General features: G+C 63.3%; 214 protein-coding genes, 2 tRNA genes, 2 pseudogenes and 1 riboswitch (2 of these 219 cut by a window edge). Of the genes and pseudogenes, 96 read left to right on the top strand and 122 right to left on the bottom strand.

Annotated features, from left to right (window positions below; translation table 11 throughout):
- Positions 1–1724 carry the 5' portion of an adenylate/guanylate cyclase domain-containing protein gene (locus ACXAEK_RS08745; protein WP_475041236.1) on the bottom strand. It extends 145 nt beyond the left edge of the window, so 1724 of the gene's 1869 nt are visible here — the first part of the coding sequence; the start codon lies at positions 1722–1724; its stop codon lies beyond the left edge, outside the window.
- Between the two features lie 85 nt (positions 1725–1809).
- Positions 1810–2496 carry a M48 family metallopeptidase gene (locus ACXAEK_RS08740; RefSeq protein ID WP_475041234.1) on the bottom strand — a complete coding sequence of 229 codons (687 nt, stop codon included), beginning with the start codon at positions 2494–2496 and terminating at the stop codon, positions 1810–1812.
- A 101-nt stretch (positions 2497–2597) separates the two neighbouring features.
- Between ACXAEK_RS08740 and ACXAEK_RS08735 the strand changes: the two genes are divergently transcribed.
- A complete protein-coding gene (locus tag ACXAEK_RS08735) occupies positions 2598–2924 on the top strand; it encodes a TIGR02300 family protein (RefSeq protein ID WP_475041233.1) in 327 nt (108 codons plus the stop codon).
- Positions 2925–3109: 185 nt separating this feature from the next.
- Positions 3110–3185 (top strand) — tRNA-Ala (locus ACXAEK_RS08730).
- Positions 3186–3390: 205 nt separating this feature from the next.
- On the opposite strand, the gene ACXAEK_RS08725 is transcribed toward ACXAEK_RS08730, so the two are convergent.
- Positions 3391–4707, bottom strand: coding sequence for a Coenzyme F420 hydrogenase/dehydrogenase, beta subunit C-terminal domain (locus tag ACXAEK_RS08725; protein WP_475041231.1), 1317 nt, complete (start codon positions 4705–4707; stop codon positions 3391–3393).
- A 254-nt stretch (positions 4708–4961) separates the two neighbouring features.
- On the opposite strand from ACXAEK_RS08725, the gene ACXAEK_RS08720 reads away from it, so the two are divergent.
- Complete coding sequence (locus tag ACXAEK_RS08720) at positions 4962–6002, top strand: radical SAM protein (protein WP_475041230.1); 1041 nt, start codon at positions 4962–4964, stop codon at positions 6000–6002.
- A gap of 96 nt (positions 6003–6098) precedes the next feature.
- On the opposite strand, the gene ACXAEK_RS08715 is transcribed toward ACXAEK_RS08720, so the two are convergent.
- Positions 6099–6899 (bottom strand): phytanoyl-CoA dioxygenase family protein, encoded by an 801-nt coding sequence (locus ACXAEK_RS08715; protein ID WP_475041229.1) that lies wholly within the window; start codon positions 6897–6899, stop codon positions 6099–6101.
- 99 nt (positions 6900–6998) lie between these two features.
- Here ACXAEK_RS08715 and ACXAEK_RS08710 point away from each other — a divergent pair, with 99 nt between their 5' ends.
- Positions 6999–7931 (top strand): LysR family transcriptional regulator, encoded by a 933-nt coding sequence (locus tag ACXAEK_RS08710; protein ID WP_475041227.1) that lies wholly within the window; start codon positions 6999–7001, stop codon positions 7929–7931.
- On the opposite strand, the gene irrA is transcribed toward ACXAEK_RS08710, so the two are convergent.
- Complete coding sequence (gene irrA, locus ACXAEK_RS08705) at positions 7896–8312, bottom strand: iron response transcriptional regulator IrrA (RefSeq protein WP_065265869.1); 417 nt, start codon at positions 8310–8312, stop codon at positions 7896–7898. The two genes, ACXAEK_RS08710 and irrA, sit on opposite strands and share 36 nt — an antisense overlap.
- A gap of 216 nt (positions 8313–8528) precedes the next feature.
- Between irrA and fabA the strand changes: the two genes are divergently transcribed.
- Positions 8529–9038, top strand: a complete 510-nt coding sequence (gene fabA, locus ACXAEK_RS08700) for a bifunctional 3-hydroxydecanoyl-ACP dehydratase/trans-2-decenoyl-ACP isomerase (protein WP_039127596.1) — start codon at positions 8529–8531, stop codon at positions 9036–9038.
- A gap of 69 nt (positions 9039–9107) precedes the next feature.
- Here fabA and ACXAEK_RS08695 read toward each other — a convergent pair whose 3' ends face one another.
- Complete coding sequence (locus ACXAEK_RS08695; RefSeq protein ID WP_475041226.1) at positions 9108–9866, bottom strand: hypothetical protein; 759 nt, start codon at positions 9864–9866, stop codon at positions 9108–9110.
- 242 nt (positions 9867–10108) lie between these two features.
- Here ACXAEK_RS08695 and fabB point away from each other — a divergent pair, with 242 nt between their 5' ends.
- Positions 10109–11338, top strand: coding sequence for a beta-ketoacyl-ACP synthase I (gene fabB, locus ACXAEK_RS08690; protein ID WP_475041225.1), 1230 nt, complete (start codon positions 10109–10111; stop codon positions 11336–11338).
- 6 nt (positions 11339–11344) lie between these two features.
- Positions 11345–12136 carry an enoyl-ACP reductase FabI gene (locus ACXAEK_RS08685; RefSeq protein ID WP_475041224.1) on the top strand — a complete coding sequence of 264 codons (792 nt, stop codon included), beginning with the start codon at positions 11345–11347 and terminating at the stop codon, positions 12134–12136.
- Between the two features lie 146 nt (positions 12137–12282).
- Here ACXAEK_RS08685 and ACXAEK_RS08680 read toward each other — a convergent pair whose 3' ends face one another.
- A complete protein-coding gene (locus tag ACXAEK_RS08680; RefSeq protein ID WP_475041222.1) occupies positions 12283–12711 on the bottom strand; it encodes an FKBP-type peptidyl-prolyl cis-trans isomerase in 429 nt (142 codons plus the stop codon).
- A 136-nt stretch (positions 12712–12847) separates the two neighbouring features.
- Here ACXAEK_RS08680 and ACXAEK_RS08675 point away from each other — a divergent pair, with 136 nt between their 5' ends.
- The 12 genes from ACXAEK_RS08675 (at position 12848) to ACXAEK_RS08620 (ending at position 24032) form a co-directional block, all read left to right on the top strand.
- Positions 12848–13534: a haloacid dehalogenase type II gene (locus ACXAEK_RS08675; protein ID WP_475041220.1), complete on the top strand. Its 687-nt coding sequence runs from the start codon at positions 12848–12850 to the stop codon at positions 13532–13534.
- 8 nt (positions 13535–13542) lie between these two features.
- A complete protein-coding gene (locus tag ACXAEK_RS08670) occupies positions 13543–14373 on the top strand; it encodes an alpha/beta fold hydrolase (RefSeq protein ID WP_475041219.1) in 831 nt (276 codons plus the stop codon).
- Positions 14370–15347, top strand: a complete 978-nt coding sequence (locus ACXAEK_RS08665) for a threonine ammonia-lyase (RefSeq protein WP_475041218.1) — start codon at positions 14370–14372, stop codon at positions 15345–15347. The genes ACXAEK_RS08670 and ACXAEK_RS08665 overlap by 4 nt, the downstream gene beginning before the upstream one ends.
- A gap of 45 nt (positions 15348–15392) precedes the next feature.
- On the top strand, positions 15393–16589 hold the full coding sequence (locus ACXAEK_RS08660; RefSeq protein ID WP_475041216.1) for an endonuclease/exonuclease/phosphatase family protein: 1197 nt from the start codon (positions 15393–15395) through the stop codon (positions 16587–16589).
- 133 nt (positions 16590–16722) lie between these two features.
- Complete coding sequence (pcaD, locus tag ACXAEK_RS08655; protein ID WP_475041215.1) at positions 16723–17514, top strand: 3-oxoadipate enol-lactonase; 792 nt, start codon at positions 16723–16725, stop codon at positions 17512–17514.
- Positions 17507–18217 (top strand): alpha/beta fold hydrolase, encoded by a 711-nt coding sequence (locus ACXAEK_RS08650; protein WP_475041213.1) that lies wholly within the window; start codon positions 17507–17509, stop codon positions 18215–18217. Before pcaD ends, ACXAEK_RS08650 begins: the two co-directional genes overlap by 8 nt.
- Positions 18217–19554, top strand: a complete 1338-nt coding sequence (locus ACXAEK_RS08645; RefSeq protein ID WP_475041212.1) for a lyase family protein — start codon at positions 18217–18219, stop codon at positions 19552–19554. Before ACXAEK_RS08650 ends, ACXAEK_RS08645 begins: the two co-directional genes overlap by 1 nt.
- A gap of 108 nt (positions 19555–19662) precedes the next feature.
- Positions 19663–20826: a TCR/Tet family MFS transporter gene (locus tag ACXAEK_RS08640; RefSeq protein ID WP_475045227.1), complete on the top strand. Its 1164-nt coding sequence runs from the start codon at positions 19663–19665 to the stop codon at positions 20824–20826.
- Positions 20827–20906: 80 nt separating this feature from the next.
- Positions 20907–21995, top strand: coding sequence for a Zn-dependent alcohol dehydrogenase (locus ACXAEK_RS08635; RefSeq protein ID WP_475041210.1), 1089 nt, complete (start codon positions 20907–20909; stop codon positions 21993–21995).
- Between the two features lie 24 nt (positions 21996–22019).
- The gene (locus ACXAEK_RS08630; RefSeq protein ID WP_475041209.1) at positions 22020–22388 is read left to right on the top strand and encodes a hypothetical protein; all 369 of its coding nucleotides are present in this window, start codon (positions 22020–22022) and stop codon (positions 22386–22388) included.
- 3 nt (positions 22389–22391) lie between these two features.
- Positions 22392–23624 (top strand): mandelate racemase/muconate lactonizing enzyme family protein, encoded by a 1233-nt coding sequence (locus tag ACXAEK_RS08625; RefSeq protein WP_475041207.1) that lies wholly within the window; start codon positions 22392–22394, stop codon positions 23622–23624.
- 123 nt (positions 23625–23747) lie between these two features.
- Positions 23748–24032 (top strand): ArsR/SmtB family transcription factor, encoded by a 285-nt coding sequence (locus ACXAEK_RS08620; RefSeq protein WP_475045225.1) that lies wholly within the window; start codon positions 23748–23750, stop codon positions 24030–24032.
- Between the two features lie 88 nt (positions 24033–24120).
- Here the strand turns inward: ACXAEK_RS08620 and ACXAEK_RS08615 are convergent, their stop codons facing one another.
- On the bottom strand, positions 24121–24969 hold the full coding sequence (locus ACXAEK_RS08615; RefSeq protein WP_475041206.1) for a fumarylacetoacetate hydrolase family protein: 849 nt from the start codon (positions 24967–24969) through the stop codon (positions 24121–24123).
- Positions 24970–24997: 28 nt separating this feature from the next.
- Positions 24998–27955, bottom strand: a complete 2958-nt coding sequence (locus ACXAEK_RS08610) for an ABC transporter transmembrane domain-containing protein (RefSeq protein WP_475045223.1) — start codon at positions 27953–27955, stop codon at positions 24998–25000.
- 234 nt (positions 27956–28189) lie between these two features.
- Between ACXAEK_RS08610 and ACXAEK_RS08605 the strand changes: the two genes are divergently transcribed.
- Entirely contained in the window at positions 28190–28582 is a 393-nt protein-coding gene (locus ACXAEK_RS08605) for a DUF3307 domain-containing protein (RefSeq protein WP_475041204.1), read from the top strand.
- A gap of 63 nt (positions 28583–28645) precedes the next feature.
- Here ACXAEK_RS08605 and ACXAEK_RS08600 read toward each other — a convergent pair whose 3' ends face one another.
- Positions 28646–29104, bottom strand: coding sequence for an Lrp/AsnC family transcriptional regulator (locus tag ACXAEK_RS08600; protein WP_475041203.1), 459 nt, complete (start codon positions 29102–29104; stop codon positions 28646–28648).
- 147 nt (positions 29105–29251) lie between these two features.
- On the opposite strand from ACXAEK_RS08600, the gene ACXAEK_RS08595 reads away from it, so the two are divergent.
- Positions 29252–32674 carry an indolepyruvate ferredoxin oxidoreductase family protein gene (locus tag ACXAEK_RS08595; RefSeq protein WP_475041201.1) on the top strand — a complete coding sequence of 1141 codons (3423 nt, stop codon included), beginning with the start codon at positions 29252–29254 and terminating at the stop codon, positions 32672–32674.
- A gap of 27 nt (positions 32675–32701) precedes the next feature.
- Here the strand turns inward: ACXAEK_RS08595 and ACXAEK_RS08590 are convergent, their stop codons facing one another.
- Positions 32702–33367, bottom strand: coding sequence for a TetR/AcrR family transcriptional regulator (locus ACXAEK_RS08590; RefSeq protein WP_475041199.1), 666 nt, complete (start codon positions 33365–33367; stop codon positions 32702–32704).
- A gap of 427 nt (positions 33368–33794) precedes the next feature.
- Between ACXAEK_RS08590 and ACXAEK_RS08585 the strand changes: the two genes are divergently transcribed.
- The 5 genes from ACXAEK_RS08585 to ACXAEK_RS08565 are packed head-to-tail and all read left to right on the top strand — an operon-like array spanning position 33795 to position 41004.
- Positions 33795–35576 carry an ABC transporter ATP-binding protein gene (locus ACXAEK_RS08585; protein ID WP_475041198.1) on the top strand — a complete coding sequence of 594 codons (1782 nt, stop codon included), beginning with the start codon at positions 33795–33797 and terminating at the stop codon, positions 35574–35576.
- On the top strand, positions 35569–37482 hold the full coding sequence (locus ACXAEK_RS08580; RefSeq protein WP_475041197.1) for an ABC transporter substrate-binding protein: 1914 nt from the start codon (positions 35569–35571) through the stop codon (positions 37480–37482). Before ACXAEK_RS08585 ends, ACXAEK_RS08580 begins: the two co-directional genes overlap by 8 nt.
- Positions 37482–38510, top strand: a complete 1029-nt coding sequence (locus tag ACXAEK_RS08575) for an ABC transporter permease (protein ID WP_475041195.1) — start codon at positions 37482–37484, stop codon at positions 38508–38510. The genes ACXAEK_RS08580 and ACXAEK_RS08575 overlap by 1 nt, the downstream gene beginning before the upstream one ends.
- Positions 38507–39661 carry an ABC transporter permease gene (locus ACXAEK_RS08570; protein ID WP_475041194.1) on the top strand — a complete coding sequence of 385 codons (1155 nt, stop codon included), beginning with the start codon at positions 38507–38509 and terminating at the stop codon, positions 39659–39661. The genes ACXAEK_RS08575 and ACXAEK_RS08570 overlap by 4 nt, the downstream gene beginning before the upstream one ends.
- Positions 39658–41004: a CoA transferase gene (locus tag ACXAEK_RS08565; protein WP_475041193.1), complete on the top strand. Its 1347-nt coding sequence runs from the start codon at positions 39658–39660 to the stop codon at positions 41002–41004. Before ACXAEK_RS08570 ends, ACXAEK_RS08565 begins: the two co-directional genes overlap by 4 nt.
- A 191-nt stretch (positions 41005–41195) precedes the next feature.
- Here the strand turns inward: ACXAEK_RS08565 and ACXAEK_RS08560 are convergent, their stop codons facing one another.
- Positions 41196–43598, bottom strand: a complete 2403-nt coding sequence (locus ACXAEK_RS08560) for a mechanosensitive ion channel domain-containing protein (RefSeq protein WP_475041191.1) — start codon at positions 43596–43598, stop codon at positions 41196–41198.
- A 387-nt stretch (positions 43599–43985) separates the two neighbouring features.
- On the opposite strand from ACXAEK_RS08560, the gene ACXAEK_RS08555 reads away from it, so the two are divergent.
- From ACXAEK_RS08555 to ACXAEK_RS08525, 7 genes are read left to right on the top strand one after another with little or no spacing between them, the layout of a single operon-like run.
- Complete coding sequence (locus tag ACXAEK_RS08555; RefSeq protein ID WP_475041190.1) at positions 43986–45218, top strand: glycosyltransferase family protein; 1233 nt, start codon at positions 43986–43988, stop codon at positions 45216–45218.
- Positions 45215–46459, top strand: coding sequence for a glycosyltransferase (locus ACXAEK_RS08550; protein WP_475041189.1), 1245 nt, complete (start codon positions 45215–45217; stop codon positions 46457–46459). Before ACXAEK_RS08555 ends, ACXAEK_RS08550 begins: the two co-directional genes overlap by 4 nt.
- 5 nt (positions 46460–46464) lie before the next feature.
- Positions 46465–47553 (top strand): glycosyltransferase family 4 protein, encoded by a 1089-nt coding sequence (locus ACXAEK_RS08545; protein WP_475041187.1) that lies wholly within the window; start codon positions 46465–46467, stop codon positions 47551–47553.
- Positions 47550–48137, top strand: a complete 588-nt coding sequence (locus ACXAEK_RS08540) for a histidine phosphatase family protein (protein WP_475041186.1) — start codon at positions 47550–47552, stop codon at positions 48135–48137. Before ACXAEK_RS08545 ends, ACXAEK_RS08540 begins: the two co-directional genes overlap by 4 nt.
- On the top strand, positions 48134–49270 hold the full coding sequence (locus ACXAEK_RS08535) for a glycosyltransferase family protein (protein WP_475041184.1): 1137 nt from the start codon (positions 48134–48136) through the stop codon (positions 49268–49270). The genes ACXAEK_RS08540 and ACXAEK_RS08535 overlap by 4 nt, the downstream gene beginning before the upstream one ends.
- Entirely contained in the window at positions 49267–50025 is a 759-nt protein-coding gene (locus tag ACXAEK_RS08530) for a polysaccharide deacetylase family protein (protein WP_475041183.1), read from the top strand. Before ACXAEK_RS08535 ends, ACXAEK_RS08530 begins: the two co-directional genes overlap by 4 nt.
- A complete protein-coding gene (locus ACXAEK_RS08525; RefSeq protein ID WP_475041181.1) occupies positions 50026–50505 on the top strand; it encodes a class I SAM-dependent methyltransferase in 480 nt (159 codons plus the stop codon).
- Between the two features lie 85 nt (positions 50506–50590).
- Here the strand turns inward: ACXAEK_RS08525 and ACXAEK_RS08520 are convergent, their stop codons facing one another.
- Positions 50591–51733 (bottom strand): alpha-D-ribose 1-methylphosphonate 5-triphosphate diphosphatase, encoded by a 1143-nt coding sequence (locus tag ACXAEK_RS08520; protein ID WP_475041179.1) that lies wholly within the window; start codon positions 51731–51733, stop codon positions 50591–50593.
- A gap of 50 nt (positions 51734–51783) precedes the next feature.
- On the opposite strand from ACXAEK_RS08520, the gene ACXAEK_RS08515 reads away from it, so the two are divergent.
- Positions 51784–52467 (top strand): DUF1045 domain-containing protein, encoded by a 684-nt coding sequence (locus ACXAEK_RS08515; RefSeq protein ID WP_475041178.1) that lies wholly within the window; start codon positions 51784–51786, stop codon positions 52465–52467.
- Here ACXAEK_RS08515 and phnN read toward each other — a convergent pair.
- From phnN to phnG, 8 genes are read right to left on the bottom strand one after another with little or no spacing between them, the layout of a single operon-like run.
- Entirely contained in the window at positions 52449–53009 is a 561-nt protein-coding gene (phnN, locus tag ACXAEK_RS08510; protein WP_475041176.1) for a phosphonate metabolism protein/1,5-bisphosphokinase (PRPP-forming) PhnN, read from the bottom strand. The two genes, ACXAEK_RS08515 and phnN, sit on opposite strands and share 19 nt — an antisense overlap.
- A complete protein-coding gene (phnL, locus tag ACXAEK_RS08505; RefSeq protein ID WP_475041175.1) occupies positions 53006–53689 on the bottom strand; it encodes a phosphonate C-P lyase system protein PhnL in 684 nt (227 codons plus the stop codon). The genes phnN and phnL overlap by 4 nt, the downstream gene beginning before the upstream one ends.
- Before the next feature lie 10 nt (positions 53690–53699).
- A complete protein-coding gene (phnK, locus tag ACXAEK_RS08500; protein ID WP_475041174.1) occupies positions 53700–54470 on the bottom strand; it encodes a phosphonate C-P lyase system protein PhnK in 771 nt (256 codons plus the stop codon).
- Positions 54470–55327 (bottom strand): alpha-D-ribose 1-methylphosphonate 5-phosphate C-P-lyase PhnJ, encoded by an 858-nt coding sequence (locus tag ACXAEK_RS08495; RefSeq protein ID WP_475041173.1) that lies wholly within the window; start codon positions 55325–55327, stop codon positions 54470–54472. The genes phnK and ACXAEK_RS08495 overlap by 1 nt, the downstream gene beginning before the upstream one ends.
- On the bottom strand, positions 55328–55645 hold the full coding sequence (locus ACXAEK_RS08490) for a hypothetical protein (RefSeq protein WP_475041171.1): 318 nt from the start codon (positions 55643–55645) through the stop codon (positions 55328–55330).
- The gene (locus tag ACXAEK_RS08485) at positions 55642–56742 is read right to left on the bottom strand and encodes a carbon-phosphorus lyase complex subunit (RefSeq protein ID WP_475041170.1); all 1101 of its coding nucleotides are present in this window, start codon (positions 56740–56742) and stop codon (positions 55642–55644) included. Before ACXAEK_RS08485 ends, ACXAEK_RS08490 begins: the two co-directional genes overlap by 4 nt.
- A 4-nt stretch (positions 56743–56746) precedes the next feature.
- Positions 56747–57331, bottom strand: coding sequence for a phosphonate C-P lyase system protein PhnH (gene phnH, locus ACXAEK_RS08480; protein WP_475041169.1), 585 nt, complete (start codon positions 57329–57331; stop codon positions 56747–56749).
- Positions 57331–57783, bottom strand: coding sequence for a phosphonate C-P lyase system protein PhnG (phnG, locus tag ACXAEK_RS08475; protein ID WP_475041167.1), 453 nt, complete (start codon positions 57781–57783; stop codon positions 57331–57333). Before phnG ends, phnH begins: the two co-directional genes overlap by 1 nt.
- 107 nt (positions 57784–57890) lie before the next feature.
- Here phnG and phnF point away from each other — a divergent pair, with 107 nt between their 5' ends.
- Positions 57891–58604: a phosphonate metabolism transcriptional regulator PhnF gene (gene phnF, locus ACXAEK_RS08470; protein WP_475041165.1), complete on the top strand. Its 714-nt coding sequence runs from the start codon at positions 57891–57893 to the stop codon at positions 58602–58604.
- Between the two features lie 224 nt (positions 58605–58828).
- On the opposite strand, the gene ACXAEK_RS08465 is transcribed toward phnF, so the two are convergent.
- From ACXAEK_RS08465 to ACXAEK_RS08455, 3 genes are read right to left on the bottom strand one after another with little or no spacing between them, the layout of a single operon-like run.
- The gene (locus tag ACXAEK_RS08465; protein ID WP_475041164.1) at positions 58829–59632 is read right to left on the bottom strand and encodes an ABC transporter substrate-binding protein; all 804 of its coding nucleotides are present in this window, start codon (positions 59630–59632) and stop codon (positions 58829–58831) included.
- Complete coding sequence (locus ACXAEK_RS08460; RefSeq protein WP_475041162.1) at positions 59629–60339, bottom strand: ATP-binding cassette domain-containing protein; 711 nt, start codon at positions 60337–60339, stop codon at positions 59629–59631. Before ACXAEK_RS08460 ends, ACXAEK_RS08465 begins: the two co-directional genes overlap by 4 nt.
- Positions 60339–61043 carry an ABC transporter permease gene (locus ACXAEK_RS08455; protein WP_475041161.1) on the bottom strand — a complete coding sequence of 235 codons (705 nt, stop codon included), beginning with the start codon at positions 61041–61043 and terminating at the stop codon, positions 60339–60341. The genes ACXAEK_RS08460 and ACXAEK_RS08455 overlap by 1 nt, the downstream gene beginning before the upstream one ends.
- A 337-nt stretch (positions 61044–61380) precedes the next feature.
- Between ACXAEK_RS08455 and nadA the strand changes: the two genes are divergently transcribed.
- Genes nadA through nadC form a run of 3 tightly spaced genes read left to right on the top strand, consistent with a single transcriptional unit; the run spans position 61381 to position 64844 of the window.
- Positions 61381–62433: a quinolinate synthase NadA gene (gene nadA / locus ACXAEK_RS08450; RefSeq protein WP_475041160.1), complete on the top strand. Its 1053-nt coding sequence runs from the start codon at positions 61381–61383 to the stop codon at positions 62431–62433.
- Between the two features lie 3 nt (positions 62434–62436).
- Complete coding sequence (locus tag ACXAEK_RS08445) at positions 62437–63993, top strand: L-aspartate oxidase (protein ID WP_475041158.1); 1557 nt, start codon at positions 62437–62439, stop codon at positions 63991–63993.
- Positions 63990–64844, top strand: a complete 855-nt coding sequence (gene nadC / locus ACXAEK_RS08440) for a carboxylating nicotinate-nucleotide diphosphorylase (RefSeq protein ID WP_475041156.1) — start codon at positions 63990–63992, stop codon at positions 64842–64844. Before ACXAEK_RS08445 ends, nadC begins: the two co-directional genes overlap by 4 nt.
- Positions 64845–64864: 20 nt before the next feature.
- On the opposite strand, the gene ACXAEK_RS08435 is transcribed toward nadC, so the two are convergent.
- The 4 genes from ACXAEK_RS08435 to ACXAEK_RS08420 all read right to left on the bottom strand — a co-directional run bounded on the left by ACXAEK_RS08435 (position 64865) and on the right by ACXAEK_RS08420 (position 69969).
- Complete coding sequence (locus ACXAEK_RS08435) at positions 64865–66334, bottom strand: hypothetical protein (protein WP_475041154.1); 1470 nt, start codon at positions 66332–66334, stop codon at positions 64865–64867.
- An 80-nt stretch (positions 66335–66414) separates the two neighbouring features.
- Positions 66415–66795, bottom strand: a complete 381-nt coding sequence (locus tag ACXAEK_RS08430; protein WP_475045222.1) for a GtrA family protein — start codon at positions 66793–66795, stop codon at positions 66415–66417.
- A gap of 2 nt (positions 66796–66797) precedes the next feature.
- Positions 66798–67781 carry a glycosyltransferase family 2 protein gene (locus tag ACXAEK_RS08425; protein WP_475041152.1) on the bottom strand — a complete coding sequence of 328 codons (984 nt, stop codon included), beginning with the start codon at positions 67779–67781 and terminating at the stop codon, positions 66798–66800.
- 202 nt (positions 67782–67983) lie between these two features.
- A complete protein-coding gene (locus ACXAEK_RS08420) occupies positions 67984–69969 on the bottom strand; it encodes a CocE/NonD family hydrolase (RefSeq protein WP_475041150.1) in 1986 nt (661 codons plus the stop codon).
- A 145-nt stretch (positions 69970–70114) separates the two neighbouring features.
- Here ACXAEK_RS08420 and ACXAEK_RS08415 point away from each other — a divergent pair, with 145 nt between their 5' ends.
- Positions 70115–70900 (top strand): helix-turn-helix transcriptional regulator, encoded by a 786-nt coding sequence (locus tag ACXAEK_RS08415; protein ID WP_475041148.1) that lies wholly within the window; start codon positions 70115–70117, stop codon positions 70898–70900.
- A 22-nt stretch (positions 70901–70922) separates the two neighbouring features.
- On the opposite strand, the gene ACXAEK_RS08410 is transcribed toward ACXAEK_RS08415, so the two are convergent.
- The 6 genes from ACXAEK_RS08410 to ACXAEK_RS08385 form a co-directional block, all read right to left on the bottom strand.
- Positions 70923–72026 carry a CaiB/BaiF CoA transferase family protein gene (locus tag ACXAEK_RS08410; protein WP_475041146.1) on the bottom strand — a complete coding sequence of 368 codons (1104 nt, stop codon included), beginning with the start codon at positions 72024–72026 and terminating at the stop codon, positions 70923–70925.
- 191 nt (positions 72027–72217) lie between these two features.
- Positions 72218–73771 carry a polyamine aminopropyltransferase gene (locus ACXAEK_RS08405; protein ID WP_475041144.1) on the bottom strand — a complete coding sequence of 518 codons (1554 nt, stop codon included), beginning with the start codon at positions 73769–73771 and terminating at the stop codon, positions 72218–72220.
- The gene (locus ACXAEK_RS08400) at positions 73768–73992 is read right to left on the bottom strand and encodes a DUF350 domain-containing protein (protein WP_475041143.1); all 225 of its coding nucleotides are present in this window, start codon (positions 73990–73992) and stop codon (positions 73768–73770) included. Before ACXAEK_RS08400 ends, ACXAEK_RS08405 begins: the two co-directional genes overlap by 4 nt.
- 12 nt (positions 73993–74004) lie before the next feature.
- On the bottom strand, positions 74005–74163 hold the full coding sequence (locus ACXAEK_RS08395; RefSeq protein ID WP_475041141.1) for a hypothetical protein: 159 nt from the start codon (positions 74161–74163) through the stop codon (positions 74005–74007).
- 3 nt (positions 74164–74166) lie between these two features.
- On the bottom strand, positions 74167–75501 hold the full coding sequence (locus ACXAEK_RS08390) for a DUF4178 domain-containing protein (RefSeq protein WP_475041140.1): 1335 nt from the start codon (positions 75499–75501) through the stop codon (positions 74167–74169).
- On the bottom strand, positions 75498–76106 hold the full coding sequence (locus ACXAEK_RS08385; protein ID WP_475041139.1) for a DUF4178 domain-containing protein: 609 nt from the start codon (positions 76104–76106) through the stop codon (positions 75498–75500). Before ACXAEK_RS08385 ends, ACXAEK_RS08390 begins: the two co-directional genes overlap by 4 nt.
- Before the next feature lie 302 nt (positions 76107–76408).
- On the opposite strand from ACXAEK_RS08385, the gene zwf reads away from it, so the two are divergent.
- The 3 genes from zwf to eda are packed head-to-tail and all read left to right on the top strand — an operon-like array spanning position 76409 to position 80368.
- On the top strand, positions 76409–77857 hold the full coding sequence (gene zwf / locus ACXAEK_RS08380) for a glucose-6-phosphate dehydrogenase (RefSeq protein WP_475041137.1): 1449 nt from the start codon (positions 76409–76411) through the stop codon (positions 77855–77857).
- Positions 77858–77905: 48 nt separating this feature from the next.
- Complete coding sequence (edd, locus tag ACXAEK_RS08375; protein WP_475041135.1) at positions 77906–79714, top strand: phosphogluconate dehydratase; 1809 nt, start codon at positions 77906–77908, stop codon at positions 79712–79714.
- Positions 79715–79717: 3 nt separating this feature from the next.
- A complete protein-coding gene (gene eda / locus ACXAEK_RS08370; protein ID WP_475041133.1) occupies positions 79718–80368 on the top strand; it encodes a bifunctional 4-hydroxy-2-oxoglutarate aldolase/2-dehydro-3-deoxy-phosphogluconate aldolase in 651 nt (216 codons plus the stop codon).
- A gap of 12 nt (positions 80369–80380) precedes the next feature.
- Here eda and ACXAEK_RS08365 read toward each other — a convergent pair whose 3' ends face one another.
- Complete coding sequence (locus tag ACXAEK_RS08365) at positions 80381–81310, bottom strand: carbohydrate kinase family protein (RefSeq protein ID WP_475041131.1); 930 nt, start codon at positions 81308–81310, stop codon at positions 80381–80383.
- A gap of 81 nt (positions 81311–81391) precedes the next feature.
- Positions 81392–83026 carry a N,N-dimethylformamidase beta subunit family domain-containing protein gene (locus ACXAEK_RS08360; protein ID WP_475041129.1) on the bottom strand — a complete coding sequence of 545 codons (1635 nt, stop codon included), beginning with the start codon at positions 83024–83026 and terminating at the stop codon, positions 81392–81394.
- Between the two features lie 136 nt (positions 83027–83162).
- On the opposite strand from ACXAEK_RS08360, the gene ACXAEK_RS08355 reads away from it, so the two are divergent.
- On the top strand, positions 83163–83831 hold the full coding sequence (locus ACXAEK_RS08355; RefSeq protein ID WP_475041127.1) for a DsbA family oxidoreductase: 669 nt from the start codon (positions 83163–83165) through the stop codon (positions 83829–83831).
- Positions 83832–83939: 108 nt separating this feature from the next.
- On the opposite strand, the gene ACXAEK_RS08350 is transcribed toward ACXAEK_RS08355, so the two are convergent.
- Positions 83940–85268 (bottom strand): aspartate aminotransferase family protein, encoded by a 1329-nt coding sequence (locus tag ACXAEK_RS08350; RefSeq protein WP_475041126.1) that lies wholly within the window; start codon positions 85266–85268, stop codon positions 83940–83942.
- A complete protein-coding gene (locus ACXAEK_RS08345) occupies positions 85265–86047 on the bottom strand; it encodes a 3-keto-5-aminohexanoate cleavage protein (protein ID WP_475041124.1) in 783 nt (260 codons plus the stop codon). Before ACXAEK_RS08345 ends, ACXAEK_RS08350 begins: the two co-directional genes overlap by 4 nt.
- A 284-nt stretch (positions 86048–86331) precedes the next feature.
- Here ACXAEK_RS08345 and ACXAEK_RS08340 point away from each other — a divergent pair, with 284 nt between their 5' ends.
- A complete protein-coding gene (locus ACXAEK_RS08340) occupies positions 86332–87729 on the top strand; it encodes an aminotransferase family protein (RefSeq protein ID WP_475041122.1) in 1398 nt (465 codons plus the stop codon).
- A gap of 84 nt (positions 87730–87813) precedes the next feature.
- Here ACXAEK_RS08340 and ACXAEK_RS08335 read toward each other — a convergent pair whose 3' ends face one another.
- The 3 genes from ACXAEK_RS08335 to ACXAEK_RS08325 all read right to left on the bottom strand — a co-directional run bounded on the left by ACXAEK_RS08335 (position 87814) and on the right by ACXAEK_RS08325 (position 90133).
- Positions 87814–88569: an SDR family oxidoreductase gene (locus tag ACXAEK_RS08335; RefSeq protein WP_475041121.1), complete on the bottom strand. Its 756-nt coding sequence runs from the start codon at positions 88567–88569 to the stop codon at positions 87814–87816.
- Between the two features lie 216 nt (positions 88570–88785).
- A complete protein-coding gene (locus tag ACXAEK_RS08330; RefSeq protein WP_475041119.1) occupies positions 88786–89817 on the bottom strand; it encodes a permease in 1032 nt (343 codons plus the stop codon).
- Complete coding sequence (locus ACXAEK_RS08325) at positions 89810–90133, bottom strand: ArsR/SmtB family transcription factor (protein ID WP_475041118.1); 324 nt, start codon at positions 90131–90133, stop codon at positions 89810–89812. Before ACXAEK_RS08325 ends, ACXAEK_RS08330 begins: the two co-directional genes overlap by 8 nt.
- Positions 90134–90410: 277 nt before the next feature.
- On the opposite strand from ACXAEK_RS08325, the gene pdxR reads away from it, so the two are divergent.
- From pdxR to ACXAEK_RS08280, 9 genes are all read left to right on the top strand, one after another.
- Positions 90411–91871: a MocR-like pyridoxine biosynthesis transcription factor PdxR gene (gene pdxR, locus ACXAEK_RS08320; protein WP_475041116.1), complete on the top strand. Its 1461-nt coding sequence runs from the start codon at positions 90411–90413 to the stop codon at positions 91869–91871.
- A gap of 260 nt (positions 91872–92131) precedes the next feature.
- Positions 92132–93904, top strand: coding sequence for a sulfoacetaldehyde acetyltransferase (gene xsc / locus ACXAEK_RS08315; RefSeq protein ID WP_475041115.1), 1773 nt, complete (start codon positions 92132–92134; stop codon positions 93902–93904).
- Positions 93905–93908: 4 nt separating this feature from the next.
- Positions 93909–94655: a sulfite exporter TauE/SafE family protein gene (locus ACXAEK_RS08310; protein WP_475041114.1), complete on the top strand. Its 747-nt coding sequence runs from the start codon at positions 93909–93911 to the stop codon at positions 94653–94655.
- Between the two features lie 44 nt (positions 94656–94699).
- A complete protein-coding gene (pta, locus tag ACXAEK_RS08305) occupies positions 94700–95728 on the top strand; it encodes a phosphate acetyltransferase (RefSeq protein ID WP_475041112.1) in 1029 nt (342 codons plus the stop codon).
- A gap of 96 nt (positions 95729–95824) precedes the next feature.
- Positions 95825–98647: a molybdopterin oxidoreductase family protein gene (locus tag ACXAEK_RS08300; RefSeq protein ID WP_475041111.1), complete on the top strand. Its 2823-nt coding sequence runs from the start codon at positions 95825–95827 to the stop codon at positions 98645–98647.
- A gap of 87 nt (positions 98648–98734) precedes the next feature.
- Complete coding sequence (locus tag ACXAEK_RS08295; protein ID WP_475041110.1) at positions 98735–99499, top strand: 4Fe-4S dicluster domain-containing protein; 765 nt, start codon at positions 98735–98737, stop codon at positions 99497–99499.
- Positions 99499–100386 carry a dimethyl sulfoxide reductase anchor subunit family protein gene (locus ACXAEK_RS08290; RefSeq protein WP_475041109.1) on the top strand — a complete coding sequence of 296 codons (888 nt, stop codon included), beginning with the start codon at positions 99499–99501 and terminating at the stop codon, positions 100384–100386. The genes ACXAEK_RS08295 and ACXAEK_RS08290 overlap by 1 nt, the downstream gene beginning before the upstream one ends.
- Positions 100387–100506: 120 nt before the next feature.
- Positions 100507–100968 carry a carboxymuconolactone decarboxylase family protein gene (locus tag ACXAEK_RS08285; protein WP_475041107.1) on the top strand — a complete coding sequence of 154 codons (462 nt, stop codon included), beginning with the start codon at positions 100507–100509 and terminating at the stop codon, positions 100966–100968.
- Positions 100965–101846, top strand: a complete 882-nt coding sequence (locus tag ACXAEK_RS08280) for a sigma-70 family RNA polymerase sigma factor (protein ID WP_475041106.1) — start codon at positions 100965–100967, stop codon at positions 101844–101846. The genes ACXAEK_RS08285 and ACXAEK_RS08280 overlap by 4 nt, the downstream gene beginning before the upstream one ends.
- 132 nt (positions 101847–101978) lie before the next feature.
- Here ACXAEK_RS08280 and dapA read toward each other — a convergent pair whose 3' ends face one another.
- A complete protein-coding gene (gene dapA / locus ACXAEK_RS08275) occupies positions 101979–102851 on the bottom strand; it encodes a 4-hydroxy-tetrahydrodipicolinate synthase (RefSeq protein ID WP_475041105.1) in 873 nt (290 codons plus the stop codon).
- Between the two features lie 139 nt (positions 102852–102990).
- Between dapA and ACXAEK_RS08270 the strand changes: the two genes are divergently transcribed.
- Positions 102991–104949 (top strand): lytic transglycosylase domain-containing protein, encoded by a 1959-nt coding sequence (locus tag ACXAEK_RS08270; RefSeq protein ID WP_475041103.1) that lies wholly within the window; start codon positions 102991–102993, stop codon positions 104947–104949.
- Here ACXAEK_RS08270 and ACXAEK_RS08265 read toward each other — a convergent pair.
- Together ACXAEK_RS08265 and mnmC2 are read right to left on the bottom strand one after the other, a co-directional pair.
- Positions 104923–105813: a DMT family transporter gene (locus tag ACXAEK_RS08265; RefSeq protein ID WP_475041102.1), complete on the bottom strand. Its 891-nt coding sequence runs from the start codon at positions 105811–105813 to the stop codon at positions 104923–104925. The two genes, ACXAEK_RS08270 and ACXAEK_RS08265, sit on opposite strands and share 27 nt — an antisense overlap.
- Positions 105810–106478 carry a tRNA (5-methylaminomethyl-2-thiouridine)(34)-methyltransferase MnmC2 gene (gene mnmC2, locus ACXAEK_RS08260; RefSeq protein ID WP_475041101.1) on the bottom strand — a complete coding sequence of 223 codons (669 nt, stop codon included), beginning with the start codon at positions 106476–106478 and terminating at the stop codon, positions 105810–105812. Before mnmC2 ends, ACXAEK_RS08265 begins: the two co-directional genes overlap by 4 nt.
- A gap of 58 nt (positions 106479–106536) precedes the next feature.
- Here mnmC2 and ACXAEK_RS08255 point away from each other — a divergent pair, with 58 nt between their 5' ends.
- Entirely contained in the window at positions 106537–107577 is a 1041-nt protein-coding gene (locus ACXAEK_RS08255; RefSeq protein ID WP_475041099.1) for an NAD(P)/FAD-dependent oxidoreductase, read from the top strand.
- A 230-nt stretch (positions 107578–107807) separates the two neighbouring features.
- Here the strand turns inward: ACXAEK_RS08255 and ACXAEK_RS08250 are convergent, their stop codons facing one another.
- From ACXAEK_RS08250 to ACXAEK_RS08230, 5 genes are all read right to left on the bottom strand, one after another.
- Complete coding sequence (locus tag ACXAEK_RS08250) at positions 107808–108626, bottom strand: HTD2 family dehydratase (RefSeq protein ID WP_475041098.1); 819 nt, start codon at positions 108624–108626, stop codon at positions 107808–107810.
- A gap of 36 nt (positions 108627–108662) precedes the next feature.
- On the bottom strand, positions 108663–109205 hold the full coding sequence (locus ACXAEK_RS08245) for an NADPH-dependent FMN reductase (RefSeq protein ID WP_475041097.1): 543 nt from the start codon (positions 109203–109205) through the stop codon (positions 108663–108665).
- 170 nt (positions 109206–109375) lie between these two features.
- Positions 109376–110032 (bottom strand): YiaD family glycine zipper/OmpA-like lipoprotein, encoded by a 657-nt coding sequence (locus ACXAEK_RS08240; protein ID WP_475041095.1) that lies wholly within the window; start codon positions 110030–110032, stop codon positions 109376–109378.
- 127 nt (positions 110033–110159) lie between these two features.
- Positions 110160–110849 carry a helix-turn-helix transcriptional regulator gene (locus ACXAEK_RS08235; protein WP_475041093.1) on the bottom strand — a complete coding sequence of 230 codons (690 nt, stop codon included), beginning with the start codon at positions 110847–110849 and terminating at the stop codon, positions 110160–110162.
- A gap of 267 nt (positions 110850–111116) precedes the next feature.
- Positions 111117–111986, bottom strand: coding sequence for a methylated-DNA--[protein]-cysteine S-methyltransferase (locus ACXAEK_RS08230; protein ID WP_475041091.1), 870 nt, complete (start codon positions 111984–111986; stop codon positions 111117–111119).
- Between the two features lie 135 nt (positions 111987–112121).
- Here ACXAEK_RS08230 and ACXAEK_RS08225 point away from each other — a divergent pair, with 135 nt between their 5' ends.
- The 5 genes from ACXAEK_RS08225 (at position 112122) to ACXAEK_RS08205 (ending at position 115031) form a co-directional block, all read left to right on the top strand.
- Positions 112122–112571, top strand: a complete 450-nt coding sequence (locus ACXAEK_RS08225) for a MarR family winged helix-turn-helix transcriptional regulator (protein ID WP_475041090.1) — start codon at positions 112122–112124, stop codon at positions 112569–112571.
- A gap of 1 nt (position 112572) precedes the next feature.
- A complete protein-coding gene (locus ACXAEK_RS08220) occupies positions 112573–112836 on the top strand; it encodes a hypothetical protein (RefSeq protein WP_475041089.1) in 264 nt (87 codons plus the stop codon).
- Positions 112755–113228 carry an isochorismatase family protein gene (locus ACXAEK_RS08215; RefSeq protein WP_475045221.1) on the top strand — a complete coding sequence of 158 codons (474 nt, stop codon included), beginning with the start codon at positions 112755–112757 and terminating at the stop codon, positions 113226–113228. Before ACXAEK_RS08220 ends, ACXAEK_RS08215 begins: the two co-directional genes overlap by 82 nt.
- A 105-nt stretch (positions 113229–113333) precedes the next feature.
- Complete coding sequence (gene nth, locus ACXAEK_RS08210) at positions 113334–113978, top strand: endonuclease III (protein WP_039133431.1); 645 nt, start codon at positions 113334–113336, stop codon at positions 113976–113978.
- A gap of 60 nt (positions 113979–114038) precedes the next feature.
- Positions 114039–115031, top strand: coding sequence for an adenosine kinase (locus tag ACXAEK_RS08205; RefSeq protein WP_475041087.1), 993 nt, complete (start codon positions 114039–114041; stop codon positions 115029–115031).
- 137 nt (positions 115032–115168) lie between these two features.
- On the opposite strand, the gene ACXAEK_RS08200 is transcribed toward ACXAEK_RS08205, so the two are convergent.
- A complete protein-coding gene (locus ACXAEK_RS08200; protein WP_475041086.1) occupies positions 115169–115654 on the bottom strand; it encodes a MarR family winged helix-turn-helix transcriptional regulator in 486 nt (161 codons plus the stop codon).
- Positions 115655–115729: 75 nt separating this feature from the next.
- Here ACXAEK_RS08200 and ACXAEK_RS08195 point away from each other — a divergent pair, with 75 nt between their 5' ends.
- Positions 115730–116602, top strand: coding sequence for a DMT family transporter (locus tag ACXAEK_RS08195; RefSeq protein ID WP_475041084.1), 873 nt, complete (start codon positions 115730–115732; stop codon positions 116600–116602).
- A 6-nt stretch (positions 116603–116608) separates the two neighbouring features.
- Here ACXAEK_RS08195 and ACXAEK_RS08190 read toward each other — a convergent pair whose 3' ends face one another.
- Positions 116609–117067 (bottom strand): hypothetical protein, encoded by a 459-nt coding sequence (locus tag ACXAEK_RS08190; RefSeq protein WP_475041083.1) that lies wholly within the window; start codon positions 117065–117067, stop codon positions 116609–116611.
- A gap of 136 nt (positions 117068–117203) precedes the next feature.
- Positions 117204–117686 carry an RNA pyrophosphohydrolase gene (locus ACXAEK_RS08185; protein ID WP_222479113.1) on the bottom strand — a complete coding sequence of 161 codons (483 nt, stop codon included), beginning with the start codon at positions 117684–117686 and terminating at the stop codon, positions 117204–117206.
- A gap of 138 nt (positions 117687–117824) precedes the next feature.
- On the opposite strand from ACXAEK_RS08185, the pseudogene ACXAEK_RS08180 reads away from it, so the two are divergent.
- Positions 117825–119851, top strand: a pseudogene (locus tag ACXAEK_RS08180) (FAD-dependent oxidoreductase).
- Positions 119852–120092: 241 nt separating this feature from the next.
- On the opposite strand, the gene ACXAEK_RS08175 reads toward ACXAEK_RS08180, so the two are convergent.
- The 3 genes from ACXAEK_RS08175 to ACXAEK_RS08165 all read right to left on the bottom strand — a co-directional run bounded on the left by ACXAEK_RS08175 (position 120093) and on the right by ACXAEK_RS08165 (position 121285).
- On the bottom strand, positions 120093–120437 hold the full coding sequence (locus ACXAEK_RS08175; RefSeq protein ID WP_475041081.1) for an antibiotic biosynthesis monooxygenase family protein: 345 nt from the start codon (positions 120435–120437) through the stop codon (positions 120093–120095).
- A 12-nt stretch (positions 120438–120449) separates the two neighbouring features.
- Positions 120450–120770 carry an NIPSNAP family protein gene (locus ACXAEK_RS08170; RefSeq protein ID WP_475041080.1) on the bottom strand — a complete coding sequence of 107 codons (321 nt, stop codon included), beginning with the start codon at positions 120768–120770 and terminating at the stop codon, positions 120450–120452.
- A gap of 74 nt (positions 120771–120844) precedes the next feature.
- The gene (locus ACXAEK_RS08165; RefSeq protein WP_475041079.1) at positions 120845–121285 is read right to left on the bottom strand and encodes a DUF4399 domain-containing protein; all 441 of its coding nucleotides are present in this window, start codon (positions 121283–121285) and stop codon (positions 120845–120847) included.
- A 197-nt stretch (positions 121286–121482) separates the two neighbouring features.
- On the opposite strand from ACXAEK_RS08165, the gene ACXAEK_RS08160 reads away from it, so the two are divergent.
- Together ACXAEK_RS08160 and ACXAEK_RS08155 are read left to right on the top strand one after the other, a co-directional pair.
- Positions 121483–122394: an AEC family transporter gene (locus ACXAEK_RS08160; protein ID WP_475041077.1), complete on the top strand. Its 912-nt coding sequence runs from the start codon at positions 121483–121485 to the stop codon at positions 122392–122394.
- Between the two features lie 165 nt (positions 122395–122559).
- Positions 122560–123471 carry a LysR family transcriptional regulator gene (locus ACXAEK_RS08155; protein ID WP_475041075.1) on the top strand — a complete coding sequence of 304 codons (912 nt, stop codon included), beginning with the start codon at positions 122560–122562 and terminating at the stop codon, positions 123469–123471.
- A gap of 280 nt (positions 123472–123751) precedes the next feature.
- Here the strand turns inward: ACXAEK_RS08155 and ACXAEK_RS08150 are convergent, their stop codons facing one another.
- On the bottom strand, positions 123752–124543 hold the full coding sequence (locus ACXAEK_RS08150) for a class II aldolase/adducin family protein (protein WP_475041073.1): 792 nt from the start codon (positions 124541–124543) through the stop codon (positions 123752–123754).
- Positions 124544–124616: 73 nt separating this feature from the next.
- On the opposite strand from ACXAEK_RS08150, the gene ACXAEK_RS08145 reads away from it, so the two are divergent.
- Positions 124617–125564 carry a GlxA family transcriptional regulator gene (locus ACXAEK_RS08145; protein WP_475041071.1) on the top strand — a complete coding sequence of 316 codons (948 nt, stop codon included), beginning with the start codon at positions 124617–124619 and terminating at the stop codon, positions 125562–125564.
- 78 nt (positions 125565–125642) lie between these two features.
- Here ACXAEK_RS08145 and ACXAEK_RS08140 read toward each other — a convergent pair whose 3' ends face one another.
- The 4 genes from ACXAEK_RS08140 to ACXAEK_RS08125 all read right to left on the bottom strand — a co-directional run bounded on the left by ACXAEK_RS08140 (position 125643) and on the right by ACXAEK_RS08125 (position 128582).
- A complete protein-coding gene (locus ACXAEK_RS08140) occupies positions 125643–126473 on the bottom strand; it encodes an OmpA family protein (protein WP_475041070.1) in 831 nt (276 codons plus the stop codon).
- An 86-nt stretch (positions 126474–126559) separates the two neighbouring features.
- Positions 126560–127132 (bottom strand): peroxidase-related enzyme, encoded by a 573-nt coding sequence (locus ACXAEK_RS08135; protein WP_475041068.1) that lies wholly within the window; start codon positions 127130–127132, stop codon positions 126560–126562.
- A 5-nt stretch (positions 127133–127137) separates the two neighbouring features.
- Positions 127138–127863 (bottom strand): GNAT family N-acetyltransferase, encoded by a 726-nt coding sequence (locus tag ACXAEK_RS08130; RefSeq protein WP_475041066.1) that lies wholly within the window; start codon positions 127861–127863, stop codon positions 127138–127140.
- Entirely contained in the window at positions 127860–128582 is a 723-nt protein-coding gene (locus ACXAEK_RS08125; protein ID WP_475041064.1) for a competence/damage-inducible protein A, read from the bottom strand. The genes ACXAEK_RS08130 and ACXAEK_RS08125 overlap by 4 nt, the downstream gene beginning before the upstream one ends.
- A gap of 49 nt (positions 128583–128631) precedes the next feature.
- Here ACXAEK_RS08125 and sfsA point away from each other — a divergent pair, with 49 nt between their 5' ends.
- Together sfsA and map are read left to right on the top strand one after the other, a co-directional pair.
- The gene (gene sfsA, locus ACXAEK_RS08120; RefSeq protein WP_475041062.1) at positions 128632–129336 is read left to right on the top strand and encodes a DNA/RNA nuclease SfsA; all 705 of its coding nucleotides are present in this window, start codon (positions 128632–128634) and stop codon (positions 129334–129336) included.
- Between the two features lie 166 nt (positions 129337–129502).
- Positions 129503–130312: a type I methionyl aminopeptidase gene (map, locus tag ACXAEK_RS08115; RefSeq protein ID WP_475041061.1), complete on the top strand. Its 810-nt coding sequence runs from the start codon at positions 129503–129505 to the stop codon at positions 130310–130312.
- Positions 130313–130394: 82 nt separating this feature from the next.
- On the opposite strand, the gene ACXAEK_RS08110 is transcribed toward map, so the two are convergent.
- The 5 genes from ACXAEK_RS08110 to ACXAEK_RS08090 all read right to left on the bottom strand — a co-directional run bounded on the left by ACXAEK_RS08110 (position 130395) and on the right by ACXAEK_RS08090 (position 133675).
- Complete coding sequence (locus ACXAEK_RS08110; protein ID WP_475041059.1) at positions 130395–130577, bottom strand: hypothetical protein; 183 nt, start codon at positions 130575–130577, stop codon at positions 130395–130397.
- Positions 130578–130601: 24 nt separating this feature from the next.
- Entirely contained in the window at positions 130602–131273 is a 672-nt protein-coding gene (locus tag ACXAEK_RS08105) for an HAD family hydrolase (protein ID WP_475041058.1), read from the bottom strand.
- A 182-nt stretch (positions 131274–131455) separates the two neighbouring features.
- Positions 131456–131782 carry a YgdI/YgdR family lipoprotein gene (locus ACXAEK_RS08100; RefSeq protein WP_475041056.1) on the bottom strand — a complete coding sequence of 109 codons (327 nt, stop codon included), beginning with the start codon at positions 131780–131782 and terminating at the stop codon, positions 131456–131458.
- Positions 131783–131903: 121 nt separating this feature from the next.
- Positions 131904–132467: a 16S rRNA (guanine(966)-N(2))-methyltransferase RsmD gene (gene rsmD / locus ACXAEK_RS08095; RefSeq protein WP_475041055.1), complete on the bottom strand. Its 564-nt coding sequence runs from the start codon at positions 132465–132467 to the stop codon at positions 131904–131906.
- Entirely contained in the window at positions 132464–133675 is a 1212-nt protein-coding gene (locus ACXAEK_RS08090; protein WP_475041054.1) for an NAD(P)/FAD-dependent oxidoreductase, read from the bottom strand. Before ACXAEK_RS08090 ends, rsmD begins: the two co-directional genes overlap by 4 nt.
- A 95-nt stretch (positions 133676–133770) precedes the next feature.
- Between ACXAEK_RS08090 and ACXAEK_RS08085 the strand changes: the two genes are divergently transcribed.
- Complete coding sequence (locus ACXAEK_RS08085; protein ID WP_475041053.1) at positions 133771–134259, top strand: redoxin family protein; 489 nt, start codon at positions 133771–133773, stop codon at positions 134257–134259.
- Between the two features lie 324 nt (positions 134260–134583).
- Here ACXAEK_RS08085 and ACXAEK_RS08080 read toward each other — a convergent pair whose 3' ends face one another.
- From ACXAEK_RS08080 to ACXAEK_RS08055, 6 genes are all read right to left on the bottom strand, one after another.
- On the bottom strand, positions 134584–134886 hold the full coding sequence (locus ACXAEK_RS08080) for a 4a-hydroxytetrahydrobiopterin dehydratase (RefSeq protein ID WP_475041051.1): 303 nt from the start codon (positions 134884–134886) through the stop codon (positions 134584–134586).
- Complete coding sequence (locus ACXAEK_RS08075; RefSeq protein ID WP_475041050.1) at positions 134883–136070, bottom strand: GNAT family N-acetyltransferase; 1188 nt, start codon at positions 136068–136070, stop codon at positions 134883–134885. Before ACXAEK_RS08075 ends, ACXAEK_RS08080 begins: the two co-directional genes overlap by 4 nt.
- A 46-nt stretch (positions 136071–136116) precedes the next feature.
- On the bottom strand, positions 136117–136890 hold the full coding sequence (locus ACXAEK_RS08070; RefSeq protein WP_475041049.1) for a glycerophosphodiester phosphodiesterase family protein: 774 nt from the start codon (positions 136888–136890) through the stop codon (positions 136117–136119).
- On the bottom strand, positions 136887–137345 hold the full coding sequence (locus ACXAEK_RS08065; protein ID WP_475041047.1) for a RidA family protein: 459 nt from the start codon (positions 137343–137345) through the stop codon (positions 136887–136889). The genes ACXAEK_RS08070 and ACXAEK_RS08065 overlap by 4 nt, the downstream gene beginning before the upstream one ends.
- 149 nt (positions 137346–137494) lie before the next feature.
- Complete coding sequence (locus ACXAEK_RS08060; RefSeq protein WP_475041045.1) at positions 137495–138799, bottom strand: HlyD family type I secretion periplasmic adaptor subunit; 1305 nt, start codon at positions 138797–138799, stop codon at positions 137495–137497.
- The gene (locus tag ACXAEK_RS08055) at positions 138796–140529 is read right to left on the bottom strand and encodes a type I secretion system permease/ATPase (RefSeq protein ID WP_475041044.1); all 1734 of its coding nucleotides are present in this window, start codon (positions 140527–140529) and stop codon (positions 138796–138798) included. The genes ACXAEK_RS08060 and ACXAEK_RS08055 overlap by 4 nt, the downstream gene beginning before the upstream one ends.
- Positions 140530–140691: 162 nt before the next feature.
- On the opposite strand from ACXAEK_RS08055, the gene ACXAEK_RS08050 reads away from it, so the two are divergent.
- Both ACXAEK_RS08050 and ACXAEK_RS08045 read left to right on the top strand, forming a co-directional pair.
- A complete protein-coding gene (locus tag ACXAEK_RS08050; protein WP_475041042.1) occupies positions 140692–141453 on the top strand; it encodes an MlaA family lipoprotein in 762 nt (253 codons plus the stop codon).
- Between the two features lie 2 nt (positions 141454–141455).
- On the top strand, positions 141456–142043 hold the full coding sequence (locus ACXAEK_RS08045; RefSeq protein WP_475041041.1) for an MlaC/ttg2D family ABC transporter substrate-binding protein: 588 nt from the start codon (positions 141456–141458) through the stop codon (positions 142041–142043).
- A 214-nt stretch (positions 142044–142257) separates the two neighbouring features.
- Here the strand turns inward: ACXAEK_RS08045 and ACXAEK_RS08040 are convergent, their stop codons facing one another.
- Positions 142258–144471, bottom strand: coding sequence for a transglycosylase domain-containing protein (locus ACXAEK_RS08040; protein ID WP_475041040.1), 2214 nt, complete (start codon positions 144469–144471; stop codon positions 142258–142260).
- Between the two features lie 285 nt (positions 144472–144756).
- Here ACXAEK_RS08040 and ACXAEK_RS08035 point away from each other — a divergent pair, with 285 nt between their 5' ends.
- A complete protein-coding gene (locus ACXAEK_RS08035) occupies positions 144757–145095 on the top strand; it encodes a P-II family nitrogen regulator (RefSeq protein WP_027257453.1) in 339 nt (112 codons plus the stop codon).
- 26 nt (positions 145096–145121) lie between these two features.
- Positions 145122–146456, top strand: coding sequence for an ammonium transporter (locus tag ACXAEK_RS08030; RefSeq protein WP_475041038.1), 1335 nt, complete (start codon positions 145122–145124; stop codon positions 146454–146456).
- A 146-nt stretch (positions 146457–146602) separates the two neighbouring features.
- On the opposite strand, the gene ACXAEK_RS08025 is transcribed toward ACXAEK_RS08030, so the two are convergent.
- The 3 genes from ACXAEK_RS08025 to sseA form a co-directional block, all read right to left on the bottom strand.
- Positions 146603–146860, bottom strand: coding sequence for a hypothetical protein (locus ACXAEK_RS08025; RefSeq protein WP_475041037.1), 258 nt, complete (start codon positions 146858–146860; stop codon positions 146603–146605).
- 331 nt (positions 146861–147191) lie between these two features.
- Positions 147192–148376: an amino acid aminotransferase gene (locus ACXAEK_RS08020; RefSeq protein WP_475041035.1), complete on the bottom strand. Its 1185-nt coding sequence runs from the start codon at positions 148374–148376 to the stop codon at positions 147192–147194.
- A gap of 3 nt (positions 148377–148379) precedes the next feature.
- Entirely contained in the window at positions 148380–149234 is an 855-nt protein-coding gene (sseA, locus tag ACXAEK_RS08015) for a 3-mercaptopyruvate sulfurtransferase (RefSeq protein WP_475041034.1), read from the bottom strand.
- Between the two features lie 365 nt (positions 149235–149599).
- Between sseA and ACXAEK_RS08010 the strand changes: the two genes are divergently transcribed.
- On the top strand, positions 149600–150607 hold the full coding sequence (locus ACXAEK_RS08010; RefSeq protein ID WP_475041033.1) for a leucine-rich repeat domain-containing protein: 1008 nt from the start codon (positions 149600–149602) through the stop codon (positions 150605–150607).
- 298 nt (positions 150608–150905) lie between these two features.
- Here ACXAEK_RS08010 and smpB read toward each other — a convergent pair whose 3' ends face one another.
- The 3 genes from smpB to ACXAEK_RS07995 all read right to left on the bottom strand — a co-directional run bounded on the left by smpB (position 150906) and on the right by ACXAEK_RS07995 (position 152930).
- The gene (gene smpB / locus ACXAEK_RS08005) at positions 150906–151388 is read right to left on the bottom strand and encodes an SsrA-binding protein SmpB (protein WP_475041031.1); all 483 of its coding nucleotides are present in this window, start codon (positions 151386–151388) and stop codon (positions 150906–150908) included.
- Positions 151389–151433: 45 nt separating this feature from the next.
- Entirely contained in the window at positions 151434–152288 is an 855-nt protein-coding gene (locus ACXAEK_RS08000) for a DMT family transporter (protein ID WP_475041030.1), read from the bottom strand.
- An 81-nt stretch (positions 152289–152369) separates the two neighbouring features.
- Positions 152370–152930 (bottom strand): helix-turn-helix domain-containing protein, encoded by a 561-nt coding sequence (locus ACXAEK_RS07995; protein WP_475041029.1) that lies wholly within the window; start codon positions 152928–152930, stop codon positions 152370–152372.
- Between the two features lie 105 nt (positions 152931–153035).
- Here ACXAEK_RS07995 and ACXAEK_RS07990 point away from each other — a divergent pair, with 105 nt between their 5' ends.
- Together ACXAEK_RS07990 and ilvD are read left to right on the top strand one after the other, a co-directional pair.
- Complete coding sequence (locus ACXAEK_RS07990; RefSeq protein WP_475041028.1) at positions 153036–154214, top strand: benzoate/H(+) symporter BenE family transporter; 1179 nt, start codon at positions 153036–153038, stop codon at positions 154212–154214.
- Between the two features lie 134 nt (positions 154215–154348).
- The gene (ilvD, locus tag ACXAEK_RS07985; protein WP_475041026.1) at positions 154349–156193 is read left to right on the top strand and encodes a dihydroxy-acid dehydratase; all 1845 of its coding nucleotides are present in this window, start codon (positions 154349–154351) and stop codon (positions 156191–156193) included.
- A 457-nt stretch (positions 156194–156650) separates the two neighbouring features.
- Here the strand turns inward: ilvD and ACXAEK_RS07980 are convergent, their stop codons facing one another.
- Both ACXAEK_RS07980 and ACXAEK_RS07975 read right to left on the bottom strand, forming a co-directional pair.
- Positions 156651–156998 (bottom strand): DUF6678 family protein, encoded by a 348-nt coding sequence (locus ACXAEK_RS07980; protein ID WP_475041024.1) that lies wholly within the window; start codon positions 156996–156998, stop codon positions 156651–156653.
- Between the two features lie 2 nt (positions 156999–157000).
- The gene (locus ACXAEK_RS07975; RefSeq protein WP_475041022.1) at positions 157001–157819 is read right to left on the bottom strand and encodes a sulfotransferase family protein; all 819 of its coding nucleotides are present in this window, start codon (positions 157817–157819) and stop codon (positions 157001–157003) included.
- Between the two features lie 142 nt (positions 157820–157961).
- Here ACXAEK_RS07975 and ACXAEK_RS07970 point away from each other — a divergent pair, with 142 nt between their 5' ends.
- Positions 157962–159539 carry a DUF5928 domain-containing protein gene (locus ACXAEK_RS07970; protein WP_475041021.1) on the top strand — a complete coding sequence of 526 codons (1578 nt, stop codon included), beginning with the start codon at positions 157962–157964 and terminating at the stop codon, positions 159537–159539.
- Positions 159540–159598: 59 nt separating this feature from the next.
- On the opposite strand, the gene rpiB is transcribed toward ACXAEK_RS07970, so the two are convergent.
- Both rpiB and ACXAEK_RS07960 read right to left on the bottom strand, forming a co-directional pair.
- Positions 159599–160048, bottom strand: coding sequence for a ribose 5-phosphate isomerase B (gene rpiB, locus ACXAEK_RS07965; protein WP_475041020.1), 450 nt, complete (start codon positions 160046–160048; stop codon positions 159599–159601).
- Between the two features lie 119 nt (positions 160049–160167).
- Entirely contained in the window at positions 160168–161100 is a 933-nt protein-coding gene (locus ACXAEK_RS07960; RefSeq protein WP_475041019.1) for a LysR family transcriptional regulator, read from the bottom strand.
- Between the two features lie 119 nt (positions 161101–161219).
- Between ACXAEK_RS07960 and ACXAEK_RS07955 the strand changes: the two genes are divergently transcribed.
- Positions 161220–162878 (top strand): BCCT family transporter, encoded by a 1659-nt coding sequence (locus ACXAEK_RS07955; protein WP_475041017.1) that lies wholly within the window; start codon positions 161220–161222, stop codon positions 162876–162878.
- Positions 162879–162983: 105 nt separating this feature from the next.
- Positions 162984–164636, top strand: a pseudogene (locus tag ACXAEK_RS07950) (ABC transporter substrate-binding protein).
- Between the two features lie 52 nt (positions 164637–164688).
- Here the strand turns inward: ACXAEK_RS07950 and ACXAEK_RS07945 are convergent.
- Both ACXAEK_RS07945 and ACXAEK_RS07940 read right to left on the bottom strand, forming a co-directional pair.
- Entirely contained in the window at positions 164689–165774 is a 1086-nt protein-coding gene (locus ACXAEK_RS07945; RefSeq protein WP_475041014.1) for an FAD-binding oxidoreductase, read from the bottom strand.
- Positions 165775–165778: 4 nt separating this feature from the next.
- On the bottom strand, positions 165779–167014 hold the full coding sequence (locus ACXAEK_RS07940; protein ID WP_475041013.1) for an aromatic ring-hydroxylating oxygenase subunit alpha: 1236 nt from the start codon (positions 167012–167014) through the stop codon (positions 165779–165781).
- 108 nt (positions 167015–167122) lie between these two features.
- A riboswitch (cobalamin riboswitch) is annotated at positions 167123–167321 on the bottom strand.
- 271 nt (positions 167322–167592) lie between these two features.
- Here ACXAEK_RS07940 and ACXAEK_RS07935 point away from each other — a divergent pair.
- Both ACXAEK_RS07935 and ACXAEK_RS07930 read left to right on the top strand, forming a co-directional pair.
- The gene (locus ACXAEK_RS07935; RefSeq protein ID WP_475041012.1) at positions 167593–168129 is read left to right on the top strand and encodes a dihydrofolate reductase family protein; all 537 of its coding nucleotides are present in this window, start codon (positions 167593–167595) and stop codon (positions 168127–168129) included.
- 63 nt (positions 168130–168192) lie between these two features.
- Positions 168193–168684: a TetR/AcrR family transcriptional regulator gene (locus ACXAEK_RS07930; RefSeq protein ID WP_475041010.1), complete on the top strand. Its 492-nt coding sequence runs from the start codon at positions 168193–168195 to the stop codon at positions 168682–168684.
- A 69-nt stretch (positions 168685–168753) separates the two neighbouring features.
- Here the strand turns inward: ACXAEK_RS07930 and ACXAEK_RS07925 are convergent, their stop codons facing one another.
- The 11 genes from ACXAEK_RS07925 to ACXAEK_RS07875 all read right to left on the bottom strand — a co-directional run bounded on the left by ACXAEK_RS07925 (position 168754) and on the right by ACXAEK_RS07875 (position 180708).
- Positions 168754–169398 carry a DUF1523 family protein gene (locus tag ACXAEK_RS07925; protein ID WP_475041008.1) on the bottom strand — a complete coding sequence of 215 codons (645 nt, stop codon included), beginning with the start codon at positions 169396–169398 and terminating at the stop codon, positions 168754–168756.
- A gap of 10 nt (positions 169399–169408) precedes the next feature.
- Positions 169409–169675 carry a hypothetical protein gene (locus tag ACXAEK_RS07920; RefSeq protein WP_019297329.1) on the bottom strand — a complete coding sequence of 89 codons (267 nt, stop codon included), beginning with the start codon at positions 169673–169675 and terminating at the stop codon, positions 169409–169411.
- 122 nt (positions 169676–169797) lie between these two features.
- Positions 169798–171150: a DUF6638 family protein gene (locus ACXAEK_RS07915; RefSeq protein ID WP_475041006.1), complete on the bottom strand. Its 1353-nt coding sequence runs from the start codon at positions 171148–171150 to the stop codon at positions 169798–169800.
- 139 nt (positions 171151–171289) lie between these two features.
- The gene (locus ACXAEK_RS07910) at positions 171290–172054 is read right to left on the bottom strand and encodes a hypothetical protein (RefSeq protein WP_475041005.1); all 765 of its coding nucleotides are present in this window, start codon (positions 172052–172054) and stop codon (positions 171290–171292) included.
- Positions 172051–173988, bottom strand: a complete 1938-nt coding sequence (locus tag ACXAEK_RS07905) for an AAA family ATPase (RefSeq protein WP_475041004.1) — start codon at positions 173986–173988, stop codon at positions 172051–172053. Before ACXAEK_RS07905 ends, ACXAEK_RS07910 begins: the two co-directional genes overlap by 4 nt.
- Before the next feature lie 103 nt (positions 173989–174091).
- Positions 174092–175213: a hypothetical protein gene (locus ACXAEK_RS07900; RefSeq protein WP_475041002.1), complete on the bottom strand. Its 1122-nt coding sequence runs from the start codon at positions 175211–175213 to the stop codon at positions 174092–174094.
- Positions 175214–175483: 270 nt separating this feature from the next.
- The gene (locus ACXAEK_RS07895) at positions 175484–176566 is read right to left on the bottom strand and encodes a hypothetical protein (protein WP_475041001.1); all 1083 of its coding nucleotides are present in this window, start codon (positions 176564–176566) and stop codon (positions 175484–175486) included.
- Positions 176567–176737: 171 nt separating this feature from the next.
- Complete coding sequence (locus tag ACXAEK_RS07890) at positions 176738–177361, bottom strand: class I SAM-dependent methyltransferase (RefSeq protein ID WP_475040999.1); 624 nt, start codon at positions 177359–177361, stop codon at positions 176738–176740.
- Positions 177362–177386: 25 nt separating this feature from the next.
- Positions 177387–178127 (bottom strand): CDP-alcohol phosphatidyltransferase family protein, encoded by a 741-nt coding sequence (locus ACXAEK_RS07885; protein ID WP_475040997.1) that lies wholly within the window; start codon positions 178125–178127, stop codon positions 177387–177389.
- Between the two features lie 267 nt (positions 178128–178394).
- Positions 178395–179603, bottom strand: coding sequence for an aminopeptidase P family protein (locus tag ACXAEK_RS07880; RefSeq protein ID WP_475040995.1), 1209 nt, complete (start codon positions 179601–179603; stop codon positions 178395–178397).
- Positions 179604–179922: 319 nt separating this feature from the next.
- Positions 179923–180708, bottom strand: a complete 786-nt coding sequence (locus tag ACXAEK_RS07875; RefSeq protein WP_475040993.1) for an alpha/beta hydrolase — start codon at positions 180706–180708, stop codon at positions 179923–179925.
- A gap of 172 nt (positions 180709–180880) precedes the next feature.
- On the opposite strand from ACXAEK_RS07875, the gene ACXAEK_RS07870 reads away from it, so the two are divergent.
- Positions 180881–182353, top strand: coding sequence for an NAD-dependent succinate-semialdehyde dehydrogenase (locus ACXAEK_RS07870; protein WP_475040991.1), 1473 nt, complete (start codon positions 180881–180883; stop codon positions 182351–182353).
- 27 nt (positions 182354–182380) lie between these two features.
- On the opposite strand, the gene ACXAEK_RS07865 is transcribed toward ACXAEK_RS07870, so the two are convergent.
- The 7 genes from ACXAEK_RS07865 to ACXAEK_RS07835 form a co-directional block, all read right to left on the bottom strand.
- Positions 182381–182779: a globin domain-containing protein gene (locus tag ACXAEK_RS07865; protein WP_475040990.1), complete on the bottom strand. Its 399-nt coding sequence runs from the start codon at positions 182777–182779 to the stop codon at positions 182381–182383.
- A gap of 205 nt (positions 182780–182984) precedes the next feature.
- On the bottom strand, positions 182985–183449 hold the full coding sequence (locus ACXAEK_RS07860) for an Hsp20 family protein (protein WP_475040988.1): 465 nt from the start codon (positions 183447–183449) through the stop codon (positions 182985–182987).
- 133 nt (positions 183450–183582) lie between these two features.
- Positions 183583–184398 carry a trypsin-like serine peptidase gene (locus ACXAEK_RS07855; protein WP_475040986.1) on the bottom strand — a complete coding sequence of 272 codons (816 nt, stop codon included), beginning with the start codon at positions 184396–184398 and terminating at the stop codon, positions 183583–183585.
- Entirely contained in the window at positions 184395–185126 is a 732-nt protein-coding gene (locus tag ACXAEK_RS07850; RefSeq protein ID WP_475045219.1) for a trypsin-like serine peptidase, read from the bottom strand. Before ACXAEK_RS07850 ends, ACXAEK_RS07855 begins: the two co-directional genes overlap by 4 nt.
- A gap of 186 nt (positions 185127–185312) precedes the next feature.
- Positions 185313–186635, bottom strand: coding sequence for a glycolate oxidase subunit GlcF (gene glcF, locus ACXAEK_RS07845; RefSeq protein WP_475040985.1), 1323 nt, complete (start codon positions 186633–186635; stop codon positions 185313–185315).
- Positions 186636–186638: 3 nt separating this feature from the next.
- Entirely contained in the window at positions 186639–187736 is a 1098-nt protein-coding gene (locus ACXAEK_RS07840; protein ID WP_475040984.1) for an FAD-binding protein, read from the bottom strand.
- A 53-nt stretch (positions 187737–187789) separates the two neighbouring features.
- A complete protein-coding gene (locus tag ACXAEK_RS07835) occupies positions 187790–189238 on the bottom strand; it encodes an FAD-linked oxidase C-terminal domain-containing protein (protein WP_475040982.1) in 1449 nt (482 codons plus the stop codon).
- Between the two features lie 80 nt (positions 189239–189318).
- On the opposite strand from ACXAEK_RS07835, the gene ACXAEK_RS07830 reads away from it, so the two are divergent.
- The gene (locus tag ACXAEK_RS07830; protein ID WP_475040980.1) at positions 189319–190041 is read left to right on the top strand and encodes a DUF599 domain-containing protein; all 723 of its coding nucleotides are present in this window, start codon (positions 189319–189321) and stop codon (positions 190039–190041) included.
- Between the two features lie 35 nt (positions 190042–190076).
- The gene (locus ACXAEK_RS07825) at positions 190077–190433 is read left to right on the top strand and encodes a hypothetical protein (protein WP_475040979.1); all 357 of its coding nucleotides are present in this window, start codon (positions 190077–190079) and stop codon (positions 190431–190433) included.
- A 52-nt stretch (positions 190434–190485) separates the two neighbouring features.
- Here ACXAEK_RS07825 and rlmH read toward each other — a convergent pair whose 3' ends face one another.
- The 3 genes from rlmH to ACXAEK_RS07810 form a co-directional block, all read right to left on the bottom strand.
- A complete protein-coding gene (gene rlmH, locus ACXAEK_RS07820) occupies positions 190486–190956 on the bottom strand; it encodes a 23S rRNA (pseudouridine(1915)-N(3))-methyltransferase RlmH (RefSeq protein WP_475040977.1) in 471 nt (156 codons plus the stop codon).
- Between the two features lie 92 nt (positions 190957–191048).
- On the bottom strand, positions 191049–191411 hold the full coding sequence (gene rsfS, locus ACXAEK_RS07815) for a ribosome silencing factor (protein ID WP_475040976.1): 363 nt from the start codon (positions 191409–191411) through the stop codon (positions 191049–191051).
- Positions 191412–191888: 477 nt separating this feature from the next.
- Entirely contained in the window at positions 191889–193220 is a 1332-nt protein-coding gene (locus ACXAEK_RS07810; RefSeq protein ID WP_475040975.1) for a mechanosensitive ion channel family protein, read from the bottom strand.
- A 234-nt stretch (positions 193221–193454) separates the two neighbouring features.
- Between ACXAEK_RS07810 and ACXAEK_RS07805 the strand changes: the two genes are divergently transcribed.
- The 8 genes from ACXAEK_RS07805 to ACXAEK_RS07770 all read left to right on the top strand — a co-directional run bounded on the left by ACXAEK_RS07805 (position 193455) and on the right by ACXAEK_RS07770 (position 200185).
- The gene (locus ACXAEK_RS07805; RefSeq protein ID WP_475040973.1) at positions 193455–193553 is read left to right on the top strand and encodes an isopropylmalate isomerase; all 99 of its coding nucleotides are present in this window, start codon (positions 193455–193457) and stop codon (positions 193551–193553) included.
- Between the two features lie 53 nt (positions 193554–193606).
- Positions 193607–195010, top strand: a complete 1404-nt coding sequence (leuC, locus tag ACXAEK_RS07800) for a 3-isopropylmalate dehydratase large subunit (protein ID WP_475040971.1) — start codon at positions 193607–193609, stop codon at positions 195008–195010.
- A 16-nt stretch (positions 195011–195026) separates the two neighbouring features.
- Positions 195027–195854: a glycosyltransferase family 32 protein gene (locus tag ACXAEK_RS07795; RefSeq protein WP_475040969.1), complete on the top strand. Its 828-nt coding sequence runs from the start codon at positions 195027–195029 to the stop codon at positions 195852–195854.
- Positions 195854–196459 carry a 3-isopropylmalate dehydratase small subunit gene (gene leuD, locus ACXAEK_RS07790; RefSeq protein WP_475040967.1) on the top strand — a complete coding sequence of 202 codons (606 nt, stop codon included), beginning with the start codon at positions 195854–195856 and terminating at the stop codon, positions 196457–196459. Before ACXAEK_RS07795 ends, leuD begins: the two co-directional genes overlap by 1 nt.
- 370 nt (positions 196460–196829) lie before the next feature.
- A complete protein-coding gene (locus ACXAEK_RS07785; protein WP_475040966.1) occupies positions 196830–197666 on the top strand; it encodes a hypothetical protein in 837 nt (278 codons plus the stop codon).
- A complete protein-coding gene (locus tag ACXAEK_RS07780; RefSeq protein ID WP_475040965.1) occupies positions 197663–198706 on the top strand; it encodes an endonuclease/exonuclease/phosphatase family protein in 1044 nt (347 codons plus the stop codon). The genes ACXAEK_RS07785 and ACXAEK_RS07780 overlap by 4 nt, the downstream gene beginning before the upstream one ends.
- A gap of 125 nt (positions 198707–198831) precedes the next feature.
- A complete protein-coding gene (gene leuB / locus ACXAEK_RS07775; protein WP_475040964.1) occupies positions 198832–199935 on the top strand; it encodes a 3-isopropylmalate dehydrogenase in 1104 nt (367 codons plus the stop codon).
- Between the two features lie 173 nt (positions 199936–200108).
- Positions 200109–200185, top strand: a tRNA-Pro gene (locus ACXAEK_RS07770).
- 102 nt (positions 200186–200287) lie between these two features.
- On the opposite strand, the gene ACXAEK_RS07765 is transcribed toward ACXAEK_RS07770, so the two are convergent.
- Positions 200288–202669 carry a transketolase gene (locus ACXAEK_RS07765; protein WP_475040962.1) on the bottom strand — a complete coding sequence of 794 codons (2382 nt, stop codon included), beginning with the start codon at positions 202667–202669 and terminating at the stop codon, positions 200288–200290.
- A gap of 127 nt (positions 202670–202796) precedes the next feature.
- Here ACXAEK_RS07765 and ACXAEK_RS07760 point away from each other — a divergent pair, with 127 nt between their 5' ends.
- The gene (locus tag ACXAEK_RS07760) at positions 202797–203261 is read left to right on the top strand and encodes an Lrp/AsnC family transcriptional regulator (protein WP_475040960.1); all 465 of its coding nucleotides are present in this window, start codon (positions 202797–202799) and stop codon (positions 203259–203261) included.
- A 20-nt stretch (positions 203262–203281) separates the two neighbouring features.
- Here the strand turns inward: ACXAEK_RS07760 and ACXAEK_RS07755 are convergent, their stop codons facing one another.
- Positions 203282–204484 carry a methionine gamma-lyase gene (locus ACXAEK_RS07755; protein ID WP_475040958.1) on the bottom strand — a complete coding sequence of 401 codons (1203 nt, stop codon included), beginning with the start codon at positions 204482–204484 and terminating at the stop codon, positions 203282–203284.
- A gap of 115 nt (positions 204485–204599) precedes the next feature.
- On the opposite strand from ACXAEK_RS07755, the gene ACXAEK_RS07750 reads away from it, so the two are divergent.
- The gene (locus tag ACXAEK_RS07750) at positions 204600–205058 is read left to right on the top strand and encodes an Lrp/AsnC family transcriptional regulator (protein ID WP_475040956.1); all 459 of its coding nucleotides are present in this window, start codon (positions 204600–204602) and stop codon (positions 205056–205058) included.
- A gap of 23 nt (positions 205059–205081) precedes the next feature.
- On the opposite strand, the gene ACXAEK_RS07745 is transcribed toward ACXAEK_RS07750, so the two are convergent.
- From ACXAEK_RS07745 to ACXAEK_RS07700, 10 genes are all read right to left on the bottom strand, one after another.
- The gene (locus tag ACXAEK_RS07745; RefSeq protein ID WP_475040955.1) at positions 205082–206002 is read right to left on the bottom strand and encodes a LysR family transcriptional regulator; all 921 of its coding nucleotides are present in this window, start codon (positions 206000–206002) and stop codon (positions 205082–205084) included.
- Between the two features lie 14 nt (positions 206003–206016).
- Positions 206017–207060, bottom strand: a complete 1044-nt coding sequence (locus ACXAEK_RS07740) for an ABC transporter ATP-binding protein (RefSeq protein WP_475040953.1) — start codon at positions 207058–207060, stop codon at positions 206017–206019.
- Entirely contained in the window at positions 207057–208052 is a 996-nt protein-coding gene (locus ACXAEK_RS07735; protein ID WP_475040952.1) for an ABC transporter ATP-binding protein, read from the bottom strand. Before ACXAEK_RS07735 ends, ACXAEK_RS07740 begins: the two co-directional genes overlap by 4 nt.
- A gap of 4 nt (positions 208053–208056) precedes the next feature.
- Positions 208057–209007, bottom strand: a complete 951-nt coding sequence (locus ACXAEK_RS07730) for an ABC transporter permease (RefSeq protein WP_475040951.1) — start codon at positions 209005–209007, stop codon at positions 208057–208059.
- Positions 209004–209984 carry an ABC transporter permease gene (locus ACXAEK_RS07725; RefSeq protein ID WP_475040949.1) on the bottom strand — a complete coding sequence of 327 codons (981 nt, stop codon included), beginning with the start codon at positions 209982–209984 and terminating at the stop codon, positions 209004–209006. The genes ACXAEK_RS07730 and ACXAEK_RS07725 overlap by 4 nt, the downstream gene beginning before the upstream one ends.
- Before the next feature lie 146 nt (positions 209985–210130).
- Complete coding sequence (locus ACXAEK_RS07720; protein WP_475040948.1) at positions 210131–211690, bottom strand: ABC transporter substrate-binding protein; 1560 nt, start codon at positions 211688–211690, stop codon at positions 210131–210133.
- Between the two features lie 258 nt (positions 211691–211948).
- Positions 211949–212080, bottom strand: a complete 132-nt coding sequence (locus ACXAEK_RS07715; protein WP_475040947.1) for a hypothetical protein — start codon at positions 212078–212080, stop codon at positions 211949–211951.
- A 55-nt stretch (positions 212081–212135) separates the two neighbouring features.
- The gene (locus tag ACXAEK_RS07710; protein ID WP_475040945.1) at positions 212136–212936 is read right to left on the bottom strand and encodes a gamma-glutamyl-gamma-aminobutyrate hydrolase family protein; all 801 of its coding nucleotides are present in this window, start codon (positions 212934–212936) and stop codon (positions 212136–212138) included.
- Between the two features lie 38 nt (positions 212937–212974).
- Positions 212975–213949: an amino acid ABC transporter permease gene (locus tag ACXAEK_RS07705; RefSeq protein WP_475040943.1), complete on the bottom strand. Its 975-nt coding sequence runs from the start codon at positions 213947–213949 to the stop codon at positions 212975–212977.
- Between the two features lie 9 nt (positions 213950–213958).
- Positions 213959–214786: a transporter substrate-binding domain-containing protein gene (locus tag ACXAEK_RS07700; protein ID WP_475040942.1), complete on the bottom strand. Its 828-nt coding sequence runs from the start codon at positions 214784–214786 to the stop codon at positions 213959–213961.
- Between the two features lie 111 nt (positions 214787–214897).
- Between ACXAEK_RS07700 and ACXAEK_RS07695 the strand changes: the two genes are divergently transcribed.
- From ACXAEK_RS07695 to ACXAEK_RS07685, 3 genes are all read left to right on the top strand, one after another.
- Positions 214898–215893, top strand: a complete 996-nt coding sequence (locus ACXAEK_RS07695; RefSeq protein ID WP_475040940.1) for a LysR substrate-binding domain-containing protein — start codon at positions 214898–214900, stop codon at positions 215891–215893.
- Between the two features lie 118 nt (positions 215894–216011).
- Positions 216012–217076 carry a GSCFA domain-containing protein gene (locus tag ACXAEK_RS07690; protein ID WP_475040938.1) on the top strand — a complete coding sequence of 355 codons (1065 nt, stop codon included), beginning with the start codon at positions 216012–216014 and terminating at the stop codon, positions 217074–217076.
- The gene (locus ACXAEK_RS07685; protein ID WP_475040937.1) at positions 217073–217834 is read left to right on the top strand and encodes a hypothetical protein; all 762 of its coding nucleotides are present in this window, start codon (positions 217073–217075) and stop codon (positions 217832–217834) included. The genes ACXAEK_RS07690 and ACXAEK_RS07685 overlap by 4 nt, the downstream gene beginning before the upstream one ends.
- A 61-nt stretch (positions 217835–217895) precedes the next feature.
- On the opposite strand, the gene ACXAEK_RS07680 is transcribed toward ACXAEK_RS07685, so the two are convergent.
- The 5 genes in view from ACXAEK_RS07680 to betC are tightly spaced (at most 12 nt apart) and all read right to left on the bottom strand, a layout consistent with a single transcriptional unit that may run on beyond the window.
- Positions 217896–218834 carry a 3-hydroxyacyl-CoA dehydrogenase NAD-binding domain-containing protein gene (locus ACXAEK_RS07680; protein ID WP_475040935.1) on the bottom strand — a complete coding sequence of 313 codons (939 nt, stop codon included), beginning with the start codon at positions 218832–218834 and terminating at the stop codon, positions 217896–217898.
- Positions 218834–219574 carry an SDR family NAD(P)-dependent oxidoreductase gene (locus ACXAEK_RS07675; RefSeq protein ID WP_475040933.1) on the bottom strand — a complete coding sequence of 247 codons (741 nt, stop codon included), beginning with the start codon at positions 219572–219574 and terminating at the stop codon, positions 218834–218836. Before ACXAEK_RS07675 ends, ACXAEK_RS07680 begins: the two co-directional genes overlap by 1 nt.
- On the bottom strand, positions 219574–220992 hold the full coding sequence (locus ACXAEK_RS07670; protein ID WP_475040932.1) for an aminobutyraldehyde dehydrogenase: 1419 nt from the start codon (positions 220990–220992) through the stop codon (positions 219574–219576). The genes ACXAEK_RS07675 and ACXAEK_RS07670 overlap by 1 nt, the downstream gene beginning before the upstream one ends.
- A gap of 12 nt (positions 220993–221004) precedes the next feature.
- The gene (locus ACXAEK_RS07665; protein WP_475040931.1) at positions 221005–221805 is read right to left on the bottom strand and encodes an SDR family NAD(P)-dependent oxidoreductase; all 801 of its coding nucleotides are present in this window, start codon (positions 221803–221805) and stop codon (positions 221005–221007) included.
- Positions 221789–222677, bottom strand: partial view of a choline-sulfatase gene (gene betC, locus ACXAEK_RS07660; RefSeq protein WP_475040930.1) — the 3' portion only. 653 nt of this gene lie beyond the right edge of the window; the window shows 889 of its 1542 coding nt (coding positions 654–1542); the start codon falls outside the window, past its right edge; the stop codon is at positions 221789–221791. The genes ACXAEK_RS07665 and betC overlap by 17 nt, the downstream gene beginning before the upstream one ends.

The following is a 222677-nucleotide window of genomic DNA, read 5'->3' as shown; positions in this document are numbered from 1 at the left end:
TCAAAACGCCCAAGCGCTGCCAGGCTGGCGCAGCGCAGCACCAGGGCCTGCTGCGCTTCGGGCTGCAAAGACAGCGCTTCGGCTGCGGCCTCAGCAGCCGAAGCCTCTTCACCGGCGGCCAGATGAAGGGCGGATTGCAATGTCAGCACCTCCGGTGCGGGCAGCGGGTCCAGGCGGCGGACGCGCTCCAGTACCTTTTGCGCCGCGCCGCCCTGCCCCGCCAGATGCAGAAGCCAGCCCCGCAGGAGCTGACCATCAGCATCATTCGGAAACGCCTGGGCGAGGGTTTCTGCAACCTGCAGCGCCTCGGCGCCTTCACCGGCAAACTGCGCCGCCAGCGCCCGCAGCTGCAACACTGCAGACAGCGGGGGCAGGTCCGTTGCCATTTGCGCCGCCTCTGCCGCGCGCTGCGGCAGGCCCGGCAACGGGCCGGTCAGCGGATCCAGGTGCCAGTATGCGGCCAGTGCCCGGGCCTCCGGCCAGCCGGGCGCCATTTCCAGCACTTGCTGCAACGCCTGACCGGCGCCGCGCCGGTCCCCTTGCAGCATCAGCCCGCGGGCCTGCAGCAGCAAAAGCACAGCGCCGTCAGGAGTATCCGGGCGCGCAAGGTCCGGCAGCGGCTTGCCGAAGTAACGGATCACGCTGGCCGCCAGATCCGGCGCCAAGCCTGAGAGGGCCAAAGCGGGCTGCGGCGGCAGGATGCTGAGCGGCTCTGCTCCGGCTTCGCCGGCGGTGCCGCGGCGGGCCTGGAGGATTTCCAGCCGCACCCCCTCCTGCAGCGTGCCCGGAAAATGGCCCGCTACCACGAAATCCGCACCGAGCAGTGCTGCCGCCTCCCCCGGCAGCAGGCCTGCGGCGGCACGGGCGCTGGCCGGGGCGGTAATGCGGACGCCGGTGGCGGGGGCCAGGCTGCGGGTCACCTCCCCGGAAATTGCTTGGGCCAGGCCAGGCGGCAGCATGTCGGCCGTGAAGGGCAGCACCGCAATCACCGGGCTGCCCTGGAAGGACACAGCAGCAGGCCTGCCGGGCACCGGCGCAGCAGCGCCGTTCAAGCGGGCCGCCTGCTGCCACCCCCAAAGCCCGGCCACGGCTGCCGCGGCGCCCAGGCAGCCTGCGAGCAGCAGCAGCGTGGGCCGCATAGCCCTGGGCGCTGCCGCATCTGGCGTCTTGGGCATCTTGGGCGGCTGGGTGCTGCGGCGCAGGGCGGGCAGCGAGGTCAGCTCCTCCCCCAGGAAATACACCTGCACCGGATCAGGGATGTTCTTGACCTCATGCTGCCCGAAATCCTCAAAATCATAAGGGATGCGGTTGCGGACCTGGTCATAGGCCGATGCCGAGAGGGCAACGCCGCCAGGCTGTGCGAGGGCTTCCAACCGCGCGGCAATGTTCACCTCGTCGCCGTAGACATCGCCCTGCGCGATCAGCACCTCGCCCAGGTTGATCCCGACGCGCAGCTGCAGATGCCGGGTCCGCGCCGCATCCGCCTGGATCTGCGCTGCGGCCTCCACCGCTGAGATCACACTGGGAAACAATGCCAGCACCCCGTCACCCATCAGCTTGACGATACGGCCGCCATGGCTGCGGATGGCCGGCGCAATCAGGGTCTGCTGCTGCGCCAGCACCTGGTTCAGCGTGCCGGCCTCATCCTCGGCCATCAGGCGGCTGAAGCCGGAGACATCCAGCATGAAGATGGCGGCAAGGCGTCTTTGCGGCTTATCTGACACGGGGAACAGGCCTTTTGACCGGGAACTGGCAACTGGAACTTGGCGCCAGCTTAGCCCGGGCTTTCACCGTGTCAAAGCACTGATTTCATTCGCCGAACCGGTAGCGGTGCAGGCTGGCGCCGTTTTTGCGCAGCCAGGCGCGGGGTTCATTCCAGCGGCCATGGATGCGTTCCACCGTGTCCCAGAACGCCTGCGAATGGTTCATTTCCGCCAGATGCGCCACCTCGTGAGCGGTGACATAGCGCAGCACCGCAGGCGGTGCCAGGATCAGCCGCCAAGAATACATCAGCCCGCCGTCCGCGGTGCAGGAGCCCCAGCGCGAGCGGGTATCGCGCAGGGTCAGGCGGCTGTAGCTCTTGCCCAGCCGGGCCGCATAGAAATCGGAGGCCTCCGCCAACCGGTTGCGGGCCAGTTCCTTGAGATAGCGTTGTAAGGGCCTTCCCGGGCTGCTGCCCGGCACTACGATGCGGCCCGCGTCCAGCAGGATGCGCCGTCCCTCTGCGCGTTCGATCACCCTGTTCTGCCCGTCGATGGGCAGCACCGCACCAAAGGCAGCCTCCACCGCTTGCGGGTGTTGCTCCAAATGCGACCTGATCCAGTCCGCCTTTTCCCCGGCGAAGTCCAGAGCGGCCTGTTCGGGAAGATTCTTGGGCAGGGTCAGAGTCACCCGCCCGTCCAGCGAGGAAATGCGCAGGCTGATACGCCGCGCCCGTGCCGAACGGCGCAGGGTCAGCGGCACCGGCGGCTCCCCGGGCAGGTGATGTTCGGCCATACGCGCGCCCCTTTCCAGGCTTAGGCTTTGACAGTGCCCCCCTCATATGGCAAGGCACCGGAATTGTCGATACGACTCACCAGTAAATCAAGGGGATCCACATGCCCAAGGAAGAATGGGGTGTAAAGCGCGTCTGCCCCACCACAGGCAAGCGCTTTTATGACCTGAACAAGGACCCGATCGTCAGCCCCTACACCGGCGAGGTGGTCGAGCTGGATACCGGCAAGACCCGGATGATCGAGGCGGATGCCGAAGACGCGGCCACCCTGAAGGCCAAAGAGAACATGGACACGGATGACGTGGTCCTGGATGATGATGACGACGTCGATGTCGATCTGGGCGATGACGTTCTGGACGACGACGATGATGATGACAACGTCTCGCTGGACGACATCGCCGACATGTCGTCGCCGGACGACGATTCCTGAGACTGTTCAAGCGGTTCGGGGGCACAGCATGTTGTTCCCGGACCGTCCGTCCCGCGGGCCGGCAAAAAAATTGGAACCCGGCGCATTTTCCGCTTGCAGCCCGCGCCGCCGTCCCGTAAACGACGCTCACACCGCAAGACGGACCGCACCGGAAACGGAACGGACACTGAAAAGCGGACAGGTTTGGGGCCTTAGCTCAGCTGGGAGAGCGCCTGCATGGCATGCAGGAGGTCAGCGGTTCGATCCCGCTAGGCTCCACCAAATCTTCAGAAAATGACAGGCACAATAGCTCTCAGTCCAGAGAGCACGTTTTGCCGGTTCACCCGACGCCGCCCGGGCCGCGGACACGCGCGCAGCCCGTCAGGATTGCCTCACAACCCAAGCAAGTTGATCCTGACTGTCCAGGCCACAGGAGCGATAGAAGCATTGCAGGGACCCGCAGACACCAATGCTGCCTGCCACCTGCCTATTCTGCCGGCCGGGGTTCCGGTTCTAACGCCTTGCCGTTCCGCACCCGTTCGCGGGTGCCGTCGCGCTGGCGGGCGGCCTGTTCCGGCCCCAGCGCCTCTGTCAGCGCATCCAGGCGCAAGCGGGCGGTGCGCGGCACTGTCCAGCCCTCGGCGCGCAGGCCCTCATGGCGGGCGCCCGCGGCCAGCTTCTTGTTGCGCTGATGCGGCTGCACGCTGTCCATGTAGCGCGGATCCACCTCCCCGGTGACGGTCAAATACCCTGCCTCCACCGCGCGGCGCACCAGGTCCGCACCGCGGGCACTGCGCACCACAATGGCGTTGGTGCCAGGATCGCTGTCTTCGGTCTCCGGATCCGGCGAACCGCCGGGCCAGGTGTCGGAGGCTGCGATATCCGCGGATTCGCCGATGCCATCAGGGCAGACCTTGCAGCGGAAGGGCAGCACCCACATGCTTTCATCCGTGCCCCAGAAATCGGTGTATCGTTTTTCCAACACGGTGCCGTCCGCCATCTCCACCCGGGTCGGGCCGGGGCAGCCGTAACCGCGGTAGCGCAGGCCGGTGACCTGCGCCGGGTCCAGCCCCAGGTCCTGCTCCAGGAACCGGGACATGCCCTGGGGCGGCATGAAGCCGCCACAGACAGGGGTCAGCATATACTTGACAAGTGCATCCACCCGCGCGTCTGTCCGTGCCAGGTTGCGCAAGGCGGCGATGTCGCACGGCTTGCCAACAAAGGCAAAAGGACGTCCCTTGTCCAGCTGCTCCAGCACATCAATAAGCGGTGCCGTGGGGCCATAGCGGGAGCCCGCCCCGGCCAGAACGCCAGCGGCGGTATCCGAGACGGCGCGCTCGCCAAATGCCGGCACTTTTGCGGAGGCTTTGGCGTGGAGGATGAAATCAACCTCGCCGGTTTCGACCAAGAACATACCCAGCGCCGTAAGCACCCCGCCGGTGGAGCCGATGTGCCGCACTTCCGGGTCGGCGGCATGGGCCAGGGACATATGCTGATAAGCCCCCCAGATCAGATCGTGTTTGGCGGCCCCATCCAGCTCCGCCTCCGGCAACCCCTCGACCCGGGTGCCGGGGCAGACATCCATGATGCGGTCGACGGTTTCATGGGTCAGATGCCCCTGCACCACCGGACGCTCATAGCCCGTTTCCACCCTCTCCATGCGCACGGTCTGCGGCCCGGCCACCGACTGGCACAGGCCGCAGCCAATGCACATGGCGTCTTCGGTGAGCCGGTTCAGGCGTTCTGACGGGGTTGCTGGATGGATCCGTTTCGCGGTTCCGGTCTTGCTGTCGGACTGTGTCACTCCGGTCTCTCCCTGCCGCTGGCTGCCGGCCCGCGTTCGCATGCCGCGGGCCGTTCCGGGGTCAGCTGACCGCATCCACAACCGGTATTCTTGTCCAAAAGCGACGGGCAAAGCGGCCGCTGCTAAGCCGGGATCCGCACCGCCGCGCCACCGCGTTCACGCAAAGCTCACGCAATGTGACGGCGCGAAAACTTGCCAGACGCTGTGCGGGCCTTAAGGTAGATCGCAAACGCAGCTTTTCGTGAGGCAACTGCATGAAAGATCTCGCCCCCGTGCCGGACCTAAGTCCGGAAACCGCGCAGCCGGACCTGCCCGCCAAGCCCCCGGGCCTGCACGAGCGGGCGCTGCACTTCCTGGCCCGGTTCCTGCCGCTGGCCTATTTCCGCCGCCCGCCCAAGATCATCATTATTGACGCCACCAACAGCTGCAACCTGCGCTGCCCGGTCTGCCCGGTGACCTTTGCTATGCAGCGCAAGCGCGGCATGATGAAGCCGCATGTGTTCCGCAAGATCATTGATGACTTCAAGGATCAGCGTGAGAAACCGGCGATCTATTTCAGCTTCTCGGGGGAGCCGACCCTGCATAGGGACCTGCCGGACTTCATCGCCTATGCGCATGAAAACGGCCATGACACCTATCTTTCGACCAACGCCACAAGGCTGACCCCGGAAATGAGCGAGCGGCTGATCCGCTCAGGGCTGGCCCGGGTGAACCTCTGCATGGACGGGTTTTCGAAAGAGGCGCAGGAAACCTACCGGGTCAATTCCGATTTCGGCAAGGTTAAATCCAGTATCGAGGAATTTCTGACCATCAAGAAAGAGATCGGTTCCAAGTCGCCGGTCACGGTGCTGCAGACGCTGCTGACCAGCTATTCGGAACCGCAGATGGACGAGATGGAGACCTGGGCCAAGGAGGCCGGTTTTGACCGGGTCCGGTTCAAGACCTTCTCGATCGGGTCTTACACCTCTGCTGACCAGAAACGCGAGTTTGCGCATTTCCTGCCGCGCCAGAAGGAGCTGCGCCGCCATCCCCGCCACACCAGCCATGCCATGTGCACGGTGCCGCTGTTCCAGTCGGTGGTGTTCTGGAACGGCGACCTGGGCCTGTGCTGCATTGACTATGACCAGGTGATCCAGCTGCCCAATGTGGAACAGGATGGCTTTCTTGCCGCCTACCGTTCTGACGAGGCCGCCCGCGCCCGCAAACGCGGCTTCCTCAAGCAGTTCGGCATCTGCAAGACCTGCTCCTTCTCCAACGCCGAGAACATGGGCATTCGCCGCGACCTGAAGAAATAAGCGTGCAACCGGAGTTGCACGCTTCTGCTTCTTTCTGGCCCCAAATACTCTGGGGGTGAAGGCCTTCAGACCTGAGGGGGCAAAGCCCCCTCCCCTTTACCGCTGCAGCAGCACCGGGAACCAATCCTCGCGCAGGCGCTGACCAGGCTGCATATCGTGGCCTGGGAACGGCGGTGAAGTACGGCCGGGGCGCTCCACATAGCGCGCATCGTCCCCGACCAGCCGCAGCGAGAACGCACGGCGGCGCGACGTTGAAGTATTGCCGCGGGCACCGTGAAGAATTTTGTAGTTGAAAGCCACCGCATCGCCCGGCTGCATTTCATACTCCAGCACCGTCATGCCGTCCTCCACGTCCGGGTCCGGGACCGCCATGTACTGGCCCTCATCCGGGAAAAAATCCTCCTCCGACACCCAGCGGGTCGGCAGCACTTCCTTTGCCCATTTGTGCGATCCCGCCACGCAGCGCAGGGTAGCCTCCTTCACCTCGTCCAGCGGCGACCAGAAGCTGATTGTCTGCTGACCCTCGACAAAATAATAGGGGCCGTCCTGGTGCCAGGGTGTCGCCATCGAAGTGCCCGGCTCCTTGACCAGAACGTGGTCGTGGAACATTTGCACCGAAGTGGATTTCATCAGGTCGGCTGCAACCTCGGCGACCGGCGATTGCTTGATGGCCTGCTGGAATTCCGAAATGCGGGTCCAGTTGCAGTAATCGTCAAAGAAGCGGCCTGTCTGGCCCTCCTTCTTGTTCTCAGAGGCATAGGGGCCCGGGTTTTTCATATTGGCGGCAACGCCTTCGCGCAGCAATTCGACCTGTTCCGCAAACAAACCCCGGATCAGCACAACGCCGTCGCGCTGAAACTGCTCCACATGTTCCTGGGTGATGAGGGGGTGGACCATTTCTGCCTCCGCTGCTGAATGATGCAATTCTGATGCGCTATTCCTGCCGCAGCACAGGCATAGTTTCAAATCATATCTTTCTAATATACCCTTCGATCCATGTTATATTTAACTCTGCGCCACTACGAATACATCTGCGCCGTGGCCCGGCATGGCAGCCTGTCCGCCGCGGCGGAGGCCGTGCATGTCAGCCAGCCTGCGCTTTCCGCGGCGCTGAGCCGGATCGAGGACCATCTGGGCCATCCTTTGTTCCTGCGCCGCCGCGGGGCGGCACTAGCGATGACTCCGCAGGGCAGGCTGTTTGCTGAAAAAGCCCAGGCGCTGCTGGAGCAGGCAGCCCTGCTGGAAGACCCCAAGGGAACAAGCGCCGGGCAGCAGCGTCTGCTGCTGGTCTGCTTTTCCGATCTTGCCCCCTTCCTGCTGGCCCCTGCCCTGAAAGCACTGCGTCTTGCCATGCCAGAGGTGGAAATCAGTCACCGGGCCTGCGGCTTTGATTCGCTGATTACTGCCCTGTCCGAAGGTGAGGCGGATCTGGCGATCACCTATGACCTGGGTCTGGACGCAGGCTTCAGCCGGGCAGAATTGAAGCGGCTGTCACCGCACGCGCTGGTGCCGCCGAATCATCCGCTGGCGGCACGCGGCGGTATTTCTCTAGCAGAGCTGGCAGAGCACCCGCTGGTACTGTCGCAGGAGGGCCTGTCGGTGCAGCATATGCTGGGGCTGTTCAAAGCGCATGGGCTGGTGCCGCGGATTGCGCACCGGGCAGATTCGCTGGAGCTTCTGCGCAGCCTGGCGGCCAATGGCGAAGGTGTCGGCATCAGCTACAGCCTGCCGCCTGGCAGAATGAGCTATGACGGCAAAACCTTATGCGCAGCACGAGTCACCGATGCGGGGGCTGAAGAGCCGGTGATTCTGGCCGCACATGCGGATCTGCCTGTGACCTCCGTGGCGTATCAGGCACAGAACTTTCTTAGAATGGCGCTGAGCACCAGGCGGTCAGACCTTGCGCAGGCGGATCACCACATCGACTGAGGCGATTTCCATCCCCTCCGGCGCCTCCGGCAGCTTGTGAATCACCAGTTCCTGCGCAGGCGCATCGCTGACGCGCCCCTCATCTTCCCAGAAGAAATGGGGATGGTCGTGGGTGTTGGTGTCGAAATAGCTTTTGGAGCCGTCCAGCGGGATTTCCTGCAGCACGCCCGCGTCGCAGAAGGCCCGCAGTGTGTTGTAAACGGTGGCCAGCGACACCGCGGCGCCGTTTTTCTTGGCCGACTCAAACAGGCTTTCGGCGGTGATGTGGCGGTGCTTGCCGTCGCCTACCAGCAATTCGGCAAGCGCAACCCGCTGCCGGGTGGGCCGCAGCCCGGCATCTGTCAGCCAGCGTGTGGCCACTTCTTCGCTGTTTGGCGTCATGAGCAGGTCCTGCATCGCGTTGCTGACCGTATATATAGGAGCAACACCTCAGGTTTTTCAAATGAAATTCATTCGCAGCTAACGCAGTAATTTCTTCCGCGCCTGTGGCACATTCAGCGCAGGAAGTGACGCAGGGTACCCTTGCGGGACCCTTTGGCCCGGTGCTACAGGGTTCCAGATACCTACACACGAACCTCACGCAGGAGATGCGACCGGATGGCCGATTACCCCAGCAGCTTTGACAAGGACGATTTGCTGAAATGCGCGCGGGGCGAGCTGTTTGGGCCGGGCAACGCCCAGCTGCCGGCGCCGCCGATGCTGATGATGGACCGCATCACCGAGATCTCCGGCGACGGCGGCGAGCATGGCAAGGGCCATGTGATTGCCGAATTCGACATCACTCCGGACCTGTGGTTCTTTGACTGCCACTTCCCCGGCAACCCGATCATGCCCGGCTGCCTCGGCCTCGACGGGCTGTGGCAGCTAACCGGCTTCAACCTGGGCTGGCGCGGCTGGCAGGGCCGCGGCTATGCGCTGGGTGTGGGCGAAGTGAAACTGACCGGTATGGTCCGCCCGGACCGCAAAATGCTGACCTACCGCATCAACTTCACCAAGGCCATCCAGACCCGTCGCCTGACCATGGGCGTTGCTGACGGCATCGTCGAGGCAGACGGCGAAGTGATCTATCAGGTCAAGGACATGAAAGTGGCGCTCAGCGAGAGCTAAGATTCGAACCAACGTTTCTGCAAAAGGGAACCGGGCTCGTGCAAGTGATACGGCCCGTTTTTTTCTGTTTCACTGTTCAGGGCAACTGAAATCAAAGGATCGGCTGTCGGCCTGCCAGCCCCTGTCGAAAGGCTCAAGGTAAAAGTCCACGTTTTGGCTGGCAGTTTCCGGGACACGGCGCCCGCCTCGAAAAGTGAAATATTCCAGCTCCAAGTTTAACTTGCCCAAGTAGTATTTCTGGTGCTGGTTCATTGGATCCGGGGTGTATTCATAAACCGGAAACCCATCGCTATTGCGATTTTGAACGTGTACTTGCAGCGAAACCGGAACCGATGCCCCAGGCTGAACAAAAACAGAAGGCGCCGCCGCCGAACTGGTAATCTCTGCCAAGGAAGTTGCGCTTCGCTCCTCCCAATCCTCACCGAAAATCGCGCCGCCGCCGAGACGCAGCACGCCTCCTAGCCTCCCGCTGTTCTGAGCAACTCCCTCCAGCAGCAAAATGTTGCCCGGCGTATCTCCGTTCCCCATTGGAAAAACAGGTTTGTCTTCTCCGGCGGCCGCTCTGCAGGTTAGGTTTTCGATATCCTCAAAAGTCGCTTCATCGAGCAACAATGAGATTTGCGGCTCCTTCGTGACAAACGTATCGACCCAAGAAGAAGCTGCAATTGTCAGCAAGGAAATGACAGTAGCCACTCCTCCCAAAATCCCTGTCCAAGAATAGAATTTCCCTCGCAGGCCAGTATAGCGACCGCATGCGGAGCAGCGTCTCGCTCCAGCGTTTAATAACGTGTGACATGCAATGCAAAAATCCGGCCGTTCTTCATTCATAACCAACTTCCTGCGAAACCATTAATCGAATTGGATTGAAGTCCGTTTGGGGTGCAGTGCTATTCACTCTGAGCCTCACTTTCAATTCACACTCATACCTTTAAGCTCGATAAGCCAACAGGGTCTCTCACTTGCAGCATTTGGCAATAGGCTGAAAGTCAGCAATTCACCCAGACCCAACCCATCTTGCACCTCTTCCCCTCAAAGCCTAGTAAGGCTTAAGCAAACAAGGGAGTGCACGTATGCGCCGTGTCGTCGTCACCGGTCTGGGGATCGTCTCCTCCATCGGGAACAATGCCGAAGAGGTCACCGCTTCGCTGAAAGCCGGCAAATCCGGCATCGTTGCCAGCCCGGAGATGACCGAGCATGGCTTCCGCAGCCAGGTGGCCGGCACGCTGAAAATCGACGTGGCCGAGCATGTGGACAAGCGCACTCTGCGCTTCATGGGTCCGGGTGCGGCCTATGCGCATATCGCTATGAGCCAGGCAATCGCCGATGCGGGCTTGTCCGAGGATCAGGTGGTCAACGAGCGCACTGGGCTGGTGGCCGGTTCCGGCGGCCCGTCGACCTCGGCCATGCTGACGGCGCATCAAACTGTGCTGAAGTCCGGCGCCACCAAGCGGATCGGTCCGTTTGCGGTGCCGAAATGCATGTCCTCCACCATTTCCGCCAACCTGGCGACTGCGTTTAAGATCAAGGGCATCAACTACTCGATCACCTCGGCCTGCTCGACCTCGCTGCATTGCATCGGCAACGCGGCGGAGCAGATCATGATGGGCAAGCAGGACGTGATGTTTGCCGGCGGCGGCGAGGAGCTTGACTGGACTCTGTCCTGCCTGTTCGACGCCATGGGCGCGATGTCCTCTAAGAAAAACGACGATCCGGAAAAAGCCTCCCGTGCCTTTGACCAGGACCGCGACGGTTTTGTGATCTCCGGCGGCGGCGGCATTGTGGTGCTGGAGGATCTGGAGCACGCGCTGGCGCGCGGCGCGAAAATCTATGCAGAGGTGACCGGCTTTGCCGCCACCTCCGACGGCCACGACATGGTGGCCCCGTCCGGTGAGGGCGGCGAGCGGGCGATGCGCCTGGCGCTGTCGACCCTGCCAGAGGGCCGCAAGGTGGACTACATCAACGCGCACGGCACCTCGACCCCGGTCGGTGACGTGGGCGAAGTCGAAGCGGCCCGCCGGGTTTTCGGTGAGGGCAAGGTGCCGCCAATCTCCTCGACCAAATCGATGACCGGCCATGCCCAGGGTGCGGCCGGCGCGCTGGAGGCGATCTTCTGCCTGCTGATGCTGGACAATGATTTCATTACCCCCTCGATCAATGTAGAGACCCTCGCCGAAGGCATCCTGCCGGGCGAGATTGCCACCAGCCTGGTGGAAAACGCCGGCCTCAACTCGGTGATGACCAACAGCTTCGGCTTTGGCGGCACCAATGGCTCGATGGTTCTGAGCAAATACAAGGGATAAGTGACGATGGCGGGACTGCTGACAGGCAAACGCGGCCTGATTATGGGCGTTGCCAATGACCGCTCCATCGCGTGGGGCATTGCCAAGGCAATGGCGGAGGCCGGTGCCGAGCTGGCCTTTACCTACCAGGGCGAAGCTTTTGGCAAACGGCTGGAGCCGCTGGCGCAGAGCGTCGGCTCTGACTTCATGGTTGATGTTGATGTCACCGATGATGCCTCGCTGGACGCGGCGTTTGAACAGCTGGCAGGCCGCTGGCCCGCGATTGACTTCGTTGTCCACGCGATCGCCTATTCGGACAAGAACGAGCTGACAGGACGCTTCCTTGATACCAGCCGGGCGAACTTCAAAAACTCGCTGGATATCTCTGCCTATTCCTTTATCGAGGTGGCGCGCCGGGCCTATCCGCTGATGAAGGAAAACGGCGGTACCTTGCTGACGCTGACCTACCAGGGCTCGAACCAGGTGGTTCCGAACTACAACGTGATGGGTGTAGCCAAGGCGGCGCTGGAATCGGCAACCCGCTACCTGGCCAACGATCTGGGTCCGGAAGGCATCCGCGTGAACGCGATTTCTCCCGGCCCGATGAAGACACTTGCTGGAGCCGCCATCGGCGGTGCGCGCAAGACTTTCAAGCACACAGCCCAGAACGCGCCGCTTCGTGACAACGCGACGCTGGAGGCGGTTGGCGGTACCGCGGTCTACCTGGCCTCGGACGCGGGCGCCTGCACCAGCGGCGAGATCATTCGCGTGGATGGCGGTTTCCACATCCTGGGCATGCCGCAGCCGGATCACCTGTGATGTACCGATCCGCTTGAGCAAAAGAAAAGGCGCCCGCATGGGCGCCTAATTTTTTTAGCCTGTCCGGCTTATCAGCTTCGGTTTCTGCAAGCCGTCAGGCAGCCCGCTGCTGAATGCAAGAACATGCCCTGCCCGAAGACCCAGGCTCAGTTCACAGAAACCAGTTCAATGTCGAAAACCAGATCCTTACCCGCCAGGAAATGATTAGCATCCAGTGTCACGGTCTCGTCGTTGACTTCCACGACCGTCACTGGCAGCACTTGGCCCTCGGGGCTTTGCATTTGCAGCTGGGTGCCTAGGTCCAGCGGGATATCGGCGGGGATGCCCTCGCGCGGGATTTCCTGGCGGGCGGCAGGGTTGATCGGGCCATAGGCCTCGGCACAGGGGATCTCGAGGGTCTTCTTTTCACCCACACCCATACCGCCAAGACCGGCATCCATTCCCGCGATGACCTGGCCTGCGCCCACGGTGAATTCCAGCGGATCCTGGCCTTCCGAGCTGTCAAAGACTGTGCCGTCTGTCAGCTTGCCTGTGTAGTGGATGCGCACGGTGTCGCCGTTCTTTACCCCGGTCATGAGACCTCCAATCGGTTGCGGGTTGATAAAGGGGTGCAGCGTAACGCCCGGGGACGCGATGTAAACCCGTATGGGTACAATTTCCCGCTTTGCCCTGCCATGGGCTTCATGCAACTGTCGCCGAAGGGAGGGAGCTATGCCAATCACCACCTGTATCTTTGACGCCTACGGCACCCTGTTCGATGTTGCAGCCGCTGCCCGCCAGGCCGCCGGCGAGCCCGAATTTCCGCATCTGCAGGACAGCTGGGCCGAGCTGGCCAGCCATTGGCGGCTGAAGCAGCTGCAATACACCTGGCTGCGCGCAATCACCCAGGCCCACGCTGATTTCTGGGACGTGACCCAGGATGGGCTGGATTGGGCAATGGAGGCCACCGGGCTGGCGGGTGACGCGGCCCTGCGGCAGCGGCTGCTGGATCTCTACTGGGAGCTGCAGGCCTATCCGGAAGTGCCAGCCATGCTGCAATCGCTGAAGGATGCAGGCATGAACACCGCGATCCTGTCAAACGGCTCCCCGGCGATGCTGGATGGCGCAGTGCAGTCCGCCGGGCTGAGCGGCATGCTGGATGATGTGCTTTCGGTTGAAAGCGTCGGTATCTTCAAGCCTGACAGCAGTGTTTATGATCTCGTCGGCAAGCGTTTTGGCTGCGCCAAGGAAGAGGTGCTGTTTGTGTCCTCCAACGGCTGGGATGCGGCAGGGGCCTCGGGCTATGGCTTTGTCACCGCCTGGGTGAACCGTGCGGGCGAGCCGGTGGACCGGCTGCCTTGGAAACCGGCACATATCCTGCCGGATCTGACAACAATTCCCGATCTCGCCAAGGGCTGAGAGCAGACATGCCGTTTTTTGAAACGTCTGACGGGCTGCGCCTGTTCTTTTCCGGCAGCGGCGCAGGGCTGCCGCTGATCTGCCTTGCGGGCCTGACGCGGGACAGCCGGGATTTCCGCTATTTTGCGCCGCATGCCACAGGCTGCCGGTTGATCACCCTCGACGCCCGGGGCCGCGGACAGTCGGACCATGACCCGGATTTTATGAACTATAACGTTCTGCGTGAGGCGCAGGATGTGCTGGAGCTTCTGGACCATCTGGGCCTTGATCAAGCCGCCATTCTTGGCACGTCGCGCGGCGGGCTGGTGGCGATGGCCCTGGCTGCCACGGCCAAGCACCGGCTGGCAGCGGTGATCCTGAATGACGTCGGCCCGGAGATCCCGCCCGGCGGCATTTCACGGATCATGGAATATGTGGGCCGGCGCCCGGCGGCAAAGACCTGGGAAAAGGCAGCAGAGACGCTGGCCGCGCTGATGGCCCCCGCGTTTCCAGACGTGCCCCCTGCCCGCTGGCACGAGGAGGCCGAAACCTTTTATGACGAAACGCCTGATGGCCTCGCCTTGCGGTACGACCAGCGGCTGCGCGACGCGCTGCTGGCACAGGCGGACGCAGGCCCGCCGCCGGATCTGTGGCCGCTGTTCCTGGCGCTGGACGGCTTGCCCTGCGGCGTTATTCGCGGCGCGAATTCCGACATTCTGAGCGCAGAAACCTTTGCGGAGATGCGGCGGTGCCAGCCCGGCCTGCAAACCGCGGAAATTGCCAATCGCGGCCATGTGCCCTTTCTGGACGAGCCGGACGCGCTCGCCCTCATCCATTCAGTACTGGACCAGATCAGATGACCTCAATTGCCATGATTGAAGCCGCCGCTGAGCGGCTGAAAGGCCATGCAAGGGTAACGCCGCTATTGTCCTCGCCGTTCTTGGACGAAATCGCCGGGCGCCGCCTGTTTGTGAAGGCGGAATGCCTGCAGCATACCGGGTCGTTCAAGTTCCGCGGCGGCTGGTCGGCGGTTTCGGCGCTGGGTGAAGATGCGTGCAAACGCGGGGTAATCGCCTATTCCAGCGGCAACCATGCGCAGGGCGTGGCCGCCGCGGCCAAGGCGCATGGGGCGCCTGCGGTGATCGTGATGCCCGCCGACGCACCGCAGCTGAAAATCCGGAACACCCGCGACCTGGGGGCTGAAGTTGTGCTTTACGACCGCGCGGGCGGCGAAAGCCGCGAAGCCGTGGGCGCGAAACACGCCGAAGAGCGCGGGCTGACGCTGATCAAACCCTATGACGAGCCGCTGGTGATTGCCGGCCAGGGCACCTGCGGTCTGGAAATTGCGGAGCAATCTGCAACTGCGGGCATCGCCAAAGCGGATGTGCTGGTCAACTGCGGCGGCGGCGGGCTGTCTTCGGGCATTGCGCTGGCGCTGGAAGCGCGCGCGCCGGAGCTGCGGGTGCGCCCGATCGAACCGGAAGGCTTTGACGACGTGACTCGCTCGCTGGCCTCAGGCGAGGTGCAGCAGAACCCCAGCCAGTCCGGCTCCATCTGCGACGCCATCCTGACGCCGCAGCCCGGCGAGATCACCTTTCCGATCCTCAGCCGCCTGTGCGGCCCGGGTATCGTGATCACCGAGGAAGAGTCGATGCGGGCCATGGCACTGGCCTTTCTGCGCCTTAAGGTGGTGCTTGAACCCGGCGGCGCGGCGTCTCTGGCGGCGGCCCTGTTTCATGGGGATCAAATCGACGGCGACGCGGTGATCGCGGTTGCGACCGGTGGCAATGTGGACGCGGAGCTGTTCCGGGAGGCCCTCTCGCGCTATGCTTGAGGCCTGACCGTGTGATTGTCCGCGCGGCAGCCAAGGGGGCACGTCATGACACGTTTCACCATCGCCTCGTTCAACGTCAAAAACCTGATCGGCCCGGAGCGGGAATACTACCGCTTTCAAAGCTACACGCCGGAGGAATACGCTTGGAAGGCCGATTGGATGGCCGACCAGCTGCTGACGCTGAATGCGGATATCGTCGGGTTCCAGGAGATCTTCGAGGAGGCGCCGCTGCGCCAGGTGATCGCCGAGGCCGACCGGCGCGGGGCAGAAGCCAATGCCGCCAGCATACCCGATCCCTCCAAACGCTATCACCGCAAGGCGATTTTCCGGAAACTGGCCTATGGTTCCTATGCCGAGGCAGAGCTGGCCTTTGCCCCGAACCTCAATGACGCTGGCGAACCGGGCAGGCGGCGGCCCGGGCTGGCGGTGCTGTCGCGCTTTGGATTTGCGGGCGATCCGGAGGTCATCCAGGATCTGGCGCAGCCGCTGGACATTCCGATGGCCTGCCTGGGCGAGGAAGATGATGCCGGGTTTTATACCCTGCGCAGGCTGTCACGGCCGATCCTCAAGGTGCGGGTGCCTGCTGGAGATCAGGTGATCAGCGTTTTCAACTGCCATCTTAAGTCGAAACTGGGTGAATACATCAAACCTCAAGGCGCCCCCTACCCGCCCGAGACCGTGCTGACGGCCTATGATGCGGCGGGCCGGGCTATGGGTGCGCTGCGGGCAGCGCTCAGGCGGATGGGCGAGGCCTGGGTGCTGCGGCGCGCAGTGCTGGACGAGCTGGAACAGGGGCGTCCGGTGATGGTGCTGGGGGATTTCAACGACGGCGAACATGCGGTCAGCAGCGAGATCATCTCAGGCGAAGTGCCGTTCAGGAACTATGCTTGGATGCTGCGCCATGACGCGCAGCACGGCGGCGACCGCTACAGCGAGGCGGAGGACGCGCAGATCCGCGAGGCGATCGACCGGGTGCGGCTGCGCTCTGCCGAAAAGATGTTCCTGAAAAAATCCCTGCGCGATGTGGTCTACACCACCGCCTTTGGCGGCGTGCACGAGAGCATCGACCAGATCTATATGTCGCGCCATTTCGACCCTGCCTGGCGCGGCGCAGTCGGCGAGATGCTGTACTACAGCGTCTTCAACGACCACCTGACCGACGGCAGCCACCCGGAGGCGCCTTATAACAAACTGGCCTCCGATCACGGGCAGATCATGGCCCATATGGAACTGCGGATCTGAGGGCCGCCGGAAAATGCAATTTTTCCGGCCAATTTTCTTTCTCAAGAAAATTCCCGCGCTTGCAGCAAGCGGCTGGTTTACCTCTCTGCCCCGGCGCAGGTAGACTGCAGCGGAACCGAAATAGAGGCATTCCATGCAGATTGCAGACCTGGGCGATGTCCAGCTTCACTACCGTGACGAGGGGGATCCGGAAGGCGCTCCCATTGTCTTTGCCAATTCGCTGGGCACCGACCTGAGGGTCTGGGATGCCGTGGTGGAAAGGCTGCCCGCAGGCCTGCGGACCATCCGTTACGACAAACGCGGGCATGGGCTGTCCTCCTGCCCGCCGGCGCCCTATTCGATGGGGGCGCTGGTGCGGGATGCGGAGCGGCTGCTGGACCATCTAGAGGTGCGTGACTGCATGTTCGTGGGCCTGTCGGTCGGCGGCATGGTCGCGCAAGGCTTGGCAGTGAAGCGGCTGGATCAGGTGCGGGCGCTGGTGCTGTCGAACACCGCTGCCAAGATCGGCACCGCCGGGATGTGGAAAGAGCGTGTAAGAACCGTCCAAAGCGACGGCATCGAAGCGCTGGCCGAAGCGGTGATGGAGCGCTGGTTTGCCCGCGGTTTCCGGGCTTCTCCGGAACTGCAGCTGTGGCGCAACATGCTGGTCCAGCAATCGCGCGACGGCTATGCCGGCTGCTGCGCTGCCATTGCGGGGACTGATTTCTATACCCCAACCAGCGGGCTGCGCCTGCCCTGCCTTGGAATTGCCGGGTCCGAGGACGGCTCCACCCCGCCCGACCTGGTGCGCGAAACGGTAGACCTGATCCCCGGCAGCCAGTTCCATCTGATCCGGCGCGCGGGCCATATTCCCTGTGTCGAGCAGCCGGATGAATACGCTGAGCGCTTGACGGCCTTCCTGAAAGAGACCGGGCATATTGGCTGACTTCCTTCTCGTTCACGGTTCTTGCCACGGCCCCTGGTGCTGGCGCGATGTGGTTCCAGCGCTGGAGGCCTGCGGGCACTGGGCTCGCACGATCACCCTGCCTGGGCATGCGGACGGGCGCGACCCAGCAGGCGTTACGCTGGCAGAAACGGCAGAGACAGTCGCCGCGGCCTCTTCACCAGAAACCCTGATCGTCGGGCATTCCTGGGGCGGGTTTCCCATTTCAGCGGCGGCAGTGGCGCACCCGGAACGCCTGCGCGGACTGATCTACCTGTGTGCTTATCTGCCGGTCAACGGCATGTCCCTGATTGATATGCGCAAGGCCGGTCCGCGGCAGACGCTTGAAGGCGCCACGCAAAAGAATGCGGCGGGCACCGCATACAGTCTGGCACCGGAGACCACGCCGGACCTGTTTTATCACGACTGCCCGGCCGAGGCGGTGCGCTTTGCCATGGGAAACCTCTGCGAGCAGCCGATCCTGCCGCAAAGCACTCCGATCCGCCTAGGCAACCGGTTCGGCACCGTGCGCAAGGCCTATATCCGCTGCACCGCAGACCGGGTCATTCCGCCAGAATATCAGGCAGAAATGGCCGCAGGCCTGCCGCCGGGGCAGTCATTTGATCTGAACACTTCCCACTCGCCCTTCTTTGCCAGCCCTCATGGCTTGGTAGAGCTGCTGGGGCAAATCGCAAAGGACTTCTGATGGCAGGCTCGGTTTTTGACAGCCAGATTTACGGCGGCCTTTTCAATTGCGGCGAAGCCAACCGCCTGTTCTCCGACAGTGCCGAGGTCCGCGCTATGCTGTTGGTGGAGGGAGCACTGGCCAAGGCACAGGGTGAGGCGGGTGTGATCCCGCAGGAAAGCGCCGCAGCAATCGGGCGCGCGGTTGTTGAAATTGCCGTTGATCCGGGTGTTCTGAAGCAGCCCGCTGTGCAGAACGGCGTGCCAGTGCCCGGTCTGCTGGCTGCGTTCCGCGAGGAAATGAAGGCGCCGGAACATGCGCAGTTCGTGCATTGGGGCGCCACCTCGCAGGACATAATGGACAGCGCGCTGATGTTGCGGCTGCGGCAGGTGCTGGCCTTGGTGGAGGCAGACGTGACGGCCGCGGCGATTTCACTGGGCAAACTGGCCAAGGCCCATGCGGAGCTGCCGATGGCGGCACGTACCTATGGCCAGCACGCCACTCCGACCAGTTTCGGGGCGGTGGCGGCAGGCTGGGGTATGCCTTTGCTGACCCTGCTGGATGAACTTCCTGCACTGCGGCAATCCTGCCTGATGATATCACTGTCAGGGGCAGCAGGCACCGCGTCAGCCCTGGGTGCCAAGGCCGCAGAAGTGCGCGCAGCAATGGCGAAGGGTCTGGCGCTGCAGGATCCGGGGCGCAGCTGGCACACCGACCGCACACCGGTTCTGAGGATTGCGGACTGGCTGATGCGGGTGACGCTGGCGTTTGGCAAAATCGGTGAGGACTGCACCGCGCTGGCCGGGACCAGCGTCCAGGAGATCTCGCTGGACGGGGTGGGATCCTCCTCTACCATGCCGCAGAAGCAGAACCCGGTAGCGCCTTCGGTGCTGGCAGCGTTGGCGCGACAGGGCAGCGGCTTGTTTGCCGTGCTGCAAGGCGCCTCGGTACAGCAGCACCAGCGCGACGGCGCAGCCTGGTTCACCGAGTGGATGTGCCTGCCACAGATCGTTCTGGGTGCGGCAAGCGCCGCAAAGACAGGCAAGAAGCTCTGCTCAGGGCTTGCTCCCAATGCGGAAGCAATGGCGGTGGCACTGTCCGGCGGTTTGGACATGATCCACGCCGAAGCGCTGAGCTTTGCCTTGGCTGGGCTGATGCCTAGGCCGGACGCACAGGCAGCGGTCAAGGCGCTGTGCCTGGAGGCGCAGGCCGCGCATACGCCGCTGCGGGAGCTGGCTGCGCGGGACTATCCGGATTTGGATACCGCAGCACTGTTTGATCCGGCACAGCAGATGGGCCGCGCCCCCTGGGAAGCCTTGCAATTTGCCCGCGAGACAGAGGAACTGGATACCAAATAGCCGCCGCTGAGGAGACAAAGCTTGTCCGCGTTGTCCGCAAACCAGGGTGATAAATCCAGGACTGGCCGTTCCAGCCGGCTGTCTCTGATCTTTGTGCTGGCTACGGTCATGATTGATGCCATGGGCATTGGCCTCATCATGCCGGTAATGCCGGGCCTCATCACCGAGGTGCAGGGCGGCTCGCTGGCCCAGGCGGCGGTTAGGGGCGGCGCCTTAAGCACCGTGTTTGCGGTGATGCAGTTCCTGTTCAGCCCGGTGCTGGGCAGCCTTTCCGACGCGGTGGGGCGCAGGCCAGTGCTGCTGGTGTCGCTGTTCGTGATGGCGCTGGATTATCTGGTCATGGCGATGGCCGGTACCATGTGGCTGCTGCTTCTGGGCCGCGTGCTGGGCGGCATCACCGCCGCCACGCATTCGACGGCAGGCGCCTATATCGCCGACATCTCACCGCCCGAAAAGAAAGCCGCGAACTTTGGCCTCTTGGGCGCAGCTTTCGGTGCGGGATTTGTTCTGGGCCCGCTGATGGGCGGGCTGCTGGGAGAGCTGGGCACACGGGCGCCCTTTTTTGCCGCGGCGGTGCTTGTGCTGCTGAATTTCGCCCTTGGCTGGTTTGTGATGGGCGAAACGGTTCGCGAGGAGTACCGGCGTCCGTTCGAGTGGCGCCGCGCCAATCCCTTTGGCGCCTTTCGCGCGGTCGGCCGCATCCCGGGCATCAAGGCGCTGTTGTGGGTCTATTTCCTCTATTCCGTGGCGATCTACGTCTACCCGGCGGTCTGGTCTTACTTCACGCTGGAACGCTTTGGCTGGCAGCCGCAGGTGATCGGCCTGTCGCTGGCAGTTTACGGCATCTCCATGGGTTTGGTGCAGGGCTGGCTGCTGCGGTATACCGTGGTCTGGTTCGGAGAGCGGCGCACGGTGATCTGGGGTCAGGTTTTCGACTTCATCGCCTTTGGCATCCTGGCCTTCATCTCCAAAGGCGTGCTGGCGATGATGCTGATCCCGGTGTCGGCACTGGGAGCCGTGGTGCAGCCCGCACTGCAAGGAATGATGGCGCAGGCGGTGGAGGACAACCAGCAAGGCGAGCTGCAAGGGGTGCTGACCGCCGTCAACGCGCTGGCGATGATCCTGTCGCCTCTGATGATGACGACGGTGTTTGCCCGGTTCACCGCAGAGGGCGCGCCTTTTTACCTGCCTGGCGCGCCGTTCCTGCTGGCACTGCTGCTGATGGGCATCGGCTGCGCGGTGTTTCTGCGCAGCAAATCTTCCGTAGCGTAAAACCGCCCTGCCGCTGCCGCATACCGGCTTGATATGGTCCTTCCTCCGCGCCACGCTGCTGGGAAACGGGGAGAGAGACCATGCAAACCATCAAAGCCGCCGTCTGCCATGAGTTCGGCGCCCCGCTGGTGATCGAGGAGGTGCAGCTGGCCGCTCCCGGCATGGGCGAGGTCGAGGTTACCCTGGACGCGGTTGCCATCTGCCACAGTGACATCTCCTTTGCCGAGGGCGCCTGGGGCGGGCATCTGCCAGCCGTCTACGGGCATGAGGCAGCCGGAGTAATCACTGGCATCGGCGATGGTGTTCTGGGCTTTGCCGAGGGCGATTCCGTCGTGGTCACCCTGATCCGCAGTTGCGGCACCTGCCCCTCCTGCGCGGGCGGCAAGCCCACCATCTGCGAAACACCGCATGACACCGTGCAGGGCCCGCTGAAGACCGCCGATGGCCAGCCGCTGGACCAGGCCATGGCCTGCGGCGCCTTTGCCGAAAAAGTGGTGGTCGACCAGCGCCAGATCGTGAAGATCCCTGCGGACATGGCAATGGATGCCGCGGCCTTGGTCTCCTGCGGGGTGATCACCGGCGTCGGCGCGGTGGTGAATGCAGCGCAATTGCGCGCGGGGCAGGATGTGGTGGTGATCGGCGCCGGCGGCGTTGGCCTCAACGCCATCCAGGGCGCGCGCATCGCCGGCGCCCGCCGCATCGTGGCGGTGGACATGAGCCCGGAGAAACTGCAGATCGCCAAGGAGTTCGGCGCCACCCACGGCGTGCTTGCCACCGAAGCGAAACCCTGGAAGGCGGCCTATAAGGCGCTTGGCGGACGTGGCGCAGATGCGGTGCTGATCACCGTCGGCGCCATCCCCGCCTACGACCAGGCGCCCCGTTACCTCGCCCGCGGTGGCAGGGCGGTGCTGATCGGAATGCCTCACTCGGGCGCCAAGGCCGCTTATGAGCCCGTGGTGCTTGCGGCCGTTGGCCAGGGGCTCATCGGCTCAAAGATGGGTGATGTGGTGATCCAGCGCGATATCCCGTGGATGGTGGACCTCTACAGCCAAGGCCGCCTGAAACTGGACGAGCTGATCTCGGGCCGCTGGCCGCTGGAGCAGATCAACGAGGCGATTGCCGACACCAAGACTGGCAGCGCCAAGCGCAATGTGATTGTGTTCCGCTGACTCTATCCTAGCGGAGCGCAGGACATGCTGAAATTCCTGACCGACTTGTTCAAACCCGAAGCGCCCAAGGCGCAGCCGATCACCTCCGAGACCTCGATGAGCTTTGCCAGCATCGAGGTCGGCCCCTTCCTGACCCGGCTGGCCAATAATCCGCGTTTCGGCTTGCCGGCCAATTTCGCGGCCTCCATTGCCGATGATGTCCCCGGCATGGCACTGGACGAAACCCTCCGCTGGAAGATCGAGGGCGGATTTGACGGGGCGCTGGTTGAACTGGAGATCGAAGCCTTCATGAACGGCGCCGACGCCCCCGACCTCACCTTTTTCAGCAGCCAGGCTGCAATCGAGGAGATTGAGCGCGAACTGACAGCCTTTGCCAGGGCAATTGAGGGGTAAGCCATGAAGCTGCAAGACCTGGACGTGATCGTCACCGCGCCGCCCGCGCCCGGCTGGGGCGGGCGCTATTGGATCCTGGTGAAGGTAACCACTGACACCGGTATCACCGGATGGGGCGAATGCTATGCCTCATCCGTGGGTCCGGAAGCGATGACCCATGTGATCCGCGATGTCTTCGATCGCCATATGGCCGGTGAAAACCCGGAAAACATCGAACTGATGTTCCGCCGGGCCTATTCTTCGGGCTTCACTCAGCGCCCCGACCTGACGGTGATGGGAGCGTTTTCCGGACTGGAGGTCGCCTGCTGGGACATCCTGGGCAAGGACCGCAGCCGCCCGGTGCATGCGCTGATCGGCGGCCGGATGAACGACCGTATCCGCGCCTATACTTACCTTTACCCGCTGCCGCATCAGGACGTCATGGCGTTCTGGACATCACCTGACATGGCTGCCGAGGCGGCACAAAAACGGGTCGAGGAAGGCTACACCGCGCTGAAGTTCGATCCGGCCGGCCCCTACACGATGCGCGGCGGCCATATGCCTGCGATGTCCGACATCTCCCTGTCTGTGGCTTTCTGCAAAGCAATCCGCGAGGCGGTGGGAGACAGGGCCGACCTCCTTTTCGGCACCCATGGCCAGTTCAGCACAGCCGGTGCCATCCGCCTGGGCCAGGCCCTGGAGACCTACTCCCCGCTCTGGTTCGAAGAACCCACTCCGCCCGACAATATCGAGGACATGGCCCGCGTTGCCCGCAACGTGCGCATCCCCGTCGCCACCGGTGAGCGGATGACCACCAAATCCGAGTTCGCCGCCGTGCTGCGTGCGGGCGCCGCCGAGATCCTGCAGCCCGCCCTGGGACGTGCCGGGGGGATCTGGGAGATGAAAAAGGTGGCCGCCATTGCCGAAGTTTTCAATGCGCAGATGGCACCGCATCTTTATGCCGGGCCGGTGGAATGGGCCGCCAATGTCCACCTGGCAGCCTCGATCCCCAATATCCTGCTGCTGGAGACCATTGAGACGCCTTTTCACGACCAGCTGATCAAAGGGGCAATTCGGGTTGAGAACGGTTTTGTCACACCGCCAGAGACACCGGGCTTGGGGATTGAGATCGACGAGGACCTGGCCCGTGCCCATCCCTTCACCGGCAGCGATCTGCATCTCAACATGCAGGAAGCGCCCTGTGACTATGCAAATGGCAATGCTTTTGCCGGTGGCTCTCCGCCGATCATTGAATAAGCCTGCAGCACCGGGGTGACATAGCCTCGAAAATCGAGGCAATATGCGGCAAAAGACCAGCCAGGATGCCGCATTTTGCCCGCCCAAGACGACGACAGTATCAAACCTGCCCCCCCGATCAACATGCAGGAGCGGGCCGCGGCGGCGGCCGCTTTCCTTAAGACGCTGGCCCATGAAGGCCGGCTGATGATCCTGTGCCACCTGGGCGCCGGGGAGAAATCCGTGGGGGAGCTGGAAGCGCTGCTGAACATGCGCCAGGCGGCGGTCAGCCAAATGCTGGCACGGCTGCGGGAAGACAATCTGGTCTCCACCCGGCGGGACGGCAAAACGGTGTTCTATTCGCTGACTGACGGAAATACCGAAGAAATGATCGCCCTGCTTTACAAACAGTTCTGCAGCGGCGGCTGACGTACCGGGCGCTGCGCGCCAGCGTAGCGACGGGCCCACCTGTGCGACTGCATTCCGTGAAGACTGCGAAACAGGCGGGAGCCACCGGTCAGCTGTCCGGACGGACCATCTGCCTCTGCACACCCAGCCCCTTGATCTCCAGCCGCATCACATCACCCGGCTTCAGATAGACCGGCTGCGGTTTGGCCCCCATGCCGACGCCCGGTGGCGTGCCGGTTGCGATCACGTCGCCGGGCTGCAGCGTCATCAGCTGGCTCAAATGCGAGATGATCTGCGCCACGGTGAAAACCATCCGGCTGGTGCTGCCGGTCTGCCTGCGCTCGCCGTTCACATCGCAAGTCAGCCACAAATTCTGCGGATCCGGCACCTCGTCCCGAGTGACCAGCCAGGGTCCGATGGGACCGAACGTGTCGCAGCTTTTGCCCTTGGTCCACTGGCCTGTCAGCTTGGTCTGAAAGTCGCGCTCCGACACATCATTGATCACGCAATAGCCCGCAACATGGTGCAGCGCCTCGTCCTCTGAGACGTATTTGGCTGCCGTGCCGATCACCACGCCCAATTCCACCTCCCAGTCGGCAGCCACAGAGCCGCGCGGCAGCAGCACGTCATCCTCCGCACCGCAGATGGAAGACGGCGCTTTGAGGAACAGGATCGGATGTTCCGGCAGCTCCATGCCCATCTCTTCCGCATGGTCGGTGTAGTTCAGGCCAATGCCCAGAAATTTGCCGGTTTGCCCTACGCATGGCGCCAGGTCAGCCCTGCCCTGCACCAGCGGCAGTGTCTCAGGGTCCAGCGCCGCCAGCCTAGCAAGCCCTTCATTCCCCAGCACGGCCCCGATGATGTCCGGTACATGCGCTGACAGATCCCTGACCTGTCCCGCGCTGTCCAGCAGGCCCGGCCGAACGCCGGTGCCGGCGCGATAGCGCAACAGTTTCATATCGGTGTTCCTTGTTTCGATGTTCCGGTCAATTGGAGACGTAGCCCGCCACCACCTGCAGCAGCTTGAAGGCAGTGGAGGCATCATTTTCCACAACGGCCAGGAATTCCTCCTCGCCGATGCGCAGGCAGCGCAGATCGCTTTCGGCAATCATGCTGAGCGCCCGCGGCTCCTGCCGGATCAGCCCAAGTTCCCCGACTAAACGGCCCGGGCCAACTTTGGCAATCAGCCGGCCGTCCGCCCCGTCCTGCGGCAGGTAAAGCCCGGCCTCGCCTTCCAGAATCATATAGGCGCCGTCGCTGGCCTCATCATCCTTGAGAAAGACCACTTCGCCCGCCTTGGCATCGTACCAGCGGGCACCAAAGGCCAGCAGACGCAGCTGGCGACGGTTGAGGCCGGAAAACAGCTCCGTCTGCTCCAGCGCCCGCAGCTTGCGGGCCAGGTCCTGGCTGGCCGCGCCATCACCTGCCGCCGCGGCTTCCGCCTCATCACTGACCAGGCGGCCCTGGCGCAGCTCATAATAGACGTCAAAAACATCCGGACTCTGGAAGGCAGGCGCCAGGTAGATCAGGGTGGTCTCCGGCAGCAGCTTACGCAGGTTCTTATGCACCGCAACGCGGGTTTCCAGGTCGTAGCTCGCCATCGCGGAATCCAGGATCAGGATATCCGGCCGCTTGATAGTCGCCCGGCAGAAGGCCAGCGGCTCGGCAAAGCTGGCGGCAAGCCCCTGCCCGCCCACCGCAATCGGCATGTCAAAGATCAGTTCCACCACCTGGTCCCGCAAACCCTCGCGCACCATCAGGTCTGAGACCAGCTTACGCACCTCATCGCCCTTGGCACCGGCCGCATCGGAGATCTTACCGAACAGCGCGTTCTCCAGAACGGTCAGGCTGGGTGCAATTGTGTCCTCGTCAAAAGGTGAGAAACCAGCCCCCAGCGACGTCAGCAGGCTTTGCCCGTGGCTGCGGCGGAAACCGAGGATACGGTCCTTCATGTCCTCTTCGAAGGCGGGGCCGATCTGTTCCGCGGAAATGGTGAATGGCACAATCAGCAGCTGCGCCAGTTCCTCTCGGCTGAGCGCCGCTGCGTTCAACGCACCGGGCCGATCCACCAACCCAAGCGCCGCCTCATAGGCCGCCACATCCAGGCCCAGCTTGCGGAACAGCGGGTGGGTGGTGCCGTCCATACCGAAGATTTGCCGCAGCATCTCGACCACATCACGGGTCAGCAACACCAGGCTTTCGTCGAGGCCCAGCTGTTTCAGCTGATCGAGAAAGTCCTTTTGCCCATTCAGCATCTCGCCCGTCATCGCCTGCGGCGAAGCGGCAAACAGCAGGTTTTCTGCAACCGGCAGGGCCGGATTATAGCTCTCCTGCTCCAGGAAATGCACATGCACATCCAGGCCCGCCGCGTGGATCGCCTTGCGCACTGCCGGACGCAGCTTCACCAGTTTCTCCGCCAGATCCGGATGCCCGGGCGCCTCAAAGCGCTGTTCGATGCCGCGGCGGAACAGAGCAGTGTCCGAGCCGATGCCTTCCACCAGTTGCAGCCACCAGCCGCGCAGCTCCACTTCGCTGGAAAAGCCGGCAAGCTTCGGGTCGAGCCAGGGCGCATCAAAGGGATCCGGGCTGTTGCCCGCGCGTTTGGCGATTTCCAGCTGCTGCAGGTCGCGGGCAGCCCCCTGCGGACGCATCCGCATCGGCATCATCACATTGTCGCCGAAAGACCCCTGGAACAGCACCGGGCGCGAGGTGGCATAGCCAATCCGCGCCGCCACCGTGGCCTGATGCAGCTTGCTGAGGTTCTGATCTGCGACTTTGACTGTCCCCGACGTCGGCAGGATTTCCCGCGTCAGCAGCTCTGCCAAGGCTCGGCGGTCTTCCTCCGAAGGGGCGGCGATGCCGATGACTTGCCCTGCAGGGAAAGTTGCGCTCAACTCCTCCAGCACAAGATTGCCGTCTGTGTCGCGCACATTAACGGCATCCAGCACCACGTCGCCAGTCAGGTGCCGCAGCTCTTCCGGCTCTCCACTCAGCAGGTTTTCATCCACCATGCCCTGCGGCGCAAAACGTTCCAGGATCACCTCCCAGCGCAAGGACATGTCCTGGGTCTGGTTGTAATAGGCCAGCAGTTCCTTCCAAGGGGATGCAAGATCTTTGTAAGCTGCCAGCGCCGCCACCAGTGCCCCCAGCGAGACCTTGCCCTGCAGCACCAGGTAGCCGCCGACCGCATAGAAGAAGAACGGCGTCAGCTGGGTAATGAAGTTGTTGAGAAACTTCATAAAGAACTTTTTCTGGTAGATCTCGAAGCGGATGTCATAGAGCCGCCCCAGCCGGGCGGTGATGATCGCCATCCGGTAGCGCCAGCCGCCGTTGATCCGGAGTGTCGAGGCACCCGCCGCGCTTTCACCGATCTCCGTCGCCAGCGACCGTACCTGTTTTATGCGCTTCTTGTTCAAGAGATTGATCTGCCGCTGCAGCATCGGAATCAGCCAGCCCTGCAGAGGAATCAACGCAATCGCTGCCATCCCGAACCAGAAATTCTGCAGGAACAGGAAAAAGAGGATCGTCAGCATCTGACCCGCCTGCAGTACCGGCTGGCTTACCGCATCGCCCATCAGCCCGCCCATCGGCTCGGACTCGGAGGTGACCATGGAAACCAGTTCACCTTGGCTGACCCGCTCGAAATAGGGCTGCGGGAAACGCAGTACCCGGGCGATCAGCTGATAGCGAAAGCGGCGCAGCATCCGCTCGGCCAGCACCCCTTTCATGGTGTTGATCCGCATCTTCAGCAAACCGTGGCACAACACCGACAGCAGGAAAGCACCGCAGAGGATCCATAGAAACGTCAGCTGATCATAACTCTGCCCCAGCACGGTAATGGTGGAGGTTTCCGAGCCGATCGCGTCATTGATGATCCGCTTGGGCAGCTCCAGGGTCAGATAGAGCAGAGGGAACAGGCAGGCGGTAACGACCAGCAGCACCAGCTGGTCGCGTTTCGAATATTTCCAGATGAAACGGAACAGAGAGCGTTCTATGGGAAAGCTCCATTACTGGCGGCTTCGGACATGGCTGCCCTATGGGTAGCGCGGTTTGACCGGAACAGGCAATGGGCAGCAACCCGCTTGTTCCCGTTGCGGCACGTTACCGGCACAGCATTTGCCAGACGCCAAAAAATCCGTAAGGTTCCAGCATCGTACACTTGCCGGAGGTCATCGGGTTTGCCTGAATATGTCGGTTCTGTCCTGCTGCTGCTCTGCGCGTTGCAGATCAAGCACCTGTTTGCCGACTTCTTTCTGCAGACACCCAAGATGCTGTCCGGCCGCTGCGCCTATGCCCATATGGGACGGGCCCAGCACGCCGGCGTCCACGTGATCGGCTCTGCCTTGGTCTATTTGCTGTTTGGCGCGCCGCTGATGTTCATTCTGGTGCTGGGTGTGCTGGAATGGGTGGTCCATTTCCACATTGATTTCGGCAAGGCCCGGTTTTCCGAGCGTAAGAAACTGAACCCGCAGCAGGCAATGTTCTGGCAGGCAATGGGGTCGGATCAGGCGCTGCACCAGCTGACTTATATCGCAATGGCCTGGGCCTGGGTCAAATACGCCGCAATGTAAAACGCGCGCAGGGGGCCGGCCCCGCCGCCGATAGGGTGAGGCATGCGCCGCAAGGCGCAATTCCTAAGGTACCACTGGCTTGTCCCGCTTGATGGTCCGCAGCACCACATTGGTCTGGGCGCTTGCCACAGCAGGCAGGCGGAACAGAAAATCCTCCAGAAACCGGTTATACGCCTCCAGATCCGGGGCCAGCACACGCAGGTGGTAATCGGCCTGGCCGGTTGTGGCATAGCACTCCTGCACCAGCGGGCTGGTTTCCACCGCGCGGATGAATTCCACCAGCTTGTCCGGGTCGTGGCGGGTCAGGTGCACATGCACAAGCGCCTGGAACCCCAACCCCATGGCAGGTGCATTCACCACCGCGCCGTAGCGTTCGATAACCCCTGCCTCCTCCAGCGCGCGGACCCGGCGCCACAAGGCAGAGGGTGACATTCCGACGGCCTCTGCCAGGTCAGCGTTGGAGATGCGGGAATCTTCCTGCAGCAGGGTCAGAATACGGCGATCCCGGTCGCCCATCTTCATTCTCTGGATACTTTCTTCAAATGCGAGGCCCTTTCTGGTAAGTATATCCATTATTATCCGCAAAACCATCAACTCAGGCAAATCTTTTCAGGCTATGGGGATTACTTTTCCAGGACACGTTTCTTCCGCGCAAGGATTGCCCCCGCGATGACCAAGCTGAGCCACGATTTCCGCAGCTACAAACTGGACGACCGCTATGAGATGACCATGGGCCGGGTGTTCCTGACCGGGACTCAGGCGCTGGCCCGGGTGATGCTGGACCAGGCCCGGCGCGACCGGGAAAACCGCCTGAACACCGCGGGATTTGTCTCCGGCTACCGCGGCTCGCCGCTCGGCGGGGTCGACCTTGAGTTCTGGCGCGCCAAGGAGCGGATGCAGGCGAACCGCATCAAATTCATGCCCGCGGTGAACGAAGACCTAGGCGCGACCGCTGTTCTGGGCGCGCAGCAGGCGGTGCTGGACCCGCACTGCGAGGTCGAGGGCGTGTTTTCCATGTGGTACGGCAAGGGGCCAGGAGTGGACCGCTCCGGCGATGCGCTGAAACATGGCAACGCCTATGGCTCGTCGCCCAAGGGCGGTGTGCTGGTGGTCGCGGGGGATGACCACGGCTGCGTCAGCTCTTCCATGCCGCACCAATCGGACGTTGCCTTTATGTCCTGGTTCATGCCGGTGCTGAACCCGTCGGATGTGTCGGAGTATCTTACCTTCGGTGAATACGGCTTTGCCCTTTCGCGCTACTCGGGCACCTGGGTGGGGTTCAAGGCGGTGTCGGAAACTGTGGAAAGCGCGCGCTCGGTGGAGCTGCGACCCGACCGCCAGTTCATCTATCCGGAACTGCCGGACTACCCTGGCGGGCTGCATATCCGCCGAGCCGATCTGCCCTCGCCCGAGATCGAAACCCGCATTCACGCTAAGCTCGACGCGGTGCGTGCCTTTGCCGAGGCCAATCCGATCGACAAGCGGATCTATGACATCAAAGACGCGCGCTTTGGCTTTGTTTCCACCGGCAAGGGGCATCTGGACCTGATGGAGGCCTTGCGGCTGCTGGGGCTGGATGAGGCTGCCTGCCGCCGTCTGGGCATCGACATCTACAAGGTCGGTATGGTCTGGCCGCTGGACCGTACCGACGCACTGCGCTTTGTGCGCGGCAAGCAGGAGGTGCTGGTTGTAGAAGAAAAGCGCGGCATCATCGAAAGCCAGTTCAAGGAAAACTTCTATGACTGGCCTGGCAGCAAGCCGGAGAAGATGGTCGGCAAATACGACAGCCAGGGCGCGCCGCTGATCCCCTGGACCGGCGAACTCAGCCCGCTGTTGCTGGCGCCGATCGTGGCAGCGCGGCTGGACAAGTTCTTCCCCGGGGAAAACCTGCCCGCCAAGGCCGCCGCTCTATCCGCCGAGCCGCCGAAGGTGCTGAATGTGCCTGGCGCCACCCGCACGCCCTATTTCTGCTCCGGCTGCCCGCACAACTCTTCAACCAAGCTGCCGGAGGGGTCCAAGGCGTTCTCGGGTATCGGCTGCCACGTGATGGCCAGCTGGATGGACCGGGAGACCGCAGGCTATGCCCAGATGGGCGGTGAAGGCGTGCCCTGGACCGTGGCCTCGCAGTTCAATGGAAACAAGCATGTGTTCCAGAATCTGGGCGAAGGCACCTGGTACCACTCGGGCTCCTTGGCGATCCGGCAAGCGGTCGCGGCAGGGACCAATATCACCTACAAGATTCTCTATAACGACGCCGTTGCGATGACCGGCGGGCAGCCGGTGGACGGGCCGGTCTCGGTGCATGGCATCGCCCAGACCTGCCGCGCCGAAGGCGTGGAGCGGATTGCGCTTGTCTCGGATGACATCGGCAAGTTCATTCATGGAGATTTCCCGCGCGGCACCACGTTCCATAACCGCGCCGAGCTGGACACAGTGCAGCGCGAACTGCGGAATATCCCCGGTGTCACCGTGCTGATCTACGAGCAGACCTGTGCCACCGAAAAACGCCGCCGCCGCAAGCGCGGCAAGATGGAGGACCCCAAGCGGTTTGCGTTCATCAATGATCTGGTTTGCGAGGGCTGCGGTGATTGTTCTGTAGAATCCAATTGCCTGAGCGTCGAGCCGAAGGAAACTCCGTTCGGGCGCAAGCGCAAGATCAACCTCTCCACCTGCAACAAGGATTTTTCCTGCCTCAACGGCTTCTGCCCCAGCTTCGTCACAGTTGAGGGCGCAACCCGTCGCAAAAAACAGCCCGCCGGGCTGGACGCCGCCAAATTGACGGCCAATCTGCCCGCCCCCGAGCTGCCATCTCTCACACAGCCGTTTGACCTGCTGGTCACGGGCGTGGGCGGCACTGGCGTGGTTACTGTTGGGGCACTGATCACAATGGCAGCCCATCTGGAGGGCAAGGGCACGAGCGTGCTGGACTTTACCGGCTTTGCTCAGAAATTCGGCACTGTCCTCAGCTACATCCGCCTGTCCAAAGAGCCGGAGACGCTAAACCAGGTGCGGATAGACCAGGGCAGTGCCGATGCGGTGATCGGCTGCGATGTAGTGGTGAGTTCGGCACCCAAGGCATCAGTGCATTACCGCCGCGGTACCAAGGTGGTGCTCAACCGGGCCGAAATGCCAACCGGGGATCTGGTGCTGCGCCGCGATGCGGATCTGAAGGCCGACGTGCGCGAAAGGACCATCTCCGAAACCGTCGGCCCGCAAAATCTGTACGGCTTCAATGCCAATGAAGCTGCGGAAACGATGCTGGGCGATGCGGTGCTGGCAAACGTGATGATGCTGGGGTTCGCCTGGCAAAAGGGGCTGGTGCCAGTGAGTGCCGGAGCGCTTGATCAGGCTATCGAATTGAATGGCGTGGCCATTGAAAAGAACCGCCGTGCCTTCGCCATCGGGCGGGCCATGGCGGCGGATCCTGCATTGGTCGAGGATGTCTATAGCGAATCCCCGCAGCAGGAAGAAACGCCGCAGGAGCTGGTCGACCGCCGTGCCACATTCCTGACCGGGTACCAGGACACGGCCTATGCCGCGCGCTATACGGAAATACTTGCACGGTTCCGCGATGCCCTGCCAGCCGGGGTTCAGGAAGAGCTGACCGCGGCGGCGGCACGGGCTCTGTTCAAACTGATGGCCTACAAGGATGAATTCGAAGTGGCGCGGCTGCTGACCAGCGAAAAATTCCGCCATCAGATCGAAGACGAATTCGAGGGCGGGTTTACGGTCAAATTCCACCTCGCCCCACCTATTCTAAGCCGCAGGAAGGATGCTCGGGGACGGCCCCTGAAGCGCGCTTTCGGCCCCTGGCTGCGCCCGGCCCTGAACCTGCTGGTCAAGACGCGGCGGCTACGCGGCACGCCGTTTAACATCTTCGGCTACCACGAGGAAGCACGGCTGCACCGGGACCTGCTGGACTGGTACGAGGCTGCACTGCGGGACGTCGCCAAAAACTATGTCCCGGCAAAGCACGAGGCCTGCCTGGAAGTGCTGCAGGCCCCGATGGAGATCCGCGGCTACGGCCCGGTACGCCTGAAAGCCGCCAAGCAGGTCCGGGCAGCGGCAGATGCGGTCCTGCAAAGCCTGTAACCGCCCCCGGGAACTGGCATTAGGGTGTCAGACGTCCCAGTGCTGCCTGGTGAATTCGGTAAAGGCCTCCATCTCCTCGGGCAGCGGATCGCGCCCTGTGAATACCTTGAGGTACTCCGGCGTCACCTCCAGCCGGTGGGCATGGCTTTCGTTCGGATCAGCCATGTCATAGCCCAGCTGCATGTAGTAGAGCACCTTGGCCCGCGTTACCGCTTCGCGCTCGGGGTAGCCATAGCGCGTGAACATGGTGGTCAGCGCCTCCACCCGGCGGCTGTCGGAGCGGTCCAGCAGGCTGCGCACCTTGCCGGAACGGCGCGACCAGTCGCGCACCGCGAAATCCAGCGCGGTGTTGAACAAATTGGGGTTGGTGATGCAGTGAAACACGTTCAGCACCGCCCCGGTGATGGTCTTGGCCGGTGCTTCGGCCTGGCGGACCATGCCGGCGGTGTTGGTCTGCTCCCAGGTTTTCAGCAAGGCGTCCAGCAGGTCCTGGCGCGACTTGAAATACCAGTAGAAGGAGGAACGCGAGACCTGCATCCGCTCGGCCAGCGCCAGAACCTTCACCTGCTCCACCCCGTCCGAGATCAGCACGTCCATCGCCACGTTCAGCCAGTCGTCCCGGGTGACCTTGATATTGCCTACCAGCGGCTCGGCCTCGGGATTGTCCCGGTGCAGAACAGGTTTTTGCGCCATGTGCGGCCTTTCGCTTTGTTCGCGGACCCGGCCATCCTACGCCGGGAAACCAGCCTGGGCCAACCGGGAAACCTTGCCAATGGCGGCCTGGCCCTTCATAGCAGTGGCCGCGCCGCCACAGCTGACCGGCCCCTCGCCGCAAAGAATTTGGCATGGAAACCATAACCGGCACGCGGATGTTACCGGTTGTGAATTTACCATATGAAGGGGTCGCAAAAACGTCATCAAACCGAAACTAAGGCTAGCTAACCGAGGTGCGTCTGTCAGTCAGGATCAGCCGCGGCGGGGCCCAAATTAGCCTTGTGCAACCGGGATCTGGCTAAATGGGGTTTGACTAAACAGCCTCTGCCGCGCGATGGTGAGGCAAAAAAACAGGGGAAAACACGATCTCATGAGCGCCTTGAACCAGCCGGGCGGGCAAATCTGAATGCGCCCGCTGCTGTCAGTCGAAAACCTCAGCATCGGATTTGGCAAAGGTGACGCCGTCGTGAAGGACGTGAACTTTGCCGTACAGCCGGGCGAGACGCTTGCGCTGGTCGGCGAAAGCGGCTCTGGCAAGACGATCTCCTGCCGTGCAGTGCTGCGCATTCTGCCGAAGGCGGCACAGCTGCGGTCCGGACGTATTCTGCTGAACACCCGGGGCAGCGAACTTGACCTGGCAACGCTGGAAGAGCGCCGGATGCGCGATGTACGCGGCAATACCGTGTCGATGATCTTTCAGGAACCGATGCGCTCTCTCTCCCCCCTGCACCGGATCGGCAATCAGGTGTCTGAGGTGCTGTGGCTGCATGGCCGTAAATCCGAGCGGGCGGCCCGCCGGGAAGTTCTGGAGTGCTTCGAGCGTGTGGGGTTCCCGGAACCGGAACGCACTTACCGGTCCTATCCGTTCGAGCTGTCAGGCGGTATGCGCCAGCGGGCGATGATCGCTATGGCAATGGTGGCCAAGCCGGATCTGCTGATCGCTGATGAACCGACGACGGCGCTGGATGTGACCACCCAGGCCCAGGTACTGGGGCTGATGAAGGATCTGCAGCGCGAAACCGGGATGGCGATGATCCTGGTGACTCATGACCTGGGCGTGGTCGCCAATATGGCCGAACAGGTGGTTGTGATGCACAAAGGCCGGGTGATGGAAGCCGGCGGTGCGGAACCGATGCTGCGCAGCCCGGCCCACCCCTATACTAAGGCGCTTTTCAATGCGGCCCCTGAAATACCGGATCAGGCGGTTGTCGCGATCCCGCCCTCGCGCGAAGATCTGATCATGGAGATGAAAGCCGTCTCCAAGACCTATACCCTGCGCGCCAGCAAAGGCTGGCAGGCCCCGACCCTGATCCACGCCTGCCGCGAAATCGACCTGCGGGTGACCCGCGGTGAAACCCTGGCAATTGTTGGCGAAAGCGGCTCTGGCAAGACCACGGCCGCGCGGATTGCCCTGGGTGCAGAGCTGCCGGATCCCGGCGGAGAGGTGCTGTTCCGCCCCGACCCTGGGCAGCCGGCCGTGGCGGTTCACGACATGGACCGGACCGCGCGCACAGCGTTCCAGCGGCAAGCCCAAATGGTGTTTCAGGACCCCTACTCATCCCTATCGCCCCGGATGCGCATTCAGGACACTCTGGTAGAGCCGCTGGACATTCACCGGATCGGCAGCAAAGCCGAACGCCGCGACAAGGCTGCCGAAATGCTGCGGCTGGTAGGGTTGTCGCCGGATATGCTGAAACGCTATCCCCACGCTTTTTCCGGAGGTCAGCGCCAGCGATTGTCGATTGCACGCGCGTTGATGCTGGACCCGGCGCTGATCGTCTGCGACGAGCCGACCTCCGCGCTGGATGTTTCGGTTCAGGAACAGATCCTGCGCCTGCTAGAGGAAATCCGCGACCAGCACAACCTGTCGTATCTGTTCATCAGCCACGACCTGGCCGTTGTAGCCCGGATTGCCGATGAGGTCGCTGTGATGCGGCGCGGACTGATCGTGGAGCAGGCGCCGCCGGAAACTTTGTTCTACAATCCGCAGCACCCCTACACCAAGGCGCTGATAGCTGCCCAGCCTGAGCCGGACATCGACCGCCCCATCGATTTGAAACTGGTAGCCCAGGGCGCGGGCGCCCCTGAGTGCTGGCCCGAAGAATTCCGGTTCAACGGCGTCCAGGCGCCGCCATTGGTAAACCTGAAACACCTGGAACCCGGCCACAAGGTACGCTGCCATGCTTGATGCTTTGAAACCCGTTCTGGCCGCCGCGCTCTGCTTGGTTTCCTGGCCTGCCCTGGCCGGACCGCAGGTGCAGGAAAGCACGTTCTGGGAATCCGAGGTGAAGGCCGGCTACCTGCCGCCGGCAGCCGAGCGCCTGCCCGATGTTCCGCTGATCGTCGATCTAGCGGCCAAGGGACGCGAATTCGGTATCCAGGGCGGCACCCTGAACACCATGGTCACCCGCTCCAAGGATATCCGCCAAATGGTCGTTTACGGCTACGCCCGGCTGGCGGGATATGACGAAAGCTACCGCCTGCAGCCTGACATTCTGCTTGGATATGAAAATAGCGGCAACCGCCGTTATACCCTCAGGCTGCGGCCCGGCCACCACTGGTCCAGCGGCGATCCGTTCACCTCTGACGACTTCCGCTACTGGTGGGAGGACGTCGCGAACCATGAGCTGCTGAGCCCAGCCGGCCCGCCGGATTTTCTGCGCGTGAACGGCAAACTGCCGCAGGTCAGCTTCCCGGATGCAACGACGGTCATCTATGAATGGGACGATCCCAACCCCAGCTTTCTGTATATGCTGGCCCAGGCCCGGCCGCCTTTCATCTACCGGCCAGCCAAATACCTCAAGAAGTTCCACGCGGATTATGCAGATCCCGAAGTGCTGGAGGAGGAAGTCGACTACGCCCGCGTCAAAAGCTGGGCGGCGCTGCACAACAAATACGACAACATGTACAAGTTCGACAATCACGAGCTTCCGACATTGCAGCCCTGGATTAATGCCTCCCCCGGCAAGAAGATCCGCCATCAGTTCGTGCGCAACCCCTATTACCACCGGATCGACAGCCACGGCGTGCAGCTGCCCTATATCGACACCGTCGAGATGGAGATCGTAACCGCAGGCCTGGTCGCCGCCAAGTCCAACGCGGGCGAGGCGGACCTGCAGGCGCGCGGCTTGGGATTTCGCGATATCCCGATCCTGCGCAAGGGCGAGAAGGACGGATCAAACTACAAGACATATCTTTGGGGCACCGGCGCCGCCTCGCAGATCGCGATCTACCCCAATCTGAACACCAAGGATCCGGTTTGGCGCGGGCTGCTGCGCGATGTCCGGGTGCGCCGCGCCCTGTCTCTGGCGATCAACCGGCGCGCCATCAACCGGGCGCTTTACTTCAACCTGGCCAAGCCCGGCGCCATGACCGTTTTGGAACAAAGCGAGTTCTTCGATCCTGAACTGCGCGCGGCCTGGGCGGACTTCGACCCTGAGCAGGCCAACCGGCTCCTGGACGAGGCAGGCCTGACGGAGAAGGACGCCTATGGCATCCGTTACCTTCCCGACGGGCGGCTGATGGAGCTGGTGGTGGAAACAGCGGGTGAGCGGCAGGAGGTCGAGAACGCCCTGCAGATCATTTCTGATGATTGGCGTGATGTCGGCGTCAAGCTGGTGATGCGCCCGCTGGACCGCGACATCCTGCGCAACCGGGTGTTTTCCGGCAGCACCATGGCTTCTGCCTGGTTCGGCTGGGACAACGGCCTGCCGCAGGCCTATACCTCGCCCGCCTATCTGGCGCCGACCGATCAGGTTTTCCTGTCCTGGCCCAAATGGGGACAATACTACCAAACCGGCGGCGACGCGGGTGAGCCGCCGGATATGGAGCCAGCCAAGCGCCTGATGGACTTGATGCAGGACTGGAACATGGCCCGGACTGATACAGAACGCGCCGCTGCCTGGCGCGGCATGCTGCAAATTCACGCCGAACAGGTCTATGCCATTGGCGTGGTGGCGGCCGCGCCTCAGCCCGTGGTGGTCAGCAACCGGCTGCACAACGTGCCGAAACAGGCCATTTGGGCCTGGGACCCCGGCGCGCATTTCGGCCTGTACCGGCCGGACGAGTTTTTCTTTGAGGATGGCAAGGGCTGATGGAAATTCTGCGATACGCCATTTACCGCTTTGGCACCATGCTGCTGACGCTCCTGGTGGTGTCGGTTCTGGTCTTTGCCATCATCAACCTGCCCCCTGGCGACTACCTGTCCAACCAGATCGCCGAACTGCAGGCGACCGGGCAATCGGCCGGCGTGGCCAAGGCTGAGTTCCTGCGCCAGGAATACGCACTCGATAAACCCTTGTGGCAGCAATATATGATTTGGATGGGTTTCATGCCCGGCCCGCACGGGTATTCCGGCATGATCCAAGGCAACTTTGGCTGGTCGTTCGAGTTCGACAGCCCGGTGGCCGAGATTGTGGGCGACACCTTGTGGCTGACGGTCCTGGTAAATCTCGCCGCCGTCGTTTTTGTCTACGCCGTTGCGCTGCCGCTGGGAGTGCTGGCCGCGGCCCGCGCACGCAGCTGGATCGACTACACCTCCGCCTTCATCGGCTATCTGGGGCTGGCCACCCCGAATTTTCTGCTGGCTCTCATCCTGTTTTACTACGGCCATCGCTGGTTCGACCTGCCGATCGGCGGTCTGATGGCGCCGGAGTACGAGGGCGTGCCGATGAACTGGGAAAAGGTGAAATCCATCCTCGTCCACCTGATTGTGCCAACCTTTGTGATCGGCACAGCCGGCGCCTCCGCGATGATGCAGCGGCTGCGCGCCAATATGCTGGATGAACTGGGCAAGCCTTATGTGGAGACCGCCATTGCCAAGGGCATGGCGCCTTCGCGGATGCTGGCGAAATACCCTCTGCGTGTGGCTTTCAACCCCTTTGTTGCCGATATCGGCAACCTGCTGCCTTCGATGATCTCCGGCTCGGTTCTGGTCTCGGTGGTGCTAGGACTGCAAACGATCGGCCCGACCTTGCTGACAGCGCTCAAGACCCAGGACATGTTCTTGTCCGGTTTTGTGCTGATGTTCGTAGCCCTGCTCACCCTGATCGGCACCATGATTTCCGACGTGCTGCTGGTGCTGCTCGACCCACGGATCCGCTACGAGGGGCGCGACGTATGACACATCTGCCTGACGGACGCTATGTCGATGATGAACCCTTCGACCCGCAAGGCTCCTTGCTGGAGCTGGAGCGCAAGGATCTGGACGCCCCCAACTGGCTGCTGGTCTGGCGCAAGTTCAAGACCCACAAACTGGGCCTGATCTCCGGTATCTTTCTGCTGATCGCCTATCTGCTGATCCCCTTTGCTGGCTTTATCGCGCCCTACAGCCCGAACCAGCGCTTCTCAGAGCATCTCTATTCGCCGCCGCAAGCGATCAAACTGTTCCACGAAGGCGAATTCATCGGACCCTTCGTCTATCCGATGACCTCCGAAGCCAACCTGGAAACCTTCCAGTGGGAGTTCAAACCCGACACCACGCGCCCGCTGAAGCTCGAGTTCTTCTGCGAAGGCAGCACCTATAACCTGGCCGGCTTCATCGAAACCAACCGGCATCTGTTCTGCCCGACTGAGGAGGCAACAGTCTTTATCTTGGGGTCCGACCGATTGGGGCGCGACATCTTCAGCCGGGTTTCCTATGGCGCGCAGCTATCGCTGACTGTGGGCCTGATCGGGATCACGGTCTCCTTTGTGCTGGGCATCTTCTTCGGCTCGCTGGCCGGGTATTTCGGCGGCAAAACGGACTGGCTGATCAACCGCGTGATCGAGATCCTGCGCTCTTTGCCGGAACTGCCCCTATGGCTGGCGCTCTCTGCTGCAGTGCCTTCGAACTGGTCGCCGGTGGCAGTGTTCTTCATCATTTCGATCATCCTCGGCATTCTCGACTGGCCCGGGCTGGCCCGTTCGGTCCGCGCCAAATTCCTGTCTCTTCGGGAAGAGGAGTATGTCCGCGCCGCCGAGATGATGGGTGCCTCCTCAGGCCGGGTGATCCGCAAGCACCTGCTGCCCAATTTCATGTCGCACTTGATCGCCTCTGCCACGCTGTCGATCCCGGCGATGATCCTGGGCGAGACTGCACTGTCGTTCCTGGGCCTTGGGCTGCGCGCGCCAGCGGTCAGCTGGGGGGTGATGCTGAACGACGCGCAAAACCTTGCCTCAATCGAGATTTACCCGTGGACTGCCATCCCGATGCTGCCGATTGTCATCGTGGTGCTTGCCTTCAATTTCCTCGGCGACGGGCTGCGCGACAGTTTGGACCCCTATCAGCAATGACGTTGCTTCACGCTCTGCCCGCACCGGACAGATACCGCACCACCGGCACTGGCCAGTGGCACAGCGTCTTTGCGGTGACCGAGCTGGCCAATGCTTCGGTTGCCGCGGTTGGGCTGGAACTCGCCCGGCTGACCGCGGCGCTGAACCTCGCGCCCGCTGCGCCCGAAGCTGCTGTGGACCAGCGCCTCGCCTCGCTTTGGTTCAGCTACAGTTTCCGTCCAGAGGGGTGGGAGATGCCCGGCCTGTGGGATTCCATAGCCGGCGTCTATGAAACTGCGGACGGCTGGATCCGGCTGCACACCAACTTGCCCCACCATCGCCGGGCTGCACTGAAGGTGCTCGGCTGCACAGGCGAACGCGAGGCGGTAACTGCGGCCGCGAAACACTTGCCAGCGGACAGCCTCGAAACTGAGATTGTGGAGGCCGGAGGCGTGGCCGCCGCCATGCGCAGCCGAGAGGACTGGCTGGCCCATCCGCAGGGCCGCGCCGTGGCTGCTGAGCCGCTGATTTATTGGATCTCCCCGCGCAAGATCCGCTTGCGGCACAGGCCTCAAGCAACGTCGGGGCGCCCTTTGGCAGGTCTGCGGGTGCTGGACCTTACCCGGGTTTTGGCCGGGCCGGTTTCCACCCGCACCCTGGCGGGTTTTGGCGCCGAGGTGCTGCGCATCGACCCGCCCGGCTGGGACGAACCGGGGGTGATCCCGGACATTTCGCTAGGCAAGCGCATGGCCGCGCTGGATCTGACCAAGGTCGAGGACCGCCTAGTGTTCGAATGTCTTCTGGCGCAGGCGGATGTGCTGGTGCACGGATACCGCCCCGGGGCACTGGAGGGCTTGGACTACGGGGCTGAGGTCCGCCGCGAAATTGCGCCAAACGCCGTGGAAGTGACTCTGGATGCCTATGGCTGGACCGGCCCCTGGGCGGGCCGGCGCGGTTTTGACAGTCTGGTGCAGATGAGCGCGGGGATAGCCGATACCGGCCGCAGCTGGGCCGGGACAGAAAAGCCGCATCCTTTGCCGGTGCAGGCACTTGACCACGCCACCGGTTATCTAATGGCGGCAGCCGCACTCAGCGCCCTGGCAGCTGCAGCACGCGGCGAAGCGGCGCCCGCGGCCCGGCTTTCGCTGGCGCGCACGGCTGAACTTCTTTCCGGTATGCACAAGACAGCCGGCGGCGCATCCTTCGCTGGTCCGTCTGACGGCGATTACAGCGGGGAGACTGAAAGCAGCGGCTGGGGGCCTGGCCGCCGTCTTGCCGCTCCGCTGAGCCTGAGCACAGCAAGGATGAGCTGGGACCTGCCCGCATCGCGCTGCGGCAGCGCCTGGGCTAACTGGCCAGGCTAGAACGCCAGATGCCCGGCCCATCCCGTCCTTCGGTCAATTCACTCCGGAGTATTTTCCATCAGAAAGAAACAGCTTTTGGCGGGCCGGAACACCCGCCAAAAGCCGCGCCGCAGCGCGGCGCCACGCCCAACCCCAAGCGGAGCGCGCCAGCGGTCCGGCGCGGGGGCGGGAGGGCTGCCGTGGCCGCCGGATCAGCGGTCGTCGCCGCCAGGTCCGCCCATATCCTCCAGCAGGTCATCGTCAATGGCGGCTTGCACCGCGCCTACGGCCGCTTCTTTCTGCTTGGGCGTCACCTCGCCCTCCTGGTCCGGGGCCAGGCGCACCGTGACCTCGCGATGGGCGAACTTGACGCCTTCGCGGGCAAACAGTTCCCGGATTTCCTGATAGACCCTTTTGCGCACAATCCATTGATCGCCCGGCTTGGTCATGAACTTGACCCGGATGATCATTGCTGAATCCTGCATCTCAATCACGCCCTGGGATTTCAGCGGCTGTATGAAGGTATGGCCGACAACCGGGTCATCCATCAGCTTCTGGCCCAGTTTCTTGATCAGCTTGCGGACCTTCTCCACATCGGTGTCATAGGTCACCCGCAAGGGCAGTTTCATCATCACCCAGTCGCGGGAATAGTTGGTCAGCACCTTGATCTCGCCAAAGGGGATCGTGTGCAGCGCGCCCAGGTGATGGCGCAGCTGGAACGAACGCACCGAAATCTTCTCGACCGTGCCCTTTACATCACCAATATCGATATACTCCCCCTTGCGGAAGGCATCGTCGATCAGGAAGAACGCTCCAGAGAAGATGTCGCGCACCAGGGTCTGCGACCCAAAGCCCACGGCCAGGCCGACCACACCGGCACCGGCGAACAAGGGGCTCACGTTGATCCCCAACTCCAGAAGAACGATCAGCACGATCGACACCAGCACCACGGCCAGGATCGCTCCGCGGAACAGCGGCAGCAGGGTGGCCAGACGGCTGGCACCGCCGGCGCCGCCCTCGTCGCCCAGTTCGCCGGGCTCCACGTCCCCCACTTCCTCGTCGATCTTGCTGTCGATCCAGATCCGGAACAGGTGATAAACGATGTAGCCGATGAACAGGATCACCGTCACGTCGATCACCCGCTCGGCCGCTGTGGTTTCCGTCCAGCTGGCGTCCGGGTTCCAGACGATCACCAGCGAATAGGCCCCGACAACAAAGGCCAGGATGCCGGCGACGCGGCGGGCAAGGTCTTCGTAGGTGGCAATCGGATGCTTGACCGCCCGCTCCGCGGCATCGCCGTCTTCGCCATCCAGATCCTCCGGCGCCGCGCCGCCGACTGTGTCCGGTGTCAGGCCGCCGGCTTCTTCTGCGGCTTCAGCAGCTTCATCCGCGGTGGCCTGTTCCGGCTCTGCCGCTGACACTTGAACCATACGGCTGCGGTTGAAATAGCGTTCGATGAAATAGTTGATAGCGCCATAGACGACCAGGATCGTGGTTAGAACAAAATAGCTGCCCGCCATCAGCGGGATCGAAATCTCATGTTCCAGCACCAGATCAAAAGCCAGTTTGAGCCAGCCAAAGGCCATATAGGCCATCAGCACCGGCGCCCAGGCCACCGCAAGAATCCGCACCAGCCAGGAGCAGTCTTCCGGCAACCGGCCGGCACGGATGGCATTGGAAATCGCACGGCCGTTGACCAGCACCATCAGCAGATTGCCCAGGGTTCCAACCAGCGCCAGCACACCATAGACCAGCGCATAGACGTTGTAGTTCAGCCCGAAATCGCCAACCCAGGTGGCAAACAGCGTCGAGGAAATATCATAGGTCGCCAGCAGCGAGGCCCAGATATAGAGCCGCTTGGCATCCCGGTCGGAAAAGACCGGGATCCGGTATTGCGCCAGAAAGGGCGACAGCACCATCCGCCACAAGTCGGAGACCGTTCTGGCAAGGAAAAAGGCAGTATAGACAGCTGTTGCCGTGAACTCGATGGACGGATCGCCGGAGGCTCCAAACGCGAGATATGACAGCAGCGCCGCGAAGACCATCGCAAAGACCGTGGCCCCGATCCCCATCAGGAAACGGTAAACCAGGAAGGGCATCTTTTCCTGATAACCCTGCGGATTTTCCCGGATCCGGGCAACCACAAACCGCTTGGCAATCCGCTTGCCGTATATCTGCACTGACAGCCACCGGCCGATCAGCAGGAACAGCACGCTCCACCCCAGTACTTCGACATAGGTCATTATGCGCCCGTCCGGGCTGGTCTGGCGCAGGATGTACTGCATTTCGAAGATCGAATAGGGCAGCGCTTCAAGGCGGCTATTCAGCTCTGCTCTGAAGGCAGCCACCCGCGACTGCGCCTTCATCAGCGCCGACGGCTGCTCCATTGTGTCCGAAGCTGTATTTTCCGCGCCCTCCTCAGTCTCTGGCGGTGTGTTCAGCAACTGGCCGCTGCTGTCCACCACCACAACACTGACACCGCTTTCGGCCGCCTGCTCAATGGCTCTGGACAGCGCCTCTGCTCCGCCTTCGTCACTTTCCTGCGCCTCTGCGTGAGCGGCCAGCCCGATACTCAGCAGCGCCAGAAGCATGATCCGGTACAAAACTTGCAGCATAAGCGCTTATCCTTTTGGAAACTTGAGCCAAATTAACCACGCGCCGGGGCGTTGCGCAAATGGCGCGCACACAACTTCCTGTGCGTTATGCAATAAAGGCGCATGATTGCATGCACAGGGGCTCCGGGCTATACAAATTCAAACATCCGCCCTCCGGGTGGCTGGCCGCAGTTCCCCGATCCGGCCGTCAGCGCCGGGACAGGGAGCGGCACAAACAAATACTGACCGCCCCCCCGGCCAGGCAGGCTGCGGGGCGCGCAATCTGAGGCGGAAGATGGCGGAGCATAAGAGCACGCGCCCGGGGACGAGCGGCAGCCCATGCTGGCCTGGGCGCTGCCCTGCGGAAAGCAGGGGCTCCCAGGGCAGCGCCGCGCAAAACGTCCAGGCATGGCAATGACGGTATCAAACGCATCACAGGCACACTCCGGATCCGCAGCGCGTGGCCTTCGGATCATGTTTTACAGCCACGATACATTCGGCCTGGGCCATTTGCGGCGCTCCCGGGCGCTGGCAGGTGCAATCACAGCTGCCGATCCGGATGCCTCCGCCCTTATCCTGACAGGCTCTCCTGTGGCTGGGCGGTTCTCCTTTCCGACACGGGTTGACCATGTCCGCCTGCCCGGGGTTATCAAACGCTCGGACGGATCCTATGCTTCGCGCACCATGGGTATGAGCATCGAGGAAACCGCTGACCTGCGTGCAGCGCTGATCCGCTCGACGGTGGAGCAGTACGATCCCGATGTTCTGGTCGCCGACAAGGAGCCGACCGGTTTTCGCGGCGAACTGATGCCCGCACTGGACCTGCTGAAATCGCGCGGGCGCTGTAAAATGGTCCTGGGCTTGCGCGACGTGCTGGATGAGCCGGAAGTGCTGGCTGCGGAATGGGAGCGCAAGCACGCGGTCGAGGCCACCCGCGATTTCTATGACGAGATCTGGGTCTACGGGCCGCGTTCGGTTTATGACCCCACTGCCGGGCTGCCCTTCACGCCTGAGATGCAGGCCCGCATGCACTGGACCGGGTACCTGCGCCGCGATTTGGGCCAGGTGGGGGAGCCGCCGGAGCAGCCATACCTGCTGGTTACTCCCGGCGGCGGCGGCGATGGCGAGATGATGGTGGACCTGGTTCTGTCAGCCTATGAAGCCGATCCGGATCTTTCGCCGCGGGCAGTGCTGGTTTACGGCCCCTTCCTGTCCGGCGAAACCCGCGAGGATTTTGAGGCGCGCGTCGCCCGGCTGGATGGCCGCGTCACCGCAGTTGGCTTTGAATCGCAGATCGAAACGCTCTTTGCCGGCGCCCAAGGCGTTGTCTGCATGGGAGGCTACAACACATTCTGCGAGGTGTTGTCCTTTGACAAACCCGCGGTGATCGTGCCCCGTACAACGCCGCGGCTGGAACAATGGATCCGGGCCAGCCGGGCGGAGGAGATCGGCCTCACGACCATGCTGGACGAGTCCCGCGATGGCTGGACCGCGCCAGCGCTGGCCAAGGCAATCCGCGCGCTGGAAACCCAGCCGCCGCCGTCTGCTGCCGGTTCCGAAGGGCTTCTGGACGGGCTGGACTATGTGACTCGGCGCGTTGATGCACTGCTTCACGATCCCCGCAATGAGGCTGCTGAATGAACGCTGCCCGCCCGCCGCTGGTGGTGGTAGTCAAGGGCTGGCCGCGGCTGTCCGAGACTTTCATCGCACAGGAGCTGGTCGCCCTTGAGGCCGCCGGCCATACCTTTGAAATCTGGTCCCTGCGCCACCCGACCGACATCAAACGCCATCCGTTGCATATGCAGCTGAACGCGCGGGTAAACTATCTGCCGGAGTATCTGTATGAAGAACCGGACCGGGTGTGGCGCGCCCGCGCACTTGCACGGCAGCTGCCCGGCTACGGTGACGCTTACCGGACCTGGCGCGCCGACCTGCGTCGCGACCAAACACCCAACCGTATCCGGCGATTCGGCCAGGCCTGTGTTCTGGCGGCTGAGATGCCGGACGAAGTGCTGGGTCTCTACGCGCATTTCCTGCACACGCCTTCCTCTGTCGCGCGTTACGCCGCAATCATGCGGGGCCTGCCCTGGAGCTTTTCGGCCCATGCCAAGGACATCTGGACCTCGCCAGATTGGGAGCTGAAGGAAAAGCTCGCTGCAGCCAGCCACGGCGCCGCGTTCGGCGCAACCTGCACCGGGTTCGGCGCCAGGCATCTGAAGGAATTGGCGGACACTCCGGAGCGGGTCGATTTAGTCTATCACGGGCTGGACCTGAACCGCTTTCCAGCACCGCCGGAACGCCGCCCACGCTGCCCGCAGGATCCGGTTCACTTCATGTCTGTCGGACGCCTGGTTGAAAAGAAAGGATTCGACCGCTTAATTGCCGCGCTGGCCTTGCTGCCTGCAACCCTCGACTGGCACTGGACCCATATCGGCGGTGGCGGGCTGGGTGAATTGCTACAGGACACAGCGGAAGATGCAGGCATCGCTGACCGCATCACCTGGCGCGGCGCCTGCGATCAGCCTGAGGTAATCGAAGCCATGCGCTCATCCGATCTGTTCGTGCTGCCGAGCCGGGTGGCCGCGGATGGCGATCGCGACGGGCTTCCGAACGTACTGATGGAGGCGGCCTCGCAGGCCCTGCCGATCCTGTCGACCCCTGTCTCTGCGATTCCGGAGTTCATTGACCATGGCGTACATGGGCTGCTGAGCCAAGACAGCCCGGAAGCTCTGGCAGAAAGCCTGCTGTACGCTGCCCGGCAGCCGCAGAAGCTGGCGGAAATGGCTCAGGCTGCTCTCACCCGCTTGCGCAGCGACTTCGGGATGGATCCTGGCATTGCTCAGCTTTCCATGCGGCTGAATGCTATGCTGACGGGCAGCTGACCGCCATGCAGTCAGGAGCCGGAAAGCGGGTTGCCTTCTATGCGCCAATGAAGCCGCCGCACCACCCTGTCCCTTCTGGCGACCGCGAGATAGCGCGCAATCTGATTGCCCTGCTCAAATCCAGCGGCGCCAGGGTCCAACTGGTGTCAGAGCTGCGGAGCTATGACAAACAGGGGGACGGGGCGCAGCAATCTGCCCTGCATGCAAAGGCAGAAGCCGAAGCAGCCCGCCTGTCCTCTCAGATGCCGGATACGGATATCTGGGTCACATACCACAATTACTACAAGGCTCCCGACCTGATCGGCCCCGCAGTGGCTCGCAACCGCGGCATTCCGTATGTGCAAATCGAATCCACCCGCGCCAAGAAACGGTTGACCGGCCCATGGGCTGGCTTCGCCAAGGCTGCTCATGCTGCCGCGGACGCTGCCGATGCGATCTTCCACTTTACCGAACAGGACCGCTTCGCGCTGGATCGTGACCGCTGCGGCAGCCAGATCATTGCCCGCCTTGCCCCCTTCCTGCCGCTTGACGGCCTGCCTGAGCTGTCATCTCTGGACGGCCCCATGCTGGCAGCCGGCATGATGCGCGCCGGCGACAAGCTGGCCTCTTACGGCATCATCGCGCAAACACTTGCGCTTCTGCCTGGTGATTGGCGCCTGGATATCGCAGGCGATGGCCCGGCCCGGACGGAGGTCGAGGCATTGATGACCCCCTTCGCGGACAGGGTCCGCTTCCTAGGTCAGCTCAGCCGCGCCGACTTGGAAACCGCCTACTCACGTGCGGGCCTGTTTTTGTGGCCAGGCGTCAATGAGGCATTTGGCATGGTTTATCTGGAAGCCCAGGCACATGGGCTGCCTGTAGCCGCTCAGGACCGGCCCGGCGTACGGGATGTGCTGCTGCCCGGGACTTATCCCGCACCGGAAGCCGGGCCGCGCGCGCTCGCATCGTTTACCGCCAGGCTGCTTGCAAACCCTGGCCTGCGCGCCGAGACTGCCGGGAATGCCCGCGACTTCATATCGAACCACCATCTTTCACCTGCTGCTGCCCGGACCTTCTGGAACACCGTTTTGCCGCTAATGGACCGCTCTGCATGATCCGCCTCGCTCTCCTGCGCCACGGCCACACCGCCTGGAACCGCGCCGGCCGTATTCAGGGCCGCAGCGATATACCGCTGGATGATGCGGCCCGGGCAGAGCTGCGCGGCTATGCCCTGCCCGGCAGCTGGCAGCAGGCAGAGCTTTGGTCCAGTCCGTTGATGCGTGCGGCGGAAACCGCAGAACTTGTTGCTGAACGCCCGGCGCGCACTGCACCCGAATTGACGGAAATGAACTGGGGCGATTGGGAAGGGCTGCATGGCATGGAGCTGAAGGCAGACCCCGTCAGCGGCTTTCGCGATATCGAAGACTGGGGCTGGGATTACCGCCCGCCCGGCGGCGAGACCCCGGCAGAAGTCTGGGACCGGATCGCGCCCTGGCTGCACGATCTGACGCAGGACGCCATTGCCGTCTGCCACATCGGCATCATGCGAATGATACTGGCACGGGCGCATGGCTGGAACTTTGACGGCCCTGCCCCCTTCCGCATCAAACGGAACCGGTTTTTTGTTGTGGAACTTGAAGGCACCCGCATCACGCCGTGGCCGGAACCGGTGCGGCTGCTGCGCAGGGGTGCTCCATGAAAGTCCTGATTGCCGTCACACATTTGCTGGGAACAGGCCACCTGTCCCGTGCTTTGACCCTGGCTCGGGCCTTCCTTGCCGCGGGACACAAGGTGCAGGTCGTTTCCGGCGGCTTCCCGGCGCCACAGCTCCATGCCGGGGATGTCGAGGTGATCCAGCTGCCGCCCTTGCGTTCAGACGGGGTGAATTTCACTAGGCTGCTGGCAGAAGATGGAACGCTTGCAGATGAGGCCTATCTGGCCCACCGCCAGTCCGCCCTGGTTGCCGTGCTGCATGCCTTGCAGCCGGATGTTCTGCTCACGGAACTCTACCCTTTCGGGCGCCGCTCTCTGCGCAAAGAATTTCTTGCCCTGCTGCAGGCGGCCAGCACGTTGCCGCGGCGGCCGGTGGTCTTGTCTTCTATCCGGGACATCCTCGCCCCCCCTTCAAAACCGGAGAAGGCGGAAAAGGCAGACGCGGTCATCGCCCAATATTACGACGCGGTGCTGGTTCACTCCGATCCTGCCGCGACCCGGCTGGAAGCTAGCTGGCCCGTCTCCGGCATGCTGGCGGGCAAGCTTCGCTATACCGGCTACGTAGCCCCCCCTGCCGCAGGCCGGCACCCGCAGAGGGCAGGCACAGGCGAAATCCTGGTCAGTGCCGGCGGCGGCAGCGTCGGCGCGCCGCTGTACCGCACAGCCCTTGAGGCCGCCAGGCTGATGCCCGGCACGCCTTGGCGGCTGTTGGTGGGCGGGTCCGACGCATCCCACCGCATCGAGACGTTCGCCCGGACCGGATCCCCAGCTGTGCTGGAGCCTGCGCGCAAGGACTTCCGTCAAATGCTGTCTCATGCCGCCGCCTCCGTCAGCATGTGCGGCTACAACACCGCACTTGACCTTTTGCAGGCCGGCACGCCCGCCGTTCTGGTGCCGTTCGACGCAGGAAACGAAACAGAACAAAGCCTGCGTGCAGCCAGCCTTATGCCATTGAACGGCATCGAGGTTGTTAGGACTGCTGACCTTTCCCCGGAAACGCTATGCGCTGCGGTCAAGGCGGCAATGCAGGCTCCGCCGCGGCTGGCGGGCGGTTTCAGGTTTGACGGGGCCGCCCGGAGTGTGGAGATTGCCGCAGAGCTTGCGGGAGGGCGCGGATGACACCGGATTGGAGCGGGTTGGACCGGGAACTGGAGCATTGGCAGGAGTCGGGATTGACGCTGCCCCTTTGGTGGCGCGACGATGACGCCATGTCCCAGTCCTCTGAGCTGGACAAGCTGGCGGAACTCTCAACCTCGCTTGACCTGCCCGTGCATCTGGCGGTGATTCCGCAGGGCGCCACACCTGACCTTGCCAGGTTTGTTGCAGGCAACCCGCAACTGATACCAGTGGTTCATGGCTGGGCCCACCAGAACCACGCCCCGGCGGGCGAGAAGAAGGCCGAATTCGGCGCTCACCGCCCGCTGGAGGAGCTGCTGGACGACGCCGAGCGGGGGCTGACCGCCTTACAGGAGATGTTCGGCAGCAGCCTGCGGCCCATGTTTGTGCCACCCTGGAACCGGGTTTCACCCGAAATGCTGACCTGGCTGGCTGGCGCCGGGTATACAGCAGTGTCTACTTTTACGCCACGCAAGGCTGCAAAGCCCGCGCCTGGGCTGCTGCGTGTGAACACCCATTTGGACCCGATCGACTGGAAGGGCGGCCGCCGGCTGCTGCCGCCGGATCAGCTGACAGCGCAGGTGGCACGCCAGCTGCGCGACCGCCGCCTCGGGGATACGGACAATACCGAACCCTACGGGCTGCTCACCCACCATCTGGTGCATGACGAAGCCGTCTGGAGCTTTACCGCAGCGCTTGCCAAGCGTCTTCTTGATGGCCCGGCGGAGGCCTGGATCTACGATGAAAGGATGTCCTGAATGAGCCGTCTGGATTCCATGCTGCGCCGGCTGACCGCCCAGCGCGACGGGCTGAACTGGGCCGCGGATCAGATCAGTGCGCTGGACGGCGACGTGCTGGACATGGGGCTGGGCAACGGCCGCACCTATGATCACCTGCGCGAGATTCTGGCACATCGCCGGATCTGGGTGATCGACCGGGTGCTGCAATGCCATCCTTCCTGCGTTCCGCCAGAACAGGACTTTTTGCAAGGCGAGGCCAAACCGATGCTTGAAAGGCTCGCTGCCGAAGGCCGCCGGATTGCGCTGGCCCATTATGACTTCGGTTTCGGGGTCAAGGAAAAGGACGTCGCCGAAGCGGCCGCGCTTTCGCCGATGATTGCCCAGGTCATGGCACCGGGCGGAATCATCGTCTCGGGCCAGCCGCTAGCTGGCTTCGTAGAGCTGGATGGTCCCGAAGGTATTCCGCCGGGCCGTTACATGTTCTACCGGGCAGGCTGAGCCGGGTCCCGGCCGGCCCCCGGCCGGGCAGCGTACGCCCCCGCCCCAAGCAGGCGGGCGCTTCCACCCTCTGCCGCAGCAACGGTCAGGCTACCCGCGATCCGCGCGACCAGACACCGCGCACGGCAGGAGTCCCCTCGGCCACACGGAACCGGACCAAATCGGCACGTTTGCCGGTTTCCAGCCGCCCGCGGTCTCCAAGCCCCACCGCATCGGCCGGCACATGGGTCACCGTGCCCAGCCCCCGCGCCATATCCCCCCACAGGTTGCCCAGCCTGACCGCTGCCATCAGCAGCGCGGCGGGAACATAATCAGACGACAGGATGTCCAGAAGCTCGAGTTCCGCCAGCTGCTGCGCCGCGACATTGCCGGAGTGAGAGCCGCCGCGGATCAGGTTCGGCGCCCCCATCATCACCTTGATGCCATGGGCACGGCAGGCCTGCGCGGCCTCCACCGTAGTTGGGAACTCTGCCAGTTGAATGCCGTGGCCTGCCGAAACCGCCACCTGCTCTGCAGTGGTATCGTCATGGCTGGCCAGCACCGCGCCAAACTGCCTGGCCGCCTTGACGGCTTCTGCCTCATGGCGCTCCCCGAAGGCCTGCCGCAGTTCCTTGAGATGCATGACATGAGCTTCAAAGGCCCTATCATCAAACCCGTGCTTGCCCTTCAAATACCCCTTCAGTTTGCTGAGGTCCCGGAACTGCCGCTGGCCAGGCGTATGGTCCATCAGCGACAAAAGCCCGACCCGGTCGGCTTCCCCAAAACCGTTTAGTTCCTCCAGCAGAGTATCGGAACAGACCTCTGCCCGCAGATGCAGGAAATGCGAGATCTTAAGGACATCCGCCGCGCGCAACTCTAGAAGCTCGGATGCCAGCTGCCGGGCATATGCGCCATAGCGGCTTTCCCGGCGGCTGATTGACCCGACACGCATCGCGTCAAACACAGTGGTGATGCCGGTTCCCGCAAGTTCGGCATCGTGGGCAAGGATCGCGCTGGCATGCGGCCAGTCGACCTTGGGGCGCGGCTGGATGTGGCGCTCCAGATTGTCGGTGTGCAGCTCCACCAGCCCAGGGCAAACAAAATCGCCCTCGCAGTCAACCGCCCCCGGAAGAACCGTGCTGCCATCCGCGATATCCGCGATCCGGCCGTCCGCGATTTTCACGCTCCCGGTGCGGATCTCGTCCGGCAGCACCAGCAGAGCATTGGCAAGGATCAATTCATCTGTCATCTGAACTTCACATCTTTCGAGCTATGGAAGGCCACGTTTAGGAGGCCAATGTGACATTCACGCGATACGCGATCTATTACGCCCCGCCCGCCTGCGCGGAATGGAGCCGGTTTGGAACCAGCTGGCTGGGCTGGGACATGGAAGCAGGCCGCGGGCTGCCGCATCCGGCGGTGGCTGGGCTGGATGTTGCGGCAATCACGGACGTGCCTCGCAGATACGGGCTGCACGCCACCATGAAACCGCCAATGCGCCTTGCCGAAGGCCGGACGCAAGCCGCGCTTGAAGATGCCTGCGCCGCTCTGGCCGCTTCGCAAATGCCGGTCACGCTGGACGGTTTGCACCTGGCGCGTCTGGGGCGGTTTCTGGCGCTGCGCCCAACCGGGGATCACGCTGCGCTGAACGCACTGGCGGCGGCTTGCGTGAACGGGCTGGACAGCTTCCGCGCGCCTGCAACCGAGGCCGACCTGGAACGCCGCCGGGCTGCCGGGCTGACGCCTGAACAGGACGAAAACCTCATCCGTTGGGGCTACCCTTATGTGCTGGATCAATTCCGCTTTCACATCACGCTCACCGGCAGGCTGCCCAAGCCGAAGCTGCCCGCGGTCGAGGCTGCGCTGGAGAAGCACCTGATCCCGCTCTTGCCCGCACCCATCATGATCACCGACCTGGCTCTGATGGGCGAGGCGCCGGACGGCAGATTCCACCTGATCCACCGCTACGCCCTTTCCGGCTGAAGGGCGGCCAGCGCAGAGTTCACCGCCGTGCTGAGCGCACCGCTGTTGTCGATTTCATAAACCCAATTCAGCCCTTCCGGCAGCGGATTGACTGCCCGCGCCAGACGGCGCCGAACTTCATCAGAGTCCTCCCGCCCTCGGGCAATGAGCCGTTCTGACAGCACCTCCGGCCGCGCCGTCACCGACAGCACAATGAAGTCGCCGAATACTTCCTGTGCTTCCAGCAGCACAGCGCGGGAGAGGTTCACCAGCACCCCGCCCGAGCCCTCGCGCAGCTTACCGATGTCGCGGGGAATGCCGTAGTGCAACCCATGCGCTTGCCAATGCAAGGCAAAGACGCCCTTTTCTGCAAGGGTAGAAAATTCGGCCTCTGTGACCGCTTGGTAGTCCTCCCCGCCCGCGTCCGGTACGCGGGTGATCACCCGGCGCATCAGCCGCAGTTGCGGGCCGGAGACCGCCAGGGCAGACATCAGGCTGTCCTTGCCCGCCCCGGATGGCCCGACCACGGCAATGACGGGACCTTTGCCAGCCGGCCCACTCATGCTGCCGCCTTGGGCGCAAAGCCCGACACATCCACGAACCGGTCGCAAACCTGCTGGCGCGCCGCCTCATCGTGGAAAATACCGATAATCGCCGCCCCCCGGCCCTTGGCGCCTTCGATCAAGCTCAGAACGGTTGCGCGGTTCTGCGCATCCAGGCTGGCCGTCGGCTCGTCCAGCAGCAGCGCCGGATAGCCGTAGGCAAAGCCGCGGGCGATGTTCACCCGCTGCTGCTCTCCGCCCGAGAATGTGGTAGGGCTGAGGCTCCACAACCGCTCCGGGATATTGAGCTGCGCCAGCAGCGAGGCCGCCTTATCGCGGGCCTGCTCCACTGGCGCGCCGACGGCCAGCAGCGGCTCTGCCACCACGTCGAGCGCCGGCACCCGCGGCACAACACGCAGGAACTGGCTGACATAACCCAAGGTCTCACGCCGCAGCGCCAGGACCTCGCGAGGCTCGGCCTTGGCCACATCCACGTCCCCCACCATCACGCTGCCGGATGCCGCCAGATAGTTGCCGTAGATTACCCGCATCAGGGTGGATTTACCTGCACCGGACGCCCCGGTCAGGCCAACGCATTCACCGGGCTGAACGCTGAGCGTGGCGTTTTCCATTACCGGGATCACCGCGCTGCCCTGGTTGTGCAGGGTGAAGCTCTTGCTCACATTGGTCAGTTCAATCATCGCCCTGCCCTCAGACTTGCAGCACGCTGGAGACCAGCAGCTGGGTATAAGCGTGCTGGGGATCGTCCAGCACCTGGTCGGTCAGCCCGGATTCCACCACATGGCCGTCCTTCATTACCATCAACCGGTCTGCCAAGAGGCGCACCACGGCCAGATCGTGGGTGACGATGATGGCGCTCAGCCCCATTTCCCGCACCAGCCCGCGCAGCAGGTCCAACAGACGCGCCTGGACAGAGACATCCAGACCACCGGTCGGCTCGTCCATGAAAACTAGCCGCGGGCCGGTCACCAGATTGCGGGCGATCTGCAGCCGCTGCTGCATCCCGCCGGAGAAGGCCGAAGGCCGGTCATCTATCCGGTTTTCGCTGATCTCAACCCGGCCCAGCCAGTCGGCGGCACGTTCACGGATCGAACCATAGTGGCGGCCGCCCACGGCCATCAGCCGCTCGCCGATGTTGCCGCCGGCAGACACGGACATGCGCAGGCCATCCCGGGCGTTCTGATGGACAAAGGCCCAGTCGGTGCGGCTCAGCATACGGCGTTCCGGCTCGGACATGGTGACGGTATCAACCGGCCCATCCGCACGGGTGTCAAAAATCACCTCGCCCCGGTCCGGCTCCAGATGGCCTGCAAGGCTGTTCAGCAGGGTCGACTTTCCCGACCCGCTCTCGCCCACGATTCCCATCACCTCTCCGGGAAACAGATCAAAGCTTACATCCGTGCAGCCGATCCGTGCGCCATACATCTTGGCGACATTTTTCACTTGCAGCAACGGGGTCATCACGCGGCCTCCTCACTCAGGCGGCCGGTATGGCCCGCCTCGCGCCGCGAACGGCAATAGTCCGTGTCAGAGCAGACGAACATCCGGTTGCCCGCATCATCCAGGATCACCTCATCCAGATAGCTGTGCTCGGAGCCGCACAGGTCGCAGGCCTGCTCGGCCTTGCTGGCCTCAAACGGGTAGTCCTCGAAATCCAGCGAGACGACCTGGGTATAGGGCGGCACCGCGTAGATGCGCTGCTCGCGGCCTGCGCCGAACAGCTGGATGGCCGCCATCTCCATCTTGGGGTTGTCGAATTTGGGGATCGGCGAAGGATCCATCACATAGCGCCCTTCCACCTTGACCGGGTAGGCATAAGCGGTGGCGATGGCGCCATGCTGGCTGATGTCTTCATATAGCTTCACATGCATCAGCCCGTATTCTTGAAGCGCGTGCATCTTCCGGGTCTCAGTTTCGCGCGGCTCCAGAAACCGCAGCGGCTCCGGGATCGGTACCTGGTAGACCAGGATCTGGTCTTCATTCAGCTCTGCCTCGGGGATCCGGTGGCGGGTCTGGATGACGCTGGCCTTTTCGGTTTTCTCGGTGGTCTCCACACCCGCTGTCTTCTCGAAAAACTTGCGGATCGACACTGCATTGGTGGTGTCATCCGCGCCCTGGTCGATCACTTTCAGCGTATCATCCGGGGTCAGCGTGGCGGCGGAAACCTGCACGCCGCCGGTGCCCCAGCCATAGGGCATCGGCATTTCGCGGCTGGCAAAAGGCACTTGATAGCCCGGCACCGCAAGGCCTTTCAGGATCGCCCGGCGGATCATCCGCTTGGTCTGTTCATCGAGATATGCAAAATTGTAGTCAGACATTTAGATACTCGCATTTAGAAAGGCGAAAATTTGAACGACGCAATTTTTGGTGCGGTCCTCATCATTGGCGGTGCTGTCGCCATGATGATGATTTCGCTCATACGCCATAACACTCCAAAACGGCGGCAACGGCGCAAGAGCCTGCGCCAAGACGAAACCGGCGTTTGGATCTGGACCGATTTCGACGGAAGGGAACGCCGCTCGGATCAGCGCCCTGACCAGCCGGGAGGTGACTGGCATTCCGACAAAGGGGGAGCGGCAGACGGCGGATGGAGCGATACAGGCGGCGATGGCGGAGGGGGTGGCGACTAAACTCACTGCGCCGCCTCCCGTGCCGCCAGCGTCTCGGACAACTCCCCCGCCTCGCGGCGCAGTTTGCGGACCAGTTCCAGCTCAGACTGGAAATCCACGTAATGCGGCAATTTGATATGCTCCAGAAACCCTGTGGCCTGAATGTTGTCTGCATGGCTCAGAACAAATTCCTCGTCCTGCGCAGGCGCACCCAAATTGTCCTCGCCCAGCTCCTCCCAGCGCAGTGCGCGGTCGACCAGCGCCATGGCGATGGATTTGCGCTCTGACTGGCCAAAGACCAGCCCATAGCCGCGGGTGAACTGCGGCGGCACAGTTTTGGAGCCTTTGAACTGGTTCACCGTCTCGCATTCGGTCAGCTCCACCTCGCCGATCTCAATGGCAAAACCCAGTTCCGGGATCTCCATCTCCACCGGCACTTTGCCAATGCGCAGCTCACCGACAAAGGCGTGGTTGCGCGCATAGCCGCGCTGGGTGGAATAGGCCATGCCCAGGATGAACCCCTCATCCCCGCGGGTCAGAGACTGCAGCCGCACTGCCCGCCCGGCTGGAAAGGAAATCGGTTCACGAGTCAGATCGCCCGGAACCGCGTCCGAAACAGGCTCGCGTTCAATGATGTCTTCGCCCTGCAGGAACTCGGTGATGTGCGGTGTAGCTTCCTTGCGCGGCTTCGCAACCGGTGCGTCGGGCACTTCGCCCTCGGCGGCCAGTTTGAAGTCCAGCAGACGGTGTGTGTAATCGAACGTCGGTCCCAGAACCTGCCCGCCCGGCGCGTCCTTGAAGGTCGCCGAAATCCGGCGGTCGCAGGCCATGTCACCGGTTTTCACCGCTTGCGAGCAGCCGAACCTCGGCAAGGTGGTGCGGTAGGCGCGGATCAGAAAAATTGCCTCGATCAGATCGCCGCGCGACTGCTTGATCGCCAGCGCCGCCAGGTCCGGATCATAAAGCGACCCTTCCGCCATCACCCGGTTCACCGCTAAGCTCAGTTGCTCGCGGATCTGGGCGAGTGACAGCTCGGACACATCCATGTCGCCGCGACGCTCCTCGGCCAGCCAGGCATGAGCGTTTTCAATGGCGCGCTCGCCGCCTTTGACTGCAACATACATGGGCTCAGGCCTCCTCAGTGACTTGGGTCGAGCGCGGCAGCGCAGCCACCTGCGGCCCCGCTGTAAAGAAGAAATCCAAACCCAGAGGATAAAGCGCGGCGTTGTTTTGGAACGCCGCCAGCTCGGGCAGCTGCATTCGGGCCGTGTCCTTGATGCCAGGACCTCGCAGCTGCGCATTCGGCGCATCAAAGCCCGCCACCTCGGCAATCATCGTTGCCGAACGGTCAGGGTATTCCGGCGTTCCGTTGCGAAAGCGGGAAAGCGGCATCAGCTCCTCCCAGCCGCCAAGAGCAAAGTCCGCCTGTTCTGCAGGAACAAGCCGCGCGCCGGTGTGGAAGGCAAGCCAGCCGCGCAGGGCTTTGCTGTCGGTTTCCGGCGCCAGGAATACTCCGGTTTCCGCATCGCAAAGTGTCAGCAGCAGGCTGCCCGCAGCGGCAGAGATGCCGCCGGGCGGGAGAGCACCGGCGATGTCCTGGATCTGGCCGGGGTGTGCCATCGCGTTCATCGCGGCGCGAAACGCATGCGCTGCATCCACAGGCGGATTGGTGAAACCGCCCGCGTAGACGGCATTATGGCTCTGCGAACTCATCAATCCTCTCCACGCACCATGGTGAAAAACTCGACCTTGGTTGCTGCTGCCTTGGCCGCGCGCGCCTCTTTCTGCGCCTGCCGCTCCTCTGCCAGTGGCGCCAGCACCGTCTCGCGCACGGCGCCTGCTGCGCTAGTCTGCATCAGAGCGTCGATCTTCGCCGCGATTTCGGCCTTGGCCTTGCTCCGGCCCTGCACATAACCGTGGCCGACTGTGCCGTCCTCCAGCGACAGCGCACAGCGGGTGACTGTCATCTCACCCAGGTTGAAAGGCGCTCCGGTGCCGCCCATGCGGCCGCGCACCATGACGCCGCCTGCCTCAGGTGCCCGCAGGAATGCGCACACGGGATTTTCTCCGCAATCCTGCCATAGTTCAGTCAGCCGGGCCTCATCAGCCGAAGCCAACAGGCTCATCCAGACCTTGCGGTCCTCTCCGGAAAAAGTGGTATTCATTTGTCTAGGCCTCTTGGCAAAGTTGTCTATGATTAATATACAACTAGACAAATATTAACTGAGTCGCCTCGCGCAGCGCAATCCAAGAGTTGTGAAAGTTCCGTGACATGGCCCGCACCCCCGTTTGGAAGTCTATCGCCATCGCCCTGACTGACGACATCGCGCAGGGACGTTACGAAACCGGTGGCAAACTGCCGCCTGAAACGCAGTTATCCGCCCGCTTCGGCGTGAACCGCCATACGGTGCGCCGTGCGCTGGCGGATATGGCTGAGCAGGGCCTGGTTCACGCCCGGCGCGGCGCCGGCGTCTTTGTGGCGGCCAAGCCAACCGATTATCCGATCGGCAAGCGGGTCCGGTTCCACCAGAACCTCGCCCGCGAAGGGCGCTGCCCCGCCAAGACGATCCTGGCACTGGAGACCCGCGCAGCCTCTGCCCGCGAGGCCAATGCGCTGCGACTGGATCCAGGAGCAGAAGTGCATGTCTATGACGGGCTATCGCTGGCCGATGGGCAGCCCATCGCCTTGTTCCAAAGTATCTTTCCCGCACATCGCTTTCCAGGCATCCTCGATGCCCTGCAAGAGCAGCTCTCAGTAACTGCTGCACTGCTGCAATTCGGCGTTGAAGATTACACCCGGATTGAAACCCGTATCACCGCCAAGCTGGCCACTGCCACCCAGGCCCTGCACCTGAAGATTGCCGAAGGCAGCCCGATCCTGCGCACCACTGGAGTCAACGCCGACCAAGAAGGCCGCCCGGTGGAATTCGGCCGCACCTGGTTTGCCGGCGACCGGGTCACGCTGACGGTTGGCGGCGAGGGCTGAGAGCGCTCCCGCCTGCTCCGGCGCAATTGAAATTGCACTTTGCAGTTGGGCCTGGCGCCGCGCTGCCGCGAGGCGGAAGCGGCCCACAACAGGCGCGGCGTTTCCTGGCGGCTTTCACACTGAAGCGCGTTTCGAGATCTCCGTCCGCACAGCGCGCAGCGCGGTGCCGGGCCCAACTTTGCAGGGCACCTGTGATGCCCAGAACAGGCGGCCCCCCCTCTGCGTTACTCCACAGCGTTGAACACAAACAGCGTCTCACCGTTGATCTGATACCCGTTGATCAGTTCCCTGGCCTTGTCCGACACCAGCCATTCTTCCAGCTGCATCGCCAGCGCGTTCTCCACATGGCCATGCTTGTCCGGATTCACAGGGATATAGGCATACTGGTTGAACAGCACCGGATCACCGGCAAACAGCAGCATCAGCCCGCTCTTGTTGCCAAAGTTCAGCCAGCTGGCCCGGTCCGACATGATATAAGCATCCATACCGGCCGCCGTATTCAGCGCCGCCCCCATGCCTGCCCCTACAGCCCGGTACCAGGAACCAAAGCTCTCAGGCTCAAGTTCCGCGGCCCGCCAGAGGCTCAGCTCCTTCTTATGTGTGCCGCTGTCATCGCCGCGGCTGACAAAGGCGGCCTCGGCCTTGGCAATATTGCGCAGAGCATCTGCCGCATCAGCAGCCTCTGCAATCCCTGCCGCATCATCTTTCGGGCCGATGAAGACAAAGTCGTTATACATAATCTCCCGGCGATGGGTGCCGCTGCCGCCTTCCAAAAATTTCTCCTCGGCCTTCTTGGAATGCACCAGGATGGCATCCACATCCCCCGCCTCGCCAAGGCGAATCGCCTGGCCGGTGCCAACCACCAGCAGCTGCACGTCCAGCCCCAGATCCTTCTTGATTTCCGGCAGAAGGATCTCCGCCAGGCCCGAATTGTGAAATGAGGTCGTCACCGCCACCTTCATCTCCTCTGCCGCCGCGGTGCCAGCCAGGGCCGCCGCAGCAAGGACTCCCAAAATCAGATGTTTCATTCGACAATATCCCCGTTAAGAAATGCACGCCCCTGCGGCGTTTGCGGCCCGGCAAAAAATGCCTCTGCCGGGCTGAATTCATGGATGCGGCCGCCCAGAACAAAGACCACCTCATCCGCCAGCCGCCGGGCCTGGCCCATGTTGTGGGTGGACATGATCAGCCTGGTGCCGCCCCCGGCAGCCTGGGCCAGAATTTCTTCGATCTCCCGCGTCGCCCGGCCGTCCAGGGCTGCACATGGCTCATCCAGAAAAAGCACGTCCGGCTCGCGCACCAGCGCGCGGGCCAGCGCCAGCTTTTGCCGTTCGCCCCCTGATAGCATGGTCGCCTGCCGCTCTAGGATTTCACCCAGCCCGACACGGCCAGCCCATTCCGCCGCCCGCGTCCGCGCCTCTTTGCGGCCAACGCCGGTCAGCCGCAGCGGATAGGCGATGTTCTCGATCACCGTGCGCCGCATCATCACCGGAACCTGGAACACGAAGGCCTGGCGCTTCTGCGCCTCCGCCAGCGGGCAAGCCCAGTTCAGGCGGCCGTCGTTCATCCGCACGATCCCGTGCAGCATTTTGAGCAGCGTTGTCTTGCCCGCTCCGTTAGGGCCGATAACAATTGACGTGCCCTGACCGCCCAAGGTCAGATCAACGGGACCAACCAAAACTTTACCGCGCCGCCGGACCTGAGCGCCATTTGCCACCAAGGGGAACATCTGCATCACCAGCGCCCCTCGCTCTCGGTGCGGCCAAGCCAGTGGATCGCAAGGTTGACTGCAATCGCCAGCGCGATCAGTACAAAACCCAGACCCAGCGCCATCGCAAATTCGCCCTTGCCCGTCTCCAGTGCAATTGCCGTGGTCAGCACCCGTGTGGCGTGGTCGATGTTGCCACCAACCACCATGATCGCGCCCACTTCACCAATTGCGCGGCCAAAACCCGCCAGCGCTGCGGTCAGCAGCGCCCGCCGCCCGTCCCACAACAACGCCTGGATACGCTGAAACTGTGTGGCGTTCATCGAGATCAGCAGGTCGTGGTAATCGCTCCACAATTCGCGCAAGCTCTGATGCGCGACCGATGCCACCAGCGGCACCACGATGATTACTTGCGCAATGATCATTGCCGTTGGCGTGAACAGCAGACCAAAGACACCAAACGGACCGGCGCGAGACAGGAAAACGTAAACCACCAGCCCCACAACAACCGGCGGCAGCCCCATCAGCGCGTTGAGCACCGCAATCGTGGCCCGCCGCATCCGGAAGCGGCGCACCGCAAGAAAGGCGGCCAAAGGCAGCGCAATGGCACAGGCAATGGACAGCGCTGTCAATGTGACCCGCAATGACCGCAGCGTGATCTCCACCAGATCCGCGTCCAGCGTCGCCAGCAGCCAAAAGGCCTGGCTCAATCCTGCCAACAGATCGTTCATTGCGCCTGGTCTACTCCGCATGAGTTTTTCGGCAGGGTCTAACACCCGCTGACTGATTTCAAAATCACAGGAGAAGGCATTGGAACAGCCAAAAACGGCAGGCCACTGGAAAAAGGTCACTTTGACCACCATATCCTTACCGGGACCAAACAGTTCAGGACAGAATAGCCGCGTTTTTGCAGACCCGCCGCACGGCGACGTCAAAACCGTGCCGCGTGTTAGCGCCAAATCACCGCATTTGGCTTCGTTTCCGCTCACACGCGCTTGCGTGCGCGATATGAACGTGAAACAACCCCCGCCCAAAGTGTCACCCCGGACGCAACCTTGAGGAAATGCCATGTTCGACCTGCAATCCATGCGGGATCAGCTCGCCACCCACTATGATTTGGCGCCGAATCCGGCTTTGGCCGAGAAGATGGCAGACGTCTATGCGCGGATGGACCGCGTCGTGACCCCCGTCGAATGGGTCACCCATGCGCCTTATGTTGCGGCGATTCTGGAGCTGAAGAAGCAGCGCAACGCGGTGATTCTGGCGCATAATTACATGACGCCCGAAATCTACCACGGCATCTCGGATGTGGTCGGCGACAGCCTGCAGCTGGCGATTGAAGCAACCAAGGTCGAGGCCGATGTGATCGTGCAATGCGGCGTGCATTTCATGGCCGAAACCTCCAAGATCCTGAGCCCGGACAAAACCGTGCTGATCCCCGACATGGAGGCAGGCTGCTCGCTGGCGGAATCGATCACTGCCGAAGGTGTCGAGGAAATGCGCCGCCGCTACCCGGGCGCGCCGGTGGTCACCTATGTGAACACCACCGCTGAAGTGAAGGCCGCGTCCGACATCTGCTGCACCTCCTCCAACGCAGCCCAGATCGTGGCAGCAATGGAAGAAGACACCATCATCATGACCCCGGACCAGTATCTGGCGCAGAACATCGCCAATCTGGTGCCGGAAAAGAACATCGTGTGGTGGGAGGGCTCCTGCATCGTGCATGAGCAGTACACCGCGCAGGACCTGCGCGACTTCCGCGAGTGGAACCCGGGCACCCGGCTGATCGCCCACCCGGAATGCCCGCCGGATGTGGTCGCCGAGGCGGATTTCTCTGGATCCACCAGCGGCATCGTCAACTATGTGACCAAGGAAAAGCCCGAAAAGGCCCTCCTGATCACCGAATGCTCGATGGCCTCGAACATTGCCGACCAGCTGCCTGAGGTGGACTTCGTCGGCCCCTGCAACATGTGCCCCTACATGAAGAAGATCACCCTGGAGAAGATCCTGTGGTCGCTGCACACCATGTCCGAGCCGGTCGAGGTTGACCCGGAGGTTGCGGACAAGGCCCGCGTCGCGGTGCAGCGGATGATCGACCTCAGCCAGAAACTGGGCATCTGATCCGTGATCGAAACCGGCCGTATCGTCATTGCCGGGGCAGGCCTTGGCGCGCTTTACGCGGCGCTTGAGCTGGCACCGCGGCCGGTTCTGGTGATCTCCCCCGAGCCCTTGGGCGAAGGCGCCAGCTCTGCTTGGGCGCAGGGCGGCGTGGCTGCGGCCATGGCCGCCCATGACACGCCCGAGGCACATGCGGACGACACCCTGCTGGCCGGCGCCGGCACCGTCGACCCCGAAGTTGCCGCCATGGTCACACGGGTTGCGCGCGAGCACATCATCGACCTCACTGAGCTCGGCACACCCTTCGACCGCGACGCTGACGGCAACTACGTGATGAGCCGCGAGGCTGCCCATTCCGCCGCCCGCGTGGTGCGGGTGAAGGGCGATCAGGCCGGCGACCAGATCATGCAGACTCTGATCGCCGCAGTGCGCGCAGCGCCATCCGTGCAAGTGCTGGAAAACACCCAAGCCGTGCGGCTGGAAACAGACGGCGGGACCGTCACCGGCATCTGGATCACCCGCGCCGATGCGCCCTCCGCCCCGGTGCTGATCAACTGTCCCGGCGTGCTCTTGGCGGGCGGCGGCTCTGGCGGACTTTACGCCCACACCACCAACCCGCCCCGTATCCGCGGCCAGGTGATCGGCTTCGCCGCCCGCGCCGGCGCCCGCATTGCCGACCCGGAATTCGTACAGTTCCACCCCACCGCCTTTGACATTGGCGAGGACCCCTCCCCGCTGGCCACCGAAGCCCTGCGCGGCGAAGGCGCGGTGCTGATCAATGCCGATGGCGACCGCTTCATGCTGGCAGCACACCCGGACGCCGAGCTTGCCCCGCGCGACATCGTCGCCCGCGCGATCTTTGCCGAGACCCAAGGCAGCCGCCGCCCGATGCTCGACACCCGCGCGGCCCTGGGCGCCGAAGTGCTGAGCCGCTTCCCCACCGTCGCTGAAACCTGCGCCCGTGCCGGCATCGACCCGGTGCAGCAGCCCATCCCAGTGGCCGTCGCCGCCCACTACCACATGGGCGGGGTTGAAGCAGACATGCAGGGCCGCACAAGCCTGGCAAACCTCTGGGTCTGCGGCGAGGCTTCCTCCACCGGCCTGCACGGCGCCAACCGGCTTGCTTCCAACGGCCTGCTGGAAGCGCTGGTCTACGCCCGCAATGCAGCTCAGGATATCGGCAGCCTGGCCCTCGCCCAAGATGCCGCCGAGGTCAGTCCGGCCTTTCCGGATGGCGGCTTGGCACTGGACCCGGCAGCAGTGAAATCCCTGCGCGAGGCCATGACCGCCCACGCAGGTGTCCGCCGCACTGCCGCTGGCCTGAAACAGGCGCTCGCCGCCATCGACCGGCTTGAAGCTGAACAGGCGGCAGATGAGAATTTCGCCAACATGTGCGCCACCGCCACACTGATCGCCGCCGCAGCGCTCAAGCGCGAGGAAAGCCGCGGCGGCCATTTCCGCGACGACTTCCCCGAGGCCGACCCCGCGCAAGCGCACCGCACCCGCATCACCCTGGACGAGGCCCTGGCCATCCGCGCCAAGGCCGCAAAGGAGCTGACATGAGCACCCAATTCGCCACCCTGCCCGACCTGATCCTGGAACCGATGGTACGTGCTGCCCTGATGGAGGACCTGGGCCAGAACGGCGACATCACCACCCGCGCGGTGATCCCGGCCTCAGCTGCATACTCCGCCCGGCTGAATGCCCGCGAGGATGGCGTGGTCTCCGGCATGCAAATCGCCCGCATCGCCTTTCTCCTGGTTGATGCCGGGCTGAAGGTCGAGACCCTGCTGCCCGACGGCAGCCCTTGCAGGAAGGGCGACACGCTGATGACCATCGAAGGCTCCGCTGCCTCGATCCTGTCGGGGGAGCGCGTGGCGCTGAACTTCGCCGGCCGCCTAACCGGCATCGCCACTCTGACTGCCGCCTTTGCCGCGGAAACCAAGGGCACTGCCACCCGCATCACCTGCACCCGCAAGACCACACCGGGCCTGCGTATTTCCGAAAAACAGGCGGTGCTGCACGGCGGCGGCTTCAACCACCGCTTTGGGCTGTCGGACGCGATCCTGATCAAGGACAACCACATCGCCGCCGCAGGCGGCGTCGCGGCAGTGCTGGAGGCCGCCAAAGCCTCTGTCAGCCACATGATGAAGGTGGAGATAGAGGTCGATACCCTGGACCAGCTGGCCGAGGTCATCGCCACCGGCGGCGCCGACGTGGTGCTGCTCGACAACATGGACACTCCAACCCTGGTCAAGGCGGTGGATATGGCAAAGGGCCATGTGGTGACCGAAGCCTCCGGCAACATGCGGCTGGAGCGCATCGCCGAAGTGGCCGCCACCGGAGTGGATTACATTTCCTCCGGCGCGCTGACCCATTCGGCGCGCACCCTGGACCTGGGGCTTGATTTCTAAGTCAGCCCCGCCCGGTTTCCTTATTCGGATTGGCGCCGCTTGCGGGCGGCCTCCAGCTTGCCTTCGCGCAGCGCTTCAGGCGACAGCACCAGCACGGAACCACCGTCAATTTGGCGCACTTCAAAGCCCCGCCCCTCCTGCAAGCCAGCCCGCAGTTCCTCCGGCAGCGCGGCACAGTCTTCGGGCCGGGTTTCGCACATCACCACATCCCTCCCGGTCAGGTAATTCAGCCGGAACTCCACTGACTGATCCTTTTGCAGGTCCGACTTTCTGACCGCCTCCAAGGACAAATAGGTGCCGGTGATATAAATTGGCCCCTGACCCCCTGTCAGCTCTGCCGCCATGTGTTTGCTCAGCCGGTTCCATTCCGTGAAGAAGTAATTGGTCATCCCTGCAAAGGCCACGTACAAAGCGGCTATGAAAAACAGCAAGTTCCGGCTCATCCGCGCCCGCCCGCTATGCTGCAGCTGCAGCAGGAACAAGCCCAGGAAAACCGCACCATAGGCCCACAGGAAACCGCCTGACCGTACCGGCATGTCAATGCCGCTGCGGATCACTTGCACGCAAATCAACGCCAGCCCCAGCCCGGCGCCGGACAGCAGATACAGTGCCCGCCATTTATCCCGGCGCAGCAGGGTCCAGACAGCACCCGCCAGCAGGACGAACTGGAACAGGGCAATAGCCGGAAAACTGAAACCGCCTTTCATCACCACCCGCTGCAGGAAATCCGCAGCCAGTTTTGCATTCTCAAACGCCGACGCCAGATCCGTTGCCGGGCTGGGGTTGCGCCATTCGGCCATCGGCACCCCGAAAACCCCGTGCTCGGCGTAGTTCAGCGAATAGATTGCCAGCATACCCAGCGCGAAACTGGCGATGAACAGTGCCACCAGGCCGGCCAGATCCCTGGCCGAGCGCTCCGTTCCGGCGCGGCTCAGGCACAGCGCCAGGATTAAAAACGGATAAGTCGTGTAAGACATAAGTGAAGCTGGAACAAAAACGAGCATCAGCCAGCGGCTGGCCGCCTCGCTCAGCCGTGTGGTGAGCAAGGCGTATAGCGCCAGAATTGCCAGCCCCGGAATCAGCGTATTAAACCACATCGAGATCAGCACCCAGGGCAGGCAGAGACCGGCAATCAGCGCCAGCATCACCTGCTGCCAGATGGCTGCCTCGCGCCCCAGCGCATTATGCACCAGGCAGCCAAGATAGATTGCCCAGCACAGCTGATAGACCGCAAAATTGACCCAGGCCGGTGTCACAATCCCGCGCAAGTGCCACAGATAGTTGACCCAGCGCCCTTCGTTCAAGGTTTTGGAATAGAACAGCGAAGGATCCGCCAGCAGCGCGGGATAATCGTCATGGCGCACCATCGGGTCCGGCAGCTGGAACACCGCTGTCAGCATCAGCGCGGCAAAGACCGCACCGATCACTTGCCACAGCCGGGCGAAGCTGCCGGCCTGCGCAACCGCGCTGCTGGTGATTGTCATTGCCATGTCAAACCCTCCTGCACCGGACCGGCCAGAGCTGATGCCTGCGGCTGGATGGGCTGGAAACCCTCCGTGCCGCGCCCGCATCAAGCAGCCGCGGCATAGACCCAAACTCGAAAAACGATGTAGTTCTGCACCGGCAGCCACAGGGTGACGACGGCCGCAGCCAGCCAGTCCGGCCAACCCAGTCCTGGGCCAAGAACTGCCGTAATCAATGCGGACACTGCAAAACCTGCAGCAATAGTGCAGGCAAAGCGCACCATCTGGTCGGGCAGGCCAAGCGGCCGGCGGAAGGTCCACCAGGTCTGCAGCACATATTGCACCGTCACCGCAAAGCCAAAGGCCGCTGCATTGGCCAGCCCCTGCTCCAAACCCGCCGTTAGAAACAGCAGGTAGCCGAAAAAGTATAGTCCCGCGACCAGCGTGCCAACGATGCAGAACCGGATGATCTGCCCCCAGTCCCGCATTGTCACGACGCCTCTTTGCGCAGCGGCTCAGGCACCGCAACGGGCTCCGGCTCCGGCTGCTCAGCCTTTCCTCCGGTTTCCTCTGACAGGAAATACATCGGCCGCTGCTTGCTCTCCATGTAAAGCCGTCCGATGTACTCTCCCATGATCCCTAGCGTCAGCAGCTGAATGCCCGAGAAGAAGGAAATCGCCAGCAGCATCGACGCCCAGCCCGGCGCGGTGCTGTGTAAAAACAGCGACAGGAATACATAGACCGCCATCAGGAAGGTCACATAGAGACTGAGGAACGCCAGCCGGGTCGCCATTTTCAGCGGTTTGGTGGAAAACCCGGTCAGTGCATCGGTGGCAAAGCGCAGCATCGCCCGGAACGGGTATTTGGTGACACCCGCCACCCGGGCATCGCGCACGTATTCCAACCCGATCTGCTTGAAGCCGGCCCAGGCAAACATGCCGCGGATAAAGCGCGCGCGCTCCGGCATTGCCAGCACAGCATCCAGCGAGCGGCGGCTGACCAGGCGGAAATCGCCGGTGTCCTTGGGGATATCCACATCCGACAGGGTGTTGAGGAAACGGTAGAACCCATAGGCCGTGATCTTTTTGAACAGAGTCTCACCCTGACGTTCCGCCCTGCGCCCGTAAACCACGTCATAGCCGCGGTCCATCATCATCATCATGTCGGGCAGGATTTCCGGCGGGTCCTGCAGGTCGGCGTCCAGCATAAAGATGCGCGCGCCGCGCGCTGCCTCCAGCCCGGCAGTCAGCGCCACCTGATGGCCGCGGTTGGCCGACAGACGGATACCCCGCACAACTGGATATTTGGCATGGGCTGCCTCAATCGCAGCCCAGGTTTCGTCGCTGGAGCCATCATCCGCCAAGATGATCTCGGCGTCCTGCGCCCATGGTTCAATCGCCTGCACAAGCCGCTCCACCAGCATGGGGACCAACTCTTCTTCGTTGTAGCAGGGCACAACAACGGAAAGCTGCACTTTCTCGCCCTCGATACTATTTGTTAACTGCTCATTAACCAGGATACTGGCCGATCCGGCACGACCAAGGCAACGGCAGCACGCTGAGAGCTGAATTTGCAATCAAATGGTTAAGGCCCTGTGTGCTTTGAGTAACGCACTATGTCAAAACCAAGGCAAATGCGGACGAATTGCCGAAAATCCGCCCGCCTCCCGCCCCGGGTTACAGCACGCCGCGGGGAATCGTCTCGCTCCACTCCTTGGTCAGCACAACTTCTTTGTTTGCCCCTTCATAGGCCGTCACCCGGCGCCACAGGTAAAAGTTCCCGCGGTCGCAGGTCACCTTGTTCTCGGTGTCGATGGCAACTTGCCAGCCGCCGCGCTCGAACTCGAACTTCCAGTCGCTGGCAAAGGCGGCGGTGGCAGGGTCGTCGGGGTGCACCTCGTAATGCATGGTCACATGGCTGCCCACACACATGCCGTGATAGGGGTCCACCGACTTGCCGTAATCATCCATGGTATCCAGCACCAGCGCACCATCCTCGCGAGTCCAAGTATTTGATGTGCCGCCCGCCGCGCGCAGCTGTTCCGCCTGCAGCACCGGGTACTCCCGCGGCGCGCCCGGCTGTTGCGGGTCGATCTCTTCGGACACACGGCGTTCCGGCAGCACCAGCTGGCATCCTTCCAGATGCAGCGTCACCTCTGCCGCCTCCGGCGCGGGCCAGACAATCGGCCAGTAAGACGTCGACAATGCCAGCCGCAGCACATGGCCCGGTTTCAGATGATGGGCGCATTCATTCAGCTCGATCTCGGCCTCATAACGTTCGCCGGACACCAGCTTTTCCGGTGCCTCAAAGCCATCACGGCACGTCAGGTTCAACGGCCGGAAACTGATCCGCTGCGATACACCTTCTGGCGAGACATCGCACAGCCGCGCAACCAGCTGCGCCACCGGCTTGTCGACGCTGAACGCAACTTTCACCCGTGGTCGGCCCAGTAGTTCCAGCGGCTCTGCCAAAGGCGCGGTGTCGAAACAGGCCGACAGTTTGTCATCCTCCGCCTGGTCCCCCGCCAGCTCATTGTCAAACCGCATGCCGGGGCAGAAGTAGCCGCCCGCCTGCCCCACGGTTGCCGGACTGCAGACTGCAACAGTACCGCTTGCCGCCGCCTCTGCCAGAACGCCCGCGCCCAGATGCATCACCCGCTCCTGCACATTGGGTGACGGCCACGCGGCCTCTGCCACCCAGCGCCCCTGGCGCGGCTTGTTTTGCATGGTGGGGTTGAAATGCTCCTGCATGTAGACACGGTAGTCTGGCAAGTCCTCGGCGCCGGTCTCCTCCCCTTTCAGCCATTTTCCGAACCAGGCCAGCACCTCGCCATGGAAATCCGCCGGATCCAGCTTGGCGATATGGGCATAGCGGTGCTCCCATGGGCCGATCATCGCCTTGGCTGGCACAGTCAGATTTGCTGCCAGCGCAGGCGGCGCATTCACATAGGCATCGGCCCAGCCGGTGATCGCCAGCACCGGCGCCTGGATCGCGGACCAGTCCTCGCAGACCGAGCCGTGCTTCCACTGCCCGTCCCGCGTCTGATGCCGCAGCCAATCGGCGGGCATGAAGGGCATCTCCTCGATCCGCTTGATCCAATCCTCGCGCCAATCGCCCCGCAGTTCCGGGTCTGCGGGGCGCGACTGATAGGCGAACATCTGACTGCCCCAATTGGCATTGTCGCTCAGCAGGCAGCCGCCCATGTAGTGAATGTCATCGGCATAGCGGTCCACGGTCGACGCAACCGAGACCACTGCCTTCAAGGCCTCAGGACGGCGGAACGCCAGCTGCAGCCCGTTGAAGCCGCCCCAGCTGATGCCGATCATGCCAATGCTGCCGGTGCACCAGTCCTGCGCCGCGATCCATTCCAGCACCGCCTCACCGTCGCTCAACTCCTGTTCGGAGTATTCGTCATCAAACACCCCCTCGCTGTCGCCAGTCCCCGCAATATCCACCCGCACGCAAGCATAGCCTTCGGCAGCAAACACCGGATGCGTGGTCTCGTCGCGCGGCGCAGTACCGTCGCGCTTGCGGTAGGGCAGATATTCCAGGATCGCCGGGAACGGCCCCTCGCCCTCGGGCATCCACATCCGCGCCGACAGCTTGCGCCCGTCCGGCAGGGTGATCCAGGTGTTTTCAATGATGGTGAATGCGCCGGGCATCTGCTGTTCCTTATCTTGTAAATCCGGGCCGCGCCCCTTGGCCCCACCTTCCCCAAACTTGCCCCGCATGAAAAGGCAGCACTTGTCTGCGGGTGTAAGCGGATGTACGCAGTCTGGCAGCCAAACCGCGAAGAAGGCCGCGCCGATGCAAGATGATTTTGCCCGCAACCTGCGCAGGCTCTGCGCCGAGACTGGCAGCATTGCCCAGGTCTGCCGCGGCATCGGCATCAACCGCCAGCAGTTCAACCGCTACCTCAACGGCCACGGGCTGCCCTCCGCCCACAACCTGCGCCGCATCGCGCAGTTCTTCGGGCTGGAGGAAGAGCAGCTGTTCGCGCCGCACCAGGATTTCCGCGAGGCGCAAAGCACACTGCGCGCAGGCATCGCTGCGCCCGCGCAGCATTTCGGCGCCCAGTTTGCAGGCCAGGCCCGCCACATGCGGCGGTTCCTGGGCTTCTACCACGGCTATTACCGCACTCCGACCTGGCCCGGCCAGGTCATGCGCACCCTGATCCGCCTGCGCGAAGAGGATGGCCATGTGGTCACCGACACGTTTGAACGCGCCACCGCCAGCGACGGCAGTATCCGCCAGCGCGGCCGTTATCGCGGCATGGCGGTGTTTCACAACAACCGGATCTGCATGTACGAAAGCCCGCGCCGGTCGCATGGGTTCCTGTCGGAAACGGTGCTGATGCCCGCCCACCCGCAGCAGACGTCCTACCTGCAAGGGCTGGTGCTGGGGATCTCCGCCCGCGCCGACCAGCCGCCTTATGCCGCCCGCACCGTCTGGGTCCGGATCAGCGAACGGGTTTCAGCGCGCGAGGCGCTGACGGCGACAGGCGCCTGCCGCGAGGACAGCCAGCGCCTGGACCCCAAGGTGCGCCGCCTGCTGGGGCAAGAGATGCCGCTGAGTGTGGATGTGAACGTCTAGCTGCCGCCTTGCGGCCGAGCGGTCATTTCGGCAGCTTCGGCGCCGACTTCTCCAGTGCCAGCTCCGCTTCCGAAAACTTCCACGGCCCCCGCACGCCCGGCACGCCCTCGGGCTCGATCTGCATGCCCCGGTGTTGGATCTGCGGATCCTCAAAGGCCTGGCCGATGGTGTTGATCGGCCCTGCCGGCACTGTCGCGGCCTCCAGCGCTGCCAGCAGATCGCTTTGCGTCCACCCGGCCAGCACCTCCTCCAGGATCGCTGTCAGCGCCTTACGGTTTGCGACCCGCAGCTGGTTGGTCTGGAACCTTGCGTCCGCTTTGGCCTCTGCCAGCCGCAGCACATCGCACAGCCGCTGGAACTGCCCGTCATTGCCAACCGCCAGGATTACATGGCCATCGCTGACCGCCATCACCTGATAGGGCGCAATATTCGGATGGTCATTGCCCAACCGCACCGGACTGTCGCCGGTCGCCAGATAGTTCATCGCCTGGTTCGCCAAAAGCGCGGTGGCGCAATCCATCAGCGACATGTCCAGATGCTGACCGCGCCCCGTCGTGTGGCGCTGCTCCACCGCTGCCAGGATCCCGATCGTGCCATACAGCCCGGTGACAATATCAGTGATCGCAACACCGACCTTCTGCGGCTGGCCGTCCTGCGCGCCGGTGATCGACATCAGCCCCGACATGCCCTGCAGCAGAAAATCATATCCCGCCCGCGCCGCATAAGGCCCGTCCTGGCCAAAGCCGGTGACCGAGCAATAGATCAGCCGCGGGTTGATCTGCGAAAGGCTCTCGTAGTCCAGGCCGTATTTTCTGAGGCCGCCCACCTTGAAGTTCTCGATCAGGATGTCGGCGTCCTTGATCAGCTCAATCACCGCCTGCTTGCCTTCTTCGGTCCGGAAATCGGCGGTCACACAATCCTTGCCCCGGTTTGCGGCATAGTAGTAGGCGGCGGTCTTGTCACCGTCCCGCTCGATGAATGGGGGCCCCCATTTGCGGGTGTCGTCGCCGTCCGGGCTTTCGACCTTGACCACCTCGGCGCCCAGATCCGCCAGCGACTGGCCAATCCAGGGCCCCGCCAGGATGCGGGCAAGTTCGACCACTTTCAGGCCTGCTAGCGGGGTCATCGGCACTCCTCCCTGATGGCGCCAGTTTCTGTGCAGCTTATGCTTAGCCGTTACGGCACCCTGCCGCAAGATTTGATCAAATCCCAAAGGGTGCGCTGGGGAACGCCGGAATTCGGCACGAATTCCGGCCCGGAAAACGCGTGTTTTCCAAGCCGTTTTCCTTGCAGGAGAACGGCGTCCTGCGGCTCGGCTCATTCAAACCACTGGTCCCAGCCTGCTTGATAATACCCAGCCAGCACATGGGATTGCAGAGTATTGATTTCCGCCTCCACCGGCCCGGTATCTGCGCCAAAAACCTGTGCTGCCTGCCAGACCGCCTGGCTCAGAAACTTCAGCCCCTCCGGCAGCACCAGCGGGCGCGGCCGCAGAGCCTGCGGCGCTGCCATGACAAAGCCCCAATCGCCAAAACTGGGCAGGTAGGCGTGATACGGCGTCACCTGCAGACCCTCTCCCGGCGCAAAAGGGTTGCGTGCCGCCTCCAGCGTCTTCACCACCGACCAGAACGCCTGCCGGGCAAACAGCGGCGAGCCGGCCTGTGTTACCATCACCCCTTGCGCGCTGAGACGCTCCATAAGCGCACCATAAAACTGGCGGGTGTAAAGCTTGGACAGCGCCAAATTCTTGGGATCAGGCAAATCGGCAATGATCACATCAAAAACCTGATCCGAGCTGTCCGCGAATTGCCAGGCATCCATGTTGCGGACCGTCACACGTGAATCCCTCAGCGCCCCGCCATTCAGCGCCGACAACTGCGGATGATCCCGGAACAGCTCTGTCACCCGCGGATCCAGATCCACCAGTGTCACCCGCTCCAGCTCCGCCCAGCGCAGCACCTCGCGCACCGCCATACCGTCGCCGCCGCCGAGGATCAGCACCTCCTTGCGCCGCGGCGCCACAGCCATCGCCGGATGCACCAGGCTTTCGTGGTAGCGGTGCTCGTCCAGGGTGTCGAACTGGATCGAGTAATCCAGGAACAGCCGCACCCGGTCCCTGTACCGGGTCACGGTGATCTGCTGATAGGGCGTTGCCTCGCTGAGGATGATGTCATCCTCGAACAGATCCGCCTCAGCCACGGAAACCAGCCGTTCCGACTGCCACAGCCCCGCCAGCGTCGCGGCAAAGACCACGGCCCAGACCGCCGCCTGCCCGCGGCTGGCCGCCGAACGGAACACCCACAGCGACAGGCCCGCGACGCCGAGGTTCAGCGCCCCGAAACTCAGGCTCGCCGACATCAGCCCCAGCTGCGGGATGATCAGCAAGGGAAACGCCACCGAGGCCGCCAGCGCGCCGACATAGTCGACGCTCAGCACGTTCTCAAACCGGAACTCCGGCGCACCGATCTCCTTCAGCACCCGGGCGATCAGCGGGATCTCCATCCCCGACAGCACGCCCACCAGCACCAAGAGCCCGTACAAGGGCACCGAGACGCTTTCCAGCCAAGCATAGGAAAAGAAGATCGCAGGCGCCATGAACCCGCCGGCAACACCGAGACAGATCTGCGCCCAGATAAAGCCGCTCATCGCGCCGCCCACGAACCGCGACAGCCAGGCCCCCAGCCCCATAGCCGACAGGAACACCCCGATCACCAGCGAGAACTGGCGCACGGAATCCCCCAGCAAGTAGCTGGACAGCGTCGCCGCGATCAGCTCATAGATCAGCCCGGAGACCGCCACCAGAAATGTCGCGGCCAGCAGCCAGAACTCACGCAGCCGCACGCCCCCCGGATCAGGGGCAGGCGCCGTCATGACAGAATGACGGCTGCGATGATGACCGAGATGGACAGGAACAGAAACCCGATCAGCACCGCCAAAGCGATGTTCTGGTCCTTCTCGATCTCGCGCACGATGGAAAAGGGCGTCATCCAGTCGATCACCTTCCAGACCGCCCCCATCAGCGCCACGCCGACAAAGGTATAGAACACAGTGCTGATCAGCTCAGCGGCTTGGATGGCAGAGAAATACTCCATGGGGTCCCCCGGTTATTTGACGTGGCCGTTTGCAGAGCGCCCGCCGCTGGCGGCGCGGATGGATGTGTCCAGGTCCCGGCTCTCGCCGCCGTAGCCCTGGTACGAGACATAGGTGGCCCCGGCGATGGACACCGCGGACATGGTCAGAAAGATGATGCGGAACAGGTTCATGGCTTAGTCCTCATCGCTCCAGTCGCTGCCCCGCCAGCGGGCCTTGCGGTGCCACCAGGCGCGCAAGAACCCCTGCCCGGCCAGAAGGCCGAACACGATGGCGAGCAAGCCCATATAGAGCCCCGAAGACAATCCGGATTTCGCGGAAACCGTAAGCTTGCTCAGCGCGGGCTGGGATTGCAGTTCCGCATTCTTGCGCTGCGCCTGGGCGCTTTGCGGGTAACTCAGCTCTGTCCAATGGCCGCTTTCCTCGATTTCCAGGCTCAGCGTGTAGGTGCCCGCCATCTGCGGCCGGAAAGCAAGCACCGCCGTGTTGTCGCCCTCGGTCCAGCTGCCTTCGGAATCCCGGCCGTGGTAATACTCAACCGTGCGCCCGGCCTGAAACACCGGCTCATCCTGCGGATCCGTCAGCTCAATACCGACAAACGCCCAACTGTTGCTGGTATTCCCTGTCAGCCGGATGCGCGTCAGTTTGCCGGCCGTGCTGACGTCCACCGGCAGCTCTGCCGGCAGCTCAGCAACCGTCAGAACGGTCCGCTTCAGCGCGGTCTCTCCCGCGCGCCCTTGCAGGTTCATTCCGATGATCAGGCAAATCACCGCGCAGGCAGCCGAGACCCATTTGATGAAACCGAAATTCACCCCGGCCTTGAACGGCTGCAGCGGATGCACTTCGCGCGGCTTCAACCCGGTTTGAATGCCGAAACCCGCCTCTGCATCCTTGACCGGCAAATACTGCGACAGCCAGACCTCGCGTTCGCTGCCGGTTTGCGCAAAGCTCAGCATCATATCATCGGCCAGCGCAGTAACCGACGTTGATTTTTGGCCCTTCCTGGGGGACCAGGTGAATTCCCCTTCGGCAAAGGTGATCCGGCTGGTAGAAGTGTCGTAGTAATGGAACGTGCGCGATCCGGTGTGCACCTTTGGCCGGTGTTCCGCCCGTTCCACCCGATGCACCGGCAACCATACCGGGCGCCGGTAGCGCCGTGTGAAGACCAAATGCCGGTCCTCGATCGTTAGCCAGGCATAGCCGTGGGTCGGGGAATAAAGCTGGTGATCAACCCAGATCCAGGTCCGCACGCCCCAGCGTTCCTCGTGCTGGAGCGTGCCGATTACCGTGTATTCCGCACCGAACAGAGTCCCTGCCATACCAATTTCAAACGGGCTGATGGGGCGCTCAATGTCGTTGAACTTGCGAACAGCGCGGTAGTTGTCCAGCGCGTCCAGTTCGGTGCCGCAGTAAGGGCAGATATGCACCGTCACCCGGCCGCCGCCCAGAATATCCAGCCCTGCCCCGCAAGAGGTGCAATTGACCGCCTTCAGATCCGCATTGCGGGTCATGCCAGAACCTCAGCCTCAAACGGGTCGAACCAATGGCCGCGGTACCATTCGCGGCTGCTGCCCTGGAACTCCCCCGACAAAAGGGTGCCATCTTCGCCCTGCAGGTTCACAAAGCGGTAGCGTTCTCCGACCAGCAGTGCCTGGCTGAAACTGCCGCGCACCGCCACGCATTCGGCATCATCTTCCTCGGTGACGGTGAAACGCCCGCCGCCGTAGTCAAGACTTTGCCCCAGCCGCAGATACCCGTCGTAGCGCGGCCAGTCAGAGCGCTGCAGCTCCCGTTGCAGCACGATGTCGCCTTCGTCCACCGACACCCAGCAAGAGGCGCCGCGTCCGTCCAGCGCCCAGAATTCATCCCAGAACCCGCGCCCGTAGGAAAACCGCGCATGGCCCAGGATCTGCAGGGTCTGGCTGCCCAGCTGGACCGTGCTGCCCAGCCCGAACAGCATCGGCGCATCATGCATGGCACCCGCCTCGCCGGCCAGGCGGGCCTGGTCGTCCTCCAGAAACAGTGTGGTTCCGCAGGACAGGCAGGCGGTCAACTTGACCGCAGCCGCAGCCGGTTCCACCGGGCTGGCACAATTGGGGCAGTGAAACGTGCTCATGGCCTCCCCTTTCCCGAAGCCGCGGATCAATTCAAGCGGGAAGTTAAGAAGACCTGAACAATTGATCAGTACTGTTGACCCAATGTTTCGCGCGCGAAACATTTGGACAGAATGACTGACCTACTTTCACCCGCGGCGGCAACGGCATTTTCCGATGGTCCTGGCAGACGCTATATGTTAGCGATAACTCAACTTTAACCAGCCCTGTGCCAGCAGAGGCAATTGAATTGCCCCGCGCCAGGCGGCACAATGACCCGGCCCCTGGCACCTCCAGGCCCCTATGGAACAGCGATGTAAAATCAATGGTTTCCCGCGTCATTCCAGTTGAACCCTTCGACCTCGTGCTGTTTGGCGCGACCGGCGATCTGGCCCGCCGCAAGATCCTGCCGGCGCTGTTTCACCGCTTTCAGATCGGCCAGTTCAGCACGGACTGCCGCATCATCGGCAGTTCCCGCAGCGATCTGACCGCAGAGGAGTTCCGCACCCAGACCGCCGAAGCGATCCGCGATTTCGGCCAGGATGTGGAAACCACGCCGGAGGAGATCACGGCCTTTACCGCCCTATTGGACTATGCAGCGGTGGATGCCCGCGGCGCGGATGGATGGGATGTGATTCACGGGAAACTGCGCGAGGACTGCGTACGGGCGTTTTACCTGTCGGTTGGCCCCTCGCTGTTTCCAGACATTGCCCGCCGCCTCAGCGAAACCGGCATCGCCACACCCGACAGCCGCATCGTGCTGGAAAAACCCTTCGGCCACGACCTTGCCTCGGCGCAACAGCTGAACGCCGCCCTGCGCGAACATTTCGAAGAGAGGCAGATCTACCGGATCGACCACTACCTGGGCAAGGAAACCGTGCAGAACCTGATGGCGCTGCGTTTTGCCAATTCCCTGTTCGAACCCTTGTGGAACTCCTCCCACATCGACCACGTGCAGATCACCGTCGCCGAAAGCATCGGCATTGAGGGGCGCGAGGAATATTACGACAAATCCGGCGCCATGCGGGACATGGTGCAGAACCACCTGATGCAGCTCATGTGCCTGACCGCGATGGAGCCGCCCGCCCAGTTCACCCCCAACGCCGTGCGGGATGAAAAGGTCAAGGTGATCGAGGCCCTGCGTCCGGTGCCGCAGTCCAACATCGCCCGCGGCCAGTACCGCGGCAAGGACGGCAACAGCTACCGCGACCACGCGGGCAATGCCTCCAGCCGCACCGAAAGCTATATCGCGCTCAAGGCAGAGGTGGCGAACTGGCGATGGGCCGGCACGCCGTTCTACTTGCGCACCGGAAAATGCCTGCGCGAACGGGTGAGCGAGATCGCGGTCTATTTCCGCGACCCGCCGCACAACATCTTCGAAGGCTCCGGGACGGTGCATGGCAACGTGCTGGTGATCCGCCTGCAGCCCGATGAAGGCATCACCCTGAAGACCACTATCAAAGATCCCGGGCCCGGCGGCATGCGCCTCACCGGCGCCAACCTGGACATGACCTTCGCTGATGAGCTGCCGGAGTCGGGCCGCCCGCAGGATGCCTATGAGCGGCTGATCATGGATGTGATCCGCGGCAACCAGACCCTGTTCATGCGTGGCGACGAGGTCGAGGCCGCCTGGGCCTGGGCCGATCCGATCATTGCCGGCTGGCAGGACGCAGGCGAGCCGCCGCAGCCCTATGACCGGGGCAGCACCGGCCCTGATAACTCGCTCTTGCTAATCCACCGCGACGGCCGCCGCTGGCGCAGTATCGGGGCATGAGATAACCGCCCTCCCCATTGCCCCCGCAGTTTGCTACAAAGGCACCCCATGAGCTTGAACCCCACACTGGCCGCCGTCACCGACCGCATCATCGCCCGCAGCGAGGCCACCCGCGCGGCCTATCTGGAGCGGATGCGCGCGGCCCGCGGCAAGGGGCCTGCAAGGGCGCATCTGTCCTGCTCGGGCCAGGCCCACGCCTATGCCGCCACCGGCACGGACCAGCAGACACTGGCCCAGGGCAGCAAGGGCCACCTCGGCATCGTCACCGCCTATAATGACATGCTGTCGGCGCATCAGCCGTTTGAGACCTATCCCGCGCTGATCCGCGATTCCCTGCGCGCCGCAGGCGGCACCGCGCAGGTTGCTGGCGGCGTGCCCGCCATGTGCGACGGCGTCACCCAAAGCGAACCGGGCATGGAGCTCAGCCTGTTCTCCCGCGATACCATCGCCATGGCCGCAGGCGTCGCCCTCAGCCACAATGTCTTTGACGCCGCCGTCTTCCTCGGCGTCTGCGACAAGATCGTGCCGGGCCTGGTGATCGGCGCCCAGGCCTTCGGTCATATCCCGGCGGTGTTCCTGCCCGCAGGCCCGATGACCAGCGGCCTCGCCAATGACGAAAAAGCCAAGATCCGCCAGCAGTTCGCCGCCGGGGAAATCTCCCGCGAAGACCTGCTGAAGGCGGAAATGGCCGCCTACCACGGCCCCGGCACCTGCACCTTCTACGGCACCGCCAACACCAATCAGATGCTGATGGAGTTCATGGGGCTGCACCTGCCCGGCTCCTCCTTTGTCACCCCCGGCACACCGCTGCGCGAGGCGCTGACAGTGGAGGGCGCCAAACGCGCCCTGTCGCTCAGCGCCCTTGGCAACAATTACACCCCCGTCTGCGACGTGCTGGACGAGAAGGCCTATGCCAACGGCATCGTCGGGCTGATGGCCACCGGCGGCTCCACCAACCTCCTGATCCACCTGATCGCCATGGCCCGCGCGGGCGGCATCATCCTCGACTGGCAGGACTTCGCGGATCTCTCCGACGTGGTGCCCTTGCTGGCGCGCGTCTATCCCAATGGGCTCGCCGACGTGAACCACTTCCACGCCGCGGGCGGTCTTGGCTATCTGATCGGCGAGCTGCTGAAGTCCGGCCACCTGCACCCTGATACCAAGACCGTCGCCGGCGAAGGGCTGGAGCACTACGTAATGGAGCCCTTCCTCTCCGAGGACGGCCTCACCTTCCGCGAGGGCCCGGGCCAAAGCCTGAACGACGCGGTGCTGCGCCCGGCAGAGGCGCCGTTCCAGGAAACCGGCGGGCTGAAACGCCTGACCGGCAACCTCGGCACCTCTGTCATCAAGGTTTCGGCAGTGGCCAAGGAACACCAGGTGATCCAGGCCCCGGCCCGCGTCTTCCATGACCAGGCGGACGCCAAGACCGCTTTCAAGGCAGGTGAGCTGACCGGCGACGTGATCGTGGTGGTCCGTTTCCAGGGCCCCAAGGCCAACGGCATGCCGGAATTGCACAGCCTTACGCCGTTCCTCGGCATCATGCAGGGCCGCGGCCAGAAGGTGGCGCTGGTCACCGACGGGCGCATGTCCGGTGCCTCCGGCAAGATCCCAGCAGCGATCCATGTGGTGCCCGAAGCCCTGGACGGCGGCCCGATTGCCAGGATCCAGGACGGCGACATGCTGCGGCTGGACGCGGTGAAAGGCACCTTGGAGATCCTGACAGACGGCGCGCTGGAGCGTGCGCCTGCCACCGCCGACCTCAGCGCCTATCAGCACGGCACCGGGCGCGAGCTGTTTTCCCTGTTCCGCCGTTCGGTCGCTTCGGCCGACGAAGGCGCCAGCGTGTTCGGAGTTTAAGCGATGCGGATAACCCCTCAGGACGCCAGCCTGCGCACCTGCGAAATCTGTGCCCTGGCGCCGGTGATGCCGGTGCTGGTGGTCGAGGACGCGGCCCATGCCCGCCCCCTGGCCCAGGCACTGGTTGCCGGCGGTTTGCCCGCACTGGAAGTCACCCTGCGCACCGGTGCGGCGCTGGATGTGATCCGCGAAATGGCGCAGGTGAAGGGCGGCATCGTGGGGGCCGGCACGCTGATCACCCCAATGGACGCCGAAGCCGCCAAGGAGGCCGGCGCCCAGTTCGGCGTCTCCCCCGGTGCCACCGATTATCTGCTGGATGCCTGTGAAGCCATCGGCCTGCCGCTGCTGCCCGGTGCTGCCACCGCAACCGAGGCGATGCGGCTCCTGGCCCGCGGCTATGGCATGCTGAAATTCTTCCCGGCCGAGGCCTCCGGCGGCGCGCCGGCGCTCAAGGCCATTGGCGCACCGCTGCCGCAAATTTCTTTCTGCCCCACCGGTGGTGTCAGCCCCGCCAATGCGGACAGCTATCTGCGGTTGCCCAACGTGGTTTGCGCCGGGGGCAGCTGGGTCGCCCCCAAGGATCTAGTCCAGTCCGGGAACTGGAGCGCGATTGAAGCACTGGCACAGGAGGCCAGCCAGCTCGGTGTCCGCTGAACTGCCGGGAACCTATTGGGCAAGCTCGGACCGCCAGGGCGGGTTGGCGCCGGACCGGGTCACCGTGACCGCTGCCGCCTGCACCGCAAAGCGCAGGCAGGCCGCTAAATCCTCCGTCGTGGCCTCACCTGCGGCCAACGCCGGCAGGCAGTCCAGTTCCTGTACCTTGGCGAGAAAGGCTGCGCTGAAGGTATCGCCTGCACCTACAGTGTCAGAGACCTGCACTGGCACAGCTGGCACCCGCACACGGCGGCCATCCGGAAGAGACGCCTCTGCCCCTCTTTCTGCCTTGGTCAGAAGCACCAGCCTGGGTCCGGCAGCGTGCAAGGTCTCCAGCTTTTCCGCCAAGTCTCCGCTGGGGTGCAGCAGCGAAAGATCTTCCTCTGAAACCTTCACGATATCCGCCAGCGCGATCATCTTCTCCAACCGCGCGCGATAGGCGGCCTCATCCCGTGCAAAACCCGGCCGCACATTCGGGTCCAGCATTATCACCCGGCGGCCGGCCTCGCGCTCTGCCAGCGCCAGATAGGCGTTTGCCGCAGGCGGGTTGCACAGGCTGATACCGCCAAACAGCAGAACATTCGCACAGTCCGGCAATTCAGGCAGCGCCGCAGGAGTGAGAGCGCTCCCTGCCGTGCCCTGATCATAAAAACTATAACTCGCGCTGCCATCGGCGAGGTGAACAAAGGCAAGCGTGCTGGGGTGCGGTCTGATGACAGCCAACGAAGTATCCACGCCGGCTGCTGCAAGCTCCTCCAGCAGCAACTGGCCAAAGGCGTCGCTGGACAAGCCGCTGAACAGCCCGGCAGTGATGCCAAGACGGCCCAGCGCCAGCGCAGTGTTGAACGACGCACCGCCCCCATGCGGCACAAAGGCGGACCGCCCATCAGCGGTCCCGCCTGGCAGCATGTCGATCAGCGCTTCACCGCAGCATAGGATCATTAACCTGTCCTCCTTTCGCCTGTTTTGCCCGGAACCGCCGGGTTCCCAAATCTCCGGGCCGGACGCGCCTGCCGGCTGAAATCAGATGCCAAAGCGGTCCAGAACATTGCGGGTGATACGCTCCACCTGCCAGTCGCGGCGGGTGAGGCCCATGACCCATTCGCAAGTGGCGGCGTTGAAGACCTCACCCGCCCCGCGCTGCCAATGCAGGATCACGCCGTTGCCGCGGGCGGAGCGGTCGATGGTTTCGGGCGTCGCCGCGCCATGCATCGCTTCCGCTTTGAACACCGCGTCGCCGTCGCCGATATAGATTGTCTCACCCCAGATGCCATGATCGGGCTCTATGTTGGTGGCGAGACCCAGCGCCAGGATCTGCATCTGCGGGTCGGCGCCGTCGCTGCCGGTGGGATAGGGCAAGCCGTCCTCCATCCGGTAGTCCACCCCGTCCACCTCATAGCCGAAGATCCGCGAGGCGCCGCCGATCTGATCGCCATAACCCAGCTGCGCGCTTTCAAAGGCCCAATGCTGCGGGCGGTAGACGGTGTAGCCGCCGCTGTTCTGGCCGGCACAGCGGCCAAAGCCGGTGTACATGCCCTGCAAGCCATTGGCGCCAAAGGTTTTGGTGCCCGGCCAGTTGACCGGGGCCACTTCCCAGGCGGCGGTGGTCAGGTGTTCTTGCCCGGTGCCCGACAGCGGGTCCTGCGCGGCGTTGTATTTGTAGCAGACCTGGGTGCGGCCTTCGTCCTCGATCCTTGTTTGCCACAGGAAATTTCCGGCAAAGCGTGCCACCCGGCCGCCGTTTTCCGTGTAGCGGTCGACGGCATGGCGCATATTGGCGCTCCAGTACTCATCGTGACCCACGAAGATCGCGCATTTGTGGCGGCTGAGCAGCCCTGGGTCCGCCTCCAGGTCGTGCTGGGTGGCGAAATCAAGCTCATACCCCTGCGCCTCGGCCCAGCGGGCGAAGTGGCGTTCATAGCTGGCCCAGCCGGCGGAGGCGTATTTCTTGGAGTAGCCATAGGCATAGGCCCATTCCATGTAGGGGTAGCGCACCATGCCGCCCGGCACGTGCGGCACCTCAGGCACCGCACGGGGGGCGCCTTGGGGCAGCTTGCAGAAACCGCGGGTCCAGGGCCGCTGGGTCGAGACCACGGGGGCGAATGCGTTGCCTTCGGGGCCGGTGATGCCCTGGTAATGGTTCGAGCCGCCCCAGCAGTTGTAGGCGAGCCAGGTGCCGGTGGCGCAGACCAAGAGGTAGGTGGCTGCCGGGCGGTCCGGGGCGCGGCGGACCAGGATCAGGTGATGTTCCTCGACGCGGTCGCCGTCGCGTTCGGCGGTCAGTGTGAGCAGATAGCCGCCCTCTTGCCAGTCATTGGGGATGGTGAACTGGTAGGACATCTCCCAACCGCAACCTTTGATCGAGCAGTCCGCCGGGGTGGGCTGATGCGTGCCTTTCAGGCCGGTCTCGTGCAGCACCGGGCGGTAGTCTGCACCGTCGCGGCCGATCTCCAGGTCAAAAGTGGCGGCAGTGGTGGAGACATGCAGCGCCACCGTCTCCCCCGGCGCGTAGGTGACGCGCGGGGTGTAGCCCCAGATCTCCAGCACCGCCGCATCGCGGGCCGGGCCGATGTAGTAATTATCGAGGATATGCCGCGCCTTGGCACGGGTGCGCGGGGTATTGGCCGGAGCGGCGCTTTCAGAGGGGGGCGTGGTCATCGGGGCCTCAAATCTTGGGTGCTGACGCCACGTTGGGAGAGTTCCGCGAGGCACGCAAGCCTGTCTGCGACAGTTGTTTTTTGCCGCTGCCGCTCCCATTTGCTGTGCAGTGAGATTGCAGCGCAAAGGACCCGCAATGGCAGAGACCTCTAACAGCCCCGTTCTGCGGGTCGACATCATCTCGGATGTGGTCTGCCCCTGGTGCGCGGTCGGTTACAACCAGCTGGCTTTTGCCGCCCGCCGGGCCGGCGTGGCCTTGGATGTGCACTGGCAACCCTTTGAGCTGAACCCGGATATGGTGCCGGAGGGCGAGGAGCTGCGGGAGCATCTGGCCACGAAATACGGCAGCACTGTTGAACAGTCGGCACAGGTGCGGGCGCAGCTGACGGAGCTGGGGGAGGCGTTGGGATTCCCCTTCCGCTTCTTTGACGGCATGCGGATTTACAACACGTTTCAGGCGCATCAACTGATCGAATGGGCCGAAGAGCGCGGCAAAGGCCACGCGATGAAGCAGGCGCTGCTGGCTGCCTATTTCACCGATGGCAAGGATGTTTCGGACCTTGGGGTGCTGGTGGAAGCCGCTGAAAACCTTGGCCTGGATGGCGCAGAGGCACGTGCTGGCTTGGAGAGCGGCAAGCATGCCGACAGCGTGCGCCAGCGCGAAGCGTTCTGGGTGCAACAGGGCATCCGCGGAGTGCCTGCGATGGTGTTCAATGGCCGCCATTTGGTGACCGGGGCGCAAGGCGTTGAGAATTATGCCGGCATCCTGGAGCAGCTTGGCGCTGCCGAAAGCGAATTTCGCTGAGGGCAGCGCCCGTCCCGGCGGGGTGGGAAGCGAAGCGCCCGCCCCGTGGGGGGCGGGACGGGCGCTGCCCGGCCGGCGGCCGGGCGATGCGTCATTTCTTCCAACCGCTTAGATTTGCGGCAGGCACTGGGTGATTGCGGTTTCCAGCTTGTCCACCACCTCGGTGATCTGTTCCTCAGTGATGATGAAGGGCGGCGCCAGCAGGATGTGGTCGCCGTTCTGGCCGTCGCGGGTGCCGGACATCGGGTAGCAGATCAGGCCGGCCTGGAACGCCGCTTTCTTGATGTTTTTGGCCAGCGCCAGGGCGGGGTCGAAGGGTTCCTTGGTGTCGCGGTCGGCGACCAGCTCTACCCCGCGGAACAGCCCGCGGCCACGGATGTCGCCGACGTTGGGGTGCTGGCCAAAGCGGTCTTCCAAGGCCGCCTGCAGCTTTTCACCCATCTCGGCGCAGCGCTGCACCAAGCCGCGCTCCAGCATTGCCTTGACCACGGCAAGGCCCGCAGCGGTGGCCACCGGGTGGCCGATATAGGTATGGCCGTGCTGGAAGAAGCCGGAGCCATGCTCGATCGCCTCATAAATCTGCTTGGTGCACAGCATGGCGCCGATCGGCTGGTAGCCGGCACCGAGGCCCTTGGCGATGCACAGGATGTCGGGCGCCACGCCGTCGGCCTCGCAAGCAAACAGATGGCCGGTGCGGCCCATGCCGCACATCACTTCATCGAGGATCAACAGCACGCCGTACTGGTCGCAGATCTCGCGGATGCGCTTGAAATAACCCTCAACCGCCGGCACTGCGCCGGAAGTGGCGCCAACCACCGGTTCGGCCATGAAGGCCATCACGGTATCAGGCCCGAGGCGCAGGATTTCCGCCTCCAGCTCATTTGCCACCCGCTGGCCATAGTCATAGCTGCTCTCGCCCTCAGCCCGGCCTACGTATTCGTAGCAGGGTGAAATGTGGGAGATCTCGATCAGCAGCGGTGCGAACTGGGTGCGGCGCCATTCGTTGCCGCCCGCCGCCAGCGCGCCCAGGGTGTTGCCGTGGTAGCTTTGCTTGCGGGCGATGATGTGGCGGCGCTGCGGCTCGCCGCGTTCCAGGTGGTACTGGCGGGCGAGTTTGATAGCCGCCTCAGTCGCCTCGGAGCCGCCGGAGACAAAATAGACCCGGTCAATGTCGCCCGGTGCGTTGGCGACCAGCAGGTCTGCCAGTTCCTCCGCCGGTTCAGAGGTGAGGAAGCCGGTATGGGCAAAGGCCAGCTTGCCCGCCTGGTCCTGCACCGCCTTGATGACATCAGCGTCGGAATGACCGAGGCAGGACACGGCGGCGCCGCCGGAGCCGTCGAAATAGCGTTTGCCGTTTGCGTCGATCAGATAGCAGCCGTCGCCGGAAACAGCGGTGGGCAGATCAGCCTTGGTGTGGCGGGGGAAAACATGGCTCATGATCGATGCTCCTTGAGAGTATGGCCCTGGGCCGCTGCAGCCTGAACAAAGGCGGTGACCGAGGCTGCGTTATCTGCCAGCAGCCCGCCTTCGGGTGTTTCGATGTTATTCTCAAATCCAATTCGCGCATCCCCGCCCGCTGCCACCGCAGCCAGCAGGCAGGCGTGCTCCTGCCGGCCAAAGGCGCAGACGGTCCAGTTCAGGCGCAAATCTGCCGTTGCGTCACGGAATGCCGTCAGGCCTTCGGGATGTGCCAGCACCGGCGGGTGGTATTTCCCAAGAACAAAGATCGCATCGCGCATGGTGCCCGGCACGGTGCCGTCCTGATACCAGGCCTGCAGCTGGGCGATGCACTCGGGACCGTAAAGAATGTGCTGCACCCTGGTGCCTGCCTCCAAGCTCAGCGCATAGGCGCGTGCGGCCAGCTGCGGATCGCGTGCCATTTCCCGCACCGAGACCGAGGCAGCCGCCGGGCGCAGCGCCTCAAGACAGGCAAGCTGATCAGCAACGTCAAAGATACCGGCGCTTTCGGTGGTGATCTGGACGGCCATGCCTGGCGCGCTTTCCTGCACCGCATCAAGGGCTTCGCGGTAGCGGCCGGCATCCAGCGAGTGGCGCCCCGCATCATCGCGCACGTGCAAATGCAGCGCCTGGGCGCCGGCCGCGGAACAGGCCGCCGCCGTCTGTGCGGTCTGCGCCGCTGTTATCGGCAGCTGCGCGTGATCGCCGCGCGTGCGCCGGGCACCGTTGGGCGCCACCATCAATCCGTATTCCGCCACCGGTTCCCTCCTTTGCGGCCTGCCCCGCCGCAACTCGCGCCCAGGGGTTGATGCAGACTGACCCGGCGACACATCCGCTCTCAATAAGGCGATTTCAAAACATCTGTTTTATTCCATTTCATGCCGGGCAGCCCGCCGGATTTGCCCGCCTCTGGACCTAAGCAAGCACATGCTCTGGCCCTAACGAATTACACGAAACTGACGTTTCTGGTACATAATACGCCTCAGAAGCCCTGTAGGGTCCCGGGCAGCCTGATTCACTTCCAACGCCGAAAGGACATGTCATGGACGGCACGTTCAACGAAAACGATCTCTCCCGCGTAGTCGAGGCCGACAAGGCCCACATGTGGCACCACCTGTTCCAGCACAAGGCGCTGGAATCCTCCGACCCGCGCATCATTGTCGAGGGCAAGGGCATGCGCGTCTGGGATCAGAACGGCAAGGAGTTCCTGGATGCGGTTTCCGGCGGCGTCTGGACCGTCAACGTCGGCTATGGCCGCGAGAGCGTCTGCAAGGCCGTCTACGACCAGCTGATGAAAGTCTGCTACTTCGCCAACTCCGCGGGCTCTATCCCCGGCGCGCTGTTTGCAGAAAAGCTGATCGAAAAGATGCCGGGCATGACCCGCGTCTACTACACCAACTCCGGATCCGAGGCCAACGAGAAGGCCTTCAAGATGATCCGTCAGATCGCCCACAAGAAATACGGCGGCAAGAAAACCAAGATCCTGTACCGCGACCGCGACTACCACGGCTCCACCCTGGCGACCATGTCGGCAGGCGGCCAGGACGAGCGCAATGCGCAGTACGGCCCGTTTGCGCCGGACTTTGTCCGCGTGCCGCATTGCATGGAATACCGCAAGCATGAGCTGGGCCTGGAGCACCTGTCCGGCCGCGAGTTCGGCATTGCCGCGGCGGATGCCATCGAGGAAGTGATCCTGCGCGAAGGCCCGGAAACCGTTGGCGCCCTGTGCCTGGAGCCGGTGACCGCAGGCGGCGGCGTCATTGAAGCGCCGGAAGGCTACTGGGAGCGCGTGCAGGAGATCTGCAAAAAGTACGACGTGCTGCTGCACATCGACGAAGTGGTCTGCGGCGTCGGCCGCACCGGCAAGTGGTTTGGCTACCAGCAGTACGGCATCAAGCCCGACTTCGTGACCATGGCCAAAGGTGTGGCTTCCGGTTACGCGGCGATTGCCTGCATGGTCACCACCGAGGAAGTCTTTGAGATGTTCAAGGACGACAGCGCCGATCCGATGAACTACTTCCGCGACATCTCCACCTTCGGCGGCTGCACTGCAGGCCCGGCGGCGGCGCTGGAGAACATGCGCATCATTGAGGAAGAAGGCCTGCTGGAAAACACCGTCGCCATGGGCGAGCGGATGCTGAACAACCTGCGCGCGCTGCAGGAAAAGCACGCCGTGATCGGCGATGTGCGCGGCAAGGGCCTGTTCCTGGGTGTTGAGCTGGTGCAGGACCGCGAAACCAAGGAACCGGTGGACGAGAAGCTGGCCCAGCAGGTTGTCGCGGACTGCGGCGCGCAGGGCGTGATCATCGGCGTCACCAACCGCTCGCTGCCGGGCCGCAACAACACCCTGTGCTTCAGCCCTGCGCTGATCGCCACCGCAGACGACATCGACGCGATTTGCGATGCGGTCGACAAGGCCCTGACCAAAGTTTTCGGCTGACACCTTCTCCCTGTTGGACGAATTGACTGCGCCCTGGCACTGCCGGGGCGCTTTTTCGTGCGGGACCTTCAGCCGGGGCGCGGTTCAGACAAGCCGCGCCGCAATCCCGCCGTCTACGGCCACTGGCCCGCCCGTCACGAAGCTGGCGCGGTCCGACAGAAGGAACAACGCTCCTTGGGCAATTTCCTTCGGCTCGGCCATCCGTTTCATTGGATGCAGCCCGGCAATGAAACTGTGGATGTCCGGATCATCGCCGGCCATGGCGGTTTTGGTCCCCCCTGGCAGCAACGCGTTTGCCCGGATGCCCTCGGCGGCCAGATCGGACGCCAGCGACTGCACCAGGCCGATCAGCCCCGCTTTTGAGGCCGCATAAGCCACCATGCCCGGCATGCCGCCATTGCTGAATCCGACAAAGGAGCCGGTGAACACCAGCGAGCCGCCGCCCCTTGCGCGTAAGGCGGGAACCTGCGCTTTGGCAGAGAAAAACGCACCAGTCAGATTGGCCGCAATCACTGCGTTCCAATTGGCGGCATCCATCTGCTCCACCGGTCCGGTATCGCCCATCATGCCGGCGTTGTTGAAAGCCCCGTCCAGCCCGCCGAACTCTTCCGCCGCCAGCGCAACCAGGGCTTCGCAATAGGGTTCCGATGTGACATCCCCGGCCAGAAAGGCCGCCTTGCCGCCACTTTGATTGATCTGCCCGGCAAGGGTCTGCATTTCAGACTGCCGCCGTGCACCCAGCACGACATTGGCGCCTTCTGCTGCAAACAGCAGCGCGGCCGCCGCGCCGATACCGCTGCTGGCGCCGGTGATGATCAGTGTCTTGTCCTTCAGTTCCATCGTCAAAGCCTCCATAGGTTGAATGCCTTGACCTAACCGCGGCGTTTGCGCGCTCTCGACCCGTTTCTTGCGGTTGCCGCCAGTACCCGCCCCGTTCCCGCAAGAAACGGGTCGGAAAGACGGGATGCGCCGCGCGTCAGCGCGCGCCGGGCCCAACGGGCGCGGGGCAATCTATGATTGCGTCGCGACGGGCGGGAGTGCTGCGCCGCAGGCGCCTCAAGCCAGTTGGAACAGGATGCCTGAGACAATGGCGCCGCTGACCCCCAGTCCCAGATAAGTGACGAAGACCTTTGGCTTCACCAGCGACCAGACCGCCGCCATGGCAGGCACTGAGCTCACCGCGCCAGCCACCATAAAGGCCATCGCAGCGCCCGCGCTCATGCCCTGCTCCATCAGCCCCGCCAGCAAGGGCGGCGCCACATAGGAGTTCAGGTAGGCAGGCATCCCGACCAGCGCCGCAATGGCAATCGGCAGCACGCCCTCGCCCCCCACCAGCCCTGCAATCACATCCGCGGGCACATAATGGACCAGCAGTGACTCCAGCACATAGGCCAGCGCCAGCCATTTCAGCAGGAACACCCCGTTGGAGACAAATTCAGCGCGGAACTTCACCCGGCGCTCTGCCTCGGTCCAGAACCGCCAGTTTGGCTTGGCCTCCAATTTCGGCGCGCCGCAGCTGCTGCAACCGGCAGCCGGCTGCTGGCGCAGCGGGCTGGCAAAGACACCCTGACCACGCAGCAGCTTGATGGCAAAGCCGCCGAACAGCCCGAGCGCCACCGCCGCCGCCGCCTTGCCGATGGCAAAGGGCCAGCCCAGCGCGCCTGCGGTGATCAGCAGTGTAGGAGGATCAATGAGCGGCGAGGACAGCCAGAAGGCCATCACTGCCGACAAGGGCGCGCCCAGCGCCAGCAGGCCCGCGATAAAGGGGATCACCTCGCAGGAGCAAAATGGTGCCAGCCCGCCGAACAGGGCGGCCAGAAAGATCATCCGGGTTTCGCGTCCCTCAAAGGCGCGGGCCACCATCACCTCGGCGCCGGTTGCCTTGAGATAGGCCAAGAGAAACACCGCAAAGAGGATGTATTTTGCGGTGCTCATCAAGGCAGCCGCAGCGAATTCCGCAACCGAGCCGAAGTTGCCCGGATCCAGCACCGCAGCCGCCGCCAGCAGCGCAACGCTCAGGGTCCAAGGGGTCTTCAGCCAGTTGCCCAGCGTTTTCGCGGGCCGGGAGCTCTGCGTCAGATCAGCCATCGTTTGCTGCCTTTCCGGCTGCGTCCGCGCAGCACTCGCTGAGAATGAAGGCGGCCAGCGCTTCCAGCCGGGTGAAGCCGGCGCGGCTAATGGTCGAACGCCCCATGCGTTCCTGTTCGACCACTCCCGCAGCGGACAGAAACTTCAGATGATGCGCCAGCGTCGACGGTGCGATGCCGGTTCGGTTCTGGATTTCCCCCACGGTCAGCCCCGCATCTCCGGCCCGGATCAGGCAGCGCAGCACCTGCAGCCGGGCCTCGGACCCCATCGCAGCAAAGCCCTGTGCGGCTTCTTCCCACTCCACTTCATGAGGCATGATGTCAGATTCCATTGCTTCGGTAAAACTAGTTTTATAGTTTTTTAAGCGAATTTCAAGAGGACAACTTGCCGGAACTGAGGCGCGGCCGGGCCATCGCCCGCAAGAGAGACAGAGGAATGCCAGCAGCCCATACCGGCGCCTGAGCACCAGATGGCCAAAAATTTGGACACTGCGGCCAGTTGGCACTGCCCGCAGTCCAGAGTAAGCCGCAGATTTCCGCAAACTGGCCCTAAGTCCAGATTGCACCGCGCTTAAGTCCACCCTAAGGTGGCGCATGGCCATTTCTGTCGACACCTTCTTTCTCAATCCGGACGCCCAGGGCACGCTGCAAGCGCAGATCCAGGAGATGATTGCCGAGGGCATTCTATCGGGCCGGTTCCGGGTTGGAGAGAAGCTGCCCTCTTCGCGCAAATTGGCGGCACATCTTGGGATCAGCCGGATCACGGTGACGCTGGCTTATACTGAGCTTCTGGCCAATGACTATCTCACCTCGCGCGGGCGGTCCGGGTATTTTGTGTCGGAGAACGCCCCGGTGCCGCCCTCATACACGCCGCAGCAGAAGTCCGGCGACGCGATGGATTGGGGCAAGGTGCTGGCGCGCAGCTTTACTGGCGGCGACACGCCAAGAAAGCCCGAGGGCTGGCGCGATTACCGGTATCCGTTCATCTACGGCCAGGCCGATGCCTCGCTGTTTGATCATGCCAACTGGCGGCTGTGTGCGCTGCGGGCCTTGGGGCAAAAGGACTTTGCCGCGCTGGCCAATGACTACTTCGACCAGGACGACCCGCTGCTCTTGGAGTATATCGCACGGCACACCCTGCCCCGGCGCGGCATTACTGCACGGCCCGAGGAAATCCTGATCACACTGGGTGCCCAGAACGCGCTGTGGATCACCTGCCAGTTGCTGCTGAACCGCGGGCGGCGGGCGGCGGTGGAGGATCCGGCCTATTACACCCTGCGCGACCAGGTGGTGCAGACCCGCTGCCAGCTGGATTGCATTCCGGTGGATGAGGGCGGGCTGCCGCCTGAGCAGATTTCAGAAGACACCGACGTGATCTTCTGCACCCCCAGCCACCAGAGCCCGACCACCTTCACCATGCCGATGGAACGCCGCAAGGAGCTGCTGCAGCGGGCCAGCGACATTGATGCGGTGATTGTCGAGGACGACTACGAGTTCGAAATGTCCTTTCTCGGGGCGCCGTCGCCATCGCTGAAGTCGCTCGATACCGAGGGGCGGGTGATCTATGCCGGAAGCTTCTCGAAGTCGCTGTTCCCGGGGCTGCGGCTGGGCTACATGGTCGGTTCGGAACCGTTCATCCGCCAGGCCCGGGCACTGCGCGCGAGCGTTCTGCGGCACCCGCCGGGGCATGTGCAGCGCACCGTCGCCTATTTCCTGTCGCTCGGCCATTACGACGCCCAGATCCGCCGCACCGCCAAGGTGCTGCATGACCGCCGCGCGGTGATCGAGGATGCAATCCGCAAGCATGGTTTGACCATTGCCGGTGTTGGCAGCTTCGGCGGCTCGGCCCTGTGGATGCAGGCGCCGGAAAATGTGGACGCCACTGCGGTGGCCGAAAGGCTCAAGGAAAAGAGCGTCATTATCGAGCCCGGCGCGCCGTTCTTTGCCGCCGAGCACCGCAAGCAGAACTATTACCGGCTGGGCTATTCCTCGATTCCAGCCACCCGAATCGAGCCCGGGCTGGCCTTGCTGGCCAAGGCGCTGAAGCAAGGCTGAGGCAAACTCCCTCCGCGCAGACCGCGACAAATGATACCAAACGTATCACTCATTGAGTCATCTCATTTTATGGCGCTCTCACGCTGCAACTCGCTGATGCTTATGTGAAAATCCGGCGGTACTATTTTCATGGATCCAGTTTTGGACCTATCCGGGTTTCAGAACTGGCCCTAACCCGGTCCGCACCCGCCCCCTAAACCAGAGTCAATTCCCGGCAGCGCGTCCGGGGGAATTCCGCGTCTCATTCAGGAGAACCCGCCATGAAAATGACCACCGAAGAAGCCTTCGTCAAAGTCCTGCAGATGCACGGCATCGAGCATGCCTTTGGCATCATCGGCTCGGCAATGATGCCGATCTCGGATATCTTCGAGCCTGCAGGCATCACCTTCTGGGACTGCGCCCACGAAGGCTCCGGCGGTATGATGGCCGACGGCTACACCCGCGCCACCGGCAAGATGTCGATGATGATCGCCCAGAACGGCCCGGGCATCACCAACTTTGTGACCGCCGTGAAAACCGCTTACTGGAACCACACCCCGCTGCTGCTGGTGACCCCGCAGGCCGCGAACAAGACCATGGGTCAGGGCGGCTTCCAGGAAATGGAACAGATGCGCATGTTCGCCGACTGCGTCTGCTACCAGGAAGAAGTGCGTGACCCGTCCCGCATGGCCGAAGTCCTGAACCGCGTAATCATGCAGGCCAAGCGCAACTCCGCTCCGGCTCAGATCAACGTGCCGCGCGACTACTTCACCCAAGTCGTCGACATTGAGCTGCCGGCCGTTGTCGACTTTGAGCGCCCCGCAGGCGGCACCGACGCGGTCAACGAGGCAGCTGAGCTGCTGTCGAACGCGAAATTCCCGGTCATCCTGAACGGTGCTGGCGTTGTCATCGGCGGCGCGATCCCGTCCTCGATGGCGCTGGCTGAACGCCTGGACGCCCCGGTCTGCGTTGGCTACCAGCACAACGACGCCTTCCCCGGCTCGCACCCGCTGTTTGCCGGCCCGCTGGGCTACAACGGCTCCAAGGCCGGCATGGAACTGATCTCCAAGGCCGACGTTGTTCTGGCCCTCGGCACCCGACTGAACCCGTTCTCCACCCTGCCCGGCTACGGCATCGACTACTGGCCGACCGACGCGAAGATCATCCAGGTTGACATCAACCCGGACCGCATCGGCCTGACCAAGAAAGTCACCGTCGGCATCGTCGGCGACGCCAAGCAGGTTGCAGACACCATCCTGGGCAAACTGTCCGGCACCGCAGGCGACGAGGGCCGCGAAGAGCGCAAGGCGCTGATCGCGCACACCAAATCCTCCTGGGCGCAGGAACTGTCCTCGATGGACAGCGAGCAGGACGATCCCGGCACCACCTGGAACGAGCGCGCCCGCGCTGCTAAGCCTGACTGGCTGTCGCCGCGCCGCGCATGGCGTGCGATCCAGGCCGGCCTGCCGAAGGATGCGATCATCTCATCCGACATCGGCAACAACTGTGCCATCGGCAACGCCTACCCGTCCTTCGAGGAAGGCCGCAAGTACCTGGCCCCCGGCCTGTTCGGCCCCTGCGGCTATGGCCTGCCGGCGGTTGTCGGCGCGAAAATCGGCTGCCCGGACGTTCCGGTTGTCGGCTTCTCCGGCGACGGCGCCTTTGGCATCGCGGTGACCGAGCTGACCGCAATCGGCCGCGAGGAATGGCCCGCCGTGACCCAGGTTGTCTTCCGCAACTACCAGTGGGGTGCTGAAAAGCGTAACTCCACCCTGTGGTTCGACGACAACTTTGTCGGCACCGAGCTGGACACTCAGGTTTCTTATGCCGGCATCGCCCAGGCCTGCGGCCTGAAGGGTGTTGTGGCCCGCACCATGGACGAGCTGACCGACGCCGTGCGTCAGGCCTGCGAAGACCAGAAGAAAGGCATCACCACCCTGATCGAAGCCATGATCAACCAGGAACTGGGTGAGCCCTTCCGCCGCGACGCGATGAAGAAACCGGTTCAGGTTGCAGGCATCAGCAAGGACGACATGCGTCCGCAGAAAGTCTGAGACCATGGATCTGCCCTTTGACCTGTCCACCGGCCAGGGGGCATTTCTGGCCGCCGCGTTATTCGCGGCGGCCCTGATCCGGGGCTTTTCCGGCTTTGGATTTTCCGCAATCTTCATCATTCTGGCGGCTTTGACGACCAATCCTTTGCCGCTGATCCCGGTGGTGTTTTCCTGCGAAATCGCCATGACCGCCTTTCAGGCCCGCGACATCCGCCCGCATATAGATTGGCACCGCGCCTTTGCCCTGCTGGGCGGCGCTGCAGTTGCCACCGTTCCCGCCATCGCCATCATGGCGCGGCTGGGGGAATATGAGGCGCGGCTGGCAATCTCGAGCCTGATCCTGGTGCTGAGCCTGGTGCTGCTGAGCGGCTGGCAAGTCAGCCGCCCCGTCGGGCGCAATGGCACCGCAGGCGTCGGCGCGCTGTCCGGCATCGCCAACAGCGCCGGTGTCGGAGGCCTGGTCACCGCGGCCTTTTTGACTGCGCAGCCAGTGCCGCCTGCGGTGTTCCGGGCCACGATGATCGTATTTCTGACCGGCATCGACATCATGGCGCTGCCGGTGATGGCCGCAAACGGGCTGGTGGGGCCTCAGACCCTGACCGGCATCCTGCTGGCCTTTCCGATTCTGGGCCTCGGCATTTGGGCCGGGTCCCGCACCTTCCAGCTGGTCTCGCAGTCGCTGTTCCGCCGCGCGGTGGTGCTGATGCTGACCGCACTGTCGCTGATCAATATCGCGCGGCTGGCGTTCTGACCGTCCCGCCCTGCCCCGAAACCGCTGTTACAGGACCGCCTTCCGTGACCCATACCTTGTCCCCGCTCGAACTTCTGAAAGCCGAAGCCCCGGCCACCCGCCCCGTTGTTGCGCTGAGCGAGGGTACGGACCCGCGCGTGGTGGCAGGTGCCCTGGCCGCGCAGCAGGCAGGCATCGCCGATGTGATCCTGGTTGGCCCGCAGGCTGAGGTCGAAGCCGCCCTCCAGACTGAAGGCGCCGCAGCAAGCGAAGGTGTCGCTGTCCATGACCCGGCCACCTCTGATCTGACCGCCAGCTTTGCCGCCGAGTACTATACGCTGCGTAAGCATAAGGGCGTGGATGAGGCCAAGGCCCGGGCCGCCGCGGAAACCCCGCTGGTCTATGCCGCCATGCTGGTGCGCCTGGGCCATGCCACCGGCACCGTCGGCGGCGCCGTCCACACCACCGGCGACGTGGTGCGCAGCGCCATCCAGGTAATCGGCATGGCGCCGGATGCGGGCATGGTCTCCTCCTTCTTCCTGATGTACCCGCCGGAAAGCGCGCCCGGGGGCGCCCGCGCGATGCTGTACTCAGACTGCGGCCTGGTGATTGATCCCAAGCCTGCCGAGATGGTCTCCATTGCTGCCGCCTCAGCCCAATCGGCCAGTGCGCTGCTGCGGGTGGACCCGAAACTGGCCTTCCTCAGCTTTTCGACCAAGGGCAGCGCCAAGCACCCGGCGGTGGACAAGGTGACCGAGGCCTTGGGCCTGTTCCAGGAGGCGCACCCCGAACTGCCCGCCGATGGCGAACTGCAGTTCGACGCAGCCTTTGTCTCCTCGGTCGGTGAGCGCAAATCGCCGGGTTCCGCCGTTGCAGGCCAGGCCAATGTGATGATCTTCCCGAACCTGGACGCCGGCAACATCGGCTACAAGATCACCCAGCGGCTGGGCGGTTACTCCGCCATCGGCCCGGTCTTGCAGGGGCTGGCGAAACCCGCCAACGACCTGTCACGCGGCTGCAGCGCCGAAGATGTGACCCAGATCATCGCCGTCACTATCCTGCAGGCTGCTGGCGCCAAGCATGCGGAAATCTGAACAAACGTTCCTAAAGCCCAAACCGATGCAGAACACTATTCCCAAATTGAGGCATTCCGTCATACGGTCGCCCGAAACTCCCAACAGGACCCGCCCATGACCCATCAGCAGCCAATCCTGAACACCTCGCCTAAGGTCTCGGACGAGATCCGCAAAACCACCTGCTACATGTGCGCCTGCCGCTGCGGCATCAACGTGCACATGAAGGACGGCAAGGTTGCCTATATCGAGGGCAACCGCGATCACCCGGTGAACAAGGGCGTGCTGTGCGCCAAGGGTTCAGCCGGGATCATGCAGGTCAACGCACCGTCCCGCCTGAAGGCCCCGATGATCCGCACCGGGCCGCGCGGTTCCGGCCAGTTCAAGGAAATCTCTTGGGACGAGGCGCTGGCGATTGCGGTGGGCTGGCTGGAACCGGTGCGTCACGAGGCGCCCGAGCAGCTGGCGTTCTTTACCGGCCGCGACCAATCGCAAAGCTTCACCAGTTTCTGGGCGCAAAGCTTTGGCACCCCGAACTATGCGGCGCACGGCGGCTTCTGTTCGGTCAATATGGCGACCGCCGGCATCTACACCATGGGCGGCGCCTTTTGGGAGTTCGGCCAGCCCGATTGGGACCACACCAAGCTGTTCCTGCTGTTCGGCGTCGCCGAGGACCATGACTCCAACCCGATCAAGATGGGGCTGGGCAAGATCAAGAAACGCGGCGCGCGGGTGATCGGCGTCAACCCGATCCGCTCGGGTTACAATGCTGTTGCGGACGATTGGGTCGGCATCACCCCGGGCACCGACGGTCTGTTCATCCTGTCGATGATCCACGTGCTGATGAAGGCCGGCAAGATCGACCTCGACTACCTCAGCCGCTTCACCAATGCACCGGTTCTGGTGAACGCCTCGGAAGGCCCTGAAAAGGGCCTGCTGATGCGTGACGAGGACGGCAAGATGCTGGTCATCGACCGCAACACCGGCAAGCTGACCCCGTTCGACCAGCCCGGCGTGCGCCCGGACCTGTCGGCGGTCTACGAAAAAGACGGCGTTACCCACCGCCCGGTCTTCCACCAGATGGCCGAGCGGTATCTGGCGGACGAATACGCCCCCGAAGCGGTCGCGGAGAAATGCGGCATCCCGGCCAAGCGCATCCGCGCTATCGCGGGCGAGCTGGCCCGCGTCGCCTTTGACGAGGCGTTTGAGCTCGACCGCGAGTGGACCGACTTCCGCGGCGAGAAGCACACCAAGATGGTGGGCCGCCCGGTTGCCATGCACTCGATGCGCGGCGTCTCGGCCCATGCCAACGGCTTCCAGACCTGCCGCGCGCTGCATGTGCTGCAGATCCTCCTGGGCACCGTCGAGGTCCCCGGCGGCTTCCGCTTCAAACCGCCCTACCCCAAGCCGGTTGAGGCGCATCCGACCCCGCACTGCAAGGCCACGCCCGACACCCCGCTGGACGGTCCGCACCTGGGCTTTGTGCGCGGGCCGGAGCATCTGGCACTGAAGGAAGACGGCAGCCCGGCGCGGATCGACAAGGCCTTCACCTGGGAAAACCCGATGTCGGCCCACGGGCTGATGCATATGGTGATTTCCAACGCGCATGCCGGCGATCCCTACAAGATCGACACGCTGTTCATGTATATGGCCAACATGTCGTGGAACTCCTCCATGAACACCAAAGGTGTGATGGAGATGCTGACCGACAAGGATGAGAACGGCGACTACAAGATCCCGCATATCATCTACTCGGACGCTTATAGCTCCGAGATGGTGGCCTTTGCCGACCTGATCCTGCCCGACACCACCTATCTGGAGCGCCACGACTGCATCTCGCTGCTGGACCGCCCGATCTGCGAGGCGGATGCGGCGGCCGATGCGATCCGCTGGCCGGTGATCGAGCCGGACCGCGACGTGCGCGGCTTCCAGACGGTGCTGATCCAGCTGGCCAACCGGATGAAGCTGCCGGGCTTCACCAACGAGGACCGCAGCGCCAAGTGGAAGGATTACGCCGACTATATCGTCAACCACGAGCGCAAGCCGGGCATCGGCCCGCTGTCGGGTTTCCGCGGCGAGGACGGCAGCAAGACCGGCCGCGGCGAAGTGAACCCGGAGCAGCTGAACCAGTATATCGAAAACGGCGGCTTCCATGTGGCCCACATCCCGGAAGGTGCGGATTACTACAAACCGTGGAACGCTGCCTATCAGGATTGGGCCGTGGGCATGGGGCTCTATGACAGCCCGCAGCCCTACCTGTTCCAGCTTTACGTGGAACCGATGCGCAAGTTCCAGCTTGCCGCCGAAGGCCATGGCGAGCGCCAGCCGCCTGAGCATCTGCGCCAGCGGGTGAAGGACGTGATGGACCCGCTGCCGATCTGGTATGAGACCGACCAAGAGGGCAACGAGGGATTCACCGTCAACGCGCTCACTCAGCGCCCGATGGCGATGTACCACTCCTGGGGCACCCAAAACGCCTGGCTGCGCCAGCTGCACGGCCGCAATCCGCTTTATGTGCCAACCAAGCTGATGCGCAAGCACGGGCTGCAGGATGGCGACTGGGCCAAGGTCACCTCGCCGCATGGCGAAATCACCGTGCCGGTGATGGAAATGGCAGCGCTGAACAGCAACACAGTCTGGACCTGGAACGCCATCGGCAAGCGCAAAGGCGCCTGGGCACTGGAACAGGACGCACCGGAGGCCACCAAGGGCTTCCTGCTCAACCATCTGATCCACGAGCTGCTGCCTGCCAAGGGCGACGGCATGCGGTGGGCCAACTCAGACCCGATCACCGGCCAGGCAGCCTGGTTCGACCTGAAGGTCAAAATCGAAAAGGCCGCGGCCCCGGCAGACCTGCAGGAAAGCCAGCCCGCTTTCCCCGCGCAGGAGTCGCCCGTCGGCACCGGCCCCAAAGAACTGAAGTGGAAAGTCGGCAAATGATCCGCCCCCTTCCTCTTGCCCGAAATATCCCGGGGTCTGGGGCAGCGCCCCAGCCTGCCCTCACCACTATTGCGGAGGTATGCTGACATGACCCAGCTCCCCAACTCCACAGACCGCAAGATGGGCCTGGTCATCGACCTGGACACTTGCGTCGGCTGCCATGCCTGCGTGATCTCCTGCAAAGGCTGGAACACCGAAAACTACGGCGCGCCGCTCAGCGATCAGAACCCCTATGGCGGCGATCCCTCGGGCACTTTCCTGAACCGGGTGCATTCTTATGAGGTGCAGCCGCAGCAAGGCCACGCGCAGCTGATCCATTTCCCCAAATCCTGCTTGCACTGCGAGGATGCGCCCTGCGTCACCGTCTGCCCCACCGGCGCCAGCTACAAGCGCGCCGAGGACGGCATCGTGCTGGTGAACGAGGACCACTGCATCGGCTGCGGCCTCTGCGCCTGGTCCTGCCCCTACGGCGCACGGGAACTGGATCTGGCCGAGGGGGTGATGAAGAAATGCACCCTCTGCGTTGACCGGATCTATAACGAGAACCTGCCGGAGGTGGACCGCATCCCCTCCTGCGTGCGGACCTGTCCGGCGGGCGCGCGCCATTTCGGTGATCTGGGCGACCCGGACAGCGATGTCTCCAAATTGGTGGCAGAACGCGGCGGCATGGATCTGATGCCGGAAATGGGCACCAAACCGGTGAACAAGTACCTGCCGCCCCGCCCCAAGGACACGATCGAAGAGGAAATCGACATCCTCGCGCCACTGCTGGCGCCGGTCGCTGAGGAGCCGCAGGGCTTCATGGGCTGGCTGGACAAAGCCCTTGACAAACTTCCGGGAGGAGCGAACTGATGCATCCCGCACCATCCGTCATCATTTTCACCACCCTGTCGGGCCTGGGCTTTGGCCTGCTGTTCTTCCTCGGCCTCGGCCAGCCCGCCGTGACCGGCACGGTGGCCTTCGTGTTCTATGCCATCGCCTTTGGCCTGGCCTGCGGCGGCCTGTTGGCCTCCACCTTCCACTTGGGCCACCCGGAGCGCGCCTGGCGTGCCTTCACCCAATGGAAAACCAGCTGGCTCAGCCGCGAAGGCGTCTGTGCCGTTGGCGCCTTGGCCGTCATGGGCCTCTATGCCCTTGGCGCCATCTTTCTGGACAGCCATTGGACGCTGCTGGGCTGGATCGGCGCAGCACTCAGCCTCGCCACCGTTTTCACCACCTCGATGATCTATACCCAGCTCAAGACCATCCCGCGCTGGAATATGGAGCTGACGCCTGCGGTGTTCCTCTCCTTCAGCCTGGCAGGCGGCGCACTGCTGGCCGGGGCCGAGGCCGTGGCCCCCTGGCTGCTGGCCGTCGCAGGCGCGGTGCAACTGGCCTATTGGGCCAAGGGTGACAAGGCGCTGGCGGCCTCCGGCACCGATCTGGGCACTGCCACCGGCCTTGGCGACCGTGGCGCGGTGCGGGCGTTTGAGCCGCCGCATACCGGCTCCAACTACCTGCTGCGGGAATTCGTGCATGTGGTGGGCCGCAAGCATGCGCAGAAACTGCGGATGATCGCCTTTGTCCTGGGCTTTGCGCTGCCGCTCCTGCTGATCCTGACCCCGGTTCAGGGCGTGGTGATCAAGCATCTGTTTGCCGCCCTTGCGGTGCTTTCGCATCTGGCGGGCGTCTCCACCTCGCGCTGGCTGTTCTTTGCCCAGGCCGAACATGTGGTCGGCCTCTACTACGGCAAACGCTGACAATTCCCGGGGCGCCCGCTGCGGCGCCCCGAACTTTTTCCGGATATTTCTTCCGGCCATGTCACAAACCGCCTGGCTGCCTCGTCCTGTTCCTGAAGCCATCAACAAAGGAACAGACAGATGACCCCGCGCCTTGACTACTTTTCCATCGCCTCCGACCTGTTTCAGCCGATGCTGGAGCAGGAAAAACTGTTCAAGGAGAGCACTCTGGAGCACAGCCTGGTGGAGCTGGTGAAACTGCGCGCCTCGCAGATCAACGGCTGCGCCTACTGCATCCACATGCACAGCCACGACCTGCGCGCCCACGGCGAAAGCGAAGACCGGATGCACCTGCTGAACGCCTGGCGCGAGTCGCCGCTGTATTCGGACCGGGAGCGCGCCGCGCTGGCCTGGTGCGAGGCGCTGACCCGCGTTGAAACAACCTCTGCGCCCGATGCCGATTATGCGGCGGTGCAGCAGCAATTCGAGCCGCGCGAGCAGGTGGCGCTGACGCTCTTGATCTCGGCCATCAACACCTGGAACCGGATTGCAATCGGCTTCCGCACCCCGCATCCTGCCGCCGGGGGGGCAAGTGCCGCATGAAACCGCAGCTGCATCTAGAAGCAACCGATGCGTTCCTGGCAGCCCGGCCGCGATTGTTCGCGGCCGCCTACCGGATGCTGGGCACGGTAAGCGATGCCGAGGACATCCTGCAGGAGGCATTCCTGCGCTGGCAAGGAGCACCGCAGGCACAGGTCCAGGATCCAACCGGCTATTTGATGCGCATCACCACGCGGCTGTGCCTGGACCAGCTGAAATCGGCCCGCGCCCGGCGCGAGACCTACCCCGGAGAATGGCTGCCCGAACCGGTTCTGACCGAAGATGCCACCGAGCTGCTGGACCATGACGTGACGGTAGCGCTTCTTTTGGCGCTGGAGCGGCTGTCGCCGCTGGAGCGCGCAGCCTTCCTGTTGCATGACATTTTTGACGGCGCCTATGAGGACATCGCCGCCGCGCTGGAGCGCACGCCCGAAACCTGCCGCCAATTGGCGGCCCGCGCCCGGCGCAAGGTGCAGCAGCTGCCGCCCAAGGCGCCGGACAGCCCGGAACAGGGCCTGGAGCTGGCCGAGGCGTTCTTTCATGCCTCCCGCACCGGCGACATGGCGTCTCTGACCCGGATGCTGACACAGGACGTGCAGTTGATTTCCGACGGCGGCGGCAAGGCGATGGCGGCGCTGAACCCGATTTACGGGCGCGCCAAGGTTCTGCGTCTGATCGAGGGCATTGCGCGCAAATACGGGCAAGGCGACCCGGACCGCTGGCGGACCTGCCAGCTGAACGGCCTGCCCGCCATCCTGCACTGGGCCGAGGACGGTATCCTGCAGGCAACCTCCCTGGAAATCCGGGACGGGCGGGTGTCCCGCATTTATGTGACCCGCAATCCGGACAAGACCGCGCATCTGGCCGAAGCGCTGGCGTAGAGCGGGCGGGAGGGGCCAGCCCCTCTTGCCCCTCCGGGGCAATTCACCCCGGGGTATTTGGGACCAGAAAGAAGCAAAAAGGGCGGCGCTCCAGTGGAGGCCGCCCTTGCTGTTTGGATAGGCTCGTGCGTCTTACAGCAGGCCAGCGTGCACCATGGCGGCGTCGATGGCGGCTTTGGTGCTGTCTTCCAGCGTAGTCAGCGGCGAGCGGACCTCTTCGCTGCACATGCCGAGCTTGCTGAGGCCGTATTTGGCGCCCGCCAGGCCGGGCTCGATGAAGATCGCCTCATGCAGCGGCATCAGCTTGTCCTGATATTCCAGCGCCTTGGCGTAATCGCCTGCCAGGGTGGCGGCCTGGAATTCGGCGCAGAGCTTCGGTGCCACGTTGGCGGTTACCGAGATGCAGCCCACGCCGCCATGGGCGTTGAAGCCCAGCGCGGTGGCGTCTTCCCCGGACAGCTGGATGAAATCCGCACCGCAGGAGGCGCGCTGCTGGCTGACGCGGGCGATGTCGCCGGTGGCATCCTTCACACCCACGATCCGCGGCAGCTTGGCCAGCTCACCCATGGTGGCGGGCGTCATGTCGACAATCGAGCGGCCCGGGATGTTGTAGATGATGATCGGGATCTCGGCGCAGTCATGGGCTGCGGTAAAATGCTGCAGCATGCCGCGCTGGGTCGGCTTGTTGTAGTAAGGGGTCACAACCAGCGCGCCATCGGCACCAGCTTTCGCGGCAAACTCGACGAATTGAATCATCTCGACGGTGTTGTTGGAGCCCGCACCGGCGATCACCGGCACCCGGCCGGCGGCTGCCTTGACGGTTTCCGCGATGACCAGCTCATGCTCTTCGTGGGTCAGGGTCGGGCTTTCGCCGGTGGTGCCGACCGGCACCAGGCCTGTGGAGCCTTCGGCAATCTGCCATTCCACCAAGCGTTTGAGCGCATCCAGATCCAGCTCGCCGTTCGAAAACGGGGTGACGAGTGCTGGCATAGAGCCTTTGAACATGGGCACGCTCCCTTCGCTAGTGGTGCAGGCGGCAATCCGCCGCCGTCAAGATACGGAATGCCGGGGATTTGAGTTGATACCGGCACGCCAATGAGTAACGTTCAAGCCTCTATCCCCGGACTGCTGGAAAATGCAAGAGATGACACGCATCCTGGCCCTGTTTCTGCTGATTACCGCAGCTTTTGCCGCGGCGCCTGCCCAGGCGCGCGGGCTGGGCGAGGCATTGGAATTGATGCGGGCCGAGAAATGGGATGAGGCCGGGCGCGAGGCCGGGAAGCGGCAGAGCGTGTCCCGCGATATCATCGAATGGCACCGGCTGCGCGCCGGTCTGGGCTCGGCCCGCGATGCGGTGGCATTCCTGGAGCGGCGGCCGGACTGGCCCGGGCTGGCCTATTTGCGGCGCCAGAACGAGAATGCGATTGCCAGGGCAGGCCGGGAGGCGGTTCTGGCCTTCTATGCCAAGGAACGCCCGCAGACCGCCGAGGGCGCGCTGAGCCTGGGCAAGGCGCTGATCGCCTCCGGGCGGCGCGGCGACGGCGAGGCGGAGATCGTGCTGGCCTGGCGCACCATGGCGATGGGCAGCGCCATTCAGAAGGACTACATGCGGGATTTCGCCAAGCTGCTGAAACCGCATCACACCGCCCGGCTGGACCGCTTGCTGTGGGACGACCACCTGGTCAGTTCCAAGCGGATGCTGCTGCTGGTGCCCGAGGGCGAGCGCAAGCTGGCCGAAGCTCGTATCGCGCTGCAGGACCGCGCACCGGGGGTGGATGGCAAGATTGCCGCCGTGCCCGCCCGGCTGAAAGGTTCGGCAGGCCTCGCCTATGACCGCTTTGCCTGGCGCGACCGCAAGCGGCTGCAGGAAAGCGCTATCGCAATGATGATGGAGCGCAGCACCAGCGCCAAGGCCTTGGGCGAGCCCGGCAAATGGCTGCGCCGCCGCCGCGACCTGGCCCGGCAGCTGATGCGGGACAAGGACTATGAGCGCGCCTATCAGCTGGCCGCCTATCATTTTGCTGCGCCCGAGGACGGCTATGGCTATTCGGACTGCGAATGGCTGGCGGGCTACATCGCGCTGCGCAAACTGCGTGATCCTGAGTTGGCCGCCGTGCATTTCAAACGGTTTCTGGCTTCGGTCGAGACGCCGATCTCGGTCAGCCGCGGCGGCTATTGGCTGGGCCGTGCCCAGGCGGCGATGGGCGAGGCCGACAAGGCCTATGAAGCCTATGCCCAGGCGGCGGAGTATCAGACCGCCTTTTACGGGCTGCTGGCCGCCGAGCAGCTGGGCCGCCCGTTTGACCCGGCGCTGACCAAGCCGGCAGAGCTGCCGGATTGGAGCACCGCGGAATTTGCGAAATCCTCGGTCACCCATGCCGGTCTGGAGCTGTTGAAGGCCGGCGAACTGGCCTTGGCCGAACGCTTCTTCACCCATCTGGTCGAGACCCTGCCGCCAGTGCAGGCGCGCCAGCTGGGGCAGATGGCGGTAGAGCTGGATCAGCCGCATTTGGCAGTGATGATCTCGAAACGCGCAGCACGGCGCGGGCTGGAGCTGGAAGGCGCCTATTACCCGCTGCACCCGGTCGCCAAGCGGCAGCTGCCGATGGCTGAGGAGATGACCCTGGCCATCGCCCGGCGCGAGAGTGAGTTTGATCCGGCCGTGATCAGCCACGCCGGCGCCCGCGGGCTGATGCAGGTGATGCCCGCCACCGCCAAGCTGGTGGCGACCGAGCTGGGCATCCTCGCCAATCACAAGACCTCGCGGCTGACCGCAGAATGGGACTACAACGCCAAACTGGGCGCCAACTACCTGGCCGGGCTGGCCGGCGCGTTCCGCGGCAATGTGGTGATGATGGCCGCGGGCTATAACGCAGGGCCGCACCGCCCCAAGGCCTGGATGGAGCGTTATGGCGACCCGCGGGATGGCGATCCGGACATTATCGACTGGATCGAGCACATCCCCTTCAACGAGACCCGTAACTATGTGATGCGGGTCACCGAAAGCCTGCCGGTCTACCGGGCCCGGCTGGGCAAGACGCCCTTGCCGGTGCCCTTCTCGCAGGAGCTGAGGGGCTCAACCCTTCACGCGTTCGCGCCATAGGGTGAACAGGCCGGCGCCGATGATGATGGCCGTGCCGATGGCCACGTTGGCACGGATCACCTCGCCAAACACGGTAACGCCCAGGATGGCCGCCCAGATCAGGTGGAAATAGGCAAAGGGCTGCACGGCGCTGGCCTCGGCCATCTCGTAGCACTTGATCAGCAGCCAGTGGCCGGTGACGCCGGACACGCACAACAGCCCCATCCACAGCCAGTCATCGGGGCTCATCGGCTCCCAGTACCACATGCCCACCGCCGTCATGAAAACCATGCCGGAAATGCCGGTCCAGAAGAAGCTGGTGGCGGTGCTGTCCTTGCGCGCGGCATAGCGGGTTACCAGGCCGTAAACCGCAAACATCAAGGCCGAGATGAACGGGATGATGGCGGCCACGTCAAACACCCCTGCCCCGGGCTGCAGGATGATCAAAACCCCGACAAGGCCGACCCCGATCGCCGCCCAGCGCCGCCAGCCGACGCTCTCGCCCAGCACAGGGCCACTGAGGGCCGCCACCAGCAGCGGATAGCAGATGAAAACCGCCAAGCTGTCGACCAGCCCCAGCAGGGTAAAGCCATAGACCGCCACGCAGATTTCACCGGCCAGCAGCACGCCGCGGAAAATCTGCAGCCCCAGCTGCCCGGTCTGCGCGGTCTTGCGGATGCCGCCGGGCGCGCGGGCGGCCAGCGACAGCACGAACAGCGCAAAGAACCAGTAGCGCACCATGATCACCATGAAGGTGTTGTATTCGCCCGCCAGATGCCGCGAGATGCCGTCCTGCAAGGCAAAGACCACGGTCGCCGCGATCATCAGCAGGATGCCGGCGGTTACATTATTGGTCTGCACGGATGCAGGCGCTGCCTGTGTCATGCTTTCATTGCCTTTGTCATATGCCGCTTACGCCCGTAACCGGGAATGCGGGTCACCTCAAATCCTGCCGCCTCCAGCCCGCGGCGCACAAATCCCGCCGCGGTATAGGTCGCCGCCGAGCCGCCCGGTGCCGTATGCGCCGCGACCTCAGCCATCAGCGCCGCTTCCCACAATTCAGGGTTCTTGGCCGGAGAGAACCCGTCCAGAAACCAAGCATCCGCCTCACCTGTCCACTCCGGCAGCGACATGCGGGCGTCGCCTTGGATCACCTCCAGTTGCAGAGTTCCCAGATCGCACGTGCCCGTGCCCTGCCACTTTGCCAGGAACCTCTCTGCCCAAGGGGCCACGGCGGGGAAGGCTTCCAGCGCCTTGCCCATATCTTCGGGCGCCATCGGAAAAGCCTCGAAACTGGTGAAACGCAGCGGGCCCTCCTGCCCCGCCGCTTCCCAGGCGCGCCAGGCCGCCAGCATGTTCAGGCCGGTGCCGAACCCCAGCTCGGCTATGTGAAACCCCGGTGCAAACCGTGCGGGCAGATCGTTGCCCGCCAGAAACACATGTTCCGTCTCCGCCAGCCCGTCGTGGATCGAGAAATAGGGATCATCGAACTGATCCGACACCGGAACGGTGCCGTCGCGCCAGCTGAGGCGGGCCTGCTGGTCTGCCATGCTATAATCCTCTAAGCGGTTGTGCGGAACGGCGCGACACTGGCGAAAGGAACGGCAAATGGCAATGGCAGATATCACGGTGCGCGGCGCAGGCATCTTTGGCCTGTCGATTGCCTGGGTTTGCGCCCGGCGCGGCGCAACTGTGCAGGTGGTGGACCCGTTTGGCGCCGGTGCGGGTTCCAGCGGCGGGCTGGTCGGCGCCCTCGCCCCGCATGTGCCGGAGAACTGGAACCCCAAGAAACAGTTCCAGCTCGAAAGCCTTTTGATGGCCGAAGCGTTCTGGGCAGAGGTCGAGACCACCGGCGGCGTCTCGCCCGGCTATGGCCGCACCGGCCGGCTGCAGCCCATCAATGACACCCGCACCCTGGAGCTTGCCCGCCAGCGGGAAGCCACCGCGCAGGAATTCTGGCAAGACGCGGCTGAATGGCGGGTCTGCGAGGCCGCCTCCCTCGGCCCCTGGGTGCCGCCCAGCGCCACCGGCTATGTAATCCACGACACTCTCAGCGCCCGCATGCACCCCCGCCGCGCCTGCGCCGCGCTTGTCTCCGCCCTCGCCGTGATGGGCGTAGAAGTGCAGCCCGAAGTGCCCGATCGAGGAAAAGTAGTGCATGCCAAAGGCTATGCGGGTCTCCTGGAGCTGAACGATATCATCGGCAAAACCATCGGCGGCGGCGTCAAGGGCCAGGCTGCCCTCCTGCGCTTCCACGAGGGCGAGGTGCCGCAGCTCTATGCCGATGGGCTGCATATCATTCCCCACGCCGACGGCACCCTGGCGATCGGCTCTACCAGCGAACGCGATTTCGAGGACGGCAAGGCAACGGACGAACAGCTGGACGATGTGATCGAACGCGCCCGCACGGCAGTGCCGGTGCTGCACGGCGCTGAGGTGATCGAACGCTGGGCCGGCGTGCGCCCCCGTGCCAAATCCCGCGCCCCGATGCTGGGCGCCTGGCCAGGGCGCGAGGGCCACTTCATCGCCAACGGCGGCTTCAAGATCGGTTTTGGCATGGCGCCCAAGGCAGCCCATGTGATGGCGGACCTGCTCTTGGAAGACAATGACAACATTCCGCAGGGCTTCCGGGTGGAAGACAACCTCTGACCGGCGCGCACCTCCTGCCCTTTGGCGGGTCAAGGGCGGCGCAGCCGCCGCGCGGCACGCGCGGTTAACCCTTGAGGCGTCAAAGGGCGTTTCACAATTGAGTTGGCGCCTTGAGGGGCAGCGTTGCCCATCAAGCGCTTCTCAGCAAAATCCCCTGCGCTGTGCAGCAGCGCCACGCCCAAGCCCCTAATCTGCCCGCCAGGGCAGCTTGGGGCGCGGGAGCACCTCCTTCAGCCGCGCGGCACTGCAATTGCACTCATGCATTGCCGCCCGTCCGGCCCGCGTACCCACAGGTCCCGGCCGTTGCGGCACAAAACAGCGGTTTCGAAATGCATCAGGGGAGACGTCGCCCGGAAGGAAAACTCCGCCAGCGGGCTCATCAGCTCCTCTGCCAGCAGCATCAGTTGCTGCGCCAATAGAGGGCCATGCACCACCAGCCCTTCGTACCCTTCGACATCGCGGGCATAGTCCAGATCATAGTGGATCCGGTGCCCGTTGAAGGTCAGCGCCGAATAGCGGAACAGCAGGGTTGAACTGAAGGAAACCTGCCGCGCATCTGTCTCATCCCTCCGCGCCGCCGGCGGCACCGGCCTGGGCGCAGCCGGGTCCGGGTCCCCGCGGTAAACCAGGTCATGCCACTCGGTGAGGCACAACCGCCCGTCTTGCCGGATCTCATGGCGCAGGGTCACCAGGCCCAATTGGCCGGTGCGGCCGGCTTTGCGCTCCGCCTTCTCTAATACGGACATCTTTTCGGCCGCAACACCTGCCCGCAAAGGCGCCTCAAACCGCAAGCGCCCGCCAGCCCACATCCGCCGCGGCAGGCCCAGGTCCGGGATCAGCCCGGCACCGCCCACCTTTGGATGGCCGTCCCGCCCCAGGTTTCCGGGCGGCAGCGGCGTCCAGAAATAGAGCTGGTGAAAGAAAGGCGGCAGCGCGCTGCCCGCGCCGATGTCCGGCTCCAGCCCCAGCGCGGTTTGAAAGGCAGCGGCCCGGGCCGGATCCATCATGTCCGTCAGCCGCTGCTGCGGCGGTGCGCTTGCAATACTCATGCCGCCACCTTAGCCGCGGCCGGCTGCAAGGCAAGCTTAGTGCACGGCTTCCGCGCGCAGCTTCTGCATCAGCTTGGTGAGCGTGCCTTCATACTGTTCGCTGATCAGCCGCCCGGCTTCGTTGAACTCCTTGCCTGATCCGGCCAGATGCACCCCCGGCCCGGCAATCACCCGCGGCTGGAAAGGCACCAGAAAGCCGCGCAGCAGCGCTTGTGCCTGCTCGCCACCGGCCCGGCCGGCCGCCGCCGACATCACTGCGACCGGCTTGTCCGCCCAGGGGTTGCCTTCGGTGCGGCTGACCCAGTCGAGCGCGTTTTTCAGCACGCCGGAGGGCCCCTTGTTGTATTCCGGGGTGGAAATCGCGATGGCATCCGCCGCCGCAATCTGATCCGCAAGCGCTTGCACCGCGGCCGGGATGCCTTCCGCGGCTTCGGCGTCGCCATCATAAAGCGGCAGGTTCAAATCCGCCGCCACCACAGTTGCGGGCCCGAACACGCGGGCAGCTTCCGCCAGCAGCTTGCGGTTTGTGGCCGCGCTGCGCAGCGAGCCGGAAATGGTGAGCAATACGGGGTCGGCCATCGGAAGCTCCTTTTTGTGCGTCTCCTTGGTGCGCATCATGTATGCGGCGTGCCTTGTCTGAAAACACCCATGAACGCGCAGGTCATGTGCAAGGCTACAGCAGGAGACCTGCGGCATGAAAAAGCCCGCCCCAAACGGGGCGGGCCGTGAAGTTCCGCAAGTGCCGGGGATCAGGCCGCCTGCGGGATCACCACCACCTCGACGCGGCGGTTGCGGGCCTTGCCCTCCGGCGTCAGGTTGGAGGCCACCGGCTGCTCTTCGCCGCGGCCGATGATGCGAATTCGGTGATAGGGCACCCCGCCCGCCTGGATCTGGTCGGCCACCGCATTGGCGCGGCGCTCTGACAACCCCTGATTGTAACCGGCATCGCCATCGCTGTCAGTATGGCCGATCACCTGGATGGTGCTGTTGGGGTAACGCACCAGGCTGTCGGCAACCCGGCGCAGATCGCCCTGCACCGCCGGCGCGATTGCATAGCTGTCGGTGGCAAAGGTCAGATCGTTAGGGAAGGACAGGATCAGCCGGTCGCCAGTGTTGACGATGGTGATCGAGTCATTGGCCAAGGTCTGGCGCAGTTCGCGCTCCTGCGCGTCCAGCTGGTTGCCGATCACCCCGCCGGCAGTGGCACCAACCAGCGCGCCGGTCACAGCCCCCAGGCCGCGGTCGGAATCATTGGCAATGGCGCCGACACCGGCACCGATGATGCCGCCTAGGATAGCACCCTGCTGGGTATTGCTGCCCGGCGTGCCGATGGTTGCGGGATCGGTACAGGCGCTCAGGCCCAGCGCGGCGGCAACAAATCCTGCCGTGGTGAGTTTCATCTGCATCTTCAAATCTGCCTTCTTCTTTCTCAAATCCGGGCCGCGCCCGGCGTTCCGCTCAAATATCGTGCCGCAGTGCCGCCTTCTCAAGGCAGGATTGCCTCACATTGGCGAAATACCGCGCAAAACCGCCTCAGGGCGCAAAGGCAAAGTCCCAGCCTTCCTGCTCAATCCACAGCTTTCGCAGGGTTGCGGCCTCAGGCGCAAAACCGTCCTCTAGCATTTCTGCTGCGAACATCCGGTCGGTCCGGAAGTGGCGGAAACCGCTGCGCAGCTCGCACCAGGCGGCCAGCATGGTGCTTTCTATGTGATAAATCAGCGCCAGCGGGCGCAGGGTGCGGCAGGTCTCGCCGCTGTCCGGGCTGACATAGGAGATCCGCAGCTTGCGGCTTTCTCGCACCGCCTGGCGCAGCAGCGCCTTGGACACGCATCCCTGGTCCGGATCATCCAGCGGCGCACCCCAGGGCGCCACTTGCAGCCAGTCGGCAGTGGCATGTACGTCGGTGATCTTGCGGCTGACCCGTTCTGCCGCCTGTTGCAGCGCACCATCCCCGGTGCGTATCAGCATTGCCAGCCCCACATGCAACGCTTCCAGCTCCTCCTCATCAAAGTTGAGCGGCGGCAGATCATATCCCTTGCGCAGGATATAGCCGACCCCAGCCTCGCCTTCGACCGGCGTACGCATCGCCTGCAGCGCCGCGATGTCGCGGTAGATGGTGCGTTTGCTGACTTCCAGCATCTGTGCCAGATCCTCTGCCCGCACCGGTGACGCAGCAGAACGCAGGATCTGGATGATTTCGAACAGGCGTCCGGTACGCGGCATGGGCAGGCTCCAGTGACAGTCTGCTGACATCTTAGCACAGGCCACTGACAGCAGCCTGTCAGCAGTGGTCTGTTTTTCTGCCCTCAGAAAAGGAGAAACTAATGCTGACCTATGACTGGATAACCATGATCACCCTGGGCAAAGACCGCTGGGACACCCGGCAACGCCTTCCAAAACCTTATGAAGCGGAGCGGGACGCTGCCCGCCTGCGCCACGAGACACAGCAAGCCGCCGAACGCCCTGCCGCCGGCCTGCTGCAGCGCCTCTTCAGCCGGCAGCGCGCATATCATCTGCCGCAGCCTCCTCATCCCGCGCAGCCTCATAGGCAAGCATCGCGCGTTTGACAGGCAGGCCCCAGTGATAGCCGCCCAGTGCACCGGACTTGCGCAAGGCACGATGGCAGGGGATCAGCCAGCTGACCGGGTTACGCCCGACTGCGGTACCAACGGCGCGCACCGCCTTGGGGGCGCCGATCGCCTGGGCCAGTTCGGAATAGGTGGTGACATGGCCTGTGGGGATGCGCAGCAGCGCCTCCCACACCTTGATCTGCAGGGGCGCGCCGATCATGTGCAAGGCAGTCTCGCCCTTCTGGGCAAAGGCTGCCTCGGCCAGCGGGCGCAGAGCCATGGGATCCTCGATGAACTCCGCCTGCGGCCAGCGCGCCCGCATGTCGGCCATGGCAGGCTCGGCGCCAGTCTCGGCCGCAAATGCCAGACCGCAAATACCTTTTTCCGTACCCATCACCAGGGCCAGGCCAAAGGGGCTGTCGAACCAGCCCCAGAAGATCCGCAAGCCATCACCCTTGCGGGCGTATTCGCCGGGGCTCATCGCTTCCCAGCGCAGAAACAGGTCGTGCAGCCGGCCGGACCCTGACAGCCCCACCGCATGGGAGGCCTCCAGCGTGGTGAATCGCTCGCGCAGCAGCGCCTTGGCGTGTCCGAGCCGCAGATACTGCTGGTAGCGCTTGGGCGAGACCCCGACCCAGGCCGAAAACAGCCGCTGGAAATGCGCCGGGCTCATGTCCATGCGGGCGGCCAGCTGTTCCAGCGTCAGATCTTCGCCGCCATCGTCGATCAGTTCGATCGCCCGGCGCATGACGCCGTAATGATAGGTGTTTTCCCGTGCTTCGATATTCATCGGCCCAACCTGTTCTGACTTGCTCCTCAACCTACTGCGCAAAGCGCTGGCAATCGACCCGGAAGTTGCGGTTACCTGTGTTCCCTTCTTGTCAACTCAATTGACGAATCATCCTCCTGCACCTACCCTGCCGCCATGACACAGGCATTGGATCAGCTTTACGAGGCCGTGCAGGCCACCCGCCCGCTGCTGCGCGGGATCACCGCCGCGGTCGAGCAAGGCACCCTGCCGCACGGCATCACCCTGGGCCAGCGCGCGCTGCTGGAAGGGCTGCTCAATCGCCCTGGCGCCACAGCGCCGCAGCTGGGCAAGGATCTTCAGCTGAAACGGCAGTTCGTGTCGCGCATCCTGAAGGAGCTGCGGCAGGAGGTGCTGATCGAAGCCAGCCCCAACCCGGCCCGCAAGGGCAGCTCCTGCTACCGGCTCACCCCCCGCGGCGCGGAGATCATCCAGGAGATCCGGACCCGTGAAACTGCGGTTCTGCAAGACTTTGCCAGAGGCTTCTCCGACGCGGACATCGCCACGCACCACCGGGTGCAACTGACGCTCACGCGTTTCTTCCTTAACCAGGCGCAGGAGGGCTGACATGATTGTTCTTTGGATCCTGGGCAGCATGGGCCTACTGGCCGCCGCTTATACGGCCTGGGGGATCCGGCGGATGACCGCTCCGACCCGCGGTCCCCGCATTGACCCCGCCAAACGCCCCGGCACTGCGCTGCTGGTGATCGACATGCAGGAGGATTTCACCCGGCTGCAAGCAGGGCGGGACTGGAGCGAGGCAGATCTCCTCGCCCCATCAGCTGCATCCAGCAGCTTGCCCGCAAAGCCCGCTCCCGCGGCGAACCGGTGATCGTGATCCGTCACGTCATGAAGGGCTGGTGGACCAACCGGCTGAACAGCTGGGCCAACCAGGGCCTGGGCAACCGCAACTCAGCAGGCCTGGGGCTGGACCCGCGGCTGCAGCTGCCGGTGTCGGCTGAATTCGTGAAACATATTGGCGACGCCTTTTCCTCGCCGGCGCTTGAAGACTATCTGGCAGAAAACCGCATCGGCACACTGCAGATGACGGGCCTTGATGGATGCCATTGCGTCAAGAATACAGCCTGCGGCGCCCTGAACCGCAGCTTTAAAGTGGACATCATTCCTGCTGCAGTTCTAGCTGCCGACAAGGCAGGCTGGAAACGCGAGCAATCCCGGCTCGCAGAAGACGGTGCAATATTCCAGGCCTGTAATTCGGAGTAAGGTCTTGTACCCGGGTTGCACCAGCGCCGCAGGGTTGCCAAGCTTCCCGCACCCGGCTCGCTAAATCATTGCGCCCGCGGGTGAGAACAGGCCATAAGCGCAGCCATGGCAAAGCAACTCGATTATCATACGCTCCGCGAGATCTTTACGCGGTTCCAGGCAGCTGAGCCCGAACCCAAAGGCGAGCTGGAACATGTCAACGCTTATACGCTGGTGGTGGCGGTGGCGCTGTCAGCACAGGCCACCGATGCCGGTGTGAACAAGGCAACCCGCGAGCTGTTCAAGATCGCCGACACCCCGCAGAAAATGCTGGATCTGGGCGAAGAGCAGCTGATCGAGCATATCAAGACCATTGGCCTTTACCGCAACAAGGCCAAGAACGTGATCAAACTGTCGAAGATCCTGGTCGAAGACTACGGCGGCGAGGTGCCGAATTCCCGCGCTGCTCTGCAGTCACTGCCTGGTGTGGGCCGCAAAACCGCCAATGTGGTGCTGAACATGTGGTGGAAACAGCCTGCGCAGGCGGTGGATACCCATATCTTCCGGGTCGGCAACCGTTCCGGCATCGCGCCGGGCAAGGATGTGGACGCCGTGGAGCGCGCGGTGGAGGACAACATCCCGGCGGATTTCCAGCAGCACGCCCATCACTGGCTGATCCTGCACGGGCGCTATCACTGCAAGGCGCGCAAGCCGATGTGCGGCAGCTGCCTGATCCGCGACCTCTGCATGTACGAAGACAAGAATCTGTAAACTTTTTTGGCGGCATAGTGGCCACGACCAAAACCGCTCCGGAACCCCCGAGGAGGGACCATGACCAAAACCTATCAGCTCGTCGGTATTGGCAATGCCGTGGTCGATGTGATCGCGCAGTGCGAGGACAGCTTTCTGGCCGAACAGGGCATCGAAAAGGGCATCATGCAGCTGATCGAACGCGACCGCTGCGAAGATTTGTATGCGGCGATGGGCAACCGGGTATTAACGCCGGGCGGCTCAGTGGCCAATACAATCGCAGGTGCTGGCGCGCTGGGGCTGGAGGCTGCGTTTATCGGCCGGGTCCGGGACGACGCGCTGGGTAAATTCTATGCCGATGCGATGAACAACGAGGGCGTCGGGTTCGTGAACCCGCCGGTTGCGGACGAAGAGCTGCCAACCTCGCGGTCGATGATCTTTGTCTCACCCGATGGCGAGCGGTCCATGAACACCTATCTGGGCACCTCGTCCGAGCTAAGCTCCACCGACGTGCCGGAGGAGGTTGCCGGCAATGCGCAGATCATGTTCCTGGAAGGCTATCTGTTCGACAAGGACAAGGGCAAGACTGCCTTTATGGAAGCCGCCCGGAAATGTCGCGAGGGCGGCGGCCGGGTTGGCATTTCGATTTCTGATCCGTTCTGCGTTGAACGCCACCGCGCGGACTTCCTAACCCTGATCGGCGAAGAGCTGGATTTTGTCATCGGCAACCAGGACGAAATTTGCGCCCTGTTTGAAACCGATGAACTGGAAAAGGCGATGGCCAGGACCGCGGCGATCTGCCCGTTGGTGGTCTGCACCCGGTCCGGCGACGGGGTGACTGTACTGAACGAAGGCGTGCGCATCGACGTGCCCGTTGAGATGATCACCCCCGTGGACGCCACCGGTGCCGGCGACCAGTTCGCCGCCGGTTTCCTGTTCGGCATGGCCACAGGGCGCAGCATGGAAGTCTGCGCACGCATGGGCTGCATCTGCGCAGGCGAGGTGATCCGCCATATCGGCCCGCGCCCTGAAACCAATGTGCGCCACCTGCTGGAAGAGGCCGGGCTGGTTTAAACCTGCGCAGCCCTCCCGCCCGCCGGAACCGCACCTAACGGTGCGCTTCCGCCCGATGGGCACAGCGCGGCGCGGCTTTGCCGCCTCGCGCACCCTGCCTGCCTGCGGCGGGCAAAGCAGATGTTCAGACTGCAATCTCAGCCGCCGGCCGCCTCCAGGGCTCTGCCCAGAAGTGCCGTGAACGCAGCAACTTCCTGCGCGTTCATATCCTCCAAAAGCCGCGCCTGGGTTTTTACATGCTCAGTAACCGCCTTATCGATCAAGGCGCGCCCCTCTTCTGTCAGCCCGACCAGAAAACTGCGGCTGTCCTCCGGGTTCACCTCCCGTTTGACCAGCCCGTCTGCCTCCAGCCGGTCGATCCGGTTGGTCATCGTTCCCGATGCCACCATTGTCGCCTTCAGCAGATCGCCCGGTGACAGCGTATAGGGAGCCCCGGACCGGCGCAGCGTGGCCAGCACATCAAACTTGGCCGCATTCAACCCGAATTCCGCAAAGGTCTTATGCATTTCACGCTGATAGGCCAGATACAGCCGCGCCACCCGGCCAATCACGCCCATGGCCGTCACATCCAGGTCCGGCCGCTCCCGCCCCCATTGCAGGGTGATAAAATCCACATGATCCATGCCGACGGTGTAGACCTTTACATCTTGACGTCAAGATAAAATCCATTATCTCGACATCAAGATAAGGAGATCTACATGCCAATCCGGACCCTTCTGCTGACCGCGCTGGCCCCCGCCATCTGGGGCAGCAGCTACATTGTGACGACCACCCTGCTGCCCGGCCACTCACCGCTGGTTGTGGCGCTGCTGCGGGCTCTGCCCGCCGGGCTTCTTCTGCTGGTGCTGGTGCGTCGGCTGCCGCCCCCCAACTGGATGCCACGGCTGATGGTTCTCGGTGCGCTGAACTTCTCGCTGTTCTGGGTGCTGCTGTTCCTGTCCGCCTACCGCCTGCCGGGCGGGGTTGCCGCAACGCTGGGAGCGGTGCAGCCGCTGATCGTGGTGTTCCTGTCCGCCTTGCTGCTGCAGACGCAGATCCGCGCCGCTGCCATTGCCGCCTCGCTTCTGAGCATGGCAGGTGTCGCCCTGCTGGTCCTGACCCCAGCCGCCCAACTCGACACTTTAGGCGTTCTTGCCGGCCTCGGAGGAGCGCTGTCGATGGCCGCCGGCGTTGTTCTCACCCGCAAGTGGCAGCCGCCGGTGCCGCCCCTCACCTTCACCGCCTGGCAGCTGACTGCAGGCGGGCTTCTGCTGGTGCCTGTTGCTTTGTGGATAGTGCCTGAGATGCCGGTCTTCACGGCTGCCAATATCCTGGGCCTTGCCTACATGAGCCTCATCGGCGGCGCGCTGACCTATATCCTGTGGTTCCGCGGCCTTGCCCGGCTCGACCCATCGCAGGTTTCGCTCCTGGGTGTGCTCAGCCCGCTGTCTGCCGTGATCCTGGGCTGGCTGCTGCTGAATGAGACCCTGACGCCGAACCAGATGCTGGGTGCCGTGCTGGCCCTGTTCAGCCTGTGGCTTGGCCAATCCCGCCTGCGGTTGCGCAAACCGCTGACCGCTCCGACGGAGTAACCCGGATCACTGCGGCAGGGCAGGCTCGCACGCTTTACCGCGGTGGCAATCTAGCACCTGCCGCCGCACTTCCGGTGTATCATCAAACGCAAGCCCGCCGCAGGCATTCGCCCGGACCACCAGCGCCTTCCCGCGCTGTTCGGCAAAAAACACATAGCCCGCGCCGGACTTCATCCCACCGCACCAAGGGCCCAGGCATTCCACCTCCAGCGTCACCGGCAGATTAACCCGGCCTGAGAAATACTTGCCCTCCAGCAGCTTGCCCGTCAGCTGCGCCGGGACGCGGGTCAGCGGCGGCGTGTCATTGGGATTATCAGCATGCGACTGCGGCAGCAGGGTTTCGTCAAACCGCAGCTCGCCTGCGATGACGTTGTAGACGCTGTCCGATTTTGCGGCCTGCAGATAGGCGTCCGCCGGACCCCAGGGCAGGCAGCTGAGGGCCGCAGCCGGGCCGGCCAAAAACATCAGGAAGCTCACGGATAGGGCAGCGCCCGCTCCGCCGGGGAGGAAGCGAAGCACCTGCCCAGTGGGGGGCGGGACGTGCGCTGCCCGGCCTATAAGACGGGCGGTGACATTCTGCAAACCAAACAAGAACCGCATCTCACAGATACTCCCGGAACTCTGCCACCACCCGCGCATAGACCTCGCGCTTGAACGGCACGATCTTCTCCACAAGGCTCTCCACCGGCTGCCAGCACCAGGCCGAGAACTCCGGATCATCAGTCTCGATATTGACCTGGTCATCCGTGCCGAGGAACCGCATCAGATACCACTTCTGTTCCTGCCCGCGGTATTTGCCGCCCCAGAAACTGGGCACCACGTCATGCGGCAAGTCGTAAGGCAGCCAGCCGTTGCTCTCGGCGATAATCTCAACCAGCTCAGGCGCCACACCGGTTTCTTCCTCCAGCTCGCGCAGCGCCGCAATCCGCGGGTCCTCACCCGCGTCGATCCCGCCCTGCGGCATCTGCCAGGCGTCCTTGTAGCGGTCCTTGCGCTGACCGACGAACACCGCTCCCTCGGCATTGATCAGCATCACCCCGACGTTGGGGCGGTAGGGCAGCTTGGCAATCTCTTCCGGCGTCATCAGGCTCTCCTAGGCAAAGGTTTTCACAACCTTAGACCGCTTGCCGCCGGGGCACGCAAGGGGGTGACGCGGCGTTTGCCCGTGACAAGGCGGCCCGCGCCCTTGATCCTAGGGGCAACTGCCAGGGAGAGTTTTACGATGACAGCGTACCCCAATCTGCTTGCCCCGCTGGATCTGGGCTTTACCCGGCTCAAGAACCGGGTGCTGATGGGCTCGATGCACACCGGGCTGGAGGAGACCGGAGACTGGAACCGGGTTGCAGAATTCTATGCCGCCCGCGCCCGCGGCGGGGTGGCGCTGATGGTGACCGGCGGCATCGGCCCAAACCTTGAGGGATCCGTGCTGCCGGGGGCCTCGATGATGACCTCGCCCAAGGATGTAGAGAACCACCGCGTGGTGACGGACCGGGTGCATGCGGCGGGCGGCAAGATTGCCATGCAGATCCTGCACGCTGGCCGATATGCCTATGGCCCCAAATGCGTCGCCCCCAGCCCTGTGAAATCGCCGATCTCCCCTTTCCCGCCGCATGAGCTGGACGAGGATGGCATCGAAAAGCAGATCGCCGACATCGTGAACGCCGCCCGGCTGGCGCAGGAGGCAGGCTATGACGGCGTCGAAATCATGGGATCGGAGGGATACTTCCTCAACCAGTTCCTGGTCACCCACACCAACAAGCGCACCGACCGCTGGGGCGGCTTCTATGAGAACCGGATGCGGCTGCCGATTGAGGTGGTGCGCCGCACGCGCAAGGCCGTGGGCCGCGATTTCATCATCATCTTCCGCCTGTCGATGATCGACCTGGTGCCGAACGGCTCCACGCATGAGGAAGTCGTGCAACTGGCACAGGAAATCGAAAAGGCCGGCGCCACAATCCTCAACACCGGCATCGGCTGGCACGAGGCCCGTATCCCGACCATCGCCACCTCGGTTCCCCGCGCGGCCTTTGCCTGGGTCACCAAGAAGCTGATGGGCAAGGTCGGCATCCCAGTGATCACCTCCAACCGCATCAACACACCCGAAGTCGCCGAGCAGGTGCTGGCCGAGGGCTGCGCCGACATGGTGTCGATGGCCCGGCCGATGCTGGCGGATGCCGATTTCGTGGCCAAGGCCGAAGCCGGGCAAGCGGACCAGATCGCTCCCTGCATCGCCTGCAACCAGGCCTGCCTCGACCATACCTTCAGCGGCAAGCTGACCTCCTGCCTGGTCAATCCGCGTGCCTGCCACGAGACTGAATTGGTGATCGAACCCGCGGCCACGTCCAAATCCGTTGCCATCGTCGGCGCCGGCCCCGCAGGCCTCGCCACAGCCCTAACGGCTGCCCAGCGCGGCCACAGGGTCACCCTGTTCGACCGCGCCGGTGAAATTGGCGGCCAGCTCAACATGGCCAAACAGGTGCCGGGTAAGGAGGAATTCTGGGGACTGGTGGATTGGTACAGGGTGATGGTGGCTGATGCCGGCATCACCTTGGAGCTGGGCCGTGAGGTTGCGGCAGAGGACCTGACCGCCTTCGACGAGGTGGTGATCGCCACCGGCGTCACCCCGCGCGCCCCCGCGATCCCCGGCCAGGACCGGGACAATGTGCTGAGCTACATTGACGTGCTGCGCCACAAAAAGCCGGCGGCCTGCACGTTGCTGTGGTCGGCGCGGGCGGCATCGGCTTTGACGTCTCCGAATTTCTTCTGGAAGAGGGCCACAGCCCCACCACCGACCTGCCTGCCTGGCTGAAGGAATGGGGCGTTGCGGACCCGGCTGAACACCGCGCAGGCCTCGCCCCCGAAGGTCCGCAGCCCGCAGCCCCCGCCCGGAAGGTGACCCTGCTGCAGCGCAAGGCCGAACGCCACGGCAAGCGGCTGGGCAAGACCACCGGCTGGATTTACCGCACCGCACTCAAGATGAAGAACGTTGAGTTCGTCGGCGGCGTCAACTACGAGCGCATCGACGCTGAAGGCCTGCATGTTAGCTTTGGCGAGGCTAGGGAAAATCCGCGGGTGATCCCGGCAGACACCATCGTGCTGTGCGCGGGCCAAGTCTCCGAACGGTCCTTGGCTGATGATCTCGCAGACCGCGGCATCACCGCTCATGTGATCGGCGGGGCCGATGTGGCCGCGGAACTGGATGCCAAACGCGCCATCAACCAGGGCACCCGTCTGGCTGCCAGCCTCTAAGGCGGCCGAAGCTCTCCCGCCTGCGTTACCCGGCCCTTTCAGGCCCGGCCCGCAGTTGGGCCAGGCGCCGCGCCGGCGGCGCGGCGGAGGGCACTGCGCCATGGCGCAGTGCCGTGCCCAACGGGTGCAGGAGCATTTCAATGCGCCTAAGCCGGGCGGGAGCCGCCCGCTGCAGCAGTTGGGACAAGCATCAGCGCAAATCTTTCAAAATTCTTTGCGGCAACTCTGGCTGGCACAAAGATCAGCCGTGTACGGCCACGCTGTCCCGCGGGGCCTCTGCCCGCGCCTCCATGCCGTAATCGCGGATCACCCCCGCGACGCGCAGCCGGTAGTCCGCAAAATACTCCCCGCGCCCCTTGGCCTGCGCCGCCCGGTGCGCCGGAAGCTGACGCCAGGCCGCCAGTGCCTCCTCGCTTTCCCAGAACGACAGCGACAGCAGCTTGCCCGGCGTTGCCAGGCTCTGGAAGCGCTCGACCGAAATGAAACCCTCGATCCCTTCAAACAGCGGCCGCAGCCCGGCCGCATGTTCAAGGTAACTGTCCTTCATGCCTTCAGCCGGCTCGACCTCAAAAATAACGGCAATCATTCCGCTCTGCTCCTATCTCTCGCCATGCGGCTCCGAAACCAGCTTCAGCCAGGTTCGGTCCTCGCGCAGCAAAAACCTTTCCTTTTGCGCGAACTCGTAATTCTCCCGCCCCAGCGGATCGGCCGCCAGCCGCGCGCGATAGGCCTCGTATTCCGCCAGGCTCTCCACGTTGTAGATGCCATAAGCCAGTGTCGAAGACCCCTCGTGCGGGGCAAAATACCCGATCAGGTCCGCCCCGCAGCGCGGAATTGCCTGCCCCCAGTTGCGGGCGTATTGTTCGAACTGCGCCTTCTTGGCCGGGTTGATTTTATAGCGGATGATGCAGGTCAGCATGGAAGGTCCTCTTGTTTTGGGTTCTCCTGCCTAACCTGTGCAGCCGCCCGGATGTTTCGCTCCGGGCCGAAGCGTCACTCTACCGTGATCGTAATCACTTCAGACACCACCGGCACCGCGTGCGGCACATGGCCCGCATCGCCTAGCACCAGTTGCAGCGTATGGCGGCCCGGAGACAGTTCCAGTGTCACCTCGGTCTGGCCGCCGCCAAAATGCAGATGGTTTTCGTCAGAAGGCAGGCCATAGGCCAGCTCATCTGCGCCCTCCTCCCCTTCGCCCAGCGGCGGCCGGTCGATCAGCAAGTGGTGATGGCCGGTGTTCTCCTTCGCCACCCCGGCCGGCGCCACCCCCATGCCAGACAGGCCAAAGACCAGCGTCACCGGCGACGTGACCGTATCCCCATCTTCAACATTGGCGAAATACACCTTTGCCCCTGGGTTCGAAGGCGTCTCCCCGCCCGCCAGCAAGGGGGCCGCCAGGCAGGCAGACACCGCAGCCGCAATCAGCAGTTTCATCTCGCTTCCTCCAGCACTTCGCTCTGCTATCACGTTAAAGCTAGCTGTGCATGGGCTGGCGGCAATCCGGCCGCCTTTCCAGGATGCACAAATTTGCGTCAGCAAAGCGCCCGGCCCATGCCGGTCTCATGCTTTTGCTTGCCTGCCGCACCCAGCGGCGCCACTGTCGCCAGCGTAAAGCAAGGCAGGGGGCCGCCGTGGTTTTTGCAGTCATTCTGATGGGTCTTACCCCCAGCTTCCTGATGGTCGCACTGGGCGGCCTGGTGCGCAGGCGGCTGGCACCGCAGGCCTGGCAAGGTCTCGACAAACTGAATTTCGAGGTGCTGTTTCCGGCTCTGCTGTTCTTTGCAGCCTGCGGACGGCCCATCGCGGCAGCCGATTTGGGCCGTATCGGCCCTGCAGTCTGGAGCATCCTGGCCCTGGCACTGGGCCTCGGCCTGCTGGCACGCAGTTTCAGAGCAAGCAGCTTTCTCGACTTTGCAGGTGCCTGGCAGACCGCCTGGCGTTTCAATACGGCCATTGCCTTTGTCGCCCTGCCCGCGATCGGCACAGAGCTGACCGGCCAGATGGCTGTTGCCATCGGCATGGCGGTGCCGGTCGCCAATGTACTGGCCGTCACGGCGCTGTCACGCGGCGGCAGCCTGTCGTTGCGGGAAACAGTGCTGAAGATTGCGCTGAATCCCTTCCTGCTGGCCTCCATTGCAGGCGTCGCAGTTGGCTTGTCCGGCTATAAAATCCCGGCCCCGATCCTGGCCCCGGCCGAAATGCTGGCCCATGCCGCCATTCCGATTGCGCTGCTCTCCATTGGCGCCACGATGAACTGGCGGGCCCTTGCGCGGCTGGATCTCTTTAACGGCTATCTGTGCCTGGTGCGGCTGGTGCTGGTTCCGACGCTGGTCCTGGCGGCCTGCCTGCTGCTGCGCGCAGAGGCCGGCCTGGCCGCTGTTCTGGTGCTGTTTGCTGCTCTGCCTACGGCCTCCGCCGCTCATGTGCTGGCTTCCGCCTTTGGCGCCGACCGGGAGCTTGCTGCCACGCTAATTGCGCAATCCACACTCCTCAGCGCAATCACCCTGCCCCTGTGGATTCTGGTGATAAAACTCACATTTTAAAGCTATTTTAACCTTCCTACTGCCGTCCCGCCGGCCAAAGCCGCCGCCGTTTCCACAGCGCAAACGATCCGCACGAAACCTCGCAATTATCCCAAGCCTGCCCCGATCTTGCCCGATTTCACCTGCAACACTGAGGGCAACAAGGAATTGCGAGGACGGGTGAACATGGACCGACTGACGGAAATGGAGGCCTTTGCCAATGTGGTGGACCAAGGGGGCTTCACCGACGCGGCGCGGAAGATGGGGATTTCGAAATCTGCCGTCTCCAAACATGTCTCCAGCTTGGAGGCCCGCCTTGGCGCGCGCCTCCTGAACCGCACCACCCGCCGGGTCTCGCCCACCGAGATCGGCCTAGCCTATTACGACCGGGCCCGCCGGGTGCTGAATGACGCAGGCGAAGCAGATGCGCTGGTCACCTCGATGCAATCTGCGCCCTCCGGCCTGCTGCGAATTTCGGTCGCCACCGATTTCGGGGTCAATCACCTGTCGCCGGTGCTATCGGACTTCCTGCGCGATTTTCCGGACATCACTGTCAATATGGTGCTGAACAACCGCTATGTGGAGCTGATTTCCGAAGGTTTCGACATGGCAGTGCGGATCGGCGAGCTGGAAGACAGCTCCCTGCGCGCCCGCAAGCTGACCGAAACCACCAAGCGGATGATCGCCTCTCCTGCCTATCTTGAGAAATACGGCCGGCCTCAGAAAATCGACGAGCTGAACAACCACAAGCTTTTGCATTACTCCAGCCAGTCCAGCGGCAATGTCTGGAAGATCACCGCACCGTCAGGCGAAAAACGCCAGGTGCGTACCTCCGGCTGGCTGTCGGTCAATGACGGGCAGTCGCTGCTGAACGCGGCGATCTCGGGCCTCGGCATCGCCTATCTGCCCAGCTACCTCTACTCCGAAGCGCTGGAGGAAGGACTGGTCGAGGACGTGATGCCCAGTCTGCCGATGGAAACCCAAGGCATCTACGCGGTCTATCCGCCTGGCAAATTCACCCAGCCCAAGGTGCGCGCCTTCATCGACTTCCTGGTTGCAGCTTTTGCCGACCGCGATCCTTCCGAATGGAAAACCTGAACCGGTTCAACGGAAAACCGGACCAAGACATCCCTCGAAGACCTGCCCCCGCGCCGCGCGCGGGGGCTTTTTTGCATTTCCTTTCAGCGGCCATGTTCAGAAGGGAAAAATCTCCCGCCCGGACCGGATCAATCGAAGATTGCCCCGCTCCCGTTGGGCCTGGCGCCGCTGTGCGGCGCGCGCCGTGCATCCGCACGGCGCCGGGCCCAAGGCTTGCGGCGGCATCTTTGATGCAACCGGCAAGGCGCGGGAGCCCTCGGCCTGCGGTTCCGGACCGGTTTCAGCCTTTGTAATGAGGCGCCTCTGCGTCCAGCCGGCGGCGGATGGCGTGCCACTCCAATTCACCCTCGTAGCCATACCAGTCACTGGCGGCCATATCGCGCAAATGGCGTTTCTGCTCTGACTCGGGAATGGTGCGGATTTCAACACCCGGGCAGGCGGCCGCCTTTTGCACCTCCAGCTGTACCGCACAGGCCTGATCCAGGTAGAAGGAACGGAAGAACGCCTCCCCCGCCGTGGCACCAAACACAAAGGCGCCATGCCAGGCTTCCACCACAGCCTTTTTACCGCGGCCCGCTGCCAGCAATCCTGTCAGGAAATCATCGGTGCATTCGAACTCGTAATCGGTATAGCCCAGAACGCCGCCGCCGCCGATCATCAGATAGGCCTGGCTGTAGGGACCCACGCCCTCCTTTTGCGCACTAACGCCCATGATCGCCTTGGTGTGGATATGCATAATGCAGTTCTTCTCCGGCTCTGCCTCAAAGAACAGCTTGCCGATCTCCGTGGCCGAGGGGTTAGGCTCCCCGTTTTCCGGATTGTGGTTCACCCGGTCGAACCCTACCTTGATCAGATTGGAGGCCGCGACCTCCTCATGCATCCAGCCATAGTGATGGGTGATCAGCGCGTCCTCGCCCGGCACCCGGATTGCATGCCACTGGTTGGTCTGATCCGTCAGCCGGTATTTCACCAGCGCATTGTAAATGGCAGCAAGCTCGCAGCGCGCCTCCCATTCGGCGTCCGAACAATTGGCCGGGCGGCCTTGCAGCGGGGTTGGGGTCATAACGGTCATGAATGATCCTTTCGCAGTTTCCTGGGGCGAGGGTAACCGCCAGCTGGCAGCAAGTATTTATCTGGAAACGCCCTTGATTTATCTCAATACTCCCACCATGCATAAAACGGCCTTTATCCTCTTCCCCGGTTTTCAGATGCTGGCCTATGTCCTCGCGGCAGAAACACTGCGGCTGGCCAACAAATGCGCCGGAAAGACACTCTTCACCTGGGAGACGCTGGCCGCTACGCAAACCGCCGTACGGGCGTCAAACGGCGCGATCGTAACGCCGGACAGGACAAGCTGGCAGGAGGCTCCGCTGCCAGACCTCGTGCTGATCTGCGCCGGCTATGACCCGCTGCAAGCCGTCCCCGCGGGAACACGCGCCTGGCTGTCCCGAGCCGAGCGCAGCGGTGCAACCCTGGGCGGTGTCGACACCGGCACAGTGGTTCTGGCAGAATTGGGGTTTCTGGATGGGCACCAAGCGGTGCTGCACTACGAGGCAGAGCCGGGATTTCGCGAGACCTGGCCGGACATTGACGTCAGCGACCGGATCTACTGCCTGAACCGGCGCCGTCTGACCGCGGCCGGCGGCATCGCGACCGGCGACGCGATGCTGGCCTGGATCGCCGCACGCACATCCGAAGAACTGGCAGCAGCAACATCGGATGCCATGGCACATGGCGAAATCCGTCCCGCCGGCGTCCGGCAAAGGGTGGAAACCACTAAGGACCCTCTGCTGCAGCAAATGCACAGCCTGATGGCCGCGGACATCTCAGATCCCCGGCCGCTGGCAGAGATCGCCCGGACGCTTGGCCTCAGCCCCAAGGCACTGCGCCTGCGCTGCCAGCGCGGGCACGGGATGAGCCCGCAGGCCTATTACCTGCAGCTGCGGCTCGGCAAAGCGCTGGACTTGCTGCGCAATACTCAGATGCCCGTGACCGAAGTGGCGCTGGCGGTGGGGTTTGTCTCTCTGCCCAGCTTTTCCCGCCAGTTCAAGGCCATGTACCAGCGCTGCCCGCGCGACATGCGCCGCCGCTGACTGACTGCCGCATTTCGCAACCCGGCGGACCGCGCCCGCTGGAGCGGCAGCATTGTGCAACATCATGGGCCCTGGTGTTCAGTCGCTGAGCAGCACCGCCTCCACCCGCCGGTTAGCCTTGCGCCCTTCGGGGCTGAGGTTGCTGGCAATGGGCGCAAGAAACCCTGCCCCGGCTGCTTCGATACGCGCTTCGTCAGCGTCATAAGCCTCGATCAGCCGCGCCTTCACTGATTGCGCCCGGCGCTCAGAGATGCCGGTATTCTGCTCCTGCGAGCCGACCGTGTCCGTATGCCCCACCAGCAGCAGCCGGTACTGCGGATTGGCCGCCAGATAGGCCGCCAGTTCCGCCAGGCTGGCGTAGCGGCCCTCCCGCAGCCGGGTCGAGCCGCTCTCGAAAACCAGGTCTGTCAGCACCGCGTGGCCCCGCACTTCCAGAACCTTCGCCAGTTCCACCGGCCGCGCCGGATCTGCCGCTGCAGATGCCTCTGCTTCAGGTTTCACCACCGCCACGGGTGCAGCCTCTGCCTGACCCACCGTGATCATCTGCACATAGGCCGCGCCGCCTGCCCGCGACACCAGAAGCGAAACTGCCTCTTTGCCTTTAGCCGCAGACAGGAAATGATAGCTGGAGATATCGACCATCATGTCCGGCGAAGGCACCACCTCGATCCCAAAGCGAAAACCAAAACCGCCGCAATCCCGCGCCGCACAATCCAGCCGCAGCTCGAACCCTTGCTCCAGCAACTGATCCCGCAAAGGCGCGAGGATTTGCAGCACGGTGCTGCCGCCCTCCAGCCGCCAGGTGCGGCGCAGGATCTGCCCCTCAAACCGTTCTGATGGCACCCTGTCGGCCTCTTCCGGGCCAACCGGCAACTGGTAGACACCCAGCGCCGAGACCCGCTCAGACACGGCAACAGCCCCCTGCGGCAGAGTAACCTCCGCCGCGCCCGGCAGGCCCGGCAGCAAAGCTGCGGCTGCAATGGTAATAAAACGTCTTAGCGGCACTGGCTGTGGTATTCCGGATTGGGCACCATGGCAGTGGCGCTGGCCACCCGGTTCGACATGTTGAAGAAACCGGCGACATTGGCGATGTCCCAGATATCGCGGTCAGAGAACCCCGCGTCGCGCAAGCCTTGCCGGTCGGCCTCTTCAATCCCGGCACTGGCCGTGGTCATCTTGGCGGCGAAATCCAGCATCGCCCGCTGCCGCGGCTCCAGCGGCGCCACCCGATAGTTCATCACCAGCATTTCACCCAGCTGCGGATCGCCCGACAGCTGCCGCACTGCCGCACCATGCGCCACCAGGCAATAGAAACAGCGATTGATCGCAGAGACCACCACCGCAATCATCTCCCGCTCCAGCTTGCTGAGGCCGCTGTCCGCCAGCATCAGGTCATTATACATAGCGGTGAATGCGTTGAGCTTGCCGATGTCGAAGGCATTGGCCTTCAGCACATTGGGCACAAAGCCCAGTTTCTCGGTGCAGATATCGAAGTATTTTTGCGTTTCCGGCGGCAGCGGATCCACCATCGGCAGGTCGAGGGCTGTGGGCTGGTTATGGTCACTCATTGCAGTCAATCGCCTTGTTGCAAAATCCGGTAGTGGTACTCTCCGACGCAGTCCATACCAAGGGAAGCATAAAGCCCATTTGCGCCGTCGTTACGTTTCGTGCAAAGGACTGCCAATTCGCTGGCACCGTTCTCCACCGCCCAGAACGCCGCCTGGCGCATCATCCAGGCCCCCATTCCGGCGCGGCGCTGGTGCGGCAGGATTTCCAGCGCGTGGACCATCGCAACACCATCGTGAATGGCCACGAACCCCGCACCGGCCGGCTTGTCCTTGTGGCGGCCCAACAGGCCAGTCTTTGCCCCCTGTACACGGTTCATGACCGCTAGCCGCTCCGGCCCGATGCCGCCCTGCGCCCAGATCTCGCGCTGGATGGCCAGCGGCTCCCAAACACAAAAGGCAGTCACGCGGGGTACTGGAATATCCGTCAGCCGCGCCGCCGGGCAAGTCCACAAATTGACCGGATCCTTCACCGCGTAACCGCGCGCCGCCAACTGGGCATCCAGCTCTGCCTCGCCGTCGCGGATCATGAACAGGCAGTCCTGCCCCATCGCCCGCATCGCCTGTTCTGCGGCAGCGATCTCATCCTCCGAGGCTGCGCCGTTCACGGTGGCCGCCGACACCCGGCTGCCGCCGCCCTGCCCTTCACGCAGGGTCACCGGCCCCAGTTCCCGGACCGAAGCCGAAGGCCAGGTCGCCTCAGTCACAGCATAATAACGGGGATCCGTGGTCACTGCTCCAGCTCCTTTGCCAGCTCGGTCATCGCGGCATCCACGCGGGCGCCGTCGGTGCCGCGGATCACGATGTTGGCGCCAAAGGCACCGTCTTTCTGAAAGGGATAGCACCCCACCGACAAATCGCCGTAGGCCTCGGCCAGCGTCCGCAGAGGGCCCGCGATTTCGCCCTCGCCCCGCAGCACCCGCAGCGTCTGCGACAGCATCGGCCGGCCGCCCGTAAGCGTCGGCATCACGCTGGAGACCATCGCCTGGAAAATCATCGGCACGCCCGCCATCACATGCACGTTGCCCAAGGTAAAGCCTGGCGCGGCAGAGACCGGATTGTCGATCAGTGCCGCACCTTCGGGAATGCGCGCCATCCGCAGTCTAGCCTCGTTCAGCTCGATCCCTTGGGTGTCGTAATGCGCCTGCAGGATTGCCCGCGCGTCATCCCGCACATCCAGACGCGCCTCAAACGCCTTGGCGATGCAATCCGCAGTGATATCGTCATGGGTCGGCCCGATGCCTCCGCTGGTAAACACATGGCCGTACGCCCCGGACAGCGCCCGCACCGCATCAATGATCGCAGTCTCATCATCGCTGACAATACGCACTTCCTTCAGGTCGATGCCATGTTTGGCCAGTTCGCCTGCCAGGTAATGCATATTGGCATCGCGGGTGCGGCCCGACAGGATCTCATCCCCGATGACCAGCATGGCAGCGGTTGGATTGGCCATAATCTTCCTCCCCTTGATACCTCGTCTCCGCAGATATAGGCCTAAGCTCATGCGCTTTGAAACCCCTCTGATCCCCGCCGTGCTGATCCGCCGCTACAAACGCTTCCTCGCCGACTGCCGGCTGGAGGACGGACAGGAGATCACTGCCCATTGCGCCAACCCCGGCAGCATGATGGGGCTTGCTGAGCCGGGCGCGAAGGTCTGGCTGGAGCCTAACGACGACCCCAAGAAAAAGCTGAAATACGGCTGGCGGCTGGTGGAGCATGACGGCGGCCACTTCACAGGCGTCGACACCTCGGTCCCGAACCGCGCCCTGCGCGCCGCCCTGGAAGCGGGAGAGATCGCGGAACTGGCCGCCTACAAGACCGTGCGTCCCGAGGTGAAATACGGCGAGAAGAGCCGGATCGACTTCCTGCTAAGCCAAGACGGCCTGCCCGACTGCTATGTCGAGGTGAAAAGCGTGACCTTGTCGCGCCAGCCGGGTCTGGCAGAATTTCCTGACAGCGTCACCGCGCGCGGCACCAAACATCTTGGCGAGCTGGCAAGCATGACGGCCCAGGGCCACCGGGCGGTGATGCTCTACCTGGTGCAGCGCACCGATTGCACCCGCTTCCAGCTGGCTGCCGATATCGACCCGGCCTACGCAGACGCTTTTGCCAGCGCTCAGGCCGCTGGTGTGGAACGGCTTGTCTACGGAACACGGATCACCCCCGATGGTGTCGAACTGGGCAGCCCCTTGCAGGCAGCGCGCTAAGGCAGACGCAACAGGCAGCGCACGCTGCCTTCATCCGCTTCTAACCCGCTGCTGCTATACAGGTGCCCCTTCAGCTTTGGGCACTGCCCCTTGCCCGCCCCCTCTGGCCCTTTTGGCAAAGACCCCTTAAATAGCTACGGGACAACTCGCGATGGAGCTTCGCCTGATGAGATCGAAAGACGGCCGCACAACCAAGGACGGCATCCGCATTCATGAAGCCGGCGATTATGCCGGCATGCACAAGGCGGGTGCGCTTGCCGCGCGCATTCTGGATGACATCGCCGCGCATGTGTTTCCCGGCCAGACCACTGGCGAGATTGACCGCATCATCACCCGGATGGTTGAGGACTCCGGCGCCAAGTCGGCCACCATCGGCTATAAGGGCTATCAGCACGCCAGCTGCATCTCGGTGAACCACGTGGTCTGCCACGGCATCCCCGGCGACAAGAAGCTGAAGGACGGCGACATCCTCAACATCGACGTCACGGTGATTGTCGACGGCTGGTTCGGCGACACCTCGCGGATGTTCGTGGCGGGCAAGCTGCCGCGCAAGGCCGAGCGCCTTATTCAAGTCACCCATGATTCGCTGATGAAAGGGATCGAGGCGGTAAAGCCCGGCAATACCTTTGGCGACATTGGCCATGCGATCCAGGCTTATGCTGAAAGCCAGCGGATGAGCGTGGTGCGCGATTTCTGCGGCCACGGGCTGGGCACGGTGTTCCACGCACCGCCCAATGTGCTGCATTACGGCCGCCCCGGCACCGGCCCGGTGCTGGAAGAGGGCATGTTCTTCACCATTGAGCCGATGATCAATCTGGGCCGTCCGGAGACCAAGATCCTGGCCGATGAATGGACCGCCGTCACCCGCGACAAATCGCTGTCGGCGCAGTTCGAGCATTCGATCGGGGTAACCGCTCACGGGGCCGAGATTTTCACCCTGTCGCCGGCCGGGAAATTTCACCCGACCTACGGATAAGCCGGTAGGGCGGAAGCGGGGGCCTGCCCCCGCACCCCCGAGGTATTTTAGACCAGAAAGAAGCAGCAGAGAGTTTCGGCAGCTAACTGTCCCGCTCCTCTGCTTCCTGCAGCCGCCACAGGGCCAGCAGCATGGTGCCATCTGCCCAAGGGGTCACCGCATCCTGAATGAACAGCGGCGCCCGCACCGGTTTCGGCTTGGGCAGGCTCCGGATTTCAACGCCCTTTGCGGGCTGCAGGAACGGGGTTTGCAATGTCTGTTCCATAAGCGGAACAATAGCACATCCGCCTCAGATCGACAAAAGCGCGGGCACCTCTGACATGCCGGTGAAGACTTCCGCCCCCAGCGCCGCCAGCGCCGCCAGCTTCGCACCGCTCCCATGCGGCGCAAACCCCAGACAGCGCATGCCTGCGCGCACTGCCGCGGTCACCCCGCTGCCGCTGTCTTCGATCACCAGGCAATCCCGCGCCTGCACGCCGAAATGGCTGGCGGCGGCCAGAAACAGCCCCGGCTCCGGCTTGGCCACCCCCAGGGAATGGGCCGAAAACATCGCCTGCGGGTGGAACCGCTCCCACAGCCCGTTCTGGCCCAGGGTGATGCGCATCTTGTCCTCGCTGCCGTTGGAGGCGACGCAGACCGGGATGCCCTGTGCGTCAAGCTGCGCCAGCAGCTCTGGAATGCCCGGCATCAGCGGCACCCCTTGCTCCAGCCGGGCATAGGTCTCGGCATAGACCTCGGCGATCCAGCCCTCCGGCAGTTCCGCGCCCAGGCTGCGGGCCCTTTCCATCACGCTGGCCATGGTGCTGCCAACAAAATGCGCCATCGACTGTTCCATGGTCAGCTGCAGCCCGTGACGGGCGAGGTTTTCGATCAGCACCTGGTTCGAAGCAGGCTCGCTGTCCACCAGCACGCCGTCGCAGTCGAAGATCACCAGCTTCGGGGTCGGAAAGGTCTTGGGCATGAAAACCTGCTTATCGTGGAGAATTGCTTTTTCAGGCTTAATCGGCTTTCGCCGCTGCCGCAAATCCGCGGCCGCGGGAAAACTCCCCTGCAGTCACGGTCCGCTGCCGGGCTGCAATCTCCGGAAACAAAAAATGCAGGGGAAGCCCCTGCATTTCCGTTGCATCACAAGCCTGGCACCGCTCAGAACTTGCAGCGCTTCTTCTTCGCCAGGCCAACCAGCACTTCATGGCGCTTGTTTGCCGCCTCCAGCGCTTCGTTTGCATTGGCGTAGTTGCCGATAACCGCCGGCCAGAAGAGCAGAGCAGCTGCCACATTTTTCCCCGAGGCGGTCTTGCCCTTCTTGGCTTCGGCGCGGATTTCGTCCAGCTGGCCCATCTGGGTCTTGATCTCTTCGCAGGTCAGCGAGGAATTGTCCACATTGTTGGTGGTGACCACCTCAGGGGAGACACAGCCGGACAGGAACATCGCGCCCGCAGTCAGCAGACCAAGGAGTTTTGCAGCTTTCATATTGAACCTTTCGAAACCGCCTGAATTGACGGAAATTTGATTGAAATTTCCAGCTCGCTACAACCGGACGGCTGGATATGCAAATAGAAAATCAAGTATTTGGCGAAAGGCGCCGGGCTTGTTACAAACTGTTCTGCTCCCGCCACATCAGCGAGATATGGGTATCGCCGTATTTGCGGCTGTCCTGCAGCTCAAACCCTTCCGGCGCCGCCATCGCCGCGCTTTCTTCCCAAACCACCAGCGCATCATCCGCCAGCCAGCCGCCTTTGACCGCCGCGGCCAAAGCCTTCTCCCCCAGTCCCTTGCCATAAGGCGGATCGAGAAAAACCAGGTCAAAGGGCGCATCCGGGTTCGCCCCCAGCTTCAGCGCGTCGCGGCGCGCCAGGGTGCAGCGGTCTTCGGCCTTGCAGATAGCAATGTTCTTCTTGATCAGCCCGCCGGAGACCCGCCCGTCATCGACAAACAGCACCTCCGTTGCACCGCGTGAAAGCGCCTCTAGCCCCAGCGCGCCGGTGCCCGCAAACAGGTCCAGAACCCGGGCGCCGGGGATGGCGCCGGTGTGCATCAGCACATTGAACAGGCTTTCGCGCACCCGGTCGGTGGTCGGGCGCAGATGGGCGCCTGCGTCCCCCTTGCCCACCGCGGCCAGAGCCCGGCCGCGGAAGTCTCCTGCGATGATCCTCACGCTTTCAGAAGCGGCTTCAGATCGGCGGACGGGTCAGCAACCACGCCTTTGTCGGCAGTCTTGCCCATGTCGATCAGCCGCTTGGCCACCATATAGGCGCGCGGATCGTTCATCGCGTCAACCGCCACCAGCTGATCGCCGGCATAGTACCAGAACGACACCTGCTGCCCCTCGCCCTGACGGGTCACCACGTTGTCATAGCCAGTGTTGAGGCCCGCGATCTGCAGCTTGACGTCATACTGATCCGACCAGAACCAGGGTTGCGCCACATAGTCCTTGTCCGCGCCCAGCATGTTCTGCGCCACTACCTCGGCCTGATCGATGGCATTCGGCACGCTTTCCAGGCGGATGCGGTTGCCCTTGAACGGGAAGGAGGCGCAGTCGCCCGCTGACCAGATCGACACGTCCGAGGTGCGGCCCTTGGCGTCCACCTTGATGCCGTTCTCCAGCTCCAGACCCGCCATCTCAGCCAGCTGCGACGTGGGGGTGATGCCGACGCCAACAACCACAAAATCCACATCCAGCACTTCGCCGCCGCTCAGCACCGCGCGGGTCACCTTGCCGTCTTCGCCTTCCAGCCGCTCCAGCCCGACACCTTCGCGGATATCGACGCCGTGCGAGGAATGCAGGCTGCGGAAAAAGTCCGAGGTTTCGGGCGCCGCGACACGCTGCAGGATGCGGTCCGCCATTTCGACTAGCGTCACCTTGACGCCGCGCTTGGCGCAGACCGCGGCCGCTTCCAGCCCGATATAGCCACCGCCGACGATCAGCGCGCGCTTGCCCTCGGTGACATTCGGCGCCATCGCGTCGACATCGGTCAGGCCGCGCACCACGTAGACACCGTCCAAATCGCCGCCGATCGCCGCCGGCAGGCGGCGCGGGTCGGAGCCGGTGGTCAGCGCCAGCTGATCATAGGAGACCGTCTCATCGCCCAGCGAAACGGTCTTGGCCGCCGGGTCGATCGCTGTCACCCGCTGGCCCAGCTTCACAGTGATGTTGTTGTCCTCGTAAAAACTCGCCGGCCGCAGGAACAAGCGCTCCAGCTCCATCTCGCCCAGCAGGTAGGCCTTGGACAGGGGCGGGCGCTGATACGGCAGCGCCTCCTCCGCGCCGATCAGGGTGATTTCCCCGCCGAACCCGTCTTTGCGCAGCTTTGCCACCAGCGAAGACCCCGCCTGCCCTGCTCCAATAACGACGATGTGGGACATATTCCCTTGCCTCCCGCAATAGTTCCCGTCACGCTTTCATCGGACCCTATATACGCGGGGCCCCAAAACGCAATCATGAGAAAGAGGAACGTGCGATGATTTCTGTTGGAGACCAACTGCCGGACGCGACACTGACGCTGATTGGAGACAACGGCCCCGAGCAGGTGCAGCTGTCAGATAAGCTCAAGGGGCGAAAGGTCGTGATCTTCGCGGTTCCCGGCGCCTTTACCAGCACCTGCCATTCGGCGCATGTGCCCAGTTTCATCCGCACCAAGGACCAATTGGCCGCCAAAGGCGTCGACGAAATCATCTGCCTTGCGGGCAATGACCCCTTTGTCATGTCGATCTGGGGCGACAATACCGGCGCGTCCGAGGCCGGCATCACCATGCTGTCGGATGCGGAATGCACCTTTACCGAGGCAATCGGTATGCGTCTGGACGCACCGGCGGCAGGCCTGATTGGCCGCTCGCTGCGCTATGCCATGCTGGTGGAGAACGGCGAAGTGAAGATCCTCAACAAGGAAGAAAACCCCGGCCAGTGCGAACTGTCCGCCGGTGAGGGCCTGCTGGAGTCGATGGGCTAAACCCGCGCCTGGCCGCCTCCGGGGCGGCCACCGCAACCTCTTAATTTTTGATGAAAAATAAGGTCAGAACTGCTGCCGGAATGTTTCGCGCGCGAAACATTTGGTCAATATTGCTGACCCGAATGCGGACTCCCGTCGAGGTACGGCCTCAGGGGTTTTGCCGCTTTATGCGTTCGGACTATTCACCCCCGGATTACTTTGTCAGGCAAAAAGCCGCGGCCCGCCTTCCTCTTGCTCAAAATATCCCGGAGCGCGAGGCAGAGCCTCGCAAAATTGCTGCAATGTGCGCCACGCGGGCCGATTGCACGGAGGTCCGGCCGCAGGTCACTCGTACCCGGCCAAACCGTCCATCTTGCGCGCCAGCTTGGCGTCCTGGGCGCTGATCCCATCGACATCATGGGTGGTCAGCACCACCGTCACCCGGTTGTAGACATTGCTCCATTCCGGATGGTGATTCCATTTCTCCGCCCAGATTGCGGCGCGGGTCATCCAGCCGAAGGCATCGGTGAAATTGCCGAACTTAAATGTCTTGGTGATGGCATCGCGCCCCTCCACCATCTGCCAGCCGGTGGCAAACAGCGGCTCCAGCAGCGGGCCGCGGGTGGCTTCGGACAGTTTTTCCGTCATTCTTGCTCCTCCACATGCGCTTTGCGGAACGGGCCATAATCGGTCAGGATTTCGATCTCTTCCTCGGTGGCGGCCCGCTCAGCCTCGAGGTAGCGTTCAACGGCCCCGGCAAACCCGGGATCGCCGATCCAGTGCAAACTGTAAGTCTGGCACGGCATGTAACCACGCGCCAGCTTGTGTTCACCCTGCGCGCCGGCCTCTGCCCGGTCAAGCCCCAGGGCAATCGCCAGCTCGATAGCCTGATAATAGCACAGCTCGAAATGCAGGCAGGGATGGTGTTCGATGCAGCCCCAATAGCGTCCGTAAAGCGTGTCGCGGCCGATGAAATTCAGCGCTCCGGCGACATAGCGCCCGTTGCGTTCCGCCAGAATCAGCGCCATATCGTCCGCCATCGTCCGGTGCGCGATGTCAAAGAACTGCCGCGTCAGATAAGGTGAGCCCCATTTGCGCGCGCCGGTGTCCTGATAGAACTCCCAGAAGGCGTCCCAGTGCTCCGGACGCAGCTCCTCCCCCTGATAGACGCGGATCTCACCGCCAAAACACTGCGCCTGCATCCTCTCCTTGCGGATGTTCTTGCGCTTGCGCGACGACAGCGCCCGCATGAAGGCTTCGAAATCTGCATAATTGTCATTCTGCCAGTGGAACTGCTGGGTAAAGCGGTGCATCAGCCCCATCTCTGCGCCCATCCGCGCCTCGTCCTGGGTGCAGAAGGTCACATGCAGCGACGACAGCCCGTTGTCCGCTGCCAGCTGCACCGCCCCCTGTACCAGGGCTGAATGGCCAATTCCGTCAAAGCCGGGACGCACCAGGAACCGCCGCCCGGTGGCGGGGGTGAAGGGCACCGCGATCTGCAGCTTGGGGTAGTAGTGCCCCCCTGCCCGCTCATAGGCATGGGCCCAGTTGTGATCAAAGATGTATTCACCCTGACTGTGCCCCTTTGCGTAAAGCGGCGCGCAGGCGATCAGCCGGCCGTCCTGCCAGGCCGTCAGATGCTGTGGCTGCCAGCCGGTGCCGGGCCCGACTGAGCCGCTGTCCTCCAGCGCGCTCAGGAACCGGTGCGTGGTAAAGGGATCCAGTGCCCGGCCGCCGTCTGCGGCCTCCGGGCAGGCACAGGCGTCCCAGTCCTCTGCCGTGATCTGCGACAGCGACGGCAGCACCCGGATTTCGATTTGCGCCTGGGTCATGAATTTCCTCCGCACCGCTTCTGATGTGGGGTGCAGACCAGCGCGATCAAGATGTTAGCGGCGAGAGGTATTGTTCAAATGTGACATTGTCGGCAAAGGCCCGCGCCGCTGTTTCCTCGGCCGCGGTGGTCACGGTCCAGCACAGCACCGGCACGCCTTCGTTGCGCAGCGCCTGCACCCGCGGACGCGCCAGATCATAGGCCTCATGGCTGATGAAGCCGGACTGCGTGCGCTCGAAATCCGGGATCGCGCGCAGGTCGTCGCAGACGGCCCTGGGCAGTTCCGGCCATTCCTCTGGTTCATAAGCGCTGGTGGTGATACCGCGCGGCAGTTCCGGCGCCAGCCGGGCCAGTGCGGCAACCGAATTGGGGTTAAAGGACATCAGCGCAACCGGCCCTGCGTATCCCTGCAGAGCCTTTGCCGCAGCTTGCTCCAGGACACCATCCGTGACGCCCATTTCACCGTGCTGATCCTTCAGCTCAATCAGCAGGGGCACCCTGCCCGCCACCAGCTCAAGCACTTCCGGCAGATCCGGAATCCCCTCGCCATCGCCGCCCTTTAGCGGAATTGCACGCAAGTCCTCCCGCGAGCGCGCCCGGACCGGACCGGCGGCTTCTGCCAGCCGGTCCAAGCTGTTGTCATGAAAAACCATGGCGCAGCCGTCGCTGGACAGCTGCAGGTCGATTTCAATCCCGTAACCCGCTGCCAGTGCGGCCCGGATGGCGGCGCGGCTGTTCTCCGGACGTCCGTCGGACACATCATGCAGCGCACGGTGGGCCAAGGGGACAGTCAAAAAGGCGGCAGGCAGGGGCAGTCTCATTTGATCTGGAAAACCCCGTCGATCTCCACCGCGACGCCCAGCGGCAGCGACACGGAGCCCACGGCAGAGCGGGCATGGCGGCCGATATCTCCCAGAGCCTCAACCAGGAAGTCAGAGGCACCATTCACCACCATCGGCTGGCCGGTGAAATCGGGGGCGGAATTCACAAAGGCGCCCAGTTTGACGACGCGGACCAGCCGGTCCAGATCGCCGCCGCAGGCCGCTTTGAGCTGTGCCAGCAGCGCGATGGCGCAACGCTTGGCCGCCGCCTGGCCGGCCTCTACATCCATGTCCGCGCCCAGCTTGCCGGTGATCAGCCCGTTTTCATCCGCCGAAATCTGGCCGGAGATATAGACCATGTCGCCTGCAACGACATAAGGCACATAGTTGGCCGCCGGGGCCGGGGCGTCGGGCAGGGTCACGCCCAGCTCTTTCAGTTTTGCTTCGATGCTCATGGCGTATTCCTTCCGAGTCTTTGCTGGCCCGGACGCTACCCGCAGCAGCAGAATTCGAAAAGAGCAAATGCGAAGCGCCGCCCGCCCTTTCCGTCCCCCGGGACGGATACCGTTTTCATAGCCGGAAACCGTGCAGTTTCCGGCAAGGCTCAGCTTTCGCGGAAGGCTTTGACGAAATAATCCGTAAGCGGCTTGACCAGATAGGCCAGCGGCGAGCGGTCGGCGGTGCGGATATAGCTTTCCACCGGCATCCCCGGGATCAGCACTGTGCCCGCAGGCAGGCGGCCCTGTTCGCCGGGATTGAGCTCAATCTCGGCGCGGTAGTAGGACAATCCGCTGCCCTGATCCTCAAAGGCATCCGCCGAAACCTGGGTCACATGGCCGAACAGCTCTGGTGTCGAGCGCTGGTCCAGCGCCGAAAACCGCAGCGTCACCTCCTGGCCGGTGAACAGCTGGTCGATATCGGTGGGCGCCACCTGCGCGGCAATCACCAAAGGCCGGTCCTGCGGCACCAGATAGAGCACCGGATCGGCCGGCCGGATCACCGAGCGCGGCGTCTGCACCTGCAGGCCGTAGACAATGCCCGAGACCGGCGCGGTGATGTCCAGCCGCGCCAGCCGCCCCTGCAGCGAGCGGCGGGTCTCTGCCTGCTCCAACTCCTGGTAGCGCAGATCGCGCAGCCGGCTGATCGCCTCCTCGCGCTGGCCGGTGGCCAGTTTCAGGATCTCAATGTCGATTTCGGTGATGCGGCCCTCGGATTGCGCTTCCGAGGCCACCAGCTCACCCAGGCGGCCTTGCAGGTCGGCCTGGGTGCGGCGCAGGTTCAGGACCGTCGCCGCCTGCGCCAGGCCGCGGTCCAGCAGCGACTGCTGACTCTCCAGCTCCTCGCCGATGAGCTCCAGCTGCACTGTCATAGACTGCTGCTGCGCCTGGATGCCGCGTATCTGCTCCTGGATCTGGCTGCGGCGCTTCTCCAGCTGGTCGATTTCACGCGCGGTGGTGTCCTTGCGGGCCTCGAACAGGCGGCGCTGGCCCTCCACCAGATCCTTCACATCCGGCATCCGCTCCGCCGCCTCCAGCAGTTCCGGGTCAAAGACAATCTCCGCCGCCCCGTCGCGCTCCGCCTCCAGCCGGCCGCGGCGCGCCATCAGTTCGAACAGCTGGCCCTCGGTGATCACCAGCTGCGAGGTCAGCTCATTGGCATCCAGCCGCAGGAGCGTGTCGCCCTCGGCCACCGTATCGCCCTCATCGACCAGGATCTCGGCGACGATGCCGCCATCCAGATGCTGCACGATCTGGCGGTTGCGGTCGACCTCGATGCGGCCCGTTGCCACCACCGCGCCGGAGATCGACGACAAGACCGACCAGGAGCCGAAGCCGCCAACCAGAATCAGCAGTGCCAGCAACCCGATGATCATCGGCCGCCGGGCGGGCCATTTGCTTTCGATGCTCATCGTACACCTCCTGCGCCGGTTGCCTGGCGGATGTTCTGATGGTTGGCGACCATTTCCTGCAGCACCTTATCCTTGGGGCCAAAGGCGGTCTGGGTGCCCTTGTCGATCACCAGGAGCATGTCGCATTCCTGGATCGCCGCCGGGCGGTGCGCCATGATCAGCACCGAGCGCCCCTCGGCCTTGATCTGCTTGATCGCCTGGTTGAGCGCAATCGAGCCCTCGTTGTCGAGATTGGAGTTCGGCTCGTCCAGGATCACAATCACCGGATTGGCATAAAGCGCCCGCGCCAGCCCGACCCGCTGCATCTGGCCGCCCGACAGCCGCCCGCCGGTGGCAGTAACCTTGGTGTCATAGCCTTCGGGCAGCTTCAGGATCATCTCATGGGCGGCGGCCTTTTTGGCCGCTTCCACCACCTTCTCGGCATCCGGTTCCGGCTGCAGCCGGGCGATATTCTGGGCGATGGTGCCGTCAAACACCTGCACCCGCTGCGGCAGATAGCCGATATGGCCGCCCAGCACATCCGGCGCATACTGATCCAGCGCCGCGCCGTCCAGCCGCACCGAACCCGCCGCCGGCGGCCAGACCCCGGTCAGCGCCCGCGCCAGCGTCGACTTGCCCGACCCCGACGGCCCGATCACCCCGATCGCCTGGCCCGGCTGCACCCGGAAGCTCACATTGCGCAAAAGCGGCGTCTTGCTGCCCGGCGGCACCACCGCCATGCCCTGCACTTCCAGCAAGGCTTTGGGTTTGGGCAGCGCGGTGCGGCTTTCTTCCTCCGGCACCTTGGCCAGCAATTCGGCCAGGCTGTGCCAGCCCTTCATCGCCCGCTGCACCAGCGCCCATTGGCCCAGGCCCAGCTCAATCGGGGCCAGGGCCCGGCCCATCAGGATCGAGCCTGCGATCATCGCCCCCGGCGTCACCTCGCCCTGCAGCACCAGATAGGCGCCCAGGCCCAGCATCGCCGACTGCAAAAACAGCCGCAGCGTCTTGGTCAGCGTGGTGAAGCCGCCGCCGGTGTCATTGGCCGCCACGCTGTCGGTGAGCGCCGCATCGCGGGCCTGCTTCCAGCGGCTGAAAGCAGCGCCGCGCATGCCCATCGACTGGATCATTTCCGCCTCGTTGCGGATCTCCTCGGACATCAGATTGGCCTTGTGGCCGGTCATATTGGCCTGCTGCATCGGCGCTCTGGTGAAGACCTGGTTGAAGACCGCAATCACCACCAGCACCGCGCCGCCCGCCAGCGCCAAAAGCCCCAGCCAGGGGTGGAACAGGGCGATGCCTGCCAAAAACACCGGCGTCCAGGGCAGGTCGAAGGCGGCGGTCAGCACCGGCGAGGAAATCAGCCGCTGTACCAATTCCAGGTCCTGCAGCCCGGTCTGCGCCACCGGATCCTGCGCCACCGCCGAGCGCCGTGTCATCGCATCGAAAACCCGTTTGTCGAGCGCCGCCTGGAACCGCGCGCCCACCCGCGCCATGATCCGGCCGCGGGCATAATCCAACAGCCCCATCATGCCGTAGAGGAAGACAACCAGCAGCGACAGCGCCAGGAGCGTCGCCTCCGACCGGCTGCCCAGCACCCGGTCATAGACCTGCATCATGTAGAGCGGCCCCGTCAGCATCAACAGGTTCACGAAGAAGCTGAAGATCCCGGTGAACCAGTATAGCCCCCGGCTCTGCCGCCGTACGGCCAGAAGCTCGTCATAGCCGTTCTTATAAATGCTTTTATTCATGATCAGACTGCAATAGTAGTTCGCGGGATCTTGGTAGTGCCTGCCGTTGTATCAGAACAGACACAAGCTGGTGAAAAAATGTAATCGTACTGGAAACGGGCCGGGGAATCATTATTTGCCTCACGATCCGACGTTTTCAGCATAAATTGGACACTTAACCGAATGCCCTACATGTTGCGACCGCATAAATTTCTCATTGCGCTGGTTTTGGCCGTTTTTACGGCAGGCTGCGCAAGCCAGGATCCGGTTGCCCGTGCTGCCGGGGAAGTATTCGATCCTTATGAAAACACCAACCGGTCGATTCACAGCTTTAACCGAGGCGTCGACCGGCTGGCATTCCGGCCTGCTTCCAAGGGCTATGTGGCGATCGTGCCAGCCCCGATGGTGACCAGCTTCTCGCATTTCGCTGAGAACCTGTCGATGCCGGGGCAAATGGTCAACGCACTGCTGCAGGGCGATCTGAAACTGGCAGGCAATGCGTTTTCGCGCTTTGTGATCAACTCGACCGTCGGCTTTGCCGGCCTGGCCGATCCGGCCAGCGAATTCAATGTGCCCGCGGTGGACACTGATTTCGGCGAAACCCTGCACACCTGGGGCGTTGGCGAAGGCGCCTATGTGGAACTGCCTTTCTTTGGCCCCTCCACCACCCGGGACGCGGTCGGCATCGGCGTTGATTTCTTCACCAATCCGCTGGGCTATTCCAAGCAGAATACTGCCGAGAACATCAGCATCTATGCCGAGATCGTGCGCCGCCTGGGCGATCGTGGCAACTATTCCGATACGATCGATTCGATTCTGTATGAGAGCGCCGACAGCTATGCGCAATCACGCCTGATCTATCTGCAGAACCGCCGGTTCCAGCTGGGCGACGGCGCTGAAATCCAGGAAATCGACCCGTTCGACCTGAACACTGAGGGATTTTGATGATGGACCGACGCTACTTTCTGATGGGCACGGGCGCCGTTCTGGCTGCTGCCCCGCAAGCGCTCTGGGCACTGACCGAGAACAGCGCCAGCAAACTGATCAACAGCCTGGTTGGCGACATCAACCGGGTGATCGACTCCGGCAAGGGCGAGAACGCCATGTTCCGCGAGTTCGAGCGGATCTTCCAGCGCTACAGCGATACATCATATATCGCGGCATACGCCCTGGGCGTGGACGGGCGCCGGGCCTCCCCTGCCCAGAAGAAAGCGTTCTCCAAGGCCTTCCAGGGCTATATCTCGCGCAAATACGGCAAACGCTTCCGCGAATTCATCGGTGGCAAGCTGGAGGTCAAAGGCGTCAAGAAGGTGAAGAAATGGTACGAGGTGAGCACCATTGCCTACCTCAAGGGCCAGTCGCCGTTTGAGGTGACTTTCCTGGTGTCGGACCGCTCAGGCAAGGATCTGTTCTTTAACATGTTCATTGAAGGCGTGAACCTGCTGCTGACCGAACGCACCGAGATCGGCGCAATTCTGGACAGCAAGAAGGGCGATATCGACGCGCTGATCGACGAATTGAAGCGGCTGAGCTGAGCTGTCTCAGACACTGAAGCAAATTGAGGCTCCCGTCGCGGGGGCCTTTTTCTTTGCCCGGCAAAGCCCGTGCTGCTGATCAGCGGCCCTCCCGCCCGGCGCGGCAGCATCAAAGATGCCGCGCTCCGGTTGGGCCAGGCGCCCTGCCCGGCGGGCAGGGCGCGCGTCGCACCTTCAGGTGCGGTGCCGGGTGGGAGCACCCCGCCCGAGGCGGTCAATTGCCCAGGATATCCCGCAGGATATTGTCCACCGCGCGGCCTAGCTCCTGGCCCAGGTTCGGCCCCTGGCGGCGGCGGCGCTCCCGGCGCGTTTCTTGGGGCGGTGGGGCGATCGGTGCGGGTTCCAGCATCGGCAGCGGCTTCGGCGCCAGCCCATCATGCACGCGCACCATCGTCTCGCGCCAGATTTCGGCGGGCAGCCCGCCGCCGGTCACACCGGACAAGGGCGTATTGTCGTCATACCCCATCCAGACGCCGGCCACATAATCCGCAGTAAAGCCGATGAACCAGGCGTCCTTGGCGGCTGACGTGGTGCCGGACTTGCCTGCCGCCTGCCAGCCCGGGATCTGCGCCCGCTGGCCGGTGCCGCCGGCAATCACCTTTTCCATCATCCAGACCAGCTGCTGTGCGGCCTCCGTCCGGATCACCCGCTCGCCGATGCCGCCGCTGGCGCCCATCAGCGCCTCATTATCCTCGACCAGTTTCAGCTCTGTCACCCCGTAAGGCGTCACCGAGGAACCGCCGTTCAGGATGCCTGCATAGGCTCCGGTCATTTCCAGCAGGGTGCTTTCAGACGCCCCCAGCGCCAGCGCCGGACCTGCGGCCAGGTCGCTGTCGATGCCGAAATCCTTGGCCACAATGCTCACCTTGTCGCGGCCCACCGCCTCGGACACTTTCACAGCCGGCACGTTCAGTGAATCCCGCAGCGCCCGGGCCAGCGTTACCTCGCCGTAAAACTTGTGGGTGTAGTTCTTGGGGCACCACTGGCCGGAGCCAGGAATGTTCAGGCAGTATTTTGCGTCCAGCACCCGGTCGTAAGGCGAGTACCCCAGCTCAAGCGCTGTGGCGTAGACAAACGGCTTAAACGCCGAACCGGTTTGCCGTTTGGCCTGTGTCGCACGGTTGAACACGCCCGACACCCGGGTCTTGCGCCCGCCCACCATGGCGCGCACGGCGCCGTCGGCGCTCATCACCACAATGGCAGCCTGTGCCTTGGAGCCCGGGCGGACCTTGTTCTCGAACACATATTTCAACGCTTCCTCGGCCGCGCCTTGCAAGCGCTGGTCCAAAGTCGAGCGGATAACAACGTCCTCAGTAGTCTGGTCGCCCAGGAAATCCGGGATCGTGTCCATCACCCAGTCTGCGAAGTACCCCCCGGCCCGCGCCGCCGCGGCTTCGCTGAGGACCGCGGGATTGTCCTGATTGCTCTGCATCTCCGCCGTGGTCAGGTAGCCCTGCTCCTGCATCAGCCGCAGCACGGTGGCGGCCCGGTCCTGCGAACGCTGCAGGTTGTTGGTCGGCGCCAGCGTGGACGGCGCCGTCAAGAGGCCCGCCAGCATTGCTCCCTCAGCGGGGTTCAACTGATTGGCGGACTTGCCAAAGTACCGCTGTGCCGCAGCCTCAGCCCCATAGGCGCCGCCGCCCATATAGGCGCGGTTCATGTAGATCGAGAGGATCTCATCCTTAGTGTACTTGGCTTCCATCGCCAGGGCAAAGATCGCCTCGGTGCCCTTGCGCCACAGCGAACCTTTGCGGCAGTCGGCCTCATAGGCGCTTTCGCTTTTCCACTCCGCAGGGTCATAAACCCGCCCCAGGCACAGCAATTTTGCGGTCTGCTGGGTAATGGTAGAGCCGCCATGGCCCGACAACGGCCCGCGCCCTTCACGCAGATTGATGCGGATGGCACTGGCAACACCGCGCGGCGAGATGCCGAAATGGCGGTAGAAGCGTTTATCCTCGGTCGCCACGATCGCGTTCTTCAAATGCGGTGAGACCGTGTCCGCAGTCACCACGCCGCCGAACTGGTCACCGCGCCAGGCAAAGACCTCGCCCTCGCGGTCCAGAATGGTGACGGAGCCGCGGGCGCGCCCGTCCAGATAGGCCGCGACATCCGGCAGCTTGGCATATTGAAAACCCACCGCCAGGCCGACCAGCCCGCAGACCACCATGCCGACCCGCCAGGTAAAGCCCCAGACCAGCCGGAAGGCGAAGGCAAAGGGTGCCAGCAGCCAGCCGATGAGCCCGCGTTTCTTGGGTGCGGGCTTCGCGCGCGTTTTCTTGCGCCCAAACAGCCGGCCCAGCAGCCCAGGTTTCTTTGCCTTTCGCACGGCTTTCTTGCGCGCAGGTTTCTTGGCGGCCGGTTTGCCCTTGCCGCCCGCAGAATAGCGCTTTTCTGCCACCAGAGGCTTGCGCCCGGATCCTTGTGCCATCGTCTGTTCCTGCCCGGTTTGCCCGTTGTCCGGCGACAATACCCTGCCTGCGCCGGATTGTAGAGGGGGCAGAATCCGGACCTTTCCCCCTTTGCCAGATGGCCGGTTTTTAAGCGATGCGTGCAAAAGGCGCAAAATTATTGTGCGACCGCAGAAAGACGCGCGGAAACTTGCTGGCCTTGGCTTTGCACAACTCGGGAGCGTGGTTTTGCTGCAGGTGCACAATGCATCGGCCCAGACATGATGCACCGGGCCGGGGCAGCGCGAAACCAAAGGGATGCAGAGATGAAAATGATCATAGCCGCCATCAAGCCCTTCAAGCTGGACGAGGTCCGCGAGGCGCTGACCGGTCTTGGCGTGAGCGGGCTGATGGTCACCGAAATCAAGGGCTTTGGTGCCCAGGCAGGCCACACCGAGATTTACCGCGGCGCCGAGTACGAAGTGAATTTCGTGCCAAAGCTGAAGCTGGAGCTGGTGGTGCCCGCCGATCAGGCCGAACAGGCCGTCAGCGCGATTTCCGAGACCGCCCGCACCGGCAAGATCGGTGACGGCAAGATTTTTGTTCTGGACGTGGAACAGGCCCTGCGGGTGCGCACCGGCGAAACCAATCTCGAGGCGCTGTGAGCGCGCCCGGCATGGAGGAAAGACCAATGAAGACCCTGAAACTCCCCCTTGCGGCCCTGGCGCTGAGCGCGCTGCCGGGCCTTGCGCTGGCCCAGGACGGCCCGGCCCCGGGCGTGAACCCCGCAACCGACACTGTGTTCATCCTGAACTCGCTGCTGTTCCTGATCGGCGGCTGCCTGGTGTTCTGGATGGCGGCGGGCTTTGCCATGCTCGAGGCCGGGCTGGTGCGCTCCAAAAACGTCACCATGCAGCTGACCAAGAACATGGCGCTGTTCTCGCTGGCTGCCGTGTTTTACTGGCTGATCGGCTACAACCTGATGTATCCGCTGGGCAATTGGGCGGTCGACGGCGTGCTGTCCGGCGTCTTTGGACCCGGCGTGCTTGAGGCCGTTGGAGTTACCGCGGAAGGTGCCGATGACTATTCCTATGCGTCCACCGGCTCGGACTTCTTCTTTCAGCTGATGTTCTGCGCTGCCACCGCCTCCATCGTGTCGGGCGCCCTGGCAGAGCGTATCAAGCTGTGGCCCTTCCTGATCTTCACCATCGTGCTGACCTCGGTTATCTACCCGTTCCAGGCCAGCTGGAAATGGGGCGGCGGCTTTCTGGAGGAGATGGGATTCCTGGATTTCGCAGGCTCCACCGTGGTGCATTCCGTGGGCGGCTGGGCGGCACTGACCGGCGCGCTGATCCTGGGCCCGCGCATCGGCAAGTACAAGGACGGCAAGACCATCCCGATGCCCGGCTCCAACCTGGCGCTGGCAACACTCGGCACCTTCATCCTGTGGATGGGCTGGTTCGGCTTCAACGGCGGCTCGCAGCTGGCGATGGGCTCGGTGGGGGATGTGGCGGATATCTCGCGCATCTTTGCCAACACCAATGCGGCTGCCGCAGGCGGCGCGGTGGCGGCGCTGGTGCTGACCCAGCTGCTGTTCAGGAAGCCGGACCTGACCATGATCCTGAATGGCGCGCTGGCCGGCCTGGTGGCGATCACCGCCGAGCCGCTGACCCCGGGCCTGGGCCTGGCCACCCTGATCGGTGCCATCGGCGGCGTGATCGTGGTCTTCACCGTGCCGCTGCTGGATAAGCTTCAGATCGACGATGTGGTCGGCGCCATCCCGGTGCACCTGTTCTGCGGCATCTGGGGCACCGTGGCCGTGGTGCTGTCGAACCCCGAAGCCAGCCTGCTGACCCAGCTGACCGGCATTGCCGTGGTGGGAGTTTTCACTGTCGCAGCCTCCGCCGTGGTCTGGATCATTCTGCGCACCACAACCGGCATCCGGGTGGAGGAAGAGGATGAGGTCAACGGCCTGGACATGGCGGAACTGGGCATGGAGGCCTACCCGGAGTTCTCCCCGAGCTAAATGCGGTCCCGGAAAAAAAAGCGCGGCGCCTGTTTCCGGCGCCGCGTTTGCGTTTGCGGCGGAGGGCTCCCGCCAGTTGCAGGATCATCAGGAGATGATCCCTGCCTGTTGGGCCGGGCGCCGCTGGCGCGGCGCGGGTTCCGGCTTCAGCCCTGCGGGACCACAATAACCTTGGGCGCCTTCTGGTCGCGGTAGTCGCGGCGGTCCTCAGCGCGGTCCAGGTGGTCCTCCACCACGTCCCACACACCGGTGTCCACGGCCTCGTCGCGGCGGTTCTCACGACGGTCGGCGCGGTTTTCCACCCGGTCGATAACCTCCCCATTGGCAGCAAAGGCGGGGGCAGCCATCGGCAGGGCAACGGCGGCGGACAGGATCACCGCGAGAGCGGATTTTACGAGGGTCATTTCAGGTCTCCTAGACTGTGTTTCAATGTGACTTCCGCAAGCACAAACGCGGGTCCCCGCCCCTTCCGTCGCCTGGCTTTACATGACCTAGCGTCAAGCGTCCGCCTGCACCGCGCCAGCGGTGCCACGCCCAAGCCTGCAAGGGCCTTGGCACAGCCAAGGCACGCGGCTAGGCGCGGGAGCCCTGCCCCGCAGAAACGCAGATCGCTGGATTTTGCGGGCAAAAGTTCTCTGCAAACGTTGCCTAAGACTTTTCAGAAAAATCTTAGAGGCCCCAAGAAAAAACGCGCCCATTAAAAGGCGCGTTCCTGAATTTCCAAGTGCCTAAGACTTAGACGCCGGCGTCAACAATCGCCTTGGCCAGCACCGGCACAGTCTGGGCATTGAGGCCTGCAATGTTCAGGCGGCTGTCGCCGACCATGTAGATGCCATTGTCCACCCGCATCTTCTCGACCAGCTCCGGCGTGGTACCCAGGAGCGAGAACATGCCGCGGTGCTGGGCGATGAAGCTGAACCGGTCGGAGCCGGTGAGCCGCTGCAGCTCGTCCGCCAGCTGCTGGCGCAGGCCCAGCATGCCGAGGCGGGTTTCCTCCAGCTCGGCCGCCCAATCGGCGCGCAGGGCATCATCGTTCAGGATCATAGTCACCAGACGCGCACCGTGGTCCGGCGGGAAGGAATAGTTCTGCCGGTTCAGGAACGCGAGTGTGCCCTGGTTCAGTGCTTGCGCACCGGCATCGTTGGAGACCGCCATCAGCAGGCCGGTGCGCTCGCGGTAGATGCCGAAGTTCTTGGAGCAGCTGGCGGCAATCAGCGTCTCGGGGCAGCTGGAAGCCACCAGGCGCACGCCCAGCGCATCCTCTTCCAGACCGTCGCCAAAGCCCTGGTAGGCAATGTCGATCATCGGGATCAGCCCGCGCTCGTTCAGCAGGGCAATGACCTCTTTCCACTGCACCTCGTTGAGGTTAGCACCGGTCGGGTTGTGGCAGCAGCCGTGCAGCAGCACCACGTCGCCTTTGCTCGCCCCCTTCAGATCTTCCATCATAGCGTCGAAGTTCACACCGCGGGTCTCACGGTCGAAGTAGCGGTAGACCACGGTTTCAATGCCGACGTATTTCAGGATCGACATGTGGTTCGGCCAGGTCGGGTCCGACACGAAGACACGCGCCGAAGGATTGGCCATCTTGATCAGCTCAAACGCCTGGCGCACGGCGCCGGTGCCGCCGGGGGTGGCCGCAGCGGCGATATTGCCGCGGGCAACCGCATCGCCCAGGATCAGCTTGATCATTGCATCGCCATAGGCCGGATCGCCTGCCAGGCCGACATAGGCCTTGCTGGTCTGCTCTTCCCACAGCTTGTGCTCAGCCGCCTTGATGGCGCGCATCACCGGGGTGACGCCCTCGGCGTTCTTGTAGACGCCGACACCAAGGTCGATCTTGTCCGCGCGCGGGTCGTCGCGGAACATCTGCATCAGCGCCAGGATCTTGTCGGCGGGCTGGGGTTTCAGGGTCTCGAACATTGCTCAGTTCTCTCCGGTAGCAACGGGAAGGGTCGGGAAGGCACCCCATTCCACCCAGGACCCGTCATAAAGCGAATGGTCGGTCTTGCCGGCCCGCTCCATGGCGAGGCTGAGGATGGCGGCGGTGACACCCGATCCGCAGGAAGTAATCGCAGGTTTGTTCAGGTCAACGCCGGCGGCCTCGAAGGCGGCACGGATACCCGCGGCATCCTTCATGGTGCCGTCAGCGTTCAGCACCTGGCCAAAGGGCACATTCTTGGAGCCAGGGATATGCCCTGCCCGCAGGCCCTCGCGCGGCTCCGGCGCATCGCCGCGGTAGCGCTCGGCAGAACGGGCATCGATGATTTCATGATCGCCCAGCTTGGCCGCAGCGGAGACCTGGGTTACGTCGCGCACCATGTGGTTCTGGACCCGCACGGTCATGTGGCGGTCGCGGATCACCGGCGGCAAATCCTCCACCGGATGGCCTTCGGTCTGCCATTTCGGGAATCCCCCATCCAGCACCGCAACATTGGTCTGCCCCATCAGCCGGAACAGCCACCAGACACGGGCAGCGGAAAACAGCCCGGCACCATCATAAACCACCACCTGGTGGCCGTCGCCCACGCCCATGGCGCGCAGCTTGGACATGAACTTCTCGACCGGCGGCACCATATGCGGCAGGTCGGAACGGTTGTCGGAAATCTCGTCGATGTCAAAGAAACGGGCGCCGGGAATATGGGCGGCCTCATACTCCGCCTTGGCATCGCGCCCCTGCTGCGGCAGATACCAGGAGGCGTCCAGCACCCGCAGATCAGGGTTCTTCAGATGGGCAGCCAGCCAGCCGGTGGAAACCAGCGTCTTCGGATCATCCTGCATCAAAGCACCTCCCTATCTGCGCATGGGCCATGGGTACATCCGGCAGCACAGCGGTGCAAGCTATCCCCTGCCTCTACCTGCGGTTACAAAATTCTTGCGGGCCTTTAACGGAGCGGTAATAACATGGACCCCTGTTTCAGCACTTCCTTGCAAAGGTTTATTGCATGCCCGGTTTCCGCCGCCTCCTTGCGTCCTTCCTGATTGCCTGCGCAGGCGCTGTGCCTCAAGCAGCCCAGGCTGATTGTGTTGAAATCGGAGGGACATGCATCAAAAGCAATGACTTAGAGGCCAAAGTCCGGATCGGAGAACATACCCCCGATCTGCAAGCCCTGTCACAGTTCACACAGCTGCAGGAACTGACGCTGATGGCTGACTTGCACTACGAGACGCCGCTTGACCTGGCCCCGCTTGCGGCCTTGCCCGGTCTGGAGCGGCTTGCCCTGGTCAGCGTAACCGCTCCCAGCCTGGCCCCCCTGGCCCGGCTTCCGGGCCTGAAGCGGCTGAGTCTTGATTCTGTCAGCGCACCGGATTTCACCCCGCTGGCCAGGCTGACCGGTTTGGAACACCTGTCGGTTTGGGGGATCGAAGAGGTCTCAGACCTGTCATTCCTGCGCGGCCTGACCCGGCTGCAAAGCCTGAATATCGCGGACTCAGGCGTCACTGACCTGGCACCGCTGGAAGAGCTTGAGCAGTTGGAGATTTTCCTGGCCTTCAACACTGAAGTCACCGATCTCAGCCCTTTGGCAGCCGCAAACCTGCGGGTTGCCTGGATTTCCAATTGCCCTGTCGAAAGCGTTGCTGCCCTGGCGGCATCGGACCGGCTGGAGATGCTGCGCGCAGACGGCACCCGGCTGCAAAGCCTGGATGGGCTGCAGAACAAGCCGCAGCTCCACACCCTAATCCTGTCAGACACCCAGATTACGGATCTGACCCCAATTTCTGACGCCATCAGCCTCACGGAGCTGGAGCTGGACGGCACCAGGGTCAGCGACATCGCGCCGCTTTCGGGGCTGCAAGCTTTGCGAAAGCTGTCATTGAAAGGCACCTCTGTCGCCAGCATTGACCCGCTGGCGGGCAAGAACCTGCGAGAGCTGTCTGTAACCAATACCTCCGTAGCCAGCCTCGCGGCGGTCCGGGATATGCAAGAGCTTTGGGAGTTCAGCATCTCAGGCACTGGCATCACTGACCTCAGCCCGCTTAAAGGTCTGAAAAATCTGTCCATTTTGCGGGTCATTGGCCTGCCCGCTGAAGCTTTGCCGCCGCTGCTGGAGGTGGAGAACCTGCGGATCGTCTTTGCCGGGCCCGATCTTGGCTCTCACAAGCGGCTGCTAGGCAAGGAGAACATCGCGGCATATATCAGCGGTTCGCGCTGACCGGGCAGGTTCAACCGGATCTCAGGTGCGGCGGTTATGACGCCTTGCCCGGCTGATCTTTTGCTACCACCTTCCGGCGCGGCTCTCTTCTGCTGACGGCTGGACCGGCTGGCGATCCATGCACGCCTGACGGCTCTTGGCCGTTGCGCCAGCCTTCGAAACAGGTTCCTTCAGTAAGCCATACAAGCGCCGAGCGCATTCAATCCGGCGGACAGGCCGGTCAAGCCCGCTTCTTTCTGGCTGCAAATACTCCGGGTGAATTGGCCGTCAGGCCAAGAGGGCAGCGCCCTCCCAGCGCTTAACGCGCGTCTTTCAGCAGCCGCTGCTTCTGGCGGCCCCAGTCGCGCTTGGCCTGGGTTTCGCGCTTGTCGTGCAGCTTCTTGCCCTTGGCGATGCCCAGCTTGATCTTGGCCCGGCCGCGGTGGTTGAAGTAGATCACCAGCGGCACCAGGGTCATGCCCTTGCGCTGGGTGAGGTTCCACAGATCCGCCAGTTCCTTCTTGGATACCATCAGCTTGCGGCGGCGGCGTTCTTCATGCTTGAACACCTTGGCCTGCTCATAGGGCGGGATGTAGGAGTTCACCAGCCACAGTTCACCGTTCTCTACCGCGGCGTAGCTATCGGCGATATTGGTGCCATTGCCGCGCAACGCCTTGACCTCGGACCCTTCCAGCACGATGCCGCATTCGATATCACTTTCGATCGCGTAATCGAATCGCGCCCGCCGGTTCTCGGCGATCACCTTGTAATTCGGGTCTGATGTCTGCTTCTTCTTGGCCATGGGCGGCAGATGTAAGGCCGCACGCCGGCGGGCGCAAGATGGCGCTTACGCCTTGCGGCTGCGCAGCAGCGTGAAAACACCACTGCCGACGATCACCGCGCTGCCAATCAGGGTCAGCGCGTCGGGGCGTTCACCGAACACCAGCACCCCCAGAACCATGGCAAAGACCAGACGCGTGTAACGGAACGGCGCAACGACGGAGATTTCCCCCGCCCGCATCGCCCCCGACAAAGCGTTATAGGCAATCACCCCGATTACCGTCGCCGCACCGATGTCCAGCCAGTTGCGAGGCGCGGGCCAGACCGCACCGCCGGTCCAGCCCAGCGCAATCGCCCCGGCCGCCACCAGCATGGCAAAACCCAGGAACCCCAGCTGATTGTTGCTCATGTCTTTGGGCGCAGCACGGGTAGCCAGATCACGGCCGGCAAACCCCAAAGTGCCAGCCACCGCAAACAGCGAGGCCGGTTCAAAACCGCTCAAGCCAGGCCGCAGGATCAAGAGCACCCCGGCAAAGCCCAGCCCGATGGCCAGCCAGCGCCGCCAGCCGACGGTCTCGCCAAAGAACACCACTGCACCGGCAGCCACTACCAGCGGCGTCGCCTGCAGGATGGCGGAGGCCGAGGACAAAGGCGTCAGCGCAATCGCCAGCGTGAAGCACAAGCGCCCGACCACTTCCGCCACGGAGCGCAGCAGCATCGGGCGCGTGCCAAAGCCCGGGTGCCAGGGGGGGTGACCTTGCGCACGCGCCAGGCCTGCAAAGATAACCATACCGCCGAGGCCGAACAGGATCAGGATCTGCCCCACCGGCAGGCTGACGGCGGCGGATTTGATGAACATGTCCTCCAGCGCAAAGGTGGCCATGGCCAGCACCATCAGGAGGCTTCCGCGCAGCGTGTCCATTCCGGTGCTCCTCAAATCCCTAAAACTCAATGACTTGCGCCATTGGTAGGGGGGCAAAGGAAAATGCACAAGTGAAGCACTTCAGTCCCGCTGCGTCAGTACAGCCTGCCGGTAGTGATGCATGTTGAGAAACGCCGCGCCGGTCTCTTGGCTGCGGTAGCCATGCGGCTGGTCGGCGGCGAACCGCAGCCCTTGGCCGGGCTCCAGCGCCACCCACTCACCATTCCGCAGCACCTCCATGGATCCGTGCAGCACATAGACTTCCTCGGTCACCCCGGTGTCATGCGGCTGCGACTGATGGCTTTGGCCGGGCTGCAGCGTCACCTGAAAGGTCTCCGCCCCCAACAGCGGATCAAACGGAAACACGATCTTGACCCCGATGCTGCCCGGGAACTGCACTGTCTCGTAAACACCGGTCGCTTCGCTCACCGGCCGCGCCGCCTCGCCCAGCAGCGCGGTCAGCGGCAGGTGGAACCCCTTGGCGATCTTCCACAGCGTGGCAATGGTCGGGCTCGATTCGCCGCGCTCGATCTGCCCCAGCATCGCCTTGCTGACCCCGGTCGCCTCGGCCGCCTTGGACAGGCTAAGCCCCGCTGCCGCGCGGATTTCCCGCAGGTTCAGGGTGATGCCGTCATCGCTCATTCTATCCGCCCGTCAAAAAAGCCTTGTGCGTTATAACGCACGGGATGTATTGTGCGCTATAACGCACGAAACCCCTAGCCGATCCGGCGCCAGAGGAAAACCCGCATGCTCAAGGATCTGAAGCTCTCGCATCTTGTCTCCGGCGCGGTTGCCGTGCTGGTCGGCTACACCGGTTCGGTCGCCATCATCTTTCAGGCGATCGAGTCGGTGGGCGCGACCCAGTCCCAGGCCAACAGCTGGATGCTGGTGCTGGGCCTCGGCATGGGGCTCACCAGCCTGATCCTGTCGCTGATCTACCGGATGCCGGTCCTCACCGCCTGGTCGACGCCGGGCGCGGCGCTGCTGGCGGTCAGCCTCAACGGCGTGCCGCTGGCCGAGGCAGTGGGCGCCTTCCTCTTGTGCGCGGTGCTCTTGACCCTCACCGGCATCACCGGCTGGTTCGCTGCCCTCTCCCGCCTGATCCCGGACAGTCTGGCCAGCGCGATGCTCGCGGGCATCCTGTTCCAGTTCGGGCTTTCCGCCTTCACCTCGTTGCAGACGGACACTGCACTGGTGGCCGTGATGGGCCTGACCTTTCTTGCAGGCCGCAAGCTGTTTCCCCGCTATACCATTCCCGCGGTGCTGGCCGCGGGCGTAGCCTGGTGCGCAGGCACCGGAGCCTTCGGCAGCTTTGAGGCACTCGACCTGACGCTCGCCCGGCCTGAGTTCGTGATGCCTGCCTTCTCGCTGCCGGTGCTGATCGGCATTGGCCTGCCTCTCTACATCGTCACCATGTCCTCGCAAAACATGCCCGGCGTGGTGGCGCTGCGGGCTTGCGGCTATGAGCCGCCGGTCTCCGCCAGCCTGACCGTCACCGGCCTGGCCTCGCTGATCCTCGCCCCCTTCGGCGGATTCGCCTTCAACCTCGCCGCGATCACCGCCGCCATCTGCGCCGGGCCAGAGGCGGACGAGAACCCGGAGACCCGCTATCTGGCAGGCGTGATGACCGGGCTGGTCTACATCCTGGTGGGGCTTGGCGGCGCCACCGTGATCAGCCTGTTCCTGATCGCTCCCAAGGCGCTGGTTGCCACCGTCGCGGGCCTGGCGCTGCTGGCGACCATCGGCAACAGCCTATCAGCAGCGCTGGCAAAACCTCAGGGGCGGGAAGCAGCCTTGATCACCTTCATGACCACGGTCTCCGGCATCAGTTTCTATGGAATCGGCGCGCCATTCTGGGCACTGGTGCTGGGGATTGCGGTAAATCACTGGCTGAAAAGCCCGGAACCCGCTCCGGCCCGTGCCTGAGAGACCCTGCCAGAGACATTTCACCCCGCAAAAACCGGCCTATACTGCGCCAAAATTACCGAACAGCCCCCCGGCAGGTTGCCTTTATTGCGCAAATCGTGTCCCTGAGGGCAAAGACTAAGGGAACCAGCCTGATGCCAAAGTACCGATCCAGAACCTCCACCCATGGCCGCAACATGGCGGGCGCGCGCGGATTGTGGCGCGCCACCGGCATGAAGGACGATGATTTCGGCAAGCCGATCATCGCCATCGTCAACTCCTTCACCCAGTTCGTGCCCGGCCACGTGCATCTCAAGGACCTGGGCCAGATGGTCGCCCGCGAGGTCGAGGCGGCCGGCGGCGTCGCCAAGGAGTTCAACACCATCGCGGTGGATGACGGCATCGCCATGGGCCATGACGGCATGCTCTACTCGCTGCCCTCCCGCGAGGTGATCGCCGACAGCGTCGAATACATGGTCAACGCCCATTGCGCCGACGCCATGGTCTGCATCTCCAACTGCGACAAGATCACTCCGGGGATGCTGATGGCCGCCATGCGCCTCAACATCCCGGCGATCTTCGTCTCCGGCGGCCCGATGGAGGCAGGCAAGATCGACATCGCCGACCTCGACATGAAGAAGATCGACCTGGTAGACGCGATGGTCGCCGCGGCGGATGACAAGTTCACCGACGACCAGGTGAAGCACATCGAGGAAAACGCCTGCCCCACCTGCGGCTCCTGCTCCGGCATGTTCACCGCCAACTCAATGAACTGCCTGGCCGAGGCCCTGGGCCTGGCGCTGCCGGGCAACGGCTCGACGCTGGCGACGCACGCTGACCGCAAGGGTCTGTTCCTGGAGGCCGGGCGCAAGATCGTCGAGATCACCAAACGCCACTATCAGGACGAGGAAAAGGGCCTGCTGCCGCGCGAGATCGCAACTTTCGAGGCCTTTGAAAACGCGATGAGCCTCGATATCGCCATGGGCGGCTCCACCAACACTGTGCTGCACCTGCTGGCCATCGCCAACGAGGGCAAGGTGGACTTCAACATGTCCCACATGGACCAGCTCAGCCGCAAGGTTCCTTGCCTTTGCAAGGTCGCGCCGAACATCCACAACGTCCACATGGAGGACGTGCACCGCGCCGGCGGCATCTTCTCGATCCTGGGCGAACTCAGCCGCGCAGGACTGCTGCACACCGACTGCCACACGGTGCACTCCTCATCCATGGGCGAGGCGATTGCCAAATGGGACATCAAGGTTGCCAACAACCCGGAGGCCGAGGAGCTGTTCAAGGCTGCCCCCGGCGGCGTGCGCACCACGCAAGCCTTTTCCCAGGCAAACCGCTACAAGGAGCTGGACACCGACCGTGAAAACGGCGTGATCCGCGCCAAGGAGCACGCCTTCAGCCAGGACGGCGGCCTCGCCGTGCTGTTCGGCAACATCGCGCTGGACGGCTGCATCGTGAAAACCGCAGGTGTGGATGAACACATCCTCAAGTTCACCGGCTCGGCTTATGTCTGTGAAAGCCAGGACCAAGCGGTGAACGACATCCTGACCGGCAAGGTCAAGGAGGGCGACGTCGTGGTGATCCGCTATGAGGGCCCGCGCGGCGGTCCGGGGATGCAGGAAATGCTCTACCCGACCTCCTACCTGAAGTCGAAGGGCCTGGGCAAAGCCTGCGCGCTGCTGACTGACGGGCGTTTTTCCGGCGGCACCTCCGGCCTGTCGATCGGCCATGTCTCCCCCGAGGCAGCCGAGGGCGGCACCATCGGCCTGGTGCGCCAGGGCGACAAGATCGAGATCGACATCCCCAACCGCTCGATCCATCTGGCGGTCTCCGACGAGGAGCTGGCCGCGCGCCGCGAGGAGCAGGATGCCAAAGGCTGGAAACCCGCCGAGCCGCGCAAGCGCAAGGTTTCCAAGGCGCTGAAGGCCTATGCGCTGCTGGCAACCTCTGCCGCCAAGGGCGCCGTGCGCGCACTGCCCGACGAGGACTGATACCGCTCAGACTTGGTGCATACAGAACCCGCCGCCTCTACGCGGCGGGTTTTCTTTTGGCTCCCGCGCCTGAAGCAGGGTCAAGAGCCGCGCGAACGCGCGGCGGCGCAGCCGCTTGCCCTTGAGGCGGTTTCAGGTGCTTTACCATGGGGAAAGCGCGTTCAGGGCAGTCCTGTCCCTGAACCGCTTCTCAGAAAATTTTCTGCATCCGCCAATCTCTCCCGCCCCCGCTGCGGCCCTCTGGCTCACGCCAGTGCACCGAGCGGCGTTGGGCGTGGCGCCGTGCAGGCGCACGGCGCGCCTCCGGCGGGGGGTATTTAGAACCAGAAAGAAGCGGGACCGCCGCGATTTGAACGCAACCGCGCCGCGCCAGCGGCGCCCGGCCCAAGTCTTATGCTGCTGCATCTATGATGCGGCGGCAAGGCGCGGGAGCCCCTCGCTTCGGCACTCAAGAAATCTAGGCGAAGGATAGTTTCTCTACTGCCTCGCCGCATGTCACAAAGCCAAAAATGCGCACTGCATTACCTTCGGCTTTCCCAGCCAATCCAATCTGCGCAAGCCGTTTTTGAAATTCGGCATCAGCCAGGCAGCTGCCACGCATTTCCACCCATTCCAAATCCGAAAAACTACCGTTGGGAAAATGATAGTGCCATTCGCGATCCCAGCCGCTTACGTATCCGTTGACAATACAACGAGACCGGAAATCAGGCCTGTCACCGAGGTCCAGCGTCAGGACCAAGTCCCTGAGCTCCATCCATTTGGTATGGTTGGAAACCGGATAATAGCCCTCAAACGCCCGCGCCACGGTTACTCCCCCAGCTTGGCGTGCACCTCGTCCAGGTCGATCTCGCCCACCGGCATCTTGTTTCCCGGGTTCTCGAAATCGTATTTGAACAGCTCGAAATCGCGCTTGTAGATCTCGTAGACCAGATGCATCGACAGATCGTCGAAGTATTCCTCGACCGGATGGGCACGTTTGGGGCCGTGGCCCTCGCTTTCGTTGAAGCGCGGAATTGATGCCAGGTCCACCGCATGCGGGGTTTCGATTGCGTCCAGCACCCCCTGCATCCCGTCGTTGAAGGCCTCGGTCCAGAAGATCTGGTTGTAGCGCCCGCCGTTCAGGATGAAGGTCGACACATGCCCCGACATCGCAGACCAATGGATGTCCGGATCCATCGGGCGGCGCCAGCGGATGGTGTCGCGCGCAAACAGCAGGAACCGGCGGAAGCTGGCGATCTGGTCGAATTCCTGCTTGCCGTCCTCGCCGCCGACCTCGATACCGTATTCATAGGCAAGCTTGGGCACCAGGTTGCCGCGGTAGCGCTTGCCGTTGCGCTGAATGCCGCAGATCTTGTCAAAGAACGACGACAGGATGCGGGTATAGGGATTGCGCACGCAGGTGAAGGCATAGGACCGCTGCCCCTGCACATTGCGGGTGATCGGCCCCTGGCTGTGCTCCAGCGCCCATTTGTGCAGACCGTTCTTGGCGTCATGAATGTCGCCGTCGAAGAACTGCCCGTGATCCGAGTAATACAGGATCTGCCCGATCGTCGAGCAGGCGCATTTCGGCACCACCCGGTAGACCACACTTTCACTTTCCGTCATCCAGGTGCCGGGAAACCCCATCCGCTGCCCTCTTCTTTTTGATGCGCCTTTATGCGCAGTAATCGCATATGTTTACCGAAACCGGAACTATCTGGTTTATTCGCGCCCTCAGGCCGCTTATCAAGAGAAACAATCAGGCAAAACCAAGCAGTCCGTCCCCGCCATGGCAAAAATCGCATATATTCTGCTCTGCCATAAAGACCCCGAGGCGATCATCCAGCAGGCTGAGCGGCTGACCGCGGCCGGGGATTACATGTCGATTCACTTTGACGGGCGGGCCGCACCCGAAGACTACCAGCTGATCCGTTCAGAACTGGCGGACAATCCCAATGTCGCATTTGCCAAGAAGCGGATCAAATGCGGCTGGGGCGAGTGGTCGCTGGTCGAAGCCACGCTGCACGCGCTGCGCAGCGCCGTTGAGGAGTTTCCGCGCGCCACCCATTTCTACATGCTGTCGGGCGATTGCATGGCGGTGAAAACGGCAGAATACGCGCATAGGTTCCTGGACGAAAACGACAAGGACTTCATCGAGAGCTTCGATTTCTTCGAAAGCGACTGGATCAAGACCGGCATGAAGGAAGACCGGCTGATCTACCGGCATTTCTTCAACGAGCGCAAGCACAAGCAGCTGTTCTACTGGAGCCACGGGCTGCAAAAGCGGCTGGGCCTGCAGCGGGAGATCCCCGCCGATATCCAGGTGCAGATCGGCAGCCAGTGGTGGTGCCTGCGCCGCCGCACTGTCGAATGGATCCTCGATTTCATCCGCAAGCGCCGCGATGTGATGCGCTTTTTCCGCACCACCTGGATCCCGGATGAGACCTTCTTTCAAACCCTGGTGCGCCACCTGATCCCCGAAGCGGAGATCGAAACGCGTACCCTGACCTTTCTGATGTTCACCGACTACGGGATGCCGGTGAATTTCTACAACGACCACTATGACCTGCTGCTCAGCCAGGATTTCCTGTTTGCGCGCAAGATCAGCCCCGAGGCCAAGGAGCTGAAGTCGCGGCTCGGGCGTCTCTATGCGGCGCAGGGGGTGGATTTCCAGATCTCCAACGAGGGGCGCAGCCTGTACAAGTTCCTTGTCCAGCGCGGCCGTATCGGGCGCCGCTTCGCGCCGCGGTTCTGGGAAACCGAAAGCACCCTGGGGCGCGAGCGCGAGCTTCTGATCGTGATCTGCAAGAAATGGCATGTGGCCAAACGGCTGTTGGAGCAGATCCGCCAGGTCACCAACATCCCGGCGATCGAATACCTGTTCAACGAAGAAGACACGCCGCTGCCCGACCTGGGCGGCATTCAGGCCGCGCTGATGAAGCGCACCCGCCACCGGCGGGCCCTGATGCGGATGCTGTTTGAATATTATGAATCCGACCAGCTGATCATCTGCCTGGACCCGGCGGCCATCGACCTGATGAACGATTTCCACTCCGACCGCTCATCGACCCGGTTCCTGCATATCGAATGCGATTTCAGCGATGATTACCTGATCGGCCATGCGCATCGTGTCGGCCTGGCGGGCGAGCGCACGCCGCAGCTGACGCTGGAACGGCTGCTGCCGACAATCCGCAATGACATAGTGCATGAAAGCGACCGCATCCGGGATGCCGGTTTCAGCCAGCTCTACCACATGCGCGAAAGCAGCAGCCCGGAAGACAACGCGGGCCAACTGAGCAGTTTTCTAAGCCTCGCAGAAGACAAGGCCCGGCAGATTGCCAACACGGACTATCTGTTTGCCGACTGACCCCGCGGGGGGGGGGGCATCGCGGGGGCATAGGCCCCCGCCGCTGCAAGCCTGTGAATTTAGTCTTCCAGCGCCTTGATCATGTCCACCCGCGTTGCGTGGCGGCCGCCTTCGAATTCTGCATTCAGGAAGGCATCCACGATATCCAGCGCCAGGCCCTCGCCCACCACACGGGCGCCGATGGACAGCATGTTGGCGTCATTGTGGGCCCGGATCATGCCGGCCGAAAACGTATCGGAGCACACACCGCAGCGGATGCCCTTGACCTTGTTCGCCGCCATCATGATGCCCTGGCCGGTGCCGCAGAGAACGATACCCAGACGGCAATCGCCAGACGCAACAAGCTGCGCCGCGGCAGCGCCGTGGTCCGGGTAATGGGTGCTTTCCGGTGTTTGCGGCCCGATGTCGGCCACCTCCCAGCCCTGCGCCGCGATATGGGCGGCAACGGCTTTGCGCAGTTCGATGGCGGCGTGGTCGCTGGAAAGGGCAATCCGGTTGCTGGATGTCATGGTTCGGTCGTCCTGTATAACAAAGGAATGGTGCAGCTTGGCGGCCTTGGATCAAGTCCCGGCCCCGGCGTCAATCCCTTTGTCCTGATTGGCGCAGCGGCAAGCCGCCGCCCGCTGATCTACAGCAAGGCTGAACTTGCTAGATGTTCTGCAATCCACTCGAACACCAAACTCGGTCCTTGCAGCCGACTGGAATAGTCGCGAGACATCACATAGCCCGCATCGCTGACCACCACATCCGGCACTGCCTGAACCAGAGATCCATTCTGCAGCAGCCGGTCGATCAGCCCAAGCCAGCCCAAAGAAATGCCGTCCCCGGATACCGCCGACTGCACAACCATATCATAGTTGTTGAAGCTAATGTAATTCTTCGAACGCTCCCCGGCGATGCCCAGCCGGTCGAACCAGCCCTGCCATGTCTGCCATTCTGCCGAGGCAGGTTTTGACAGGCTGAGCAGCTGGAAATCCAGCAGGCTTGCGGCGGAAGTTACCGGGCCATGTTTCTGCAGAAAGGCCGGGCTGCAGACGGCCCCGACCCGTTCCTGCAGCAGCATGACGTCTCCGTCGCCCATGCTGCTGCGCGGACCGACATGAATTTTGATGTCGCAGTCTTCGCCATAGTCGTCCGGCGGCACCTGGCTTGCGAGGATCTGGATCTCGATCTCATCTCCCAGCTCCGCCCGCAGATGCGACAGCCGCGGCAAAAGCCAAAAGCTGGCAAAGGCGAAATCTGCCGATATCCGCACCCTGGGCCGGGACTTGCGCTCCAGCAGCGACGCCAGGGAATTGCCCATTTGCGTCATCGCCGGGCGCACCACATTAAGCAGCCGCACCCCCTCGTTGGTCAGCGACACCCCGCGGTGCTCGCGCCGGAACAGGGCAACGCCCAATTCTGTCTCAAGCCCTTTGATTTTCTGGGAAACCGCCGACTGCGTCAGCCCCAGCGCCTCAGCCGCGCCGGTGAAGTTGCCATGCCGGGCCACAAGGTCAAACGTGTGCAGCGCAACCAGGTGGTAGCTGAGCTTCCTATTAACAGAGCTAATGTCATTCATAAATTATTGCCTACTGCAAAAGGCAAAAATTTTATAACAAAAAATGCCCTGCGTAAGTTCTGCTAAGACCGCAGCCCCGGCGGTTCAACCCGGCAGAGCAGGGAAAACAGGGATACTCTATGTCAATCAAACCACCTTTAACGGATCTGCCGATCGGCACATCCGACAGCGGATTTTACCGGGGCTTCAGCCAGATCGTCACCATTTCCTCCAAGCTGATGATCGGCGGGCTGGTGATCTGGGCCATTGCCTTCCCCGAGCAGTCCGGTGCCATCCTCAACTCGATCAACGGCTTCATCCTCGCCTCCTTCGGCGCCTGGTACATCTGGACCGTGGCGCTGTTTGTGCTGTGCTGCATCGCGCTGGCGATGTGGCCCACCGCAGGCCGTCTGAAACTGGGCCAGGACGGCGACGCGCCGGAATTCTCCAACTTCTCCTGGTTCTCGATGATGTTCGGCGCGGGCATCGGGGTCGGCATGCTGACCTGGGCGGTGGCTGAGCCGATCTATCACTGGAACAACAATCCCGAAGTGATCCAGGGCCTGACCAACGGCGGCACCGCGGACAACATCCGCATGGCCTACAAATGGTCCTTCCTGCACTGGGGCCTGGGCGCCTGGGCCTGCTATGCGATTGCCGGGCTGGCGCTGGGGTTCTTCAGCTACCGCCGCGGGCTGCCGCTGACCATGCGCTCCTCGCTGACACCGCTGTTCGGCGCCCGCCTGTCTGGCTCCATCGGCCATGTGGTGGATATCGTCGCCGTGGTTGCCACCATCCTGGGCGTCGCCCAGACACTGGGTTTCGGGGTTGAGCAATTTGTCTCCGGCCTCACCCGGATCGGCATCACCGGCCTGACCAACGAGGCAGGCACCGCCAACACCTCCGGCGTTATTGTCGCCATCCTGGTGATCATGCTCGCTTCCACCGCCTCGGCGCTTTCGGGCGTTGGCAAGGGCATCAAGTGGCTCTCCAACATCAACATGGTGCTCAGCATCGCGCTTTTGGGCTTCTTCCTGCTGTTCGGCTCCACCTTCTTTGGCATGCAGGCGCTGATTGTCGGCCTCTGGGACTACCTGATCGCCATGCCCGACATGATGTTCCGCGTCTGGACCGGTGATGGCAACCCCGACAGCGTCGCCTCCAAGCTCGAAGGCTGGCAGGGCGGCTGGTCGGTGTTCTACTGGGCCTGGTGGATCGCCTTTGCGCCCTTCGTCGGCCTGTTCCTCGCCCGCATCTCCAAGGGCCGCACCATCCGCGAATTCGTGCTGGGCGCGATGATCGTGCCGTCGCTGATGTGCTTTGTCTGGTTCACCTGGGCCGGCGGCACTGCCATCGACCTGGAGCTGAACGGAGGCGCAAGCGGCCAAATCGCCACTGCACCCGATGGCGACAAGATCTTTGCCATGGTACAATACATGCTCTCGCCCTGGCTGGGCTGGGCGATGTCGGTGATGATCGTGGTCCTCTTGATGACCTATCTGGTGACCACCGCAGACAGCGCCGTGCTGATCGTCAACACTATCAATGCCGCCGGTGACGAAGGCCCCAAGGCCCGCCCGCATATCATCTTCTGGGGTGTCGCCCTGGGCTCGGTGGTGACGGCGCTCTTGCTGGTCGGCGGTCTCAAGGCGATCCAGACCGCGATGGTCATCGGCGCCCTGCCGTTCTCGCTGGTGATGGTGCTGCAATGCGCTGCCCTGGTGAAAGCGATCTACAACGACGGCCGCCGCGAACAGGCAGGCGTCGCCACCACCGTGACACAGGAGCCCGCTGAATAAGGCATCTCCCCGGGAGCGGCGGCCAGCGGGCAGGGCTGCCGTTCCATCCTCCATACTGCTGCCCGCACCCTTTCCGGCGCTGAGCACAGCAACAAAGGAAGCAAAATGACCCAATACTACAACAGGGAAACCCTCCACCCGGCCATCCGCATGCATGCGGAGGAAGCCGCGCAAGGCAAATTGGACCGGCGCGAATTCCTGAGCCGCGCAACCGCGCTTGGCGTGACTGCCTCTGCAGCCTACGGCATGATCGGCCTCAGCCAGCCGGTGCAGGCCGCGGCCAACCCGCAAGCCGGCGGCACCATTCGCATTCAGCAGGTGGTGCGCGCATTGCTCGACCCGCCGCTGTTTAACTGGCCGCAGCTTGGCAACCTGGTGCGCGGCTACCTGGAGTACCTGGTGCAATACAACGCCGACGGCACCTTTGAACCACGCCTGCTGGAAAGCTGGGAGGTCAACGAGGACGCCACCGAATACCTGCTGCACATCCGCCCCGGTGTGAACTGGAACGACGGCCGCGGCACCCTGACCGCCAAGGACGTCGCCTATAACTTTGCCCGCTGGTGCGACGGCAAATGGGAAGGCAACTCAATGGCGGCCCGCATGGGCTCGCTGCAGAACGAGGCCGGCGACGGCCCGGCCGAGGGCGCGCTGGAAGTGGTCGATGACCTGACCCTGAAACTAAAGCTCACCCGCCCCGACATCACCATCATCCCGGCAGTCACCGAATACCCCGCAGCCATCGTGCCGGACGGCTGGTCCGGCGATCCGGGCGCCGATCCGGTCGGCACCGGCCCCTACAAGCTGGTGGAATACGAGGTCGGCGTGAAGGTCGCGCTGGAGAAGAACACCGATCACGAATGGTGGGGCGAAGGCGCCTATCTCGACCGGATCGAGTTCATCGACTTCGGCACCGATGCCTCCACCCACCTGTCGGCAGCCGAGGCCGAGGAAATCGACATGACCTACGAGACCGTGGGCGAATATGTCGACATCTTCACCTCCATCGGCTGGAACGTCAGCAAATCCGTCTCCGCCAATACCCTGGTGCTGCGCACCAACCGCGACGCCATCGTGGACGGGGCAACCCCTTACGCTGATGCCCGCGTCCGCCGTGCCCTGGCGCTGGCCTGCGACAACGCTGTGCTGCTGGAGCTGGGCTATGACGGCCGCGGCACCCTGGCCGAGAACCATCACGTCTGCCCGATCCACCCGGAATACGCCGACATCGGCGCGCCGGTGCGCGACGCCGAAGCCGCCCGCAAACTGATGGAAGAGGCCGGCATGCTTGATTTCGAGCATGAGCTGATCTCAATCGACGACGACTGGCGCCGCAACACCACCGACGCGCTGGCGGCACAGATGCGCGATGCGGGCCTCAATGTGAAACGCACCGTGCTGCCCGGCAACACCTTCTGGAACGACTGGGACAAATACCCGTTCAGCTCCACCGACTAGGGCCACCGCCCGCTGGGTGTGCAGGTGCTGACACTGGCCTACAAGACTGGAGTTGCCTGGAATGAAACCGGCCTCGCCAGCGCCGAGTTCGACAGCATGCTGGAGGCCGCCTCGGCCATTGCCGATGCAGACACGCGCCGCGGCCATATGGAGAAGATCGAGCAGTTCATGCGCGACGACGGCACCGTGATCCAGCCCTATTGGCGCTCGCTCTACCGCCACGCCCGCCCGGGCATCATCGGCGCCGAAAGCCACCCGATCAACGAGATCCACGTGCACAAGCTGGCACTGGAAGCCTGATCAATCTGCAAATGAATGGGCGCGCGCCGGATCCGGCGCGCGCCCTGTTTCTTTAGATGTCCACTTCAACCCGGCCAATCGGGTTGGAGCAGCAGGCCAGGATATACCCCGCCTCCACATCTTCCTCCGAGATGCCGCCATTGTGGACCATATGCACCTCGCCCGCGGTCTTCTTGACCTTGCAGGTGCCGCAGATGCCAAAGGTGCAACCCGACGGGATGTTGAGGCCCGAGGCCTTGGCCACCGCCAGCACCGTGTCGGTCTCGGTGCAGGTCGCCATCACGCCCGACGCCGCAAAGCTGATCTCGGCAGTTGCGCTTTCTTCCGGAACCACATCGTCCAGCTCCGGCGCATCCGCCTCAGTCTCGACCGGCGCGCCAAAGCTTTCCTGGTTGTAGTTCTCCATGTCAAACCCGAGACCGATCAGCATGTCGCGTACCGCCTGCATGAACGGCTCCGGGCCGCAGCAGTAGACCTCACGCTCCAGATAGTCGCCGGCAATCAGGCCTAGCATGATCTGGTTGAGCTGCCCGCGGTAGCCGGTCCAGACCTGATAGGGGTCATCTTCCTCAACCACGAAGTTCAGCTTCAGCCCCGGCACCCGCGACGCCATGCTTTCCAGCTGCTGGCGCGCGATGATCTCGCTCGGGCGCTTGGCGCAGTTGATGAAGCAGACGTCAGGCGACTGGCCGCGGTCGAACAGATACTGCGTCATCGACAGGCTGGGCGTGATGCCGGAACCAGCGGAGATGAACAGGAACTTGCCGTTCGGCCGCTTGGGCAGGGTGAACACGCCTGCCGGGCCAGAGGCCCGCAGGAACATGCCCGGCTTCAGGTGGTCCAGCATCCAGCGGGTGCCGATGCTGTCGGCCTGCGCCTTGACCGTCACCGAAATCGACAGCGGCCGCGACGGCGAGGAGCTGATCGTGTAGGTCCGCCAGACAGTCTCCCCCGGCACCGGCAGCTCCAGCGTCAGGAACTGGCCCGGCTGGTACTTGAACCACGCGCCAGACGGCGCGCGGAAGCTGAAGGTGGCGGTGTTCGGCGCTTCCGGCACAACAGAGACGCATTCCAGCATCTCGTCGTCCTTCCACGCCAGGGTTTCGTCCAGCGTCTCGAAATTGGCCTGCAGTCCCATGCGCTTACTCCGCCGCGATCAGGTGGCGGCCAGTCAGGGCGCGCATCAGATGATCGGCATACCAGTTGGAGAACTGGATGACGCCGCTTTCCTGCACTTCCGAGTACGGACCGGGCTCATACGCGGGCGAATTGATGCCGCGCTGATTGTCCTCGACCACGATGCGGTCTTCGTCGTTGGTGGCAATCCAGACCTCAGTGAGGCGCTTCAGGTCGTAATCCTGCCCCTCGACCGCGTCCTTATGCACCAGCCATTTGGTGGTGACTTCGGTCTCAGTCGGGCTGATCGGGGTCACACGGAACACGATGGAATGATCCGGCAGGAAGTGGTTCCAGGTGGTCGGGTAGTGGAACTTCAGCAAGGTGCCCGCGTCCGCGAACGGCACCCGGCCCAGCTTCCTGGCCACAGCCGCCTTGCCGTCCAGGGTATAGCTCTCGGCGCCCTCGTTCAGCGGCATCCGCGCCAGCCGGTGCTGGCCGCGCGCGTCGATGGTAAAGGCCGACGGAACCCCCGCCGCCTCGATCCGGTCGAAATGCTTTTGCAGGTGCGCCGGTGTCTCGCCGCCTTCGATGCCGGTCACCGACGGGTCTTCCGGGAAGGTCCGGCACAGCGAGGGGTGGTTGCCGCCGCAGTGATAGCACTCGCGGTTGTTCTCCCAGACCAGCTTCCAGTTGCCGTTCTCGATGATCGAGCTTTCATAGGCGACCTTGGCGTTACCCAGGTCATGCGGTTCCAGATACGGACGCGCCACAGCGGCAAAAGCGTCAAAATCCGGCGCCTCATCCGCCAGGCAGATATAGATCAGCCCAGCCAGATCGCGGCAATGCACCGGCTTCAGCCCGTGTTTGGAGGCATCGAAATCCGGCCCCATGTCGCGCGCCCACAGCAGCGAGCCATCCAGCTCATAGGTCCACTGGTGATAGGGGCAGACCAGTTTCGGCGCATTGCCTTTCTTGGCTTTGCACACAACCGAACCGCGGTGGCGGCAGGCGTTGTGGAAGGCACGCACTTCGCCATCGGTGCCGCGCACGATGATGACATTGTAGGACCCCACCTGATGGGTCACGTAATTGCCCGCCTTCGGGATCTCGCAGGCCGGAATGGCAAACAGCCACTCGCGGTAGAAAATCTGGCGCATGTCCAGATCCAGAACCCCCGGATCGGTATAGAACGCCTGTTCCAGGGAATAGTTTTTCTGCCGGCCCATCAGCTTGGCCAGAATCTCGCTGTCCTGAAGCATCTGCTTCTCTCCTTTGCCGCATCCCCGCGGCGTCTTGGCTGGGTGCAGGCATGGGAAGAGAGATTGCAGGCCACGCGCCCGCAACCGCCCGACCGCCGCCCGCGGTTGACGTGTTTTCATGGCAAGGCTGGTTTCCGGACTGTCCCGGGGCCGCGTGGCGGCGGAGCCTGGCACCTTCCCGAAGCATGCGCCTCAGTGGTCTTTGCCAGGCCTGACCCGGGGTCACCGTTGCGGGGGCAGTGCCGGAGTTTCACCAGCTTCCCAATTCTCCGCCCCGAAAGGCGGCACCTTGCTGAGATGGAAAATGCCCGATCACGGGCCGGTCGGCGAAAACAAATCCGACCCGCCGAAACCGGAAAAAGACATGCATGTTTGCCGCTCCAAACCGCACAGGGATGTCCAGAATCTCAAACCGGCACTCGCCAGCCTGTTTGCGGCAAGCGCTTATCTTTCATGCGTTTACCCGTTGCCTGCTGCCGCGAATCGATTCGCGGACACCCGAAAATGCGCCGGTCACTTGGAACTGGAACCACGATTAACTATATGCCGTATAATTAATTGCAACTCAGGAGAACCAGATGACCACCGGCCACGTTTTCATCGCCACCAGCCTCGACGGCTTTGTGGCCCGCCAGGACCACTCGCTGGATTGGCTTTACAAACAGCCTGTTGCCGAAGATGACGATGGCGGTTTTGCGGCCTTCATGGACAGCGTCGATGGGCTGGTCATGGGAACAGGATCATTCCGCACCCTGCTGGGGTTTGATGCATGGCCCTACGCCAAACCGGTTGTGGTCCTCAGCAGCAGCCTGAGCGAACAGGACATTCCCGAGGAGCTGAAGGACAAGGTGCGCCTCAGCACCGCTACACCCGCAGACCTTATGCAGGAACTGCAGGAAGAGGGCTGGAAACGCGCCTATATCGACGGCGGCCGGATGGTGCAGTCCTTCCTGCGGCAAGGGCTGATCGCAGATCTGACCATCACAACGGTTCCGATCCTGATTGGCAGCGGCATCCCGCTGTTTGGCAATCTGGAGCGGGACATCGACCTCCAGGTGGCAAGCTCCCGCACCCTGCCCACCGGCATGGTCCAGACCACCTTCCAGGTGGCCTGATCCATGCCCCCGCGCATGGGGCGCCCTCCCCGGGGCAGCCGGGCTCTCAGCAAGGATGATGTATTGAAAAAGGCCCAGCAGCTGCTCGATGAGGGCGGCAGCAAGGCCCTCACCTTCAAGGCACTGGCAGAGGCGCTTGGCGTCACTCCGATGGCCGTTGCCCACCACGCCGGCACCAGGGACGAGATGATTGCATCTCTCGTCGCCATTGCGTTCGAAGGTGCTGACGCACCATCAGAGGAGGCAACCCCCAAGCTGCGGCTGCGCGGCCTGATGACCCGCTATTGCGCCCAGGTCACCCGGCACCCGGAGCTGGCGAAATGCATCCTGGAAAACCCATCCCTGATCGGCGCCTCCCTGACAAGGCTGACGCAGCACATCGAGGCGGAAATTGCAGCCGCAGGCGTGACCGGCGCAGAGGCCCGCACCCTACTCTGCCTGCTGGTGGATTACACACACGGCTTTGCCTTTGCCGCCGCTGCGGCACCACGCGGGGCGCTTTCGGATGACGACTTCACCCCGGCACTGGACTGGGTGCTCGACCGGATCGAATAAAAAACGCGGGCCATTCAGGCCCGCGCATCCGCTTGTGTCTTCCGGAACCGCCCATCCAGCGACCCCCTCTCACTTTGATTTCCAGGTACCCAGCCAGCGCCGGAACCGCCCCTTGCGCTCGGCAATCGCATCGCCGGCCGCATACAGGCTGTCTTCGGCGCTTTCGATCATCGGGTCGATCCGCGCCTGCCGGAACCGGCGCCAGCGCACATAAATCGCCCACAGGAGCGCCGCCAGCAGCACCAGGAAGATGATCGAGAACCAATTGGTCGGCTTGTCCTCCGGCCCCGCCACCGGCTTGATCGTCACCGCATTGGGGAAGATCGACAGGAACTCGTTGCGCCAGCCGTAATGCATCACCGCCACCCACTCCGGGTTCGCCTTGGTCGAGATGCTGTCATTGGCGTCCGTATAAAGGTTCGCGGTGTCGAACTTGAAATAGGGCGGCCAGTTCCAGCCGGTGTCCTCGTTACGGTAGACCATGTTGCGGCCGTTGGCGCGCACCGCCTGGATGAACTGCACATCCCGGTTGATCAGCTGCGCCGACTGGTCGTCCGGCTTGGACCAAAACACCCTGGTCCAGTCGTTCAGCTCCTGCCGCTCCTCATAGGTATTGACGATCCGCACCACGTCATACTGCGGCAGCGTATAATGCAGGTAGGCGCCGAACAGCACCCAGAAGGTAATCAGGAAAGCCCATTTGATGAAACGCATGGGGTGGACCTCACATGAAGTTAATGACGTAGATCAGGAGCGCCAGCGCCCCCAGCGGGATGATATAGACCAACAGGATCAGCTTGCGCCGGAACGAGTTGTCGTACTGCTTCAGCCCTCGCTGGATGAAGGCCGCGCGGTCGCCGGTCAACCCCTTCTCTTTCCAGCGCCGCTTCAGCTTCAGCCGCCGCATCTCGCGCGAGTAGAGCGACACCGCGGCATAGACCACGGTCAGCACCACCAGAAGGATCAGGATCAGGCGGATAAATCCGAACATCTCAGCACGCCTCCTGAGCTTGTGCACGTAACATAGGTTCGCGCCCGCCCATGGGGGCGGGTCGGGCGCGAACCGGATCGCAAGCGGTCCGGGAAGAATTAAGTTGCTCCAATAGGACCACCCTATCGCCCCCGCACCCGGTTCACAGCCCCCCAGGGGCCGACCCGCTCAACCATCCCCTTGCGCCGCACCCGCGGCAGCCGCCCCTCCATATCCGGCTCATGCCCGAACAGCGCCTCCCGCGCGCCGGCCTTGTCCACCGCATATTCCCGCGCCAGGAACTCCGCCGAATAGGCCTTCTTGGTTTCCGGCCAGCCGCGGTACTGGCTGTAAAACAGCTCCTTGTGGCAAATGAACATCTGGCGGAAATCATGCGGGCACAGCTCCGCCAGCAGCATGTTGACCAAATCCCGGTCGGCCGTATCCGCCGCCCTGAGCGAATAGAAATAAGCCGGATGGTCCGAGCGGATCTTCGGCCATTTGCCGCCCCCCTCGGCCCAGCGCACCAAGGCTGCCAGCCCCTCGAACTCCTCCGGCAGTTCCTCCGCATGGCGCGCCGCCAGCCGCCGCAGGTCCGCACGTGACAGCCCCGACAGATCCCGCCCCTTCTCCGTCAGGACTGAGACCGCCAGGAACCCCATCTTCTGCCGCAGGATCGCCGCGCCATCAACGCCGCGCGCCCGGATCACCGGCTCTGCCAGGCCGTTCAGCTCCAGGAACTTGGCAATTGCATTGCGCTGCCCCAGATCGAACACCCGGTCGAGCGGCACACCCTCAGGCTTCTCCCCGCTGGCAATCACCGCCGGATGCTCCAGCCCCTGAAACACATACAGGCCGCCGAAATGCGCGGTCCAGAAGTTCGACTGCTCAAAAGCCTCATGCTCCAGATGCACCGGATTGCGGGTCACATCGCCGGTCTTCTCGGCGGTCGAGATCATCTCCCCGATCAGCGCATCATCAAACCAGGCATCCTCGCCTGTCTTGAACCGCTCCACCAGCGCCGCCAGATGGTCCGCATGGCGCAGGGTGCCCTTAGTGGTATCCGCCTCGATCCGCACCTGCTGGATGTCGAACAGCTTGGAGGGGGTTGAGACCTCAAACACCGAATTCACCAGCTCCCCCGCCACCGCATCCGTCGCGGTCAGCGCAAACAGCTGGCGTTCATTCACCTCGATGAACCGCCGCAGAATGTCCCGGCTGGTGGAAAATTTCACGTGAAGCAGCGGGCAGCGCTTCTGCTCGGTGCTGAGGAGAATGAACTGCCGGTTCACGCCCGCATGGTTCAGATAGTGATCATCCCCCAGCTCATCGCCGATCTCCGGCGAAAAGCCCGAGATATCGACGTGGAAATCCGTGAGGCTCGTGGTCTTTCCGGTCAGATGCTTCAGCGCGCGATTGTACCGCTCCACCAGCGCGGGCGAGGCCACATGGAAGAGATTGCCGAACATCAGGCCATGCTGGATGAGGCGTTTCATGCAATCCTCCTATCCGTATCACGAAAGCGATGCGCCCGGCACGAGGGTGGGTGCGGAACGCGCCCGCCCTGGGGGGCGGGTCGGGCGCGTCGCGGCTTCGCCGCGGAACCGAACGGCCTACGATTTGCACCAAACAGTTTCAGATCGCCCCCTCCACAATTATTAGAGGAACCTTCTGATCCCCCGCTCCCGCAACCATTTCTGGTTCGAGTTCAAGTTCAATCCACTGCCAACTCGGTTGCTCACGGCCTTTGAATACAAACTCCTGCAAAAACTCATCGAACAAGGGCATCAGTGCCTTTGATGCTCTAATTATCCATGAAAACCAGTCCGCAAAGGCTGGCAAGCGCTCCTCAGTCTTCCTGCTGCCTACCGTTCGGTTGAAACATGCAGCGAAAACTACTTCTTCACCAAAAGGAAAGAACGAATTTGCTTCTCGTTCGTCGAAGTAAAAACTTGTAGTTGCTGCCGTAGAGACATGCCCCAAGCGCTTTTTCTTGATGTGGCCAACATCGAGGTGGTTGGTAGCTTCATGTCTAAAGTTCCCAATGATGGACTTCAGTGACTTTTCCTCGCCTTCAAGCAGTTTCTCTTTTGCACTCGCCAGAAAGTCCTTCAGAGCTGCATCATTGATTTCACAGTCTAATTTAACCGCCAGTTCAAAGATCTTTGCCGACCAGATGCGAAGAACCAAATTTTGCTGAATAGAAATGGCTGAATCAACATCCTCGTTCCCAGTCGTCCTGAATTTACAACTATCGTATATCCGCCACAAAGCGTTAACCTCGCTAATAGCGAAGCTCAAAGCCGCTAAGACAGCAATCGTTTCCTCGGGAAGGTCCTGAATAGTACTCTTGGGTATTTCCAATTTGCGCACCCGGCGTACATTCTTCGTACTGCTCACCCCCGCCCCTCCAGATACCGCCGCTTGGCCTCCTCCTGGCGGCCGAAATCGCGCACCATGTTCTCAATCGCCACCTCATCCGACTTGTCGGCATAGCGGAACTCAGAGTCGGCGTAGCGGTTGATCTCCTGCACCACCATGTCGACCGTGATGGGCACCCGCAGTTCCGCAATCATCGCGGATTTGGTCTCGTACTCCTTGAACAGGAACAGCTCCGGGTTCTCCATCCATTCATCCGGCAGCTCGAAATCCATCGCCCGGACCTTGACCGCATCGGTGATGTTCTTGATGGCCCGCCCGGTGAACCGCTCATCCGCGGCTTGGATCGCCTTCAGATAAGTGCCTAGCTTGGCCAGATCATCCAGCTCCCCGATCTGGTCATGCACCCGGCCAAATACCTCCGCCAGCCCCGGCTCCTGCGGCCGGTTGTGGGCCTCGAATGACCGCGCGACGGCCTTCTTGATCTCCTGCGCGCCGTAAAGGTCATGCTCCCCCAGCGGGATCGCATGGTTCTTGCCCATCAAGAGCGTCAGGATATCGATGTAATCCTCCCGCGTCTGCGGCCCGTCCACCAGGAACCGCGCGCCCGCCCGCTGGCGCAGCGCATCGTCCACATTCTCCGGGTAGTTGGAGAACATGCCAAAGGTGCAGTTGCCGCGCACCACGGTGTTTGCGCCGGCAAAGGCCTCCATGAACACCGCGGTCACCTCCTGCTGGCCGGCGCTGGACTGGCGGTCGCCGCGCTTGCCCGCGATCTGGTCGATGTCGTCGATGGTGCCGAAACCAATGACGCCCGGGTCGATCACGTTCTGGATGAACGATTTGGCGTTCTGCCCGGATTTGCCCTGATAGCTGTCGATATTGTCGATGCCGAAATTCTGGTAGCGGAAGGCATAGCCTGCGTTCTGGCAATAGTCGTGGATGAGGCCCGCCATCATCTGGATCAGGGTCGTCTTGCCGGTCCCCGGCTTACCGTCGCCCATAAAGGTGAAGATGAAGCCGCCCATTTCGGCAAAGGGGTTCAGGCGGCGGTCGAAATCATAGGCCATCAGCATCTTGGACAGCCGCAGCGCCTGATATTTGGCGATATGGTTGCCCACCACCTCATGCGGCTTCTTGAACGCCATGGTGAGTGTGGTGGACTTCGCCTTGGCCGCGGGCTCAAAGCCGCTGATGGTCAGATCATCCGCCTCCACCCGCCAGGCGGCTGCGGTGAAGGCCTCCAGCCGCGGCGCGTTCTGCGCGCGCAAGGCCGCCTTTTCCATCAGCTGCTCGGCATAGGCCGCCGTGGCCGCAATCAGATGCGCATCATCGGGGGCATGCAGCGCCAGCTTCTGGTCCAGCTCCCACAGCGCCCCATGCAGCGCCAGCGGCGCGTTATCCGTCAGCAGCTCCTCCGCCTCGCCCACCTCGGCCTGCGCCTCGCTCCCGTGCGGCGCCAGCAGATAGGCCGCGGCATTGGCAAACACATGCGCCGCAATCAGCGCCTCGGCGGCCAGCAGCTCGGTAAACTCGCCCTTGCGGGCGGCGTCCAGAGACCCGGCCAGATTGGCCCGCTTCAAATCGCCCAGGCCGGACACATCCGCATAAGCCTCACCCATCGCCAGCGAGACCGCCAGCGCCCGGCGCAAGGCATGCTGCAAGGTCGCCTGCAAGGGCGAGGTCAGCGGATCGTCATCATCCGCCGCTTCGATCCGGGCAATCAGATGCACGCCTTCAGGCCGCGCGGTGGAGCGGGTCACCAGCCCCGGCGTGGTGGAACGGAAGCGGCGGGTGCGGGCAATCCCGGGCGAGCGCTCCGGCGCCTTGCCCTCTGCCTGCGGCTTGGCAATGCGCGGGGTGTGGTCAAACCCCTCCAGCATCGCCGCCGCAGCCGCGTAATGCTTGCGGATGTCCTCTTCCCGCAGCTCCATCTGATTGCCTGAAATGCTCATCTCACCCTCTCAATCCGTAACCCGCGGGCCAAATTCACCCCGCTTTTCCTCTTGCTAAAAATATCCCCGCCGGAGGCTCCCGCCCCGGCAACAAACGCAAGCGTCAATACCGCAGCACCTGCCCCGCCTCGCTCACCACGAACTTCTGCACATCCGCAAACCCCGGCGGATCCAGCTCTGCCAGCACCTGGAACGGGCGCTGCGGCAGGATGATCGCGCGCTGGGTCCGCGTCGCCCCGGTGTCCGCGCCGCGCCCGCCAAAGGGGTCGAGCGCAAACACTTCCCGCTCCACGGTGCCGAACCAGCCCGCGCGCTCCTCGCGCACCTCCTCGCTCTCCAGCTCCTCCAGCGTCCAGGCAAGCGCCCAGTCCTGGCCCGCAGGCGCCTCCGCCTCCTCCAGCACCCGGTGCAGCGGCCCGGACTGCTCGGTATAGGCAGAGGAATACATCGGCCCAACGTGATAACGGCGCAGATGCTTGGGGTGGAGGTCGTCGAAATCCTCGTCAAATCCCTTGGCAATCGTCACCAGCTTCAGCCCCGCCAAGGCCTGGGCCATCAGATGCGCCTGCACTTCCGGCCAGCGCCGCTCGTCCTTGGGCAGCGCCACCTTGCCGCTGTCCTCCAGCTCCATCAGGTAGATCACCGGCAGGTTCACCTGGCTGTCATAGGCCGCCCAATGCAGCAGGAAGCGCCGCCGCCGCTCGCCGATGTTTTCCAGCCATTCGCAAACCGGATCGTTCTGGGTCCAGAACAGCTCCCCTTTCAGCAGCTCCTGATAATAAAGCCGCTGCGACAGGGCGAATTGCAGTTTCGAGGGCGCCGTGCGGTCGGAGATGATGGTGCGCACCATATCGTCCTTCAGCTGTTCCTCGCTGGCCATATTGGCCAAGTGCCGCTCCGCCTGCTGGGCGTCATTGGCCATGGTCATCAGCTCTGCCGCCACCGGAAAGCCGCTGTCGCGCTTGTCCATCGCCAGGCTTCCGAAGAAGCGGCCGGTATCGCGCCCCGCCATCAGGTATTTCATGCTCAGCGCGCGGAAGGTGAAGTTCAGCCGCATCAGGTAGGCCGTCAGCACCTTCACATCGGATTTACTCAGCCGCCCCTCCGCCTGCATTGCCGCCGCCACCCTGGTCAGATGCCGGATGATGGTCTCGAACTTCTTGAAGTACCGGCGCGAGGCGAAGGTATCGCTGAGGCCTGCGTGGTCGTGGGAGGGATCGGTCATTCCTCACCTCCCCCCATTCCACCATTGTAACCCGTTCCCCCGCCAAGCCGACCGCGGATGGAGATGTGCCGTAACCCTTGAGACACGCGAAATTTTCTCAAGAGAAAAGCGGAAGCTGCAAAACCCAACACTCCAAGAACAACAACCCCCATCCAATTGTTAGCAAGTCCAAGAACGGCAAAGGTTAAGCAAGCGACCCCCAGCGCGCCCCAAACCAGTTCTCCATTACGCTCAGCCCAAGATTTCCTTTCATTCGTCTTGGGCAACATTTCAGCCCCCATACAGGTTCTTGTCGTGCTTCTCGACAATCGCCGCGAACCGGCGGGCAAAGCGTTCATCGGCCTTGGCCTTCTTCTCCAGCACGTCGCGCGCAAACACCATGTTGCCCTCATGCGCTTCCAGCATGTCGGCCATCTTCTGGTTGGTCGCGGTGCCGATCGCTGCCATCGCGGTCTGGGCTTCCTTGTCGGTCTGCACGCCGATCTCGTTGATCCTGTGCGCCACATCCTGCTGCTGCGCTGTTTTCAGCGATTTGGTCAGCGCATCATACAGCACCACCCGCTGCTGAGTGTCCGTCTGCAGTTTGTTGATCAGCACCATCTGCGTCGCCGCCTGGTTCTGCAGGCTGTCGACCCAGGTCTTGCCCTTCTCGATATAGCGCTCCAGCGTCTGGGATTTCGCAAGCTTCACCTGCTCCTCCTGCACCAGCGCGTTATACTTGGCGTTGATGTCGGCCAGCTCGGTCTCCAGCTTGGTGCGCGCGGCGGCGCCCTGCTCGACCGAGATCTTGTTCTCCAGCTCAATGATCTGCGGGTCCAGCGCCACGATCTCAGCGCGCACGCCCTCCAGTTCCTGCACCGTGAACTCACGATCGTCCAGGGTTGCGGAGAGGTTCACCTGCACCTTCTCGCGCTGCTCTTCCAGCGTCGCCAGCTGGCCCTCCAGCAGCTTCACGATCACGTCCGACTTGGCAATCAGATCCTGCAGCTTGTCGTCGATATTGGCGGTGCGCATCCGCTCCTGGCGCATCGAGTCCGATTTGCCCTTGGAGAAGAAGCCAACAAAACTCTCCCAGCCGGTCTTGGAGCGCATCTCGTCGAAATCCTTGGAGAACGCCGCCGTCACATCATCGAGCCCCATGATCAGCTCGGCGATATTGGCGTTCATCACATCGGTATGCGCATGCACATCTTCCAATGTCGCGTTTTCGATGTCGATGCTGGCGTCCTCACCCGCCTCGATCTTGCTGCGCGCCGCCTCAATACGCGAGGTCAGCGCCTCAATGCGGGACTGCAACTCCCGCACCTTGTCCTGGCTGTCCGCCACCATTTTCTCAAATTGGGAAACACTCATAGTCTCCGCTCCTCCCCTTGAAATAACTGATCCTTAGATGGGTATGTAAATGGAATTTACATCCCTCGAGCGGCTAAATTCCGCCCGTTTCACCAGCACTGTTGCAGAGAGGCCGCACAAAGAAAAGCCCCGGGGGATCCCCCCGGGGCTGCCTTGCGGAAACAAGCCGTTTCACATGGTTTGCCGTTTGCCCAGCACCAGGAATGTCATCATGCCGAAGGGCGGAATGCTTTCCTGCGCTTCCACTTGCAGCCGGTCTTCCTGCAGCACCGTTTCCAGCGCGAAATCCGAATGCCAGCCAATCACGTTGGCCAAGGGCGCAGACAGTTTCTCCAGCGAGGCCCGCACCCCCTTGCCGCTCTTGAAATGATTGGTGATCACCACCTTGCCGCCAGGTTTCAGCACCCGCGCAATCTCGCGCATCACCAGTTCGGGGTCAGGCACCACCGACAGCACATGCATCGCAGCAACGGTGTCAAAGGTATTGTCCGGAAAATCCAGCTGCCGGGCATCCATCTGCCGCAACGCCTCAACCTGATTCAGCCCCAGCTCCTGCACCTTTCCCTGGGCCTTCTTCAGCATGTCGTGGCTGAAGTCGATGCCCGTCACCTGCAAGTGCGGCGCGTAATGCTGCAAGGACAGCCCGGTTCCGACCCCGACCTCCAAGACCTTGCCCTTGCGGGAATTGATATACTTGGTCGCCCTGCGGCGGCCCGAGCGCGTCACCGCGCCAAAGGTCCTGTCGTAGACAGGCGCCCAGCGCGCGTATGATTCCTCAACTGCTTTGATATCCAATTCGTCCCTCCCCGGACGTACTGGGCTAGCCCTTTGGCTTGGAAACCAGCCCCCATATCACCATCGCAACGTAAGCAAGGCATAGCACAACCAGCACTGTCCATGCATAGGTCATCAATGCCGCAGCCATGAAGGCAAAGCCCACAAGCAGGTATTTAACATGCTCGCGGGAGATTTTCATCGCTTTCGGGGACCAGGTCTGAATGTGGCTGATCATTGCCAGTCCAGTCACCACCATATGCAGGCAGATCAGCAGTTCCGGCACCATTACAGCGCTGTCCGAGGCAAAGAAGACAAACATCGGCAGCAAAGCCAGCAGGGCACCCGCGGGCGAGGGGATGCCCTCGAAATAGCCCTTGCGCACCTTGGGTTCATCCTCCGACTTGGTGCTGACATTGAACCGCGCCAGCCGCACCACGCAGCAGACTGAGAACACCAGCACCGAAATCCACCCTGCCCCGCGCACGTCCTGCAGCGCCCAAAGATAGATCACCAGCGGCGTCGCCACCCCGAAGTTCAGAAAGTCCGCCAGCGAATCCAGCTCCGCACCCATCTTGGACACGCTGCGCAGCGCCCGGGCCAGCCGCCCGTCCAGGCCATCCAGCACTGCGGCCAGGATGATCATCATCACTGCCAGTTTGAAATTGCCGGACACGGCAAAGCGGATCGCTGTCAGGCCCGCGCAGATGGCACCGATGGTCATCATGTTCGGCATCAGCTGAATCAGCGCAAATTCTGACTTTTTCTTTTCCGGGGCGTCATACATGGCAGCGGCTCTTTCTTCCTCGCCCGGGCACGGCGGCGCGGCGCTGCCCGGGGCAGCTGGGAGGCAAATTTCGGGGCTGCGCGCACATATGCCCCAACCGGCGCCCCGGCGCAATGTTTGCAGCACAGCAGCCCGGCCCCGCACGGGGGATTCCGATGGTTTTGCCCCCGCCCAGCCAAAGAAAATGGCACCGTGAGAAACACGGTGCCACAACCCGCGGCGGCGCCCGCCTCCGGGAGGCAGGCAGGAGCCCTGCCTGCAGGTTTGTCAGCCGACGACGTTGAACTCCGGCCCATAGGGGTACTTGGTGATGTTCTCGTTGCCGTCCTCGTGGATGATCAGGATGTCATGCTCACGGTAGCCGCCGGCACCCGGCTGACCATCGGCGATGGTCAGCATCGGCTCCATCGAGATCACCATGCCCGGCTCCAGCACCGTGTCGATGTCCTCGCGCAGCTCCAGCCCCGCCTCGCGGCCATAGTAGTGCGACAGAACGCCGAACGAATGCCCATAGCCGAAGGTGCGGTACTGCAGCAGGTCCTGCTCTTCAAAGAAGGCGTTGATCTTATGGGTGATTTCCGCGCAGCTTGCGCCCGGTTTCAGCAGCGAGATTCCCAGCTCATGGGCCGCCACATTGGCCTCCCAGATGCGCAGGGACTCGGCGTCGACCTCTTTCACGAACATGGTCCGCTCCAGCGCGGTGTAATAGCCTGAAATCATCGGGAAAGTGTTCAGCGACAGGATGTCGCCGCGCTCCAGCCGGCGCCCCGTCACCGGGTTGTGGGCGCCGTCGGTGTTGATGCCCGACTGGAACCACACCCAGGTGTCGCGGTATTCCGCATCCGGGAAGCGCTTGGCAATCTCCAGCTCCATCGCATCGCGGCCCGCCATCGCCACGTCGATCTCCCGCGCGCCTTCCTTGACTGCATCCCGGATGGCAAAACCGCCGACATCGGCCACCGCCGCACCGGCCCGGATCATGTCCAGCTCAGCGGCGGATTTGCCCATCCGCTGGCGCATGGTCGGCTCATAAAGATCAACCAGCTGCGACGGCGCCAGGAAGCCTTCCAGCTTGGCCTTCTGCAGCAGGGTCAGGTGGTCGCTTTCATAGCCGACAACCGCGCCCTCGCCGCTTACCGACTTGATTGCACGCCAGAAATTGTCGCGCTGCCAGTCGGTATAGGTGATGTTGTCGCAGAACGAGCGGCGCCAGGGCTGGCCCGCGTCGATACCGGCCGAGATGGTCACGGCTTCGGTCGCGGTCACCACCATCCCGTAGGGGCGGCCAAAGGCGCAATAGGTGAAGCCAGAATAATAGGAAATGTTGTGCATCGAGGTGAAGACAGCGGCGCTCACCCCAGTTTCAGCCATGATCTTGCGCAGGCCTGCGATCCGCGCCTCGTATTCGGAGACAGCAAATTGCAGCGGCGCCTTCTCACCATTGTGAAAACGGTACATTTCAGGACGTGAAGTCATATCAGACCCTTCCTTCTTACAAGAAAGGTCCCGGCGTTCAGGACAGTTTTGGATTTTGAGGGCGGCATGTGATCCATGCGGCGACGCCATCGCCTGGCCCTTGGGCTGGAAGATGCGGCGGAATCATCATTCTGGCAAGAGAAAAGATAAACTGCCTCCAGCCAATTCTCACTGAGGACAGCGCCCGATCCTCGGGGTGGGGGCTGAAAGCGCCCTCCCCGTGGGGGAGGGTCGGGCGCTGTCCGGCCTCTCGGCCGGACAGGAGTGCTCAATTCATGGAACACACGCAGGGCGGGCGGTTCCGCCCGCCGCGCCGCCCTCAATTCACAATCAGCGCCACCAGATCGCTGTCCGGGTCCGCCAGCGGATCAATCACGTTGAAATGGTGCTTGCCAAAGGCGATCACGTGATCCGCCTCCCAGGCCTCGACCAGCCAGATCGCCTGATCCAGGAACGCCGGCCTCTCTTCCCCGCCGACCCAGACCGTCACCTCCGCCGGATAGCGGTCCGTCATATCCACCGGGCTTTCGGCAATGGCAGCCGCCGAATCCATCTGGAATTTCTGGTTCATCGAGGTGCGCAGAAGGGGGCGCAGATCCGCCAGCGGCGAAATCGGTATCACCGTCTTGATCCGCTCCCCCACTTCGGCAGGCAGCAGTGCCTTGTCCAGCATCCGCGCCACCAGATGGCCGCCCGCGGAATGCCCCGCCAGGGCAATCGGCCCCGCGACCTCACCCGCAATCCGGGTCACCGCCGCGGTGATCTGCCGGGTGATACCGGCAATCCGCACCTCGGGGCACAGGTCATAGGACGGCATCGCCACCGCCCAGCCATGGGATATCGCCCCGCGCGCCAGATGCGACCAGGAGCTTTTGTCGAAGGCCAGCCAGTAGCCCCCATGCACAAAGACAAACACCCCCTTGGGCGTGCCCTCCGGCAGGAACAGGTCGAACTTCTGCCGTTCCCCTTCACCATAGGGGATGTCCAGCCGGGCGCGCTCATGCAGGCTGTTGCGGAAGTCCTCCGCCGAGGCAGCCCAGCGCGGAGGATAGTCCGCGGCATTCTCGATATAGGCCCCGTTGGCATAGGCATCGTCCAATTCCATGCGCTCTCTCCTCAAATCCTGTTGCGGTTAGCTGACAGGCTTGCATCCGGCTTGTCAAATCGGCTCAATGAATAACCGTAATATGGTATACCATCTGGACTTATCAAAGTTTCTGGACATACATAGGCGCAACTGATTTGCATGTCCCAAACGAATTCCCGGGAGGCCCGCAATGCTCGACGCAACCACAGATCTCAAATCCCTTCTCAAAGACCCCAGCCTGCTGGAGACCCGCGGCTATATCGGCGGCCAGTTTGTTGACGGCGAAAGCACCTTTGACGTGACCAACCCGGCCCGCGGCGATGTGATCGCCCAGATGGCCGATATCAGCCGCGCCCAGGTGGCCGGCGCCATCGCCCAGGCCGAAGCGGCGCAAAAGGACTGGGCCAAATGGACCGGCAAGGAACGCGCCGCCGTGCTGCGCAAGTGGTTCGACCTGATGATGGCAAACCAGGACGACCTCGCCGTGATCCTGACCGCCGAAATGGGCAAGCCGCTGGCGGAATCCCGCGGCGAGATCGCCTATGGCGCCTCCTTCATCGAATTCTTCGCGGAAGAGGCCAAGCGCATCTACGGCGAAACCATCCCCGGCCATCAGCGCGACAAGCGCATCACCGTGCTGAAACAGCCGATCGGCGTTGCCGCCTCGATCACGCCCTGGAACTTCCCCAACGCGATGATCACCCGCAAGGCAGGCCCGGCGCTGGCCGCAGGCTGCGCCTTTGTCGCCCGCCCGGCGGCTGAGACCCCGCTGTCGGCCACCGTGCTGGCGGTGCTGGCAGAGCGCGCCGGCATCCCGGCCGGCGTCTTCAACGTGGTGCCGTCGTCGCGCGCCTCTGAAATTGGCAAGGAATTCTGCGAGAACGACGCAGTGCGCAAGCTGACCTTCACCGGCTCCACCGAGGTGGGGCGCATCCTGATGCGCCAGGCCGCCGACACGGTGATGAAATGCTCGATGGAACTGGGCGGCAACGCGCCCTTCATCGTGTTTGACGACGCCGACCTCGACGCCGCCGTCGAAGGCGCCATCATGTGCAAGTTCCGCAACAACGGCCAGACCTGCGTCTGCGCCAACCGGATCTATGTGCAGGCCGGCGTTTACGATGCCTTTGCAGAGAAGCTGAAGGCGGCGGTCGAGGCGATGAACGTGGGCGACGGCCTCAAGGACGGCATCCACTTCGGCCCGCTGATCAACATGGAAGCGGTCGAAAAGGTGCAGGAGCACATCGCCGATGCCACCTCCAAGGGCGGCGAAGTGATCCTCGGCGGCAACCCCTCGGAACTGGGCGGCAGCTTCTTCCAGCCGACCATCGTCAAGGGCGCAACCCAGGACATGGCCTTTGCCACCGACGAGACCTTCGGCCCCCTCGCCCCGCTGTTCAAGTTCGAGGACGAGGACGAGGTCATCGCCATGGCCAACGACACCATCTTCGGCCTTGCCTCCTACTTCTACGCCAAGGACCTCAGCCGCGTGTACAAGGTCGCCGAGGCGCTGGAATACGGGATTGTCGGCGTCAACACCGGCATCATCTCCACCGAGGTGGCCCCGTTCGGCGGCGTCAAGCAGTCCGGCCTCGGCCGCGAAGGCAGCCACCACGGCATCGAGGACTACCTGGAGATGAAATACATCTGCATGTCGGTCTGATCCGGCCTGCGGATCACGGCAGCCGGGTCAGTGACGGGCCATGGTCCCCGCCACCCGGCTGATGGCGCTGGCCCAGGCAAGCTCTGTCTCCGGATCCAGGTCTGCCCCAAGAACATCGCGCAAAGCGGCGATCAGCGCCCGCTTTGCCGCTTCCGTCTCGCGGGAGCCAACCCCCAGGTGGGCATGCATCTCAACCAGTTGGGCGCCTAGCTCCTCCAGCGTGCGCGGATCATCCAGATTGCGCACACAGGAGGCAATCATGGCTGTCAGCATCGCTTTCTGCTTCACGAAGTTGCCGCGGAACATTGCCCGTGCTTCCGGCAGGCGGGTAAACAGATGCACATAGAACCGCTCCGCCAGATCGGCCTTGCGGGCAAAGATGCCGGCAAAGCTTTGCTGCACATGCTGAATTTGCTGGCGTTCCATGCAACCTGCCCCGACCGCGCTTTGAAAGCACCAGCGGGCGGTCAAACGCCGGCACAAAATCAGTAACCAGCCCAGTGTGCCGCCAAAATCCTAACAACCGGTTGCCCTTTGCAACCTCAGGATGCCCCCGCGGGGACAGCCCGCCAATACAAAAAGCCCCCCGGCTAAGCCAGGGGGCGGGACACTCGAACCGGGGTCCGTGGGATCAGTTGACCGATTTGGCCTCGATCTCCGGGCGGTTCGGGCGGGAGGAGGAGATTTCGATCCGGCGCGGTTTCAGCGCCTCCGGCACCTCGCGGTGCAGATCGATATGCAGCATGCCGTTCTCATGGCTGGCACCGGTCACATGGACATGGTCGGCCAGGGTGAAACGGCGTTCGAATGCGCGGGTGGCGATGCCGCGGTGCAGGAAGGTGCGGCCGTCGCTATCCTCTGCCTTCTTCGCGGACACGACCAACGCGTTTTCCTTCACTTCGACATTCAGGTCTTCGTCAGAAAAGCCGGCAACAGCAATTGAGATGCGGTAGCTGTCGGCGTCGGTCTTCTCGATGTTGTAGGGCGGATAGCTGGACTGTGCCGCGTCGGCGCTCAGGGCGCGGTCCATCAGGCTGGCGATCTGGTCAAAGCCGATGGTGGCACGGTGCAGCGGTGCAAAGTCAAAAGTACGCATTTTCAATCCTCATTCATGAGCGATTTCAGGATGCCTTCCCCGCAAGGACAGGCTGGTTTTGCTCCGGGCCCCAATCAGCGGCTGCCCGGATAGTCCTGAGATAGGAACGGAAAAAATGGCTTCAAGAGGTGCCTCAGTCGCCAACGCCGACAAATTTCGCACCGCCCGCCGAACCGCCGCCGCCAACCCGGATCCGCTTGATCCGCCGGTCGGGTGCGGCCACCGGATTGCGGCGCAGCTGTGCCTTCAGCTCGGCCACCCGCTGCGGCAGTTTCATGCCAAAGGCCACCTGTTTGCCACGGTAATTGCCGCCGCCCGAAACCAGCGCCAGAATGCGCCCGCGCCCGCCGACCTGGGAAAACACCGGCGCCCCGGAGGAGCCGAAAGTCACATTGCAGTCGATCATCAGCACATCGCCGCTTTCGGCCATCAGGTTGCACTGGCGCTGGCGCGACAATGCCTCCGCCCGGCCCTGCCCGTAGGAGGTGACCGAGATACCGCTGCCATAGCCCCGCCCCGAATGCAGCGCAAAGGCATCCGCCTCTCCGCTCAGGACCGGCTCCGACAGGCGGATCAGCGCCACGTCATGGCGGATATTCTCCAAGGTCAGGCGATTGCGCGGATCATAACCGGGATGCGCTGCAACCTGCAGTGCCTGCCGCTCGGCAATCGCCACCCCGTCCCGCAATCCGGCCCGGAACCGGATCTGCTCTGCCGGGCGCTGATTTCCGTTGCGGTCATAGACGCAATGCGCCGCCGTCAGCACCAGTTCCGGCGCAATCAGGGTGCCGGTGCAGAAGCCCTGCCCGTTCAGCTCCAGGCGTCCGACGGCCTCCCATCCGAACAGGTCATCGCGATCGGTCAGCCGCCGCAGGCCGGTGCTCTGGGCCGTTGCGCAAGCAGCGTACGACAGGGTGGCAACACCCAGGATCAGCGCCCGCCAGATCATTGCCTGATAAACTTCGCACCAGAGGAGCTGCGCCCCTCCCCGACCCTGACGCGGCCCACACCGGGCGGCAGCTGCCCGCCCGTGTTCACCCCGGTCAGCTGCGCCTGCAACAGGGTCAGCTCATCGGCCAGGGCAGACCCCAGCGACACCCGCTCGCCGCTGACCTCAGCCTTGGCGGAGATCACCGAAACAATCCGCGGCGTGCCGTCCTCAAAGGAAAACACCGGCGCCCCGGAAGAGCCGAAATCCACATCGCAGGACATCACCAGCACCCCTTGCTGGCGCGCCATCACCGCGCAGACCTCCTGCAGGGAGGGCGCCTCGGAGCGGTCATGGGCATAGGAGACGACGCCGATCCTGGCGCCCTTGCGCGGGCGCTCGTCGGTCTCAAAAGGCGTTACGGTGGTGTTGCGGATCGGGCGCTGCAGCTGCAGCAGGGCAATGTCATTGCGCACCCGGTCGGTCGACAGCTCGCCGTTATAGACATAGGAAGGATGCTGCACCGCCCGGCGCACAGAGCGGTAGGCCGAGGCGCGCCCGTTGCGCCAGCCCGCCAGGAATTCGATGGTGGCGGGGTCGATCGGCGCCTTGGTGCGGCTGTCATAAAGGCAATGCGCGGCGGTCAGCACCAGATCCGGCGCAATCAGCGCGCCGGTGCAGAACCCTTCGCCATTCACATCGAGCCGCCCGACTGCTTCCCATTTGCGGCCTGCATCCAGCGTGTCCATCCGCTGCAAACGGCTGTCCTGCGCCAGTGATGCAGCTGGCACCAGCACCGCCAGAGCCGCCAGAATCCACTGCCTCACATGTCTCTCCTCTTATCCACCAGGTGGGAGATTATTGGTCTGTTCAGGCAAAATTACGGCAAATGCGCGGTTTATGCAGCCCGATTCTTTCCGCTGTGCAAAAACCGCTCAGCGCAGGACCGGCACCTCCGGCACCCGCTTGCCCGGCGCCGCCAGCGCAGGCGGCTGCGGGCCGCCGGAGGCCCAGTCCAGCAGCTCGACCGTATGCACGATCGGCACCTGCGTGCCGGAGCCGATCTGCATCATGCAGCCGATGTTGCCCGCGGCGATCAGGTCTGGCTGTTTGGCCTCCAGCGTCTTCACCTTACGCGCCTTCAGCTGGGCCGAGATTTCCGGCTGCATCAGGTTGTAGGTGCCGGCCGAGCCGCAGCACAGATGGCTGTCGGCAGGTTCCACCACCCTGAAGCCAGCCCGTTTCAGCAGCGTCTTGGGATGTGTCTTGATCTGCTGACCATGCTGCAGCGAGCAGGCCGCGTGATAGGCCACGGTCAGCCCCTTGTCCGCGCCCTCCGGCAGGTCCAGCTGCATCAGCAGTTCAGAGACATCCATGGCGATCCCTGACACCCGCGCGGCCTCCGCCGCCAGCGCATCATTGCGGAACATGTATCCGTAGTCCTTGACCGTGGTACCGCAGCCGGAGGTGTTGATGACAATCGCGTCCAGCCCCTGCCCGTCGATCTCTGCCACCCAGGCGCGGATATTCCTGGCGGCGGCGGCGTGGCTCTCCTCCTCGCACCCCATGTGATGGGTCAGCGCGCCGCAGCAGCCTGCCCCCCTGGCCACAACAACCTCGCAGCCCAGCCGGGTCAGCAGCCGGATGGTGGCGTCGTTGATATCCGTGTTCAGCGCTTTCTGGGCACAGCCGGTCATCAGCGCGACGCGCTTCTGGCGCGGCACTGCGGCGGCAAAGCTTTGCGGATCATCATTGCGGCTGACCGGCGGAATGGTCTTGGGCGCCATGTCCAGCATTGCCCTGAGCCGCGCGTCAGGCATCAGCCCTTTGAGGGGCCTCGCCAGTTTCGCCCCCATCAGCGCCAGCCGGAACCTTGTGGGATAGGGCAGGATCCGTGCCAGCAGCCAGCGCAGGGCACGGTCGCTCCAGGGCCGGTCATAGTGCTTCTCGATATAGGCACGGGCATGGTCCACCAGATGCATGTAGTGCACACCCGAGGGACAAGTTGTCATGCAGGCCAGGCAAGACAGGCAGCGGTCGATGTGCTTCACGGTCTTTTCGTCCGGCACACGGCTGTTCTCCAGCATATCCTTGATCAGATAGATCCGGCCGCGCGGTGAATCCAGCTCATCGCCCAGCACCTGGTAGGTCGGGCAAGTGGCGGTGCAAAACCCGCAATGCACGCAGGAGCGCAGGATTTCATTGGCACGCCTGGTGCCTGGGTCCTGCAGCTGTTCATCAGAGAAAGTGGTCTGCATGTGTTACCCCATCAGCCCCGGATTGAGGATGCCCTTCGGATCGAACTTCTGCCGCAGCCCTGCGGAGATTGCCGCCAGGGGGGCAGGCTGCGGCTGGAACACGCCCAGCCGGGCGCGGGTCTCTGTGCTGGCGCGCACCAGGGTGGCATGGCCCGGCACATTGATCCGCCCCCGCAAGTCCGTGCCTTCGGCGACCCGCGCCCAGATCAGCCCGCCGCCCCAGTCGACCTGCAGCGCCTCCGCCTGCAACCGCGGCGCCAGCACCACCGCATCGGAAGGTTTCACCGAAATCCGCCAGACATCCCCCTGTGTCCCATGGAAGGCGGAGACATCCCCGATGCCCTGCCAGAGCGCATCGCAGTCCGGCACAATTCCCGCAGCTCCAAAGCGGCCAAGCTCCGATACCAGTTGTTCGCTCCGGTAAGCCACTGACTCCGCAAAACCCTCCACCCGGACAAGGGCGGTCTGCCCGTCCGGGTCATAGGCCGCACCGGTCACGTCATAGGGTGAGCCCAGAGCCGCCGACATTGCCGCCACCGCCTGGGCCAGATCCACCCCCTCCACGGCAACCGCCGCCGCAGCCTCGGCCTGCGGCAGAACCTTCAGCGACACTTCCGTCAGCACCCCCAGGGTGCCATGGGCGCCGCACATCAGCTTGACCAGGTCATAGCCGGTCACGTTCTTCATCACCCGGCCGCCGTTTTTCACTGCTTGGCCGCTGCCATCCACGAACCGCACCCCCAGCAGGTGGTCGCGTGCCGCCCCCGCCTGAATACGCCGGGGTCCGGACACATTCGCTGCAATCACGCCGCCAATGGTCGGCTCTCCCTCGGTGCCCAGCAGCCCGCGGTGGTCCATCGGCTCAAACGCCAGCCGCTGGTTTTCCGCAGCCAGAAGCGCCTCCACCTCTGCCACCGGCGTGCCTGCCCTGACCACCAGCGTCAAAGCGCCCGGTTCATACAGCTCCACACCGGACAGCCCAGCCGTGCTCAAGACCGCGCCCTCCACTGCCAGGCCGCGGCTGCCGCCGCCCTGAAGGCACAGCGGCCCGCTTGCGCCTGCAATGATTTCGGCCACTTCGGCCTCGCTCCCTGGTGTCATCATTTTCATCTTGCCAAAAATACTCTGGGGGTTTGGGGGCTAGCCCCCAAGGATCACTCGGCAGCCAGTGCCACCGCACGGCGGCCTTCGGTTACCGGCAGCGGGAACACCTTGGCCGGGTTCAAGAGCCACTTGGGGTCAAACACATCCTTGACCTTCAGTTGCGCCTCCAGATCCGCTTCGCTGTACTGATGCAGCATCAGATCGCGCTTCTCGACCCCCACCCCGTGCTCGCCGGTCAAACAGCCGCCCGCCTCGACACAAAGCTTCAGGATTTCGGCCCCAAAGGCTTCGCAGGTTTCCAGGTCGCCGGGCTTGTTGGCATCAAACAGGATCAGCGGGTGCATATTGCCGTCGCCCGCGTGGAACACATTGGCCACATCCAGCCCGAACTTCTTGCTCATCTCACCGATGCGGCGCAGCACAAACGGCAGCGAGGACACCGGAATAGTGCCGTCCAGGCACATGTAGTCGTTGATCTGCCCCATGGCGCCAAAGGCCGACTTGCGGCCCAGCCAGATGCGGGCCGCCTCATCGGCATCCCCCGCCTCGCGCAGCTCCACCGGGCTGTGCGACCGGGCAATCTCTGTGATCAGCCCCAGCTGATGCGCAATCTCTGCCGCGCTGCCCTCGACCTCAACGATCAGCAGCGCCTCGCACATCGGATAGCCCGCCTTGGCAAAGGCCTCACAGGCCTCGATGCAGGGGCGGTCCATGAACTCAATCGCCACCGGCAGCACGCCCGCCTTGATGATGTCGCTGACACAGGCGCCGGCCACCTCATTGCTGTCAAAGCCGATCAGCACCGGCCGCGCGCCCTCGGGCTTGCGCAGGATCCGCAGAGTGGCCTCCGTCACCACCCCCAGCTGCCCTTCGCTGCCGCAGATCACGCCCAAGAGATCCAGCCCGCCCGCATCCAGATGCGCGCCGCCGATTTCCACCACGGTGCCATCCATCATCACCATGGTCACGCCCAGCAGGTTGTTGGTTGTGACACCGTATTTCAAACAATGCGCCCCGCCCGAGTTCATCGCGATATTGCCGGCAATTGCACAGGCCAGCTGCGAGGAGGGATCAGGCGCGTAAAAGAATTCCTCCTCCTCCACCGCGCCGGAAACGCTCAGATTGGTGCGCCCGGTCTGCACCCGGATGATGCGGTTTCCGAAATCCGTCTCCAGCACCCCGTTCATCCGCGCCACCCCCAGGATCACGCAATCCGCGGTCGGCAGCGCCCCGCCCGCCAGCGAGGTCCCTGCCCCGCGCGGCACCACCGGCACGCCTTCCTGGTGGCAGATCCGCAGAATGTCCGAGACCTCCTGCGTCGTGCGCGGCAGCACCGCCAGCAGCGGCGGGCACTTGTAGGCCGTCAGCGCATCGCATTCATAGGCCCGGGTCTCCGCCGCATCCTGGATCACCGCATCCGGCGGCAGCACGGCCCGCAGCCGCGCCGCAAGCGCCTGCTTGCGGGCCAGAATGGCGGGGTTCGGGGATGGCATCTGCATCGGGCTCTCCTCTTTGGTAAAATGATATTACCAATTCTTCCGATCTGGCAAGTGCCAGATCGCCGCGCTAGGGTCAGCCCATGATCTGGACCAGCCGCCTTGCCCAATTCTCTGTCTTTGACCTCGCTGCACTCATCCTGCTGGTCGCAGGCTGGCTGTGGATCGGCTGGCGGATCGAGAACCCGCCTGCGGGGCGGCCTTCAGTCACTTTGCTGATGGAGGACTTCCGGCGCGACTGGATGAAGCGGATGGTGGAGCGCGACCCGCGGATCTTTGACGCCCAACTGGTGGGCAACCTGCGCCAGGCCACGGCCTTCTTTGCCTCTGCCGCAATGATCGCCATCGGCGGCGGGCTGGCGCTGATCGGCAACACTGAACAGCTGGCAGGCGTCGCCGAAGACCTGATTCAGGACAGCGCCCCGGCCTTTGTCTGGGAGGTGAAGATCCTGGTGGTGCTGCTGCTGCTGTCCAATGCGTTTCTGAAATTTGTCTGGTCGCACCGGCTGTTCGGCTATTGCGCCGTGCTGATGGCAGCGGTCCCGAATGATCCCGCCCATGACCTCGCCTATCCCCGCGCCGCGCAGGCGGCCGAAATCAGCATCACCGCCGCACGCAGTTTCAACCGCGGCATGCGGTCGACCTATTTCGCGCTGGCCGCCGTCGCCTGGCTGGCGGGCGCCCTGCCCTTGGGGGCGGCGGCGCTGATCACCATAGCCGTCCTCTACCGGCGCGAATTCGCCTCCCACTCCCGCCGGATCCTGCTGCGCATCCCGCCCGATAGCAAAGGGGACACGGTTTCGTGACTGCACTGCAGCTTTGCCGCAGCTAAGGTGCGGGCATGAAACACCTGCTTGTGACCTGCGCGCTCAGCGCCGCCGCCCTGCCCGCCCTTGCAGATGAACCGGTGATCGAAAACGCCGCGGCCCGCCACTCCGGCGGCAGCTGGTCCTTCAGCGTCACCCTGTCCCACCCGGACACTGGCTGGGCGCATTACGCCGACGGCTGGCGGGTGCTGGACATGGACGGCAACGAACTCGGCCTGCGCGTGCTGGCGCATCCGCATGAGCACGAACAACCCTTCACCCGGTCCCTCAGCGGCGTGCAGATCCCGGACGGCACAACCCAAGTGCAAATCCAGGCGCGGTGCCTGGTGGATGGCTGGGGCGAAGAAACATACGTCCTCACCCTGCCCTGACTTTCATCTTTCCAAAAATACTCGCGCCGCAGGCATGCGCCGCAAGGCGCATTCACACCCGGTGATACGGGCTGCCCGCCAGAATGGTTGCAGCGCGGTAGATCTGCTCCGCCAGCATCACCCGCACCAGCATATGCGGCCAGACCATCTTGCCAAAGGAGATTGAGAAGTCGGCCTCAGCCCGCAAACCGGGATCAATCCCGTCTGCGCCGCCGATGATCAGCGCCAGATCCTGGCGGCCGCTGTCGCGCCAGCCTGCCAGCTTGTCCGCAAAATCCGGTGAAGACAGAAGTTTGCCGCGCTCATCCAGGGTGCAGATCACCGCCCCCTTGGGCAGCGCCTTGCGCAACAGCGCGGCCTCTGCCGCCATGCCTGCGTTCTTCTTGTCCTCGATCTCCACCACCCGCGCAGGCCCCAGGCCCAGCGCGCGGCCGGTCCGGTCGAACCGGGTGAGATAATCGTCGATGAGGGATTTTTCCGGGCCAGAGCGCAGACGCCCGGCCGCACAGATATGCAGACGCATGAAATTCCTGAAGCGATCCGGCCTGTTGTATTCAGGCCTGAAGCAATCCGGCCCGCACCCAGGCGCGGGCCCGCATCAAATCAGTCCCGGGATCAGCCCTCGGCAGCGGCGGAGCCTGCAGGCATCCACATCTTCTCGAGCTGGTAGAACTCGCGCACTTCGGGGCGGAACAGGTGAACGATCACATCGCCAGAGTTGATCAGCACCCAATCGCCGGCGCCTTTGCCTTCGGTCTTGCAGATGATGCCGTAATCCTGTTTCAGGCGGTCCATCAGCTTTTCCGCCATCGCAGCGACCTGACGGGTCGAACGGCCGGAGGCGATCACCATGTAATCACCGATCTCGGTCTTGCCGCGCAGGTCGATCTGCACAACATCTTCCGCTTTGTCATCGCTGAGTGAGGAGAGAATCCGCTCCAGCAGCTGTTCGCTGGTGGGCTGGGACTGGGAAGCCATCACGGCTGCCCCATTAACAGCGGCATCTGCCGCTTGAGGTACGGGTGACAGGACATAGTCCTCCTTACAACGCGCCGCCAAGCCCCGGCGCCGGGCCTGTTAATAATGTAGCAACCAGAGGGTAAACTTTCAATGAAACCCGCCCCGGCGATGCAAGCCCTGTGCTTTATCCGTCATTGCCGCCGGGTGCAACCCTCACCGGCAGCGGGTCAGGTCCTGCTGACATTCCCCCTGCTGCACTGGTTTCAGCCAAAATCCGCCAGCACAAGGCAATTTCGCGCAGACAGGGTGGCCCCCTTTCAAGCGGAATTAACGCAGGGATGGCGGATTTTGGCGAAATCCCTTCGGGACGCGGTGAATTTTGCCCCCGGCGGCGCGAATTTCCCCTTCTGGTCAACCAGACCACCGCGGGTAAATTCGCTGACCGGACACAAAATTCGCCTCGCGCCAGTGCAGCAGGGGGAACGTCAGCAGGCCCTACAGCATCCGCACTTCGCGCTGCGGGAACGGGATAGAGATGCCTTCAGCCTGGAACGCATCCCACAGCGCCAGATAGACATTGCCGCGGATATTGGTGAGGCCGCCGGTGGGATCGTCGATCCAGAAGCGCAGAACATAATCGACGCTGCTGTCGCCAAAGCCGGTGATGTGGCAGACCGGCTTTTTGCTGCCGTACTGCAGCACCCGCGTGACACCGCAGGCGGCCTCGATGGCGATCTTGCGTACCTTGTGGGGATCGTCGCTGTAGCCGGTGCCGAAACGCAGATCCAGGCGCACATATTTGTCGGAATGCGACCAGTTCACCACCTGGGTGGTGATCAGGTCCTCGTTCGGGATCAGGTATTCCCGCCCGTCGCGGGTCACAACAGAGACATAGCGCGCACCCAGCGCGTTGATCCAGCCGAAGGTGTCGCCAAGGCTGATCACATCGCCCGGCTTGATCGACTTGTCCAAAAGGATGATCAGCCCCGACACCAGGTTCGACACCACCTTTTGCAGGCCGAAACCAAGGCCCACACCGATGGCCCCGGACAGCACCGCCAGGCCGGTCAGGTCAATACCGATAGCCTTCAGCCCGATAAAGAAGGCACCGCCGAACAGCAGGATCTGCGCCAGCTTGGCCCCCAGCACCTGCATCGACGGCGAGATGTCAGGATTGGCCCGGATCCGGTTGGACGCCACCTGGGAAATCACCCGCGCCAGCGTCAGCATCACCCCCAGGATCACCACCGCCTGCACCACCAGATACAACGATATCCTGAGATCGCCGAAATCAATGGCGACACCGTCCATAAGATGGACCGCGTCCTCGGTGATGCCCAGGATCCGCAGCGTGATCCAGGTCCAGGCGCCGTATTTCACAAGGTTGCGCAGCAGCGGGTTGCCGACCAGCCGGGTGGCCAGCGCCACAATCAGCCAGGCCAGAGACAGATTGGCAATCACCGCCAGCAAGCGGGACCGGCTGGGCCAGGTGGCTTCCTGCATGATCAGAACCACCAGCCAGATCAGCACCACGAACAGGATCCCGCGGATCCGTTTGTGCAGTACCAGCGCCATCCGCATCCGCCAGCGCGGCCAGCCGCTGCGGCTGCGCAGCCAGTCATGAAAACCGCGCGCCAGCGGCCGCGCGATCAGGCTGGCCAGCACAAAGACCGCCAGCGCTATCCCCACCTGGTAAGCGTTCCAGGGCCGCAGCAGCAGCTCTGCCCCCTGCGCCGCCAGTTCCCACAGGCGCTGGCCAAGCTCCAGCGCCTCGGCGGTGCTTTCTGCGATCGCGTCCCTGGGTGGTGTCTGCTCTTCCGGCTCCATCGCGCGCCCCTTTTTTCCGGCAGTGTGCCGCCCGGCGGCTTCTGGATCAAGGCAAGAGCCTTCCTGCCGGGCTTTCCGATTGGCTGGAAAAGGCGCAGGCCGGTGCACAGGGGGTGTACAAGGGGTGCACAGGGGGTGCACGCCCTGTGCCGCCCAGGCTGAGAGCGGGGCGCTTTCTTTTCCGGCCCCAGAACGAATCTTGATTGACGGCCCGCCGGGATGTATCTGACAGCCATGACCCTCGTATTGGCGCACAAGATCGAACTGCAAGACCGCGCGCGGCTGCGCGAACGGTTCTTTGGCGCCGCCCGCACGGTCCTGGCGCGCCTATAAGGTGCCTGCCCAGCCCAAAGCCAGCATACCCAATACATCACGGGAGAGGACCCATGTCCCCCAAGACACTCTATGACAAGATCTGGGATGCGCATGTAGCGCATGAAGCAGAGGACGGCACCAGCCTGCTCTATATTGACCGCCACCTGGTCCACGAAGTGACCAGCCCGCAGGCGTTCGAAGGCCTGCGCATGGCCGGCCGCAAGGTGCACGCGCCCGAAAAGACCATCGCGGTGCCGGACCACAACGTGCCGACCACACTCGACCGCGCCAAAGGCATCGAGAACGAGGAAAGCCGCATCCAGGTCGAAGCGCTCGACAAAAACGCCAAGGAATTCGGCGTGCATTACTACCCGGTGGATGACGTCCGCCAGGGCATCGTGCACATCGTCGGCCCGGAACAGGGCTGGACCCTGCCCGGCATGACCGTGGTCTGCGGCGACAGCCACACCGCCACCCACGGCGCCTTTGGCGCGCTGGCACATGGCATCGGCACTTCCGAGGTGGAGCACGTGCTGGCCACCCAGACGCTGATCCAGAAGAAGTCCAAGAACATGAAGGTGGAGATCACCGGCAAGCTGAAGCCGGGCGTCACCGCCAAGGACATCACCCTGGCCGTGATCGGCGAGACCGGCACCGCCGGCGGCACCGGCTATGTCATCGAATACTGCGGCGAAGCGATCCGCGGCCTGTCGATGGAAGGCCGCATGACCGTCTGCAACATGGCAATCGAAGGCGGCGCACGCGCAGGCCTGATTGCGCCGGACGAGACCACCTTTGAATACGTCAAAGGCCGCCCGCACGCCCCGAAAGGCGCCCAGTGGGAAGCCGCGCTGAACTGGTGGAAGACGCTCTACACCGACGAAGGCGCGCATTTCGACAAGGTCGTCACCCTGAAGGGCGAGGACATCGAGCCGGTTGTGACCTGGGGCACCTCCCCCGAGGACGTGCTGCCGATCACCGGTGTTGTGCCGTCGCCTGAGGACTTCACCGGCGGCAAGGTTGAGGCGGCGCGCCGCTCAATCGAGTACATGGGCCTGACCCCCGGCCAGAAGCTGACCGATATCGAGATCGACACCGTCTTCATCGGCTCCTGCACCAACGGCCGCATCGAGGACCTGCGTGCCGTGGCCGAGGTCGTGAAGGGCAAGAAGATCAAGGACGGCATGCGCGCCATGATCGTTCCGGGCTCCGGCCTGGTGCGGGCGCAGGCCGAGGAAGAAGGCCTGGCCGAGATTTTTGAAGCTGCCGGTTTCGAGTGGCGCCTCGCGGGCTGCTCCATGTGCCTGGCGATGAACCCCGACCAGCTGGCCCCGGAGGAGCGTTGCGCCGCAACCTCGAACCGGAACTTCGAAGGCCGCCAGGGCTACAAGGGCCGCACCCATCTGGTGTCGCCTGCAATGGCCGCCGCCGCTGCCTTGACCGGCAAGCTGACGGATGTGCGTGAGCTGATCTGAACCTGAGGGGCCAACGATGCCGTCCAGCCCTTCCCTTCCCGCGGTCGCAAGCCTGTGGATCGGTGACAGCCTGAACTGGCTGCACGAACTGTCTTTGGCCAGTTTCGTGCAGCGCGGCCACGAGGTTGTGCTGTTCCACACCGGGCCTGCGGCGCCGCCGGTTCCGGCAGGTGTGCGCACCTGCCCGGCGGCGGAAATCTGGGATCCTGCCTTGGCAGGGCACGGGGAGGCACCGGCCTCGATGCTGTCGGATCTGTTCCGTCTTTACCTGCTGAAGAAGACGGACATGATCTGGATCGACACCGATATGATCTGCTGCCGGCCGTTGCCGGACGCGGACTATCATGTGGGCTATGAGCCGACACGGTCGATCAATGGCGCGGTGCTGCGGCTGCCGAATGGCTCCGCAACGCTGAACCATCTGCTGGACTGGTTCGAGGACCCCGGGTTCGTGCCGCCCTGGCTGGGCCGCAAGATCCGCAAGGAAGTGGAAGCCGCGCCGCCCGGCAAGCGCCTGCTGACAGCCTTCGAGCTGCAGCGCCCGTCGCTTGGCCCCCGTGCGCTTGACTATACGCTGAACCTGACCGGAGAGGTCGAGCACGTGCGCGAGCCGGAAGTCTTCTATCCGATCCGCGGTGTTCTGACCGACGTGCTGTTCAGCGGCAGCTGCCAGGAAGACGGCTGGCTGACCGAAAACACGCTGGCCGTTCATCTCTATGCATCCATGGTGCGCCGATACCACAAGGCGCACCGGCCCGAAAAACACAGCTTCATCGCACGCCATGCGCAGGAGATCGGCTTTGATCTCAGCGGTTTGAAGCACCAGAAACAAGGAAACGAGTAATGGAAAAGTTCGAGAAACTGCAGGGTATCGCAGCCCCGATGCCGCTGGTGAACATCGACACCGACATGATCATCCCCAAGGTGTTCCTGAAGTCCATCCAGCGCACCGGCTTTGGCAAGAACCTGTTCGACGAGATGCGCTATAATCGCGACGGCACCGAGATCGGGGATTTCGTCTTGAACAAGCCGCAGTACCGCAACGCCGAGATCCTGGTGGCGGGCGACAATTTCGGCTGCGGCTCCTCGCGCGAGCACGCACCGTGGGCGATTGCCGATTTCGGCATCAAGTGCATCATTTCGACCTCTTTCGCCGACATTTTCTTCAACAACAGCTTCAAAAACGGCATCCTGCCGATCGTGCTGCCGCAGGAGCAGGTCGACATTCTGATGGCCGACGCGGAGAAGGGCGAAAACGCCCGCATGACCGTGGACCTGGAAGCGCAGGAGATTACCACTTCCGACGGCGAAGTGATCCCGTTCGAAGTGGATGCATTTAAGAAGCACTGCCTGCTGAACGGTCTCGATGACATCGGCCTGACCATGGAAAAGGCCAACTCGATCAAGTCGTTCGAGGACAAGGCCGCGCAGGAGCGCCCCTGGGTCTGATCCCGCGGCCTTGGCTGAAACACGTGAAAACCGCCCTGCCCCGGGCGGTTTTCTTTTGCCCGCCAGATTCGCGCCGCATTTCCGCCGCAATTCGCTGCCGGCGCCAGCCTAGTGCGCCTCGCGCGCAGGCACACATCATCTAGTGGCCTCACGGCCAACGCCCTCAAATTCAACCAAAACCCTGATGCAATCCGGCACCAGTGCGGCGAAGAAAGTGGCCGCGCACCGGGCGGCGCCTCTTGAGCGGAAAGCCGCCTGCCTGCCACAATGGGGCAAAAATGAGGCAGAGCGCCCCGGACCACTTTCCCGGGGGGCTTCAAATCCGGACGAAGAGGCAAAACGCCCGCGCTGGTTTGAAGGGATTAAGGACGTGTTTGCACGCATCACAGGCGCGGTGTTCCGCGGCATATTGGTGGCCATGCTGTTTGCGATGCCGACGCTGATTCTGCCGGCATCCGCCACCGAGGCGCCGGAAATCATCCTGTTCATCGCACTTTTGGGCTCGGCCCTGGCCTTTACCGAGTATTACTCGCATTTCCCGAGCTTCGTGGAGTTCCGCAACGCGCCGCCGATTAACCGGATGCGGTTTGCCGCGGCTGCCGCCACCGTTGGCGCGCTGAGCCTGCTGGCCGCGCATCCGCTGGCACCAACCGGGCTGACAGCCCTGGTGCAGCGGCTGGGCAACTGGCTGGGCGGCCAGCTCGACTTTGCCTATTCGCCGGTGCAGCTGACAGTGCTGATGATGCCGCCGCAAGTGTCGGAGACGGTGGTGCTGTTGGTGCGCGATGCCGCTGGGCTGGCCTGCGCGATTGCCGGAACCGCGATTGCCGTCTTTGCGCTGGTGATCCGGGTCGGCCATTGGCCGGTAGGCAACGGCGCCTTCAACGTTTGGGTCAACCTGCCGCTGTTCGATCCCACCACCGGCGGCGATGTGGTGCAGCGGCTGCAGCGCGACGGGCGGGTCAACATCGTTGGCGGCGTGTTGCTACCCTTCATTCTTCCCGCTACGGTCAAGCTGGCCTCGGGCCTGGTGGACCCCAGCATGCTGGCCGCCCCGCATATGCTGATCTGGGTGATCAGCGCCTGGGCGCTGGTGCCGGCCTCGATGATCATGCGCGGCATGGCCATGCTGCGCATTGCCGGTCTGATCGCGCAAAAGCGCCGCGCCGCCTGCATTGACGCCGACGAGGCGATGCAAACCGCATGAGGCGGCTGGCCGCCGGTCTCCTTCTGGCCCTCGCCGCCGCAGCGGCGCAGTCGCAGCCCCTGCGCATCGCCACTTTCAACACAGAACTGTCGCGTGACGGGCCAGGCCTGCTGCTGCGCGATATCACCCGCGGAACCGATCCGCAGGTTGCTGCAGTGGTGGAGGTGATCGCCGCCGCACAGCCGGATGTGCTGGCGCTGCAAGGCATCGACTGGGATTTCGAGGGCCGGACGCTGGCGGCGCTGGCCTCACGGCTGGCAGATCAGGGGCTGGACTACCCTTACCTTGTCGCGCTGCAGCCGAACTCCGGCCTGCCGCCGCCAGAGCCGCTGGACCTGGATGGCAACGGCAAGACTGGTGAGCCGCGCGACAATCAGGGATACGGGCGGTTCCGCGGCCAGGGCGGCATTGCACTGCTGTCCCGGCTGCCAGTGGACCGGAATGGTATCCGCGATTTCTCGGGGCTGTTGTGGCGGGACCTGCCCGGCGCGCGGCTGCCGCAGCACCCGGACGGCAGCCCCTTCCCTTCCCCCGAGGCGCAAGAGGTGCAGCGTCTGTCTGCAACGGCCCATTGGCTGGTGCCGCTGGAACTGCCGGACAACAGCCGCCTGAATATCCTGACCTTCCACGCCGCGCCGCCGCTGTTCGACGGGCCGGAGGACCGCAACGGCAGGCGCAATCACGACGAAATCCGCCTGTGGCAGCTGTTGCTGAATGGCGCAATTGGCGCGGCACCTGAACCACCCTTTGTCATTGCGGGCGACGCCAATCTCGACCCGGAACGCGGCGAAGGGCGCAGAGAAGCGATCCGCAGCCTGCTAGCGGATCCGCGCCTGCAGGATCCTTTGCCGCAGAGCCCCGAAGCAGGCACCGCCACGGTGGAATGGCAAAGCGCGGGCCGTATGCGGGTGGACTATGTGCTGCCTTCCGCCGGGCTGACCGTGATTGGCAGCGGCGTGGTCTGGCCGGGCGGCCAGGCTCCCCCCGCGGCGACCGCCAGCCGGCACCGCCTGGTCTGGGTCGATTTATTGCTGGACTGACCCGGCCGGCGGCACCTTCATTGCGCAGGTAAATCCCCCGCATTCCCCTTTATTTCCAAGGGGTGTTATTGACCCTGCCCCGCTGTCCCGCTACGCCCTTGCCAGCTGTTTTTAGGAGGATCCCCATGCCCAACCCATCGATTCTGATTTTGCCCGGCGACGGGATCGGTCCCGAAGTCATGACCGAGGTGCGCAAGATCATCACCTGGTTCGGCGGCAAGCGCGGCCTGCAGTTCGATGTGAGCGAGGATCTGGTCGGCGGCGCTGCCTATGACAAGCATGGCAAGCCGCTGGCGGATGAGACCATGGCCAAGGCGCAGGACGTGGACGCGGTGCTGCTCGGCGCCGTCGGCGGCCCGGCCTATGACGACCTGGACTTCTCGGTGAAGCCCGAGCGCGGCCTCTTGCGCCTGCGCAAGGAGATGGACCTTTATTCGAACCTGCGCCCGGCGCAGTGCTTTGACGCGCTGGCGGATTTCTCCTCGCTGAAGAAGGACATCGTTGCCGGTCTGGATATCATGATCGTGCGCGAGCTGACCTCCGGCGTCTACTTCGGCGAGCCGCGCGGCATTTTCGAGGAAGGCAATGAGCGCGTCGGCATCAACACCCAGCGCTATACTGAGAGCGAGATCGAGCGTGCCGCGCGTTCCGCGTTTGAGCTGGCCATGCGCCGGAACAAGAAGGTCTGCTCGATGGAGAAGGCCAACGTGATGGAATCGGGCATCCTGTGGCGCGAAGTCGTCACCCGCGTTGCCGCCGATTACCCCGAGGTCGAGCTGTCCCACATGTATGCCGACAACGGCGCCATGCAGCTGGTGCGCGCGCCCAAGCAGTTCGACGTGATCCTGACCGACAACCTGTTCGGCGACATCCTGTCCGACTGCGCCGCAATGCTGACCGGCAGCTTGGGCATGCTGCCCTCCGCCTCCCTCGGTGCACCGATGGAAAACGGCCGCCCCAAGGCGCTCTATGAGCCCGTGCACGGCTCCGCCCCCGACATCGCGGGCCAGGGCAAGGCCAACCCGATCGCCTGCATCCTGAGCTTTGCCATGGCGCTGCGCTACAGCTTCGATCAGGGCGCCGAGGCTGACCGCCTGGAAGCCGCGGTCGAGAAGGTGCTGGCCGACGGTGTGCGCACCGCGGACCTGCTGGCGAGCGAAGGCGTGGAGCCGGTTTCCACCAGTCAGATGGGCGATGCAGTGATTGCCGCACTAGACGCAAGCCTCTGATTTTTAAGCCGCTAATCAGTAAAATCCCAAGCCCCGCCCGGCCACCGGCGCGGGGCTTTTGCGTGTCTGCGGCGTCTTGGCCGGCGGTGCTGAAAAAATCCCCGAAAACCGCATCTTTCTGTGGAATCGCCCTTGTCAAACCCCGCGCCCTGAGCTATTTCGCCCTCCACGGTCGGAGTGTAGCTCAGCCTGGTAGAGCACTGTCTTCGGGAGGCAGGGGTCGGAGGTTCGAATCCTCTCACTCCGACCAATAAAACAAGGCGCCCTAGGGCGCCTTTTTTGTTTTTACGATGATCAGAGAACCAGTGGCCATTCCTGCCGGAACAGAATGCCCCGGCAGATGGTCAGGCCCTTAGAACTGCGCGGCACTGCTTACCCGTTTCCCGGCAGTCAGCCCGTTGACCTTGGCAACGATTGCCGCGGCTTCAAGCCCGTGGTGGCGGTAAAGGTCGCCAATGGTGCCGGTCTGGCCGAAATGCTCCACCCCCAGGGGCACGGTCTGATGGCCCGCAACCCCGCCCAGCCAGGCCAGCGTCGCCGGGTGGCCGTCGATCACGGTGATCACCTTGCAATGCGGCGGCAGGCCGCCCATCAGCGTCTCGATATGCGATTGCGCAGCGGCGTTGCCGCGTGAGCGCGCCCGTTGCGCCGCGGTCCAGCCCGCGTTCAGCCGGTCCGCAGAGGTCACCGCCAGCACCCCCACGTCGCGGCGGCTTTCGCCGATGATGCCCGCGGCCTTGATCGCTTCGGGTGCGACCGCGCCCTGGTAGGCGATCACCACGTCGCAGTTCGGCCCTGGCTTGCGCAGCCAGTAGCCGCCGTCGATGGCGCCCTGGCGGAAGTCTTCGCCCACGCGCTTGCCGGGCTGCTCCATCGGATTGGTAGTGAGGCGCAAATAGACCGAGCCGCCGGTCTCGTCCCGCAGCCAGGTGCGCTCATCCGGATCGCCCTCGCCGTCGCGCTGCAGGTAGTCGAAGGCCCATTCCATGATCACGGCCAGCTCATCGGCAAAGGCTGGCTCAAACGCCGCCAGCCCGTCCTGCGACATACCGATGAGGGGGGTGCCGATGGACTGATGGGCGCCGCCTTCAGGCGCCAGCGTCACACCCGACGGGGTGCCGACGATCATGAAGCGCGCATCCTGATAGCAAGCATAGTTCAGCGCATCGAGGCCGCGGCAGACAAAGGGGTCATAAACGGTGCCTATGGGGATCACCCGCTTGCCGAACAGCGAATGCGACAGGCCTGCAGCACCCAAGAGCAGGAACAGGTTCATCTCGGCGATACCCAGTTCCACGTGCTGTCCTTCAGGGGCAAAGTTCCATTTTGCAGTCGACGGGATGCGGTGTTCGATGAAGGCATCCCTTTGCACTTCCCGGGCAAACAGCTTGCGCCGGTTGACCCATGGCCCCAGCCCGGTGGTGCCGGTCACATCGGGCGAGGTGGTCAGGATCCGCGCCGCCAGCTCGCTGTCCCCCTTGGAGAGATCATCAAGGATCTTGCCGAAGGCCATCTGGGTGGAGATTTCGCGGGAGGAGTCGATGGCAATCGCGGGCACCGGCAGCGGCGCGTCGAAATGGCGGCGCGGGCCTTCGGCAAAGAACGGCACCTGACGCAGAAAGCCTTGCAGCGCGGCGGGGTTGGAAACGGTGGCGAAGGGTTCCCATTCCTCACCTTCCGCAACGCCCATATGGGCCTGCCACTCTGCCATCTGGGCCTTGGTCATCAGGCCGCCGTGGTTGTCCTTGTGGCCTGCAATCGGCGTACCCCAGCCCTTGACTGTATATGCTAGGAAACAGACCGGGCGGTCGTGTTCGATAGAGGCGAAAGTGTCCGCCATCGTCTCGACGCAATTGCCGCCGAGGTTTTCCATCAGCTCAGCCAGTTCATCATCGCTGCGCTTCTCAATCAGCGCACTGACCTCCCCCTGGTCGCCCAGGTCATCCATCAGGTGCTGCCGCCAGACCGCCCCGCCCATGTAGGTGAGCGCGGAATACTGCTGGTTCGGGCAGGCGTCGATCCAGGCGCGCAAGCGCTCGCCGCCCGGCTCCTCGAACGCGGCACGCTGCAGCGCGCCGTATTTCACCCGCACCACGTCCCAGCCGAAGGCGTCAAAGATCTTCTCGATCCGCTCAAACAGGCCCTCGCGCACGATGCCGTCCAGCGACTGGCGGTTGTAGTCGATGATCCACCAGCAATTGCGAAGATCGTTCTTCCAGCCTTCCTGCAGCACCTCGTAGATGTTGCCCTCGTCCAGCTCGGCGTCGCCCGCCAGCGCTACCATGCGACCGGTGCGGGCGTCCTTGCCCCAGTCCTTGGCGGTGATGAAATCCTGCACCATCGAGGCCAGCGCAGTGATGCCGACACCCAGGCCGACAGAGCCGGTGGAGAAATCCACATCATCCACGTCCTTGGTGCGGCTGGGATAGCTTTGCACCCCGCCGAAGCCGCGGAAGTTCTCCATCTTCTCGCGCGTCTGGTTGCCCATCAGGTACTGCATCGCGTGAAAGACGGGCGAGGCATGCGGTTTCACCGCCACCCGGTCGCCCGGTTTCAGCGCCGAGAAATAAAGCGCCGTCATGATCGACACCATCGACGCCGAAGAGGCCTGGTGCCCCCCGATCTTGATCCCGTCCGCCTTGGGGCGGATGTGGTTCGCGTTGTGGATCATCCAATGCGACAGCCACAGCAGTCGCTGCTCAATGGTCTTGAGGTGCTGAAGGTTTGCAGTCATGTCACTCTCCGTTTGCGCGAGAATAAGCTGCCATCTGCAGCAAAAGGCGCTAAACTCTCTGCGAATTTGCGTTATCTGCGCCGATATCCAGCGCAAACCTTACGATCAATGAAGGATTCTACCTCAAATGAGCGATACCCTTGATGAAACCGACCGCCGCATCCTTGCCGCGCTTCAGGCCGACGGCCGCCTGTCGCATCAGGAATTGAGCGAGCGTGTCGGCCTGTCGCCATCCCCCTGCGCCCGCCGCATCAGAAAGCTTGAGGCTGAGGGTTTCATCACCGGCTACAGCGCCCGCATCGACGAGGCCAAACTGGGTTTCACTTTCAGCGTCTTTGTCTCGGTGCGGCTGGACCAGCAGGTCGACGACAGGCTGGTCACTTTCGAAAGCCAGGTGAAGCTCTGCCCTGAGGTGGTGGACTGCTGGCTGATGACCGGTAACTTCGACTACCTGCTGCGGGTTGTGGTGCGGGATTTGCACGAATTCGAGCACTTCCTGACCGGTCGCCTGACCAAGATCCCCGGCGTGGCGTCGCTGGAATCCTCGATCCCGATCCGCCGGGTCAAGGATCAGGCCGCGCGCCTGTACTGACAGGGCGCGGCCCGGAGGCATCAGGCCGCTTCCGAGGTGTCCGCGCGCGGCAGCGCCTGCCCCAGGTCGGCGAGGATATCCTCCACCTCCTCCAGCCCCAATGACAGGCGGATCAGCCCATCGCTGATGCCGTGCTCGGCGCGCTCTTCCGGGGTATAGGTCGAATGGGTCATTGAGGCCGGATGCTGGATCAGGGTTTCCGCATCGCCCAGCGACACTGCGCGCTGGATCATCTGCAGCCCGTTCATGAAGGCGATGCCGCCCTGCAGGCCGCCCTCGACCTCAAAGGCGATCATGGCGCCGGGCTGGGCCATCTGGCGCTTGGCGACATCCGCCTGGGCAAGGCTCTCGTGCCCCGGGAAGGAAACCGATTTCACCGCGGGGTGAGCGGCCAGATAGTCCGCCACGGTCTCGGCGGAGGCGCAATGACGGTCCATCCGCAGCGCCAGGGTTTTGAGGCCGCGCAGGATCAGCATGGCGTTGAAGGGCGCCATCACTGCGCCGGTCATGTCCTTCATGCCGACGAGGCGGATTTCACCGATCTGCTCAGCGGTGCCAACAACCAGCCCCGCCACCACATCGCCATGGCCGCCCAGGTATTTGGTGGCGGAATGCAGCACGATATCGGCGCCCAGCTCAATGGGGCGGGTCAGGTAGGGAGTGGCATAGGTGTTGTCGACCACCACCTGCGCGCCTGCGGCATGGGCGATTTCCGCGGCCGCGGCGATGTCCACCAGACGCATGTTCGGGTTGGCCGGGGTCTCGAAATACACCACGCGGGTTTTATCCGAGACAGCGGCGCGCAGGTTTTCCATGTCGGTCATGTCGACATGAGTAATGGTGACGCCCCATTTCGCCAGCCCGTGGCGCATGAAGGCAAAGGTGCAGCCATAAAGCGTCTTGTCCACGATCACTTCGTCACCTGGGCTGAGAAGCGTCCACAGAACCGCGGTGATCGCCCCCATGCCGCTGCTAAGCGCAAGGCCCGCCTCCGCGCCTTCCAGCGTGGCGATCCGCTGCTCCAGCAGGTCGCAGGTCGGGTTGGAGATCCGGCTGTAGATATGGCCCTGGCGCTCGCCCGCGAACATCTCGCCGCCGGCCTCAGCGGTCTCAAATGTGAAGGTGGAGGTCAGGTGCAGCGGCGGCGTCAATGCGCCTTCGTTGTCCTGCGGGTCATAAGCGTGGTGGATGGCACGGGTGGCAAAGCCGCCGGAGGTTTTCATGGGATGCTCCTGTCTGTTGCTGCAGGCATCATCCGACTGTTTCACAGGCAATGGATTGCGAAGTATTTCCAAGCTGGTATTGATATTGGCAGATTCTGCCAAACGAGGGCGCAATATGGACAGCAAGGACCGCCAGATCATCCGCGCCCTGCAGCGGGACGGGCGGATGACCAACCAGGACCTGGCAGAGGCGGTGAACCTCTCCCCATCCCCTTGCCTGCGGCGGGTGCGCAATCTGGAAGCACAGGGGGTGATCCAGGGCTACAGCGCGGTGGTTGATGCCAAATCCTATGGGCTGCCGATCACCGTATTTGTCCGCATCAAGCTGGAGCGGCATAATGAAACCGATGTGCAGAACTTTGAGCGCAAGATGCAGCTGATCGACGAGGTGCTGGAATGCCACGTGCTGACCGGCGCGATGGATTACCAGCTGCGGGTGCTGGTGCCGGACCTGGAGGCTTATGAGGAGTTCATCCGCAACCGCATTCATCCGGTTGGCGGCATTGCCTCCATCGACACCAGTTTTGTCTATGGAACAGTCAAGCGGACGGCAGTGTTCCCCCCGGCCCGGTGATACGGTTGTGGGCCGCCTCCGCGTCAGGCGCCTTCCAAGGCAGAGCTTTTCAACTGCTTCCACAGTACATCCAGCGTCTGCTTTGTGCTGCGCGGATCGCGGTAGAGGCGGATTTCCAGATCGGTGGCCAGCCGTTCATCCACCACGGCAAACCGGCCCTGCCTGATCTCCTCCCGGCACAGGCTCAGCGGCAGCCAGCCCATGCCGAACCCCTCCTGGATCATCGCCTTGACGCTGTTGGCAAGCGCATTTTGATTGACGACAAACACCTTCTGCGTAGGCAGCAGCTGGGTCAGGGCAAACTCCTGCACCGAACGCAACGCGGAAACTGCGCCATAGGACAGCAGCGGCACCGCGTCCTTGCTCCCGGGTTTAAAGGCGAACTCCGCTGCGCCGTCCGGGCTGGTGCGCGAAACCGGCACATAGCGGTCGGTGGACAGCGTCAGATACTCGAAATTGGCAACCTCCAGCGGTCCGAGGAAATCCATCGACGGATGCCAATAGGTCAGGATCACGTCGCAATAGCCCTGCTGCAGCGCGCTGACGAACTGGTCGGCGGCCCAGGAAGTGGAGTTGAGGTCGGTATCCACCCCGCCCTCGCTCGCCAACGGCGCAATCAGCGTCTTGTAATGCGTCATATAGAGCGACTGCGAGGCTGCGAAGCGGATCACGTTTTCACCCGCCGCATCAATCGTCTGGCAGCGTTCGATGGTTTCCTCGTAGGTGCGCAGCATGATGCGGGACTGGGACAGGAAAACCTCCCCCGCCGGCGTTAGTGTCAGCGGCAGGGTTTCGCGGTTGATCAGCCGCACGCCGATTTCATTCTCCAGCGCCCGGATGCGGCGGGAGAAAGCCGGCTGGCTGACATTGCGTTCCTCGGCCGCGCGCGAGAAATTCTTGCACGCGACCAAAGCCTCGAAATCCTTGAGCCAGATGATGTCCAACTGGGCGTCCCGTCTTAACCGGCGGCCACCGCATCCAGCCTGTCTTCTTCGACAGCATGGCAGGCGACTGTGCTGCCGTCGGGCTGGTGAATGGCTTTGGGCTTTTCACTCTTGCATCGTGCGTCCGCAAAGGCGCAGCGGCTTTGGAAGGGGCAGCCTTGCGGCAGGTTGATCGGCGTCGGGATCTCGCCCTTGAGGCGGATATGGTTCGGCCGGTCGTCCTTGAGCTGCGGCACCGCGGACAGCAAGGCCCGAGTATAGGGATGTTTTGGGTTGGAGAACAGCGTCGCCGTATCCGCAACCTCGCAAACCGACCCAAGGTAAAGCACCGCAACACGGGTGCCGAAATGCTCCACAACGCTCAGATCGTGGGTGATGAACAGATAGGTGAGGCCGCGGCTTTCCTTGGCCTCAAGCATCAGATTCAGCACCTGCGCCTGGATCGACACGTCCAGCGCGCTGATCGGCTCATCCGCGATGATGAATTCCGGGTCCACCGTCAGGGCGCGGGCAATCGCGATCCGCTGGCGCTGGCCGCCGGAGAACTCATGCGGGTAGCGCTTGGCCCAGCTGGGATCGACACCCACCGACAGCATGACCTCTGTCACCTTGTCGCGCACTTCTGCTGCCGAGGCGCTGGGGTAATGATGGCGCACCGGCTCCTCCAGCGCCTGCCGGATGGTCATGCGCGGATTAAGGGAGGCATAGGGGTTCTGGAAGATCATCTGGATCTTCTTGCGCAAGGGCTGCATGTCGCCGCGCGACAGGTTGTCGATGCGCTGGCCGCCATAATGGATCTCCCCCGCGCTGGGGGTCAACAGGCCGGCCACCAGGCGTGCAACGGTGGATTTACCGCAGCCCGATTCCCCCACCACACACAGCGCCTCACCCTTGCGGGCTTCCAGAGAGATGTTGTTCACAGCATGGACCGAACGGCTCTCGCGAACGATCCTGCCCTTTTTGAACTTGAGCGTTTCCAGGAACCCCTGATCCAGATCGAACCGCTTTTCCAGGTTCTTGATTTCCAAGAGCGGGCGGTCAGTTTTTGCGTCGCTCATGCCCGTGCCTCCTGACGGTCTTCGTCGCTGTGCAGCCGCTGCACCTCATGGCAGGCCACTTCGACCTCGCCGTAATGCACAGAGTCCGGTGTTCTGCTGCGGCAGAGGTCGGTTGCGTATTTGCAGCGCGGGTTGAAGGCGCAGCCCTGGGGGATGCTGGCCAGGCCCGGCATGTTGCCGGGGATCTGCTTCAGCCGCTGGCCCGGCACCGTCTGCTGCGGCAGCGCGTTGATCAGGCCTTGGGTATAGGGGTGCTGCGGGTCGTTGATGATCTCGCGGGTGCGCCCTGCTTCGATGATGCGGCCGGCATACATCACAAGCGTGCGCTCGGTCATCTGGCTGACCACGCCCAGATCGTGGGTGATCAGGATCAGCCCCACCTGGTTGGACTGGCACAGCTCCAGCATCAGCTCCATGATGTCGGCCTGGATGGTCACGTCCAGCGCAGTGGTCGGCTCATCCGCGATGATCAGCTGCGGATCCAAGAGCAGCGCAATCGCGATGATGATCCGCTGGCGCATGCCGCCCGACAGCTCGTGCGGGTATTGCTCCAGGCGTTCCTCCGGCGAGGGGATATAGACCTCGCGCAGCTTGACAATGGCAATCTGGCGCGCCTCTTCGCGGCTCAGCTTGCGGTGCGCCATCAGGGTCTCGATCATCTGCTGGCCGATGGTCAGCACCGGATTGAGCGTCACCATCGGGTCTTGAAAGATCATCGCCATCCGGTTGCCGCGCAGATTGCGCAGGCGCTTGTCGTTCATCTGAACAACATCCTCGCCCTCGAACAGGATCTGGCCGTTGTCGATATAGCCCGGGCGGCTCAGCAGGTTCATCAGCGAGAAGCCGGTAATCGACTTGCCGGCACCGCTTTCGCCGACGATGCCCAGACGCTCGCCCTTGGCCAGGTCGAAGGAAATGCCGTTGAGAGCAGTGACCGTCTCATCGCGCATGGCGAATTTGACGGTGAGGTCGCGAACGGAAAGAAGGCTCATCGCGTTACCCCTTGTATAGTTTCGGGTTCAGGACGTCGCGCATCCAGTCGCCCAGCAGGTTGATGACAAGAACCAGCACCACCAGCACCACGCCGGGAATGGCGGTTATCCACCAGCTGCCGGAGAAGATGTAGTCGAAGCCGGAGGAGATCAGCGAGCCCAGCGACGGCTGGCTTGGCGGCATGCCCAGACCCAGGAAGCTGAGCGAGGCTTCGGAAATGATCGCATTGGCGACCTGCACGGTAGAGATCACAAAGATCGGCGACAGCGAATTCGGCAGGATATGCCGCACCATGATCCGCATCGGGCCAAAGCCCAGCACCCGGGCGCTGTCGACATATTCTTTCTTCTTCTCCGCCAGCACAGTGGCGCGCACGGTGCGGGCATACTGCGGCCACTCCGCCACCCCGATCACTGCGATCAGGAACACCACGGCATAGCGGTTGAAGGTGTCAGAGCCGAACATCGCCTGCGTGACCGCTAAAAAGATGATCGCCACCATCAGGGTGGAAAACGACAGCTGGATATCCGCCAACCGCATCAGCAGGCTGTCCAGGCGGCCGCCGACATAGCCGGCGATCAGGCCGATGGAAATGCCAAGGAAGGCCTGCAGTGCCACCGCACAGATGCCGATCAGCAGCGACAGCCGGGTGCCGTACAAAATGGTGGACCACAGGTCGCGGCCCTGGTCGTCGGTGCCCAGTACAAACTCCGGCAGCGCGCCGCTGACCCAAGCCGGCGGGTATTCGGAGTTCATGATGTCGATCTGCGCCGGATCATAGGGATCGTAAGGAGCAATCACCGGCGCCAGGAAGGACGCAAACGCGATCAGCAGGAATACGATCATGCTGACCACCGCCACCGGATTGCGGCGGAAGCTGTAGCCCATGTTGGAATTCCAGGCCTTGGACCAGCGCGAGGGTTCAGATTTCGGGGAAAGCGTTTCGGTGCTCATGCGCCCATCCTCGCAATATTCACGGTCGGGTTCACCAGGCCATAGATCAGGTCGACGATGGTGTTGGTGACCACAAAGATGAAGCCGACAACAATCAGGTAGGCGACGATCAGCGGGGTATCGACGCGGTTCACCGCCTCCAGGAACATGAAGCCCATGCCCGGCCACTGGAACACCGTCTCGGTCAGGATGGTGTAGGCGACCATGGTGCCGATCTGCACGCCCCCCACGGTGATCACCGGCAACAGCGTGTTCTTCAGCGCGTGGACAAAGTAGATGCGCCACGGGTTGATGCCCTTGGCCTTGGCGTATTTCACGTATTCAGATTGCAGCACTTCCATCATCTCGGCGCGGATCAGGCGGACAAACAGCGGCAGCATGATCGAGGCCAGCGCAATCGAGGGCAGGATAATATGCATCCAGCCATCCGCGGTGGCAAAGTTGGTCTGCCAGTAGCCCCAGACCTGCACTGTGTCGCCGCGCCCGTAGGAGGGGAACCAGCCGTATTCCACAGAGAACACAAAGATCATCAGGATGGCGGTCAGGAACACCGGGATCGAGATCCCGATGATCGACAGGCCCATGATGATGCGGCTCAGGATGCTGTCCGGCTTGATCGCGGTATAGACGCCCAGCGGCACCGAAAAGCCGACGATGATCAGCGTCGCGCCGAACACCAGCTCCAGCGTCGCGGGCAGTTTCTTCAGGATCACGTCCAACGCCGGCTCCTTGAAGAAATACGAGGTGCCCAGATCGCCCTGCAGCGCATTGCCTGCAAACCTTAGGTATTGCGTCAGGAAGCTGTCGTTCAGCCCCAGCTCATCGCGCAGCTGCTGGCGCACTTCTTCCGAAACCGACTGCCCGACCAGCTCGCGCAGCGGGTCGCCCAGGTTGCCCTGGATGGCAAAGGCAATCAGCGAGATGACGAACATCACGGCAACCGCCTGAATCACTCGCTTCGCGAGATAGGCAAACATCGTCCTGACCTTTGTAGAGTTTGTTGACAGCGCAGGGCGCCATGTCCGGCTGGACCGCGGATCCTGCAAACACAGCCTTGGCGGCCGCTTGTTATTAAGGTGCCCCGGGCCGGCCGGGGGAGACCGGCCCAGGTCTTTTCAGTGGCTTAGCTGCCGGTTTCGACAACCAGGTCACCGAAATAGGGGAAGTTCAGCGCGTTCACGATATCCGCCGAATTCATGCCGGACTTGGAACCCCACGCCAGATTCTGCCAATGCAGCGGGATAAAGGCCGCCTCGTTGTACAGGATGGCTTCCAGGTTCTGCAGCAGCTCTGCGCGCTTGGCCGGATCGGTTTCCGCGTTGGCCTGGTTCATCAGCGCGTCCGCTTCCGGGTTGCAGTAGTTGCCGGAGTTGTACTGGCCGTTGCCGGTGGCTTCGTCCGGGCAGGCGGTCAGGAACTGGTGGAAGTTGGCGGAATCTTCGGTATCCGCGTGCCAGCCGATCATCATCATATCCGCTGCGCGCTCGTCGAAGGTCGGCCAGTACTGCGCCTTGGGCATGGTCTGCAGGTCAACCTTGATGTTGATCTGCGCCAGCATGGACGCCACTGCCTGGGCGATCTTGTCGTCGTTCACATAGCGGTTGTTCGGGGCCATCATGGTGATCGAGAAACCATCGGCATAGCCTGCCTCGGCCATCAGCGCCTTGGCTTTTTCCAGATCAAAGCGCGGCGCGAGATCTTCGCTGTAGCCCAGGTAACCGGCCGGGCTTGCCTGTGCGCCGACGGTGCCGAAGCCGCGCATGATGCGGTCAACGATGCCTGCGTTGTTCACGGCATAGTCGATCGCCTTGCGGACTCGGGCGTCCTTGAAGGCCTCGACGCGGTTTTGGTTCATCTGGAAGGTGATGATGCGGGTGCCGGGCATGGTGATCAGGTCAACGCCTTCTGCATCCGCCACGCGCTTCAGGTCGGTCGGCGGAACCGGCGCGATGAAGTCCACGTCGCCGGACAGCAGCGCGGCCACGCGGGTCGGGTCTTCCTTAATCGGGGTCAGCACGATCTTGTCAACGTTGCCCGCGTCTGCGTCCCAGTAGCCATCAAAGCGGTCGAACACCACGCGCACGCCCTGCTCACGCTCGGACACAACGAACGGGCCGGTACCGGAGACATTGCGCGAGGCAAAGCTGTCGCCATGCTTGACGATCTCGGACTTGTCTTTGCCGCCATCGGTGGTGCCGGTGTAATAGGCGCTGTCCATCGGGAAGATGTAGGTCGCGGTGTGCAGGACCAGCGGATAAGGCTCCGAAGTCTTGAGATCGAAAGTCATGTCATCCACGACTTCGACATCGGTGAACGGTGCGAAGATGCCTTTGAAGTCGTCGCTTTGCTTCAGGCGGTCAAAGGTCCAGTCGACATCCTTGGCGGTCAGCGGGTTGCCGCTGTGGAAGGTCACGCCGCTGCGCAGCTTGAAGCGCATGGTGGTGCCGTCGATCTGCTCCCAGCTTTCGGCCAGGCGCGGTTCGAACTGCAGGTCCTGGGTCCAGCGCACCAGCGGGTCAAAGACCATGTGCGACAGCTGCAGCGTGCCGCCGGACAGCTGTTCATGCGGATCCAGCGAGACCGGGTCAGCGTCATAAGCAACGCGCACGGTGGTTTCGGCATAGGCAACCGGTGCCATCGCCACCACCGCAGCAGCCGCCAGGCTTCTGACAAATTTCGTCATAAGGCATACTCCCCTGTGATTATGGCGCAAACGCTATCCTGCGGCGCAGGAACTGTGAAATGCCGATATCGCATAGGGTATGCAGGACGCACATTGGGGCTATGCGCGAATTGAATAGCTCATCCTTTGCAAAGGGTTAGACGCGCCCACCCCTATGGCTGGAACAGCCGGGCATGGCACGCCACCCCTGTCCCTGGCTGCTTTCAGCCTGACTGAGCCCGCGGCTCCACACCCTCACAGTTCCCAGATCAGGCCAAATCAATCCTTCACGAACAGGTTGCGCGGCACCTGCGGCAGGCATTCCGGCGCATCCGCACCCATGCGGATGCTCTCGGTGATCTCATCGCCCCAATCCTCCATCCACAGGCCGGCCAGGAAGTGATAGGTCATGTTTTCCTGCAGCTGCCGGGCGCGGCCGTGTCCGGGCCGGACGGCAGAAGCGGCATCAACAGTTTTGCAGCGCGGGGGCCTGCGGCCGGGATCCGGCGGCCTTCAAATGGCGGGCAAAATGCCGGAACACCGCCTGCGACACGGATGAGCGCCCAGGGCGGTACTCCGGATGCCATTGCACCCCGAAAACACCGGGGGCAGTTTCGTGCTCAAAGGCCTCCACCAGCCCGTCGTCCGACACCGCAACCACCCTCAGGCCGGCGGCCAGCCTGCCGATCGCCTGCACATGAACCGAATTGACCATCGCATGGGGTTCACCGATTTCCGCGCCCAGCCGGGTTTCCTGGTCCACTTGGACCGCATGCTTGCCGCCGTAGATCACCTCGGGATCCGTGGATTTCTCCAGCACCGGATGGCTGGGAAACCGGTCCGGCCCGGTGATATCGGCCCGCAGCGTCCCGCCCAGCGCCACGTTGATTTCCTGAAACCCGCGGCACAGGCCCAGCACCGGCATCCCGCGCGCCAGCGCGCCGCTGATCAGGCACAGGGCGGCACGGTCGCGCTGCGGATCAAACGGCCCATGGCTTTGCCGGGTGCCGCTGCCGCCATAGAGCGCCGGGTCCAGATTGGACTGATCACCGGTCAGAATCACCCCGTCGACCCGGTCCAGCACTGCAGAAATCTGCGCCGGCTCCAGCAATGTCGGAACCGGCACCGGCAGCGCCTGGCACCCCTGCAGCACGGCGGTCAGATACTTGTCGTCGATGGTCTGAGTGGTCAGGCCGGTGTCCGGATCCAGGCCGGAATTTGCCATGACGGCAACCGCCGCAGACGGCTTAGTGCTGTGAAATGTCATCTTGAATGCCTTTGTGAGAGTTTCCGCTGCCGCGCAGATCAGCGTTTCAAGGACTTGCTGTAGTGATCCTCGATCCGCTTCTGCACCAGCTCCAGCAGGATCGACATGCCCCAGTAAACCACCGAAGCGGTGATCAGCATTTCCAGGATCCTGAAGTCTGCGCGGCCGATGGTACGCGCCAGGAACATCATGTCCCAGACACCGACCACACTGACCAGGGAGCTGTCCTTGAGCATGGCGATGAACTGGTTGCCCGTCGGCGGCACGATCACCCGCATGGCCTGCGGCAGGATGACCAGCCGGAAGGTGGCCAGCCGGCTCAGCCCCAGCGCATCTGCCGCCTCCCACTGCCCGGCCGGCAGCGACTGGATGCCGGAGCGGAAGATCTCAGTCATATAGGCGCCATAGACCAGCGACAGCGCCGCAATGGCCGCCGGCACCGGGTCCACGATGATGCCGATCTGCGGGAGTCCCATGTAGATCAGGAACAGCTGCACCAGCAGCGGCGTGCCCCGGAAGTAGGAAGTATAAAATGCCCCGATCCCCTGCAGCACGCCGATCCCGGACAGTTTCGCAACCGCCCCTGCCAGAGCAAAGATAAAGGCCAGCGTAATCGACACCGCCGACACATAAAGCGTTGTCACTGCCCCCTGGGACAGCAGGTACGGCAGCTTGCTGCCAATGAAGCCAAAGCTGAGGTCAAAGGAGGTGAACAGGAACAGCGCCGCAACCGCCAGCCCGCCCCAGGCCGCATAGGCCTGCTTGGCCCGGTCCAGCCCCAGCAGCGCATAAAATACACCGCCGGATATCAGAAAGGCCATGAAGCCCGCCGAGAACCGGCCCCAGGGCCCAGCCAGGGTTTCCGGCGGCATGGCGGGCTGCAGCAGTCCGCTCCACCCGCCGGGCCCGCCCGGCAGCATCAGGGCCAGGCCGAACAGCGGCAGCGCCAGGGCTGCCGCAAACTTCAGCCGTCTCGGCCCGTGGTCGAACCGGGCCTTGAACAAGGTGATCATGCCGCGGCCTTACTTCTGCGACACCAGATCGACGCCGTGCCATTTGGAGGACAGGGCCGCCAGGGTGCCATCCGCCTTCATCTCCTCCACGATGGCAGCCAGCCGGGCATTCAATTCTGCGTCGCCCTTGTCGGTTGCAATCGCCAGCGGTTCAAAGAACACCGGCGCGCCCAGAGGCTTGACCGGCAGGCCGGACTTCACAGCCGCATCCACCACCGGCACCGACTGCAGCACCGCGTGCAGCCGCGCCCCGTCGCCCAGCGCCAGGTCATCAAACTCGTTGATGTCGCCATAGGTCTTGATTTGCGCCGGTGTGACCTCATAGGAGAACTTTGGCATTCCGACCACGTCCAGCTTCAGGTCATGCTCCAGGTAGCGGTGATAGGTCGAGGCCGACACCACCCCGACAACCTTGCCGTTCAGATCCGACAGCTCCTTGGCCTCTGAGGTCTTGTGCACCGCGAAGACCGCCGGGCTGAAATAATAGACCGCCGGGAAATCCAGCACCTCCGCCCGTGCCGTAGTCGGCGTCATCGACCCAACCACCATGTCCCAGCGCCCGGACCAGCGCCCCGCAGTCATCACCTCCCAGCCCGGAGTGACAAACTTCACACCGACCCCCAGCCGTTTTGCGATTTCTTCGGAAACCTCAATATCAAAGCCATCCAGCCGGTTTTCAGCATTCATAAAAGAATTCGGCCTGTAATCGGAGTTGGTTCCAACGGTCAGCAGGCCTTTTTCAAGGATCCGGTCCAGCGCTTCACCCGCCTGGGAAGCGCTTCCGATCGGCAGCAGGGCGGCCAGGCCCAGAATGGCGGCCAGAATAGGCTTTTTCATCTTCATCTCCCGGTTCAAATTTCTTGTTTGTTCAATTCATTCAGCACAAACACGCCAAGGCCGCAATTTCACAGAATTGACCCAACCATAGAGAGAATTTATAGATCCGCCATGAGCGTCGCGCACCGATACCTCCCCACCCTGCAGGAATTGCGGTCGCTGGATGCGGTTTCGCGGCTGTGCTCTGTTTCTGCCGCGGCACGGGAACTGGGGCTGACGCAGCCCACGGTCTCCTATCACATCAAGAAGCTGGAACAGAAATGGGGGGCGCGCCTGTTCCGGCTCAAGGGCAAGACGCTGGAGCCAACGGAAATTCTGCGCTCCATCCTGTTTGAGGTACGCACCGCCACCCATCAGGTTGAGCAGATTGGCCAGCTGCTGGGCACCTATCAGCAGCAAAAGGTCCTCTCTGTCAGCCTGACACCGTCGCTGGCCTCTATTGTCTTGCACGGGCGGCTGAACCGGTTCCTGGACCTGTTTCCGGACATCAATCTCAGGGTGTGCGCTACAAACCGTTTTCAGGATCTGCAGAAGGACCAGATCGACGTCGCTCTCCGGCTTCTGCCCAGAACCGAGGCCGCGGACAGCAGCGCCTGGCAGGACATCATGGTGCCCCTGCCGGACGAGAAGATGCAGGTGGTCTGCGCCCCGGCTTACTGGACCGCCCTGACCGCCGGGCTGCCCCCGGCAAAGCAGGACCCCGCCGCCCTGCTGGCTGAGGCAGAGCTGATTCACGAGGACGAAACCGTCCACTGGTCGAAACTGTTCACCTCCTGCGGCTGCAAATCCGCCAATACCCGGCCGCGGCGGCTGACCTTCAGCAACGCCGACCTGATCCTGCAGGCCGCTGTATCGGGCCGCGGGCTGGCGCTGCTGCGGGAAAGCTACACCGCCGAAGCGCTGGCGGCTGGCGGCCTGATTGCGCTGCCGGGCCTGGAAATGCCTTGCGACCGGGTCTTTCAGTTCGTGGTTTCAGACAGCTCCGGCATGACCTCCACCGCGTTGCAGTTTGTCTCCTGGTTCGGGCAGGAGCTGCGCGCCTTGCCGGCGGCGGCCAGACAGACAGGCAACAGCGCCCCGCAAAGCGGTACTGAAGCAGCACAGTAGCCGCGGAACCGCCGCTGCGGCCGCTTTGATTTCCGCCGCAAACCGCCTAGGATCATCGCAGGCAACAAAAACGGCGGCACGTTCCAAGTGCCGCGCAAGAGGCAGCAAGGGACAGCCAATGAGCAGATCTCCCTACGAAGACATTCCGGCCCGCGCCTTCTGGCGCAGCGGCGTTGCAGAACAGTATCCGCTGGATATCCAGGATATCTACCGGCGCAAATTCCGCATCCGCCGCGATCAGATTATCGCCACCGCAGGCAGCTGTTTCGCCCAGCATATCGCGCGCAACCTTCGGGCGCGGAAGTTCAATGTGCCGGATTACGAGCCCGCCCCGCGGGGCATGGGCGCAGAGCTGGCGCAGAAATACCAGTTCGGCATCTACAGCTGCCGCTATGGCAATATCTACACCGCCGCACAGCTGCTGCAGCTCGCGCGGGAGGCCTTTGGCCAAGCGGTTCCCGAAGACCGGGTCTGGGAAAAGGACGGGCGCTATTTCGATGCCCAGCGCCCCAATACCGAACCGGGCGGCTTTGCCAGCCCGGCTGAAGTGCTGGCAGCCCGCGAACGCCACCTGGCGCAGGTCCGGCAGATGCTGCTGGAGATGGATATCTTTGTCTTCACCTTCGGCCTGACCGAAGCCTGGCTGCACCGCAGCAGCGGCACCGTCTTTCCCACCGCCCCCGGCACCCTTGCCGGAACCTTCGATCCGGAGGTTTATGAGTTCAAGAATTTCACCCACTCCGAAACCCTGCAGGATTTCATCCGCTTCAAGCGGCTTTTGAAACGGGAGCGGGCAAAAACCCCGCAGTATATCGTCTCTGTGTCACCGGTGCCGCTGACGGCGACTGCCACTGGCCAGCATGTTCTGGCGGCTTCCACATATTCCAAGTCGGTGCTGCGCGGCGTGGCCGGAGAGCTGTTTCAAACCTACCGCGATGTCGACTATTTTCCGTCTTTTGAAATCATCACCGCGCCGGTCACCCGCGGGATGTTCTTCCAGCCCAACCAGCGCAGCGTCAGCGAGGCCGGGGTGAACACCGCCATGCAGGCCTTCTTTGCCCAGCATGATCCCGGCGGCCAAAACCCGCAGGCGCCGCAGGCCGCGCCCGCTCAGGCCACCGCCGGCACCGAAGAGGATGATCTCGTCTGCGAAGAGGTGCTGCTGGAGAGCTTCTCGAAATGACCCGCCGGATCTGCGTTCTGGGCAATTCGCACACTGCCGCGCTCAAGGGCGGCTGGGAAAGCGGCGGCGGCCGCCCCGGCCTGGTACCGGATTTCTTTGGCGCCCTGTCCAGCGGCATGGCCAGCCTCGCCTTCAGCGATGGCCAGCTGCTGCCGCAGGATCCTGAAGCGGCGGCGTTCTTCCGCAGCATCTCCGGCACCGGCAAGGGCGCTATTGCCGCCGATTACGATGCTTTCCTGCTGTGCGGGATGGGGCTGTTCCCAGTGCCGGTGTTTCAGAACTACAGCCGCTTTGCCACCCCCAGCACCCGCAACAGCGATGCGCCCCACTATGTCAGCGACGCCTGTATCGACGATCTGTTGTGGGACCACATCAGCCGCAGCATGATGTTGCATTGTGCCCGCCTGGTCCGGCAGGTGACGGATGCACCGGTGTTCCTGGCCTGGCAGGCGTTCTACGCGGAAACCCTCTTTGACATTGAATGGCGGGCTGCGCAGATGACCCCGATTCTGGAAAACGGCGATCAACCCTATGTGCTGGCCCGCATGAAGACGGCAGAAGACCGCCTTGCCGCCGAAGGCTTCCGGATCCTGCACCAGCCGCCGGAGACCCTGGCCCAGGGCATCATGACCCGCGCCGAGTTTTCCCGCGGATCCGTCCTGTTCCGCCAAGAGCTGACCCAGCAGCACCGCGCCAATGATGTCTTTCACATGAACAGCGATTACGGCGCCCGCTGCTGGCAGGCCTGGGACATCTGATTTCCCTGGCTACGTGGCAAACCGCGGGCCGCGCTCCACGCCTCATACTGTCTCTGGCGGCTTACGGCTCCTCTTTGACCGTGGCCAAAGCTGCCTGCAGCTGGACGATTCTCCGGTCGCGCAGCGCCGCCAGCCTGTCGACTGACATGCCGCCATACGCTTCGGCCAGCCCCTCCGCCAGCATGTCTGCCACTTCGGGGGTAAGTTGCGGCGTCCCCAAGTCCTCCCACCAGCCATTGAAGGTGCCGGCAAAGTGATCGCAGAAAGCAGCCAGTCCGCCTGATCCGGCACCAAGACTGAACAGCGTTGTCGGCCCCATTGCCGCCCAGCGCAGCCCCGGGCCTGCGGACATGGCCTTGTCGATATCTCCAACGCTGGCCACGCCGGATTGCACCAGATGGATCGCCTCGCGCCAGACTGCGGCCTGAAGCCGGTTGGCGACATGGCCGGGAACTTCCTTGTTCACGCGGATGGTAACCTTGCCAATGTCCGCATAAAACTGTTCGGCTGCCGGCACCGCATCCGCACCGGTCAAACCGTTTCCCATAACTTCCACCAAGGGGATCAGATGCGGCGGATTGAACGGGTGGCCAAGGATGAAGCGGTCCGGCTTGCGCCAGCCTGCCTGCATCTGGCCAAGCGTCAGGCCGGAGGCGGAGCTGGCGACAATGGCGCCAGGTGCGATCGCGGGTTCGATCTCGGCGAAAACAGCGTGTTTGACTGGCAGGCGCTCCGGGACGTTTTCCTGGACAAAGCCCGCGCCTTCAACGGCCTCGCGCGCGGACCGCACAAAGCTGACCCGGTCCGGATTGCCCCGTGCTGTCAGACCCAGTTCGCTCATAGTTTCCCAGGCCTGAGCAATATAGGCGCGCACGGCGGCCTCGGCGCCTTCGGCCGGGTCGTAAACGGTAACGGACCGGCCAGAAGCCAGGAACAGGGCGGCCCAGCTGGCCCCGATGGTGCCTGCGCCCAAAACCGCGGTATGTGAGATTTCCGGCATCAGAACAGCCCTGTGTTGATTGGCGACGCGGCGGTCATGCCGCCGTCGATTGTGAACAGCTGCCCGGTGGCGAAACCCGCCTCGTCAGAGGCCAGCCAGACGGCCATGGCGGCAATGTCGGCAGGCTGGCCGAACCGGCGGGTTGCATGGCGGGCCAGCGCGTCCTCCCGCGCCGCCTGCGGATCATCTGACAGGGCAAAACCTGCCTCCAGCATGCCGGTTTCAATCCAGCCCGGGCAGATCGCATTGCAGCGCACATCAGGCCCGTGATCCACCGCGATGGAGCGCGTCAGCCCATGCACAAAAGCCTTGGATGCATTGTAAAGCGCCATGGAGGGGTCCGCGGTGTTGCCCGAGATGGAGCCGATATTGATGATCGACGCCCCCTTGGACATGACCGGAAGGAACGCCCGGCACATATTGAACACCCCGCGGCAGTTCACCCCCACGACCAGGTCCCAATCGGCATCGGTGCTGTCCGCAACGGTTTTCTCGACCTGGACGCCAGCGTTGTTGACCAGAACATCTATGGTGCCGGCTGCCTGCGCCAGCTCTGCCACCTGCTGAACATCGGCAACATCCACACTATGCCAGGTGACAGCCTCAGGCAGTCCTTCAGGCCGATCCCCGCGGCCGCAGGTGGTGACAGTTGCGCCTTCGTTCAGGAAGGCGTCGGCAATGCCCCGGCCAATTCCCTGGCGTCCGCCGGTAATCAGCGCTCTTTTCCCTGCAAGCCGCATCAGTGCGCCACCATCACATGCCGGACCGAAGTGTACGCATCCAGCGCATAGACGCTCATGTCGCAGCCGGTGCCGGACCCTTTCATTGCCGCCCAGGGCATCTCCGGAGTGGCAACGCCGTGGGTGTTGACCCAGGTAAAGCCATAGCGCAGGCGGCTGGTCATCTCCATCGCGCGCCCGACATTGGCGGTCCAGACCGACGACGCCAGCCCGTAGCGGCCGCTGTTGGCAATACGCAGGGCGTCTTCAGCCTCGCCAAAGCGGGAGACAGACACGACTGGCCCAAAGATCTCGCTGGTTGCGGCCTCAGCATCGTTGCCGACATTGGCCAGCACCGTCGGGCTGTAGAAAAAGCCTTTCCCCTCCCCTGCGGAACCGCCCGCCACAACCTCGCAAGCGGCCCGGGCGCGGTCGACGAACCCAGCCACCCGGTCTCGCTGAGCGGCTGAGATGACCGGGCCCATCTCCGTGCCCTCAGCCTTTTGCGCACCGGTCCGGATCTGGCTGACCTGGGCCTCAATCGCCGCGACCAGCTTGCCGTAGACACCCTCCTGCGCCAGCACCCTGCAAGGCTGGGCGCAGTCCTGGCCTGCATTGAAGAAACTGCCGTAGCGGATCGTTTCGGCAACCGCGTCGATATCCGCATCGTCAAAGACGATCACCGGAGCCTTGCCGCCCAGCTCCAGATGCACATGGCGGATCTGATTGCCTGCCGCGCGCATCGCCGCCATGCCGGTGGCCGGGCTGCCGGTGACGGTGATGGCCTCCATCTGCGGGCTGTTGATCAGCTGATCGCCGATACCCGGCCCGGTGCCGTGGATCACGTTCAGCACGCCCTTCGGCAGGATCCCGTTCAACAGCTCCGCCAGGCGCAGCATCGACAAAGGCGTCAGCTCAGAGGGCTTCAGCACCACGGTGCAGCCCGCCGCGATCGGCGCCGCCAGTTTCCAGGCGGCCATCATCAGCGGATAATTCCAGGGCGCAATGGCCGCCACCGTCCCCACCGGATCGCGGCGGATCATGCTGGTGTGGCCTGCCGCATATTCCCCCGCGGCGGAGCCGGTCATAGTGCGCGCCGCGCCGGCAAAGAAGCGGAAGGTGTCAATGGTCAGCGGCATCTCATCATCGCGGGCAGAAGGCCAGGGCTTGCCGGCATTCAGGCTTTCCAGCTCCGCCAGTTCCTCCTGATGCGCTTCCAGGCAGCCGGCAATCGCCAGCAGCAGTGCAGACCGCTCCGCCGGGGTGCTGCGGGAAAAACTGTCAAATGCCTCCTCGGAAGTCCGCACTGCGGCCTCCACCTGTTCCGGGCTGGCTTCAGGCACCTGGGTGATCTCAGCCCCCGTGGCCGGATCGGTGACTGGCAGCGCCGCTCCGCCCCCGGAAACCAATTCACCGTTGATCAGCATCTTTGTCTGCATGGTCTCTCCCCTTCAGAGCTTCATCTGCTGCACTTGCGCCGACAGCCCGCCATCCAGCACCCACAGCTGGCCCGAGGCATAGCGCGCCTCCTCTGAGGCCAGCCAGTTGACCAGGTTGGCGATATCCTCCGGCGTGCCATAGGTGCGCATCGGATGCACATCGCGCACCGCCTGCTGCAGCTGACCGATGGTCTTGCCGCCGCCGCCAGAGCCATCGCCAGTAAAGAAGCTTTGCAGCATCGGCGTGTCGATATAGCCGGGACAGATGGCGTTGACGCGGATGCCCTCGGGGCCATGGTCGCAGGCCATCGCCCGGGTCAGCGCATGCACCGCGCCCTTGGTGGCGCAATAAGCGGCAAGACCGGGATCGGCGATGAACCCGTCATAGGAGCCGAAGTTGATGATGCTGGCGCTGCTGCCCGATTTGGCCGCCGCGCGCAGCAATGGCAGCGCGTATTTCGACGCCAGGAAAGTGCCGGTGCAGTTCACCGCAAAGCTGCGGTTCCACTCCTCCAGCGTGGTGTCCTCGATGGTCCTTTCAATCTCGATCCCGGCGGCGTTGACCAGAATGTCCAGCCTTCCGGATTCTGATTTCACCTGTTCCATCGCGGCGATGGCATCAGCCTCTTGGGTGACATCCAGCTTGACGAAGATGCTGCCGTCCTCGTCATGCGCCGCTAACGATCCTTGCGGGGTCAGATCGGCCGCATAAACCCGCGCGCCTTCGCGCAGGAACCGCGCAACAATGGCGCGGCCAATGCCGCCGCGCCCGCCCGTGACCAATGCGGTCTTGCCGTCAAGTTTTCCTGTCATCTGTGTTCCCCGGGTTCAAACGGTAGTGCTCAGCAGCCACGGTCCAGTCCATGTGGTTGCGCACATACTGCTGGCTGGCATCTGAGGGCGGATTGTAATCCCAATGCTCCCCGGCCCCCGCTTCCATGGCGGCATGCAGGACGCGGCGGGATTTCTGGGTGGCAATGATGTTGCGGCGCAGTTCCTCGCTGTCCCAGCGTCTGCGGGTCTCTGCCGCAAAACCCGCAGCGGCCTTCGCATAGGCCGGATCGCGGGCCACGTTCCTGGTCTCCAAAGGGTCCCGGGCCAGATCATACAGCTGCGGCGGATCGGCGTCGCAATGGATGTACTTGAGGCTCCCGCGCCGGATCATGAAGACCGGATAAGGCGTCATCTCGGCGCAGTATTCGCCAATCGCTTCATCCACCGGATCCGCCTCTCCGCGGGCCAGCGGCAGCAGCGAGCGGCCATCCACCGGTTCCCCCAGCACCGCCGCATCGCCGCCCGCGATATCGACAAAGGTTGGCAGCAGGTCGATCAGCGAACAGGCATTTGCGGCCCTGCCCTGCTGAATGCCCGGCCCCGCCATCACCAGCGGCACCCGGGCGGAATGCTCAAAGAAGTTCATCTTGTACCACAGCCCGCGCTCCCCCAGCATGTCGCCGTGGTCGGCGGTGACGATGATGATCGTGTCCTCACGCGCACCGATTTCGTCGACAGCTTTGACGATTTCACCAACCTTGCTGTCGAAATAGCTGACATTGGCCAGATAGGCGCGGCGGGCGCGGCGCAGCTCTTCGTCGCTCAATGGGACGACACTGGCTTCAATCCCGTCCAGGACACGCCGCGAAAACGGATCTTGCGCCTCCAGGCTTGGCACATATTCGGGCATC

The sequence above is a fragment of the Leisingera sp. ABM4_101 genome (assembly GCF_056158725.1).
Note: the sequence above shows the minus strand (reverse complement) of the source record. Positions and strands in the feature narration are given on the sequence as shown.

Excerpts from the sequence above, each read along its gene's own strand:
- edd (WP_475041135.1), top strand. The coding sequence starts at position 77,906 with ATGAGCTTGAACCCCACACTGGCCGCCGTCACCGACCGCATCATCGCC.
- ACXAEK_RS07795 (WP_475040969.1), top strand. The coding sequence starts at position 195,027 with ATGCCGTCCAGCCCTTCCCTTCCCGCGGTCGCAAGCCTGTGGATCGGT.
- ACXAEK_RS08435 (WP_475041154.1), bottom strand. The coding sequence starts at position 66,334 with ATGGCAATGACAATCACCAGCAGCGCGGTTGCGCAGGCCGGCAGCTTC.
- ACXAEK_RS08520 (WP_475041179.1), bottom strand. The coding sequence starts at position 51,733 with ATGACAGATGAATTGATCCTTGCCAATGCTCTGCTGGTGCTGCCGGAC.
- ACXAEK_RS08685 (WP_475041224.1), top strand. The coding sequence starts at position 11,345 with ATGGCGGGACTGCTGACAGGCAAACGCGGCCTGATTATGGGCGTTGCC.
- ACXAEK_RS08285 (WP_475041107.1), top strand. The coding sequence starts at position 100,507 with ATGACCCCGCGCCTTGACTACTTTTCCATCGCCTCCGACCTGTTTCAG.
- ACXAEK_RS08715 (WP_475041229.1), bottom strand. The coding sequence starts at position 6,899 with ATGGTCCACCCCCTCATCACCCAGGAACATGTGGAGCAGTTTCAGCGC.
- zwf (WP_475041137.1), top strand. The coding sequence starts at position 76,409 with ATGGTTTCCCGCGTCATTCCAGTTGAACCCTTCGACCTCGTGCTGTTT.
- ACXAEK_RS08735 (WP_475041233.1), top strand. The coding sequence starts at position 2,598 with ATGCCCAAGGAAGAATGGGGTGTAAAGCGCGTCTGCCCCACCACAGGC.
- ACXAEK_RS08040 (WP_475041040.1), bottom strand. The coding sequence starts at position 144,471 with ATGGCACAAGGATCCGGGCGCAAGCCTCTGGTGGCAGAAAAGCGCTAT.
- nth (WP_039133431.1), top strand. The coding sequence starts at position 113,334 with ATGGCAAAGCAACTCGATTATCATACGCTCCGCGAGATCTTTACGCGG.
- ACXAEK_RS08720 (WP_475041230.1), top strand. The coding sequence starts at position 4,962 with ATGAAAGATCTCGCCCCCGTGCCGGACCTAAGTCCGGAAACCGCGCAG.
- ACXAEK_RS08415 (WP_475041148.1), top strand. The coding sequence starts at position 70,115 with ATGCAAGATGATTTTGCCCGCAACCTGCGCAGGCTCTGCGCCGAGACT.
- smpB (WP_475041031.1), bottom strand. The coding sequence starts at position 151,388 with ATGGCCAAGAAGAAGCAGACATCAGACCCGAATTACAAGGTGATCGCC.
- ACXAEK_RS08085 (WP_475041053.1), top strand. The coding sequence starts at position 133,771 with ATGATTTCTGTTGGAGACCAACTGCCGGACGCGACACTGACGCTGATT.
- ACXAEK_RS08165 (WP_475041079.1), bottom strand. The coding sequence starts at position 121,285 with ATGAAACTGCTGATTGCGGCTGCGGTGTCTGCCTGCCTGGCGGCCCCC.
- ACXAEK_RS08150 (WP_475041073.1), bottom strand. The coding sequence starts at position 124,543 with ATGACCGTTATGACCCCAACCCCGCTGCAAGGCCGCCCGGCCAATTGT.
- leuC (WP_475040971.1), top strand. The coding sequence starts at position 193,607 with ATGTCCCCCAAGACACTCTATGACAAGATCTGGGATGCGCATGTAGCG.
- ACXAEK_RS08430 (WP_475045222.1), bottom strand. The coding sequence starts at position 66,795 with ATGCGGGACTGGGGGCAGATCATCCGGTTCTGCATCGTTGGCACGCTG.
- rpiB (WP_475041020.1), bottom strand. The coding sequence starts at position 160,048 with ATGACATCCAGCAACCGGATTGCCCTTTCCAGCGACCACGCCGCCATC.
- ACXAEK_RS08235 (WP_475041093.1), bottom strand. The coding sequence starts at position 110,849 with ATGCCGCGTACCGGACGCCTGTTCGAAATCATCCAGATCCTGCGTTCT.
- ACXAEK_RS07955 (WP_475041017.1), top strand. The coding sequence starts at position 161,220 with ATGTCAATCAAACCACCTTTAACGGATCTGCCGATCGGCACATCCGAC.
- ACXAEK_RS08055 (WP_475041044.1), bottom strand. The coding sequence starts at position 140,529 with ATGAATAAAAGCATTTATAAGAACGGCTATGACGAGCTTCTGGCCGTA.
- ACXAEK_RS08255 (WP_475041099.1), top strand. The coding sequence starts at position 106,537 with ATGGCAATGGCAGATATCACGGTGCGCGGCGCAGGCATCTTTGGCCTG.
- ACXAEK_RS08640 (WP_475045227.1), top strand. The coding sequence starts at position 19,663 with ATGATTGATGCCATGGGCATTGGCCTCATCATGCCGGTAATGCCGGGC.
- ACXAEK_RS07750 (WP_475040956.1), top strand. The coding sequence starts at position 204,600 with ATGGACAGCAAGGACCGCCAGATCATCCGCGCCCTGCAGCGGGACGGG.
- ACXAEK_RS07870 (WP_475040991.1), top strand. The coding sequence starts at position 180,881 with ATGCTCGACGCAACCACAGATCTCAAATCCCTTCTCAAAGACCCCAGC.
- sseA (WP_475041034.1), bottom strand. The coding sequence starts at position 149,234 with ATGCAGGATGATCCGAAGACGCTGGTTTCCACCGGCTGGCTGGCTGCC.
- ACXAEK_RS08290 (WP_475041109.1), top strand. The coding sequence starts at position 99,499 with ATGCATCCCGCACCATCCGTCATCATTTTCACCACCCTGTCGGGCCTG.
- ACXAEK_RS08560 (WP_475041191.1), bottom strand. The coding sequence starts at position 43,598 with ATGCTGCAAGTTTTGTACCGGATCATGCTTCTGGCGCTGCTGAGTATC.
- irrA (WP_065265869.1), bottom strand. The coding sequence starts at position 8,312 with ATGACGCCAAACAGCGAAGAAGTGGCCACACGCTGGCTGACAGATGCC.
- ACXAEK_RS07860 (WP_475040988.1), bottom strand. The coding sequence starts at position 183,449 with ATGCGTACTTTTGACTTTGCACCGCTGCACCGTGCCACCATCGGCTTT.
- ACXAEK_RS08125 (WP_475041064.1), bottom strand. The coding sequence starts at position 128,582 with ATGGCCAATCCAACCGCTGCCATGCTGGTCATCGGGGATGAGATCCTG.
- ACXAEK_RS07995 (WP_475041029.1), bottom strand. The coding sequence starts at position 152,930 with ATGAGCGATGACGGCATCACCCTGAACCTGCGGGAAATCCGCGCGGCA.
- ACXAEK_RS08540 (WP_475041186.1), top strand. The coding sequence starts at position 47,550 with ATGATCCGCCTCGCTCTCCTGCGCCACGGCCACACCGCCTGGAACCGC.
- ACXAEK_RS07805 (WP_475040973.1), top strand. The coding sequence starts at position 193,455 with ATGACCCTCGTATTGGCGCACAAGATCGAACTGCAAGACCGCGCGCGG.
- ACXAEK_RS07720 (WP_475040948.1), bottom strand. The coding sequence starts at position 211,690 with ATGACGAAATTTGTCAGAAGCCTGGCGGCTGCTGCGGTGGTGGCGATG.
- ACXAEK_RS08230 (WP_475041091.1), bottom strand. The coding sequence starts at position 111,986 with ATGAATATCGAAGCACGGGAAAACACCTATCATTACGGCGTCATGCGC.
- ACXAEK_RS08010 (WP_475041033.1), top strand. The coding sequence starts at position 149,600 with ATGGCTGACTTGCACTACGAGACGCCGCTTGACCTGGCCCCGCTTGCG.
- ACXAEK_RS07895 (WP_475041001.1), bottom strand. The coding sequence starts at position 176,566 with ATGAGTGTTTCCCAATTTGAGAAAATGGTGGCGGACAGCCAGGACAAG.
- ACXAEK_RS07915 (WP_475041006.1), bottom strand. The coding sequence starts at position 171,150 with ATGAAACGCCTCATCCAGCATGGCCTGATGTTCGGCAATCTCTTCCAT.
- ACXAEK_RS08075 (WP_475041050.1), bottom strand. The coding sequence starts at position 136,070 with ATGACCCAGGCGCAAATCGAAATCCGGGTGCTGCCGTCGCTGTCGCAG.
- ACXAEK_RS07855 (WP_475040986.1), bottom strand. The coding sequence starts at position 184,398 with ATGATCTGGCGGGCGCTGATCCTGGGTGTTGCCACCCTGTCGTACGCT.
- ACXAEK_RS08695 (WP_475041226.1), bottom strand. The coding sequence starts at position 9,866 with ATGAATGAAGAACGGCCGGATTTTTGCATTGCATGTCACACGTTATTA.
- ACXAEK_RS08635 (WP_475041210.1), top strand. The coding sequence starts at position 20,907 with ATGCAAACCATCAAAGCCGCCGTCTGCCATGAGTTCGGCGCCCCGCTG.
- ACXAEK_RS08325 (WP_475041118.1), bottom strand. The coding sequence starts at position 90,133 with ATGCCTCATGAAGTGGAGTGGGAAGAAGCCGCACAGGGCTTTGCTGCG.
- ACXAEK_RS07875 (WP_475040993.1), bottom strand. The coding sequence starts at position 180,708 with ATGGAATTGGACGATGCCTATGCCAACGGGGCCTATATCGAGAATGCC.
- ACXAEK_RS07700 (WP_475040942.1), bottom strand. The coding sequence starts at position 214,786 with ATGAAAAAGCCTATTCTGGCCGCCATTCTGGGCCTGGCCGCCCTGCTG.
- ACXAEK_RS08270 (WP_475041103.1), top strand. The coding sequence starts at position 102,991 with ATGACACGCATCCTGGCCCTGTTTCTGCTGATTACCGCAGCTTTTGCC.
- ACXAEK_RS08545 (WP_475041187.1), top strand. The coding sequence starts at position 46,465 with ATGCAGTCAGGAGCCGGAAAGCGGGTTGCCTTCTATGCGCCAATGAAG.
- pcaD (WP_475041215.1), top strand. The coding sequence starts at position 16,723 with ATGCAGATTGCAGACCTGGGCGATGTCCAGCTTCACTACCGTGACGAG.
- ACXAEK_RS07705 (WP_475040943.1), bottom strand. The coding sequence starts at position 213,949 with ATGATCACCTTGTTCAAGGCCCGGTTCGACCACGGGCCGAGACGGCTG.
- ACXAEK_RS08645 (WP_475041212.1), top strand. The coding sequence starts at position 18,217 with ATGGCAGGCTCGGTTTTTGACAGCCAGATTTACGGCGGCCTTTTCAAT.
- ACXAEK_RS07900 (WP_475041002.1), bottom strand. The coding sequence starts at position 175,213 with ATGACCGATCCCTCCCACGACCACGCAGGCCTCAGCGATACCTTCGCC.
- ACXAEK_RS08050 (WP_475041042.1), top strand. The coding sequence starts at position 140,692 with ATGCCCTACATGTTGCGACCGCATAAATTTCTCATTGCGCTGGTTTTG.
- ACXAEK_RS08395 (WP_475041141.1), bottom strand. The coding sequence starts at position 74,163 with ATGAACCTGTTCCGCATCATCTTTCTGACCATGTCCGCGGTGTCCATC.
- ACXAEK_RS08525 (WP_475041181.1), top strand. The coding sequence starts at position 50,026 with ATGAGCCGTCTGGATTCCATGCTGCGCCGGCTGACCGCCCAGCGCGAC.
- glcF (WP_475040985.1), bottom strand. The coding sequence starts at position 186,635 with ATGCAGACCACTTTCTCTGATGAACAGCTGCAGGACCCAGGCACCAGG.
- ACXAEK_RS08025 (WP_475041037.1), bottom strand. The coding sequence starts at position 146,860 with ATGACCCTCGTAAAATCCGCTCTCGCGGTGATCCTGTCCGCCGCCGTT.
- ACXAEK_RS07975 (WP_475041022.1), bottom strand. The coding sequence starts at position 157,819 with ATGGGGTTTCCCGGCACCTGGATGACGGAAAGTGAAAGTGTGGTCTAC.
- ACXAEK_RS08350 (WP_475041126.1), bottom strand. The coding sequence starts at position 85,268 with ATGAGCCATGTTTTCCCCCGCCACACCAAGGCTGATCTGCCCACCGCT.
- ACXAEK_RS07735 (WP_475040952.1), bottom strand. The coding sequence starts at position 208,052 with ATGAGCCTTCTTTCCGTTCGCGACCTCACCGTCAAATTCGCCATGCGC.
- ACXAEK_RS08135 (WP_475041068.1), bottom strand. The coding sequence starts at position 127,132 with ATGAGTGACCATAACCAGCCCACAGCCCTCGACCTGCCGATGGTGGAT.
- ACXAEK_RS08625 (WP_475041207.1), top strand. The coding sequence starts at position 22,392 with ATGAAGCTGCAAGACCTGGACGTGATCGTCACCGCGCCGCCCGCGCCC.
- ACXAEK_RS08070 (WP_475041049.1), bottom strand. The coding sequence starts at position 136,890 with ATGAGACTGCCCCTGCCTGCCGCCTTTTTGACTGTCCCCTTGGCCCAC.
- ACXAEK_RS08555 (WP_475041190.1), top strand. The coding sequence starts at position 43,986 with ATGGCAATGACGGTATCAAACGCATCACAGGCACACTCCGGATCCGCA.
- ACXAEK_RS08385 (WP_475041139.1), bottom strand. The coding sequence starts at position 76,106 with ATGAGCACGTTTCACTGCCCCAATTGTGCCAGCCCGGTGGAACCGGCT.
- ACXAEK_RS08020 (WP_475041035.1), bottom strand. The coding sequence starts at position 148,376 with ATGTTCGAGACCCTGAAACCCCAGCCCGCCGACAAGATCCTGGCGCTG.
- ACXAEK_RS07810 (WP_475040975.1), bottom strand. The coding sequence starts at position 193,220 with ATGGAGCCGGAAGAGCAGACACCACCCAGGGACGCGATCGCAGAAAGC.
- rsfS (WP_475040976.1), bottom strand. The coding sequence starts at position 191,411 with ATGGCTTCCCAGTCCCAGCCCACCAGCGAACAGCTGCTGGAGCGGATT.
- ACXAEK_RS08405 (WP_475041144.1), bottom strand. The coding sequence starts at position 73,771 with ATGACGGCGCCTGCCCCTGATCCGGGGGGCGTGCGGCTGCGTGAGTTC.
- ACXAEK_RS08740 (WP_475041234.1), bottom strand. The coding sequence starts at position 2,496 with ATGGCCGAACATCACCTGCCCGGGGAGCCGCCGGTGCCGCTGACCCTG.
- phnF (WP_475041165.1), top strand. The coding sequence starts at position 57,891 with ATGGCCCGCACCCCCGTTTGGAAGTCTATCGCCATCGCCCTGACTGAC.
- ACXAEK_RS08030 (WP_475041038.1), top strand. The coding sequence starts at position 145,122 with ATGAAGACCCTGAAACTCCCCCTTGCGGCCCTGGCGCTGAGCGCGCTG.
- ACXAEK_RS07675 (WP_475040933.1), bottom strand. The coding sequence starts at position 219,574 with ATGCGGCTTGCAGGGAAAAGAGCGCTGATTACCGGCGGACGCCAGGGA.
- ACXAEK_RS08240 (WP_475041095.1), bottom strand. The coding sequence starts at position 110,032 with ATGCAGATGAAACTCACCACGGCAGGATTTGTTGCCGCCGCGCTGGGC.
- ACXAEK_RS07970 (WP_475041021.1), top strand. The coding sequence starts at position 157,962 with ATGGCAAAAATCGCATATATTCTGCTCTGCCATAAAGACCCCGAGGCG.
- ACXAEK_RS08100 (WP_475041056.1), bottom strand. The coding sequence starts at position 131,782 with ATGAAAGCTGCAAAACTCCTTGGTCTGCTGACTGCGGGCGCGATGTTC.
- ACXAEK_RS08175 (WP_475041081.1), bottom strand. The coding sequence starts at position 120,437 with ATGATTGCCGTTATTTTTGAGGTCGAGCCGGCTGAAGGCATGAAGGAC.
- fabB (WP_475041225.1), top strand. The coding sequence starts at position 10,109 with ATGCGCCGTGTCGTCGTCACCGGTCTGGGGATCGTCTCCTCCATCGGG.
- ACXAEK_RS08550 (WP_475041189.1), top strand. The coding sequence starts at position 45,215 with ATGAACGCTGCCCGCCCGCCGCTGGTGGTGGTAGTCAAGGGCTGGCCG.
- ACXAEK_RS08615 (WP_475041206.1), bottom strand. The coding sequence starts at position 24,969 with ATGAAACTGTTGCGCTATCGCGCCGGCACCGGCGTTCGGCCGGGCCTG.
- pdxR (WP_475041116.1), top strand. The coding sequence starts at position 90,411 with ATGGCCATTTCTGTCGACACCTTCTTTCTCAATCCGGACGCCCAGGGC.
- ACXAEK_RS07690 (WP_475040938.1), top strand. The coding sequence starts at position 216,012 with ATGAGCAGATCTCCCTACGAAGACATTCCGGCCCGCGCCTTCTGGCGC.
- ACXAEK_RS08310 (WP_475041114.1), top strand. The coding sequence starts at position 93,909 with ATGGATCTGCCCTTTGACCTGTCCACCGGCCAGGGGGCATTTCTGGCC.
- ACXAEK_RS08360 (WP_475041129.1), bottom strand. The coding sequence starts at position 83,026 with ATGACCACGCCCCCCTCTGAAAGCGCCGCTCCGGCCAATACCCCGCGC.
- ACXAEK_RS08565 (WP_475041193.1), top strand. The coding sequence starts at position 39,658 with ATGACGTTGCTTCACGCTCTGCCCGCACCGGACAGATACCGCACCACC.
- ACXAEK_RS08295 (WP_475041110.1), top strand. The coding sequence starts at position 98,735 with ATGACCCAGCTCCCCAACTCCACAGACCGCAAGATGGGCCTGGTCATC.
- ACXAEK_RS08265 (WP_475041102.1), bottom strand. The coding sequence starts at position 105,813 with ATGACACAGGCAGCGCCTGCATCCGTGCAGACCAATAATGTAACCGCC.
- ACXAEK_RS08000 (WP_475041030.1), bottom strand. The coding sequence starts at position 152,288 with ATGGACACGCTGCGCGGAAGCCTCCTGATGGTGCTGGCCATGGCCACC.
- ACXAEK_RS07960 (WP_475041019.1), bottom strand. The coding sequence starts at position 161,100 with ATGAATGACATTAGCTCTGTTAATAGGAAGCTCAGCTACCACCTGGTT.
- ACXAEK_RS08355 (WP_475041127.1), top strand. The coding sequence starts at position 83,163 with ATGGCAGAGACCTCTAACAGCCCCGTTCTGCGGGTCGACATCATCTCG.
- ACXAEK_RS08060 (WP_475041045.1), bottom strand. The coding sequence starts at position 138,799 with ATGAGCATCGAAAGCAAATGGCCCGCCCGGCGGCCGATGATCATCGGG.
- ACXAEK_RS07755 (WP_475040958.1), bottom strand. The coding sequence starts at position 204,484 with ATGAAAACCTCCGGCGGCTTTGCCACCCGTGCCATCCACCACGCTTAT.
- ACXAEK_RS07880 (WP_475040995.1), bottom strand. The coding sequence starts at position 179,603 with ATGACTTCACGTCCTGAAATGTACCGTTTTCACAATGGTGAGAAGGCG.
- rlmH (WP_475040977.1), bottom strand. The coding sequence starts at position 190,956 with ATGCGTCTGCATATCTGTGCGGCCGGGCGTCTGCGCTCTGGCCCGGAA.
- ACXAEK_RS07730 (WP_475040951.1), bottom strand. The coding sequence starts at position 209,007 with ATGAGCACCGAAACGCTTTCCCCGAAATCTGAACCCTCGCGCTGGTCC.
- ACXAEK_RS08670 (WP_475041219.1), top strand. The coding sequence starts at position 13,543 with ATGCCGTTTTTTGAAACGTCTGACGGGCTGCGCCTGTTCTTTTCCGGC.
- ACXAEK_RS08585 (WP_475041198.1), top strand. The coding sequence starts at position 33,795 with ATGCGCCCGCTGCTGTCAGTCGAAAACCTCAGCATCGGATTTGGCAAA.
- ACXAEK_RS08620 (WP_475045225.1), top strand. The coding sequence starts at position 23,748 with ATGCAGGAGCGGGCCGCGGCGGCGGCCGCTTTCCTTAAGACGCTGGCC.
- ACXAEK_RS07725 (WP_475040949.1), bottom strand. The coding sequence starts at position 209,984 with ATGTTTGCCTATCTCGCGAAGCGAGTGATTCAGGCGGTTGCCGTGATG.
- ACXAEK_RS08170 (WP_475041080.1), bottom strand. The coding sequence starts at position 120,770 with ATGCTGACCTGCATCATCCGCTATAAAATCAACCCGGCCAAGAAGGCG.
- ACXAEK_RS08205 (WP_475041087.1), top strand. The coding sequence starts at position 114,039 with ATGACCAAAACCTATCAGCTCGTCGGTATTGGCAATGCCGTGGTCGAT.
- ACXAEK_RS08660 (WP_475041216.1), top strand. The coding sequence starts at position 15,393 with ATGACACGTTTCACCATCGCCTCGTTCAACGTCAAAAACCTGATCGGC.
- ACXAEK_RS08190 (WP_475041083.1), bottom strand. The coding sequence starts at position 117,067 with ATGTTTTTGGCCGGCCCGGCTGCGGCCCTCAGCTGCCTGCCCTGGGGT.
- nadA (WP_475041160.1), top strand. The coding sequence starts at position 61,381 with ATGTTCGACCTGCAATCCATGCGGGATCAGCTCGCCACCCACTATGAT.
- ACXAEK_RS07990 (WP_475041028.1), top strand. The coding sequence starts at position 153,036 with ATGCTCAAGGATCTGAAGCTCTCGCATCTTGTCTCCGGCGCGGTTGCC.
- ACXAEK_RS08570 (WP_475041194.1), top strand. The coding sequence starts at position 38,507 with ATGACACATCTGCCTGACGGACGCTATGTCGATGATGAACCCTTCGAC.
- leuB (WP_475040964.1), top strand. The coding sequence starts at position 198,832 with ATGCCCAACCCATCGATTCTGATTTTGCCCGGCGACGGGATCGGTCCC.
- ACXAEK_RS07835 (WP_475040982.1), bottom strand. The coding sequence starts at position 189,238 with ATGCAGATGCCATCCCCGAACCCCGCCATTCTGGCCCGCAAGCAGGCG.
- ACXAEK_RS07825 (WP_475040979.1), top strand. The coding sequence starts at position 190,077 with ATGAAACACCTGCTTGTGACCTGCGCGCTCAGCGCCGCCGCCCTGCCC.
- sfsA (WP_475041062.1), top strand. The coding sequence starts at position 128,632 with ATGCGCTTTGAAACCCCTCTGATCCCCGCCGTGCTGATCCGCCGCTAC.
- mnmC2 (WP_475041101.1), bottom strand. The coding sequence starts at position 106,478 with ATGGCAGACCAGCAGGCCCGCCTCAGCTGGCGCGACGGCACCGTTCCG.
- ACXAEK_RS07695 (WP_475040940.1), top strand. The coding sequence starts at position 214,898 with ATGAGCGTCGCGCACCGATACCTCCCCACCCTGCAGGAATTGCGGTCG.
- ACXAEK_RS08465 (WP_475041164.1), bottom strand. The coding sequence starts at position 59,632 with ATGAAACATCTGATTTTGGGAGTCCTTGCTGCGGCGGCCCTGGCTGGC.
- ACXAEK_RS08065 (WP_475041047.1), bottom strand. The coding sequence starts at position 137,345 with ATGAGCATCGAAGCAAAACTGAAAGAGCTGGGCGTGACCCTGCCCGAC.
- ACXAEK_RS07935 (WP_475041012.1), top strand. The coding sequence starts at position 167,593 with ATGACCACCGGCCACGTTTTCATCGCCACCAGCCTCGACGGCTTTGTG.
- ACXAEK_RS08225 (WP_475041090.1), top strand. The coding sequence starts at position 112,122 with ATGACACAGGCATTGGATCAGCTTTACGAGGCCGTGCAGGCCACCCGC.
- ACXAEK_RS08185 (WP_222479113.1), bottom strand. The coding sequence starts at position 117,686 with ATGACGCCGGAAGAGATTGCCAAGCTGCCCTACCGCCCCAACGTCGGG.
- ACXAEK_RS08485 (WP_475041170.1), bottom strand. The coding sequence starts at position 56,742 with ATGTATGTTGCAGTCAAAGGCGGCGAGCGCGCCATTGAAAACGCTCAT.
- ACXAEK_RS08580 (WP_475041197.1), top strand. The coding sequence starts at position 35,569 with ATGCTTGATGCTTTGAAACCCGTTCTGGCCGCCGCGCTCTGCTTGGTT.
- ACXAEK_RS08420 (WP_475041150.1), bottom strand. The coding sequence starts at position 69,969 with ATGCCCGGCGCATTCACCATCATTGAAAACACCTGGATCACCCTGCCG.
- ilvD (WP_475041026.1), top strand. The coding sequence starts at position 154,349 with ATGCCAAAGTACCGATCCAGAACCTCCACCCATGGCCGCAACATGGCG.
- ACXAEK_RS07830 (WP_475040980.1), top strand. The coding sequence starts at position 189,319 with ATGATCTGGACCAGCCGCCTTGCCCAATTCTCTGTCTTTGACCTCGCT.
- nadC (WP_475041156.1), top strand. The coding sequence starts at position 63,990 with ATGAGCACCCAATTCGCCACCCTGCCCGACCTGATCCTGGAACCGATG.
- ACXAEK_RS08080 (WP_475041051.1), bottom strand. The coding sequence starts at position 134,886 with ATGACGGAAAAACTGTCCGAAGCCACCCGCGGCCCGCTGCTGGAGCCG.
- ACXAEK_RS08330 (WP_475041119.1), bottom strand. The coding sequence starts at position 89,817 with ATGGCTGATCTGACGCAGAGCTCCCGGCCCGCGAAAACGCTGGGCAAC.
- ACXAEK_RS07760 (WP_475040960.1), top strand. The coding sequence starts at position 202,797 with ATGAGCGATACCCTTGATGAAACCGACCGCCGCATCCTTGCCGCGCTT.
- ACXAEK_RS08335 (WP_475041121.1), bottom strand. The coding sequence starts at position 88,569 with ATGGAACTGAAGGACAAGACACTGATCATCACCGGCGCCAGCAGCGGT.
- ACXAEK_RS07680 (WP_475040935.1), bottom strand. The coding sequence starts at position 218,834 with ATGCCGGAAATCTCACATACCGCGGTTTTGGGCGCAGGCACCATCGGG.
- ACXAEK_RS08495 (WP_475041173.1), bottom strand. The coding sequence starts at position 55,327 with ATGTCTGACTACAATTTTGCATATCTCGATGAACAGACCAAGCGGATG.
- ACXAEK_RS07765 (WP_475040962.1), bottom strand. The coding sequence starts at position 202,669 with ATGACTGCAAACCTTCAGCACCTCAAGACCATTGAGCAGCGACTGCTG.
- leuD (WP_475040967.1), top strand. The coding sequence starts at position 195,854 with ATGGAAAAGTTCGAGAAACTGCAGGGTATCGCAGCCCCGATGCCGCTG.
- ACXAEK_RS08675 (WP_475041220.1), top strand. The coding sequence starts at position 12,848 with ATGCCAATCACCACCTGTATCTTTGACGCCTACGGCACCCTGTTCGAT.
- ACXAEK_RS08630 (WP_475041209.1), top strand. The coding sequence starts at position 22,020 with ATGCTGAAATTCCTGACCGACTTGTTCAAACCCGAAGCGCCCAAGGCG.
- ACXAEK_RS08245 (WP_475041097.1), bottom strand. The coding sequence starts at position 109,205 with ATGGCCGACCCCGTATTGCTCACCATTTCCGGCTCGCTGCGCAGCGCG.
- ACXAEK_RS08680 (WP_475041222.1), bottom strand. The coding sequence starts at position 12,711 with ATGACCGGGGTAAAGAACGGCGACACCGTGCGCATCCACTACACAGGC.
- ACXAEK_RS08365 (WP_475041131.1), bottom strand. The coding sequence starts at position 81,310 with ATGATCCTATGCTGCGGTGAAGCGCTGATCGACATGCTGCCAGGCGGG.
- ACXAEK_RS08220 (WP_475041089.1), top strand. The coding sequence starts at position 112,573 with ATGATTGTTCTTTGGATCCTGGGCAGCATGGGCCTACTGGCCGCCGCT.
- ACXAEK_RS07670 (WP_475040932.1), bottom strand. The coding sequence starts at position 220,992 with ATGCAGACAAAGATGCTGATCAACGGTGAATTGGTTTCCGGGGGCGGA.
- ACXAEK_RS07885 (WP_475040997.1), bottom strand. The coding sequence starts at position 178,127 with ATGTATGACGCCCCGGAAAAGAAAAAGTCAGAATTTGCGCTGATTCAG.
- ACXAEK_RS08455 (WP_475041161.1), bottom strand. The coding sequence starts at position 61,043 with ATGAACGATCTGTTGGCAGGATTGAGCCAGGCCTTTTGGCTGCTGGCG.
- ACXAEK_RS07685 (WP_475040937.1), top strand. The coding sequence starts at position 217,073 with ATGACCCGCCGGATCTGCGTTCTGGGCAATTCGCACACTGCCGCGCTC.
- ACXAEK_RS07905 (WP_475041004.1), bottom strand. The coding sequence starts at position 173,988 with ATGAGCATTTCAGGCAATCAGATGGAGCTGCGGGAAGAGGACATCCGC.
- phnG (WP_475041167.1), bottom strand. The coding sequence starts at position 57,783 with ATGAATACCACTTTTTCCGGAGAGGACCGCAAGGTCTGGATGAGCCTG.
- ACXAEK_RS07840 (WP_475040984.1), bottom strand. The coding sequence starts at position 187,736 with ATGACACCAGGGAGCGAGGCCGAAGTGGCCGAAATCATTGCAGGCGCA.
- ACXAEK_RS07850 (WP_475045219.1), bottom strand. The coding sequence starts at position 185,126 with ATGGACACGCTGGATGCAGGCCGCAAATGGGAAGCAGTCGGGCGGCTC.
- phnK (WP_475041174.1), bottom strand. The coding sequence starts at position 54,470 with ATGACCCCGTTGCTGCAAGTGAAAAATGTCGCCAAGATGTATGGCGCA.
- ACXAEK_RS07665 (WP_475040931.1), bottom strand. The coding sequence starts at position 221,805 with ATGACAGGAAAACTTGACGGCAAGACCGCATTGGTCACGGGCGGGCGC.
- ACXAEK_RS07865 (WP_475040990.1), bottom strand. The coding sequence starts at position 182,779 with ATGGAACGCCAGCAAATTCAGCATGTGCAGCAAAGCTTTGCCGGCATC.
- ACXAEK_RS08530 (WP_475041183.1), top strand. The coding sequence starts at position 49,267 with ATGACACCGGATTGGAGCGGGTTGGACCGGGAACTGGAGCATTGGCAG.
- ACXAEK_RS08410 (WP_475041146.1), bottom strand. The coding sequence starts at position 72,026 with ATGACCCCGCTAGCAGGCCTGAAAGTGGTCGAACTTGCCCGCATCCTG.
- ACXAEK_RS08665 (WP_475041218.1), top strand. The coding sequence starts at position 14,370 with ATGACCTCAATTGCCATGATTGAAGCCGCCGCTGAGCGGCTGAAAGGC.
- ACXAEK_RS07780 (WP_475040965.1), top strand. The coding sequence starts at position 197,663 with ATGAGGCGGCTGGCCGCCGGTCTCCTTCTGGCCCTCGCCGCCGCAGCG.
- ACXAEK_RS08710 (WP_475041227.1), top strand. The coding sequence starts at position 6,999 with ATGTTATATTTAACTCTGCGCCACTACGAATACATCTGCGCCGTGGCC.
- ACXAEK_RS08400 (WP_475041143.1), bottom strand. The coding sequence starts at position 73,992 with ATGGAGTATTTCTCTGCCATCCAAGCCGCTGAGCTGATCAGCACTGTG.
- ACXAEK_RS08200 (WP_475041086.1), bottom strand. The coding sequence starts at position 115,654 with ATGGATCATGTGGATTTTATCACCCTGCAATGGGGGCGGGAGCGGCCG.
- ACXAEK_RS08045 (WP_475041041.1), top strand. The coding sequence starts at position 141,456 with ATGGACCGACGCTACTTTCTGATGGGCACGGGCGCCGTTCTGGCTGCT.
- ACXAEK_RS07940 (WP_475041013.1), bottom strand. The coding sequence starts at position 167,014 with ATGCTTCAGGACAGCGAGATTCTGGCCAAGCTGATGGGCCGGCAGAAA.
- phnH (WP_475041169.1), bottom strand. The coding sequence starts at position 57,331 with ATGAGTTCGCAGAGCCATAATGCCGTCTACGCGGGCGGTTTCACCAAT.
- map (WP_475041061.1), top strand. The coding sequence starts at position 129,503 with ATGAGATCGAAAGACGGCCGCACAACCAAGGACGGCATCCGCATTCAT.
- ACXAEK_RS08600 (WP_475041203.1), bottom strand. The coding sequence starts at position 29,104 with ATGAAGATGGGCGACCGGGATCGCCGTATTCTGACCCTGCTGCAGGAA.
- ACXAEK_RS08035 (WP_027257453.1), top strand. The coding sequence starts at position 144,757 with ATGAAAATGATCATAGCCGCCATCAAGCCCTTCAAGCTGGACGAGGTC.
- ACXAEK_RS08110 (WP_475041059.1), bottom strand. The coding sequence starts at position 130,577 with ATGGAACAGACATTGCAAACCCCGTTCCTGCAGCCCGCAAAGGGCGTT.
- ACXAEK_RS08575 (WP_475041195.1), top strand. The coding sequence starts at position 37,482 with ATGGAAATTCTGCGATACGCCATTTACCGCTTTGGCACCATGCTGCTG.
- ACXAEK_RS08300 (WP_475041111.1), top strand. The coding sequence starts at position 95,825 with ATGACCCATCAGCAGCCAATCCTGAACACCTCGCCTAAGGTCTCGGAC.
- ACXAEK_RS07945 (WP_475041014.1), bottom strand. The coding sequence starts at position 165,774 with ATGGGACTGCAGGCCAATTTCGAGACGCTGGACGAAACCCTGGCGTGG.
- ACXAEK_RS08340 (WP_475041122.1), top strand. The coding sequence starts at position 86,332 with ATGGACGGCACGTTCAACGAAAACGATCTCTCCCGCGTAGTCGAGGCC.
- eda (WP_475041133.1), top strand. The coding sequence starts at position 79,718 with ATGCGGATAACCCCTCAGGACGCCAGCCTGCGCACCTGCGAAATCTGT.
- ACXAEK_RS08250 (WP_475041098.1), bottom strand. The coding sequence starts at position 108,626 with ATGAGTATTGCAAGCGCACCGCCGCAGCAGCGGCTGACGGACATGATG.
- ACXAEK_RS08590 (WP_475041199.1), bottom strand. The coding sequence starts at position 33,367 with ATGGCGCAAAAACCTGTTCTGCACCGGGACAATCCCGAGGCCGAGCCG.
- ACXAEK_RS07920 (WP_019297329.1), bottom strand. The coding sequence starts at position 169,675 with ATGTTCGGATTTATCCGCCTGATCCTGATCCTTCTGGTGGTGCTGACC.
- xsc (WP_475041115.1), top strand. The coding sequence starts at position 92,132 with ATGAAAATGACCACCGAAGAAGCCTTCGTCAAAGTCCTGCAGATGCAC.
- ACXAEK_RS08280 (WP_475041106.1), top strand. The coding sequence starts at position 100,965 with ATGAAACCGCAGCTGCATCTAGAAGCAACCGATGCGTTCCTGGCAGCC.
- ACXAEK_RS07925 (WP_475041008.1), bottom strand. The coding sequence starts at position 169,398 with ATGCGTTTCATCAAATGGGCTTTCCTGATTACCTTCTGGGTGCTGTTC.
- ACXAEK_RS08595 (WP_475041201.1), top strand. The coding sequence starts at position 29,252 with ATGACCAAGCTGAGCCACGATTTCCGCAGCTACAAACTGGACGACCGC.
- phnL (WP_475041175.1), bottom strand. The coding sequence starts at position 53,689 with ATGATTGAACTGACCAATGTGAGCAAGAGCTTCACCCTGCACAACCAG.
- ACXAEK_RS08195 (WP_475041084.1), top strand. The coding sequence starts at position 115,730 with ATGCCAATCCGGACCCTTCTGCTGACCGCGCTGGCCCCCGCCATCTGG.
- ACXAEK_RS08090 (WP_475041054.1), bottom strand. The coding sequence starts at position 133,675 with ATGTCCCACATCGTCGTTATTGGAGCAGGGCAGGCGGGGTCTTCGCTG.
- ACXAEK_RS08535 (WP_475041184.1), top strand. The coding sequence starts at position 48,134 with ATGAAAGTCCTGATTGCCGTCACACATTTGCTGGGAACAGGCCACCTG.
- phnN (WP_475041176.1), bottom strand. The coding sequence starts at position 53,009 with ATGAGTGGGCCGGCTGGCAAAGGTCCCGTCATTGCCGTGGTCGGGCCA.
- ACXAEK_RS07740 (WP_475040953.1), bottom strand. The coding sequence starts at position 207,060 with ATGAGCGACGCAAAAACTGACCGCCCGCTCTTGGAAATCAAGAACCTG.
- ACXAEK_RS08105 (WP_475041058.1), bottom strand. The coding sequence starts at position 131,273 with ATGCCCAAGACCTTTCCGACCCCGAAGCTGGTGATCTTCGACTGCGAC.
- ACXAEK_RS08460 (WP_475041162.1), bottom strand. The coding sequence starts at position 60,339 with ATGCAGATGTTCCCCTTGGTGGCAAATGGCGCTCAGGTCCGGCGGCGC.
- ACXAEK_RS08390 (WP_475041140.1), bottom strand. The coding sequence starts at position 75,501 with ATGACCCGCAATGCGGATCTGAAGGCGGTCAATTGCACCTCTTGCGGG.
- ACXAEK_RS07710 (WP_475040945.1), bottom strand. The coding sequence starts at position 212,936 with ATGACATTTCACAGCACTAAGCCGTCTGCGGCGGTTGCCGTCATGGCA.
- ACXAEK_RS08155 (WP_475041075.1), top strand. The coding sequence starts at position 122,560 with ATGGACCGACTGACGGAAATGGAGGCCTTTGCCAATGTGGTGGACCAA.
- dapA (WP_475041105.1), bottom strand. The coding sequence starts at position 102,851 with ATGTTCAAAGGCTCTATGCCAGCACTCGTCACCCCGTTTTCGAACGGC.
- fabA (WP_039127596.1), top strand. The coding sequence starts at position 8,529 with ATGGCCGATTACCCCAGCAGCTTTGACAAGGACGATTTGCTGAAATGC.
- ACXAEK_RS07715 (WP_475040947.1), bottom strand. The coding sequence starts at position 212,080 with ATGACCTATCACTTCCTGGCCGGCCTGTGGATGGAGGATTGGGGCGAT.